We start from the raw sequence: 200,388 nt of genomic DNA, 5'->3' as shown, positions 1-200,388 counted from the left end.
GGAGTCACGGCTCCACTTCTCCAGCAGGGTGCGCTCGGAGTAGCCGACGGCGCCGGCCAGTTCGACCGCCTTCAGCGTCACATCGGTGCCCATGCGGCCGGCCTTGGCCTTGGACATGGAGGCCTCGAGGCTGTTGGGCTTCTTGTTGTCGGCCATCCAGGCGGCCCGCAGCGACAGCAGGTAGGCGGCCTCCCAATCCGATTCCAGGCGAAGGAATTCCGCGGCGGCGGCGGACTGGTTGTTGGCGGGGATGTCGTAGGAGATCTCCACGCCGGACTCCTCGAGGATCTTGCGCAGTTCCTCGAGTGCGGCGCGGCCCACGCCGACCGCCATCGCGGCCACCAGCGGGCGGGTGTTGTCGAAGGTCTGCATGACCCCGGCAAAACCCTTCTCCACGTTGACTTCCGGGCTGCCGAGGATGTTGTCGGCCGGAATCCGGCAGTCCTCGAGCCGCAGTTCCGCGGTATCGGAGGCCTTGATGCCCAGCTTGTGCTCGAGCCGAGCGACGGTGAGGCCCTTGGCATCTCGCGGTACCACGAACGACTTGATCGCGGCGCGACCCTTCGACTTGTCGACCGTCGCCCAGACCACGATGTGGGTGGCGCGCGAGCCGGCGGTCACGAAGATCTTGGTGCCGTTGAGCACCCACTCGTCGCCGTCGAGCACCGCGGTGGTCGACACCGCGGCGGAGTCCGAACCGAACGAGGGCTCGGTGATGGCCATCGCGGCCCACACCTTGCCGAAACGCTCCAACTGCTCGTCGGTCGCGACCGCGGCGATGGCGGCGTTGCCCAGGCCCTGGTAGGGGATCGACAGCATCAAACCGACGTCGCCCCAGCAGGTTTCGAGGGCGTTCAGCAGGGCCGACATATTGCCGCCGTTGCTGTTGCCGAGCAGTTCGGTGGCGTGGCTGTCGCCGCCGGCCTCGCCCGACTTGGCCTTGCGGCCACCGGTGGCACCGGAGATGTCCTGGGTGCCGGAGTCGGCCAGGCCCTCCACCATGGCGGCCATGGTGTCGAGTTCGACCGGGTACTCGTGCTCGGCCAGGTCGTACTTGCGCGAAATCGGGCGGAAGATCTCCGCGGCGACCTGATGGGCCTGGTTGGCGCTGGCCCGCAGCTTCTTGGGGAGTTCGAGATTGATCATCGGAATGTCTCCATCAATAAAGTTCAGGGGTCGAGGAGACCCGGATCAGACCAGCACCACACCCTCGGCGACGCCGATGGCCCGCAGATCGCGGTACCAGCGCTCGACCGGGTGCTCCTTGGTGTAGCCGTGGCCGCCGAGCAGCTGCACACCGTCCAGGCCGATCTGCATGCCCTTGTCGGTGGCGAGCTTGCGCGCCAGCGCGGCCTCGCGGGCGAACGAGAGCCCCTGCTCCGCGCGTGACGCACCCCGCAGAGTCACGAGCCGCAGTCCGTCGAGTTCGATGGCGATATTGGCGACCATGAACGCCACCGCCTGCCGGTGCGCGATCGGCTCACCGAAGGCCTCCCGCTCCTTCACATACGGCTTGACGTAGTCCAGGACGGCCCGGCCGGTCCCGGCGGCCAGCGAGGCCCAGCCCAGACGGGCGAGCCGGACGGCGTCGGCGTATTCCTCGGCACGCTGGGCGGCGTCGCCGTCGCCCAGGACGGCCTCGGCCGGCACCGCGACGTTGTCCAGGATCAGCCGGCCCAGACCGGCGGCGCGCAGACCCATGCTCGGATCGGCCTCGATCACCACACCCGGGGTGTCCGACTCGACGATGAAAAGCGCGGGGCGCCCGTCGATTTCGGCGCCGACGATGAACAGCTCGGCATCGGCCGCGGCCGGCACCAGGCTCTTGACGCCGTTGATCCGGTAGCCGCTGGGGGACCGGGTCGCCTTGGTCTGCAGCGCGAACGGATCGAACAGCGCCCGCGGCTCGCTGATCACGACCGACGACTGCGGCACGTTCTCACCCGTGAAGGCGCCGAGATAGGTCTGCTGCTGGGCGTCCGAACCCCACTGCGACAGCGCGACAGCCACCCCCGACGGCGCCAGGATCGGCAGCGCCAGGCCCATATCACCGTGCGCGAGCGCCTCGGCCACCAGCGAATTGGTGACCGCGCCGCGCTCGGTCGCCGCACCCTCGAGCTCCTCGGGCACGTTGATCAGGGTGATCCCCAGCTCCGCGGCACGCTCCAGCAGATCCTTCGGCGCCTGAGCCGAACCGTCGGCCTCGTGGGCGGCCGGGCGCAGGATCTCCGCGGCGAATTCGCGGACCGTCTCGACGATCATCTGCTGCTCGTCGGTCGGGGTCAGATCGAAGTAGTCCTTGGTGCGGGACTCGTTGGCGGGCAAGCGCTTCGGCTTACCGCCACCGGAAACCTTGCCGAAGGCGCGGGTCGCGGCGCCGAGCGTGCGGAAGCCGGTCTTGGTGCCCTCGTAGGTGAGCCGTTCGATGGGCTTGCGCAAGTTGTACTTCTCGGCCAGCTCGGAACCGGTAATGGTCGTCATGACCCGCATGGCCGCGCCCATCCAGTCGCGCTTGACCGGGTTGAGGCCGACAGCGGAATCCGGACGTCGCTTCGTTGCGGAGTCTCGAGTACTCATAGTCACCAGTCTTCTCGGGTGGGGGTCGGGTGATCGGTCCCAGGATCTTACTTTCGAGTAAGTCTATCTTACTCCAGAGTAAGAACGCAGTCGAGAGGCTGCGGATATCACCGTGATCTCGATCCCATTCGGATCCCCGCAACCGCTCGGCGTAAACCCCGATCGGTGGCCGTTCGGCCCGGCGCGGACGTGCGCAGAACGACGAACGCCGCATCCGGCGGATGCGGCGTTCGCAGTCGAGGAGTTACCGGATCGGATCCCGGCGGGTACGCGGTCAGCCGCGCAGAGCGTTCAACACGGAATCGTGCAGCAGACCGTTGGTGGCCACAGCGCTGCCGTGGTGGGGGCCGGGGGCGCCGTCCAGGGCGGTGAAGCGGCCGCCCGCCTCGCGGACCAGCACATCGAGCGGCGCGAGGTCCCACAGGGAGACCTCCGGTTCGGTGGCGATGTCGACCGCGCCCTCGGCGAGCAGGCAGTAGCCGAAGAAGTCGCCGTAGCCGCGGGTCCGCCATACCTGATCGGTCAGCTCGATCAATTGATCACGCAAGCCCAGGTCGCGCCAGCCGGACAGGCTGGAGATGGCGAGACTGGCCGAATTCAGTCCACCCACCTCGGAGACCCGGATCGGCTTCGGCTCGCCGGACTCGAATCGGGTCCAGGCGCCCGCACCGGTCGCGGCCCACCAGCGCCGGCTCAGCGCGGGCGCGCTGACCACCCCGACCACCGGTACCCCGTCCTGCAGCAGGGCGATCAGACTGGCCCACACCGGGACGCCGCGCACGAAGTTCTTGGTGCCGTCGATCGGGTCGAGCACCCACTGCCGCCCGATGAATTCGGCGTCACCACCGAATTCCTCGCCGAGGACCGCGTCGTGCGGGCGGCGCTCGATGAGAATTTCCCGCAGCGAGCGCTCCACCGCCAGGTCCGCATCGGAGACCGGCGTCAGATCGGGCTTGCTGTCCACCTTCAGGTCGAGGGCGCCGAACCGCTCACGGGTGATCGCATCGGCCGCGTCGGCCAAGTGCAGGGCAAGTTCGAGATCGCTGGCAAGATCGCTCACACGGCAACCGTAATCGGCGGGCCCGGCCGGGACCATTCGTGGCCGCGCCGGCCCCCGCCGCGAACCGGGTCTACTGCTGCGGGCTCCACACCGCGGGCCAGTCCTTACCGCGGAAGGCGGCATCGATGCCGCCGTCGCAGAAGATCACCGAGCCCACGAAGAATCCGGCCTTGTCCGACAGCAGGAATGCCGCGAGTTCGGCGATCTCCTCGGGCCGCCCGGCGCGGCCGATCGGGGTCATGGCGAGGAACTGCTTCATACCCTCGCCGGTGAGCGCGTCCTTGCTGCCCTCCTGCGTCATCGGGGTGTCGATGATGCCGGGGGCGATGGCGTTGAGGCGGATGCCGTCGGCGATGTAGTCCGCGGATTTGGTGCGGGCATACCAGGCCAGCGCCGCCTTGGTCGCCGGGTAGGCCTGGATCGCAGCCAGGTCACCGAAGGATTCGGCGATGCCGCGGGCGCGTACCTCGTCCCCGGCCAGGCAGGCGTCGGCCAGTTCGACCGGCCACAGTGGTTGTGTCGTGGTCGAATTCGACGACACCAGGACCACCGACGCGTTCTCGGATTCCCGCAGCAGCGGCCGCAGGCCCTCCAAGACGGTGACGGCGCCGAAGTAGTTCACCGAGACCACCAGACCGCCCGGCCGCCCGGTCGCGGCCGCGATACCGGCGAAGGGCAGGAATCCGTCCAGCCGGCCCGCGCTGATCCGGGTGATCTCCGCGACCGCGTGCGCCCGCCCGTCGGGAGTGCCCAGATCGGCGGTGACCTCGGTATCGCGTAGGTCGACACCGATCACCCGGTGACCTTCCTTCTCCAGATGGGCGGCGACGGCCGCCCCGATCCCCGAGGCACTCCCGGTCACGGCGATGGTCCCCATCGACCCTCCTGTTTCGGCTGGATGAAACCACGAATCAGACATTCGGACCCGAGGCTAGTTGCCGCCGCGCCCCGCGGCCGCCGGCGTTCCACTGAGCGGGCAGTGGGGGCGGCCGCGGTGGGTCGGCGCGGACGGGCCGGGTGTGGGGCAGCTGGGCGGGTTCGCGTCGGCCGGTGCTCAGGCGGCGACCCGCGCGGCCGCCAAAGCCGATGCCCACCAGTGCAATTGGTCGAGCATGCCGGCGGCGGCCGCCTCGTGTTCGTCCGGAGCCGTCAACCGCCCCTCCGCGTCGAACAGCTGGTAGTAGCGCGGGAACGACACGTAGTCGCGGATGGTGTGCGCGTTGAGTTCGGCGAACACCTGCCGCAGGTGCGCGATGGCGTTGAGGCCGCCGCTCGCCCCGCTGTAGCCGACGAAACCGATGGCCTTGCGGTCCCATTGGGTGTAGTGCCAGTCGATGGCCGTCTTCACCGAGGCCGGGTAGCTGCTGTTGATATCCGGAGTGACCACGACGATCGCGTCGGCCGCGTCCAGCCGGGCGGTGAGGTCGAGCATGCCGGCCGGGCGGGTCGGATTCGGATCCATGCGCGGTGGAACGGCGGGCAGGGCGGTCGGCAGATCGGCCTCGGCCAGGTCGATCAGGTCGACCTCGAACGCGCCGTGCCGGCGAGCCTGATCGGCGAACCACTCACCGACCACCGGACCGAAGCGGCCCTCCCGGACGCTGGCCACGATGACGGCGAGACGCAATGTGCTGCTGGACATTTCGAAGCTCCTTCGTAGTCGCGATGTTCGCTGACCAGAACTCTGCCGGGTCGCAACGGTCCCAGGGAGTCCGCTGCGAGGGTGGTAGTGCGAGGGCCACCCTCCGCGCGGATCTCGCTGCTACCGTTTTTTCGTGAGCGATAACGAGCTGGGGTTGTTCCTGCGAACTCGGCGCGAAGCGGTCACCCCCGCCGCGGTGGGGCTGCCCGCGGGGCCGCGCCGGCGTACGCCCGGCCTGCGCCGGGCAGAACTGGCCACTCTCGCCGGGGTGAGCGTGGAATATCTGATTCGTCTCGAACAGGGCCGCGATCGGCACCCGTCCGCCGCGGTGCTGTCGGCGCTCGCGGACGCGTTGCGGCTGACCCCGAGCGAGCGGGTGCAGCTGCACCGCCTGGTCAAGGCGGCCGATCCGGGTTTCAGCTGCACCGGCGGCGCGCTGCCCAATCGTCGGGTACGGCCCGCCGTGCAGGCGATCCTGGATCGCCTGGCGCCCACGCCGGCGGCCGTGTTCAACCGGCTCGGTGAGGTGCTGAGCTGCACCGACGGCTATCGGGCGCTCGTCGCGGGTACCGGTCTGCTCGATGCCGGCTTGCCCGCCGGATATCCGCGCTGGCTGTTCACCGACCCCCGCGCCCGCACGGTGTACCCGGATTGGGAACACCGCGCCGACCTCGCGGTGGCCTCGCTCAAGGCCGGGCCGTTCCGGTCCGACCCGACCATCGCCGTACTGGCCGACGAGCTGGCCCTGCTGGCCGGCGCGGAGTTCACCCGCCGGGTCGCGGAAATCGCGGGCCTGCCCGACACCAGCGGCATCAGCCGGATGGACCATCCGGAGGCGGGCTCGCTGCGGTTGGCATACGAACGACTCGACCTGTCGGCCGACGACGACCAGTACATCCTGGTGCACGTGCCGGCCGACGACGCGACCGCGGCGGCGCTCGACGCGTTGGTCGGACGCCGTCCCGGCGGCCTGCGAGCCGTCTCCGGCTGAGCCGGCGCCCGCCGGGCCGGACCGCGCTCCGCGCCGCCTCGCCGCATTTCACCCACTACCGCGGGACCGGTAGATTGGACAACCGTGCATCCTGACGTTTCCGCTGATCTCGCCGAACTCGACACCACGTTGAAGACTGTCGAGTCGGTGCTGGACATCGACGAGCTGCGTCGTCGCATCGATGAACTCGAGCATCAGGCCGCGGACCCGGACCTGTGGAACAACCAGGAGCACGCGCAGCAGGTCACCAGCGAGCTCTCGCACGCCCAGGGCGAGCTGCGCCGGGTCACCGAACTGCGGCAGCGGCTCGACGATCTGCCGGTGCTCTACGAACTCGCCGAAGAGGAAGAGGGGGAGGCCCGCGCCGCGGCACTGGCCGACGCCGACGCGGAACGCGCCGCCCTGCACGCCGATGTCGAGGCGATGGAGGTCCGCACCCTGCTGTCGGGCGAGTACGACAAGCGCGAGGCGCTGGTCAACATCCGCTCCGGCGCGGGCGGTGTGGACGCCGCCGACTGGGCGCAGATGCTGATGCGCATGTACGTGCGCTGGGCGGAACGGCACAAATACCCGGTCGAGATCTACGACACCTCCTATGCGGAGGAGGCGGGCATCAAGAGCGCCACCTTCGCGGTGAAGGTCCCCTACGCCTACGGCACGCTCTCGGTCGAAATGGGCACCCACCGGCTGGTGCGGATCAGCCCGTTCGACAATCAGGGCCGCCGACAGACCTCCTTCGCCGAGGTCGAAGTGCTGCCGGTGGTCGAGGGCACCGACCACATCGAGGTTCCCGAATCGGAGATCCGGGTCGATGTGTATCGCTCGTCGGGGCCGGGCGGGCAGAGCGTCAACACCACCGACTCCGCGGTCCGGATCACCCATATCCCGACCGGCATCGTGGTGACCTGTCAGAACGAGAAGTCGCAGCTGCAGAACAAGATTTCGGCGATGCGCGTGCTGCAGGCCAAACTGTTGGAACGTAAACGGCAGGAGGAGCGCGCCGAGATGGATGCGCTCAAGACCACCGAGGGCGCGTCCTGGGGTAACCAGATGCGCTCCTATGTGCTGCACCCGTATCAGATGGTGAAGGATCTGCGCACCAACTTCGAGGTGAACAATCCCACCGCGGTTCTCGACGGGGATATCGACGGCTTCATCGAAGAGGGAATCCGCTGGCGGATGCGCCAGGACGGGTGAAAGCGGCCTATCACGGCACAATCACGGCTTATCGGTCGCGGTGCCACCGTAGTAGCCTGTCTGGCGTGTGTTCGGTCGGCAGAATGGCTTGTGTCGGTACGCGGTTGACACCGGAAGGGATTTGCCGATGACAACTCTCGCCGCCGGCACCGGCCCGGAATTCACCTCGTGGCTGCGGGGCAGCGGACTCGAGATCGTGCTGCTCGTCGTGGGCGCGATGCTGTTCAGCCGGTTCGCCACCTTCGTGCGTGATCGCATCACCCGGCGCATCGACGCCGGGTTCCAGAGCAGCGATTCGCTGGTGCGCACCGAGGCCGCCAAGCACCGGCACGCGCTGGCCCAGGTCATCACCTGGGTGGTGCTGTCCATCGTCTACTTCCTGGTCTCGCTGGAAGTCTTGCAGCGCTTGGGCTTTCAGCTCGGCGGACTGGTCGCCCCGGCCGCCGTGCTCGGTGCGGCGCTGGGTTTCGGCGCGCAGCGGATCGTGCAGGACCTGCTCGCGGGATTCTTCCTGATCACCGAGCGGCAGTACGGTTTCGGTGATGTGGTGCGCATCGCGGTGACCGGCCAATCCGAGCCGGCCGAGGGTACCGTGGAGGATGTCACGCTGCGGATCACCACGCTGCGCAATCCCGACGGCGAGGTGATCACGGTCCCCAACGGCCAGATCGTGAAAGTGACGAATCTGTCGAAGGATTGGGCCCGCGCGGCGATCGACGTACCGGTGCCGGCCACCGCCGACATCAACAAGGTGAACGAGATCCTGCACGATGTGGGCGCCAAGGCGTTTCAGGATCGCCGCCTGAAATCGCTACTGCTGGACGAACCTACGGTGATGGGGCTCGAGGATCTCACCGTCGACCAGATGAACATCCGCATGGTCGCCCGCACGCTTCCGGGTAAACAATTCGACGTCGGGCGCGAGCTGCGAGTGCGAGTCGCCGCGGCATTGCGCCGGGAGGGTTTGAGTGAAACCGCGTAAATCCACCGCGATCCTGCTCAGTGTGTGGGTCGCGACGTTCGTGCTGTATGTATTCGTGAAACCGGCCACACCGGATCATTCCGGATTTTCCAAGATCACGTATCCAGTTTCCGGTGTCGCGGCGACGACCGCGCCCGCGCGCTGACTTCTCTGTGACAAGTCGCATGCCGCGGTGTGGGTGGGAGTATGCCGTGACGTCGCTGGCTACACTGGCACCTCGTGATCACCCTGCGGAACGTCACCAAGTCGTATAAAACCTCGACGCGACCCGCGCTGGACAACGTGTCGGTCGAGGTCGGCAAGGGCGAGTTCGTCTTCATTATCGGACCGTCCGGGTCCGGTAAATCGACGTTCATGCAGCTGTTGCTGAAAGAGGTCAAACCGACCAGCGGCGAGGTGCACGTCGCCGATTTCCGGGTCGACCGCCTGCCGGGGCGCCGGGTGCCCAAGCTGCGCCAGCGCATCGGCTGCGTCTTCCAGGATTTCCGGTTGTTGCAGCAGAAGACCGTCGAGCAGAACGTGGCATTCGCACTCGAGGTGATCGGCAAGAATCGCAAATTCATCAATCGGGCGGTGCCGGAGGCGCTGGACCTGGTGGGTTTGTCCGGGAAGGCGGATCGGTTACCGACCGAGCTGTCCGGCGGTGAGCAGCAGCGGGTGGCGATCGCTCGCGCGTTCGTGAACCGGCCGCTGGTCCTGCTGGCCGACGAGCCCACCGGCAACCTCGACCCCGATACCAGTCAGGACATCATGACGTTGCTGGAACGCATCAACCGCACGGGCACCACGGTGCTGATGGCCACGCACGACAACCACATCGTCGACGCGATGCGTCGGCGGGTCGTCGAGCTCGACCGCGGCCGGCTGGTCCGCGACGAGGCCACCGGCGTATACGGGGTGGGCCGGTAATGCGCGCGAGCTTCCTGTTCGGCGAGGTCTTCAACGGCTTACGCCGCAACGTCACCATGACCGTCGCGATGATCCTCACCACCGCGGTCTCGCTGACCATGCTCGGCGGCGGCATGCTGGCCGTGCGGATGGCCGACAAGACCGAGCAGTACTTCCTGGACCGGCTCGAGGTGCGGTTGTACCTGACCGAGGACGTGTCGGCCAACGACCCGGACTGTTCGCAAGATCCCTGCAAAGCGCTGATGTCGGGGCTCAAGGCCGAACCCGGCGTGGAATCGGTGCAGTTCCTCAACCGTGAGGAGGCGGTGCGGGAGGCGAAGGAGAAGACCTTCAAGGACCAGCCCGAGCTGGCCAAATACGTGAGCGAATCACCGCTGCCGGCGTCGCTGCGGGTCAAGATGACCAATGCCGAGCAATATCCGCGCATCTTCAAGGACTTCCAGGGCAAACCCGGCGTCGGTTTCGTGCGCAACGACAAGGACATCGTCGACCGCCTGGTCAGCCTGTTCGACGGTCTGCGCAACGCGGCCTTCGGCCTGGCGGTCCTGCAGGCGCTGGCGGCACTGCTGCTGATCGCGAACATGGTGCAGATCGCGGCGTTCACCCGGCGCGAAGAGGTCGGCATCATGCGCCTGGTCGGCGCCACCCGCTGGTACACGCAGTTGCCGTTCCTGCTGGAAGCGGTCGTCGCGGCGCTGGCCGGTTCGGTTCTCGCGGTGATCGGCCTGATGATCGCCCGGCCGCTGGTCATCGACCGCGCGCTCGGCGACCTGTTCGCCTCCAAGGTCTTCCCGCGCATCACCGGGGACGACATCGCGGTGGTCGCGATGACCGTGGTGCCGGTGGGCATCGTCTTCGCCGCCCTGACGGCGTACGGAACGCTGCGCTACTACGTGCGCGAATGAGCGGTAGCGCCGGGCAGCGCGCGACGGTCGCGGACGGTACGGGTGCGGCTGTGGGGCGAAGGGTTCGGCTCGTCGGTGGCGGTCCGTAGGATGGCGGGCGTGAACCCACCGGAGACGCTCGAGACGGTCGACGCTTCCTCGCGTGCTGTGGAAACCGATGCGGCACAAGAGGTTTTGCAGCGAGTATTCGGATACGACAATTTCCGTGGGTTACAGCGCGAGATCGTCGACCAGGTGATTTCCGGTGGCGATGCACTGGTTCTGATGCCGACCGGCGGTGGAAAGTCGCTGTGTTACCAGATTCCGGCACTGGTGCGCCCGGGCGTCGGGGTGGTGATCTCGCCGCTCATCGCGCTCATGCAGGACCAGGTGGATGCGCTGACCGCGCTCGGGGTGCGGGCGGGGTTCCTCAACTCCACGCAGTACCCGGACGAGCGGCGCACGGTGGAGGCGCAGTTCGTCGCCGGCGAGCTGGATGTGCTGTACCTGGCGCCTGAGCGGTTGAAGCTGGCATCGACCGCGGAACTGCTCGACCGCGGCAAGGTGTCGGTTTTCGCGATCGATGAGGCGCACTGTGTCTCACAGTGGGGGCACGATTTCCGGCCCGACTATCTGGCGCTGTCGGTACTGCACGAGCGCTGGCCGGAGGTGCCGCGGATCGCGTTGACCGCGACTGCCACCGAGGCCACCCGCCGCGAGATCGCCGAACGTCTCGATCTCACGGGTGCGAAGCATTTCGTCGCGGGATTCGACCGGCCCAATATCCAGTACCGGATCGAACCGAAGAACCGCGCGGATCAGCAGTTGCTGTCCTTCATCCGCACCGAGCACCCCGGCGACGCCGGCATCGTCTACTGCCTGTCCCGCAATTCGGTCGAACGCACCGCGGAGTTCCTCTGCCGCAACGGCATCGAGGCCGTTCCCTACCACGCCGGGCTGGACGCGCGGACGCGTGCCACGAATCAGGCCAGGTTCCTGCGGGAGGACGGGCTGATCGTGGTCGCCACCATCGCCTTCGGGATGGGTATCGACAAACCCGATGTGCGGTTCGTCGCGCACCTGGATCTGCCGAAGTCGGTCGAGGGCTACTACCAGGAGACCGGCCGCGCCGGCCGCGACGGTCTGCCGTCGACCGCGTGGATGGTGTACGGCCTCAACGATGTCGTGCAGCAACGGAAGATGATCGATTCCTCCGAGGGCGACGCGGCTCATCGGCGGCAACTGCAACTCCACCTGGACGCCATGCTCGCCCTGTGCGAGACCGTGCAGTGTCGTCGGACCCAGTTGCTCAACTACTTCGGTCAGTCCGGCACCGACTGCGGAAACTGCGATACCTGCCTGAACCCCCCGGAATCGTGGGACGGCACGGTCGCCGCGCAGAAGGTGCTCTCGGCGGTCCTGCGGCTCGAACGCGAACGCGGCCAGCGGTTCGGCGCGGGGCACATCGTGGACATCCTGCTGGGTAAGTCGAATCCGAAAGTCTTGCAGCACAAGCACAACGAGCTGAAGGTCTTCGGTGTCGGCACGGATCTGCGCGACACCGAATGGCGTGGCGTGATTCGGCAACTGCTGGCCCAGGGCCTGCTCGCGGTGCACGGTGAATACGGGGTGCTGACGCTCACCGAGGCCAGCGCCGAGGTGTTGTTCGAACACCGCAAGGTGATGATGCGCCGCGAACCGGAACGCGTGAAACCACCGCGGGCCGCCAAGGCGAAGGCTTCCAGCGCGCCCGCCGTCGAGTTGGGTCCTGCCGCCCTGGACATGTTCGCACAGCTGCGCAGCTGGCGTGCCGCGGTCGCCAAGGAACAGGGCGTACCGGCCTATGTCGTGTTCCACGACGCGACGCTGCGCGAAATCGCCGGCCGCGCGCCCACCTCCCTCGCCGAACTCGGCGCGATCAGCGGAATCGGCGAGAACAAATTGGCGAAGTACGGCGAGGGTGTGCTCGAGGTCGTCGCGGGATCGACGCCGGCCGACCCGGGCGGGCAGTCGCAGACCGGTCCGGCGAGCGCGAGCGGCCGCGCGGGTGCCCGCGGATCGGCCGCACCCGGACGGCGATCTGCTGCCGGCCGTGAATCCGCATCGGCCGCTCTCGGGCAGGCTCGGCGCCCGGCGCCGCGGTCGCGGTTCGAGCCTGGAGAACCACCGCCCGGCTGGGATATCCCGGACCCGGACTTCGAACCCCCGCCGGACGAGGGTTACTGAGGAACACCTGCCGGGCCGGGCCCGGCGACACGCGGCGCGTCACCTCGACGTGGCGCGTAGGCGTGGCGACGACCACGACGGCGTTTACGCATCCCGTTACCCGGGGTACTTGTGTCGCCATGACCAACGGCCAGGACCCGGTGATGCAGAGCAACGGCCTGCCGGGACACCACGGCGTCGCGGCAGGCGCGGAGCCCGATCCGCTCCGGATCGACGTGCGCTCCGACGCAAAACCGGTGCGGCGGTTCCGTCGGCCCCGGCAGCTGCCCCGGCCACGAACCGGTATGCGACCCTCGACCGTGGCCTTGGTCATCGTGTGGATTGCCGTGTTGGGGCTGTATCTGGCGGTGCGGCCGGGCGGATAGCGGTAGCGTGCCGCTATGTCCCACGACCATCACGACGACCGCTCCGACCAGTCGTCCGATACGGGCCCCGGTGGTGACCCGCCGGACGCCGCCAAAGCCGGCCTCCGTCGCGGTATCGCGGATTCGGTGGAGGCCGGGTGGCTGCGACCGCGCGGGCGGCCGCTCGGCCGTCCGCGGGTATCGACGGTGGTACTGCTGATCGCCTGGATCGGATTGCTGATTCTGTATCTCGAGGTGCGGCCGGGAGGTTGATCAGCGCTCGGCGCCGACTCGCTCCCACATCATCGACTCGTGCCAGCCGTAGCGCTGAAAGGCCCAGTCCCGCACGGTCTTTGCGACCAGTTCGAAGGCGGGGGAGTGGGGTGTGCCCCACCGTGCGTTGTCGCGCACGCTGGCGCGGAACTGCATACCGGGGCTGCCGCCGCCGTATTCGACGATATAGCCACGACCGTCGTCGGGATCGATGCGCCGATCCATCTCGACACGTAGATACTGTTGGGCCGCAGGCGAACCCGGCCGTTCGACGACGAGCTCGGGTTCTCGATAGTCCAATTCGGCCAGGAGGGCGTGTAGTTGCGCATCGGTCGGGTCGTCGAGTACACGATCCGAGGCTGTGCTCACTCTGAATCTGGGTACCGTTGTCACACAACTATTTTGCGCGCCGCTGCCGCCGCGGGCACGGGAATCGGTTCCCGGCGATGGGGATGTCCGCATTCGTCCGCTGCGCGCGCCGGCTCGGGCCGTGGACGCGGGTGCGGTGGGGTGTGCCGTGCCGGCCGGAAGGCGGGCGATTCGGCGAGAACCGCGAGTGAGCCGGATCACGGCATGATCGGTCCCGGAATTTCGTTTTCCTTCTGTTCGGCTGCCGTGTAAACCGGACAGGTCCGGACAGGCACAATGAGGAGCGGCAGCCGGGCTGTGCGGAGTCGAGGAAAGGTGTTCATGAAGGAGAAGGGGCGCAAGGTCATCGCCACCAACCGCAAGGCGCGGCACAACTACACGATCCTCGACACCTACGAGGCGGGGATCGCGCTGGTCGGCACCGAGGTGAAGAGCCTGCGGGAGGGGAAGGCGTCGCTGGTGGACGCCTACGCCACCATCGACGACGGTGAGGTGTGGTTGCGCGGCCTGCACATTCCCGAGTACGGGCACGGCACCTGGACCAATCACGCCCCGCGCCGCACCCGCAAGCTGCTGTTGCACCGTCGTGAGATCGACAAGCTCACCGGTAAGACCAAGGAGAGCTCGCAGACCCTCGTCCCGCTGTCGATGTACTTCACCGATGGCAAGGTGAAGGTCGAACTGGCGCTCGCCAAGGGTAAGCAGGATTACGACAAGCGCCACGACCTGGCTCGTCGGACCGCCGAGCGGGAAGTGACCCGCGAACTCGGCCGCCGTGTGAAAGGGATGCGCTGACCGGCGGGAATGTCCGACGGCGAAGTGATGTTATTATGGGCAGCCCGGCCTACCAGCCGGGTGCTCAACTGAGTTGACTACGGGGCTGATCGGTTTCGACTGCGTACGTCGATTCAGGGGAAGCGTGTCGGTGCAGGCAGGAGACCACCGTAAGCGTCGCTGTAACCCAATAAGCGCCGATTCTCATCAGCGCGACTACGCTCTCGCTGCCTAAGCAGTAGAGCGTGTCTGTCAGTCCGGGTTTGCTCTCGGCCCGGGTACTGGCATCAGCTAGAGAGCTCTACCGTGCGGCTCGGTCGCGGAGTCGTACGGGACAACGAACAGCGACTGGGATCGTCATCTCGGCTTGTTCGCGTGACCGAGAGATCCGAGTAGAGACACAGCGAACTGCACACGGAGAAGCCCTGAAGAAGCGGCGGAGGACCCGGGTTCAATTCCCGGCAGCTCCACCACAGGCCCCTCACCTGAGCCCCAGGTGAGGGGCCTTTTTCCGGTCGGCCGAGGAGCGGCCACGCCCGCCTGAGCTCCAGCGGAGCGCCCTGATCCGCCACAGGGGTAGAACTGACAGTGTGACGCGGTATGCATACGAGCCGGGGGCCGGCGCGCTCGTCGCGAGCTGGGGGACCGGGCGGGGAGATATGGCGCGGACCATCGCCCGACTGCCGGAGGATATCGAGCCGGAGGTCGCGCTGGCGGCGGCGGCGGCCTTGACGAAACTGTCGGAGTATCAGTGGCGCACCTACACTCATCCGGCGTCGGCGGCGGGGGATCCGGAGGTGCCGAACAGTATCGCGTGGCACCGGGCGCAGGAGCGCAACCGGTTCGGCGAGGTGGAGGCGGCGGTACGGGAGCCGAACCTGCCGGACGAGGACGGGATGATGGCGGTGTCCTACAGCGTGATCGAGGAGGCGGCGCATCGTGTCGGCCGGGTGGCGCATCTGATCGGTGATACGGCGCTGGTGGAGCTCCTCGTCGCCGAGGTGCGCACCGAACAGGCGGCGATCGAGGCGGCCGAGCTGGGCGATCTGTCCGGGCGGGCCCGGCAGGCGGTCGAGCTGTCCCGGGCCGACATCTCGCCGGTGCAGGCGCACGCGGCCGACGCGCTGCTGTATGCCGACCCGCTCGCGACGATCGACCGGTTCACCGATATGGACCCCGCCGCTGCCGCGGTGGCCGCGGCGCGCTGGCTGTATCTCGCCGCCCAGGTCGCGGCCGAGGCGGCGGAGGTGCACCCGGTGCACGTGGTCGCGGAGGCGGACAATCTCGAGGCGCTCCAGGTGGAGACGCCCACCCTGGTACTGGAACGACTGTCCGCGGGCGAGAGCCCCACCGAGGTCGTGGTCGACCTGATCGCCGACGCTCTGGCCGCCGCCGAGGGCCGGGTGCGCAACCCGGCCCGGATCGTGGAGGCGGCCGAGGCGATCGAACGACGTATGCGCGGTGGTGAAATCGACGAGGACGGGCTCACCGCCCTCACCGACGAGTTCCGTATCTCGCGCCTCGACCCCGCCCGCCCGGCGGTCGACCTGCTGGAGGATCTGCTGGCCGCCATCCGCGGCTGCCTGCTGCTGTACTGCGAGGAGTACGGTTCCGGATTCGAGGATGCGGTGCGAGCCGAGGCCGACAACCGCGGCAGGCCCCTGCTGTGACCGGAAGGCCGGCGTGACCTGGTGGCGACGTTCTACGGCCGCCACTACGTCCCGCTGACCGCAGCGGGTGCGGTACCCAGCCCTTATGGATGGTATTTGTCCTGAACGAGCCCAGCAGCCGGTTCGCCCAGCCGCAGCGGGAGTCCTATGATCGGTCCGTCCGGTGGCCGATCGTGGTTCGCCGCAGGAACGAGCTCGGGGGGTTGGTGTGGACGCAGCACCTGGCACCATGCTGGCGGGGTACGCGATCGAAGGGGTGCTCGGGCGAGGCGGGATGGGATCGGTGTACCGGGCCCGGCATCCGCGGTTGCCGCGGGTGGTGGCGCTCAAGGTGCTGAACCAGGACGTGTCGGCGGATCCGGAACTCCGCGCGCGGTTCGACCGGGAGGCCGATATCGTTGCGCGACTGGATCATCCGGGGATCGTGGCGATCCACGACCGCGGGATCGAGAACGGGCAGCCGTGGTTGGCGATGCAGTATGTCGAGGGCATCGATACCAGCAAGCTGGATCCGGCGGCGGTCGGTGCGGAACGTGCCGTGCGGATCGTCGCCGAGGTCGCGGCGGCGCTCGATTACGCGCACAGTCGAGGTGTGCTGCACCGGGATGTGAAGCCGGCGAACATCCTGCTGGCGGCGACGCAGGCCGGCCGGGCGGAGCGCGCGGTGCTCACCGATTTCGGTATCGCCCGGCTGCTGAGTGCCAACACGCAGTTGACCTCGACCGGAACCTTCACCGCCACATTGGCTTACGCCTCGCCGGAGCAGCTCTCCGGTATGCCGATCGACCATCGATCGGATCAATATTCGCTGGCCTGCACGCTGTTCGCGTTGCTCACCGGGCGAGCTCCGTTCGCCGCGGCGGATCCGGGGCAGGTGGTCGCCGGACATCTGGCCCACCCGGTGCCACCGGTGCTTCGTCCGGACGTGCCGCCGCAACTGAATGCTGTCATCGCTCGGGCCACGGCGAAGAATCCGGCCGAACGGTTCACCAGCGCCGGAGAATTCGCGGCCGCGGCGCAGCAGGCGATATCCGGGCCCGCCTTCGCGGCGCCGCCGTATCCTCCTCCGCATCCGGTCCGGCACATGCCGCCACACCTGCCTCCCCACGCCCTGCACCATCCGGGATGGCCGGCTCCTCGGTCCGAGCTGCCGGTGCGCAATCCGTGGGCTGCGGCGTGGGCGATGGCGATCGGCTGCTTCGCCGTGCTGTTGACATCCGGCGCAGTGTCGGTGGGCCTGCCGTCGATCCAACACGACCTCGACGGCACATTCGCGGTCGGTCATTGGATATCCGACGCATACCTGCTGTGCGCTACGGTTCCGTTGCTGATCAGTGGACGCCTCGGCGACCGGTTCGGTCCCAGGACCATCTATCTCGTCGGTGTGGGGTTGTTCATGCTCGGGTCGGTGGCCGCGGCTGCGACGCCGACCTTGCCGATCTTGATCGCGAGCCGAATGGTGCAGGGATTGGGCGCTGCCTTGATCATTCCGCAGACCGTGGCGGTGATCGTCCGCCTCTTCCCGCCGGGCCGACGTGGCGCGGCTCTGGGTTTGCTGGGTGGCCTCGGCGGACTGGGCGTGCTGCTGGCGCCGCTCGTGGCCGCGGCACTGGTCGAAAGTTTCAGCTGGCGCTTGGTTTTCCTGCTCGCCGTGCCGCTCGGATTGGTCATGATCGTCTTGGCGGGCACGCTGGTGCCCGCGCTGCCGACCCAGCGCGCGGCGGCGAACCCGGTCGGCCTGTTGGTATCCGGCGGCGGAGTGTTGCTGATGGCGCTGAGCCTCGGGCAGGGGATCCAGCAGGGGTGGGCGATGTGGGGCCCGGTCCTGATCGCTGGTTCGGCCCTCCTGGGACTGTTCTTGTTCCTGCAGGCGCGCGCGGCCGCCCCGCTCGTCTCGAAAGCGGTACTGCGCGACCGCAACTGGTGGTTGGCGATCGTATCGACGTCGGCTTCGGCGGCTGCGGTGAACATGGTGTCGACCGTGATCGTGATCTCCCTGCAGATGGCGGAGCACATGGCCGTAGAGATGGTGGGCTGTGTGCTGGCGCCCGCGGCCGTGGTCACCGCCGTTTTCGCGCCGGTCTTCGGCACGGTGGCCGACCGCACGCACCCGGCCTTCTTCCCCGCGGTGGGATTCGGCACCGGGGCCGCGGCCGCGGTGGCAGCCGGATTCGCCGCCGGAGCGGAGGTGCCCAGCCCGGGTGCGGTCTTCGCCCTGATCGGCGCGGTCCTCGGATTCGCCTCGGCCTGCCTGTGCGGGCCGCTCGCTGCCTTCGCGACCGACGCCCTGGCCCCGGCGCAGCTCGGTACCGGCTCCGCCCTCTATTCGACGGCGGCCGGTCTCGGCACCGCGATCGGGGGGACCGCGAGCAGCGCCGTGTTCGCGGCGCATCCGATATCCTTCGACCCGCGACTCGGCGACGGACTGTACGACGCGCTGCGTGAAGTGGGATTGCTCGCCGGCGGGTTGTTCGTGCTCTGCGCACTCGCGGCAGGGTTCTTCACCCGGCCATCCGACCCGGCCGGACCCGCTCGTCCTCCGTTCCACCACTAGCTTCGGTGGCGGGCCCGCGCCGCGGTCCGTCGGTCACGCCCCCGGTTCCCCGTAGGCCGCCGCGATGTCCTGCGAACCGGCCCAGCGGCTATAGGTCGGGGATTGTGGCCACCCTTCGGGGGAGTCCTGCCAGACCTCCTGCCGACCGTAGGGGAGGATGTCGATCAAGGCGAAGGTGTGGCTGAGTTGTTCGGTACCGCGGCCGTTGGTGTGCCAGGTCCGGTAGACCGTGTCGCCGTCACGAAGGAAGACGTTCACCGCGAACCCGCCTCCGGGCGGGGCGCCCACGTCGGAGCCGAACGAACTGTTGGCGGTCGAGTACCAGGGCATCGTATTGCCGACGCGGCGCCGGTAGGCCAGTGCTTCGTCGATCGGGCCCTGGGTGACGATGACGAAGCGGGCGTCGTAGTTGTCCAGGAACTCCAATCTCGTGAATTGCGAGGTGAATCCGGTGCAGCCCGGACACTGCCACTTCTCACCGGGGAACCACATGTGGTTGTAGACGATCAGCTGCGACCTGCCGTCGAAGATGTCGGCCAGCCGGACCGGACCGGCCGCGCTGTCGAGGGTGTAGTCGGGCATCTCGACCATCGGCAGCCGACGACGCTGCGCGGCGATCGCATCGAGTTCTCGGGTCGCGGCCTTCTCCCGGACGCGCAGCGCGTCGAGTTCGCGCTGCCAGGTTTCGGCGTCGACGACGGGCGGCAAAGCGTTGGTGCTCACAGGTCCTCCCTTGACCGGTCCGCAATGTGCGAGATGTAGATGTAGACGGCGCCGGTCGGGCGAATTCATCGGCCGGCCCGCGCGGACCCGTCGATCCGGGGGGTGAGCGCGGCGGAAGGCGGCTCGGTAGTCGCCGGGCCGCTGCCCGGCGTGCTTGGCGAAGAGGGCGGCGAATGTACCCGGATTGCGGTATCTCTCGTCCGCTCGGCGGATGCGCGAATGTCGAGCCGCCGCCGTCACGCGAATCTCCTTCTCCCGCAGCGCTGTCTGCGCCCGCGCGCGTAGTCGGCTAGAGTTCCGGGAACTCTGTGAAGTGATGGGGAGCACTGACAATCGAGGATGACGATGGCGGACCGGGCGCGGTATCTCCGCAAGTACTTGAATGCGTTGCGCGCGGTAGCCGTTCCCGACGAGCGGCCGCGCATTCTGCCGACCGTGCTGCGCCCCCGGAAGAAGCGCCGGCTGCCGCCGCCGATCGTGCGCCTGATCGCCGCGGAGACAAGCGATTTCGACCGGGACGCCGGCCTGCTGCCGCGCACGGGCGAATGGCTCGGCGAACCGGGCGGTCGGCGGGCGGTGCCGCGGGCGGTGATCGATGTGACGTCGGTGGCTCCGGATATGTTCGACCCCGCCTTCTCCACCGTCGGCGACCAGGAGCTCGACGGGCACTGCCTGCCGATCGTGCACGAGCTCTACACCTGCTTCGCCAGCGACGATACGGCCATGGGGCCCATTCCGTTTCCCCGTTATCGGACCGCGGACTGGTTGACCCGGCAGCGACTGACCGGGTCGGCGACGGAGGCCTCGGAGCAACTGCGGCAGCGGTTGCCGAATCTGCTGCGCGGGGTGCCGTCGGCGGATCGTTCGGCGACCGCACTGGGAGCGGTGGGCGGTACCGTCGCGCGCATCCTGACCGTTCTGCTGTCGCTGTGGCCGGTGGTCCGGCTGTGGTTGTTCGTCAGCTCGCATATCCCCGGTTTGTCCCGGGTGGGTTATTGGTTCATGCACCAGCGCTATCTGACCCCGCGGCTGTCGCACAGCTTCGTCGGCTTCGGCGTCCGCCTGGCCGAACCGATGCGACGCCGCGAGAATGCCGAGCAGATTGCGAAATTGCTGGTGAACGCCTTCCTGGAGGATCTGCGCGCGGCGTACAAACGCACCCTGTGGCGGCCCTCGGGCTGGCGCCGCACCGCATATCCGGTCGCGCTCCTCGACCACGTGACCCCCGGCGACGGCGCCGACCGGATCATCCGATTCGTCAACGAGATCCGCAACGAGACCGGACTGTTCGATCCGCTGGTGATCATGGCGCGGATCGAGGGGTCGGCGGAGACACCGGCGGCCCGGTTCGCCGACCTCGGGGTGACGGTCGACGGTGAGACTCGCGATCCGCTGCGGTTGTGGTGGGCCGATATCGACGCGCGGCGTCGCCACCGCGACACCGACAGCTGGTATCTCACGCTGCCCCTGCCGGATTCGCTGAGCGGTCCGCTGCCGCGCTTCGAGCGGTCCGATCTGGCCTACCCACCCGCACCGCCGTGGGCGGCCCGCCGCTCGGTGGTCGCCGCTGTCGCGCTGCTTCCGGTCGTGGCACTGGTGGCGGCGGCGGTGGCCGTCGGCGAGCCGAGGATCGCCGCCGGGTGTACCGCGTGGCCGTGGCGATCCGGGGTGGACGTCACCGTCCGCGGCACCGAATGTATCGGGCTGAGTACCACTGCGGCACAGATCTTCTCCGACGATCCCGAACTCGACGAGATGCAGCGCGAGGTGTTCCACCAGAACGCCGTGGCCGACCGGTTGCGGCACGACAATCCGCGCCGGCCCCTGGTCACCCTGATCTACTTCGCCGGGATGACCTACATCGACCGCAACGGGCGCTATCCGCATGCGCAGGCCGAGGAGCTGGCCGGACTGGCCGTGCGGCAGCGCTGGGCCAACCGGCAGGGCGGCGCCTCCGAACCGCTGCTGCGGATCGTGATCGCCAACGGCGGTACGACGATGCGCTATGCGACCTGGGTGGTCGATCATCAGATCAGCCGGTTGGTGCGCTCGGACCCGACCGTCGCCGGGGTGATCGGGCTGGACCGCAGTACCGCCGAAACGCGCCGTGCCATCGCGCGATTGGGGCAACTCGGCGTGCCGACGATGGCGACCACCCTGTCCGCCGACGGGCTGGAGGAGGTCTCACCGCTGTACTTCCAACCCGTACTACCGAATTCGATGCAGGCGAAGCTGATCGCCGAGTACGTGCGCGGCGCGCGCAACCCGGACGGCAGTCCTCGCTACGGCAAGGTGTACGTCTACACGTCCGACGATCCGGCCGACATCTATGTCCGCACGTTGAACAACGATCTGCGGCAGGAACTCGGGGACCGGTTCGGCGAGGTCGCTCCCTGGACCGATCAGGGGCAGATCCCCGGCCGCCCGATGCCCTGCGCCGCCGGCGACCGGCCGAGCGATCTGCTGTTCTTCGGCGGCCGCAACCCGGATTTCGGGCCCTTCGTCAGCGCCGTTGCCCAGCACTGCGGTGCCGCCATGCCGCCGATCCTGGCCAACGACACCGCGACGCGCGCGGTATCGGACAAGCTGGTCCAGAGTTCCGCGCCGATCGGATTTCCGGTGCACTATGTCGCCAAGGGCGTTCCCGCGCTGCTGGCGGGCCGCAACTGTGTCCGCGACGGCGAGCCCACCCGGCCGGCCAGCCCGAATATGCACACGCTGTGTTCGGAGTTGCGGGATCTGCGCAACACGCTCCCGCATTTCCAGGTCGGCTGGCCGGGTGATCGCACCGGGATCGGATTCGATGTCGCCGAGCTGTTTCTCGGGGCGGTCAAGCGCAACCGGGCCCGTCCGGAGTATTCCGGTGCGGTGGTGAATCGCGCGGCGATCGCCCTCGAATTGCGCCGGGGTGAGCTGGACGCCGACACGGTGACCGGGAATCTCCGGTTCGACGGACCGCGCGGATCGGTGACCGGCGCGTCGATCGCGATCCTGATGACCTCGGATCTCAACGACGCCGAAAACCCGCCGATGTGTCTGCTGCAGTTGCCCCTCCCACCGGACGGCGGAAACGGCTGTCCGCCCGGAACCGGAAGCGACACCGAGACCTGGGTGCGCCCCGGCGGGTGAGCCTGCGCGCCGCAGGCCGGCGCCGGTGCGGTAGTAAGGATCCATGGAGGCCTTCTATCGCCCGGATCCGTCCGATCCCACGCTGTTCCATTCGACCGAGCTGACCCGCGGTCCGTGGTCGCCGGACGCGCAGCATGCGGGGCCACCCTCGGCGCTGCTGGGGCATGTGATCGAGCGATGCGAACCGCGGCCCGGGTTCCGGGTGGGGCGGGTGGCCGTGGAGATTCTCGGACCGGTGCCGATCGCGCCACTGCGCGCCGAGGCGCGTGTGGTTCGGCCCGGCCGCAGCGTGGAACTGATCGAGGCCACCGTCGCGACCGATCGGGGTCCGGTGCTGAAGGCCCATGCGTGGCGGCTGCGCGTGGCCGATCCGGAGATCGAGGTACCGGCCGATGCGATCGCCACCGGTGCCTATCCCGGCCCGGACACCGTCGCCCACAACGGCGAGTTCCCGAGCACGCAGGAGGTCGGATTCCACACCGGAATCGACTACCGCTTCGTGGCCGGGTCCTTCCAGCAGCCGGGGCCGGCGGTGTGCTGGATCCGGCTGCGCTATCCGATCGTCGCCGGAACCACGCCGAGCCCCTTGGAACGCGCTCTGGCCGCCGCCGATTCCGGCAACGGGGTCAGCGCCGTGATGGACTGGAACCGTCATCTCTTCATCAACACCGACCTGACCGTGACGCTGCATCGAGAACCGACGGGGGAGTGGGTGTGCCTCGACGCGGTGACCTATCCCGAACCCAGCGGGATCGGGATGGCCGAATCCCGGCTCTACGACGAGAAGGGGCCGGTCGGCCGCAGCACGCAGACATTGCTGATCGGGAACCGGTAGCGGCGTCGTGTCGGACGTTTCCGGCGGGGCGTGATCGACACCGCTCGCCCGGTGTTCCCCGGACGGGTGAGCGGTGCATCCGTCGGCTACCGTGGCGCTGTGGACGAGCTGGCTGCGTGCGGGGCTGAAAACCGTTGGTGACGAGCACTTTCCGGATCGGTGCGGTCGTGGTGGCGGTTGCCGCGTTGCTCACCACCGCCGGTGCGGCGGTCCGATCGCCGGTAACCGGTATGGACCGGTTCTATCTCCAGCGGGTGACGTGGAAGCCGTGCGGACTCGACAATCTGGACACCGCGGGCGGTGCGTGCGCCGATGTCCGGGTTCCGCTGGACTACGCCGATCCCGACGGGCGAACCCTGACGGTTGCGATATCCCGGATCGCGGCCGCGGATCCGGATCGTCGGCGCGGAGTCCTACTGGCCAATCCGGGCGGCCCCGGAGCCTCCGGTCTGGACACGGTCGATCTGCTGGGTGACGTGCTCGCACCGGATGTCCGGGCGCAGTACGACCTGATCGGCATGGATCCGCGCGGCGTCGGGCGGTCGGCCGGCGGTCGGGCCTGCGGCTGGCGGCCCGGTGAGATGATCCGGTCCGCGGGGGTGGGGCTCGACGGTTTCCTCGCCGACACCGGCCGGGCCGCGCGCCTGGCAATGGATTGCCTGGCAGGCGATTCCACCGCATTGCGGCAGTTGACGACCCGTAACACCGCGCGCGACATGGACGTGATCCGCCGAGTTCTCGGTGCGCCGACGCTCAGCTTCTTCGGCGTCTCCTACGGCACCTACCTGGGAGCCGTATTCGCGCAGATGTTCCCGCAGTCGGTCGATCGGATGGTGCTCGACAGCGCGATCGATCCGGATCGGTATTGGACCGGCATGGTCCGCGACTGGGGCGCCGCGGACGAAGCGGCCCTGGACGACTGGGCAGTGTGGGCCGCTCGACGGGATCCGGACTATCACTTCGGAACCAGCGCGCCGCAGGTGCGCGAGACCGTCGAAGAACTGATGAATTCGCTTGCCCGGCAGCCGGTGACGGTGAACGATTTCGTGGTCGACGACCATTGGTTGCCGTTCCTGCTGCACAACCTGCTCGCCAACTTCCGATCCGACGAGAAGACGGCCGCTACCGTCGCCGAATTGCTGGCCGCGGCGAACGGGACACCGGTTTCCGAGCACTCCCCGTGGCTGGCCGATACGCTGGATTCGCTTCGGAATTACGAGGATTCGGCTCTCGCCTTCATCGCCTGCGGTGACGATGCGGCGCCGGAGGAGCCCGCGCGTTACTGGTCCGAGATCGAGGAACGGCGCCCGGCGCAGCCGGTGTTCGGTGCGCTGGCGGCCAATATTCAGCCCTGCGCGTTCTGGCCGCGCCCGGTGGAAAGCCCGACGACGGTGCGGAATTCGGTGCCGGCGTTGATCGTGCAGGCCACCGGCGACCCACGCACGCCCTATCCGCACGCGCTGGCCTTACATCACGATATGGCGGGTTCGCGGTTGGTGACGCTTGCCGGGGTTCGCATCCACATGACGTTCCGGCCGGGCCTGAGCCGCTGCGTCGGCGAGGCGATCAACGGATATTTCATCGACGGCCGGCTGCCGGCCACCGATGTCGTCTGCCGGCCGGACGCCGCGCCGTGACGCGCACCCGCACGTCACCGCTCGGACCGAAGAGCGAAAGGGCCCGGCTTCGCGGCCGGGCCCTTTCGCGCAGGCGCGAAATCAGCGGGGCGCCATGCGGATTGCGCCGTCGAGGCGAATGGTCTCACCGTTGAGCATCGGGTTCTCCACGATGTGGCGGGCGAGCGCCGCGTATTCGGTGGGGTCGCCCAGCCGGGCGGGGTGGGGGACCTGCGCGCCGAGGGCCTTGATGGCCTCCTCGGGCAGGGTGGCGAACAGCGGGGTGTGGAACAGACCCGGCGCGATGGTGACCACGCGGATGTTCACGCTCGCCAGGTCGCGGGCGATCGGCAGGGTCATACCGACGATGCCACCCTTGGAGGCGGAGTAGGCGGCCTGGCCGATCTGGCCGTCGAAGGCCGCGACCGAGGCGGTGTTGATGATGACACCGCGCTCCTCGCCCTCGAGTTCGGCCGCGGCGATACGCTCGGCGGCGAGCCGGATCACGTTGAACGTGCCGATCAGGTTGACATTGATGATCTTGGTGAAGTCGGCGAGCGGGAACGCGCCCTTCTTGCTCACCGTCTTGATCGCATTGCCGATCCCCGCGCAGTTCACTGCGATCCGCAGGGTGCCCAGCTGGGCGGCGGCGTCGAGCGCTGCGCTCACCTGTTCCTCGCTGGTGACGTCGGTTGCGGCGAAGACCACGCCGTCGCCGAGTTCCTTGGCGATCGCCTCACCGTTGGACGACGGCAGGTCGACGATCACCACCTTCGCGCCCTGACCGTGCAGCTCCTTCACGGTGGCCAGGCCCAGACCCGACGCGCCGCCGGTGACCACGGCGACCGCATTCTCGAGCTTCATACGAGGTCCTTTCTGATCGGTCTCGGCGCAAGACTAATCGCCGCACCGGCAACAAGTAAATACCAATTCGCTGGCAGCGTGCCTGATTGGGCGTGCGCATACGTACCAGTTATCTCAGCATCAACCCAGGTCGAGTCGGTACATTCGGCGATCCTCGGCCGCTGGTCCATCCTCGATGTTCGGCTGAGTTCGCTGAATCCACCCGCTCTGTGCAGATTAGAACATGTTACAGTTTCGCGCCGTGGGACACCAACTGCCGAGCTCGGAACCAGTTCGGCGGTTGCGGGCGTGTTGGTGGACGCGGACGCGGTCACTGCGCCACGATCGAGAGGTGAGCAAGAGCGGCTATCACCACGGAGACCTCCGCGCGACCCTGCTGGCCTCGGCGGCCGAGCAGATCGCCGCCGAGGGGGTGGACGCGATTTCGCTGCGCGCCCTGGCTCAGCGTGCGGGCGTCTCCCATGCCGCGCCGGCACATCATTTCGGCAACCGGCAGGGTCTGCTCACCGCGCTCGCGATCCGCGGCTTCGAACTGCTCGCGGAGGAATTGCGCGGCGCCCGTGCGGATTTCCGGGAGATGGCGGTGGCCTACATCCGCTTCGCGCGGCGCCACCCCGGTCATTTCGACGTCATGTTCCGGCACGATCTGCTGCGTTCCGACGATCCGGAGCTGCGCGCGGCCCGCACCGCGTCGGGCGAGGAATTGCGTTCCGGGGTAGCCGAATTGGGCGTGCCGGAGGAGGCTCGCCAGGCCACCGAACTGGCAGCCTGGTCGCTGGTTCACGGGTTCGCCTCGCTGTGGCGCGAAGGCGCACTGACCGATTCGGATCTCGGCGGCGCCGATCCCGAACAGCTCGCCCGGCAGATGGTCGGCACCGTCGACTTCCTCGACGCGAAACGGCAATAGCCGCAGGCGATACCTCAGCGCTCGTGCACCATCTCCGCGACGCGGCGCTGCGCCTCGGTGGCGTCGGTGTCCACGGCGGTGGCGGTGGTGGCGTTTTCGCTCCGCCCGGCGAGCAGGTCGCGGATTTCGATCAGCAATTCGGTCTGGGTGGGAACCGCCTTCTTCTTGCGGCTGAAGCGTTTCTGCAGGGTGTTCATCGGAAGAATGAGCACGAAATACAACACGGTCGCGACCATGAGGAAATTGATGCCGGCGCTGATGATCGGTCCGATCGCGATGAATGTCGCCGGTTTCCCGGCCACCAGCTGAATACCCAATCCGAGCTGACCGTTGGTTCCCACGACCGCCAGCAGCGGTTCCACGATGCCCTTCGTCACCGAGGTGACGATCGCGGTGAAGGCCGTGCCCATCACCACCGCGGTCGCCAGTTCGATGACGTTGCCGCGCATCAGGAAGTCTTTGAACCCTTTGAGCATGTCAGCCTCACGATCGATCCGAACACATCTTCGCTGTCTCGGCCCTGGAGTCTAACGGCGAGCAGCGAACCGGCAGCAACTCGTTGTGCCCGCGATCACCCGGTAGCCGGCCGGATGTCACCCCGCGGCGATAGCCTCGGACATATGAGCGACGTCCGCCCGCCGGCCTACCGGGAACGGGCTTCCGAAGCGGTGGCGGGTGCGGTCGTGTGGCGGCGCCGGGTGACGCCGGACTCCGCTGCGGTGCTGCCGGACGGATGTATGGATCTGCTCTGGCTGGACGGCCGCATGCTCGTCGCGGGACCCGATACCCGCGCTTATGAGAGCACCCCCGCCGGGACGACCGTGTACGGCATCCGGTTCGCGCCGGGCACCGCACCGGCGCTGCTCGGTGTGCGACCGCAGGAATTGCTCGACCGACGCGCCGAACTGGCCGACCTCTGGTCGGCGGCACGGGCGCGGATCACGGCCGATCTCGTTGCCGCTGCCCCCGACCCGGTGCTCGGCCTGGAGGAGATCGCTCGCCGGTGCGCGGCCGCCGCCGCCCCGCCGGACCCGCTGGTGCACCGGATCGTGCACCGGCTCGCGGCGGGCGAGTCGGTCGCGGCCACCGCCGACGCGCTCGGGTTGGGGGCGCGGCGGCTGCATCGCTTGTCGGTCGCGGCCTTCGGGTACGGGCCGAAGACCCTCGCCCGGGTATTGCGTATGCGCCGGGCATTGGACCTGGCCGGCGGCGGCCGCGGGCTGGCCGAGATCGCCGTCCGCGCCGGCTACGCCGATCAGGCCCACATGACCCGCGATATCCGCGCCCTCACCGGCCGGGCACCCGGCGTACTGCTCGGGGCCCGCTCCGGGCGTCCGGATCCGGGTCAGCCCAGCGAGGCGTAGAGGTCGACCGCGTTGCCGTCCGGATCGTGCACGGTCGCGTAACGCTGCCCCCAGACCGCGTCGAAGGGCTTCGTCTCGCCGTGATATCCGGCCGCGACCAGATCGTCGAACACCGCGTCCACCTCGGCGGGTGACGCGCATTCTACGGCCAGGCCGATCCGGCCCGCGGTGGCGTCCCATCGCCGGTCGCCACCCACGTCCTGGGCGATGTTGTCCTCGGAGTCGAGCAGGAGCCGGAAGCCGCCCGGCAGTGCCGCTTCCACATGTCCGCCGCCGACGATCTCGCCGAATTCGAGTCCGAGCCGTCGATAGAAGCCGAGCGCGGCCGTCAGATCCGAGACGACCACGCCGATCGCGTTGAGTTGAGGTGCCATGCGGTCACCGTAGGTGCGCGGCGAGACCGTGGTCTTGAACGAATCGGACACGGCGCGCGGCATTGTCACAATTCGGGATCGAAGGACTTGTGACCAGGACCAATCTATTCCGGGGACGTGCCGACCACCACAATCGGCGTGAATTTCGGTCGAAACGCTGCCCGTAATGATTAGCGTTTCCCACAACGTGTTCGGGGACGCGAATGAGGGCAGGAGGGATATGGGTACCGACCAGACATTGCTGCATCGTTTCGTGATCTCGCAGATGACCGACGCCGGGATCGATCGTGACCGACTGCTACGCGAATGCGAACTTCCGGAATGGACTCTGGCCGGCGAAGGCGTTCATGTGCCCGCCCGGGTCTTTTCGCGGTTATGGGAGATCGGTGAGAAATGGCTCGACGACCCGGACGTGGCACTGCACGTCGCCAGTAGATATCAGCTGGCCGCCACCCGGCTCTACGACTATCTGTTCGCCAGTGCGCCCACGGTGGGGGCGGGCCTGGCGACCTGCGGGCCGTACGTCACGGCGGTGACCACCAACCACCGGTTCGACCTGGTCGCGGAGAACGACGCCGAGACCACCCTGTATCTGGACATGATCGAGGGCGAGGGCCGGGGGCGTGAGCTGGTGCAACTCTGGGGTCTGGTCGCGGTGCTCACGCGCGCCCGCCGGGTGGTCGCCGGGCCACTCGATCCGATCCGGGTCTCGTTGCGGCAATCCGCGCCCCGGCGTCTCGATACCTACACCGAGGTATTCGGTTCGGCCACCGTGGAATTCGGTGCGGCCGTGGACGCCTTGACTTTTCGGTCGTCCGATATGGACCTGCCGCTGACCACTGCCGATCCGGTGCTGGCCGAGGTGCTGCAACCACTGGCGGCGGCCCTGCCGCCGCCACCCCCGTTGGCCTCGGCCTGGCCGGAACGGGTGGCCCGGGCGCTGGCGGACGCCTTCGCCGACGGCGAGGTGTCGCTCGACCACGTCGCCCGCCGGCTCGCCATCAGTCCACGCACGCTGCAACGGCGTCTGGCCGAGGCCGGAACCACATGGCGGCGGGAATTGGATCGGGCCCGACAGGCACGCGCGGCGGCGGCCGGTCCGCTGAGCCGCGAACGGCAGGCCGCGCTGCTCGGTTATGCCGATGCCGGCTCCATGCGCCGCGCGGCTCGCCGCTGGTCGATGGTGGCGCACACCCGCACCGCGGGTTCCTTCGACTGCCAGGCCTGATTTCGCTCGATCACCGACCTCGGCGTCGGCACGTGGCCGACGCCGGAGTTGGTGATCGCGCGGCACGCGGGCCTAGGCCCGCAGATTGCTGGCCGCGATGCTCCAGAACGTGTGCCGATCCAGCGCCTGGAAATCCCAGCTCTCGGCGATCGCGTGGGAGGTGGCGACGATGGCCGGCACATCGAAGTCCTCTCGGCTCGCCGTGCCCTTGGCCTCCAGTTCGGCGATGACGTACTGGGTGGCGGTTTCGAAGGTGTACAACACGGTGCTCTCCCATCGGTCGTAGGTACTCATACGGTCGATCTCGGGTCGTGTGGCCGCTGGTCTTCGCGGCGTGTGCTCCGAACCGACACCGCGCGCGATGCGCGACGTCCAGGCCCTCGACGGGCTGCCGGGGTCTCCGGCGAGTACGCCGTGGGCGGTTTCCGGGGTGCCGGTCCGCGCTGCGCGTACTTTGTCAGTCTTGTCAGGCTGTCACCATTGGGCCAGCACCGAACGCGCCACGTCCGGGCAAATGCGCCATTTTCAAAATCTTGCGGCGCGAACGATTCTCGGCAACAAGTCTGTACCCACGACCTGGTCGGACCAAACTTTTCAACGGGGCGTGCGGGAATGCCGAGGGGCCGATACGAGACCGCCACACCGGTGTCTCATATCGGCCACTGCGATCGGTCTCGCCGAGGCCGGCGAGCAACTTTTCGGCAATGCCGCAGCGATCGGTTAGGCGGTCGGCTGGGCGATCAGATCCTCATATCGATATTCGCCGGGGAGCACGGTGCCTTCGGCATGGGCTGCCTCCTCTCGCCGCCGCAGTTCCACGCGGCGGATCTTGCCCGAGATCGTCTTGGGCAGATCGAGGAATTCGATTCGGCGCACCCGCAGATACGGCGCCAGATGATCGCGGGCGTATTCCAGAATGGCTCTGGCGGTTTCGCGATCCGGCTGCCAGCCCGCGGCCAGCGCGACATACGCCTTCGGCACGGCCAGGCGGGTGTCGTCGGGCTGCGGGACCACCGCGGCCTCCACCACTGCCGGATGCTCGATGAGCACGCTCTCGAGCTCGAAGGGCGAGACCTTGTAGTCGGAGGATTTGAACACGTCGTCGGTGCGGCCGATGTAGGTGATGTAGCCGTCCGCGTCCCGGGTGGCCACATCGCCGGTGTGGTAGTAACCGCCGGCCATCACCTGCGCATTGCGTTCCGGGTCTTGCAGATAGCCGTTCATAAGGTTCACCGGGTGCCGGCTCAGGTCCAGGCAGATCTCGCCCTCCTCGGCGGGTGTGCCGGTCACCGGATCCACCAGGACCACCGGCACGCCCGGCATGGGCCGGCCCATCGAGCCGGCTTTGACGGGTTGGCCGGGGGTGTTGGCGATCTGCAGCGTGGTCTCGGTCTGGCCGAAACCGTCCCGAATGGTCAGGCCCCAGGCGTTTTCCACCTGCGCGATCACATCCGGGTTGAGCGGTTCTCCGGCGCCGAGGATTTCGCGCAGACCGGCGGGCCGCTCACCGAGCTCGGCCTGAATCAGCATGCGCCACACCGTGGGTGGCGCGCAAAAGGTGTTGACCTCGGCCCGGCGCAGCTGGGTGAGCAGCGCCTCGGCATCGAAGCGGCCGTAGTTGTAGACGAAAATCGTCGCCTCCGCGATCCACGGCGCGAAGAAGCAGCTCCAGGCGTGCTTGGCCCAGCCCGGTGCGCTGATCGCGAGATGGATGTCGCCGGGCCGCACCCCGATCCAGTACATGGTGCTGAGATGGCCGACCGGATAGCTGATCTGGTTGTGCTGCACCATCTTCGGCTTGCTCGTGGTGCCGGAGGTGAAGTACACCAGCAGCTCGTCGCCGACCTCGGTCACGGTGGAGAACGGGCCCGCCGAATCCACCGTCGCGGCATCGGCATAGCTGTGCCAGCCCGCCACCGGGTCCCCGACCACGATCCGCTGGTAGTCACCGGGGACCTCGTCGAACTTCCCGGTGTCGCGGGTGTTGGTGATGACGAAACGCACTGCGCCACGGGTGATCCGGTCGGTCAGGTCCTCCGGGCCGAGCGCACCGGTGGTGGGCATGACCACCGCGCCCAGTTTGGCGACGGCGAGCATCGACTCCCACAGCTCGACCTGGTTGCCCAGCATGAGCACGACCCGATCGCCGTGGCGCACACCGAGCCCGGCCAGCCACGTCGCGACCTGATCCGAACGCCGGGCCATCTCGTCGAAACTCACCCGCAGCTCGCTGCCGTCCTCCTCGACGATCCACAGCGCGGTGCGGTCGTTGCCCCGGGCGATGACGTCGAACCAGTCGATGGCCCAATTGAATCGGCCGGTCAGCCGCGGCCACCGGAAGGTCCGCACCGCGGTGTCGTAGTCGGTCGCCAGCTCGACCAGCCGGTCGCGGGCTTCGCGATACAACTCGGTGTTGGACGTCACGACTGAACTCCTGTCTGTTGCTGATCGCGTTCGGGCACACCGAACAGCCGCACCGAGGCCGAACGAATATCGACCTTGCGTACCTTTCCGGTGACCGTCATCGGAAACTCGTCGACGATGTGCACGTAGCGCGGAATCTTGAAATGCGCGAGCCGGCCGGTGCAGAACTGCGCCAGCGCTGCGGCGTCCAATGCCGGTGCGCCCTCGCGCATCCGGATCCAGGCCACCAATTCCTCGCCGTATTTCGGATCGGGAATGCCGACGACCTGGGCATCCAGAATATCGGGATGGGTGTAGAGGAATTCCTCGATCTCGCGCGGATAGATGTTCTCCCCGCCGCGGATGACCATATCCTTGATCCGGCCGGTGATGGCGACATAACCCTCGTCGTCCATGGTCGCCAGATCGCCGGTGTGGATCCAGCGCCCGGCGTCGATCGCCTCGGCGGTCTTCTCCGGATCGTTCCAATAGCCGAGCATCACCGAATACCCGCGGGTGCACAGCTCACCCGGTTCGCCTCGGGGCACGGTGCGCCCGGTGTCCGGGTCGACGATCTTGACCTCGAGATGCGGTCCCACCCGGCCGACGGTCGCGGTGCGCTGAGTGATCGTGTCGTCGCGGCGAGTCTGCGTGGACACCGGCGAGGTCTCGGTCATGCCGTAGCAGATCGACACCTCCGCCATGCCCATCCGCTCGATCACCTGCTTCATCACCTCCACCGGGCACGGCGAGCCGGCCATGATGCCGGTGCGCAGCGAAGACAGGTCGTAGGACTCGAAATCCGGTTCGGCCAGTTCGGCGATGAACATCGTCGGCACCCCGTACAACGAGGTGCACCGTTCCTCGGCGACCGCGGCCAGGGTCGCCTTCGGTTCGAACGACGCGGCCGGAATCACCATCGCCGCACCGTGACTGGTGGCGGCGAGATTGCCCATCACCATGCCGAAGCAGTGATAGAAGGGCACCGGGATGCAGATCCGGTCGGCCTCCGTGTAACCGCACAACTCGCCCACGAAGTAGCCGTTGTTGAGGATGTTGTGATGCGACAGCGTCGCGCCCTTGGGGAAACCCGTTGTGCCCGAGGTGTATTGGATATTGATCGGATCGTCGGCCGACAACTGCGCTCCCGCCGCGGCCAATCGTTCCGGATCGCCGGCGCGTCCGGTCGCGACCAGCTCCTCCCAGTCCGCGGTGTCGAACAGGATCACCCGGTCCAGCTCCGGGCATTGAGGCCGGACCTGTTCGATGAGGTCGGCGTAGTCGGACGTCTTGAACCGGCGGGCCGAGATCAGCACGCGGATCCCGGCCTGGGTGAGGACGTAGCGCAGCTCCTCGCTGCGATAGGCCGGGTTGATGTTGACCAGGATGGCGCCGATCTTCGCGGTGGCGAACTGCACCAGCGTCCACTCGGCCCGGTTCGGCGACCAGATGCCGACGCGATCGCCCTTGGCGATCCCGGCGTCGAGCAGCCCCAGCGCCACGGCGTCCACTTCCCGGACGAGCTCACGGTAGTTCCAGCGCACTCCGGTGACCCGGTCGACGAGTGCGTCTCGGTCTCCGTGGACGTCCGCCGTGCGATCGAGATTGGCCCCGATCGTTTCGCCCAGCAGCGGTACGTCCCATACCCCATGTGTATAACTGGCCGGCCGGACCCGGCCCATACTCGCGCTCACGGATATAGGATTCACGTCACACTTCTGCCCACACCACCCCCGGAAAGGGGTACTGCCGATGAGCGCCGATCTGCTCCGCCCGCGCGACGCCGATGCGTTGCGGGCCGAGTTGCGGCAGGTCGCGGCGGTCTCGGGAATGCCGGTGGTCTTCGGCGGCGAGGTATGCGACGGCGCGTTGATCCTCAGCGAGTTCTTCGGGACCCGGACCGCGGCGATGCGCGGTCTGGTGGTCTCGCCCACATCCGGGGTGGGCGGCGCCGCCGTCGCGAGCCGGCGGCCGACCTCGGTGGCCGATTACCGCGCGGCGGCGACCATCACCCATCACTACGACGCGCCGGTCTCGATGGAGGGCCTGCGTGCGGTGGTCGGCGTGCCGGTGGTGGTCGGCGGCGATTCCCGCGCGGTGCTGTACGTCGCCAGCCGTGAGCCGGGGCCGATCGGTGACCGGGTCGCGGAGCTGGTGTTGCGCTCGAGCCGGCGGCTCGCCGTCGAATTGGCGATCCGGGACGAGGTGGATCGGCGGTTGCGGTTGCGGTCGGCGGCGTCACCGTCGGCAGCTGCCGCCACCCCGGATGCGGTTGTCGCCGAACAGCTTCGGGACCTGCACGCGGAAGTGCGCGGTATCGCGCAGACCCTCACCGACGCGCAGGCACGGCAACGCCTGCGAGCGGTTTCCGACACCCTGGTGCGCCTGATGGGTGGCGCCGACGACACCGGCCCGGCGCCCACGCTGTCACCGCGTGAGGTGGACGTGCTGTCCTACGTGGCGCTCGGATGTACGAACAGCGAAGTGGCGCAACGGCTCTCGCTGCGACCCGAGACCGTCAAGAGCTATCTGCGCAGCGCGATGACCAAACTCGAGGCGCATACCCGGCACGAGGCGGTGGTTCGCGCGCGGCGCTGGGGTCTGCTGCCGTAGCAGGCCTGCCGCAGAAGCACTGAGGCGGCCGCGGAAGCGCTGAGGCCTACCGCAGAAGAGCGAAGGCCTGCCGCCGCAGGAGCCCGCAGACGACGAACTGCCGGCCCACAACGACCGGGCCGGCAGTTCCGCGGTGATATTCGTCGACTAGTTCTGCGGTTCGATGAGCTGGATGTCCAGCTCGATGGCGACCTTGTCGCTCAGCATGGCGGTGGGCAGCCCCGGCGCGACGTCGAATTCGCTGCGCTTGATGCTGCCGGTCGCGCTGAAACCGGCGTGCCGCCGGCCGTCCTGGAACTCCTGGACGCCACCCCACTCGACCTCGAGCGTGACCGGCTTGGTCACACCGCCCAGGGTCACGTCACCGGTGACCTCGAAGTCCTCGGCGATGCGTACCGGCTCCACCGCCTTGAAGTGCAGGGTGGGACGGGCCTCGACGTTCAGCAGTTCGGCGCTGCGGACGTGCTCGTCACGCTGGGCGTTACCGGTGTCGAACGAGTCCAGGTAGATGGTGGCCTCGATGGTCGCGGCGCCGGACGCGTCGACCACGAAGCTGGTCTCGAAGTTGTTGAAGCGGCCGCGGACCTTGGAGATGCCGAGGTGGCGGACGGTGAAGTTCACCGAGGAGTGGGCGGTGTCCAGGTCCCAGGCGCCGGTGGCGAGGGTGCTCTGCTCGGAAGTCGTCATGGCTTCGAGCTTTGCGGACCATGGTCCGGTTAGCCACACCGTGGTTATCCTGGGACTGGCAGGGCGTGGCTGACAGGCCCAGGACAGGGACAGGATGGAGACGTGGCACGTTCCGAATTCGGCGAATTTCTCATCGCTCGGCGAGCTCAGCTGCAACCCGAGGATGTCGGGCTGCCGGCCGGCCGGCGTCGCCGTACCCCGGGTCTGCGCCGGGAAGAGGTCGCGGCCCTGGCCGGGGTCAGCGTCGACTATCTCGCGCGCCTGGAACAAGGGCGCGACACCAACCCGTCGATGGCGGTCCTGGCCGCGCTGTCGGACGCCCTGCGACTCAACGAGGTCGAGCGGCACCACTTCGGCAATCTCGCCATAGGAATGGAACATGCGCGCGAATGCCCGTCCTCGGGCCAAGCGCGGGAGCAGGTGACCGAAACGGTGCAGGCGGTGCTCGACGCCATGCATCCGACACCCGCGTTCGTGGTCGGCCGCTGGCTCGACCTGCTGGCCTGGAACCCCGCGTGGCGGGATTTCGCCGAGCCGCTGGGCCTGTTCGACGAGGCCGCCGAACACAACCTGGCCACCTACTTCTTTGGCCATCCCCGGGCGGCCGAGCTGTGGCAGGACTGGCCGGTGGCGGCCGAGATGACGGTGTCGGCCTTGCGTGCCGCCCGTAGTCAATGGCCCGACGACAGCGATCTGGACGCCCTGATCGAGCGGCTGCAACGATTTCCGGAATTCTCCTGCCGCTGGCGCGAGCACCGGGTCACCGAATTTCGGTCCGGGGCCCTGCATATCGCGCATCCGCAGCGGGGCGAGGTCGAGGTGGAAATCCAAACTCTCAGCCCGGCAATCGATCAGAGTGTGCAGGTGTGGCTGGTCGATCGCCGTGCCGCTCGGACGCCCGCGCTGCGTTTGGTGAACGAATAGGCTGCTTGCCGACCCTCGGGACCCGGGTTGCCGGCGGGAGCCGATCAACGATCCGGACACAGCATCGGTCAGTCGGCAACCGCTGAGACAACGATCACGCATGATCCAACGTGAGGATTCCTGCCCGCCGGTGTCAATCGATTCGAGCAGCGGAGGAGGTGCTGTGTGACCGAGGCGGCAACGGCACCCGAGGCAGCGTTGGACGATGCCACCCTGGCCGGGCGGGCACGTGACGGCGATGTCCGGGCCTATGAGCAACTGGTGCTGCGTTATCAGGGAGCGATGTTCCGGCTGGCCTCGCGCATGCTGGCCGACCGGGCGGAGGCCGAGGATGTGACGCAGGAGGTGTTCCTCACCGCGTGGCGCCGTCTCGCCCAACTGCAGGACGACGCCGCCTTCGCGGGATGGTTGTACCGGATGACCACCAACCGTTGTCTCAATGTCATCCGGTCCCGGCCGGTCCATGCCGACGTGGACCCCGATACCACCGAATCCCCGCAGCGCGCGACGCAGCCCGAGCATGCCGCTCAGGTCAGCAGTCAGATGGCGGCGTTGACCGCGGCCCTGCAGCGGTTGACACCGGAGCAGCGCGCGTGCTGGCTGCTTCGGGAAGTGCACGGACGCTCCTATGAGGAGATCGCCGGAATCGTCGGCACCAACACCACCGCGGTTCGAGGGCGGATAGCCCGAGCCCGGGCGCAATTGGCGGAGGTGATGAAGCCATGGCGCTGAAGGAGATGACCGACAGTGGGTACACGCTGCCCTGCGGGCGCAGCGTCGAACAGGTGTGGGACCGGCTCGATGCCGTCGAAGCGGGTCTGGCCGACGAGCACGAGCTGAACTGCCCGCACTGCACGGCGGCCCGCGAAAGCCTGCGCATGCTGCGCGACGCGACGCGGGAGTTGGCCGAAGAGCCGGATCCGCCACCGCCGGCGATGTTCGATCGGATCATGTCGGCCGTGCGTGCCGAGGTGCGGCGCGGGCGCATGGTGGAGTTGGCCACCCCGCATCCGGGGTCGGTCGAGGTGAGCGAACAGGCGATCGCGGTGGTGTTGCGCTATGCGGCCGACACCGTCCCCGGGGTGCGGGCCCGCAGCTGCCGCATCGACGATTTCGGCCCCCAACCCGACGGCCGGCACGCGGTCGCCGTCGCGATGACCATCTCGGTGCGCCACGGGGACACCGCCGTGGAACGGATCGTCCCGCAGGTCCGGGAACGCGTGCGGGCGGCGGCCTCGGCGCGGATCGGGCTGGTGCTGGAGCGGCTCGATATCGCCGTGGTGGATATCTTCCAGGAGGACTGATGAGCTCGGCTTCCCAGGCATTCGCGGAAAAGGCGGAATATATCGCCTCGGATGCGGTAATCGCCGCAGTAGCGGCTCGGGCCGCGGCCTCGGTCCCCGGGGTCGTCCGGCTCGAACCCGGCGTCCTCGGGTTGCTCGGCCATCTCGCGCGGACCGGGCGGCAGTGGTGGACCAGTCAGGACATCGCGCCCTCGGCAGGGGTGCGGATTCGGCGCAGCGGCGGCTGGCTGAAGGTCCAGGTCGACCTGTCGGTCTCGGACGGATGTCACGTCGGCGAGGTCGGCCGGGCGGTTCAGCAGGAGGTGGTCCGGATGGTCGCCGAACAGACCGGAATGGCCGTCGACGCCGTGTCGGTGGCGATTTTGGATATCCAACCGGGAGAGTTGTGACTGCTGTGAGCGAGGACGAGCGTACCGAGGGCGACGCCGCGGACGACGTGGTCGACCGAATCGTCGCCGCGATCGATGCTGTGCCCGGATTGCAGCCCTCGGTGCCGTTGGGAGTGGAAATCGCCGATTGGGTGCCGCGACTGGGCCCGCGGTCGGCGGTGGACCTGAGTCCGGATGCCGTCGAGATCCGGGTGAGCGCTTCCTCGCTGCCGCTGCCGCCGCTGCTCGACAAGCTGGCCGGCGGCGTTCGCGAACTGCTCTGCGACACCAGGTGGGCAGCCGCGCGGCTGCGCATCGTGGTCACGGATCTGGAGGCGGCGGCCTTCGATACCGAAGTTACCCAGATCACCCGTCGTCCCCGTGACGATTCGCACCCGCCGGGGTCATAGCACCGAAGGTTCGTTATCCGCTGTACCGCAAGGGAATCGGGAGGTAATCATGACCAGCACGACCACCGGTAAGACCAGCGACAACGCCGACAAGAACGCCGGCGCCGCGACTCCGAACGCCGAGCAGGGCGGATCCGCCGCCAAGCCGCCGGCCAAGACCAAGAGCGCTCTGGTCACCGACCAGGGCACCACCACCATCGCCGATACCGTGGTGCAGAAGATCGCCGGCCTGGCCGCCCGGGAGGTGCGCGGTGTGCACAATCTGGGCGGTGGCGCGGCGCGTGCCTTCGGCGCCTTCCGCGATCGCATTCCGGGCGCGTCCGCCAGTGTGGGACAAGGAGTTTCGGTCGAGGTCGGCGAGACGCAGGCCGCAGTGGACCTGGAGATCGTGGTCGAGTACGGCGTCTCGATCGCCGAACTCTCGCGCGCGGTGCGGCGCAACGTGATCACCGCGATCGAGCAGATGACCGGCCTCGAGGTGGTCGAGGTCAACATCAACGTCAACGACGTCTTCATCGAAGAGGACGAGGACCAGCAGCCGACCCGCGAACGGGTGCAGTGAGATGAGCGCCACCACGATCTGCCTGATCTTCGGTCTGTCCCTGGGATTCGCGGCGGCTTTCGGTGGTTTCGGAGCCTTCGCGGTGGTGTTGATCTTCGGTGCCCTCGGCCTGGTGATCGGCCGGTGGCTCGACGGTCATGTCGATCTCTCCGGTCTGATCCGGTCGGCGCAGGATCGAGGCCGTAAATGACTGCCGCCGAGGCGGCCCCGGCTTCGCCGTCGCTGCTCAGTGCGGCCGAATATCGGGGCCGCACAACGGTATCCGAGCGCGCGGTGCGTCGGCTGGCGGCCCGGGCGGCACGTGAGGTCGACGGCGTCGCCGCCGAGCCCGAGGTTTCGGCCCGAGTCACCGGCGACACCGCGGTCCTGCGGGTTCGCCTGCCGGTCAGTTATCCCCGACCGGTCGGCGTGGTCACCGATGCCTGCCGGGCGCATCTGATGGAGCGCACGCACGAACTGTCCGGGTTGGTGGTACCGCGGGTCGATATCGAGGTCACCGAGCTGGTGAATCCGGTCGAGCCGGCGAGGAGGGTGCGATGAACCGGCGACCCCGACGGATCACACCGGCCGTTCTGGTGGCGGTGGTCGTGCTGGCGCTCTGTGTCCTCGTGGCGATCTCGCTGATCCAGAACCTCGGCAATTCGAAGGAGCTCGTCTCGTACCACAGCGTCGCGACGCGGTTGCACGACACCACCTGGCACAGTTACTGGGTGCTGGGGGTGGGCATCGGCGCCGCGGTGATCGGCGTGGTGTTGCTGGTGGCGGCGCTGTACCCCGGCCGCCGCGTCGTGGAGGCGCTGGAACCGGAGGAGGGGATGGACGCCGGTATCGCGCGGCGCAGTCTGGACGGTGCCCTGCACGATGCCGCGGTCTCGGTCGCGGGATTGGAGGGTGCGCGAGTTCGCCGCACCCGCAGGCAGATTCGAGTGCACGGTCGCGCCGCGCACCCCGACCACGCGGATCTGGAACAAACCGTCAACGCCGCGGTCGGGGACCGCTTGGCGCGCATCGCCCCCCGCTCCGCACCGCCGGTCAGCACGCGCTTGCGAGCCACCCGGCAACCGGTACCGGAGGAGGCACGGTGAGCGACAATAGCGTAGCGGCTCGCGGTGCCGACCGGGTGCGGGTGTCCCGCAAACAACAGGAGGCACGGTGAGTACCTCGGCCAATCGTCCGGCGCGGCTGAATCGGTTTCTGCTCGGGTTGATCGGGCTGGTGCTGATTCTCGCCGGCGCCTATGTCATCGCCGCGTTCGCCGGCGAGCTGAACTGGGTGGATCGCGACGCACCGCTGGTGCCCGGTACCGCCGAGCCGTCCCCGTGGGTGTTCGTGGCGGTGATCGCGGGAGCCGTGGTCGTGGCGCTGGCCGCGCTGCGGTGGATGGCAGCACAGTTCGTCCGCATGCCCAGCCGGATGCGCTGGCATATCGGCACGGTCGGCAGTTCCGGTGAGACACTGCTCGATTCGAATGTGGCCGCCGCGCCGGTGGTCGCGGACGTGGAATCCTACGACGGGGTGCGATCGGCTCAGGCCAGGCTGTCCGGTCCGGGGCGCGCACCGGAATTGCATCTGCTGGTGACCGCCGAACCCGATGCCGATCTCACCGCGCTGCGCCGGCGCATCCTGGCCGATGCGGTGCGCCGGCTGCGCGAGGCGCTGCAGGTCGACGCGGTTCCGGTGTCGCTGGAATTGCGCCTGGCCGATCGCGGCCGCACCGCGCGCGCGAAATAGATTGGGATCCAGGTAGTTCCGCGAACGGGGCTCGGCGCGCGGTCAGCTCAGGGGGCCGAGAACGCGTTCGACGTAGGCGTTGGTGAATCGCCCCTTGGGGTCGAGCCGCCGCCGAACCTCCTGGAAGCGGTCCCAGTCGGGGTAGCGTCCGCGTAGCGTTTCGGCGGTCTGGAAGTGCCGCTTCCCCCAGTGCGGGCGCCCGTGATAGCGATCGAAGACGGCTTCACACGCCCGGAAGTACGGTTCGTAGTCCATGCCCCGGTACTGGTGGACCGCGATGTAGCAGGTGTCGCGGCCACCGGCCGGGGACAGGAACGCGTCGTCGGGGGCGACGAAACGCACCTCGGTCGGCATCGGCGAATCGTACTGCTGCCCAACGGCTTTGATCTCGCGGATCGCCTCGGCCGCGTATTCGCGCGGAATGGCGTATTCCATCTCGGTGAAGCGAATCAGCCTGGGGGAGGCGAAGACTCGATACGACCGGTCGATCTGGCGGCGGTAGCTTCCGGCGTAGGCGGCGCCGCGGTGGATCCACGGAATCAGGCTCGGTTGCCGTCGTCCGAGCCGGCACAGCGCGTCGAACGCGTGGTTGGACATCAGGATGTCGGCGAACCAGTCGACGGCTCTGCCACGTGGCTGTTCGGGAAGTTCGACGCGGTTGTTGCGCTTGGTCATGGCCAGCGGGCTGTGGGCGAACATGTAGAACTCGAAATGTTCGTTGCCGTCGACGAAGTCGTCGAGATCGGTCAGCACCTCCTCGACCGGAATCGGACGCTCGACACCCTCGAGGACGAACGAGGGCACCAGTTGCAGGGTGACGGCGGTGACGACGCCGAGGGCGCCGAGGTTCACCCGGGCCGCCCGCCAGCCGTCCGGGTCGCCGGCTTCGTCGAGTTCGACGATGCTGCCGTCGGCGAGCATCAATTCCACCGAATGCAGTGCGGCGGAGATGTTCTGCAGGGTCGCGCCGGTGCCGTGGGTGGCGGTGGCGGTGGCGCCGGCGATGGACTGCACATCGATATCGCCGAGATTCGGGAACGCCAGGCCCAGCGGATGCAGGGCTTCGCTCAATTCGTGCAGGGTGGCCCCGGCCTCGACTCGCACCAGCCCGGACTTCCGATCGACCCGCAGGATCCGGTTCAGCCGCGACAGCCGCAGCAGCGTGCCGTCGGTGAGCACGGTGTCGGTGAACGAATGCCCGGCTCCGGCGACGCGCACGGTGTGTTCGGCGGCCTCGGCGCGGGCGAGCAGTTCGGCGAGGTCGTCGAGCGAGTGCGGGTCGGCATAGGTGGCCGGCGCGCACCGTTGATCGCCGGCCCAGTTCACCCACGAATTGGTCATGCGTCCAACTTTAGAACACGCCGGAAATGTGCGCCAGCCCTCGTTCGGGCCCGAACGTGTCACATCCCACGTCCACCGGTGGGGATATGATCCCCGGGGTGGACGCGGGTCGGTCGGTAGCGTTGTCGGTGATGGATGCCGAACAGCGAATTATCTTCTCCGGCAGGCGAAAACCGCTTCCTTCGCCTGGTCCACCTCAGCGTCGTCCAACGGGGGGACGGTGAGCGGTAGCCGGGGGATGTCGTCGGCTCGAACGCCGTCGAGGATGATGCCCAGATAGCGTCGCCAGACGTCGGGGTTCACGGGTTTGGCGAAGCTCGCGATCGCCTCGACCATATTGACCATCGCGAAGAAGTCCGAGGCCGCGATGCCGGGGCGCAGGACACCCTCACTGACGGCCTTGTCGACCAATCGGGTGACCATCGGCTTGATCCGTTCGCGCACGGACACGAAACGTTCCATGGCGTCGGGCAGTTCGAGCATCACCTCGCCGAATCCGCGGTTGTGGGCCATGTGCTCGCAGCACCATTCGAACAGTCGGGTCAGCCCGTGCCAGGTGTCGGGATCGGCGTAGGCGGCCTCGGCGGCCTCGGCCATCTCGGTGACGGTCTGGTCGAAAACCTCGCCGATGAGTTCTTGTTTGTTCGCGAAGCGCCGGTAGACCGTGCCCACGCCGACTCCCGCCGCCTCGGCCACATCGTCGAGGGTCACCTCGAGCCCGCGCTCGGCGAACAGGTCTCTGGCCGCTCGCAGGATCCGCGCGTGATTGCGGGCGGCGTCGGCGCGCAGACGCCGGGGAGCGGGGGCGGCCGTGGCGTGATTCACACCCCGATATTACCAAGTTTCGGGATTAACCGGAGGCGGTCTCTCCGTTATCGTGATAGCTTTCCAGTCAAGCGGAGGTAACGCCTCCGCTTCACCCTCCACCTCAACCGTCGCAGGACAAGGGGACCCATGACTTCCGCGATCGATCTCGACAAGAGCCGGTCCGACCAGCCCGCGAGGCAGTCGACCGGCTCGGCGGGCCGCCGTGGCTCGCACGCAATGCGCTGGTGGGTGCTCGCCGTACTCGGCGTCGCCCAGCTGATGGTCGTGCTGGACGCGACCGTGGTGAATATCGCACTTCCCGAGGCCCAGTTGGACCTCGGATTCTCCAATGCCGATCGCCAATGGGTGGTCACCGGCTACGCGCTCGCCTTCGGCAGCCTGTTGCTGCTCGGCGGCCGGCTCAGTGACCTCTTCGGCCGGCGGACCACCTTCATCATCGGGCTGGTCGGCTTCGCCGTCGCCTCCGCGGTCGGCGGCGCCGCCAACGGCTTCGAAATGCTGGTGGTCGCCCGCGTGGCCCAGGGTGTCTTCGGCGCGCTGCTCGCGCCGGCCGCGCTGTCACTGCTCACGGTGACCTTCACGGAACCGTCGGAGCGGGCCAAGGCCTTCGGCATCTTCGGTGCCGTCGCCGGTACCGGCGGCGCGCTCGGCCTGCTGCTCGGCGGTGCGCTCACCGAATGGGCCTCGTGGCGCTGGGTGATGTATGTCAACCTGATCTTCGCCGCCGTCGCGCTCGTGGGCGCGGTGCTGCTGCTCGCCAAGCACACCACCGATCAGCGACCCAAGCTCGACATTCCGGGCACCGTGACGGTCAGTGCCGCCCTCTTCGGCATCGTGTACGGCTTCTCGCACGCGGAATCGCACGGCTGGTCCAACGGCCTCACGCTGGCCTTCCTGATCGGTGGCGCGGTGCTGCTGGGCGTCTTCGGCTGGATTCAGACCCGGGTCGCGCATCCGCTGCTGCCGCTGCGCATCCTGTTGGACCGCACCCGCGCCGGCTCCTACATGACCGTGTTCGTCATGGGCATCGGGATGTTCGCGATCTTCCTGTTCCTGACCTACTACATGCAGCTGACGCTGAAGTACTCGCCGATCATGACCGGCGTGGCCTTCCTGCCGATGATCGCGGCGATGGTCGCCTCCTCCACCACCGTGCCGTCGCTGCTGCTGCCCAAGATCGGGCCCAAGGTCACGGTGGCCGCCGGCTTCCTGGTCGCCGCCGCCGGGATGGCCTGGTTGACCCGCATCGGGCTCGACACCGGTTATGCCTCGCACATCCTGCCGGCGCTGATCCTGCTCGGCCTGGGCCTGGGTGGCGCCATGTCGACCGCCTTCCAGGGCTCGACCGCCGGTGTGCACCACGAGGACGCCGGTGTGGCCTCCGCGATGGTGAACACGAGCCAGCAGGTCGGTGGTTCGATCGGGACCGCGTTGCTGAGCACCATCGCCTCCTCGGCCGCGGCCGACTACCTGTCCGGGCGCCAGCCCACCCAGCTCGCGGTGGCCGAATCGCTGATCAAGAGCTACACCACCAGCTTCTGGTGGGCGACAGCGATTTTCGTCCTCGGTGCGGTCCTCGCCGCGGTGCTGATGCCCAGCACCGCGCCGGCGCCGGCCGAAGGGGAGCCGGTCCTGGCGCACTGAGCCCGGTTCGGCGGCGGGGTGAACGGCCCTGGGTGACAATCGGATAGAAGGCGGCGCCTCGGACTCGCACGGAGTCCGGGGCGCCGTCCTGTCCGATGGCCGGGCCGGGGAGCCCGGCCTCGGACGTCATACGACCGGTGCCGCGGGCACCCGGGCAAATCGATGGCTAGCACTCCGGCGGGCCGTCGCGCCGTCCCGAGCGGACGCGGATCGGTCGTTCGACGAGTACCGGCTGCCCGGTGGTAGTCGACCCGTTCAGGGCGAATCGACGTCGGGCACATCGCCCGGTCGCAGCCGCCCCACGCCGGTGGACGACCCGCCCGGCCCGGACGCCGTCGGCTGCCCGATCGCTGACAGTTAGCATGGCTGCACATATTCGGTCGGGCAGGGAGGTGCACCTGGTGGGTTCGCGAACCGGCGCCGCGGAGTGGGAAAGGCCGGAGCCGTCGACCGGCCTCCGCCTGAGTTTTTGCTCGTCGCAAGCGAATCCGTTAGTCTGGACAGCTCTCTGTGGCAGATCGGACCGCCGATTCGCCCGTCCGGCCGAGGCTCTAGACTGCACGGACCGGATGTGGTGGGTCGGCGCTCGGATGTCCGGGCGGACGGTGGTGAATTCGCGCGGCGCGGCAGGACGGACAACTGGTACACCGACGACGACAGGGGGCAGGCGATGAGTGAAGCACCGGACGAGTCCGCGATGCAGATCGTCACCGAAGCCGATGCGTGGCAGCCGGATCCACGCTGGCGGTCCGCGGCCCGATTGACGGTGTTGCTGGGGGAGGACGACCACTACAAGCATCGGCCCCGCTACCACGAGATCGTGCGCCGCGCTCGCGACGCCGGCTTGGCCGGAGCCAGCGTGTGGCGTGGGATGGAGGGCTACGGCGTGTCCTCCCGCATCCACACCACGCGCATGCTCGATCTCGCCGAGAACCTGCCCGTGATGGTGATGATCGTCGACGATTCCCAGCTGCTGCGCGATTTCGTGGTGGCCAATGCCGAACTCTTCGAATCCGGCACCGTGACCCTGTCCGCGGTGCAGGTGTGGCAGTCGGGCGGGGTGTCGCCGTGATCGTGATGACGAGCCGGGCGCAGGCGATGAGGAAGGGAGGCCCGAGCATGGCCCACGATCGAGCCGGACGACCGGCGCGGGCCAGCGATCTCGAGGATCTGCCGCATTTGGTGACGGCGTACTACAGCCGGATTCCCGATCCGTCCGAACCGGCGCAGCAGGTGGTGTTCGGTACCTCCGGGCATCGCGGTTCGAGTCTGGATTGCGCGTTCAACGAAGCGCACATCCTGGCCATCACCCAGGCGATCGTCGAATACCGCGCGACCCGGGGCATCACCGGGCCGGTGTATCTGGCCCGCGATACCCATGCGCTGTCGGAACCGGCGTGGACCACCGCGCTGGAGGTGCTGGCCGCCAACGACGTCTCCGCGGTGATCGACAGCCGCGGCCGCTACACGCCGACCCCGGCGTTGAGTCACGCTGTGCTGCGCCACAATCGGGGCGGCACCCGGCATCAGGCCGACGGCATCGTCGTCACTCCCTCGCACAACCCGCCGCGCGACGGCGGGTTCAAGTACAACCCGCCGCACGGCGGCCCGGCCGATACGGTGGCCACCGACGCGATCGCCGAGCGCGCCAACGAGCTGCTGCGCGGCGGCCTGGCCGGGATCAAGCGCACCACGCTGCAACACGCCCTGGCGACCGGTGTCCAGCGCTACGACTACCTCGACCAGTACATCGCCGATCTGCCGAACGTCTTGAATCTGGACGCGATTCGCGGCGCGGGCATCCGGCTGGGCGCCGATCCGATGGGCGGGGCCAGCGTCGACTACTGGGAGGAGATCGGCCAGCGCTACGACCTCGAACTCGAGGTGGTCAATCCGTTCGTCGACCCGACCTGGCGGTTCATGACCCTCGACAGCGACGGCAAGATCCGGATGGATCCGTCCTCGCGCTATGCGATGGCCTCGCTGGTGGCGATCCGCGACGACTACGACATCTCCACCGGCAACGACGCCGACGCCGACCGGCACGGCATCGTGACACCCGATGCGGGACTGATGAATCCGAACCACTTCCTGGCCGTGGCGATCGAATATCTGGTCGCGAACCGGATGGGGTGGGACGCGCTGACCAAGATCGGCAAGACCGCGGTGACCTCCTCGATGATCGATCGAGTGGTCGGCGTGCTGGGCCGGCAGACCCACGAGGTGCCGGTCGGCTTCAAATGGTTCGTCCCCGGATTGTTCAGCGGCTCCCTGGCTTTCGGTGGCGAGGAGAGCGCCGGGGCCTCGTTCCTGCGACATGACGGCACGGTCTGGACCACGGACAAGGACGGCATCCTGCTGGCGCTGCTGGCCGCCGAGATCACCGCGGTCACCGGGCAGAGTCCGTCGGCGCGCTATGCCGAACTCGAAAAGCGGTACGGCACACCGGCATACGCTCGTATCGATGCCGCCGCGAACGCCGAACAGAAGCGGCGGCTGGCCGCGCTGACGCCGGACGACATCACCACCACCGAGATCGCCGGGGAACCGGTGTTGTCGGTACAGACCCGCGCCCGCGGCAACGGTGCGGCGCTGGGCGGGGTGAAGGTGACCACCGAGAACGCGTGGTTCGCGGCCCGCCCGTCGGGCACCGAGGACAAGTACAAGATCTACGCCGAATCCTTCGAGGGGCCCGACCATCTGGCCCAGGTGCAGGCGGCGGCGGAGGAAGTGGTCGGACGCGCGCTCGGGATCGAGGAGCACGCGGTCGACTGATTCGCGGACATGTGGTGAACGACGGAGACGGTGCCGGTTCCCGGCTGCCCGCCGAGACCTGGGTGCTGATCGGCGCGGCATTCATCATCGCGCTCGGATTCGGGCTGGTCGCACCGGCACTGCCGCAGTACGCGCGCAGTTTCGGCGTCGGTGTCGCGGCCGCCTCGGCGATCGTGAGCAGCTTCGCGCTGATGCGCCTGCTGTTCGCGCCGGTGAGCGGGCGGCTGGTCCAGCGGTTCGGTGAGCGGGCGCTGTATCTGACCGGTCTGCTGATCGTGGCCGTGTCCACCGGTGCGTGCGCGCTGGCGCAGACCTATTGGCAGTTGATCGTGCTGCGGTCGCTGGGCGGCATCGGATCCACCATGTTCACGGTGTCCTCGCTGGGATTGGTCATCCGGTTGTCGCCGCCCGGCGAGCGCGGGCGGGTCTCCGGGTTGTGGTCCACCAGTTTCCTGATCGGCTCGCTGGCCGGTCCGCTGCTCGGCGGTGCGCTGAGCGGGCTCGGATTGCGCGCCCCGTTCGCGATCTACGCGGTGGCCCTGCTGGCGGCGAGCGCTGTGGTGTTCTGGAAGCTGCGCGGATCGCAGCTGGCCGAACCGGTGGGCGCGGAGCCGATGCCGGTGGTGAGTTTCGGCCGCGCACTGGCGGATCCGGTGTACCGGGCGGTGCTGTGGTCCAATTTCGCCAACGGCGCGGCGGTGTTCGGGGTGCGCATGGCGCTGGTTCCGCTGCTGGTGGTCGAGGTACTCGGCGAGTCGCCGGGAGTCGCCGGGGTGGCGTTGACGGTGTTCGCCGCGGGAAATGCCGCGGTACTGCTCGCCTCCGGCCGGATGTCGGATCGGTGGGGGCGCAGACCCTTCCTGATCACCGGCACCCTGGTGTGCGCGACCGGCACGATCGCGCTCGGGCTCGCGCCGAATCTGCCGTGGCTGCTGGCGGCCTCGTTCGTGGCCGGTCTGGGCTCGGGAATGTACACACCCGCCCAGCAGGCCGCCGTCGCCGATGTGATCGGCCCGCGGGCGCGCGGCGGCCCGGTGCTGGCCGGATTCCAGATGGCCGCCGATCTGGGCACCGTGGTGGGACCGGTCGCGATCGGGTGGCTGGCACAGCGGGCATCGTTCGGCGTCGCGCTCGCGGTGACCGGTGCGCTGCTGGTGGTGGCCGCGGCCGGCTGGACGGTGGTGCGCGAGCCGCTGCGGCGGCATCCGGTCACCGCGACCGTCGGCTGACTTCCGTCACTTCGCCCGCCCGGTCCTACCTGGCGGGAGGATCGGCCTTCGACCGCCGCGATCGCCCTACCCTGTGGCCGACCTAACGGATCCACAGATCGGAGATCACTGTGCCGGCTCGTCGAATGCGGAAATCGGCTCGGATCGGCGTCGGCGTCCTGGCAGTGGGCTTGGTGGCCGCCGCCTGCTCCGGTGCCTCGGATACCGATTCCGGCACCGCCACCCTGCGCGCGGGGCAGGTGCTGACCGCGCGGCCGCTGACCAGCGACGCCGCCCTGGCCGGTGCGGCGAGCACCCGCCTGATCACCTATGTCTCCGACGATGCGCACGGGCAACCGATCGTGGTGTCGGGCACGGTCGCGGTGCCCCCGGGAGCGCCGCCGAAGGACGGCTGGCCGGTGCTCAGCTGGGCGCACGGCACCACCGGCTACGCCGACACGTGCGCCCCCTCCGCCGACACCGCGGACGGCCCGGATCACGACTACCTGGGACCGGTGAACCGGATCCTCGAGACCTGGATCGCCAAGGGCTACGCGGTGGTTCAGACCGACTACGAAGGGCTCGGTACGCCCGGCGGGCATCCGTACATCAACGGCACGAGCGAGGCCGATACGGTCGTCGACATCGTGCGCGCGGCCCGGGCACTGGATCCCACGATCGGAAAACGCTGGGTGGTCGCCGGACACAGCCAGGGCGGGCAGGCGGCATTGTTCACCGCGCAGGCCGGGGCCGAGCGGGCTCCCGAGCTGGAACTGAAGGGTGCGGTGGCGATCGCGCCCGGCGGGGTGGGGCTCAGCGGCACCGTCGACTACCTGCGATCGAATCGCCCGGGCGCCGAAGCCGCCGAGGCGTTCCTGCCGGTCATTCTGCTGGGGGCACACGCCGCCGAACCGGCCATCGATCCGGACGCGTTGGTGACGCCGCAGGCCGCGCCGCTGCTCACGGCCGCGCGGACCGGATGCCTCGCCCAGATCCGCGCCGTGCCACCGGTGCCGCCGGCTGAGGTCTTCGCGCCGAACGCGGATGTCGGACCGCTGACCCGTTATCTGGACGCGCAGGACCCCAGCCGCGTGACACCGGCCGTCCCCACCTTGATCGCCCAGGGCACGGCCGATGCCGCCGTCGCGAAGCCGGGTACCGATGCTCTGGTGAAAACGCTGTGCGACCGGGGAGTGCATGTCGATTACCGGGTCTACGCCGGCCAGGATCATCGCGGCAGTGTGCCCGCGTCCCTGGCCGACGCCCAGGATTTCGCGGCGCGGGTGCTGGCGGGCGAGTCGACCGCCCGTTCGTGTGGGCACTGAATAGCGCTGTGACACAAGGAGTCTCGCCGCCGAACGGTGCCGGTGGCGATTCGTCGTGCGCTGCCGCAGGTGTGTGCCGATAGCCGGCGCATAGGGCCGGAATCCCGGTTCACCGCGAGTGTCCCGCTGACCGAGAGGCATGCCCCAGCTCACGCCGCGCTGTGACATGTTCCACATGCATGTTGTTTGCACATCACCGTCGCCTGTCCGGCAATTCCGCAGTGCCACGGTGGATTTCGAGAGGAGAACCGATGAAGGTTCAACGCTGGGTAGCCGCCACCACGCTCGCCATCGCGACCGTCACCGCCTCGTCCGCCTACGCCGCGGCCGACCCCGTCTCGCCGGATGCCGCAGTGCCCGCGGCGCCGAACGCTGCCGTACCCGACGGTGCTGTGCACTACCGGGCTGTGAATACCGGTGCCGCGGCGGTGATCACGACCGATTCCGGTTCGATGGACGTCTCGGACGGGATCTTCCGAATCCGATCCGCCTCCGGTGCGGTGCTGGCCGGAATCCCGCTGTCGATTCGCATCGACGACGTCGATTATCCGGTCGAGGCGTCGATCCGGGACCACACCGCCACCCTCACCCCGGTCGCGTTGCCCTTCGAGGACGAGGCGCCGTGGCGCTCCCGCTACGAGCGGGAGCAGGCGGCGTTCTCCCGTGCGGCACTACAGATTACGACCGCCGCAGCCGGTGGCGCGGCGGTCGGCACCGCGATCGGCGGTATCGCCGGATGCGTGGGCGGAGCGCTGGTCGGCGCCGTCGTCACCGGAATTCTCGCGGCGTTGTTCGGCGCGGGACCCTTGGCGGGCTGCCTGGCCGGTATCGCCGTGGGGGCGGGAATCGGCGCCTTCGCCGGCGCCCTGCTGGTCGCGGCCCCGGTGGCCGTCGCATCGGTGATCCAGTACTTCACCACCGTCAACGAGCCGTTCGTCCCGAAGGGGCAGCCGGCGAAGTGAGTGTCACTCCGAAGCTCGCGCCGGTGGCCAGAGGCGTCCGGCGCGAGTTCGGTGTCGGTCCATGAACAGCGTTGGCGCAGAGCGTCTTTCGTTCAGCGAATGGTGCCGGCTCCAGGAACGAGAGGCAGGTCCAGCGGCGTCACCCAGCCCGGTGGCAGGGCGTTGACCGCGGGAACGGCATTCAGCGCCCGCATTCCGGTGGCGAGACATCCCGCCACGGCCGGAGTGCGCCCGGATCCGTCGGTGAACCGGAACGAGGTCTCCTGGGAGATGGACGGCGAGCCGACGATATCGACCCGGTACACATCGTCCTTGGTGCCGGCGGGCCAGTCGGGAGCCGCGTCGGTGCCGATGCGGTTGACGTGTTCGAGGGTGATGACCTCGCGGCCGTGGTAGATGCCGTTGATGGTGAACCGGATGGCGGCGACGTTGCCCGCCGCGACGACGCCCTTCGCGGACGGGCGATCCACGGGCGTCACCCACTTCTCCCACGTGGTGGTGACATCGTCGAGTTCGATGCCCACGGCGGCCGCGATCATCGGCACGGTGGCGCCCCACGCCATGATCAGCAGTTCGGGGATCTCCAGCATGGCCTGGTATTCCGGCGGCCGCCCGATACCCATTTCGACTTCGTAATCGCCCTCGTAGGCGGTGTAGTCGAGCAGTTCCGAGGCGCGTACGGACTCCACCTCGCCACACAGGCCCAGCAGGGTCATCGGGAACAGGTCGTTGGCGAAGCCGGGATCGATACCGGTGGTGAAGCAGGACGCGCCACCCGCGGCGCACGCCTCGGTGATCGGGTCGCGCCAGGCGGCCGGTGTCTGCGCCATATCCGGCCACACCCATGGTGTCATCGCGGTGGAGCACACGTCGATACCCGCCCGCAGGAACGACCCGATGACCCGGATGTTCTCGTCGGCGAACTGCGCGGTCGGCCCGTAGTGCACCACCGCATCCGGGCGCAGCGCGATCAGTTCCGCCACCGAATCCGTGGCGCGGATACCGGTTTCGCCGCCGCCGCACAGCGATCCGGCGTCGCGCCCGACCTTGTCCGGGTTACTGACGCCGACGCCGACGAGTTCGAAGCGTGGATGGCGGATGATCTCGGCGAGCACCATGGAGCCCACCACACCGGTACCCCAGAGGACGATTCGCTTCTTCGCGTCGGTCACCGGAACTCCTTGTAGCCGTGAGTGTTTCAGTTGTGATATTCGCCGCAGTCGACGGTGAGAATCTGGCCCGTCACGGCGGAGGCGAGGTCGCTGGCGAGGAACAGGGCGGCGCGGGCCACCTCCTCGGGCGCGGCGAGGCGTTTGAGGTCGGTCGGTTCGGCCTTGCGCCGGTAGATCTCCTCGTGGGTGACGCCGTCCTGCGCGGCCAGCCAGTCGAAGTAGGCCTTGTTCACGTCCTCGTAGATGTAGGAGGGCGCGACACTGTTGACCCGGATGCCGCGCGGGCCCAGTTCGGTCGCCAGCGACGAAGCCAGGTGCGCGAGTGTGCCTTTCGACAGCTTGTAGCCGGCGTAGATCGGCTCGGAATCGAAACTCACACAGGAATTGAGCATGATGATCGAGCCGCGTGCGGCGGCCAGCGCATCGGCGAACAGCGTCGAAAGCCGCAGGGGCGCAAAGACATTGGTCTCGTTCGCGGTGCGCAGGGCGTCCAGTTCGATGCCGGTGATCGGTTCCATCGGCGGGATGGCGAAGGCGTTGTTGATCAGGCAGTCGACCCGGCCGAACTCGGCGAGGGCCCGGTCCACCAGCGCACGCCGCTGCTCTTCGTCGGTGATGTCGGTGGGCGCCACCAGCGCTTTGCGGCCGTGCGACCGCACCACCTCGGCCATTTTCTCCAGCCGGCGTTCGGTGCGGCTGACCAGCACCAGGTCCGCGCCCATCCGGGCCGCTTCGGTGCCCAGCGCGCGGCCCAGCCCCGGACCCACACCGGACAGCACGACGACCTTGCCCTCGAGTAGGGGGAGTGGCCGGTAGGTATCCGCGGCGGCGATCGGCTGGTCGGTAGTGGACACGACGTCTCCTCGAATTCAGCAGTTACAGAATGTAACGACTCAGATGTGACAGACTGTAACGACTGATGCCTGCGCTGACAAGGACGGTTGTGTGGTGAACGCTCGCCATCGGCTCGGCCCGCATCGTGATCCGGAGGTGGATCGAGCGGTGCTCGCGGCGGCTCGCAGTCTGCTCGAGGAGCGCGGATATGCGGCCGTCTCGATCGACGCGATCGCTACGCGCGCCGGGGTGAGCCGGCCGGCGATCTATCGGCGCTGGCCGTCGAAGGCGCATCTGATCGCGCGGGCGGTGTTCCCCGATGTCGGCAGCGCCGAGCGGGCCGACGATCTGGTCGCGGAGATCCGCAAGGTGATTCGCGGGACGATCCAGTTGTTCGGCGCTCGCGCGGCGCGTGAGGCCATGCCCGGACTGATGACCGAGATGCGGGCCGATTCGGGTCTGTACCAGAAACTTTCGGCGCGATTGGATACGCCCACCCGGCACGAGTTGGCCCGGTATCTGGAATCGGGAACCGCGCGAGCGGGGGTCGATTCCGACACCGTGCTGGATATGATCGCCGGCGCGGCGCTGTTCGCCATGTGTATCCGCGATATCGACGATGTGGACGGTTTCGCCCGGTCGCTCGAGGAATTGGTGCTCTACGGCCTGGTGGGTGTGCCCGCGGGCGCGGTGGACTCCGTGGACGACGAGAGCTGAGACGCCGGTTTCCTGGCCGCGGCGACGGCGGACCGGTCGGACGGTGGCGGAATACGGCGGCCGAATACCTCCGGCTGCGGGGCTTTGGCAAAGTGGACGCCGTGAATTCTTCCGGATCGAAGTACACGCCACGACCGATGTCCAACCGCATCACCTATGCGCTGGGCGCGGTGGCGCTGGTGGTTGTCGCGGTGATCGTGGTGCTTGTCGTGCGCTGGAACAGCGACCATGGTTTGACGGTGCAGGACGACGGATACGGTGCCGCCCACGATCCGGCGGTGCAGGCGCTCCTGGATTCCGACGGAGCGATCGTGCTCGGTAAGACCTCTGTGCCGAAGACGATCGATATCTTCGAGGATCCGATGTGCCCCTCATGCGGCTCGCTCGAGCACTACTACGGTCAGCAGATCTCGAAGGAGATCGACGCGGGCAAGTTCGCGGTGCGCTACCGGTTCGTGAACTTCCTGGACTCGAAGTCGGGAAGTAAGGACTATTCGACGCGCGCGGTGGCGGCCGCGGAATGTGTTGCCGACGCCGGTGACGGTCCGGTGTTCGCCAAATTCCATATGGCGCTGTTCACCACGAAGCAGCCCACCGAGGGTGGCGGCAACCTGACCAATGACGAATTGGCCGCCATCGCCAAGGATTCCGGGGCATCATCCGAGGTGCAGCAGTGCATTGCGAAGGGTGATCGTGTGGATTCGGCACGCAACCACGCGCAGTCCTCGCTGACAGCGCTGAAGGACGCCGTCGGTCAGGTGCAAACGCCGACCGTGCTCGACGACGGTGCGAATGTCGATGTCGAGAAGTCGGATTGGGTCACCCAGCTCGCCGGCTGAATCGGGCGTGTCCGTCGTGATCCGGCCCGGGCGGTATCCCCAACCGTCCGGGCCGGCGCCTTTCGGCCGATGTCAACCGATCTCGTCGTCGCCGAGTAACACCTCGTAGATGCGGTTACGGGCATCCGCGATCGCATTCACGGTATCGCGGAGCTGGCCCGCCATCGCGGCGTATCCGGCGCCGGCGGCCGTCCGGTCGAGTTCGGATTCCAGTCGCAGTCGCAGTTGCTCCAACGCGGCGATCCGTTGTCGCTCCACCCCGGCGTCGATGATCGTGGGGGCGGGTGGACGATCCTGACAAGTCATGGTGTTCGCGGTGTCCTCCGATCACTCGTTGGGCTGATTGAACGACTGCGGCTCAGCGACCGAAGCTTTCGCCGGTCAGCGTGCAGTCCTCGGGTGTGCCTTCGGCGAGGCGCCGATGGATCAGTGCGTGGTCGTCGATGGGGTAGGTCGGATCGAGCGTGGAAACCGCTACTGCGACAACGGAAGTCGGCCCGGGGGTGGGCTCGATGACCGGGGCCTCGGAATCGCGGTGTGGGAAGAGATATCGCATGTCCTCGTCGACGGTGGTGCGTATGTCACCGGTCGGACTCACCCAGCGGACCCGATCGGTGTCCAGCCAGCGCACCTGCCACCGTGTCTTCCGTTGTGCGGTAAGGGTTGCCAGTCGGCGGTGGTGTGCACACAATGCGATCGGGCGGATCGGATGGTGTCGGTGGTCCCGGGGTCGAGATGGTTCGGGTTGTGACGCCGCGGTACGTTCGCCGGAAATATCGTCGGCCGTGGCACTTTCGTCTTTCTCGCCGTTGTCCAGCGGCGTCGGCGCGGATCTGGCCGGCACGGTGCAGCCGGGAAACCGGCACGTGCGGTCCGGCGAGTACACCGGCGCGCCGACCGCCCGCGACGGACCGGTTCCCTCGTGCGAGAGATCGAAATCTTCCCGCCGCTCGTCCGTGCTCGATCGGGTTCGGCCACTGATGCGTTCGGTCGCCGCGACAACGATGTCGCCCCGTTCGGCGAGGCGGCGGACCAGGTCCGCGTCGATCGGCCCGTAGCCGACCAGGTGCCCGGGTTCATCGCTCTCCCCGGTCAGGGTTCGCGCGCTGACGCCGATGTGGATCAGCGGGCGCCGGGTCGCCGTCGATCGCGGACCGCGACCGCCGTTCGTCGCGTCGGCGGGACTCGCTGCGGGGCAACGACTTCCGCGTCCGCAGCGGCAGTGCAGCTGCCCGGAACCGTCGGCGAGTGCGACCAGGGCATCGGCGCGGCGCTGCGGGAGTGTTCGCGGGTCGGCGTCGCACACCTCGTTCGCCATCTCCCGCAATCGCATCGCCACGGTCTGAGCCCCGTCTGCGGGAAGTAATCCCGCGACGACGGCCACACCGTCCTGGACGGCGGTCAGCCGGATATCGCGGCAGTCCTCTCGCTGCTCGCGTCGACGCTGCTCGCCGGCGCTGTCCAATCGGCTCAACCAGCGTCGCGCGGTTTGCCGCAGCCGTGCCGGAGTCGTCCGCACTCCCGCTTCGACCAGTGGACCTTCCAGGTCGGCGAGCAGATCGCGCGGCAGCCCGCGGGCATTGTCGACGATCACCTGCACCCGAGCCAGATCCAATCGGCCCGCACCGAATGCCTCGCGGGTCTGCGGCAATCCGTCCAGTGCCAATCCGATATCGATCAGCGCGGCCGCGACCTGCTCCGATACCTGCACCGCCATCGAGACCTCCGCCGCGGCGAACTCTCCAGCCCGTACCCCACCGGGCCCCGGCGCGGCGTTCTCGGCGCGATGGCGCCGATACAACTCCCGCACCGCCCGCACCTCCGCCGCCTGTGCGAATGCCGCCGCCCCATGTGCCCGCCGCAGCGCATCGACCAGCCCCTCGTCGCTCATCGCCTGAAGCTCTCCGCCGTCGAACATGTGTTCGAGTCTATCGTTCGAACGCGCGTTCCACCAGCCCCGTATCCAGGCGATTTGGTTCGGTGAGTCCGGGTGGTGTAACTTCTTTCAAGCACGCGGGGAACACCCCGAGGTGCGAAAACCTGGGGCTATGGCGCAGCTGGTAGCGCACCACACTGGCAGTGTGGGGGTCAGGGGTTCGAGTCCCCTTAGCTCCACCAGGTAAAAGGCCCGGCAATTGCCGGGCCTTTTGTCCGTTCTGGCGACACTTCCGACGACAACTCATACCGCGCTGCCGTCGTCCGGCTGTTCGAACAGCGATCCGATCGAGTCGGGGTGCCTTCGGCAGCGGCATCCCCGGCTGAAGTCACCGCCACCGTGTTGTCTTCCGCGGCGCTGGCTTCGACCTCATCTCGGTCGAAAAATCTTCGCCGCCGCCGGGACCGGATGCCGTTGGTCATCGGACGAGGGGGCGGACTTTCTCGGCGATGAAGCGGAAGAATCCGACGGGATCGGGTTCGTCGGGGGTGGGTTCGAGGATCACGGTGTCGGCACCCGCTTCTGCCCATTGTGCGATGGTGTCGGCGATCGCCCGCGCATCGCCGACGGCGCAGAGGCCGTCGGTGATGTCATGACCTAGTTTTCGCACTTCGGCTTCGGCGCGGGCGTCCGCGTCGGGGCCGGTGGCGGCCACCAGCTGGACCATGAATGAGAAGTCTCCGCTGTGCTCGCGCGCTGCCCGGCCCTGCCGCGTCAGCTCGACGGCCTGTCGCATTCCATTCAGCGTGGTGCCGGTGATGACGCCATCGGCGAACTCACCGGCCAACCGCAGGGTGCGCGGTCCGAAACCCCCGACGACCACAGCCGGCGCGGTGACCGGGGGCCAGTCGAGAGCGACGTCGTCGAGTCGGGCATAACGGCCCCCCACCGTGATTCGCTCGCCCGCGAGTAGACCCCGCAGGGCATCGAGGTATTCGTGCAGCAAGGTGAGCGGCGAAGCGACCCGGCCGCCGGCCTGGCCCATCCACTGCTGATTTCCGTGGCCGACTCCCCACATCGGCCGACCGGGGAACATCCGCTCCAGTGTGGCGATCTCCATCGCTGTGACCGCGACATTGCGCAGTGGCGCCGGGAGCACCCCGACACCGATCCGTACCTGCTCGGACCAGGCCAGCGCGGCTGCGGCGGTCGAGATACCGCCCTCGGCGAAACAGTCTTCGCACAGCCAAAGCTGTTCCAGCCCGGTCGAATCGGCCACCCGCACCACCTCCCGCAGGCGCTCGGGAGGATTCTGCGGTTTGAACACCACGCCCAGACTCGTCACATCGGCATCGTTACCTGTCGGAGCCCTCGCGGTCGACCGAATATTCGGCACCGCACCTGCCCCTGATCTCGATCTCACCCAGCCAGGGGGAGAGCCACGTTCACGATGGTGGCAGATGCGACGTGCTGGGGATCCTGCGCGTCCGTCACATTCTGTTATGGCCTGGTTGTGATGGTGGTCAGTCGGCGAACATGCGGGCGGCCAGGTGCCGGGAGTTGTCGATGGCCTGGCGGCCGCGGGGCAGCATGACCGTCTGATACGCGGCGACGGCTTCGGTGAGTGTCTTCTGGCCCCGTGCGGCGGAAAGGATTTCGCCGGCCAGAGTGGCGGCGTCGGCGAGGGCGGTGTTCGCGCCCGCCCCGGCGGTGGGTGGCATGGTGTGGATCGCGTCGCCGAGCAGGGTGACCGGGCCGGGCTCCCATATCGGTATCTGCCCGCTGATGCGAAAGGTGATCGGGAAGAACGTCTCGGTATCGGAGCGGGCGTAGATTTCGCCGATCGCGGGGTGCCAGTCGGCGGTGGTCTCGACCGAGAGTTTCCACAGCTGTTGCGACGACATGTCGAACAACACCTCGTCGGTGACGCCCAGACGGAGCGGGGTCGCTATGAGGGTGACCATCAGGTAGTCGGGCCGTTCGTCGAGCGGGGTGCGGAACCGAACGGTGCCGAATCCGGCACCGCACGTGCTGTCGCTGGACACCCAGCACAGTCCGCGCTCGAATTCCTCGGGTGACAGTCGGCTGGTGAGGGGCATTCGGCCGTAGATGCACCGCAGCCCGAAGTCTTCGACCACGGCATCGGGTAGCAGTTGGCGGCGGATGGCCGATCCGACCCCGTCCGCGCCGATCAACAGATCGCCCTCGTCGCTGCCGCCATCGGTGAACTCGACCCGCACCCGGCCGGTGTCGAGCACCTGATAGCCCGATACCGCGCGCCCGAACTCGACGATCTCGTCGAGGGCCGGTGAGCAGCCCCTGGCGGAAGGTGTTGCGATCGACCGCGGTGATCTGATCGTCGGGGATGTCGGGGAATTCCTGCGCGAACACTCGCTGTAGCCCGGTGGTGAACGTGGTGACCAGGTTGCCGTTGCGTCCGCTGGTGCGGCGCAGCAGATCCAGCACCTGCGGCGTGAGGCAGTCGGCCAGTGCGGCATTGCCGGTCGGGTCGATGTGGATGCGATAGCCCTGGTGACGTGTGCGCGGCGTCGGGTCCTGCTCGTAGACGGCCACGTCGACTCCGTCACGGTGCAGCGCCTGCGCCAGTGCCAGGCCTCCGATACCACCGCCGGCGATGAGAACTCTTGTGCTGTCGGACATTTCGATCTCCCTTACTGGGTGCGGCTGCCTGTCGACCGGGCTCGTGAAGCCATCGTGAGCCCTCCGCCCGACAGTTGTCAATCATTCATTTGAAACTGACAAAGATATGTTTGATAGTGCTCGGTGGTTGTATGATCGGCGGCATGCCTGCGTCCAAGCCCCGCCGGTCACCCGCGCCGCAGGAGCGGCAGCGCGATCCCGAACGCACGCGCGCGCTGATTCTGGACGCGGCGACGGCCGAGTTCGGCGCCCATGGGTATGCCGGTGCCCGGATCGGAGCGATCGCCGCTCGCGCCGGGGTGAACGTGCAGCTGATCTCCTACTACTTCGACGGCAAACAAGGCCTGTATCAAGCGATTACGCAACGCTGGCAGCAGCGTCAGGGTGCGCTGGTCGCGCCGGACACGCCGTTGCCCGAACAACTGCGCCGCTACGCACTGGAGGCGCTGCACAATCCGGACGGGGTGCGCCTGCTGGCCTGGAACGGACTCGAATACCGCGAGAACCGTGAGACCGGAGCCGAATCCCCCTCGGACACTCGACCGTTCGCCGACAGCATCGACGAGCTGCGCAACCTGCAGCAGGCCGGTCGTCTGCCCGGCGATCTCGACCCCGCTTGTCTGGTGATCATGCTCATGGCCGCGGCGATGGCGCCCACCACGCTGCCGCACATCGTCGAAGGCGTCTGCAACGCCGACCCGCGCTCACCGGAATTCCTCGAACGATTCGCGGACCAGGTAGCCATCCTCGCAAGCCATCTCGGGCTCGGGTCCTCCCCGCTATCCGGACACCCGGGGCCGGCGCTGCCCGCCGAGACTCGGACATGACCACCACCGGCGACCCCTGACGGTTCGTTGCCATGTCTACGAGCCACTCGCGCATCGTCTGATACCAGGGTGTGCGACAAGCCGCCGATCCGCGCTCGCACAGCTCGTCTGCGACTCTACGAAACAGCAGAATGACGGGATGCCGTGACGAGGCCCGTAGTTCAGCGAATGGTGCTTCCTGGCGTCGCTCGATGCCCCGCGGGCCGCGCGTAAGGGATCGACGACCTCCGCATACGCGCTTGCCGCGTCGAGGAACTGCAGGGAGGGCGGGATGTTGAATCCGGTGCGGAACGCGACGGCTCGACCAGCACGACATGGATACCGAAGTCTGCGATCTCGGCCGCACCGATGATCGCGTCCGGCGTTGTCGGCCAGTCCATCACCAGGGCGGGACGCGAGAATCGCGGTTACCTTCGCGACATCGTGAGCGGCATGATCCGCATGCTCTGGCTGCCGATCCGTTCCGGGTCTGTACAGCCATGCCTGAGCACGTCCGCCTCCTGCGTGTGATCACCACCTGCGGATGGCCGATGCGGACTGCCATACCTAGGTATTCATCCTCGTGGTATCCGGACGGAAGGGCGCGGGAACGCGATGGATGAACTCGGTGCGGTGGCCGTCGAATCAGTGCGCCGCGTCAGCGCGGATTCAGCACTGATCTGCGGCAATGCTCGCAGAAAGCCGTGGTCCTCGCCGACCACAGAGAGGAATGACAGGCATGACGAGACCGCTTCGATTCGGGGTAGTTGCACCACTCATGACCGATCTGCCTACGTGGCGAGATCGTGTGCGCCGGATCGCCGACAGCGGGTACTCGACCTTCCTCGTGCCCGACTTCCCGCTCACGCAACCGGCGCCCGCCGCGGTATTGGCCACCGTCGCGGCCACGACCGACCTGCGTGTGGGTACCTGGGTGTACGCCTCGCCGCTGCGTCCGCCCTGGCTGACCGCATGGGAGTCGCATTCGCTCTCGCTGATGACCGGAGGCCGTTTCGAGATGGGCATCGGTACCGGCAGGCCCGGAATCGAAGATGAGCTGCGTGAGAAGGGAATGCCCGTCGTGTCGCCGAAAGAGCGGTTGGCCCAGGTGCGTGAGGCCGTCGAGCAACTGCGTGGCTTCGACGGCCCCGATCGTCATACACCCGTCGCGATCGCGGTTCAGGGACCGAAGGCTCGTGCATTGGCGGCCGAAATCGCGGACACGGTCACTTTCGCCCTCGGTGCCCAGTCCCGGGCCGAGGTCACGCAGATGGCCGAAGACGTTCGTTCCCGCAGGGACGTCGAACTCGCACTCGCGGTGCCGGTGATCGGCGACTCGGTCGCACCGCACATGGCACCTCCCGAAACCGACCCCGCCGCACTGCGCGCCGCGGACGCGGTGGCTGTTCTTCCGGACGATCCGGCAGCGGCGATCGACGAAATTCAGCGACGCCGGGAGGAGATGGGCTTCTCCTACTTTGTTTTCGGTGCCGATTTTGCTGAAAGGTTCGCTCCAGTTGTCGGCGAACTCGCCGGCCGATAGCTGAGAATGTCACATGCGGCAGCACATAATAGCGTTCGCAGCCGCTCACGCTGATCGGCGATCGGAACGAGAGCGTGTCCGCCGGTTGCGTTTTCGCATACACGCGCCCAGCTTTGTGGAGAACGCGATTGTGGAAGGGCGAATTGCGACTCCCGCAGGTAGGGCATACGAATTCGATCTGCAGGCTTCGGATGATCGATTCCTCTGTGAAAACGGAATGGACGTGGTTTGTTCGTCGGCGGCACAGGCGGAGCCGGCCACGGCCGTGGTGCACTGGCGGCAGCGATGAACGACGTACTTCAGATAGCAGGGGCACTGCTGTTGTTGGCTGGTTTCATCTCCGCGCAGCGTGGCTTGACCGATGACGGCTCGACTGCATACCTGGTCGCGAACATGGTGGGCTCCGCGATGCTGGCTGCGCTGGCGTACCTGGGTCACGACTGGGGATTCTTGCTGTTGGAAGGCACCTGGGCGATTGTCTCCGGGTCCTCGCTGTGCAGATCCCGGTGGGTATCGCGGACAGGGTGCGTGCGCCGGAACCGTACCGCGGACCTGCTGCGACAGGCCCGCACAGCTCGAGACCGGCTCGGCAAGCTGCCGCGTCCCGTGCGAGGGGATGAGTTGAACCGCCCCGATCGACTGATTCACTTTTTCCGCGATACCTACGCGGGTTCGCAAGGCCGCCAATGGCTGCAGCCGCATGTGATGTGGTGGATGCTGGCGTTTCTGCGTGACCATGGTGTGCGGCCCGATCTCGACCTGCTCGCCGCGCCGGATCTGGTCGACCGTACCGCGGTGATGGGGTTACCGCGAAGCCATCAAAAGGTGACGCCGCCGAATCATGTAGAACTCAACTTCCGGTTGTGGTGGTCGATCCTCATCGATATCGCCACTGTCGTAGATACATCTCGTTGGCGGCGGCTGCTGGGCGCTGTGAAGCTACCCGGCGCCGCGCAGCTCGAGATCCGCGCACAGCGTCTCGGACTGCGGCCTTGGATGACGAGCACAACGTTCGAGGAGTTGGCCGGCATCGCGACGTCGCTCGCTGTGATAGCCGCACACGAGCGTCGGCGGCCGGTACGCAGTGACGAGATCATGCTGCGTGTTCTACTCCCTGGATTGTTGCTGGCCGAGATGCATTGGCTCCACATTCCACCAGGGCGATCGCCCCGCCATGATCGGTCCTCGCCCGACATCGTCCTACTCCGCCGATGCGCGCTCGCTCACGCTCGGTGGTCCGACGGGCGCTATCTCGATCCACTGGACCAAATGTATTTGTGCGCAGGTGATTTGCTCGATCGCCTGACCCTGCTGCCCGACAACGAGCATGACGACGAGACGAGGCGGATCGTGTCGCTGTACACCGAACTGCTCCGCAGCGAGTGTTCATCCGGCGGCGCTACTTCGAGCAGCGATTCGACGCGATCAGTGGCTGCAGCGGCGGGTGAGAGCCGAAGAACGGCCGGGGCTCCACGAGCGTTCGACATCGTCGGTGCCTCGGTCGGCGTTGGTGAGCAGGGCCGCGCGGCGTTATCGATCGACGCCGAGACGGCCGAGCCTGATGGGGGTCGGCGTGAGCGACGAACTGAGAATTGATACAGACGCCCTGCGGCGCGACGGTGCCCGGCTTGCCGAACTCGGCGACCGAGTGAGCCTGACCCATGCCGGGCTGCGGGATTCCCTGGCCTCCGTGGACGGGTGCTGGGGCGACGACGACCTGGGCAACGCGTTCGCCAAGGATTTCACGCCGCAAGCAGACCGGCTGCTCGAAGACTTACACGCCTTGGAGGAGAGCCTGCGTGGGACGGCACGGCAGGTCGGCGCCGCCGCGCAGAACTTCGAGGCCCACGACCTCGCCGGCGGCAATCGGATCGGTGCGGTGGGCAGCGAATCGTTGCTCCCGGATCAGTCCTCCGGGACGGGTGCACAGTCGGCTCCGTTCGCGGCGCCCGTTGCTGGAGAACCGGCGGCCTCGACCTCGACGCGGCATCCCGGTGCCGCGGGCGGGGTCCAGAACGGGAATCCGGGTTCGAATCGCGCGGACACCAGTGAACGCGCGTCCGGCGTTCCGAAGGGCGATCACCCGATGCCGGATCGCGCTCCTGCCGCGGACCGTGCGTCCGTCGCACCAGCGGGATCCTCCGCACCGAAAGATCTCGCGCTCCCGACGTCCGAGACGCCGGACCGGCCGGGCAGTCGACAGCCGGCAGCGGACCCCCGCGGCCGGACCGAGCCCCCACGGGTGACATCGCCGACCGCGGCCAGGCGGGAAACACCCCGCTCCCCGGGGGCGCCCATGCCCACCCGGCCCGCCCAGGAGCCGATGCGGTCGTCGGGTCCTGTCGCCATGGGAAAGGGAGGGACACCGTGGTCTCGGCGTCCGGCCCAGGGAAGCAGCGGGCCCGAGGCTCCGGGGACGAATCCCTCGGGCCCTCGGTCCGGCACCCCGCCACCTTCCCCGATGCGCAAGCCGCAGCGGCGTGGTCGGCGACCGGACGCGGACGGACCGGGCGACGAGCGTACCGCTTCGCCGATATTCGCCTGGCTGGCCCGGACATTGCGTGACCGGCACGGTGTCATCGTCATCGGATTCGACCTCCCGGATCTGCAGGAGGCGCCGGTGCGCGAGTTCGTCGCGGCCGTCGACACGGTGCTGACCGACTATCCGATGATCGAACTCGACGTCGTCGCGGTGGCCGACGCGGCCGGCGACACCGGCGATGTGTGGTGGCGTAGTGAGTCACGCGGGCCGGCAATCGCGCGGTCGATCACACTGAACCGCCGCCTCGCCTGCGATCCGGACTCCGGCTCCGCGATGGCGAAATCTGACGCTGAAGTGGATGATTCGCCGGTCCGGTCGGCTACGGTGCGGGAGATGGGCCGGGCCCTGGACGACGTCGGCGGTGGCGTGGTCCGTCGCACCGCGCAGCACACCATGATCGCCGAGTACATGCGGGAGGTGGCGGGGCGGTATACGACACTCGGTGAATTGGTGGGGGGTTATCGCCGCTGGCGGGCCGAACTGGCCGGGGCAACTGATCCGGCGGGTCGCTTCGAGGCGGATCGTGCAGTGGGGACGGCGTTCGCCGACGTCGTGTTGAACGGCAACCGGGCATGCGCGGCGGCGAAGACCTTGCACACGGCTCTGATCCGCGCGGCCGTGCCGGAATAGGCAGCGCCCGTGACGGATATGTTGTCGCTGAACCCGGTGGTTCAGCTGCGGACGATATTCGAGACCCTGCCCGATCCGGTGCGGCGGCCGATCGAGGCGGTGGTGTTCGGCGGGGATCTGCCGCGAGCCGACATCTCGAAGATGCGGTGGATGGCCACAGAGCTGCGGAACAAGGCCGCCGACTTGGAAACTCACACCCTGGACGTGGAAAGCTTGCTGACACAGCAGGATTCGCTGGGCGCGTTCGGTGATCGACTGCGGGAGGCGCTGCGCGCGCAGCAGGACGGCGGCGCCAAGCTGCGCGAGCGGGCGCTGACGTTGGCCGATCAGGCCGACGCGGCGGCCAACGAAGCGGAGAAGACACTGTGCGTGATGTTCGCGTTCGGCATCGAGCTGGGCTGGCGGATTCTGCGGATCCTGACAGCGGCCGCGGTGACCGGCGCGGCGGGCCAGGTAGCGGCCGCGCCGGCCGTAGAGGCGGAGTTGACGAATGGCCGCGCCGAGGTCGAGGTGATGCGAGCGGGCTTGAAGGAGGCCTACGCACGGCTTGCGGCGGCCGCGGCGACCAAGCTGTCGGGGGTGGGCGCCGTCCGGTTCGCGGGCACGGTGGGCCGCGCGGCATTGGTGCCCGCCGCCGTGGACGGGGGGGTGCAGATGTTGCAGGTCAAGGCCGGATATCGGAACCTGTCGCCGGTAGGGGACAACGGCGAGAACCCGACCGGTATCGATAGGAAGTCGATTCTGGCCGCGGCGGCATCGGGTGCCGGTGGTGCGGTAGGCGGGGCGCTGTCCGCGGCGGTCGCACCTGCGGTGTTCCCGCGGTTGCAGACCAGCCGCGCGCTGGCCGGGCTGGTGCACGGACTGGCGGGGGCAGTGGCGGGCGTGGGTGCGGCAGCCATGGTCACCGGCTGGCCGGAAGGCTTCCACCACATTCTGGCGCCGATGATCAACGGCGCGTTCGCTGGATCGGTGCACGCCCAACCCGGTGCCCACTCGCGTTCCGGCGCGGCCGCCGAACCGGTGATCGACGGCCATGGCCAGTTCACCCGACCCGATCCTCCCGCAGGCGCGCCTCCGGTGCACATCTCGGCGGAATCTCGGCAGGCGTGGGAGACCGCGCGGAGGGTATGGAATACCCAGCCGGACAACGCGACTCCAGACGCTGCCCCGGGTGGGCCCGGGAACTCAGCGGCCGCCGCTGGGCACGGTGCCGCGCCGGTGCCGACCGTGGCGACCGCGCCGCCGGTCCCCACCGCCACACCACTGCCGTCCACCGCGGCCCACCCGAGCGGGACGACACCGGTGTCGTCCGGCGCGGCGTCGTCCGCCCCGTTGGCCGCCGCAGCACCCCACCCCGCGCAGCGCGCCCCGGGTGGTGACGAACTCGCCCGCAACAGAGCACCGGTTTCGCCGCGCGTGAGTTCCGGCACGGAAACCGCTGCCCCGCCGAAGGTTTCGACGTCGGCCACCCCACGCGTGGGCGACGAGGCGGTTTCCGTTCCCACACTGCCTCCGGGTGGCGAAGATCAGGGCTCGGCCGCGGCTGTCCCGCGTGGTGAGCAGCAAGCAGGCGGTGAGGGGCAGCGTTCCGGCTCGGCGCACGGAGCGCAGGTGCGCGAAGGACGAAGCGCAGAGCACCCCGGCGACGGGGAGGCTTCCGTCCCAGCAGACGGCCCGGCGTCCGAGCAGGCTCGCGGCAGCGAAAGCGGGGACGCCGCACCATCGTCCGGGCGACCTGTGGCCGAGGGGGGAGGCGGCGCCCGGGGTGACCAGCGGCCCGGCGACGGCGAAGCAGAGGGCTCGGCTGCCGCGCAGCGTAGGGAAGGCGAGGGCGCGGGCATCGTCGCGAAGGACGGTGCGGCGACCGGGCGGCCTCACGGCAGCGAAGGGGAGGGCACCGTCGCTGAGGACGGTGTGGTCTCCGGGGAGCCGCGCGGCGGCGACGAGCCGGGCTCCGTTGCGGGAGACGGTGTTCGGGGCGAGCAGCGGCCGGCTGGTGAGGAGCAGGGGGCCGATGCCGAGCGCGATTCCCGCGACGGGCAACACGAAGGTGAGGATGCCGCCGCGCAAGACGGCGCACACAGCGGGCAGCAGGGGGAGGACGCGAACCCCGCCGACGGTTCCGCGGCGGAGGACAGCGCGGCCGGGGAACAGAGGTCGGGCAACGAGGACACAGGTGACGCAGGGGAGGACGGCGCGCAGGGGGCCGAGGCGGGCCGGCGCGCCGGGGAATCCGGCGACGAGCCAGGACCGGATTCCCGAGATCGGGCCGAAGAGGTGCTGGCCGATTTCCACGCGCGGTCGGGGGATGACGTTCCCGAGGAGCTGAGGCTGTCGAATCTGCCGGACGAGGTGTTGCAGGCCAGGTTGTTCCACACGGACGCGCACGAATCCCTCATCGCCGGAATGGAAATCATCCGGCGGCAGACGGCCGACAGAGTGCCCGGCGGGATGGTGCTGCGGGGCCCGCAGTTGCAGGGCGGATTCGAGATGGCCCAGCGACCGGTGCAGATGCTGCCGGGCCAGGGCAAGACGCTGATGTTCATGTCGTACTCGCTGCACCAGGCGGTCCAGCACGGCTCGGTGCTGCTGGTGACGACCGCGGACGGGTTGGCGCACCGGGAGTTCACCGAGTATCGGAAGGTGCTGAGCCGCTACGGGATCGACGTGGTGCGCGCCGACCAGCGGACCGGATTCGGCAACCTGACGCCGGGTCGCCACACGATCGTGGTGGCCACCGGCGAGACGGTCGGGCACCTGTGCAACGCCGGCCACAAGCCGCCGCGCCGCGCGGTGATCGACGAGATGGACGCCATCGTCGACCGCGGCGAAAAGACCTTCATCCGCTCCGAGTCGGCCCCCGGCGGCGCGCCCGAGGCGACCGCACGTGAGGTGTTCGCCGCCCACGACTTCCTCGCCGACGCGCTCGCGAAAGGCGGACTCTCGCACGAGGATTTCGGCTTGAAGCAGCTGGCCGAGGAAGTCGACGTGCAACTGCCCGACGGCACCTGGGAGGTCGGCACGGAGTACTGGTACGACGGTAAGGCGGCGCTGACACCGGCGGGCAGGGCGAAGGTCGAGGCGTTGCCGGGCGGACAGCGGTGGCTCGACGGGATGGGGAAGTCGCGGCTCGAGATGGCCGCCGCCGCGGAGTTCACTACGCGCAACAAGACGCACTACGTGATGGATCAGGGCAAGATCGTCATCGTCGATCAGGGCGAGCACGGTCTGCAACGCAACACCCAGACCTCGAGTGAATCGCGGTGGAGCGCCGAGAAGGGCAAGGCGAGCCTGGCGCAAGCGGTGGAGGCCAAGGAGATTCGCGCCGCCGAGGCGATCGGGATGAGTCCCGAGCAGCACGGCATCGTGGTGCGGGCGGACACCGATTCGCCCGAGAGGATCACCGCGGCCGAGATCTACGGCACGGACCGCTTTTTCGATCACATCACCGGCGCGTCGGGCACGTTGACCGATCTCGGTCACGTGTTGAAGATCGTGTACGGGCTGAACGAGCCGCACGCGATCGATCCGTTCAATCCGTCGCGGTTGGTGGAGGGCCAGCCCGACGTGCACGAGAACACCAGGGCCAAGCTGAACGCGCTGGCCGGTTACGCCCATGAGATGTGGGACGGCGGGCAGGGCCGCTTCCAGGAAATCCTGTGCCACCGCAACGATCTGGTGGACAAGCAGGTCAAGGCGCTGCTGCGGGCGGGGGTGCCGCGCGAGGCGATCGAGGCAGTCGACGCCGACCGGATCGCCAAGTGGGGCGCGGACTGGGAAAGCAAGCTGCAGGAGGTCTTCGACGCCGCCGGTGAGCAGGGCAAGATCCTGGTGATCAACCGCCAGGGCCAGCGCGGTGTGGACATCTCGGTGTCCGATGCGGTCGAGGCCAAGGGCGGCATGCACGTGTGGATGACCGAGGTCCCCGAGCACGAGTACATCTACGAGCAAGCCAAGAACCGCACCGCCCGCAACGGCAAATCCGGGACGGCGCAGGCGTTGATGTCGCCACAGGACGCGTTGATCCGCCAGGCCATGCACCTGCGCGGGGTCCGCGAGGCGGTGATCACGTACCAGGACGCGGTCGCGGCCCATCGCGACGATCCCACGCCGGTCACCCACGATCAGGTCGTCGAGGCCGCCGACAAGCTGGGAGCGTTGGTGCCCGGGCTGCAACAGCGCGCCCACCACCACGCCACCGACGCCTTCATCCGAACCTACGCGCCCCTCGTCAACTCCTCCGCCGAGCTCGGCCCGCAGACCGCCTGGGCGCCAGGCGATCCCGACCAACCCGACACCCTCGCCGACCGCTCCCGACGGCTCGCGACGCTGCTGGGCATCCAGCCCTCGACCGCGACGGCGCTCGCGACGGCGCTCGACGAAGGCGCTGCGCGGGGCCCGAACACCGCACTCGCGCAGAACGAAACGCTCGGCCGTGACACCGTCGCCCGTACGGAGGCGCCGAACCGCAACGACGCGCTGAACCGGGAGGACGCGCTCGACCCGAGCCTGGCCCGGGACACCGCGCTCGACGAGTCCGCCACCCGCACCGACGCACTGTCCGGACTGCTCGCACGGGCGGACCTCCTGCCGGCCGCCGAGACGCTGCGCCAGCACCTGGACTCGACCGCACCCGGAAAAGCCGTGCAGTACGCCCTGTTCACAGACGAACAGGCGCGTGCGCAACTCACGCCGCTGCGCGACCGGCTGGCCGAAACGCTCGGCCTGGACCCCGCGGCCATCGAGGGCGCGGAGGGTATGCGTCATCTCGGCGCCGCGGCCACGGCCGCCCAACTCGACCTGGCCCGTGCCCTCGACGAAGACGCGGCCCGCTCCAGCGACGACGCGATTCGAGACCCGGCCGTACCGATCTCGGGCATCACCCCGGCCACGGCACGTGATGTGTTGGGCGAGGCCATCTCTCGGCGACTGCTCGAGGAGAGCACCGGCACGCTCGCCGACCCCGCGTCCCATCGTGCCGACGCCGACGACGTGGTCGGCGCGGCATCGCTCTACCTGGCCACCACCGCCCTGCTCGACCTGGTGACCGAAATACACCGGCGCAGTCTCAACAGCTGCGTCAACAACGGTGTGACCGCCATGCGCGTGTTGTACGAGAACAACGCCGACCAGTTCACCATGCCGCGCGGCGGCATCCCGCTGCGAGGGCACCTCTGGGACACCGTGCAAGCGTCGTTCCGCGGCGGCTCGGCGAAGTACTTCCTATCGCTGGACGAGGCCGTCGAATCGTTGAAGAACCGTCCCGGCGGCGCGCAGGTCCTGGTCTACAGATGGAAGAACACCGAGAAAAAGGGCAGCAGCGACGCCGACAACCACCTCGTGGTGCTGGTCAACGACAGCAAACCCGGCGAAAAGCCGAACCTGGTCGTGGTCGACCTCGCGGCCTCCCGCGACGGCAGAACCGCCGACGATTTCGACGCCATGGACCTGGCCGACCGCCGCACCCTGCTCAACAAGGCCGTGAAATTCGACAAATGGCGGCGCGAACAGCAGAAGTATCTCGACCGTCTCCCTGAGTCCGAACACCTCTTCCAGACAATAGATTTCGACGCGAACGGCGATTTGGTCACCGGCGCGTCGATGCGCGATATGCCCCCCGAGGAGACCCTGGATCAGCCCGTCCCAGTGGACGAGGATTTCCGGGACCAGGTGGAGCACGCGTTGGCGGGGGTGTCCGCTCTCGCACTCACCGGCAGTAGGCCGTCGGACACCTCGACTACGCGAGAAGAGGATTCGGGCGCCGGTGTCACCGACGGTGTCGGTAGTCGTCCGTTCGATGACCCAGCCGTAGCGGAGCTGTGGGAAGCGGTGCGTGAGTTCTGCGATGAGCGGGGGCCGTTCGGCAACGCGCTCCTCCGGCCCGGGCCCGGGAACGCGTGGATAGTCGGCGGCGACGATGATTCCGCGCGGCTTGTCGTGGTGATGACAGACCACCCGGCGGGCGGTGGTGTCGATCGCCGGGTGGTCGATGCGCTGGTCCAGGCGGGTATTCCGGTGGAAACTCAGGTATTCGGAGTAGGTGAGGACGGTCGTCCGGTGCGGCGTGTCCAGTCGCTCGAGCCGGCAGTGCCGGGCGAGAGCGCGATCTGGCAACGGCTGGGTGCTCTATTACCGAGAGTAAGGGAGGATTTGGCCGGTCGGCTCGGGGTGGGTATCGACTCTGTGGTCCTGTCGCGACTGGCGTATCCGATGACGGATGTGGGCGAGCGGCTGGCAGGTCTGGACGAGCAGGGTTGGGCATCCCTGCGGCACAAGCTGTCCAGCGAGTGGGTGGGCCGGATGCAGCAATGGATGGGTGCGGCAGTGGTTCTCGATGCCGACAAGCAGAGGTTCAATCTGAATGACGCCGAGCGGGAGGATTTGACGCGCAGAAGTCGCGAATTGTCCGCCGGGCTCGACTCTCTTATCGGGGAGCTTCCGAGCGATGGCCTCGCGGCCAGGGCGTTGCCGGATAGGGACGAGCCGGTGATGTGGTTGCGGTGCCTCGAGGCCGAATCCAACGCCGGGACAACCTCATCGCGCGCCCAGGCGGCGGCAGGTCTGGCCGAGCTGTTGGTGGCTTACGAAACCTTCACGATCGTCGAGGGCTTGTTGCTGCCGTCCCGCCCGGAGCGCAGGGGGTGGACCGGTGAGGGACAGGCCGACGCGCCGTCGGTTGGTGCCCGGCCGTCGGACTCGGGATCGGGCGAGGAGGCTCATCGTGCAGCGATCGAGCGTGAGACGTCCGTCAGTGGGGTACGTGGATCCGCGCCGGATCTCGCAGTCACCGGCGGTAGGCCATCGGACACCTCGACCCCCAGCGACACCGCCCGCGAAGTCCCGCGAATACCGGAGGAACTCCGTGCGGCCCTCGGTGAAAAAGTCCTCGGCCGGATAGCGCCTGCCGATCGCGACCCGGCGAACGCGCGCGACGCGAAGAAATTCGTCATCGAGTGCTACTGGGATTACCAGCGGCGCGGACAGAGCGAATACTCCGCCGCGCGCAGCGCCCGCCAAGTCGTCGTCAACATCGAGCGGCTCGCCAAGAAGCGCGGCGTCGTTGTACCCGACCTCCTCGCCGACCTGTACCGGGCGGGAGCGACCGCGTCGACGTGGAAGGCGGTCTGGGCCGAACGGCGATCCAAGGGCTCCGACCGCATGGGCAGCCGGCCGTACTCGGATCCGGAAATGGTCGCCACCGATGTCGATTTACACGGTGCGATCGGCGGCAGACCGCTGGACGACTTGGACTACGCCGCAATCGCACCCATGGTCCACGGAAACGAGTGGTCGACCGACCCCGCGCTCGGTGAAATCTGCAAGCAGCGTGGGTTCGACGGGTTGCCGGTCGTCGCGGCGGGGACCGAACTGGACGAGCTTATCGCCGCGGGCGGCCGCGAGTTCTTCCGGGGGGTGAGCGCGGCGGAGCACGTCGAGCTGTTCCGCAGCGGCCCCTACTTCCCGGGACGATGGCAAGGTGCCGACCACGGCAACGGCACGTATGTCACTACCAGCAGGGAATCGGCGCTGGACTACGCCGAGGATGACCCGGAGCACGTGATCCGGATGGTGATGCGGCCCGAATCCCTGGCGCGAGCTGTCGATTTCAGTCGAGTACGCGCCGAGCAGCGCGCCGAACTCGACGCCATCGACGGCGAACTGGAACGCCTCGCCGACCTGGCGCGGGTACCCGAGGTGCTCGCCCGCGAGAAATATCTTCGCGACCGCCGAGCCGTGCTCGCGGACACGGGGCGGTTCGCGGCGGCGATGGGATACCCGGGCTACCATGCCGTCGATCCGGGGCGTCGCTTCGGTGAGGTCTGGGTGATTCTCGACCGGACGTCGGTCACGGTTGACGAACTTCCCCAGGCTCCCGCACCGGCCCCGCGGCGGCCCGCGCGCACCGTGCCCGAGCCCGTCGTGCGAGCGCCGGGTGAGATCTCGCGAATCATCGCCGGCCTGGGCGATCCGCGGACGCCACCGTCGGACACCGAGCAGAAGCACGAGCATTCCTCGGACGCGGCGCGGCCGGACCCGCTTCGCGCGACGCGAGAAGAACTGGCGCAATGGGTCACTCGCCTCTCGGACGACGCGCTTCGGACCCACCTTGCCGATGCTCACAACGACACCTCCGCACGCATCTCCGCAATGCGGCGCGGGCAGCCGCCGGCCGTCGAGGCGGTTGTCGGCGCGGCTCGGATGCAGACCGCGCTGGCCGCTGAACAGTGGCGGCGCGTCGACTACGGCGACACCGCGGCGGTGTCCGTGGTGGCGGCGGCCGCGACCGACGTGTTCGACGTCGTCGGAGCGCTCCATGATCCCGCAGGACGTTCCGTGCCCGGCGATCTCGACGAACTCACCCGATTCCCGGAGCGTGTGGTCGCCGCCGCGGAACTCGGCACTGGGCGCATCATCGACGCGGCGGAGTGGGCGAGACTCGCCGACGAGCACCTGATCGCGAGCCGGGACGCCGACTGGGATCCGGAACTGATGCACGCGTTACGCGAACTACCCACGCGCGCAGCCGAGTTCGACGCCGCCCACACCGCCTCGGACCGGGTCTTCGGCGAGGCGGCGTGGCGGTATGTCCCCCATGCCTACCGCGCGGCGCTGTATTTCCTGACCCGCACCCGCGATACCGAGCGCGCTCTGGCCGTGTTGCGTGATGCGGACCATGCGGTGGCGGCCGCGGCGGACCGTCTGGGGCCCGGCACGCCGGCCGCGGCGCTGGGACTGTCGCTGTATCAGCTGCGCATGGACGTTCATCAGGCGATCGTGGCGGCGGGCGGCGCGGCCGCCTCGGTCATGCGGACTGCCGCACTGCACGCCCTTGCGGCGCATCCTATTCTCCCGCAACTGTTCCAGCGCGCCGTAGACGATCTCGACGTCCTGGCCTGGCAGGGCTCCGACACGCCGAGAGCGATCCGGCCGTCCTACACGGCGCATCGGCTCACGTCCGAAGACCTCTCCGAGGACCCCGATGCGCGATTGCTCACGGTCCCACCCCGAGCCATCGGTGTGAACGCCGGACATTTCGTCGCGCCGAATGGTTCGTCGGTGGAACGTCTGACCAGCGGGTCGCGCGACATCTCGTTCATGTCGTTCGTGATGGACCGGTGGGGACGCATGATGGCCGCCGACGACCACGAATTGCTACTGCGGCTGATGTCGGCCATGGGGGACGAACTCGCCGGCTGGGGCACGCTGGCCGTCGACGACTCCGGTCGACCGGGCGGCCCCGTTCGCCCCTACCGGGCCGGGGAGATCTTCGATCCGATGGGCACCGCGCAACTGCGCGATGTCCTGGAACGCGGCGGGATTCGCCTCGACGACAGCACCTTCGACAACGAGAGCCTGGGCGGGGTGTGGCGAGGCGACCGGCCGCCGATACCGCATCTTTTCGACATGGCGGCGGTCGGTTTCGAACGCAGCATCGAGGCACTGTTCGCGGGTTACGGCGACCGATTCTGGGTGAAGCCCGACCGCGAGAACATCGCGCTGAGCCACAACGAAATACGAATTCAGTTGTCCCTCGCCCCGCTGCGCCGCCGGCCCGGCAGTCTCGAGGTCGTCGTAGAGCGACAGCGCGAGCGCGTCACCGTCCGTTATCGCGACGCACAGCTTGGCACCGAACCCGACCAGGTCGCCCCCGTCTTCGCCGCGCTGCACCGGCGCATGACCCGCTGGGTAGCCGACTCCGGCAACGTCGACTGGCACCCGGACACCGCCGAGGTCGTTCGCAGTTTCGAGCAGCACCTCGACCGAGCACAGCGGGAAGCTGCTTCCGAGCTGCCGCCGGACAGCGACGACCTGCCCGGCCTCGTCGGCAGCCGTCCGTCGGCCGACGAAATGTATTCCGCCGAAAGCGAATTCGCTGACGATGTACGTTCGGTGAACGAAGCGGTGCGAACCGGGCGCGGGCCGCTACGCGCCGAGCACTTCCCGCTGCCGGGTATGCGGACGCGGACCGATGATCCGGACGTCCTCGCCCGCTTGCGGTTGTTCGCCCTGTGGCAGGCGTCCGTGGCGAACCGAGGTCTGGGCAAGCTGGCCAGCCGGTGGGAGGCGGCGGCGACACCGAGCGCGCGGCGCAGAGTGCTCGCACAGGTGTACTTCTGGGTTTCGCACCAGCGTTATTTGCCGCAGGTGCGGGCGACCGAGCGTGGCCCCGTCGGCACCCCGGCGCTCGCCACCGCCGAGGCCATCGGCCGCGTGATCCGAGCGCGGCTGGACGACGAGGCGCCGGGAGAAGCGACGCTGCGGAACACAGTGCGATTGCCCGACGGTACCCGGGTCGACGGCAACAGTCTGAGCGCGTTCGCCGACGGCCGATTCGTGATCGAGACCGCATGGCCTGCCGATCAACGGGTGATCTTCGATGCCGCACTTGTCGTCCTGGCCGAATTCGCCGAGCAGAGGTCGGCGAATATCTCGGTCGACGCGCTGGGGCGTTTCGCCGACGCGGTGTACCTGCTGTATCAGGCGCCGCTCATGTCGAGAGGCAGTGACGCGACCATTCGGACCTTCGCAGCGTCGGTGCTCACCTTCGTGTCGGGCCGCCCGCGGGGGCTACCCCACGATGTCGATTTCCAAGCGATGGCGCGGGGCCAGTCCGACTTCGCCGACTGGCTCACCGGCATACTCACCCGCGAAGCCGACCCCCGAACCGTGTCTGCGGACCCCGCGGCACACGGGCCCGAGCACCCCCGCGGCCTGATCGGCGGCCGCCCCTCGGAGGAGGCCGCGCCCCTGGCGTGGGACGGCGTCGACCCGGCTGTCGTCGCCGCCGAATTGACGGCCAAATGGCCGCGGCTGGAACGGGTTTCCGGGTTCGATCTCCCGGGCGCGGATCCCGAAGCGCTGCGCGAGATCGCGCGCGCCGTCGATGACCTGTATACGCGCTATCCGCACATCAATATCCGCGAAGTGCGGGTGGTCGACCCGAGCGAACTGCCGAACAAGGACAGGGCCGGGCGCACGGTCCCGACGACCTACCCGGACGGCAGCCCCGGCAGCATCATCAAGGTCAACGCGCATCGGCTCCTCGACGCGGACCGCTACCGGACGATGCGGGAGGGATTCGTCGAGAGCGGGTTGCATCGCCGAGGTTCGGAGGTCAGGCCGTTCTACCGTTTGATCCAGCATGAAGGCGGCCACGCCCTGGATTATGCCCGGCCCTACAGCCACATGGTCCTCGCCGATCTCCTCGAGACCTATCTCAACCACACCGATCGCACACTGCCGTTTCTCACTTGGCTCGACACGGGACCCGAGAACGACTCCGACGGCACTGAACCGTCCGGGCACATCGGCAGCAGGCCGTCGGACGACTCGTACATCCTGGGAGGCCTCACCTCCCAGCAGGCCAGGATCTTCGACCGGGCGCGAAACGGACTGACGCACAGTGACATCGCAACCGACGAGACGGATCCGGCCGCCCGGCTGGCGGTCGCCCACTACGCCACCGAGCGCCGCGCCGACCTGCTGCGGGAACTGTCGGACCTGCTTGCGCCCGAGAACATCGCTCCCGAGGAACTGCTGCGCACCGGCTCACCCGACTGGGAAGCATGGTTCTCGAGGTACCGGGAGATGCGGCGCGATCTGGCGCGAAAGCTCGAGATCGAGCGCGGCGCGGAGGCGGACGACCGGTGGCTCCGCCACGTGCTGGACGGCTGGCGCGAACAATACTGCGCGACACCGGAAATCCTCGCGGCCGGACGCGAGTTCGACCACATGGTGCCGATCGCGAGGCTGGTCGACGACATCCAGCGCCTCGACACCTGGGCTCGCACGGTCGAGGCGGTGGAGGCAGAACTCGACCGGCGCGCGGCGGACCTGTCCGGCCTGCTCGGCCGGGCGCACGGATTGCTGCGGGCGGCCACCGACTTCCGGGCGCACGGGGAACTCGTCCCGATCCTCGGCGCGGCACTCGCGACGGCCGAACGGCTCGCCGCGGAGCGGCAACGCCTCGAGCGGCAGGCGCGCGAACTCTTCACCCTGGGCAGGGCTGTGGCCGAGGACGAACGGACGTCGTTCGACGCCTGGAACCGGCGTCTCCGCGTGGCGGCTCGGCGCTATCAGGTGTCGACTTCGGATTCGTGGCACGGGATGACACTGCTGCACGCCCGGCTGCGCTGGCTCGCGGCGGCCGCCGAGGACCCCGAGCACGAGTTGGCGGCCGATATCGACGAGTTGCGACTGCTCGCGGACCGCGCGCAGGCGGCGGTCGAACGCTACGACAGAACCCACCTGTTGAACGCCGACCTCGACGCAGCACTCGACCTCGCTGATCGGACACTGACCGGAGTGCCCGCCGCGACGGACGGGGCGACGTGGCAGCTGTCCCAGTTCCCCGATTTCGCGTCGTTCGCGGACCGCCTGGCGGCCGTCCGGGACGATGTCGCGCACCGGCGGCAACGGGCCGTCGTCGCGCTGCGGGACGATCCACGCGGCGAAGACGAAATCGCCAGGGCCAGTGCGCGACTCGGCCGGATCGACACCGTGACGGCGGCCTTCGACGAAGCCGCGCACCGGAAGACGCTGGGCCGGGTGAACCTCATCCGCCGGATGAACGAGCATCTGCGGCACTATCCGCTGGACCGGCGGATGGCCCGGGGCGAACTCGAACCGGAGCTGGCGGTGGTCCTCGAGGCGTGCCGCGTCAGCGCGGCCGCGCTGCCCGACGACGGGTGGGCGGAGCGGAGTCCCGCACAAGTGCGCCGGCATGTGGACGAGTGGCGGCGCGACGGTGAACCGGCGCAGCTGGTGCAGCAGGGCGAGCGCTACCTCAGCCTACGGCTGCTGGCGGAGGCGTTCGAAGACGACAATCCGTGGAACAACTGGCATCGGTGGCTCATCGGGCACGCACCCACGCTCGAACAGCTGATTCACGCCCGGATGACGGCCGAGGAACAGCGCGCTACGACCTACGCCCGCCTGCGGGAGCTCGCCACCTCCGGCGAACTGGACCTGAGCCGGTGGCGTTCCCTGCCGGAGCTGCGCAAAGCGTTGCACCGCAGGGTGAATGAGGAGCTACGCTGGCTGAGTTCGGTATTGGGTGCGGAGGCTCCGGCGGCGCTGCACCAGCTGATCGATGCTCCGGGGGACACGGTGTCGGTGGCCTCCCTCGAGACGGCGGTCATCGAGGCGACCCGGCTGCTGCCCAGCGGTCGACCACAGGACCTCACAGCGCACCGGCGTGCCGAACATTGTCTCGACGTCATCTCCGCGGTCGACGCCATCGACCATATCGACGACCAGACCGCGGAGCTCGACAAGTTCGACGCCGATCTGGACGCATGGCTGGACAAGGCGATGGACACCGTCGGCCGCGCGGGCGGGCTGGCGATCGAACCCGACGAACCGAGCGGCACCATCGGCGCTCGCCCCTCCGACGAGCCCGGCGGCGCCTCGGAAAACGGTGCGGCCGGGGTCTTCTCGCCCGGCATGTCCGCCGCCGAGGTGCGCGCCGCCGTCGCGGGCGCGTGGACCGACCCCGAGGGCGCGCCGGTGGAGTATCCACCCGAACTGACGAATGTCGCTGCGCTGCTGGTGGATTACGCGTTGCAAGGCTCCGGTGAGTACGGCGTGCGGATCACGTCGTCGACGACTTCGACCGGCCCCGGATACACGGTCCGCGGGTCCGTCGGAGGTCTCCATGTCCCCGCCTCCTACCAGCCGCTGATCGACAACTGGGGCGGCGAAATCTTCGCTGATTTCGAATGGACCGACCCGGGCGACGGCTCGGCTGCCACGTGGTCCGCGCGGCTGTGGGGAGACCGCAAGCGCTTCGAGCGACTGTCCGCGACCCTGCCCGCGCAATTAGCCGACTCGATCCCGGGTTTCCCTGCCCAGCAGACGCTTCCGGCGCTCACCGAGGCATTGCAGACGGCCTCGACCGGCAAGGGAGTGGGACGAGGCGGGGGCGGCCTGGGCATCGAATCGCGGGACGGCCGGCTGCGGGTGCGGGTGGGCGACGGCGCCGCGTTCCTCCTGGGGACGCCTGGCGCTTATGAGCAGACGATAGCTCCGGGCGACCCGCAGGGCCCGTCGGGTTTCATCGGCAGCAGACCACATGACCCGGCGATTCCCCCGATCGATCGGATCGAGCAGCTGGAACGGCGTCCGGGAGTAACGATCGAACGGCTGACGTTCGCGGACGGGTACCAGACCATCCGCGAGACCTACGACGATGTGTGGGAAGCCGTGGTGAAATGGACCGACACGTTGATCGGCCGCTCGGTCGGAGCGCCGGTCGGCGAAATACGGATGGAACCGCCCCGATACCACGTTCTCTACCGAGACTGGCTTGCCGTCAGGCCTCGCGCTGTTCCCCATGCACTGGATCGGCTCGCAATCTACGAAGCCATTACCGGGCAGCGGACCGGCCTCGCCGAGGTCTTCGTGCGCGGTGCGGGCCGGCGCAGGGTATGGCGGGACCACCACATCCCCCGGCAGACCATCATCGACATCGGCCGGCGGGTGAGCATGCTCGGAGACATGCTGTGGCAGTTGCCCTTTCCCGACGCGGTCGTGAACACGGCGCTGGAGAGGCAGCAGGAGGCGATGGACGCGCTTCGCGAGATCGCGGCGCACGCCGGGAAGCCGCTGTTCGCGATCGGGCTCGACGACGCGGCGAAGGCAAAGACCCGACTGGTCGAAACGTTCAAGCTGAAGCATCCCTACATCGAGGTCAGCGGGTTCGACTCGCCCTACGTGCTGGAGAGCGCGGTCGAGCAGATCCTCGGGAAGCTGGACGTCCTCCTCGACAAGTACCGATACACTCCGGGTTTCCGGAAGCTCATGACGAATATCCGTGTGCTACGAGTCGATTTCCTGGGCTCGACGGTGCGGGCGGAAGCCGGATTTCGAGGCGATCGGCATACGGATCCCTTCGAGGGCACGAAAGTGACGTTCGATCTGCGGTGGGCCAGTGACCGAGAACTGGGCGAGGAGGGCGCCCGGGAGAAAGCATCTTGGGGAGCGAAGACAACCGACGGGCAGCCGTACGCGGACACCGCTCTCCACGAATTCGTGCACGCAATCGACCACGCGTCGAAGTACGAACTCAGCAACAATCTGCTCACGGTGTTGCGCGAAGCCCACTCGAAGCTGAAACAGCACGGTTTGATCGACAGTTTCGAAGAATGGCTCGGCCGTCTGCCCGGCAATGCTTACTACCCGCATCTCACCGAGGTCCGGGCGCGGCGGAAGGCGCTCGTCGTCGGATTCATGGACGCAGAAATCGGCGGCACCTACGTCGGCACCCCCCAATGGGTGATCCACGAGTACGTCACCGATCTCCGACCACCCGAGATCAACCGGAATACCCGAATAGGCACAAAGGCCGACTACTCCGTCGGCAGCCGTCCCTCGGATACCCCCGACGGCCTGATCGGCGCTCGCCCCTCGGATTCCGAACCGGGCACGCCACGGCAGATCGACCACACCCATGCCTGGTGGACCGGCATGCCCGACGACGTACGCCCGCCGAACGAGGAAGTGGCCGATTTTGCCGCCCGCCACGGCTATACGTTGTCGCAGGCCACGATGGTGTGGGAGTACCGCAACGAGTTGGGCGCGCTTCCCGGCATTCCGACGGTGGCGCGGCGGCAGGCGAACGAGTGGGTGGCGCGGTCGGCGACGCATCCCGACGCACGTCTTCTCTCGGCACTGCCGGCCATCCCTCAGTCCGGCGTCCCGGCTCCCGCGCAAACGCTGCGGCACGCCGAATTCGCGACCGGCGAATACGAATTCGTCCTCGGCGCCGATCCCGAGTGGGCGGACAGGGTCGTCTATCTCGCTCTCGACCGGGCCGCCCACCCCGTCGCCGAGTATTTCGGCACCGCCGTTGAACTCGCTCGGCACATCCGGCAGTTGACTCCGGGCCTGCGTGTCTCCGTCGTGGCCTGGCGGCGCGGGCCGGCGGGCGACGACGCGGAAGCACAGCAGGCTCGCGGACAGTTGCTGCGCCGACAAATACTGGCGGACAACCATTATCGAAGCCTGGTGAACCCGGCACCGGCCGACGTCACGGTGGTGGCGGCGGGTGGTGGCTGCCTCGCCGCGACCGCCACCGGTTTGTCTCACCTGGACGGGCTGCACGGCGTGGTGCTGGCCGATCCGCGGCCCGGCGCAGGTTCCCCCGCGGATCCGAATCTCGGTGCGCCGGTGCGTATTCTGTCGTCCGAGCCGACCGGCGAATGGTTCTCGGCCGGTGCGGCGGCCGCCCTGTTCCGCGCCGCATCGCCGACTGAATCGAGTGCGCAGGCACGTGAACGAGGGCGGGCCAACAGCGCCGTCGCCGCCGAATTCGTCTATCCGGGCGGCGATTCGGGCACCTGGGCGCGGCTTCCCGAACTGCTCGGTGACGTCGACGGTATGGCCGCGAATGTGCGGTCCGGCATCAACGACGCGAAGATCTCCCGCGTCATGAGGTCGGAAGGTCCGGACTCGGTCGCGGCCCTGGTCGCCGACGCGGTGACGATGGCGCGGAATTGGGCCGACGAGCACGATCTCGTATTGCCGCACACCTATTCCGCCGACGTGTCCGACCCGGACCGCGCCGAGGTGACGTTGTCCTTCGGCGACCTCGGCGCGCAACCGGCGCTGCCTGCGGACCTCGCCGACCTGATTCCGCCCGGGAGACCGGCACGGAAGATCCTGACCTTCGTGTTCGACGTGACCGACGACCCGGCGACGCTCGCCGCCCAGGCGGTGGCCGCGGCCGCCCGGTTCGCCTGGGCCGGGCACAGATACGGCAGTGACCAGGTCGCGATGCTGGCGCACTTGCGATTCCGCCGGTCCGGCGCCGACGACACGGAGTCGCCCGAGATACTGGCGCGCCGGCTCGTCCGCCGCCTGGACGCACTGCAGGGTATGCGGCAGTGGCCGGCCACACTGTGGGTCGAGGGGAGTAGGGAGACCCGCCTGATCGTCGCAGAAATGATTCGCGCCGACGCCGACGAGGCGGCGGGCGAGGCCGCGGTCGCGCCGCCGCACGACGATTCCGTGATCTCCGGCGATCCCCGAACGCTCGTGGGGGATCTGTGGCCTGAGCTGCGGCAGTGGGAGCTCCAGTACCGCACCGAGGCCGAAACACTCGATCGGGAACTCGCTGGAGACCTCCCCGCCGGCCGGCGGCCGGCGCTGCGGCAGCGACGCGACCATGTGCGTGACCTGGCCCGCGGCATCGCAACGGCGGCGGGCCGGTATGCCGACGCGCAACACCGCCACGACGCCGCGAGAGCGCGCACGCCGGCCGAATCGCTTTCCGATGCAAGGTCTCCGGAGGAACTCGCACGTCACAACGCGGACGTCACCGAGTTGATCCAGGCGAGTCGACAGCATCACCACGTGGCCGGCAAGATCATGATGTTGCACGACGCGCACACCGCTCTGGCGGCGCTGGAACCCTTCCACGCCGACCGCCTGCACACCGATCCGCCACTGCGGCTGGACTGTTCGGACCCCGAGACCTACGCGATGATCGTGGTCCCGACCCCGGTCCACGACGATCGGACGCGGCCGGAGCCGGAACGCCTCTACCGGGCATTCGGCGAACCGGATGCCACCGGGCAGTTCCCGCTCCCGTACGGCCTCGCCGAAGACCCGGCCCACGGCCACCCGGACCGCATGCGGTGGTTGCGCACGCGGCAATTCCTCGCCGACCTCCGCCGCGGCGAGCGCGGCCTGTCCGAAGAGGCCCTGACCGACCATATCGAGGCCCACCACACCGCGCTCCGACGACTCCGAACCGTCCTCCGCGGCCATTTCGACTACCCCGCCGCGCCCGACGGACCCGAGGGCATGATCGGCAGCCGTCCCGCGGAGCACCAAGAACTGTCGTGGCGTGCGGAGCTGCTGCTGGCAGCCGGGGCGCTGGGTGTCGACCCCGGGTTCGCGGCGCCGGGGACCCGCGGACGGCGGCAGCTGGAGCAGCTTCGGGACGGTGCGCTGCGCGCGTTCAGCCGGGAGCGGCGGGCGGCGGGCGATCCTCGGCTGACCGGCGACCCGGATGCGGTTTTGACCGTCGCGGAGATGGAAACCACGCTCGCGCAACTGGAGTCGGATCCACTCGCCGACGGACAGCAACGTGCCGTCGGCCGCCAGTGGCGGAACGCGCACCGATTGCTCACCGCGACAGACGAACTCGACCGGCCGACCGGGATCGCACCGCCGGGCGAGCACGTCCTGGACCGCTTGGCTGCGGCTATAGAGTTGTGGCGCACGGCCACCGGCGCAGACTCGTACCGGGAAGCCAACAAGGCCGCCTACTATCCGGAGTACGTCGCCACCTCGCTCGATGCCGTGGACGCGAGCACCTGCCGCGCGCTGCTGCACCGCTACGACGAGCTCGACAGCGCGTTGGTCGCTCTCGGGCGCACCTGGAACGAGCGGCGGGACGGGAGCGGGTCGGACGCCGTCCTCGACGCCGTGACCGGAGGCGTGTGGCAGCACGTCTTCGCCGGGCTCGAGCCGGCGACCCTCCACACGCTGCCGGCGACGATCGATACGGTCGTCAGCGCGTTGCGCCCGTTCGTCTACGGTCTCGACGAGTTGTCGACGGCCTTGCTGCGCGCGTACGCCCTGCTGGATCTCGAGCGCCGCTTCCTGGACAAGCTCGTGCCGAGCCTGCGTGCCCGAGCCGACCGGCTCGACGAGAGCCCCGCGGGCGCGCGAGAGGAATCGGCCGGACGCGATGACGGCGACGTGTCGCCGACCGGCCACATCGGCAGCAGACCGTCCTCGGACGACCTCGGCGGCATCGGCGCCCGACCGTGGCACGAACGCATCGCGGCGGGGCATCCGAGCGATGACCGCGCCACCGGCTCGCGGGGGCGCGTCGACAGCCCCGACGTCGCCTGGCTCACCTCGGTATTGGGCCCTCTCGCAAGACATTTCGATATCTCAGGGGACAAGGCCGTACTCGTCGACCGGACCGAGGGCGCCCTTGCGACCGAACTGCTGCCGCTGTGGCACCGCCTAGGCGCACTCGCCGCCGAATTCGAGAACCGAGGGCTGGGGCACTGGTACGAGCGGACCATGCTCGAATTGAAACCGATTGTCCGACAGGGCAACTCGGGCGACACCCGGGCGCGACCGGAAGGGCTGGGCGCGCCCCGGGCCCGGAACGGCTCGGCGGGGCTGATCGACGGCCGCTCACAGGACGATTCGCCGGAGCGGGAACCGGACGCCACCGATACGTCGGGCACGACAGCCGCGGTCGGTGAACGCGAACTGCCGACGCCGTGGAGCATGCGACGGGCAGTGGCCGAGTCGCGACCGGTGTCGCGCGAAAGCAGGGGCGGGGAGGGGCACATCGCGAGCCGGGCCGAGCCGGGTGTCAGGCCGAAGGCGACGCCGTGGTCGGCGGCCGCGGGCTCCGAGGGTGTCGGTGCCCGGCCGCATGATTCGGTGGATGGCTCTGGACGGGAAGCGGTTCCGCACCCGCACGGGTTCGAACGTGTCGAGAGCTGGTTGCGTGCGCTGCGGGTGGCGCTGCCGCACCGGCACGAAGAGATAGACGCGATTCTCATGTCCCCGGCGGGGGCCTCGAACGCGATCGCCGAGTTGCGCACTCTGATGCGGCGCGAGCCGGAGGTGCGGCGGCTGTACGCCGCCTTGGCGCAGCACTTCTTCCCCGCGCTCGGGACGATGCGCGAACCGGTCGTCGGCACGGCGCTACGGTTCTTCCGGGAGCAGGCCGGTTTCACGCCGGGCGGGTTCGCCCATCGGCTCGGCGTGCTGGAAGTGACTGTCGCGCACCGGGAATCGTCGCAACGGCTGCCTCCCGCCACAGCGGCGTGGCAGTCGCACCTGCGGATGCTTGCTGCGGGTACCGGTCCCGTCGACGACGGCGCGGAGGTCGGTGCCTGCCTCGGGGCGCTGCGGGCACGCGTAGGCCTGCCGATGCGGTACGTCGCCGAGAAGATGGATGTCGCCCCCGAGGTCGTCGCGGACCTCGAGGCTGGTCGGCGGTGGCCGAAGCGGCCCGAGGTGGAGGCGTACCTGCGTGCCTTGACGCCCGGCAAGCCACGCTTTCCCGAGGGGTACCGGCACGTGGGCGAATATCTGAGGTTCCTGCGTGCGGACGCGGGCGTGCCGCTCGCGGAGGCCGCCCGCCGCGCGGGCATGTCGAAAGCGATGGTGGTCAACCGAGAATCGGGACGGGCGCATCTCGCGCCGGAGTTCGTGGGGCTGTACCTGCGGGAGTACGGGCAGGACACGGTGACGCCGGTTGAAATCGCGGAATTGTCCGGCCTCCCGCAGCCTGTCACAGGGCCACGCACGGGGGTTGCGCCGCTCGACTGGGTCTTTCCGGGCGTGGCCGGCACCGGGCCGCTGGATGAGTACATGGCGGTGTCCCACCTGTCCGGACCGGACGGCCGCATCGGAAGCCGGCCGAACGATCACGATCAGCAACTCGGCCGAGACGGTGTCCGCGCGAATTCGTCCCCGCCGTCACCTTCCGAGATCGAGAAGATCTGGCGGCAGCGGCGTTCGGCCGGGAATCGGCTGCGGGCGGTGGCAACGCGGCTCGGGTTGGCGCCGTTCGAACCCGGTCCAGACTCGCTGGCACGGATGAGGGAGCGTGCGCAGGATGCGCGCGAGTCCTTGGCTCCGCTGCTCGGGGTCGCATCATCGGAGCTCGAGGTACGTCTGCACCTCGAGGAACCGATGAAACGGCTGCAGGGCTATCTGCGTTCGCTGGATGAGGTCGGGTGGTCGCGGATGGCAGGGGTTGCTCCGGCGGCCCTGCGTACGTGGATTGTCGGCGCGATGCACTTGGAAAGGGATACCCAGGAGGCGACCGCGCGCGCGATCGAGGGGGACCGCACATTGACCGAGGCCCTGCCCGCCCGCCGCGCGGCTGCGGCCGCGGCATTGACCAGGCTGACCGGCACGACGAAACCGACGGCGGAGCCCGCGGGCGCTGACGGTGATCCGATGGCGGAACTGCGGCGATTGAGCGCAGCGGCCGGCGAGGAAACCGCGCGGCTGGCCGATGCTGTTGTGGAATACCTCGAGGCGTCCACGCTGGTTCATCACACTGCGGAATACCTCGAGCTGCAGCAGCGGGCCCGGCGGTACGGTGATCATGCCAACCCGTTGTTGAACCGGACGGGACCGTTCGGATTGCCGCGTCTGGATCTTGTCGAAGTCTCGGATATCGTTCCAGCCGCGAAACGCGCGGTAGAGCTGTGGCTGACCGATATTGCCGACCTGGTGGAGATGATCGGGAATCCCGGCCGATGGACGTTCGACCAGATATTCGACCGCTACTGTGCGGCGGGTTCCCAAGTCAGGCCCGTATTCAACGCGGTGCGTATTATCGACGCTTCGGACCCGAACAGCCATGCGGGAATTCGTGGCGCGTGGGCGGCTTTGTGTCAGATCGTCGCCGAAGCACGACACCGTGTCCTGACCGATGCGGAACTGGGCGGCTGGATCGTCGATATGTACGAACGCCGCGCGGAATTGAACCTGGGCCCACGGAAGCTTGCCTTGTTGGAACGGGTTCATGTTGAATTTCGCGCTGCCGGCGCGGGTCTGGCGGATGCAGACAGGGCGGTGATCGCTCGCATCGACGCGAGGCTGGAGCAGCTCAAATCCCGGTTCCAGGTGAACAAGGCTAATGCGCTGGATGCTGCCGCGGTGCCGGTGGCCGAGCATGAGTTAGCGGGGTTGCCGACCGACCATCCGAGGATCGTCGCCGCTGGTGACGGCCGCTTCTTGTTGCAGCTCGAGAAGATGACGACAGGTAGCTGGCAGCCGTTGTTGCGTCTCCTGGAGAACCGTGCTGTGCGGAAAAGAGTCCATCGGACGGCGACACAGCTCTGCCGCGGCGGGCGCTACGACAATACCGAGATCGTGGTGGAGATGATCGGTCTGCGAGCCGAGCGAGCCGCGCTGCTCGGATATCCGCATCATGCGGCATTCATCGCGGACCAGGAACCTGTCGCTCCCGAGGTGGCGTCGACGGTTCTACAGAAGCTGACGCCACATATAGCGGCGGCGGCGCGCCGGGAAATACGCGAAGCGGCGACCGTCGCCGGCGAGGACCACCTCGAGCCGTGGGATATCGATCATGCGCTCGCGACCGCAGCAGCGCGGCGCGGCGGAATCGATGACCAGGTCGTCGGTCGATACCTGGAACTGAACCAGGTACTTGTCCAGGGAATATTCCAGCTTTACCAGAGTTTGTTCGGAGTGGAATTCACCGAACGCCGAGATATCCCGACCAATCATGCTGATGTCAGAGTCATCGCAGTCACGGATTCCGACGGGGCGGAGATCGGACTGCTTCTGTTCGATCCATACCAGCGGCCGGGAAAGAAGGGCGGGCAGATCACCTACCCGGTCATGGACAGATTCGGCCCCCTGGGTCGCATCCCGATCTCGATGATCTGCATGAATATCGCCAAGCCACGCGACAACGCAGATGTCACGTTGCTGACCTGGCCGGAGACGGAGGGGCTCTTTCATGAGTTCGGCCACGGGCTGAACGATCTGCTCGGTGAAGGTGTCAACGTCGTATCGGATCGGCGCCTGCCGCGAACGTGGACCGAGGGCGTCGGCGAACTGGGCGGCGTATTGGCGCTCCAGTTCCTGCCGAAATATGCATTCCACTACGAAACCGGCGACCCAGCTCCTCCGGCGATATTGGAGCACATTCGAGATTCGGCTCGCGAATATCGTGGTTTGGAGCTGGCGAGGCTCATGGCATTCGCTCAGCTGGATCTCGCGTGGCATCGGCTCACGCCGTCGGAAGTCCCTGTGTATGGAGACTTGGCTACCAAAGTCGAGGAGTTCGAGAACAATGTCCTGGTAGCGGCCGGCCTTGGCCTCCCGACGGTTCTGGGGGTCGGCCCGCTCCAGCTTTTCGGGCATATGTTCGAAGCTGATTATCATGCGACGTACTATTCGTATCTCTGGAACAAGGTTCTGGCTTGCACTGTCGGGGACGAAGTCGAGCGACTGGTCGACGAAGCGGGTGGCTTCACTCGTGCGGTCGGTGAGTGGCTGTATGACAACATCTTCCGGCACCAGGAGTTGCTCCTCACCGACGTGATCGCGAGGTTCCTGAATCCGGATTCCGACCTCCGTCCGTATCTCGAGGCCAACGGCCTGGTGGAGCCGCAGATCGATCCGGAGGAGCCGGAGGAGCGCAGCGATCGCGAACCCCGGCCGGGCGGGCCCGAGGGCCTGATCGGCAGTAAGCCGTTCGAGGGCCCGGAATCGCAGACTGGTGCCGAAACTTCCGATCTCGTGCCTCCGCTACCTCGGCATCGGCAGGACGAGTCGCGCATCCGGCTGGAGGTGGCGCGCCGTGCCTGGGAGCGAGCGATGCAGTTGCGGCAACAAGTGGCCGACCGGCTTCAACCTGATGATGCCGACGCCGGGAAACTGACGCGCGCCGGCTCGCCCGCCTGGGCAGCTCGGCTCACCAGGCATCGTCGGCTTCGCGACGACCTGATCGACATGCTCGGCATCGAACTCGACGCGGCGGTCGACGACGCATGGATACAACACGTGGTGCGCCAGCGGCAGGAACAAGGCCTCGCCGTGCCGGAGCTCGTAGCCACAAGCGAGGCGTTCGCCGAATCCTGCTCGGTGACAAGTCTTGTCGAGAAGATTCATCGGTTGTCCGCGTGGGCCGAGGCGGTCCAGGCAGTGGAGACGAGCCTGATGCGAGAGGCCGCCGAAGCGATGCGACTGATTGCCATGCCGCTGGCTGCGTTGCACGGCATCAAGAGTGCGGCAGCGGGTTTTCGGCCGCTGGGTGCCCTGATTCCGGTGATCGACTCCGCTCTTGCCGCTGTGGTTCAGGCTACCGAGCCTGTCCATCGGCTCGCGTCCGAAGCGGACGCGCTGTATGCGGTGGGAACCAGGACAGAGGAATACGAGCAGGTGTTGCGGTCCGCCGAGACCTCACGCCAGGAGATATTTTCGGCAGCATCGCAGTATGGCCTGGCGGCCTGGGATTCCCGTGCCGGGGTGATGCTGCTGCTCGAACGGCTGCGGCGCCTGTTGGCGGTTGCCCGGTCGTCGGGTGATGAGGCACAGGTCGCCGAGGTGCGTCGACTGATGCAGCGAACGACCACCATCGCCCAGCTCGAGGACACGACGCATCTGCTGAACGAAGACCTGGCCGCGGTGGTCGAACACGTGACCTCCGCGCGGGCCGACGTGGCTGCGACAGGGGGTGAAATACGGAACCCGGTGCGAGAACAGTCCAGTTCCGCACGGTTGCGCAGACGTCTGGCCGCGATGCGGGAAGCGGTTGTGGGTCAGCGCCGCACGGCGTTCATGGCTTTGCTGGATGGTTTGGGCAGCGAGTTCGGAGTCCAACTTCCAGTGCTCGACGAACTGGGTTGGGGCGGATCCGAATTGATCCGCTTGATGAACTCGCAGGCAACGAAGTCTGCCCGGTTGGCCGCCACGATACGCATTCTTCGCGGTATAGCCCGAGCGAATTCGCTTCTCGGCCGAATCGACACGGTGATAGCGGCGCTGAACGAAGCCGGACTGCGCCGCAACGACCGATACCGTGTCATTGTCGACGCGGCCACTCGGACGGCCGATCGCTCTGTGGACATCGGTCGCTACGACGCGGACCTGGACGAATGGCTGGACTCGATACTGGAGATCGCGGAAGTGACAGGCGACCCGTTCTTCGCTCGCCCGAGCAGCTCGGACAGTACGGCACCGGCGGTCGATCTGGAACGAGCGGACATCGAGACGTTACAACGTGCCATGACCGACGCAGCGACGACGTCGGTGAGGCTGACCGAAGGGTACATACATCGAATCAGGCTGTCCGACAGCACATACCCGCCGCTGAACGCGGTTATTGCGGTCAATCCGAATGCGCTCGCCGATGCGGAGCGCCTGGATGCCGAACGTCGGGCAGGAATTGTCCGAGGTCCTCTGCACGGGGTGCCGGTCATAGTGAAGGACAGCATCGACGTCGAAGGCATGCCGACAACCGCGGGGTCCGACGCGCTGCGGAACTCGTATCCGGTACGTGATGCGGAGGTCGTGCGACGTCTGCGGTTGGCGGGAGCAGTGATCATCGCCAAGGCCAACATGACCGAACTCGGCGACTGTATGAGCAGCCTGATGCCGGCCGGTTACAGCGCTGTCGGCGGACGCGGGCACAATCCCTACTCGCCGTCGGCCACGACAGGAAGTTCGAGTAGCGGTCCGGCGGCAGTCGTCGGGGCCGGGCTGGCCGCAGCAGCTATCGCCTCTGAAACCTCGGGCTCGATTGTCAGTCCAGCCGTGTGGCAGTCGGTGATCGGCTTCAAACCTATCGATCTTCTGGATACGGACGGGATGGTGCCGGGGGCGAGTTCTCTGGACACGCTCGGCGTGATGACTCGATCCGTGCGGGACGCGGCAATTCTGATCACCGTGTTGACCGGACTCGATCCGGCGATTGCCACGACAGACAGCCCTGCCGATCGGGCGGGCACGGACTACACAGCCGCACTGTCCACAGGGGCACTGCACGGTTGCCGTATCGGGGTAGTCGGCGCCCCCGATAATCTCGCCGGAGCACACGCCGTGCTCCGCGCGCTCGGCGCGACGTTGAATCCGGTAGATGTTCACAACGCAGACCTACCCCCTCTGCTGTTTCCGTGGGAATTCAAGCGGGATATCAACCGGTACCTGGATCGCCTGCCCCCCAACGCGCCGATCAGATCCCTCAGCGAAATGATCCGATACCTCGAGGTCACGGAGGGCGCGGCCGCGTACGGGTGGGACCATCTGGCCCACGCCGAAGCCATCGACCTGACCGATCCGGAAGTCTTGGCGGAGTACCACATCCACCGCGATCGGGTGATCGGCACGGCCCGGGAGCGACTCGATGCGGCCTTCGATGCGGTCGGAGCGGACGTGCTGCTGTTTCCGCAGGACGCGACAGTGCAACTCTCCGGCAGGGCCCGGTACCCGGCAATCACACTTCGCATCGGATACAACCCGCGCACCGGTGAGCCTCTCGGCATGACACTGGTCGGTAGGCCGGGTACGGAGGCTGCGCTGCTGGCCTACGCGAATGATTACGAGGAGGCGGCGCAGGTGTGGCGGCCGCCGTCCGAAATCAATCCGGCGCTGTTCACGCAACCGGAATTCCCGATCGGACAACAGAAGTCGCCCGAGACGCAACTTGTCGACTGTTTCAGACAATGCATGCGTCGGGTGCGGGAACGGACCGGACGGACCGACCTCGGCCATCTGCGGCCCGGGGAGATCGGCTTGCGTGGCGTGTTTCCGCTGTCCGCCCAGCGTGCCACCGGTGGTCGGTTCCGGGAGATCGAATCGTGGGACTCGTTGGAGCGGCGGGTGTTGGCCTTGCCGCCAGGGGCGATCGCAGTGGTTGCCTGGCAACTGGTGGACCCGGACCACAACCGCATCAGCCTGTCCGACAGTGGCCCGGGCTCGCATTTCGTAACTCTGGGGCACAGCAGGAACCGACCCGGCACTGTCGAATATTTCGACCCGGACGGCGACGAATTCGTCTATACCGCCGATCGGCGTCCACCACAGCTACAAGTGCACGACCGTCGTCTTGTTGCGGTGCTCTACAACAGTGAGGGCGATGTCCAAGACCTGCCGGGACCTCTTGCGTTGCCGATGTTCCCGGGCGCCGGAACAGATTCCGGTGTGCCGTCCTCCGAGCCCGAAGAGCAGCCGGCTGTCCGTGCTGCCGATCCGGCCTCGGTATCCTTGGCCGAGCTCCTGGCTGTCGGCGAGCCCGACAATGAGCTGCTACTGCGCCGGCTTCAGGGACTGGACGGGCAATACGGGCGCCTCATATTCACCGTCACCAGGGCTGGTTACACGGTCGCAGAGAATCCGTCGATGCCACGTGACACCGGCGTGGTACGCCACGTGCAAGGTCTCGTCTTTTCCGGGACGCTGGAGGACCCCGAAAGGGGCCTGGTTGTGTGGTGGCCGGAATTTTTCATCGAGTTCGATCGGGACGATAAGATTGTGGTCCGGGTTTCCGCGAGCGGAGTAAACCACCGAGGGAAATATCCTGTAGAAGTTTACAGCTCGTTCTTCGCCCGGCTGGACGATGAGTTCTTCGGGCCGGCCGCCGACCGCATGGAGTTCGCCCCCGAGATCGAAGCAAGCGTGCTGGTCGCCGGCGAGCCCGGTATCCGGTGGAACGATGCTGACGGCGTGTTCGCACTGACCGTCGAGCGATTGTATGAGGGTGCGGAAGCCATCTTCACCGACGCCAGCCCCTCGGACCGACGGCGCGTAGCGGAATTTCTGGGCCGACTCGAGCGGTCCGGCGCGGCAGGTTCGTTACCGGCGGATGTGCTGAATCTGACCGGAGACGATCCGGACCTCGGAAGGCGGTTGCTGATCGCTTCGGGTGTCGCCGTCGTCAGGGACTATGCCGCATATATGGCAACCGAGCCATCACAACGGCGGGCGAATCCGGAGTCGATGACAACCCCCTACCTCGTCCCGCCGGCAGTCGGTACCGCGGCAGATCTGTCGTTCCGCGAACTACTGACGCATTCGGAACCCTACAACGGACTTCTCGTCGGTGTCGGCCTCGAAGAGGGTCGATACGGGCCGTACTGGGTGAAAGGCGCACGGGCGCGATATCGAGCCGAATGGTGGTTCGAAACCGCATTGGGTGAGAATTCGACAACGCGATCGTATACTCCGGCCGTCAGCGCGATCGTCATCGGTGGGGAGATCTTCGACGAGAATGGCGATAGTGTTGGATTGCTGACCTTCGACATCGAAATGGACGAAGACGGACATATCGTTGTCACCGACGAGTCGACTCTGGATGAGAATGTTTCGGACAACGGTTTCTACGAAGCCTTTTCCGCTCGCTTGGAAGCCGATTTCCGGCGAAGGGGTGTAGACAAGATAGTCGTGTGGTCGATCACCGAATACGGTGCTGCTGCGATGCGGGACGAATCGGCCCGGTGGTCCGATAACCTGGACCAACTGTACGGGTCGGCCGAGAGCATTCGGAGGGCGGCGGCGGCCCTGCGGCGGCGCAGCACACCGGCTGACCGAGAACTTCTCGATGAGATTCTGCACCGGTTTTCCGGACTCTCGGCCGACTTCCCCACACCGCGCGAACTGAGTGAACTAGCGGGTGACAATCCTGGACTCGGCCGTGATCTTGTTGTGGTGACTCCCTGCTGCATCGTCAAAGAACTCCGGCCGAACGACGTCGATGCCCGGTCCGCGATGGTGCGTTGGGCCGAAGCCGAGATCGAACGGCTACGGCAATCCCTGCGGGGGCTGCTCGGGCGGCTCTCGGCGCATCCGGCGCATCTCGTGTCGCCCGAGACCGCAACGTCGGAGAACTGGCTCACTCAGTATCGGGAGGTCAGTGACGAGCTGAAACGACTGCTCGGCAGCGAGAACGGCCGGGTATCGGACCACTGGATCGCACAGGCAGCCGCGCGAGTGCGCAGCATCGGGGCGCCGACGCCCGAGTTCGCCGCGGCCACCGACCGGTTCGACATGTTGGAGCCGGCAACGCAGCTGATCAACCGCATACGGCGTCTGGAACGGTGGACACGGACGGTTGGAGCAGCCGAGGCAGAACTGACCCAGCACACTCAGCAACTGCACCGGTCGCTGGCGCGGGCTTTCGGCCTGACAAGCGCCGCCCGCGCTCTGCGCTTCCCCCGAACGCTTTCCGCCACGCTCGAAACGGCCGTAGCGAGAGCGGCCGAGGATGCGTCGTCCTTGCGAAGGATCAAATACCGGGTCCAACACCTGTATCGACTCGGTGCGACGGTGGTGGAGGCCGAGCATCAGCGGGATTCTCTCGTGTGGACGCGCGGGGATTTCAGCGATGCTTTTCGAGAAGTCGGCTCGGAATTTCTGGATCTCCGACTCGCCTCGTTCGTTCTCCAGGACCGCTTGCGCCGAGCAGGTGCCGACACAGCGGACTCCGAACAACTTCGCGACCTGATTCGGGATGCGGGCACGCTCACGGCGAGCGACGAGGCGGTTCACCGGCTGAGCGGTGATCTGGAATATCTACTCACGCAGGATCGGTCGGAGGCATCGGCCGGTCGACAGCCCGCCGTAACCGCCACGGACGCAGTGCCGAGTTCGGGTCGCCTGGATGCCGCCCTGGTTCCGATATGGGATGCACTCGTCGCCCGGAGACGGACATTGCTCGCCGCGCTGGAGAACCCGGGCTCACGGTTCGATCTCGATCTGACCAGTTTGGGCGAGGGCAGGGCCGGCGCCCGCGAGCTGGCATGGTTGAACGACCTACGTGAACGGATGCTTGCCGAGGAAATGAGTACGGAGCAGATCGCTCTGCTCGAGCGAGTCATCGACACGACACGGCTTGTCATGCGAACGACCACACAACTCAGCGGAATGGCGGCGGTCGCAGCGGCCCTCGCCGAAGCGGAGCAACGCATCCGCCTCCCCGGCGTATCCGACGAAAACGAAAAGGAGCGATGGGCGAAGTATCGGAATCGGCTCCTTACCGCGATAGAACCACTACGGGACACCGCGTCGCGTATGGGCGGCACCGAGCCGGAGCTGCGGGAGGCGCTCACTGTCATCATGACCGAAGTCGACGCCGACGGCACGAGCCGGCGCGCGATCGACGAGTTCCGAGAGCTGGCAAGCGAATTCGGCATCCGGCTGACGGCGGCTCTGGCAGCCGCGTCATGCCTGCCCGGTCTCGAATAACCGGATGTCATCACGTTACGTGACCTGCAACGCGCCGCAGGTATTTACCGGTTCCAGCGCACCCTCGGATGGCGCACCGAGGAAGAGCTCGACGGCCCCTGTGGTCCCACGGAGGTATCGAGGTGAGCGACAACGAGACCGTGTCCGACGTGACCGCTGAATTCGCCCGGCACGCCGTATGGACGAGCTGCGCGCGGGCGTGTAGGTCACTGTCCGTCGGAGGCCGGCATCGGCGGGAAGGTCACCGGAAGGGCGGCCAGGGCTCGATGGAAAGGCCCTGGCCGCCAAACCAATTCGGCGGCCGGTACCGACAGCCGCAGATCGGGGAGGGCGTCGAGTAGTTGGTCGATGGCGTCTTGTGCGATCAGATACGCCGCGGACCGAGCCGGACACGCATGGGGGCCGGCGCCCCAGGCCAGATGGGAGCGATTGCCGGTATGGTCGCTCCCACTGTCGACCAGGTCGTTGTTGCAGCCGGCCATGCTGATCACGACCGGCTGATCCGCCTGCAACCACATATTGTCGATCAGGATCGGTTGCCGCGGATAGGTGACGGAGAAGTTCGCCATGGGCGGGTCCAAAAAGAGGACCTCGTCCAGCGCATCGCGCGTGGACAGAGCCCCGCCGAGAACACTGCCGGCGAACCGTTCGTCGGTGAGTATCAGTAGCACGGTGTTGACGATCAGATTGTGCAGCGGCTCGATGCCGGCACCGTAGAGCACGACGATCTGATGGATCAACTCCGCGTCGTCGAGGCCGGTGGGATGTGCGATCAGTCGTGAGGTGATGTCGTCTCCCGGATTCCGGCGCTTGAGCTGGACCAGCTCGAGTACGGCTTCGCCCAGCATTCCGTTGCCGCGCTCGGCGTCACCGCTGTCGAAGATGATCGCGGTGGCCTCCGCGATCCGCTGTCCGATCTCCGGCGGACAACCCAGCATGGCGTTGACGACTGCGAAGGCGAGCGGAAAAGCGTACTGGCTCACCAAATCCGCAGTTCCCAGGTGGCCGAAGTTGTCGATCAGGCCGGCTGCGATGTTCTCTACCGTCGCGTGCATCGAATGCAGGTCGACGCCGTTGATACTGTCGGTATTCGCCTGGCGGTAGCGGGAATGCGCGACTCCCGTGTTGCGCAGCGCATTCGGCCGCCACTGCAGGACCGGAAGCACCGGGCAGTCCGACGGAACTCCGCGTTCCCAGGCCCTCGGGTCGGCGGGAAAGTGCGCCGGGTCGTGCAATATTCGTAGTGCGGTCCGGTAGCCCACGACCAGTGTCGCGGGTACGCCCGGTGCCAGCTCCACCGGGGCGAGTGAACCGTACTGCGCGCGCAACCGCCGGTATGTCGTATGCGGATCCGCGGCGAATGCGGGGGAATACAACGCAATTCGTTCTCGATGGTCGCCGGTAGGAGCCCCATGCCGGCCGGCCGATCCGGAAGTCGGGCGGGGGAGAAATTCTGGCCTGGTCAAGCAGCCTCCAGATGACGAGCGCGCGGCATGGTAAGGCGCCGACGGGCGCCCATGTTCATGCTTACCTTCTGGGTGTGACTGTCGGCATCGGTACATCATGGGTAGGTCGTCCGGTACCCGCGGGAGGTTCACCCGGTGTGCCACACCAATTCCGGGTGGGTCGCGCGGGGAAGGTCGTGGCCGAGCAGATGCCGGTCGAGCCAGCTCGCCACCGCGTCGCGGGTGACGATCGCCGCTCGGTCCGCTGGCAGTGTGCCGCACTTGTCGGGACCGCCGCCCAGGGCGCACAGATCGGTCGCGGTGTAGTGGCCGCCGTCGCGCACCGACGCGTAATCGAATGCGCTGTCGTGGAATTGCGCCCAGGAGGGATGTGGCAGCTCGCTGGATCCGAGCAGCAGCACCGGACGATCGAGGGTTGGGGGTGCCGCCGTACCGGCCCACCCGGCCGAACCGTCGAGGACGACGACCGCCCGCACCCGCGGATCGATGGCTGTCGTCTGCACCGCGGTGAGGCCTCCGTAGGAGTGTCCGACCATCGCGATCCGCGTGGGGTCGAGATGGGGGCCGACGATCGGGAGTGTCGGCAACCGATCCAGCGTGATACGGGTGTCGTGCATGCGGTCGCCCAGGCGTGCCCGCATGTACTGGCTGTTGTCGGGCATCACCGGACCTCCGGCCGCGAGCCGCCCGTCCGGGAGTTCGACCGCGGGCGCCTCACCGGTGTGGTCCATGACCACCGCCACCCAGCCCCGGGAGGCGAGGTCGCTCGCCAGGCCGGACAGCAGGAAGCGCGGGCAGGCCAGTCCGGGCGACATCAGGACGACGGGCAGGCGATCACCGGCGACCGGCGCGACCTCGGTGGCGGCGGCCTGTGCGCCTGCCATGGTCGCGACGCCGGGAGTGCGCAACCACGCGGCCGACTCCGCGGCGATCTGCAGCTGGGTGGCCGGGCCGGTCGCGGGAATGTAGGGCGCCGGCCTGCCCGTTTCGGTGGTCGGATACCAGGCGGAGACGATGACGGTACGGTCGGCGTCGGTGACGGCTGTGTCGACGCGGCCCACCGCGGCAGTGCCGGCGGGTGCGGCTACGGGCGACGGCCGCACCGCGATGGACACATTCGGCACATCGGATGGATTGGCGTGTGCCCATCCGAGGCCGCTGCACGTGACGGCGAGCGCCGCGAACCCTGCGGCGACGAGCCGGATCGGCAACCGGGCCACCTCCTCGGTGAGGGTGAGCCGACCGAGCAGGCACGACCAGCGAAAGAGCGCTGGTCGACCGGTCGATCCTGCTCACACTGGCCCTGTGAGTGTGCGTCGCGGAGTCCGGTGATCGGGGCAACCCGGCTCGGCGTGTCGCGAGTCGCCGGGGAACCAGGATCATGATGCGCGACGTGCAGCGGCGAATCCGCAAACGGAAGGTTCTCGTCTGAACGCGGTCGTCCTCAACGTTGCGGGCCGCCGGTGAGGCAGCTCGTGGCCGTCTCCAGAAATCGCATGACCACCTGCTGGTCTTCGGATGGCAGGTCGGTGAAGGCGGGGGAGAGGCGGGTGGCGAATTCACGGTAGGTCTCGGTGATGAGGTCGTGGCCGACCTCGGTGAGCGACGCCAGAATGCGGCGGCGATCGCGGGGATGCGGGGTGCGGAGCACCCAGCGGCGTTGTTCCATGCGATCGAGCAGGTCCGTGATCGAGGCCGTGGTGACACCGAGCCGCCGCGCCAGATCGGTCGGGGTCTGCGGACCCTGCACGAGAAGATGGCCCAGCGCCACGATATCGATCACCGCGACCCCGCCGGCCGCCTCGGCGCGGGCGCCGCGGTAGGAGTCCACTCCCCGGACGAGTGCCCGTACTGCCATGGCCATCGCCATGGTCCGGTCCGTTACGGGCGTGGGCGGCGGCTCGATCACGGTCATCAGGTTACCTTGTAACTAGGCTCCCTAATGAATACGATGATCCCATCGCGCGTCTCGATGCCGAGCGCGTGTAGGTCTTTTCGGACGGCACGCCGGCTCGGCGAGTGCCGCATCGGGAGCCGACCGGGCACGGGGCGGCTCATTCCATGGGGTCGGGGCCACGACATCTGGAGAATGCGATGACCCGAACGGTGAGCTCCGATCTGGGAGCGCTGCGCTCGAACATGCAAGGTACGGTCCTCGGCGGTGACGATCCCGGATTCGACGAGGCTCGCTCGATCTGGAACGGCGCCATCGACAGACGCCCCGCGGCGATCGCGAAGTGCCGCCGTGCCGAGGACGTCGCCGCGGCGCTCGGCTTCGCCGCCGCCCGCGATCTCGAGGTGTCGGTGCGCGGTGGGGGCCACTCGTTCAGCGGCGCCTCCGTCGGCGACGGCGGGATGATGATCAACCTGGCCGAGATGAATCGGGTTCAGGTCGACCCCGAGGCCGGCCGAGTGCTGGTCGGTGGCGGCGCGACGATGGCCGATATGGACGCCGCGACCCAGGAGCACGGGCTGGCGGTCACCGGCGGCGTGATCAGCCATACCGGGGTGGGCGGTCTGACCCTCGGCGGTGGCATGGGCTGGCTGACCCATCTACTCGGACTGTCGATCGACAACCTGACCGGGGCTCGCGTCGTCCTCGCCGACGGTCGCATCGTGCACGCCGACGGCACCGAGAACGCCGAGCTGTTCTGGGGGCTGCGCGGCGGTGGCGGAAACTTCGGTGTGGTAACCGAATTCGAGTTCCGAGTCCATCCCGTCGGCCCGATGGTGCAGTTCACGATGATGTTCTGGCCGATGGATCAGGGCCCGGACGCCTTGCGTCTGGGACGGGAGTTCGTCCCAACCTTGCCGGAGCGGGCGGGGCTGCTGTTCGCCGTCGGCCTGTCCGCGCCGCCGGCCCCGTTCGTTCCGGAGCAATACCAGCTGATGCCGGGATACGCCCTGCTCGTCGCGGGCTTCGACGGACCGGACGAGCATGCCGCGACGGTCGCGCCGCTGCGGCGGACGCTGCCGCCGCTGTTCGAATTCACCACCACCATGCCCTATACCGCCCTGCAGAGCCTGCTCGACGACTCCGCCCCGTGGGGCATTCACGGCTACGAGAAGGCACTCGATCTCGACGAACTGTCCGACGAGGTGATCGCGATCGTCGCCGAACATGCCGGGCGCAAGGCATCGCCACTGTCGTTCATGCCGATCTTCGCCCTGGACGGCGCATTCTGTGACGTGGCCGAGGACGCCACCGCCTTCGGCGGACGTCGCACCCCGCATTTCGTCTGCAATCTCGCGGCGGTCGCACCCGATGCGCAGCTGTTGGAGCTGGATCGGATGTGGGCGCGACGGGCCTGGGACGCGTTGCGGCCCTGCGCCGCCGAGTGCGGCGGCTATGTCAACTTCATGGCCGAGCCGGACGAGGAGCGGACGCGCGCGTCCTACGGATCCAAATACGGGCGGCTGGCCCGGATCAAAGCCGAATACGATCCGGGCAACGTCTTCCATCGCAACGTCAATATCCGGCCGGCCTCAACCGGCCAGTGAGCGCGCGATCACCAGTCGCTGAATCTGGTTGGTGCCCTCGAAGATCTGGGTGATCTTGGCTTCGCGCATATAGCGTTCCACGCGGAATTCGCGGGTGTAACCGTAGCCGCCGAGGACCTGCACGGCATCGGTGGTCACCTTCATCGCCGCGTCGGTGGCGACCAGTTTGGCGACCGAGGCATTGCGCGAATACGGTTGCCCCGCATCGCGGCGGCGCGCGGCGTCGAGGTAGGTGGCGCGCGCCGAATCCACGGCGGCGGCCATATCGGCCAGCAGGAAACCGAGGCCCTGATGGTCGATGATCTTGCGGCCGAACGTGGTTCGCTGCTGAGCGTAGGCGACCGCCTCGTCCAGGGCGGCCTGCGCCAGGCCGGTTGCCACCGCGGCGATGCCCAGGCGGCCGGAATCCAAGGCGCTGAAGGCGATCTGCAAGCCCTGCCCCTCCGCGCCGATCCGGCGGTCGGCGGCGACCAGGGCATTGTCGTAATGAGCCGAGGTGGTCGGTATCGCGGTGAGGCCCATCTTTTCTTCCGGCTTGCCGAAACTCAGGCCCTCGGTGCCGGCGGGCACCAGGAAACAGGAGATGCCGCGCGAACCCTCGCCGGTGCGGGCGAACAGGTTGTAGAAGTCGGCGACGCCGCCGTGGGTGATCCACGCCTTGGTGCCGTTGATCCGGTAGCCGTCCTCGGTGGCGGTCGCCTTGCAGGTGAGCGCGGCGGCATCGGATCCGGCCTGCGGCTCGGACAGGCTGTAGGCGCCGATCGTGCTGCCGCTCAACATCTCCGGCAGCCAGCGTTGCTTCTGCTCCTCGGTGCCGAAGGTGAACAGCGGATGGCAGGCCAGCGAGTGCACGCTCACGGCCACCGCGACCGCGGCCCAGCGCGCGGCGATCTCCTCCAGTACCTGCAGATACACCTCGTACGGCTGACCACCGCCGCCCCACTCGACCGGGTACGGCAGGCTCAGCAGTCCCGCGTCGCCGAGGGTGGCGAAGACGCCGTCCGGATAGGTTTCCGACTTCTCATGGCTGTCCACGATCGGGGCGAGTGTCTTGTCGGCGATATCGCGGGTGAGCCGGATCAGATCGTGCGCTTCGTTGGTGGGCAGCAGGCGGTCGACGGCCACGGCTACTCCTCGGGGGACGGGAAACAGTACTGGATTACCGCTCACAGTACTGGTTCCGGGCAGTACTGCAAAGCCTCGCCCAGTACTATCGCGCGCATGGACCGGTTGACTCCGCCCGAGTTCGCCACCCGGCGGCGCGGTGAACTCTTCGACGCCCTGGTCGATCTGTTTCTCGCCGAGGGATTCGCGCATCTGACCCTCGATGACATCGCCGCGCGGCTGCGGTGCTCGAAATCCACGCTGTACGCCCTGGCCGGCAGTAAGGAGCAACTGGTTCGCGCCGCCACGGTGCACTTCTTCCGGCGGGCGACCGATCAGGTGGAGGCTCGCGTGTCGACGCTGTCCGGTGCGGCCGAGCGCATCACCGGCTATCTCTCGGCGGTCGGCGTCGCGCTGTCGGCGGCCGCTCCGCGCTTCATGGCCGACCTCGAGGCCTTCGCACCGGCTCGTGAGGTGTACGAGCTCAACACCCGGATCGCCGCCGATCGGGTGCGTGAGCTCGTGACCGAGGGTGTGGCGGCGGGTGAGTTCCGCGATGTGCACGCCGCCTTCGCCGCCGATCTCGCCGCGGCGATGATGGTCCGGATTCAGCAGGGCGGGGTGCGCGCGGCCACCGGCCTCGACGATGCGCAGGCCTATCGCGAGTTGGCGGCGCTGCTGACCGCTGGAATCAGGCGCTGAACTGTGCGTTGGCGCACTAATAGTTTGTGCATTAACTATTAGCGCGTTAATCTGGCCTCCGGCACGAGGAGGTGTGGGTCATGACGACCGGAGTCGACGATCCGTTGCGATTGGATCGGCAGGTGTGTTTTGCGCTGGCGGTCGCGAACCGATCGGTGCTCACGGTGTACCGCCCGCTGCTCGAGCCGCTGGGTCTGACCCATCCGCAATATCTGGTGATGCTGGCGCTGTGGGGTGAGGCGCCGATGTCGGTGAAGGCCATCGCCGAGGCGCTTCAGCTCGACTCCGCGACCCTGTCGCCGCTGCTCAAACGACTCGAGTCGGCGGGGCTCATCACGCGCCGCCGCGATCGGCGCGACGAGCGCACATTGCTCATCGACCTCACCGACGCCGGGTGGGCGTTGCGCCGGGAAGCGGAGAAGATCCCGCCCGCCGTCGTCGAACGACTCGGAGTCGGCCTGGCCGATCTGGAGGAACTGCGGGAGGTTCTCACCCGCGTCAACGAGGCCGCGCGACGGGCCGCGCACGCCGACACCCAGGGAGTTATCGATGAGTGAGCAGAAGCCGAATCCCGTTCAGCGCGTGCGCTACATCTGCGGTGCGACGCTGCCGCCGTCGATGCGGCAGTGGGTGCTCGACGATCTGACCGGCCCGGGCGCCGCGCGCCGCTACCTGCTGCGTTTCCTGGTGCCGATCATCCCGGTCCTGTGCCTGTTTCTGCTGGTCCCGGGCCCGCTGTGGGTCGGGCTGTCGATGATGGCCCTGCTGTACCTGCCGCTCGTCTATTTCACGGTCGCGCTGATGTACGTGTATCGGCGCCACCGTCTACTCAAACACGGCCTCGACCCCGAACTGGCCGATATCGGGGAGCGCCGGCGGGCGGCCGCCGAGCGCGAACAATACGAGCTGCGGCACGGGCGCGGCTGACCCGAGCCGGAAACCCCGGGCGCCGAACGGATTCCACGAAGGCCGACCGGAGGCGTCCGCGGCTCGTCCCGGCCGCGGACGTCGCTGCGGGGTGTACTGTTATCGCAGTCGGTGATGCATCGAGTGCCGCCGAGGCGCGCGAGTCCGGCCGTAGGCCGGCGGAGGCGTCGACGGAAATCGGCATGGATTTCGACTATCCAACGGTTGCGGACGCTCGGTGATGCCGCAGGGAAAGGACATCCGATATGAGTGAGCAGCCGAATCTGTTCAGCCACAGTCCGGTACCCGTCGAAACGCCGACGCCGGCCGGTGGAGTGGCGCATCGTCCGCTGTTCCGCAGCGCGGGGAATTCGGCCGGATCCGACGGCGCGGAGACGCCCGCGGACGACGGCACCCGCTGATTTCTCGGTCTCGCCGGCCCGGCGTCGGGACACGATCCGGCAACGGGCACGGCGGTCAGCGTCCCTCGTTTCCACGCTCGAACGCGAGGATTCCGTGCTTGCGCACGGCATTGATATGGAAGAGATATCGGGCGCGACCGAACCGTTAGCAAATCATCATCGAATCGCAGAAATTGCTCCGTTCCCGGTAATTCGAGGCGGAAGCGGCACTTTCGGGCACGGGTAGTGTCGGACCCGCAATCATTCGGCTAACGAATCGGCGGGGTTTTACGCCCAGGCGTCACCTGCCCGGAACGGAGCCCGGCGTGAGTGCTGTGACCTTCGGTTCCCCGGATCTGCGGGAGCACGCACAACGGCTGTCGGCCGGTGTCACCGGTGCGCAGTGGCTGCGATCGGCGGCCGAGACCTCGGCCGCCTGCGTGACGGCGGGTGTCGCCGGCCTGGCGATGATGATGCCGATCAGCCAGTCCTGGCTGTCTCCCGGCTCCGCCTTGCAGGTCGATCTGCTGATCTTCAACATGCCGCTGGCCCTGACCGCCGGCGCCCTGATCGCCGTCATCGCCGTGTCGGTCTCGGCCGCGATCGGCAACAGCCGGCTCGCGTGGTGCGCGGTCTTCTGTGCCACCGCGGCGATGCTGGTGAATCATGTGCTGCTGGTCCGGTTGGAGACGCGGACGCTGTCGACGCTGAACTATGTCGATTCCATGCTCGCCGGCGTGATCTTCGGCTGTCTGGCGGCGGCTGTCTGGCATCGCCGCGCCCCGGCCGGCGGATATCTGTTCGGGGCGCTCGCCTCGATCCTGGTCGCCGACCTCACTCCGGCCCCGGATTTCGCTTCGACCGCCCCCGGTGACGATCTGCTGCGTGGAGCGCCGCCGGTGTGGCTGATCCTCGCCGCGATCGCGCTGATGCTGATCACCGCGGTCCTGTTCCGGCAGGAGCGCCACCCCGAACCGGACGACTGCGCGGTCGTCCCGTTGAAGCCGGTCGTCTCCGCGGTCGTCATCGTGTCGGCGACCCTGGCGACCTCGGTGTGGCTCGCCCGCAGCGGCACCCTCGTCGCGATTCTGATCGGCGGCGTCGTCCTGCTCGCGGCGACCGCCGTCGCGGCACTGCTGCTGCCCGGGCGCGACGGCATGCTGGTGGTAGCGATGGTGGCGTTCGCGACGGCCGGTTCCACGGTGCTCACCGTGCCCCGGCCCGCCTGGTCGACCGTCCTCGTCGTCGCGACCGCGGGCGCGGGACTCTACGCGGGGTGGCGGATTCGGCAGCCGCTACCGGCGGTGGCCGGCTCGGTGGCGCTGGCGATCCTGGCGGCGGTGACAGCGGCCGTGGTCGAGCGACCGCCCGCGGTGGTGACCGTTCCCGGCTGCGTCCTGCTCGCCGCGGTCGCCGGCTACGCCCTCGGCTGTGCGATCGGTCCGCGCGCGACCAGCGCGGTGGTCGGCATCGTGATTCTGTTCGTCCCGTCGGCCGGAGTGGCTCTGCAGGGGCGCGATATCGGCCGGGCGGAATATTCGCAGACCTGGTTCCGCAGCGCCGACACCGCTCAGACCGCGGTACCCGGGATCGTCGCCGCCGGAATCGGGCTCGGCTGCGTGGGAATCGTGCTCCTGCTCGGCCGCCTCCGGCCATTGCCTCGAGTCGAGAAGGTCTCAGGCGCGGCGTAATTCGCTGACCACTTCGAAATCCACACCGTCGGCGTCGGCGAGGAATACCGGCTGGGTGGTGTGGGCGCCGCGCACCTTCACCTCCCCGCGGGGACCGCCGTAGCGGACCCGGGCCGCGTGCCGTTCGATCTCGCGGACGTCGAGGCTGCGAGCCGCCTCGGCCAGCGAGGCGAACAGCAGCAGACCCTCGTAGCAGGATTCGCCGATGTTGTTCAGCGCCGGGGCGAAGGTGCCGTAGCGCGCGGTGTACCGGCTGCCGAAATCCATCGCCTCCGGTGACACCACACTTTCGAAATATCCCGAGGCGGTGAACAATCCGCGGGTGCTGTCCGGGCCGCCCGCGTACAGCACATCCTCGCCGATCATCATGCTCAGGCGGAGCCGGTGCTCGTCCAGGCCGGCGTGGGCGAAGGCGCGGTTGAACGCCGCGCAATCGGCGCCCACCAGCAACAGCAGCACACCCTGCGCGGAGGAGGTGCGCACGAGGTCGAGGGCCGGGCCGAAATCGCGCCCGCCGAGTGGGACGAATGCCTCGCCGACGATCTCGATATCACCGAAGGCCGCGGCCTCCCGGGTGACCCGCGCCGTCTCCCGTGGCCAGACGTAGTCGTTGCCGATGATGCACCAGCGCCGGATTCCCTTCTCCGCGCGCAACCAGCGCAGGGCCGGGAACAGTTGGTGGTCGGGAGTTTCGCCGACCATGTACACCCCGTCGGAGTTCTCGCCGCCCTCGTAGAAGGTGGTGTAGACGTAGGGCACCCGACCGGCCGTGCGCGGGGTCAGCACCCGGCGTGCATTGGACAGATGCCAGCCCACCACACCGTCGACGGCCCCGGTGCCGATCATCCGGTCGATCCGTTCGGCCAGCAGTGGCAGCGGCGCGCCGGAATCGACGGTGTGCAGGCGCACCGGCCGGTCGAGGATTCCGCCCGCGCGATTCACGTCCTCGACCGCCAGGGCCGCGCACGCCTCACAGGACGGGCCGAACAGGCCCGCCGGTCCGCTGCCGGGCACCACCAATGCGATATCGACGGTCTCGCGCCGGCCGCGGGAGTTCGAGAATCTCATCGAAACCTCCGCCGCCCGATCGTCTTCTCCGAATAGTCGCACCTCCGGACGCTTGCGTTAACGCCGGCCGGTCGAGGCCGGGAGGGATCGGCTCGCTCGGCGTCGATGCGCCCGACGATCGACAATACCCCGCACGGGTATGAGGTGTGCGCGGCGCGGAGCCGTGCCGTGAACGGCATCGTCGTCGCCGTGAACGCGTCGGAGCCGAAGCTGCTCGATCACCGGGCTCGCGCGGCCGGGCGATCCGCGCGGCACGGTATCAGTGCCGAGATCTGCGCCACCAACTGCCCGGGCCGCTCGGTGTCGGTGGTGGCCTTACCGCTGGTCAGGACGGCGCCGGAGAGGCCACGGTCGAGGTCGGCCCAGCCGTACTGGGTGGTCAAACCGCTACGGCCGAAATGGGTTTCGGTGTGGGCGCCGAATTTGGAGCGCCGAGCGCCCAGTTCGAAACCCGCCCGGCTGACCCGGCCCGCGATCCCCGGTATCCGGGGCGCCGGTGCGATCGCCCAGCGGAGCGTCTCGGGGGAGAGGATCCGGACCCCGTCGAGTTCACCACCACGACAAAGGATTTCGTAGAAGCGTGAGAGCTCCGAGGCGGTCGTGACGAGATTGCCCGACGGTAGTTCCGCGGTGAGGAACGCCCGCGTCGCCGAGTCCGGCATGGACGCGCTCATCCCGCCACCGAGTGCCTTCCCCGCCACCATCGACCAGGCCCGCGACGGCCGCGGGCCGGTCCGCACGCTCGGCACGACCGCGTCCACATCCTCGGGTCGCACGCCGAATGTGGTCCACCGGAAGCCCAGCGGGTCCAGGACGCGTTCGGTCAGATGCTCGCGCATCCGCTTACCGGTTGCCCGCTGGACCAGCAGGCGCAGGATCAGGCCGCTGGTCAGGGCGTGATAGACGCGGAAGCGCCGGGGCGGCCAGCTCGGCCGCAGTGCGATCAGCGCCCGGAGCGCGACCTCCTCGTGCACCACGGCATCGAAACCACGAAAACCCGCCGGCATGAACGGTACTCCCGCGGAATGGCTGAGCACGTCGCCAATCGTGATGCGCCCCTTGCCGTTCGCCGCGAATTCCGGGATGTGGTCGCACACCCGGTCGTCCGGGGTGAACGCGCCCTGCTCGATCAGCATGGCCATCACCGTCGCGGCCACCCCCTTGGCCGTGGAGAAGCCACAGAACGGAGTGTCCACGGTGAGTGGTTCACGTTCGATCTCCGGCCCGTCACCCGGAGCGTTCCCGCGGCTGTGGCCGATGGCCCGGTTCAGCACGACGGCACCATTGCGGCGCAGGCAGAACTGGATCGCCGGTGTGGTCCCCAGCCGGTACCAGGCGCGGACCGACGCCCAGATCGTCTCGACCTCGTCGCGGGTCAATCCGGCCGCAGCCGGATCGTCTTCGGGGCCGACCGCGGTCACGGCGTCCAGGTCGGCGGGAAGGGGAACCAAGGGGATACCGGGCACGGCCGCCAGCATAGTGATCGGCTCGATCGGCGCTGGTCAGCGCCGTGATTCCCGGCGAGGAGATCGGCCTGCCGAAGCGCCGGCCCCCCCGGGATCGTGCCGGCACTTCGGCCGTTGCCGTCGGGTTCGGCGAGATCACCGCGCCGAGCCCGACGCCGGTTCCCAGGCGCAGCAGCATTTCCCAAGTCGGCAGGAGAACACACCTTCGATCGAGGCGAGAACTCGCGGGCGCAGGCCAGCCCGGCCGACGGGCGCCCGAGGCGATGCGCGAGTAGTCGCCGAGTGAATTTTCGGCTAACCGAGGGGCGGGAACCAACACTGCCGCGGCCCGCCTGATTCGACCCGGCGTTCGGGGGTAGTACGCCCACAACAGGGAGACGTGTGCCCTGTGCCCGAAACCGGATAGACGGAGGTGCCGAGATGACGGAACCGCAGACCGCACGTGGACGCTCGTCCGAGGGGCGCCCCGACCGGCGACGCACGCTGCGCCCGCCGCGGCGGCACGCCGGGGAAGGGATCGAAGACACCTACAACATTCCGGGCATCGTGCTGTGCGCTCTGGCAGCGGTGGCACTCGCGCTGGCGCTCACCGCCGCAGGCTACGGCTTCGGCGGCTGGGCCATCGTGGCCGGCATCGTCTGCGCCGCCTGTTTGATCAGCGGGATCGGATGGGTCGCGCTGGAAAGCCGCCGGGTGCGCAGGCGTGATCAGTGGGAGCCGCACGAACGTCAGGGTCACTGACCACCCGGAGCAGGGGAGGGCGCCGGCGCCGCGCAGCTCGACAGTTATGGTTGGAGAGGAGAGATATGGTCAACCCGATGACCGGCAACTTCACCACCGATGATGCCGGTATCCCGGTCGCCAGCGACGAGGACTCGCTGACGATAGGTCCCGACGGCCCGATTCTGCTCAACGACGCCTATCTGATCGAGAAGATGGCCGCGTTCAACCGTGAGCGCGTCCCCGAGCGCCAGCCCCATGCCAAGGGCGGCGGTGCCTTCGGCGTCTTCGAGGTCACCCAGGATATGAGCGCCTACACCTGTGCCAAGGTGTTCCAGCCGGGGCAGAAGACCGAGATGCTGGCGCGGTTCTCCACCGTGGCCGGTGAGCGTGGCAGCCCGGACACCTGGCGTGATCCGCGCGGGTTCGCCCTGAAGTTCTACACCGAGGACGGCAACTTCGATCTGGTCGGCAACAACACACCGATCTTCTTCGTGCGGGATCCGATGAAGTTCCAGGACTTCATCCGGTCCCAGAAACGCCGCGCCGACAACAACTTACGCGATCACGATATGCAGTGGGACTTCTGGACGCTGTCACCGGAGTCCGCTCACCAGGTCACCTGGCTGATGGGCGATCGCGGCATCCCGCGTACCTGGCGGCATATGAACGGCTACTCCAGCCATACCTATATGTGGGTCAATGCCGAGGGCGAGAAGCACTGGGTCAAGTACCACTTCCTGACCGATCAGGGCGTGGAGTTCTTCACCCAGGACGAGGGCGACCAGATGGCCTCGATGGATACCGATTACCACACCCGGGATCTGTGGGAGGCGATCGAGCGCGGCGACTATCCGAGCTGGACGCTGAAGATGCAGATCATGCCCTTCGAGGCGGCGAAGACCTACCGGTTCAACCCGTTCGACCTGACCAAGGTGTGGCCGCACGGCGACTATCCGCTCTACGAGGTCGGACGAATGACGTTGAACCGCAATCCGTCCGACTATCACACCGAGATCGAGCAGGCCGCCTTCGAACCGAGCAACGCGGTCCCCGGCACCGGTCCGAGCCCGGACAAGATGCTGCTGGGCCGGTGGTTCTCCTATCCGGACGCGCACCGGTACCGGATCGGCGCCAACTACAAGGAATTGCCGGTCAACGCCCCGAAATCGCCGCGGCACTCCTACACCAAGGACGGGCACATGCGGCACCACAACCCGGGCGACCCGGTGTACGTGCCGAATTCGAAGGGCGGCCCGCACGCCGAGCCGGATCGGGCCGGGCCGACGGCGGGGTGGTACACCGACGGTGAGATGGTGCGGCAAGCGTACACGTTGCGCCGCGACGACGACGATTGGGGCCAGGCCGGCACCCTGGTGCGCGAGGTGCTCGACGACGCGGCGCGGAATCGCTTGGTGGACAACATCGTCGGGCATCTGCTGAACGGGGTGAGTGAACCGGTGCTGGTGCGCGCGTTCGAGTACTGGCGCAATGTGGACAAGGATCTCGGCGACCGGGTCGAGGCCGGGGTTCGGGCGAAACAGGACGAGAAGGATCCGAAGGCGGCCGGACAGGCCAATCCGGCCCGGTCGTCGGCCCAGGAAAAGGCATAGAAACAGGCTCGGAAAAAGGCTGGACAGGCCCGGCACGGAGACGGGGCGGTTAGCTGGTCGCGGTCGTGGTATTTCCCGATCATGATCGCGAATCCCGCTGCCGCCCCGCACGTACTGCGGGAGTACGCCTTTCTGGCCGATGGCCGTCGCGGCGCACTGATCGGGCCGCGGGGCGACATCTCCTGGATGTGCATGCCGGGGTGGGACGGCGATTCGATCTTCGCGAGTCTGCTCGGCGGCGCGGGAATCTATGCGATCACACCCTCGAACCGCTTCGTCTGGGGCGGCTACTACGAGGACGGCACCCTGATCTGGCGTTCGCGCTGGTTGTCCGGCACGGCCGAGATCGAATGCCGGGAGGCGCTGGTCTTTCCGGGGGATCGGCATCGGGCGGTGTTGCTGCGGCGGATCCTCGCGATCACCGAGGACGCCGAGGTCGACGTCGAATTGCGCCCGGTCGCGCAGTTCGGCGCGCGGTCGGTCCGGGAACCGCGCTGCGCGGACGGGGTGTGGACCGCGCGAGTGGGCGCGCTGCGGCTGCGCTGGGCCGGGGCGCCGACGGCCGAGATGGACACCGAAGGCCGCCACCGGGGGTGGCGTGATCGTCTCGTGGTGCCCGCGGGCCGGCACCACGATCTGATCCTGGAACTGTCCGACCACACCTTGCCGAAGGACCTACCGGATCCCGATATCTGTTGGGAGGCAACCGAAACGGCGTGGCGGTGCGACCGCCCGGACCTGAGTTCGAGTATCGCCCCGCGCGACGCGGCTCATGCCTTCGCGGTACTGCGCGGCATGACCTCCGAGTCCGGGGGCATGGTTGCCGCGGCCACGACGAGCCTGCCCGAGCGCGCGGACAAGGACGAGAACTACGACTACCGCTATGTGTGGATCCGCGATCAGGCGCTCGCGGGCCAAGCGGTCGCGGCGGCCGGTCCCCATCCGCTGCTCGACGACGCCGTGCGGTTCACCTCGGCCAGGCTGCTCGCCGACGGACCCACGCTCGCTCCCGCCTACACCGTCGACGGGGCGGCAGTACCGCCGGTGAAAGCCATCGACCTGCCCGGATATCCCGGTGCCCGGCCGGTGATCGGAAACCGGGTGCGGGGGCAGTTCCAGCTCGATGTCTTCGGGGAGACGCTGCTGTTGTTCGCGGCGGCGGGCCGGCACGACCGGCTGGGCAGTGACCATCGCCGGGCGGTCGACATCGCGGTGTCGGCGATCGCGGACAACTATCGGCGACCCGACGCCGGTATCTGGGAGATCGAGGATCGGCTCTGGACCCATTCCCGGTTGATCTGTGCGGCCGGGCTGCGAGCGGTGGCCGCGTGCCCGAATACCGGTGCCGATACCGCCCACTGCACCTCGCTGGCCGATGTGCTGGTCGCGGAGGCCGCCCGCACCGGCCTGCACCCGAGTGGCCGGTGGCAACGCGCCCCCGGCCTGCCGGGCGTGGACGCCGCGTTGCTGCTGGCCATGATCCGCGGCGCGATTCCGGCCGACGACCCTCGCTACGCGGCGACGTTCTTCGCGGTACAGCGCGATCTCACCACCGACTACTGCGTGTATCGCTACCGGCACGACGACCGGCCGCTCGAGGTGAGCGAGGGCGCGTTCCTGCTGTGCGGGTTCACCATGGCGATGGCGGCCGCCCAGCTCGGCCATCCGGTGACGGCGATGCGCTTCTTCGAACGCAATCGGGCCGCGTGCGGAACGCCGGGTCTGTTCGCCGAGGAGTTCGACGTCCGGCAGCGCCAGTTGCGCGGCAACCTCCCGCAGGCGTTCGTCCACGCGATACTGCTGGAATCCGCACTGCGACTGCGTCCGTTGCAGCCGCAACTGCCGCCGCCCGCCGCCGCGGCCGGCCCCGACTAGGTGATGTCGACGATCGGCAGGCGCAACGCGGCCGGGGCGTCGGCGGGCACCACGGGCGCCTTCGGCGCGATCGGGGCCAACCGCCGGTAGGGCGCGCCGAGTGCGGGGCGCGGATCCGGTTCGCCCTTGTTCGGCCACAGCGCGAGGGCGCGTTCGGCCTGGGCGGTGATGGTCAGCGACGGGTTGACGCCGAGATTGGCCGAGATCGCCGACCCGTCGACGATGTGCAGCCCCGGGTGCCCGTACATGCGGTGATACGGGTCGACAACGCCGGTGGCCGGGGAATCGCCGATTACGCAGCCGCCGATGAAATGTCCGGTCATCGGAATGCCGAACAGACTGGTGATCCCGCCGGTCGGGATTCCGTCGATCTTCGCCGCCACCCGGTGCGCGACCTCGTGACCGGCCGGGATCGAGGTCGGATTCGGTTGTCCCTCACCCTGTCTGGTGGTCAACCGGCGGCCGAACAGGCCCCGTTCGGTGTAGGTGGTCAGCGAATTGTCCACCGACTGCATCACCAGCAGGCCGATCATCCGCTCCGACCAGTGCCGGGGGTTGTGCACCCGCACCAGATCGCGGCGGCGGCGCCAGTTCTCCCGCAACCACAGCCGAATGCGGCCGGCACTGCCGTCCTCGTCGTACATCACGGTGGTCATCAACGACAGCACGTTGCTGCCCTTGCCGTAGCGCACCGGTTCGATGTGGGTGTCGGCGTCGGGATGGATGGATGAGGTGATGGCCACCCCCCTGGTGAAGTCGGTATCGGTGCGGCGACTCCGAACCGAGAGCAGCTCTTCGGAATTGGTGCGGGACAGGTACCCCAGCCGCGGTGAGATCCGCGGCAGTGAGCCGCGGTCGCGCAGGCGATGCAGCAGACGCTGGGTGCCGAGTGCGGCGGCGGCGAAGACCACCTGTTCGGCGGTGAAGGCGCGGCGGCGCTCGGCGAGCCAGCGGCCGGTCCGCACGGTGTCGACGCGGTAGCCCCCGGACGGCAGTGGCACCACATCGACGACGGTGGTGCGGGGATGAACGACGGCGCCGGCCTGTTCGGCGAGGTACAGATAGTTCTTGACCAGGGTGTTCTTGGCGTTGTGGCGGCAGCCGGTCATACATTCACCGCAGTGGGTGCACGTGCGCCGGGCCGGTCCCACCCCGCCGAAGTAGGGGTCGGGCACCTCTTGGCCGGGCCGAGTGTCCTTGCCGCCGAACAGCACCCCCACCGGTGTGGGCCGGAAGGAGGAGCCGACGCCCAGCTCCTCGGCCACCTCGCGCAGCACCCGGTCGGCGGCGGTGGTGGCGGGATTGGTGGTGACGCCGAGCATCCGTCGGGCCTGGTCGTAGTGCGGTGCGAGTTCGGCGGCCCAGTCGGTGATGTGCGCCCACTGCGGGTCGGCGAAGAATTTCGCGGGCGGTTCGTAGAGGGTGTTCGCGTAGACCAGTGAGCCGCCACCGACGCCCGCGCCGCTCATGACGAAGGTGTTCTTCAACAGCGTCAGCCGCTGGATGCCGAAGCATCCCAATCGCGGCGCCCACAGGAATTTCCGTGCCCGCCAGGATGTTTCGGCGAATTCTTCGTCGGCGAAGCGGCGGCCGGCCTCGAGGACGCCGACGCGGTAGCCCTTCTCGGTCAGACGCAGCGCGCTGACACTGCCGCCGAATCCCGACCCGATGACTACCACGTCGTAGTCGAACCCCATCGCCGGCGCCTTTCCTCGTCCCGATCCGTCCTCGTACCGTAGGTGCGGATCAGGGGCGGGGCGCAGAGATCGACGGCCAACAAATCAATAGTTCCGGTCACGGCGGTAGGCGGCGGGTGTGGTGCCCGTCCAGCGTTTGAAGGCATGGATGAACGGTGTCGCCTCGGCGTAGCCGAGTCGGATGGCGATGTCGTCGATGGTCAGCGGGGTGCCCGAGAGCATTTCCTGGGCGAGCGCTCGGCGCACCTCGTCCAGCAGTGCGCGGTAGCTGGTTCCCGCCTCGGTCAGGCGACGGCGCAGGGTACGCACACTCATATTGAGTTCCCGGGCCACCGTGTCGATCGGCGGCGGGGTGGTGATGCCGGTCGCGCCGCTGCCGGGGAGCAGTCGCTCGCGGACCTCGGCGGCGATTCCGGTGCGGGCACTGCGGCGCTGTACCAGATCCCGGCACTGCGCGATACATACCGCCCAGGTCTGCTGATTGGCCTGCGGCAGTGGCTGAGCCAGAATCTCCGGAGCGACGGTGAACATGGTGTGCGGTCGGCCGAATCGCGGTCGGGCGCCGAGGACGGCCTCGAGTCGTTGCGCATGCGGCGGTTCGGTGTAGCCGAATTCGATTCGGGAAAGGGCGAAGTCGTGGCCGAGGAGATCGCCCATCACCCGATGCATGGCGACGATGTCACGCTCGACCAGGAACGGCTGCACGTCGGACGGGATCAATTCGTGGTGGATCCAGGCGACCACATCGTCGCGCCGGTACTCCACGATCGGCGTGCAGAAGGCGAAGCCGAGCCGGTAATAGCGCAGTGCGAGCGAAATCGCCTCGCGCAGTGTCGGACTGGTGACGCACGCGAAACCGAAGATGCCGAAGGTGCTCAACCGGTAGCGGCGGCCGACCTCGACCCCCAGCGCCGGGACGGTGCCGAGTTCGGCGACCAGATTGCGCACCACCGCCAACTCCGCCTCGGCCGGAATCTGCGCGCCGGGATCGGCCAGGGCGCCCGCGCCGATACCCGATCCCGCGAGCAGGCGCCCCGCCGGAACGCCGTATTCGGCCGCGAATTCCGTCATCACCGCCACGCTGGCGATGCCGCGGGGGAAGTTCCAGGTCCGGACATCGGGCGCCTCGACGGTGTGCATCTCATCATTATGGCCGGAAGTATTGATAAGGGGTCGCGACCGGGCGGAGATAGGGTTGTCGGATGGAGCAGGCGCAGCCGGCGGGCGGCCCGGCCGATCGAGAGTGGGACCGGCGGGAACGCGGTGAGACCGAAACCGAGCAGCTGGACCGCAATCTGACCAGTCTGATCCAGGAACTGCGTGTCGTGCAGACCGGCGTCCAGCTGCTCACCGGTTTCCTGCTCACGCTTCCTTTCCAGGCCCGATTCAATGCCGTCTCCACCCCGATGCGTGGGCTGTACCTGGCGGTGGTCACCGCGTCGATCGCCGCGACGGTCTTCCTGATCGCACCGGTCGCGGCCCACCGCATCCTGTTCCGCCGGCATCGGCTGGCCAGTGTGGTCCGCACCGCGCACACCTTCGCGCTGGCCGGGTTGCTGTTGCTCGGGATCGCGCTCACCGGCGTGGCCGTGCTGATCTTCGACACCGTGGCCGGCGCCGTGGCCGCGACGGTCGTCGGAATCTGCTTCGCGCTGTTGTTCATCGGGGTCTGGTTCCTGCACCCGTGGCGCGATCGACGGCGCACCGCGGCGGACGGTGAATGACCTCACAGCCCACCGGAAATCGCGAGGTCGCGCGTTTTGCCCAGGGGGTCACGGGTATCGCGCCGGATGTCAGTGATTTCGACCTGCTGGAGGTGAATCTCTTGTCCGAGCACGAGAAGGGCGGAGTCCGCGGAGGTCTCGAGGGCGCCGTGGAAGGCGTCAAGGGCAAGACCAAGGAAGCGGTCGGCCAGATTTTCGGAAACGACGACCTGCGTGAGGAGGGCTGGGCGCAGCAGAGCCGCGCCGACTCCCAGCGCGAAGCCGCGCAGAAGGAGGCGGAGGCCGAAAAGCATCGTGCCGAAGCCGGATTCGAGGAGAAGCGGCAACAGGTCTACCAGGACGACAGCAGCCGCGGCTGACAGCTCGCGACAGCGAAACGAAAGGGTGCCCGGCCGCTGTGGCCGGGCACCCTCTCATTTCGCGGGCCGCTGGGACGACGCTATTTCCCCAGCGCGTTCGCGAGTTGTTTCTTCGTCATCTTGGAGCGCCCCTTGATATTCCGTTGGCGCGCTTCGTTGTACAGCTGATCGCGGGTGGGGCCCTGCGAGCCTTTTCCGGAACGCTGCCCGCCGCGCCGCTGGGGCGACATGTCGTTCGTGGAACTGCGGCTGGCGGTGCGCGTCTTACCCGATTGCGCGCGATTCTTGTTCACGGTGCGCGCCGCGATTTCCTGGGCGCGCCCTTTGCTCTCGCCGCGTTGCCGCGCAGACGATTTGACGTGCTCGTATTGGCGTTCTTCTTTTGCTGACCATTCCTTGGGCATGATCACACCTTTCCGGAGAGGGGACGTCTGGACGGATCAGGTCGGCTGTGGTTCGCAGAGTGCCTGCTGCCGCAGGTTTTTCAGTGTGCGGGACAGGATGCGCGAGACATGCATCTGGGAGATGTGCAGTTTCTCCGCGATCTGATTCTGCGTCTTGGATTCGAAGAAACGCATGACGAGAATTCTGCGTTCCCGGCTCGGCAACGCGTCGATGAGCGGCCGCACCGCCATCGCGTCCTCGGTCAGTTGGTAGCACTGTTCCTCGGTGCCGAGCTTGTCCAGCATGGCACCGTCGTCGGCGTCGACGACGGCGTCGATCGAATTGGGCTGATAGGCGTTGCCGGCGATCATGGCCTGCACGACCTGGGTGTCGTCGACATCGAGGGCGTCGGACAGTTCCCGCGCGGTAGGCATCCGGCCGAGTTCGTGGGCCAGTTCTTCGGTCGTGGGCCCGATGCGCAGCCACAGTTCCTTCACTGCGCGCGGCACCCGGGTCGACCAGGTGTAGTCGCGGAAGTGACGGCGGACTTCTCCCATGACGGTGGGCACCGCGAAGGAGAGGAAGGAATTTCCCCGGGCCGGATCGAAACGATCCACGGCCAGCACGAGCCCGAGGCGCGCCACCTGATGGAGATCGTCGAAATTTTCGCCCCGGCCGGAGAATTTACGGGCGATATGCTCGGCCAGCGGCAGGCAGAGTTCGATGATTTCGGCTCGAACCGACTCGCGATGCGGATCGCCCGGCTCCAGGGCAACCAGCTTTTCGAACCAGGGTTCGATGTCGTCGTAACTGTTGGCACCGTGGCGTGCGGCGGTTTCGGCACGACGGGCGATCGGTTCATGTGTCATTCGAGATACCTCGCTTCCAACTGAATCCGACCCCCTTGGGGTACCCGTTGGTGCGGTTCTCAAAAGACGGCACGACAAACGACCCGATAATCGCCGATATTCCGGCGGCGACCAGGCCGTATACGAATTCGATTATCGGCGGCCGGGCGCCACTGCCGGGCTAATCGTCGCTCGGTGTGTTGCCGACCCGCCGGTCGTAGTCGGCGCGCGCCGCCCGGTCGACCTCGTCGGTGAATATTCGATGCACGCCCATCCGGCGGGCGGTGAATTCGCCGAACGCGCGCGGGGTGAGTTTGTTGAACGCCATCGCCACGCCCGCCGCGCGGGTGACCGTGACCCGACGGCGCGGCCGGGCGATCAGTCGTACGACCGCCCGTGCCACATCGCCGGGTTCGGCCAGCAGCCCCCGCGGCGGGGTGGTCCCGGCGATCAGTTCGGTGCGGGTGAAAGTGGGCAGTACCGCCGAGAAGTGGACCCCGCTGCCGCGGTATTCCAGGCGCATGGCCTCGGTGAAGCCGAGGACGGCCTGTTTGGCGGCGCAGTAGGTGGCCATACCCGGTGTCGGGTTCTCCCCGGCCAGCGACGCGATGTTCACGATGTGGCCGCGACCTCGCGAAAGCATCTGCGGTAGAACGGCTTTGGTTCCGTTCATGACGCCGAGCACATTGACCTCGAGGATGCGGCGGGTGATGGCGTCGGACTCGGCGACGAAGCGGCCGACCGGCATGATCCCGGCATTGTTGATCAGCACGTCGACCGGGCCGGTCGCGGCCTCGACCGCCGCCAGGAACTCCCGGAACGAGTCCGGCTCGGTGACGTCGAGTGCCGGCGCCACGGCGGCGCCGAGCCGGATTCCGGCCTCGGTGACCGCCGCGGCATCGATATCGCCGAGCGCGACCCGCGCACCCGCATCGCGCAGCTGCTCGGCGATCGCATAACCGATGCCCCGCGCGCCGCCGGTGACGGCGACGACCGTGCCCGGCAACCGGACCGCGCTCACCCCCGCCGCCGGCGGCGGTAGCGGACGGTGCACGGCTGCTGCAGTTGCACCACCATCTTCGAGTGGTCGTTGCGGTAGCTTTCCGACGGTTGCGCCATCTCGAATTCCCAATCCCGGAGCAGGATCGAGAAGATGGCCTTGAGCTGCATCAGGGCGAAGGCCTGGCCGACACAGCGGTGCCGGCCGGCGCCGAACGGGATCCAGGTCCAGCGGTTCACCAGATCCGCCTGATGGGGGTCGATGTAGCGGCCCGGATCGAATCGGTCCGGGTCCGGGAAGTCCTCGGGGAGCCGGTTGGAGATCGCCGGCGTGGTCGCCACCAGATCACCGGTGGTGATGCTGTGCCCACACACCTCGAATTCGCCGCGAGCGACGCGCATCAGGATGATCAGCGGCGGATGCAGCCGCAGCGTTTCCTTGAGCGTCGCCTCCAAGCGCGGAATCCGGCGCAGCGCATGGAAACTCACGTCCTGACCGTCGGCGTAGAGTTCGTCCAGTTCGGCCACGACCTGGGTGAGCACCTCGGGATGGCGCAGCAACTCGATGGTGGCCCAGGACGCGGTTCCGGAGGTGGTGTGGTGTCCGGCGAACATCATCGAGATGAAGATGCCGGTGATCTCGCTGGCCGAGAATCGCGGCTCGCCCTGCTCGTCCCGGATCGAGACCAGCACATCGAGCATGTCGCGATCCTCCTTGCCCCGAGGCGGGTTCGCGATGCGGCGGTGCATGATCTCCTGAACCAGGTCGACCAGCTTTTCGCGCGCCTCGTCCCGGATCCGGAAGCTGTCGATCGGCGCGTACGGGTCGACGTAGCACAGCGCGTCGGTGCCGCGTTCGAGGTCGTGGTAGAGGTGGGCGAATCGCTCGTCGAGTTCCTCCCGGAACTTCTTGCCGATCAGGCAGGCCGAGGAGGTGTAGATGGTCAGCTCGGCGAAGAACTCGAGCAGGTCGATCTCGCCTTCGTCGTCCCAGCGCTCGACGATCCGGTGCACCTCGTGCGCGATGGTTTCGGCGTGCCCGCGCATGAAGTCGCCGCGTAGCGCCTGATTGTGCAGCATCTCCTTGCGGCGTTCCGGGCTGGCGTCGAATACCACGCCCTCGCCGAAGATCGGTTTCATGAACGGATAGGCCGCACCCTGGTCGAGATCCTCGTCGGCGGCCCGGAAGAAGAATTCGTTGGCTTCGGCGCCGGAGAGCAGGATGACGTCCTTGTCGGCGAGCCGGAACGAGCCGACGTCCCCGCACTCCGCGCGCACCCGGCGCATCAGGGCGATCGGATCGGTGCGGAATTCTTCGAGGTGGCCGTGTTCGTGTTCGCCACCGGAGACCTGCCGCGGCTTGACCAACGTCATGTGAAATCCTTCCGCATTCCCGGATCCATCCCGGATGGACACGTGTCTGGACGGTACTACGGAAGGGTGGCCGAGGCAAGGTCCGGCCGGGGCGAACCGGACCCCGGCCGGGTGTCGGGACAGCGGGAATTCAGCGCAGAACCGGCGCCGAGCGCACCGTGCTCAGCTGCCGGATGATCGCGGCGGCGTGATTGTCGAAACGCTCCCGGTCGATCGTGATATCGCCGATGAGATACGGGCGGTAGCAGTAGGCGAGGGCGCCGAAGATGGCCATCGCGTTGAGCGCGGCGTCGGTCTCGTCCGGTGCCGGGCTGTCGGTGTCGTCGGCCGCGATGACCTCCGCGATCGGCCCGGTGATCAATGCGACCAGTTCGTTGCCGCGCTGTGTGAGCGCCGGTGTGGCCAGCGATTCCACGAACAGGATCCGCCCGCGCCGCGGATCCTCGGTGAGGAAGTCGGTGAAGGCGCGAACCACGTGACCGAACAGCAGATCGCGGTCGACGGGCGCGTCGGCGAGGGCCGCGAGCAGCCGGTCCCGGCACTGCTGGACGGTGTTCTCGAGGACGGTGGTCATCAGATCGTCGAGATTGCCGAAACTCTCGTAGAAATAACGTTCGGTGAGTCCGGCCTGTCGGCATACTCCGCGCATCGAGGTCTCGGCGGCGCCCGCTCCGGCCATGAGCTCGAAACCGGCCTGCATCAGGCGTTCTCGGCGCGCGGCGATGCGGTCGGCCGGTTCGCGCCCGCGCCAGGGTCGGCTGCCCGTCCGGGGGGTGTGCGGCGAATCGGCCATGGCGCTGATGCTACCGGGGGCCGGCTTCCCGACGGCTAGTTGACATCGGGTGCTGTTGACATCCATTGATGTCAACAATACTGTCGGACCATCGCTTCGACCAGACGCAAGGACGCGCCATGAACACACCGGTCTACGAGGACCAAGCCCACGCGATCAGGCCCCGCGATGTGCGATTCGACTTCGACTCGGTGCCGATGCATTACATTCCGGGCGAGGTCATGGCCACCCACATCATCAACGTCATGCATCTGGTGCTTCCCGAGGGCGAACGCGCGATGGCCGCCGCACTGGCGGAGGCACTGCCCTACATCGACGACGAGCGGCTGCGCGAAGAGGTGCAGGGGTTCATCGGCCAGGAGAATCAGCATGCGAGCTCGCATGCGCAGGCCCGCCGGCATCTGGAGAGCCTCGGCCTCGAGGTCGGTCCGATGGTCGAGACCGTGTCCTGGCTCGTCGACCGCGTCCTCGGCGATCACGGACTCACCGGGCGCGCCAAATATCAGTGGTTGTGCGAGCGACTGGCGTTGTTCGCGGGAATGGAGCACTACACCGCGGTGATCGGGGAGTGGCTGCTCACCAACGATGTGCTCGAGGCCAAGAACATGCATCCGGCGATGCTGGATCTGATCCGCTGGCACGGCGCCGAGGAAGTCGAGCACCGCAGCGTGGTCTACGACGCCTATATGCACGTCGACGGCGGCTATCTGCGCAAGGCCCGCACCGCCGTTCTGGCAAGCTCGTCGCTGCTGGTGCTCTTCGTCATCGCCGGCGGATATCTGTTCACCAAGGACCCCGAGCCCACGAAGGGCCGATTCTGGCCGCTGCAATTCCTCAGCGCGTCGGCGCGCGGGGTGATTCCGCGCATGACGACCTTCCTGACCGAGATTCCGCGGTATCTGCGGCCCGGATTCCACCCCACGCAACTCGGAAGTATGGACAACGCCCTGCGCTATCTCGCGCAGTCCCCGGCGGCCCGGGCGGGCGAGCGGTGACCGCGGCCGTCGTGCCGGACGATCCGATCCGCGCGAAGTATCGGCCCTCGCTGCCGGTCCGCGCACTGGGCGTGATGTTCGACCTCTATCGTCGCGGGATCACCGCGGATTCGGCCGCCGAGCTGTTGTCACGGCCGAACCCGGTGCGCCGCAAAGGATTCGAGCGCGAGGTGATCGTCGCCCGCCGGCTCCGGGTGGCCACGGACGTGGTGATGCTCAGCCTGGTCGCCCCGTACGGTCGGCCACTGCCGCGCTGGGTGCCGGGCGCGCATATCGACCTCGTGCTGCCGTCCGGGCGGCTGCGACAGTATTCGCTCATCGGCGATCCCGCCGACCGTGGCTGCTATCGCATCGCCGTGCGGCACCTGCCCGACGGCGGCGGTGGCTCCGACGAGATCCACCGTGCCCTGGCGGTGGGGGACCGGCTGCGCATGCGCGGGCCGCGCAATGCCTTCGGCTATATCGACGCACCGCACTACGTCTTCGTCGCGGGCGGCATCGGGATCACCCCGCTGCTGCCGATGGTCGCCGACGCCGAGCGGCGCGGAATCGACTGGCGCCTGGTCTATCTCGGCCGCAGCCGCGCCACCATGCCGTTTCTGACGGAGCTGGCCGCGCGGCGCGGCGGCCGGCTCGAGGTCCGGCCCGACGACGAATGCGGCAGCACGGATCCGGCCGACGTCCTCACCGAGATTCCGCGCGGCGCGGCGCTCTACGTCTGCGGCCCGCCGCCGTTGACAGACGCCGTCCTCGCCACCGCGGCGGCTCAGGACCCCACCGTGTCGATACATACCGAACGCTTCTCGCCGCCGCCCGTCCAGCACGGCCGGCCGTTTCGGATTCACCTCGCCCGCAGCGGGCGCAGCGTCGACGTCGCCGCCGACGAATCGGCGCTGGCCGCCATATCACGGGTATTGCCCGACATCCCGTACTCGTGCCGGCAGGGCTTCTGCGGTACCTGCGCGGTGACCGTACGCGCCGGCGCGGTGGACCATCGCGACCGCCGGCTCGGTCCGGCCGAACGCGAAACGACCATGCTCACCTGCGTTTCGCGCGCGGCGGGCGACATCCTCGAACTCGAGCTGTGAGCAGCCCGGCGCCGGTCGCCGATACCGGCCGGCGCCGCCGGGCAACGACGCCCGCACCGAAAGGAATTCGACATGGCAGCAATCGAGAGCGCACCCGACGAACACACTCCGATCGCGGTGATCGGCGCCGGCGTCGCCGGTATCGGACTCGCGGTGTCGTTGCGGGCGGCCGGATTCGAGGATTTCGTGATTCTCGAACGAGCGGCCGACCTCGGCGGCACCTGGCAGGCCAACACCTATCCCGGCTGCGCCTGCGATGTGCCGTCGCAGCTGTACTCGTATTCGTTCGCCCCCAATCCGGACTGGTCGCGCACCTACGGTCGGCAGCCGGAGATTTTGGACTATCTGCGCGGCGTGGCCCACCGTCACGATGTGGTGCGGCATATGCGGTTCGGCAGCGAGGTACACCGCGCGCAGTGGGACGAGGCGCGGCGGCGGTGGCTGGTCCACACCGGCCGCGGCGTGCTGAGCGCGGACGTCCTGATCTCCGCGGTCGGCCCGTTCAGTGAGGCGAAGATTCCGAACGTGCCGGGGCGGGAGAGCTTCCGGGGCACCCAGTTCCATTCGCTGCACTGGGATCACGACCACGATCTCACCGGCGAGCGGATCGCCGTCGTCGGAACGGGCGCCTCGGCCGTGCAGTTCATTCCCGAGATCGCGCCGAAGGCCCGGCGGCTGACCGTCTTCCAGCGCTCGGCGCCGTGGATCGTGTCCCGGTTCGATCGGCCCACCCTCGGGCCGGAGCGGGCCCTGCTGCGCCGGCTGCCGGTACTGGGCACCGCGCTGCGCGGGGCCTACTACGCGGGCATCGAGAGTTTCGGGCTGGTCGGATTCGTCGACCGCCGCTTCCGCCACCCCTTCCAGATGCTGTCGGCGCTACAGCTGCGGCGGCAGGTGCGCGATCCGGAACTGCGGCGCAAACTCACCCCCGACTACATGATCGGATGTAAGCGGGCGATCTTCTCCGACGCCTACTATCCGGCGCTCACTCGCCCCGATGTGGAGGTGGTGACGGATTCCATCGCCGAGATCCGGCCGGATGCGATCGTCACCGCCGACGGCAGCGCGTATCCGGTCGACACGATCGTGTGGGGGACCGGATTCGGTGCGATACCGCAGCTCTACGACCGGATCATCGGATCCGGGGAGCTCTCGGTGGCCGATCACTACCGCCGCCGGCCGAGCAGCTATCTGGGTGCCGCCATCGCCGGTTTCCCCAACATGTTCCTCACCCTCGGACCGTTCGGCGCGGCCGGGAACCAGTCCGCCATCTACATGATCGAATCGCAGATCGGCTACATCGTGGACGCGCTGCGCACGATGCGCGACAACGAGATCGACCGCGTCGAGGTCCGGGCGTCGGTGCAGAACCGATTCCTCGACGAGATGCATCGGCGCAGCCGCGACACCGTGTGGCTGGGCGGCGGCTGCGACAGCTACTACACCACAGACAAGGGGGAGAACGCCGGGCTGTACCCGAACTGGAGTTTCGAATATCGTCGCCGGGTCGCGCGCTTCGACGCCGATTCCTACCTCCTGAGCCGACGCGCGGCCCACCCGGAACCGAACCACGCAGAGATGAGCGCCGTCCGATGATCACTGGTCCGTTCGATATGGTGCGCGCGCTGCTGTCGCCGGTGCTCGGCGCCGGTGAGCGTTTCGATCCGCGGGACAAGGTCGTGGTGATCACCGGCGGCGCGGCCGGTATCGGCTACGAGCTCGCCCGGCTGCTGTACGAGCGCGGCGCCTACGTGGCGCTGTTCGACATCGACGCCGACGCAGTCCGGGCGGGCGCGGCCGCCCTCGGCATCCGCGCCGTCGCGATCACGGTGGACGTGGCCGACCGCGAGGGCGTCCGCCTGGCGGTCGGGCAGGTGCGCGAGAGCTTCGGCCGCATCGATGTGGTGGTCGCCAACGCGGGTGTCGTCCCGCGTCCCGCGACGGTGCGACTGCTGGATCCGGAGGAGTTCGACCGGGTGCTGGCGATCAACCTCACCGGTGCGTTCAACACCGTGCAGCCGGCTCTCGACGACGTCATCGCGGCTCGCGGTCACATCGTCGTGGTGTCCTCGTGTGCGGCGTTCGCACCCGGGATGGGTGGCTCGCCCTACATGGTGAGCAAGGCGGGGGTGGAACAGCTGGGCCGCGCACTGCGGGTGGAACTGGGCGGCACCGGCGCCACCGCCGGAATCGCCTACTTCGGCGTGGTCGAGACCGCCATGACGCACGAAACGCTGGACGCCGACGAACTGGGCGCCGAATTCGGCGCCCTGCTGCCCTGGCCCCTCGATCAGCGGATCAGCGCGCGCCGCGCGGCCGAGGTGCTGGCCGGTGCGATCGAACGCCGGGCCGCCCGCGTGGTGGCGCCCGTGGGCTGGGAGCCCTACGCGCTGCTGCGCGGGGTGGTCAACGTGGCGCTGGATCGCAAACTCACCGTCGACGAGCGGGTGCGGTCGCTGACCCGGCGGCTGGAGGAGCGCATCCTCGCCGATCGCGCCCGCTGACCGGGCCGGCGCCCGGATTCGGCGGGCGCGGTCGAATCTGAGAAAAATCATAGGATCGGCACAGTTTCCGGTCAGGACCGCTCGGCACCATGGATCCCGAGGAAGTACTCGGCGAGACGAGGTGTGTGATGGTCGATATCGAGATCACGGGGACGACGGCCACCGTGCACGTTCGCGGCACCCATCGATTGCTCGCGCTCTGCGAGCGGGTCCGCTTCGATCTGTCCCATGTCACCGAGATCGCGCCCGCCGAGGTCGATCTGCGGCCGCCGTGGATGCGCGCACCGGGAACATTCTTCCCCGGGGTGATCGCGGCGGGGATCTTCCGCGGGAAGGGCCGCAAGGAGTTCTGGGACACCCGATTCGACGGGCGCGGCCTCCGGATCGAGCTGTCCGGTACCGAATTCACCCGGATCGTGGTCGACGTCGAGGATCCGGACGAGGTGCGCCGGATGCTCGCCCGCGCCGCGGCCGCCTGAGCGCCGCGCGGATTCCTTCGCCGCGCGGCTCGAGCGCCGGCACGTCCCAACACTGCCCGCCTGCCCGTCCCGCCGCGCGCCGAACCGGGCGAAACTCGCTGCCACGCAGACCCATTGCGACACGCCGATACGGCGTGCCGCGCGCGACACGCCGAATAAGTCTGGCATTGGGGCAAATCCGCAGTTTCGCAGATGGCGGTTCATCGACTATGAATGGCATGTGCCGTTCCCACTTCGTGAACACTTGCCGGCCACCGTATCTCACCGGGCGGTGGTCTAGTTGACCGTCGAACACCCCGGAGAGGATGAGGTCAGGCAGCTCGCGCGACGCGTCGAGAAGGCCCGCGGGCGGCTTGCGTATCAGTTCGATCCGGCGCTGACCGAGGCCCTCTCGGAGAACGAGCTGCAGGCCGAGCGCGAACTCGCGGAGAAGATCCGCGAGCAGGAACGCGAACAGCGTTGGAAGAATGTACAGGCGGCGGCAGCCACGTCCGACCGCGCCAGGCAGACCTCCGAAGCGATCGCAAAGGCCGATATGCGAGATCTGTTGATGGCCCGCAAGGCAATTGCGGCGCAGCGACGAGAATCCAGCCCGCATGCGAAGTTGGCCTCGCTCTACCGACACCGCGCCTGGTCGATGCGCGCACTCGCGGGCGTCGTCATCGCCGGCATGCTGTGGTCGGCGGTCAACGTGCAGCACAACATCGCGCCCGGCGGGCCCACCGATCCGCTGTACTGGTTCAGCTACCTGCTCGAGGGCATGATCAGCGTCTGTCTGGTCATCATCATGATCGGCACCAACAAGGTCGCCGAATGGGGCATTCTCGAGAACCGCCGCCAGGTCGCCCTGGCCGAACTCGCCCTGCTGGCGCTGACTGTCGGCCTCAACACCTATCCGTATCTGCGCAGCGGCGACTGGTACAACGTCGGCGTGCACGCCGTGGCGCCGGTGATGATCGGTGTCGCGCTGCTGGTCCACGATGCGGCGAGCCAGCGCTACGGCCAAGCGATCACCCAGGCCACCGAGCAGATCCGCGATCTGCCCGATCCGGCCGAACAGATCCGTCGCAGCATGCCGACCTTCGTCAGCTTCATCCGGCAGGCCGCCCCGGATACCCGTCCGGCCCCGATGGCCGCGCTGCCCGGCGTCACCGACAACGCGCCCGGCGAGCCGGCCGCCAAGGATTCGCAGACCGTCGAGACGGTCGATCCGGTCGTGGAACCCGACCTCTGGACACCGAAGACGTCCAGCCGCCGATCCGATACCGACGCCGCGGACTCGGTGGCCGACGGCAAGAAGGACAAGTCCACCAAATCCGATGGTGACGACGACTCGGATCCGCTGAGCGCCTACGACACCGGCCAGTTCCGGATCGCCGACACCCTGGAACAGGAACTCGCCGAACTGCGTGCCGAGCGTAAGCGCGCTCGTGCGGCCAAGCAGCGCGCGGCATCCAACGGGTCGATCGTGGACTGATCACCGGCCTCCGGTACGGCTGTCGTCGTACCGTCTGCACAACAGCCCGACGCCACCGGCGTCGGGCTGTTGTCGTTCACCGGGTCCGCTTGTGTTCGCCCGGGTGGCCGATCCCCGGTCATGCCCGGCGTGGCGCAGGTCACGCGAGGTTCGGGCCGACTACAGTGCCTGCGATCAACGCAATCATTGCCAGTGTTCGGGTTTCGTCGGGAAGTTCGAGGAGGCGTGGTTTGCTCGTCCGTGGTTCCGGGTGCCGATGAGCATCCGCAAGCAGGCAATCGGGTTCGGTGCGTTCGCCCTCGTCTCGGTGCTGGTGACGGTGGTCATCTGGAATACCCTGGCGCGCACGGTGAACGGCCGCACCGACACGTATTCGGCGATTTTCAGCGATGTGCTCGGTCTGCGCCCCAACGACGATGTGCGCATCGCCGGGGTGCGGGTCGGCAAGGTCACCGCGATCGGGCTGGATCGCGATCCGAAGACCAATAAGCATCTGGCCAAGGTGACCTTCGAGGTGCAGCGCAATCAGCATCTCTACAGCGACACCAAGGCGCTGGTCCGGTATCAGAATCTGATCGGTCAGCGCTATTTGGCGCTGGCGCCGGGCACCGCGCCCGATTCGCATATTCTGAAGGCCGGAAGCCGGATTCCGCTGGAGCGCACCGAGCCTTCCTTCGACATCTCGGCATTCCTCAACGGTTTCCAGCCGCTGTTCGAGAACCTGCTTCCCGAGCAGGTCAACGATTTGTCCACGACCCTGATCCAGGCGCTTCAGGGCGACGGAGTCTCGTTGTCCGCCTTCATCACTCAGGCCGCGGCGCTGGCCTCGGATTTTCAGCGCCGCGATGCGATCCTGGGCGACATCATCGTCAATCTGTCCGGGGTGATGTCGGGGCTGGCCCGGCGCAGCGGCGAACTGGAGACGCTGATCACCCAGACTCGGGCCCTGATCGGCGGCCTCTACGATCAGGGCCGGTCGCTGCTGGCGTCGACCGAGCAGATCGCCGCCGCCAGTGACAGCCTGGTGGCGATGGTCTCGCAGGTGCAGCCGAAGCTGGCGCCGGCGCAGAATTCCACCCGCGATGCGCTGACCCTGCTGATCGACAACGGGGCGAAGCTGGATCAGGCGGCGATCGATCTGCCCGGAATCCTGTCCGATGTCGGCAAATTCACCGCCGACGGCACCTATGCCACGGCCTATCTGTGTTCGTTGGACATCTCGTTGTACGGGATCCTGTTCCCGCGCGGGCTCTGGTCGCAGATCGGCGGCCACTCGCAGTCGGCGGTCTGTCGGCCCTGACCCATTACCCGGAACCGGCCGGGCTGCCTACGCCGCCCGGCCGGTTCGCGGTGTTCTCAGGCGCGACTGCGAATCGCCTTGTAGATGACCAGGATGATCACCGCGCCCACGATGGCACCGAGGAAGGTGTGCTGGACGGGCGGGTGCACGCTGAACTTGTGCGGCGCGAAGACCAGACTGCCCAAGGTGCCGCCGACGTAACCGCCGACGATGCCGAGCACGATGGTCAGGATCCAGCCGAAGTCCTCCTTGCCGGGAACCAGGAGGCGAGCGATGGCGCCGGCGATGAGGCCGATGATGATCATCGTGATGATACCCATGGTGAAATCTCCTTGCGGGCAACCGGTTAGGGGACCCGACGGTAGCAAGTGCGGGGCCCGGTTCGCAGGCACATGTGCCTATAGTCACCGGACTGGAGTAATAGCGTGTGACCGGCCGTTATCCGGGTATTACCGCCCGAATCCGGGCGTTGTGGAAACGGGCGCGCCCCGGGCGGAACGCAGCCCGGGGCGCATCGGCCGAACGGCTAGAGTTCGGCCGGCGTCTTCCTGGCCGCGCTGCGCACCTCGAAGGCGTAGACGATCTCCATCACGCCCATGAAGATCAGCCACCAGCCGACCACCAGGGCCAGCACCGTGATCGAGTGGATCGGCCAGACCACCAGCGCGATGCCGCCGATCAGCAGCAGCACGCCGTAGAAGATCGACCAGCCCCGACCCGGAACCCCTTGCGGCGCTTCGGCTCCCGCGATCATCGCGGCGATGCCGCGGAACAGCCAGCTGATGCCGATCCACAGACCCAGCAGGACCAGGGAGTTGCCGATACTGCGGAAACTGAAGAAGGCCAGGATGAACGACAGGATGCCGCTGATCATGGTCAGCACTCGGTAACCGGTGCTGACATGGGGGCCGAATGCGGCGACCAGCTGCAGGATTCCGGAAATCAGCAGGTAGACACCGAACAGGACGCCGGCCACGGCGAGTGTCGGGCCTGGCCAGACGAGCACGATGATGCCGACGATCACCGACAGCAGGCCGATGACCAGCAACGATTGCCATGCTCCGCGGGCCAGTTGATGCAGTGGCCCTACATAAACTCCCTCTTTGCTGGTTGTCATGTGGGCAGGATAAGTCCAGCAAGGCAAGTAGCGGACGATTAACCAATATCGAAGCAGTCACGTTGTCGGCCGCGGTGGCCCGGATCGTGGCGGGAACCGCAGGTCCGTTGCCGGTTGTGTGCAGGAAATTGCCGCGGATCGACTGTTCTGCGGGGGATATCGGCGGCCCAGCGCCGTTGGATGGCCGGAATGTGGACGTCGCCGGAACGCTGATCTCGGCGCGGCGCACAGGCTGCGCGTAAGCCCCCGTGACGGGAAGACGTCCGTGCCGGACCACGTGCTCGGAACCGACGCCCGTGCTCGAAAAGGAGTGCCCCCATGATTCTCGTGACCGGATCGACCGGAACCGTCGGACGCGCCGTGATCGCCCGCCTGGTGGCGGGGCGACACCCGGTTCGCGCCGTGACCCGCCGGCCCGCCGAGGCGCATCTGCCCGGCGCCGCCGAGGTGGTCTACGGCGATCCCGGCCGCCCCGAGACCCTGGCTGCCGCACTGGCGGGAGTTTCGCGGGTGGTGCTGGTGTCCTCCGGACCCGCGCTCGCCGAGCACGACCGCAACGTCGCGGTCGCGGCGGCGCGGGCCGGCGTCGAACACATCGTGAAGCTGTCCTCGGGACGTGCCGGTGACCCGGCCGCCACCGATCCGATCCCGACCTGGCACCGGGCCGGGGAGCAGGCCGTGCGGGACAGCGGTCCGGCGTGGACGATCCTGCGGCCCTTGGGTTTCATGTCCAACGCCCTGCACTGGGCGGCGACCGTACGGGCCCGTGACACGGTCTACGCGCCCTTCGGGCAGGGCCGGGTCGCCGTGATCGATCCCGACGATATCGCCGCGGTCGCCGTCGCGGTGCTCACCGAACCCGGGCACGAGGGCGTGGTGCACACCCTCGGGGGACCGCAGGCACTCTCACCGGGCGAACAAACCGACATCCTCGCCGGTGTCCTGGGCCGCCCGCTGCGCTATGTACAGACCACACCGGCGGAGGCGCACGCGGCGCTGTGGGCGGCGGGAGTCGACGCCGTGCAGGCCGACGCGATCATGGCGCTGCGCGCGACCGCCCTGGAATCGTTCACCTCGGTGATTCATCCGACCGTGGAGTCGGTGACCGGCCGTCCCGCGCGCACCTTCCGGGAATGGGCGTGGGCGCACCGCTCGGCATTCGAATAGTGGATTCACCGTTCGCACCGTGGCGCGCCGGCGGGGATAGGGTGGGCGGCGGATCGTCCGTCGTCCACCTCCGACCGGAATCGAGGCGTCATGGAACTGAGCCTGCATTACTGGAACTTCTCGACACCCGCCGATCCGGCCCGCACGGCCGGTGCGATCGCGGAGAGTGCGCGGGTGGCCGAGGAAGCGGGATTCGTCGAGTTCACCGTGATGGACCACTATTTCCAGATGGAGCATCGCGGTACCGCCGACGAGCCGATGCTGGAGGCCTATACGACCCTCGGCTATGTGGCCGCGCTGACCGAGCGCATGCGGTTGTCGGTTCTGGTGACCGGCGTGATGTATCGGTATCCGGGCCTGCTCGCCAAGATCGTCACGACGCTCGACGTGTTGTCGGGCGGCCGTGCGCAGCTCGGGATCGGCGCCTCGTGGTACGAACGCGAACAGCGCGCGCTGGGCGTGCCGCTGGTGCCGATGGGCGAGCGCTTCGAGCGGCTCGAGGAGACGCTGCAGATCTGCCTGCAGATGTGGAGCGACGACAACGGCCCGTATACCGGTAAGCACTATCAGCTGGCCGAAACCTTGTGCGTCCCAGCCCCGTTGACGCGGCCGCGGCCGCCGATTCTGGTCGGTGGCGGCGGGGAGAAGAAGACGTTGCTGTTCGTGGCCCGCTACGCGGACGCGTGCAACCTGTTCGCCGCCACGCCGGAGGATGTCGCGCACAAACTGGATGTGCTGCGGTCGCACTGCGAGAACGAGGGCCGCGACTACGACGCCATCCGCAAGACCGCGACCTATGTCGGGCCGGTGCTGGACGATACCGACGCCTTCGTCGCGGACGCCGAACGGTATGCGGCCCTGGGTATCACGCAGTTCGACATCATGCCCGACCGGGACCCGGTGGAATACACCGAACGCGTGGCGGAGTTGGTGCCGCGGTTGCGCTCGCTGTGAATCGAGCCCGGTGCTACCCGGTCGGGCTCGCCACCCCGTAGTCGCCGAAGGCCGGTTTCAGCAGATCGAAGATCTGTTCGGCCTCGGCGACCGCCGTCGTCGCGACGCGTCGTCGCGGTAGCCCCGCGAGCTGTAGCTCCTGGACGCGCTGAAACAACAACCGGAATACCGCACCGAACTGCGCCGCGCAGGCCCGGCGCCGTAGTTCGTCGCCGGGCAGGACCTCGGCCAGCGCGGCTTCGCGCAGTTCGTGGAGCTCGCGCAGCCGAGCGGTGAGGGTGGGACTCTCGGCGAGCATGCGGCTGAATTCGGGGCCCGAGAAACCCATGTCGGCGGCGTACGTGTCGGCACCGCACCGGAATCGGTTCCGCAGCGCGGTCAGCACCGATTCCCCCGGCGCCCGCGCGCCGGCCGCCTCGGCGAGAACGCCGACGAACTGCGCGTGGTGGTCGAGCGCCAGATCCTCCTTGCGCGGGAAGTAGTTGGTGACCGTCTTCTTCGCTACGCGGGCGGCCGCGGCGATCTCGGCGATCGTGGTCGATTCGAACCCGTGCTCGATGAACAGCCGAGTGGCCGCATCGGAGATTTCCTGGCGGGTCTGTTGCTTCTTGGTTTCGCGAAGCCCGGACGCGGTTGCTGGCATGCCGAGAATCTTACCCTCGTCGTAAATATAGTCTTGACGTATCGGATCGTACGGACATAAATTTACTCCCGTAGTAAAAATAAGGAGGTTGGGATGCTGCCCCGTAACAGCTGCTGAATCGTCGGGTGGCCGGCGGACGCCGGCCACCCGCTCGCCGTCCGGAAGATCGGCGGTCCAGAGGCCGCCCAGTCGAAAGAAGCTGCCAGTGCGCGCAATTCAGTTCTCACCCCGGGCCGCCGGTACCGCTCGTCCCGTCGCCGCCGAGGTCGCCCGGCCGGAACCGGGGCCGGGGCAATTGCTGGTCCGTACCGAATTGGCCGGGGTGGGTCTCGGTCTGGTGCGGATGTTGCGCGCGGACGTGCCGCCGAACCCGGGTGGTGAATTGATCGGCACGGTGGTCGCCGTCGGTGCGGGTGCCGACGGGTCGTGGCTCGGCGTCCGAGTGGGCGGGGTGGTGTTCGACTCGCTGTACGCCGAATACGTCTGTGCCGCACCGGCGATGGTCACGGCGATTCCGGAGGGGGTGGGCGCGGCCGACGCGCTGGCCGTGGTGCGCGGCGGCCTGGTGGCGATGGGCGCGCTGCGGGCCGCCGGATCGGTGGCCGGAAAATCGGTGCTGATCACCGGCGCCGCGAGCGGCGTCGGACATCTGGCGCTACAGCTCGCGCGGGCAGCGGGCGCCGCGCAGGTGTACGCCGCGGTCGGCACCACCGCCAAATTCGACTTCGCACGCGGGTGTGGCGCGGATTCCGTACTGACCTACCACGATCCGTGGCCGGGCGACGTCGATGTCGTGCTCGACGGGGTCGGCGGTGAATCGGTGCAGCGGGCAGTGGATGTGCTCGCTCCCCGCGGCATCCTGGTCGCGTTCAGCGCCGGTGGCGGCGCGGTCGATACCTCGACTCTGCTGGGCCGGTTGCGCACCGTCACCGGATTCTCGATCGGCCTGGTGTCGCGGACCCAACCGGAGGTGATCGAGAGCTATCGGTCCGAATTGTGGAAGCTGTTGGCAGACAGCGCGATCCGGCCGCAGGTGCAGGTGCGGGACTGGTCGCGACTCGACGAGGTCGTCGACCTGGTCGCCACCCGCCGCAACACCGGGCGGATGGCGGTCGCCATCACCGGCGGCTGATCACAACACCGCCTGTGTCTGGGTCACCTTCCCGACGAGTTTGCCCGCCTCGTCGTGAATTTCGGTCTCCACCACGATGAAGCTGCGCCCGGTGTGCAGCGGCGTCGCCGAGGCCACCGCGTAGCCGGACCGCACGGCCCGCAGGAAGTTGGTCTTGGACTCCACGGTCGTGGTGCCCTGTTTGCCCTCGGGCAGATTGAGGAACGCGCACACCGCGCCCGTGGCGTCGGCCAGCGACATCAGCACGCCGCCGTGCAGCACTCCGCCCAGCGTGCACAGGCTTTCGTCCCATGCGATCCGGCTGCGAACCAGTTTCGGGCCGTGCTCGAGCACCTCGATGCCGAGCTTCTCGGTGAACGGCATGGTGCTGTGGAACAGCTGGGTTCCCTCGGTATCGATCATGTCGTCGAGCTTGCCCGGACCGCCGCGCGGAGTCCATTACCTGTGGGGTAACGGTTTCCGCCGGACGCGCCGGCCACCAGGCCCATCAGCGTCACCGGCAGTATGCGCACCAGCGTCGCGGCGGTATCGCCACCGACCCGGATCTCGACGCCGGCCGGCGGATCGGCCCGACAGCCCTTCGGGGCAGGTATATCGCGTGTGCCGGGTCAGCCCAGCCGGGCCACGACCGCCCGCGGTAGCCGCGGCAGCACGAGGTTCAGTGCGCGCCAAGGCCATTGCGGCACACACGCGCGGACCGGTTCGGCCTCGATCGCCGCGACCATCGCGGCGACACCGCGTTCGAGCGGAACCACCAGGCGCGCGTCGTCGGCCCGGGCCGACATCTCGGTGGCGATGAAACCGGGCTGCACCGTGGTCACGGCGATCGGACTGTCGCGCAGCTCGATCGCCAATCCTTCACCGAGCGCGGATAATCCGGCCTTGCTCGCCGAGTAGGCGGCCTTCTTGCCGGGCAGGCCGCGTACGGCGCTCATCGATGAGATCAGCACCAGGTGTCCGGCTCGTTGGACGCGGAAGATCGCCAAGGCCGCCTCGGCCTGCGCCAACGCGCCGACGAAATTCGTTGTCGCGGTGGCGATGTTCGCGTCGGCCCGGTCGGTGCCCAGCGGTGCGCCCTTACCCAGGCCGGCGTTGACGATCACGCGATCGAGTCCACCGAATTCGTCGCGGAATTCGCCGAAGACCCGCTCGACCGCGCCGTGGTCGTCGACGTCCAGCGCGCGCACCGAAATCCGGATGTCGGGACGGTCCGCTTGCAGCTGCTCGCGCAATGCCAGCAGTTTGTCCTCGCGCCGCGCGCACAGGGCCAGATCCCGACCTCGGGCGGCGAATTGCCGGGCCATCTCGGCGCCCAGTCCCGAGCTGGCACCGGTGATGAGGATTCTGCGCCTGATCATGGCACCCGACCCTAGCCCGGACCGGCACATCCGGTCAGGAAATCCGGCGCGCCCCCGCGGATGGGGCCGCGTGGAAGAACCGTGGCTCGGCGAAACCCGCGCTGCTGAAGCGTCGCCGGATGGCCGCCTCGATCGACTCGGTGTCCACCGCCTTGACGAGTGCGATGATGCTGCCGCCGAATCCGCCGCCCACCAGGCGGGCGCCGTGGGCGCCGGCGTCGAGCGCGGCGGCGACCGCCGCATCCAATTCCGGTGTGGACACGTCGAAATCGTCGCGCAGCGAGCCGTGCGCAGCGGTGAGCAACGGTCCGATCGCCCGGGGGTCGCGTCCGGCACGCAGCAGCTCGACCACGGTCAGCACGCGGGCGTTCTCGGTGATCACGTGGCGGGCGCGCCGCCGCAGCACCGGGTCCGCCAGCCGCCGCACCTGGTCGGGATCGGTGAGCATGCGCAGGGAGGCGACGCCGAGTTCCCGGGCCGCCGCCTCACATTCGCTGCGGCGGCGGCCGTATTCGCCGTCTGCCAGCCGATGCGGGCTGCCGGTATCGGCGACCAGTAGACGCAGTCCCGCGCCGGCCGGATCGAACGGCACCTGCGCCGACGCGCCCGACGCGAAGTCGAGGAACAGCGCATGTCCGGCGGTGCACAGTAGGGCGGCGGACTGATCGAGCGTGCCGGTCGCCGCCCCGACATACGAATTCTCCGCGGCCCGGCCGATATCGATCAGTTCGGTGCGGTCGACATCGAGACCGAACAGATCGCGAAGGGCGAGGGCGACCGCGCATTCCAGGGCTGCCGACGAGGAGAGGCCGGCGCCGACGGGGACCGCGCCGTCGATCTCCAGCACGACGCCGGGCAGGTCGTGCCCGCGGCGGCGGAATTCGTGCACCACGCCGAGCGGATATCGCGCCCATCCGCGGACCGCGGACTCGGCGAGATCGTCGATGGGCTCGCACACCGTCTCCCCGGCATGCTGGGCGGAGCCGACCCGGACGAACCCGTCGTCGGTGACAGTGGCCCTGCACGTGACGACCTGGGGGAGAGCGATCGGCAGCGCATAACCGCCGTTGTAGTCGGTGTGCTCGCCGATGATGTTGACCCGCCCGGGCGCTACCCAAACCCCTTGCTGCGCTCGCGGATTCATCGCACCTCCCGCAGCTCCGCGGCCACCGTCTCCGGTGTGGTGTCGCTGATGAAGACGTTCATCCCGGATTCCGAGCCGGCCAGGTACTTCACCTTGTCCGCGGTTCGCCGGATCGAGAACAGTTGCAGGTGGAGCCACCAATCATCGCCGGGCACACCGGATTTCGGTCCCGGTGCCTGATTCCAGGCGGCGACGTAGGGCATCGGGGTGTCGAAGCGCTGGGCGAAGCGACCCAGGACATCGAGATACAGCCGGGCGAACGCGTCGCGCTGCGCATCGTCGAGTTCCGGGATATCGGTGACCCGCCGATGCGGGTACAGCTGGACCTCGTAGGGCCAGCGTGCGAACGGTGGAACGAAGGCGGTCCATTCCTCGTTGGCGGCGACCACGCGGAGACCGGCGGCGCGTTCTGCGCCCAGCAGATCACCGAAGAGATTGCTGCCGTGCGCCTTTCGGTGGCGGGCGGCGTTGGCGGCGATCCGGACCGCGCGGGGCGTCGCGAACGGGTAGGCATAGATCTGACCGTGCGGGTGCGACAGCGTGACCCCGATCTCCTCGCCGTGGTTCTCGAAGCAGAACACCTGGGCGACGCCGTCCATCTCCCGGAGTTCGGCACTGCGCTGGGCCCACACATCCACCACCAGCCGAGCCCGATCCGGATCGAGCCGGTCGAACGAACTGTCGTGCTCGCTGGTGAAACACACCACCTCGCAGCGACCGAAACCGTTGCGCAACAGGGTCTCCGGCGATCCCTCCACGTGGTCCGGCAGCTGCTCGCGATCGCCGGACAGCGAGGGGAATCGGTTCTCGAAGACCACGACCTGATAGTCGGATTCGGGTACCTCGGTCGGATGTCCGGGACGTGACGGGCACAGCGGGCACAGATCGGCCGGCGGCAGGAACGTCCGGCTCTGCCGATGGGATGCGATTACCACCCATTCACCCAGCAGTGGGTCGAATCGCGCCTGCGAATGCGTGCTCGTGGGTGGGAGCTCCCGGGTGTCGGTGGCGGTGCGGGCAACCGGGCCGGAGTCGAAGTAGATGATTTCGCGGCCGTCGGCCAGCCGCCGCCGACTCGGCACCGGACTCGATCGCGCCATCGCACCCCCTCCGCTCGCAGCCGGCTCTCAGCGGGACATTAACACCGGGGCCGGCGGCGGAGGGCACGTCGAATCCGGCGCGGCGTACCCGTGGCGGGTGCACCGCGCCGGATCGACTCGGCTCAGTACTCGCTACCGAACGATCCGCCGGGACCGTAGGAGCCGGTCGGCGGCGGCGCCGGCATCATCACCCAGCCGCCGCAGTTGGCCGACGCGAAGGCGACATCCGACGGTTTGATCAGCACCCGGACCGGTGTGGTGTGGGTACGGTCGCTGGCCACGATGGCGCTGTTCGGATCGGGCGGATCGTTGGGCTCGGGAATCTTCCACAGCCGTTCCCAGGAACAGTCGTGCGCCGGATCCGCCGGTCCCGCGGACTGATAGATGCCGGGCGCGATATCGATCCCGACCCGGTACAGCCCGTCGCCGGGGATGCTCGTGGCCGGATCGGCGGCCGCGAGCCCGGCGCCGAGCATCGTCACCGCGGACGCGACGGCCCCGGTGATCACAAACGTGCGTCCACGCACGGCGGTCCTCCTCGAAATATGCGGCGGCCGTCGATCGACTATCGGACGGCCGGAGAAGATCCCCGCATCTTCCGGGGCCTTGGTCTATCAGAATCGCGAGGGCGGCGGACCGGATCGGCGAAATATCTGGAGATTCGACAACGGGATCACCGGCGCGTCCGATGACCCTCGAAAACGTCCCCGCGGGATCCCCTCGGGCCCACGGGGACGGCGCCGGAGCCGTTGCAGACCCCGGTGCGAGAAGGGAAGGTACTGCAGCGCCGAGCACACGTGCAACATGGCTTATGTTTGAGAATTCAACGACCGCAGGCGTTTTCCGGTCTCAGCATCGGTGTGGATCGGGAGCTGAGTGCCTGGACAGCGGTGGGCTCGGCGGCCGTTCGGGGGGTTGTAGCGACATTCGGGCAATGATGTCGAATTCGATGGTTGGGCCGGTAAGTGTGGCCACCGACACAAACCTTCCGGTTGTTCCGCGCGGTGCTGTGATCGTGTCGCGCCACCGACAGGTGAGTTAGCTTCGAAATGTCTGGATCGCCCGGCATGTCTCCCGGTCGTCCGGTTCCGGCCCTGGATATCCTGCGTGAACGACACGCAGCTGACCGGGGAGTAGCAGTAACGGTTCGATAACTAGGCTTGCCCATGTGATACTGCCGTTGCCACAGTGAACCACTGGGTTTGATGTTACTAGTGGGAAGGGAGGGGCGTGCCCGTCCCGGGTGCGCCGTCCGAACATGAACCATCCACGCATCATCAAGACCGGACTCAGGCTCGCCGTCGCCGCCTGCACCACCGCGGGAGTACTGGTGCCCGCCGCCGCGTTCGCCGCGCCGGCCGCACCCGCAGATCCCGATATGTCGACGAAATTGGCCGGTAAGACGGTATTTCTGGACCCGGGCCATCAGGGCACCAACCACAGCGAAGATCTGAACCGGCAAGTGGACAACGGCCGCGGCGGCACCAAGGAGTGCCAGACCACGGGGATGACCACTCGCAACGGGATCGCCGAACACACCGTCAACTGGAATGTGGCGCAGCTCGTGCGCCAGTCGTTGGAGGCGCTCGGCGCCCACGTCGTGCTCAGCCGCCAGGACGACACCGGCTGGGGCGGCTGCATCGACGAACGTGCCGCCGCGGCCAACCGTTCGGGTGCCGCCGTGGCCGTCAGCATCCACGCCGACGGCGCACCCGAGCAGGACCATGGATTCCACCTGATCGTGCCGCAGCTGCCGATTCCGGACGTCAAGGCGAATCAGGCGCAGTCCGGGCCCGGACTGGCCGCCACCAAGTCGGTCCGCGATGCCTATGTGCAGGCCGGGTTCACTCCGGCGAACTACGCCGGCGCGGTCGACGGCCTGCAGACCCGCTCCGATGTGGCGGGTCCGGCCTTGACCGAGGTGCCCGATGTATTCATCGAGATGGGCAACGGCGCCAACGTCGACGACGCGAAGCTGCTGGAAACGCCGGACGGGCAGCTGAAACACGCGATCGCGATCACGACCGGGCTGGTCGGCTATCTGATCGGGGTGGCGCCGGGTACCTCGCCCGCCGCGTCGACGCCGGCCGACAGCCCTGCGGGCGCGCCGCAAGCGGTACCCGCGCCCGAGTCGCCCGCGCCGAATGCGGCGCAGAACTCCACGTCGAGCGCGCCGCCGACCCCGCCCCTGGCGCGGGGCAGAACTCGCTGCCGAGTGCGTCGGACGGTGCCGTGCCGGGCGCGGCGGCGAACTCCGCTCCGAGCGTGCCGCAGAATCCGGCATCGCCAGGGGCGACGCCGCCGTCCGCCGCAGCGCCCGGTTCGACTGTTCCGCAACCGCATTCGGCCACCGACGCCCTGCGCGGCGCCCCGGCTCCCGGTGATACCCGGCCGGCGGCACCGTCGCCGGCGACGCCGGGGTCGAATCCGGCGACCGCCCCGGATGCGACGTACCGGACCGCGCCGGGAACGTATTCGAACAGCGATCCGAGCACATCCGGGGTGGCGCCGCGGACCTCGACCACACCGGGTACACACGGACAGGCCGCACCCGGCCAGGCCGGGACGGGAACGCAGAGCAAGCCCGGAACGGGTTCGGGGGCCGGTGAACTCGCCACCACGGCGATGCAGCTGCTGCTTCCGCTGGCGAAATCGCTCGGCATGGACGAGAGCGCGCTGAACTCCGAATTGGTGAATCTCGCCTACACCCTGGTTTCCACCCTCCTGGGGCCCGGTAAGTAGCCCGAGCGTCCCGGTCGATGCCCGCCCCGCCCGCGCGAAGGGGCGGGCATCGGCGCGTCCGCGCCTGGGTAAGCTCGGCCGAATGGATCGGCGCATACCTGTTCTGGTGGTCGCGGGATTTCTGGGGGCCGGAAAGACCACGCTGCTGAACCACCTGCTGCGGCGGCGGGAGGCCCGGATCGGAGTGGTGGTCAACGATTTCGGCGCGGTCAACATCGATGCGATGTTGGTCGCGGGCCAGGTCGACGCGATGGTCTCGCTGGGCAACGGCTGTGTCTGCTGTGCCGTCGACGTGGGCGAACTCGACGAGATGTTCGCCCGGCTGGCCGAACCGCGGCACGGCATCGATGTGATCGTGGTGGAGGCCAGCGGGCTGGCCGAACCCCGCAACCTGATCCGCATGGTGATCGGCAGCGAGAATCCCCGCATCCGCTACGGCGGCCTGATCGAGGTGGTCGACGCCGAACATTTCGACGACAGCCGCGACCGGCATCCCGAACTCGTCACCCATCTGCGGCTGGCCGATCTGATCGTGCTCAACAAGGCCGACCGGGTGCCTGCCGACCGGCTGGCCGCCCTGCGCGCCGAGATCGAGCGGATCGTCGGACCGGTACCGGTGTACGCCACCGCCCACGGCCGCGTCGATCCACGACTGCTGTTCGACGTTCCCGAGCGGGCCGAACCGCTGGTGGCACAGCAACTGTCGTTCGACGAACTGCTCGACGATCACGACCACGACGAACCCGATCACCATCACCTGCACGACGGATACGACAGCGTATCGTTCACCAGCACAACGGATCTCGATCCACGCGGCCTGGTGGGGTTCCTGGAGGATCCGCCGCCGGGCCTGTTCCGCGCCAAGGGGGCCACCGCGTTCGGCGTCCGCGGGGAGAACCGAAAGTTTCTGCTGCACATGGTCGGGCGGCACGTCGTGTTCGAGCCCGCGCCCTGGAGCCGTGGCGAGTCGCGGGAAACGCGATTGGTACTCATCGGAGCCGGTCTGGATACCCATGCCGCCACCGCACGTCTGCACGCGACCGCGCACACCGGCGCCGAACCGCTCGACGAACAGGCGCTGTTGCCGGTGTGGCGGTATGTCCCTCGGGACGGCGCCGATCAGAGCGAGTGAATCTCGGGAAGCAATGCGATGATCCGGTCCAGTCGTGCCGGTGTCCACGGGCCGTCCGGCCCCAGTATCACATGGTCGATTCCGGTGTCGGTCAGCGCCTTCAGCTGGTCCAGCAGTGATTCCGCGTCCGCGTCGAGATCGAGTGCCGCGGTGACGGTCTTCTCGATCTCGGCGTAGTCGCGGCCGGCCTCGTCGCAGTGGCGGCGCAGCACCCCGAGCTTGTGGGCCAGATCGTCGGCATAGCCGGAGCCGGGCAGATGGAACAGATTGCAGGCGTCGCCGTAGCGGGCGACCAGTCGCAGCGTCTTGCGTTCACCGCTGCCACCGATCAGGATCGGCGGATGCGGTCGCTGCACCGAATTCGGTGAGTTCAGTGGTCGGGCGAGCTCGTAATGCCGTCCGCGATAGGTCGTTTCGTCTCCACTCCACATTCGATGGGCGATCTGCAGCAGCTCCTCGAGTTGTTCGAAGCGCCGCGCCAGCGGCGGGAAGGGAATACCGAGCCCCTCGGCCTCGAACGATGTGGCCTGGCCCATCGGCTGCGGATCGAACGGAGCGCCCGCGCCGACACCGAAGATCAGCCGGCCGCCGCTGAGGACGTCGAGCGTGGTCGCGGATTTGATCAGGACGCCGGGATGCCGGTAGGGCACCGCGGTGACCAGGGTGCCGAGCCGGATGTTCGTGGTGATTCCGGCCAGAAAGCCCAGCGCCGCATAGGCCTCGAGCATGGGTGATTCCGGTGGTCGGCCGCTGATGCCGATCTGGAAGAAGTGGTCCATCACCCACAGGCTGTCGATCCCGGCGGTGTCGGCGCGATGCGCGATATCGGTGACGGTCGAGGCGATGTCGCCGGTGGCGACCGGCCATGAGAAATCGGTGACGGCGATGCCGAGTTTCACGAGAGTCTCCTGTCGCAATTTTGTTAGCCGGACAATGACAATATCGTGAGTCGGCTAACGAATTCAACACCTCTACGCTTAACGCACCATGACCGACGAGACCGCCGACGATTTCCAGACCGCGTTCTGGTCCACCAAACATGCCCTCGCCGTGGCGGCGGCCACCGCGTACGCCCGGCACGGCGTGTACGAGGGACAGCAGTTCATCCTGCGCCGACTCTGGCAGGAGGACGGCCTGACCCCGGGCCAGGTCGCCAAGCAACTGGGCCTGGCGACGCCGACGGTGACCCGCGCGACCACGCGGATGGAAACCGCCGGGCTGGTACGCCGGGAACCGCATCCCACCGACCGTCGCCTGGTCCGGTTGTATCTGACCGAACGAGGCCGGGCACTGGAGCGCGAGATCGAAACCGAGAGTGCCCGATTGACCGAGCGGGCGCTGACCTCGTTCAGCGCCGCCGAACGCGCCGCACTGGTCCGCGCCCTACGCCGGATCGAGGCCAATCTCACCGACGGCGGAACGGACGCCGCGGCCGAAGGCGACCCGGGCCGAACCGCTCGGTAACCGCTATCCGCAGGCGTTGACCCATTCGGACATGCCGTCGGCGAACAATTGCCGCTTCCAGATCGGCACCTCGTGTTTGATCCGATCCACGAGCTCGGCACACGTCCGGAAGGCTTCGCGCCGATGCGGTGCCGCGACCGCCACCGCAATCGCCAGATCGCCGATCGTGAGCGCCCCGACCCGGTGGACCGCCGCGACCGGCAGCCCCGAGGATTCGGCGACCTCGGCGCAGACCCGCGCCAGGAACTTCTCCGCCTCCGGATGCGCCGAATACTCCAGTGCCGAAACCGCCTGTCCGCCATCGTGATTGCGAACCATGCCGGTGAAGACCACGACCGCGCCGTGCTCGGGCCCGGTCACCGCCTGCTCGACCTCCTCGGGCCGCAGCGGCTGATCGCTGATGCGGGCGAACGGCCGGGATTCACTCATGACGCCCCCCTCCGGCGACCTGGGCCAGCAGATGGTCCAGCAACGGTTCCAGCACCGCGATCCCGTCCCGAACCCCACCCGGCGAACCGGGCAGGTTCACGATCACCGTCGTGCCGGACAATCCCGCCACGCCACGGCTCAGTGCCGCCAACGGAAATACGGCGGTACCGCGTTGCCTGATCAGCTCGGCTACCCCCGGCAGTTCCCGATCCAGCACGGCCAGTGTCGCTTCCGGCGTGCCGTCCGTCGGGGAGGCGCCGGTGCCGCCGGTGGTGATGACCAGATTCGGCGCACCGTCGAGCGCATCGCGCAGTCCGGCCGCGATGTCGGCGTCGGGGTAGATCAGCGGACCCCGCACCGAGAATCCCAGTCCGGCAAGCCAATCGACGAGCACCGGGCCGGTGGTGTCCACTCGGGTGCCGGCGGCGGCGCCGGTCGAGGCGACGACGATCGCGGCGGACCGTGGACGCCCGCCGGACGATGGTGCGGCCGGGCCGGAATGGATCGCCTCCGCGGCCGCGGCCCCGTCCCGGTGCGCATGATCGGCCGACGCCGCGTCGGGTTCCGCTCGGCCGCCGGGGCGCTCCCAATGACCGCGCTTGCCGCCGTCCTTGGTGAGCAGCCGCACGCCGTCCAGGACCGCTGCCGGGTCCACCGCCTTGACCATGTCGTGCAGGGTGAGCCCGGCGATCGCGACCGCGGTCAGCGCCTCCATTTCCACACCCGTGGGGCCCTTCGTCTTCGCCCGCGCCTCGATCGTGATCGCATCCTCGGTGAAACCGAAACGCACATCCACCGACGACAGCGCCAACTGATGGCACAGCGGAATCAGCTCCGAGGTCTTCTTCGCCCCCGAGATGCCGGCGATCCGGGCGGTGGACAGCACATCCGCCTTCGGCATGTCGTCCGCCCGCACCAGCGCAACCACCTCCGGGGTCGTGCGCAGCATGCCCGCCGCGACCGCCACCCGGGCCGAGTCCGCTTTCGCGCTCACATCCACCATGCGGGCACGGCCTTCCGCATCGACATGCGACAGACCTTCCGCATGGACATGCGACGGACCTTCAGCATGGATATGCGATACATCGCTCACAGCTCGCGCACCCTCACCATCGCACCGGCCGCCACCGCGGTCACCTCCGCCGGAATATCGATCAACACATCCGCCTGCGCCATCGCCGCCACCAGATGCGAACCGGGACCCGACACCGGGCGCACCCCGGCATCGGTCAGCCGGCCACGCAGGAACTGCCGGCGCCCCGCCGGGGAGCGCACCGAATCCACCAGTGGCACATCGTGAACCGGCACTGCCCGCAGGCCGCTCAGCGCCCGCAGCACCGGCCGCGCGAACACCTCGAACGACACCATCGTGCTCACCGGATTACCCGGAAAACTCAGAACCGGTACCCCGTCGACCACGGTGAGCCCCTGCGGGCCGCCGGGCTGGACCGCCACCGCCCCGAACTCGCCGCCGCAGCCGGCCAAGACCTCCTTGACCACCTCGAAATCACCCTGCGACACCCCGCCCGAGGTGAACACCACATCCGCCGCCGCGGTCGCCACCGCCAACTTCCGGCGGAACTCGGTCGCGTCGTCCCGGCTGTGGGACACATCCACCACGTCGATGCCGTTGGCGCCCAGCGCCGATGCCAACGCGATGCCGTTGGAGTTGTAGATCTGCCCCGGCCGCAACGCCACCCCCGCCGACACCAGCTCGTCGCCGGTGGTCAGTACCGCCGCACGCACCCGTCGCGCCACCGTCACCTCGGCGACGCCCACGGCGGCCAGCGCGGCGATCCGATGCGGAGCCAGCACGGTGCCCGCCGCGACCAGCAGCTCACCGCGCCGGATGTCGGCGCCCGGCTCCCGCACGAAATCGCCTGCGCTACGGCCACGTTCGATGGTCACCACGCCGTCACCGGGCCGAGTGTCCTCCACCGGGATCACACAGTCGGCGCCCGGCGGAACGGGCGCGCCGGTCATCACCTTCACCGCCGTCCCCGTCGGCAGCCGGTCCAGGCCGCCCTGCCCCGCGGCGACCACGCCGGCGACCGGCAACGTCACCGGTGTCACCGCCACCGACTCCGCTCGCACCGCATAGCCGTCCATCCCGGAATTCCGGAACACCGGCAGATCCAGCGGGGACATCACATCCTCGGCCAGCATCCGCCCGCGCGCACCGTGCAGCGCCAACTGCTCGACATCGCGAACCGCCAGCGGACGCAGCAGCTGCTCGATGCGGTCCCGATGCTCCTCCACGGACCGAACCGACGCGGTCGCAGGGCGGGTATTCATAGCTGTCAGCCTAGCTGTGCTATCGGCCTCCGCTTCGCTGCGGCGGGTCTCGGCCCGCGGCAGGCCTGGCCTCACAGGTGGTGAGTCGGGGGACGTGAGGTGGGGCCGACCGCCATAATGGGGGAGTGACCGTCGTTCTCATGGGGATTCCCGCCGTCCGGGGCGGGCGGCCCTCGCTGGACGGACGGCCCGACAGCGACCTCCTGGTCGACAAATTCGGCCGCGTGGCGCGGGATCTGCGGGTGTCGATCACCGAGAAGTGCTCGCTGCGGTGTACCTACTGCATGCCGGAGGAGGGGCTGCCCGCCATTCCCGGTGACGAATTGCTCTCCGCCGACGAGATCATCCGCCTGGTGACGCTCGCGGTCCGGCAGCTGGGAGTGCGTGAGGTGCGCTTCACCGGTGGTGAACCGCTGATGCGGCGCGATCTGGAACGAATCGTCGCGGGATGCCATGCGGCCGTGCCCGAAACACCGCTGGCGATGACCACCAACGGCGTCGGCCTGCAATATCGGGCCGCCGCGCTCGCCGCCGCCGGGCTCGGCCGGGTGAACGTATCCCTGGATACCGTCGACCGAGCCGGATTTGCCCGGCTCACCCGCCGCGATCGGCTGGGCTCGGTGCTCGCCGGTATCCGCGCGGCCCATGCGGCGGGGCTCGCGCCGGTCAAGGTCAACGCCGTGCTGATGCGCGAAACCCTGTCCGGCGCAGCCGATCTCCTGCGCTGGTGCCTGGACGAAGGCTGTGAGCTGCGGTTCATCGAGGAGATGCCGCTCGATGCCGATCACGAATGGGCTCGCGCGAATATGGTCACCGCGGCCGAACTGCTCGACGTCCTGGGTACCGCGTTCACTCTCACCGAGGCCGGTCGCACCGATCCGGCCGCGCCCGCGGAAGCCTGGCTGGTCGACGGCGGGCCGGCGACGGTCGGCATCATCGCGTCGGTCACCCGGCAATTCTGCGGGGACTGTGATCGCACCCGCCTGACCGCGGACGGCATGATCCGGTCCTGCCTGTTCAGCGATCAGGAATACGATCTGCGTTCCCTGCTGCGCGCCGGCGCCGACGACGAGGAACTGGCGCAGCGGTGGCGCGGCGCGATGTGGAACAAATGGGCCGGCCACGGCATCGACGCCGCCGATTTCGTCCCCCCGGAACGCACGATGGGAGCCATTGGTGGTTGAGGTCCGATATTTCGCCGCGATCGCCGACGCGGTCGGCAAAGCCGGCGAACATCTCGACCTGCCCGCGACGGCGACGGTCGCCGATCTACGCACGGCACTGCTCGCGGCCTACGGTGCCGATCTGGATCCGATGCTGAAGGTGTGCGCCTATCTGGTGGACGACGAGCTGACCCGTGACGAGTCCACCCCTCTGACCGCCCGCGTCGACGTCCTACCGCCGTTCGCGGGCGGCTGAGGCCCCGCTCAGTCCTCTTTCCACCAGGTGTCGAGCGGCGACACCGGAACCGCGCGCTTGTGCCGGGTGTTGCGGAAGATCGTCTCGATCCGCTCGGCGACCTCCGGGGCGACCTCCTTGCCTTCGAGATAGTCGTCGATCTGGGCGTACTTCAGTCCCAGCGCCTCCTCGTCGGGCAGGGCCGGACGGTCGTCCTCGAGGTCGGCGGTCGGCACCTTGTTCCAGGTGCTCGGCGGCGCGCCCAATTCCTGCAGCAGCGCCGCGCCCTGGCGTTTGGTCAGGCCGGTGAGCGGAGTGATGTCCACACCGCCGTCGCCGTATTTGGTGAAGAAGCCGGTGACCGCCTCCGCCGCGTGATCGGTGCCGACGACCACCAGGTTCAGCTGTCCGGCGATCGCGTACTGAATCACCATGCGTTCGCGGGCCTTGATGTTGCCGCGCACGAAATCGCGCAGCTCGACATCGCCGCCCAGCAGTTCGTGCACGCCGGCCGCGGTCGCGGCGGCGACCGCATCGGCGCCGGGCTTCACGTTCACCTCGACCACGCGGTCGGGTCGAATGAAATCCACTGCCCGCTGCGCATCCTCGGCATCGGCCTGGGTGCCGTAGGGGAGCCGGACCGCGACGAAGGTCGCGTCGCGTCCGCGCGAGCGCAACTCCTCCGCGGCCAATTGACACAGTTTGCCGGTCAGGGTGCTGTCCTGACCGCCGCTGATGCCGAGGACGAAACCTGTTGCCGGCGTGGTACTCAGATAGTCGGCCAGGAATTCGACGCGGCGGCGCACCTCGACCTTCGGCTCGATGACGGCCGCAACACCCAGTTCGGCGATGATCTGTTCGCGCAGGTTCCCCATGCGCACACTCTACTGGCCGGAGCCCACCAGCGCGCGGACGACGTTTTCCCAGTGATCGGCGATCTGTTCGGGCCGGTAGCCGAGCACTCGCATCTGATGCAGCACCAGACCGGCATCCAGGTTGGCCAGCAGGGTGTCGGCGAGCAGCGGGATGTCCCCGCGGGCATCGAGCTGCCGAAGCAGCAGCGACACATGGGTTTTGGAGATGTTGTAGGGGGCGCCCGCATATCGGCCGGATTCGTCCGCGGCCCGGCGCATCTCGCCCTCGACCTCGATTCCGGCCAAGCGGGCACGGCCGTAGGCGATCAACCGCTCCAGCGGCGGCGCGCCCGGTCCCAGCGGCGGCGGTCCGAACATGAACGCCGCCTGCAGCTTCTGCTCGGACTGGTCCAGCAGGGCCAGCATCAGTCCGGCGCGATTGCCGAACCGCCGGAAGACCGTGCCCTTGCCGACGCCCGCGCGTTTGGCCACCGCGTCCATCGTGACGCCGTCGGCGCCGAATTCGCGGACCAGCTCCTCGGCGGCGTCGAGCAGCAGTTGCCGATTACGCGCGGCGTCGCTGCGCTCGGCGTGTTCGGCTACCGGCAGGGCGGTGACCACGGCGTGCACAGGCACCTCCACCGCGATCGGCTCGAGCGGTAGCGCACGCGGACGAGAGTCCGCCGGCCGCGGCTCGGATGCGCACGGTTCGGACGAATGGGACGAATTCGACGGAGTCGAATCCGGTGTGTCGCAGTTCACAGTTCGGCTACCCCATGACCCGGGAATGAAAGCGGACCGTAGTCCGGTTATCGTGACGTGAAAGCGGAAGCCACCACCGCCCCACCGCACAAGGAGTGATCATGTCACAGACCCGCATTCTGGCCCTCGTCGGCAGCCTGCGCACCGGTTCCATCAACCGGCAGCTGGCCGAGGCGGCGGCGCAGACCGCACCCGAAGGCGCCCAGGTCGAGATCTACGAAGGTCTCGCGGACATTCCCTTCTACAACGAGGACATCGACGTACCGGGTCAGGTGCCCGCGGCCGCGGAATCGCTGCGTGCGGCCGTCGCCGCCGCCGATGCGCTGGTGCTGTTCGTTCCCGAATACAACGGCACCATCCCGGCCGTGCTGAAGAACGCGATCGACTGGGCCTCCCGCCCTTACGGCGCCGGCTCGATCAAGGGCAAGCCGGTCGCCGTGATCAGCGCATCGATCAGCCAGAACGCCGCGAAGTGGGCGCACGGTGACACGGTCAAGGCGGTCGGCGTGGCGGGCGGTGCGGTCGTGGAGAGTGCGCACCTGCACTTCGGCACGATCGGCCAGCGCTTCGCCGAGGCGCATCCGCGCGACGACGCCGAGGCGCTGACCCAGCTCGCCGCCGCCGTGCGCGACCTCGTGGTGAGCGCGCGCGAGTCGGTCAACGCCTGAGTCGAGCAACATCGTCCGTCGAGGGGGCGCGCCGGCCGGTGCGCCCCCTCGACGTGCCGGTCGGCTGGATTCCGTCGCGACCGGCCGAGTGGATCTGTCGCCGCGGTGTGACCTCGATCCTGGCCTCCCACTGGACACGCCTATAGGATATGAAAATCATTTCCAATAGGAGGTCGTGATGAAGGTGCGGAATTCGCTGCGTTCACTGAAGGACAAGCCGGGCGCCCAGGTGGTGCGCCGTCGTGGCAAGACCTACGTGATCAACAAGAAGGAGCCCCGGTTCAAGGCCCGCCAGGGTTGATCGCACGGTGACGCCGGCCGCCGAGTGGCGGCTCGTCGCGACACGCCGGTGGCCGGGTGTGAAGTGCCGCGTCCGTTCCTCGAACGGGCGCGGCACTTCGCTGTTTCCGGTGTGTCGAGGTTGCCGAATGAGGTCTGTGTGACCGTTGTGACCAGAGGTGGAATTGGGTTTGCTGAGAGAGAGCTGCGACGCAAAATCGTGATCTGTGCCACTGCCGTGTCGGGTTGCGAATCGACTGTCCTGGTACTTACGGCCGTCGAATTTCATCTTTGTGGTTCGCAACATGTCGTGTTGGATGAATCTGTCGGCCACTAGGTGTAGTGTCTACGGCACTGGAAGGGGAGACGAACTCGGAGCCGATCGCCGCAGCGTGATCGCCGGTGGCGCCCGTTGGCGCTCCATCTTCCAGGGGTTTGCGCAGTACCAGATGGATCGTGCTCAGTACGGATGCTCAGTGCAGATGGCGTACCGATTCAAGGCTGCATCGGATAAGGCAAGGAGAGAGGGTCACCCATGAGTATCACGGTCTACACCAAGCCCGCTTGTGTCCAGTGCAATGCCACCTACCGCGCGCTCGACAAGGCCGGTGTGGAGTACGAGGTCGTCGATATCTCCGAGAACCCCGAGGCCCGCGACTACGTGATGGCGCTGGGTTATCTGCAGGCCCCCGTCGTCGTCGCCGGCGACGAGCACTGGTCCGGCTTCCGTCCGGACCGCATCAAGTCCCTGGTGACCGCCGCGGCCTGATCCGCCGGCGGGTCCGTTCGTCCGACGAGGAGGAAGCGATGACCGGGACGCCTGGGTTGTCAGGGGAAGATTCCCAGTCGGCACCCGCTCTGGTCTACTTCTCGAGCGCTTCGGAGAACACGCACCGCTTCGTCGAACGGCTGGGTTTGCCCGCCGTTCGCATTCCGCTCCACACCGCCGATTCGCTGCGCGTCGACACGCCCTATGTGCTGATCTGCCCCACCTACGGTGGCGGCCGGCACGTGTTCGACGCGCAGCGCGGCGCGGGGGCAGCCGGTCGTTCGGACAAGGAATTCGTACCGAGACAAGTGGCGAAATTCCTCAACGATCCGCATAATCGTGCGCTGTTGCGCGGGGTGATCGCGGCCGGCAACACGAACTTCGGCGATACGTATTGCTATGCGGGAGAGGTGATCTCGCGCAAATGCGGGGTGCCGTACCTGTATCGCTTCGAACTGATGGGAACCGCCGAGGACGTCGAGCGCGTCCGAGAGGGATTGGGATTGTTTTGGCAACGACAACAGCACCGGCCGGAAAGACGGCCCGCCTAGAGCGCCCGGTCAGCACCGAGACCTCGACCGAGGGCCTGGACTACCACGCGCTCAACGCGATGCTGAATCTGTACGGACCCAACGGTGAGATCCAGTTCGACAAGGATGTCGCCGCCGCCCGGCAGTACTTCCTGCAGCACGTCAACCAGAACACCGTCTTCTTCCACAATCTCGACGAGAAGCTCGACTACCTCGTGGAGGAGAACTACTACGAGCCCGAGGTGCTCGACCAGTACAGCCGGGCCTTCGTCAAGAAGCTGTTCCAGCAGGCCTACGACAAGAAGTTCCGGTTCCCGACCTTCCTCGGCGCGTTCAAGTACTATACCTCCTACACGCTCAAGACCTTCGACGGGAAGCGCTATCTGGAGCGGTTCGAGGACCGCGTCTGCATGGTGGCGCTGACCCTGGCCGCCGGTGACGAGGTTCTGGCGCAGCAGTTGGTCGAGGAGATCATCGACGGCCGGTTCCAGCCGGCCACGCCGACCTTCCTGAACTCGGGCAAGAAGCAGCGCGGCGAACCGGTCTCGTGCTTCCTGCTGCGCATCGAGGACAATATGGAGTCCATCGGGCGCTCCATCAACTCGGCGCTGCAGCTGTCCAAGCGCGGCGGCGGAGTCGCGTTGTTGCTGAGCAACATTCGCGAGCACGGCGCGCCGATCAAGAAGATCGAGAATCAGTCCTCCGGCGTCATCCCGATCATGAAGCTGCTCGAGGATTCCTTCTCCTACGCCAATCAGCTCGGCGCACGGCAGGGTGCGGGCGCGGTGTACCTGCACGCGCACCACCCCGACATCTACCGCTTCCTCGACACCAAGCGGGAGAACGCGGACGAGAAGATCCGCATCAAGACGCTGTCGCTGGGCGTGGTGATCCCCGACATCACCTTCGAGCTGGCGAAGAAGAACGAGGACATGTACCTGTTCTCGCCCTATGACGTCGAGCGCATCTACGGCGTGCCGTTCGCCGACATCAACGTCACCGAGAAGTACTACGAGATGGTCGACGACAAGCGCATCCGCAAGTCGAAGATCAACGCCCGCGAGTTCTTCCAGACCATCGCCGAACTGCAGTTCGAATCCGGTTACCCGTACATCATGTTCGAGGACACGGTGAACCGGGCCAACCCGATCAAGGGCAAGATCACCCACTCCAACCTGTGCTCGGAGATCCTGCAGGTCTCCACGCCCTCGGAGTTCAACGACGATCTGTCCTACGCGAAGGTCGGCAAGGACATCTCCTGCAACCTCGGCTCGCTCAACATCGCCAAGACCATGGACTCGCCCGATCTCGGGCAGACCGTGGAGGTCGCGATCCGGGCCCTGACCGCGGTGTCGGATCAGACCCACATCTACTCGGTGCCCTCGATCGAACAGGGCAACAACGATTCCCACGCCATCGGCCTCGGCCAGATGAACCTGCACGGCTACCTCGCCCGGGAGCGCATCCACTACGGGTCCGAGGAAGGGATCGACTTCACCAACATCTACTTCTATACGATCGCCTTCCACGCCATCCGGGCCTCGAACAAGCTCGCCATCGAGCGGGGCCGGGCGTTCGGCGGGTTCGCCGAGTCGAAGTACGCCACCGGTGAATACTTCGACAAGTACACCGACCAGGTGTGGGAGCCGAAAACCGAACGGGTGGCGAAGATCTTCGCCGAGGCGGGCGTGCACATCCCGACCCAGGAGGATTGGCGGGAACTGAAGGCCTCGGTGATGGAGCACGGCATCTACAACCAGAACCTGCAGGCGGTGCCGCCGACCGGTTCCATCTCCTACATCAACCACTCCACCAGTTCGATCCACCCGGTGGCGTCGAAGATCGAGATCCGCAAGGAAGGCAAGATCGGCCGCGTCTACTACCCGGCCCCCTACCTGACCAACGACAATCTCGAATACTTCGAAGACGCCTACGACATCGGCTACGAGAAGATCATCGACACCTACGCCGCGGCCACCCAGCACGTGGACCAGGGCCTGTCGCTGACCCTGTTCTTCAAGGACAGCGCCACCACCCGCGACGTCAACAAGGCCCAGATCTACGCCTGGCGCAAGGGAATCAAGACGCTGTACTACATCCGGATCCGGCAACTGGCCTTGCAAGGGACAGAAATTGAGAATTGTGTCTCCTGCATGTTGTAATCGCACGTAGTCGATTCGGTGCGGGGGTGCGATGGATAAGCCGAAATACGGTGTCATCTACGGAGTTCGCCTCCGCACCGAGTACGACTACCGCTATGTAGGGCTCACGACCAAGCCGGAGCATGTGCGGCTCCGTCAACACTTCAAGGCAGCTGCTGCCGGTCGCAAGACGCCGTTCTACGACTGGCTGCGCAAACAGGATCGTGACGCCGTCGTTGCGGATGCCCTGGACTGGGTTTACGGCCTCGAGGACTTGGGTCGTGCCGAAATCGCATGGATCGCCTATCTGCGGAAAGAGGGTCAGCCGCTACTCAACCTGTCCGAGGGTGGGCTGGGGCCTGTTGGTGTGATCTGGACCGCCGAAATGCGGGAGGCCGCGCGGATTCGGTCAACCGGACGTCCGGGTGTGAGTCGTTTCGGCGACGAGAACCCATTTTTCGGCCGTACACACTCGGCATCGCAACGTGCGAAATGGTCGATCGACCGCAACGGCTCATTTCGAGGCGAAGCGAATCCCAACTTCGGGAAGTTCGGGGCCGCGCACCCGGGATTCGGCCACGCGATGCCGGAAGAATCGCGTCGGCGTCTTTCGGAGATGCGAATGGGTGCGGGAAATCCGAACTTCGGGCGGACAGCCAGCGCCGAGACTCGGGCGAAGATGTCCGCCGTGCGGAAGGGTCGCCCGATGCCCTCGAGCCGACGCAACGCCCACACGCGATATCACACCAACAAGGGCGTTTTCAAAGATACGTGCCGATACTGCGTGGAGGACGCGGCCAAAACCAACGACGAGTGAGGCAGTACTTCTCGGCCGTGCGGGAACGCCCTCTCGAAGCGCCCCGGGTGGGAACTGACCACTCGCCGAATTCGTCGGGCTTCAGCGGTTCGGTATTGCAGCCCATTGAGGTGTAACCTGCATGCGGGCGCTGTGCGTCCCTGCGATGACCGGGCGACGGTGCAGGTCATCCGGATGCCGGGACGGCATCCGAAAATTCTCCGACGGTGAAGTGCTGACGACGAGGAGGTGGGTAGCTGTGCGAAGCGAACCCCCGAGTCGAAGGCCGCGCGGCGCCGTCCTCCCGTACGTCCGATAGAGCTTTCGGTTGGCGAGGTCGGTGCCTCGCGGTGATTCGCGATCCCGTACCCACTCGCAGTTTGCCGAGGTTCTGTCATGTCGACCGATCTGTTCTTTGCCGCGCCCGCACGTCCCGACGTCCCGGACGAGAGTCGCCCGAACACCCGTACCGAGTCCGGGCGGTACGACGCCGACGGCTCGGATGTGAGCGTGGCCGACAGCGCCGTCCGCACCACCGCACCGTCCGAAGCGACTGTCGCCGAACAGCATTCGGACCATGTCTCGCTCCGCGACCTCATCGACGACCGGCGCGTCGACGCCGCGTTGACCTGGCTGGACGAGCATGCCCCGCACCGGATCGCCGACGAACTCGCGCGCATGGACGCCGTGCATGCCGGCATCGCGTTCCGGTTGCTGGACAAGGATCGGGCGCTGGCGGTGTTCGAGGAACTCGAGCCGGTGGACCAGCAGCAGATCCTCGCCGGAATGCGCGATCAGAGCTTCCGGGAGCTGGTCGAGGGAATGGACCCCGACGACCGGGCGCGGATGCTGCGGGAGGCCCCCGCGACCGTCGCCAAGAAGGTGCTGGCCGGGCTGAGCCCGCGCGAACGGCGGATGACCGCGGCGTTGCTCGGCTATCCCGAGGGTTCGGTCGGTCGCTACATGACGCCGGAAGTTGTTGCGCTGCACCGTGACCTGACCGTCGAACAGGCGCTGCGGGTGGTTCGTGCCAAAGGGGCGCACGCGGAGACCGTCTACACGCTGCCGGTGGTGGACGGCGGTCGCCGGCTCACCGGTGTGGTCGAGATGCGTGAGCTGGTCCTCAGTGATCCGGCGACGATGCTGACCGAACTCGTCGTCACCGCACCGGTTTTCGCCCGTGCCACCGATGCCGCGGAGAAGGCGGCGCGGCTCATGCGGGAGACCAATCTGATCAACCTGCCGGTGGTTGACAGCGAGGATCGGCTGGTCGGCTTGCTGACCATCGATGATGCCGTCGAGGTCATCGAGGCGGCCGACAGTGAGGACGTGGCGCGCCAGGCCGGGGCGAGCCCGTGGGCCGGCCACTACATGGCCGCCGGTGTGTTCCAGCTGGCCCGCTACCGCGCGATGTGGTTGCTGTTGCTGCTGGTCGCGGCCACGCTGACGGTCACCGTGACCGATGCGTTCGAGGCGACCCTGGCCCAGGCGGCGCATCTGGCGCTGTTCATTCCGCTGCTGATCGGCGCGGGCGGCAATGCCGGGGCGCAGGCGGCGACGTCGTGTGTGCGCGCGTTGGCCGTCGGTGAGGTGCGCGTCTCCGACTTGTTGAAGGTCATCTGGCGGGAATGCCGGGTCGGCCTCGTGCTCGGGTCGATGCTCGCGGTGGTCGGCATGGTGATCGGCGCGGCGTTCGTCGGCGCGCAGATCGCGCTGGTCGTCGGCATCACCCTGGTGATCATCTGTGGCTGGGCGGCCACCATCGGCGGCACGATGCCGCTGCTGGCCAAGAAGCTGCGCATCGACCCGGCGGTGATCTCGGCACCGATGGTGACGACGCTGGTCGACGCGACGGGCCTGATCATCTACTTCACGACCGCGAAGCTCGTCCTCGGCATCTGATTCGCTCACCACGAAACAGCCACGAGGACAACGATTTACGGCCGCCCTGGTCGAACGGACTGCCGGCGGTCGCGGCCGGGCGCAGGCCGTCGGATTCGGCCGTCGCCCGGTGGGTTTGCGCGCCCGAAGGGCGAATCGACCACATACTGTTCGCATGACATGGCATCTGCGAGCGAATTTCGTACGCAAGACCGCGATCGTCGTCGCGCTCGCGGCGCCCCTGGCGCTGGGCGCGGCCGGGGCGACCGCCGGCGCGCAGCCGACGGCCGTGCTGCCGGTTCCCGTGGTCACCGGTCCGGAAATCGGGCCGGGGGGAGTGCCGGGCGGTCTGTTCCAAACGGTTTCCGTGACGGCCACGCCGGGGGACCAACCGGGCACGCTGACCTTCGCGGCGGCGACGCCGGCGCCGTACAACACCCAATACAACTATCGGTGGCTGACGGTCCAGTGGCGCAATCTGCGGACCGGGGCCACCGGTGCGGTCGATCTCCGGCATTGGATCGATGCCGGCAATACCGTGGAGAAGAGCTACGCCGCGACACTGCCGCTCCAGGCCACCGCGCTCACCGGGGCGGGGCCGGTGGTCGTCACCGTCGCCCACGAGCGCGAACAATTCCAGGCACCCCCGCAGTCGACTGCCATCGTGCCCGGCTTCGGTGTGGTGATGGTGCCCTGAGAACGGGCGAGCAGGAGGGGTAGCGGCCGGCGGTTCGATCGCGGGATTCGGAACAAAAGGGCGGGGCCGCAACCGGGCGGCCCCGTGCCGATGGTTGTGGCTAACTTCCGGCACGACGGCTGCGGCGCTGTGGGCCGCGTGGGACCGGAGTCCCGTGCGACGGTGATGCGCCGGCGGCTGCGATGTGGAACTTCCCACCCCGGAACGCATTTGCCCAGGGAGCTCCGGGACACAAGGTGTTGTGTTATTCGTTGTTGTCGTGCCCCAGTAGTAGTGTCCAGGTTGACATATAACGGTGTGGTCCGGCGAGGGTCAGAAGGGTGAGTGAGCGGGCGTGAAGCTGATCGATCGAGTGTCTGCGATCAACTGGAATCGGGTGCCCGACGAGAAGGATGCCGAGGTCTGGGACCGGCTGGTCGGCAACTTCTGGTTGCCGGAGAAGGTTCCGGTGTCCAACGACATTCCGTCGTGGAACACGCTGAACCCGCAGGAGAAGCAGTTGACCATGCGTGTGTTCACGGGGCTGACCCTGCTGGACACGATTCAGGGCACGGTCGGCGCGGTGAGCCTGATTCCGGATGCGCGCACCCCGCACGAAGAGGCGGTGCTGACCAATATCGCGTTCATGGAGTCGGTGCACGCCAAGAGCTACAGCTCCATCTTCTCCACACTGTGCTCCACCCGTGAGATCGACGACGCCTTCCGCTGGTCGGAGGAGAATCCGAACCTGCAGCGCAAGGCCGAGATCGTGCTCGAGTACTACCGGGGCGACGAGCCGCTCAAGCGCAAGGTGGCCTCCACGCTGCTGGAGAGCTTCCTGTTCTACTCCGGCTTCTACCTGCCGATGTACTGGTCCTCGCGGGCCAAGCTGACCAACACCGCCGACCTGATCCGTCTGATCATCCGCGACGAGGCCGTGCACGGCTACTACATCGGCTACAAGTATCAGAAGGGCTTGGAAGACCTCACCGCCGCTGAACAGGAAGAGCTCAAGAACTACACCTTCGAGCTGCTGTTCGAGCTGTACGAGAACGAGGTCGAATACACCCAGGACCTCTACGACGAGGTCGGCCTCACCGAGGACGTCAAGAAGTTCCTGCGCTACAACGCCAACAAGGCGTTGATGAACCTCGGCTACGAGGGTCTGTTCCCGCGCGACGAGACCGACGTCAACCCGGCGATCCTGTCCGCGCTGTCGCCGAACGCCGACGAGAACCACGACTTCTTCTCCGGCTCGGGTTCCAGCTACGTCATCGGCAAGGCGGTCAACACCGAGGACGAGGACTGGGAGTTCTGAGCAACCACCGTGGACCCGGACGTATCGCGTTGCGTGCGTCCGGGTTTCGCGTTTTCGGCCGGCCTCGCGCCGCGATGACCGGCGTGCGGCTCAGCGGCCGTCCCGCATCGAGGCCGCCGCGGCCTCGCTGAACGCCCGGATTCGGGCACTGGTCCGATCGACCGGCCAGATCAGTCCCCACTCCAGCGGCCCGGTATCGGCCAGCGGCACATAGGTGATGTCCGGGCGGGCGTGGTAGCGCTGCGCGTGCGCGCCGATCGGCAGGACTCCCTGCCCGATCCCGGCCAGGGTCAGCGCTTCCTGCAGCGTGCCGGCCGCCGGGCCCGGACCCGGTTCGTGGGACGGTGCGACCGCGCCGGCCAGGCGGATGACGGGCACGTCGCCGAGTTCGGCGACCGGGACCGCTCGTCGGCGCGCCCACGGGTGGCCGGCGGCGACGGCGAGGACGTACGCCTCCCGGACCAGCACCGGACCACGGGTGAAACCGTCGGCTTCGATCTCCTCGAACGGGCACAGGCACAGATCGATATCGCCGGCACGTAACCGCTCCCGAATCTCGGCGCCCTGCACCTCCCGGACGTGCACCTCGCAGCCGGGAACTCGCCGCCGGAATTCCTCGGTGGCGCCGATCAGCAGCTGTGCTGCGGCCGGTCCGTCGAAACCCACTCGTAGTACCCCGGTCAGGCCGCGCCCGGCATCCACGGCACGCTGCCAGGCGGCGAGCATCTCGTTCCAGGCGGGCCGCAGTTCGGTCACCAGCTGCCGTCCGACCGGTGTGAGTTCGACGCGCCGGCTGGTGCGTTCGAACAGGGCCACCCCGGCGCGCCGCTCCAGCTTGCGGATGGTCTGGCTGACCCGCGCGGTCGACACCCGCAGCCGCTCGGCGGTACGGCCGAAATGCAATTCCTCGGCCAGGGTCAGCAGGGTCTCCACTTCGTGCCGCTCGATCACCGTCATCCCATCGTTAAGTCTGGCGTAACGATCGTGTCGCAAAGGCTCGTTGTTCGCCAATCGCCCGGCCAGCAGAGTGAACAGCGAGGCAAGCACGCCAGCCGAGTCGAGGAGAGTTCTATGAGCACCCAGCAGGCAGTGAGCGCACCGTCCGCCGACCCCGCGGCGGTCGTGGCGGAGTTGCGAGATCGCGCCGAAATCGCCGACGCGCTGTATCGATTCGCGCTCGGCCAGGACACCAAGGATCGGGAGCTGTTCGCTTCGGCGTTCACTGCCGACGCCGAACTGGATTTCCGGCCCGCCGCGGCGTGCTGGGGCGCAGCGCCACCGGTGATGATCGGCCGCGAGACCATCGTCACCACCATCCTGGCCATGTTCACCGGGCGGGTGGAGACCACCCATCAGGTCACCAACCCGCGCATCACCGTCGACGGCGACACCGCGCGGATGACCGCTCTGGTCGAGGCTCAGCACCTGCTCACCGCGGATCGGTCGACGCACGCCCTGCTGAAAAACCCCTACGAGGTCGAACTGCGACGCGACGGGGACCGCTGGCTCATTCACCGGATGCGCATCGACAACACCTGGTTCACCGGGGACCCCACCGCCATTTTCGCCTGAAAGGACACGACCGATGACTTCTCGAAAGAACACGAACTCCGTTCCGGGGCAACCGACGAAGGTCGCGGTGCTGGGTGGTACCGGACTGATCGGCACCCGCATCGTCGCGGCGCTGTCCGCCGCCGGGCACGACGCGTCCGCGCTGTCGCGATCGACGGGCGTCGATCTGTTCACCGGGCGCGGCCTGGCGGACGCCCTCACCGACGTCGAGGTCGTCGTCGACGCCACGCAGGCGCCCGTTCCCGACGACAGCGCCGCCGAATTCTTCCGCGCCACGGTCGGCAATCTGCACACCGCCGCGCAGCAGGCGGGGGTGCGGCATCTGGTGCTGCTGTCCATCGTGGGCGTGGACCGAGCGCCCGACCTCGGCTACTACCGTGCGAAAACGTTGCAGGAGCAGCTCTTCGCATCGGGGCCGATCCCGTATTCGATCGTGCGAGCCACCCAATTCTTCGAATATCTCGACGAGATCATCTCGTGGACGAGCGATGCCGACACCGTCCGGTTGCCGGCTACCGAACTGCAGCCGATCGCCGCCGCCGAAGCGGCCCGGTTCGTCGCCGAGGTCGCCGCCGGGCGGCCGCTGCAGGGCACCGTCGAGGTCGTCGGTCCCGAGATCGCAGGGCTCGACGAACTGGGCCGCACCATACTCACCGCGCGCGGTGACCGACGCGCCGTCGTAACCGACCCCACGGCCGGTCCCTTCGCACTGGCGCCCCGCACCGCGCTCACCGCCGCCGCGCCCGCCTACACGGCACCCACTCGTTATCGCGACTGGCTGGCCGGCGACACCTCCGTGGCGCACGGCCGATGAGGTCTCGTCCCACGCCGCGGTCCGATGGCGCCGCGGCGCTCGGCCGGTCGACGAGCGGCCGTCCGACGGTCTCGGCCGTTCGCGAGAGTCCGGACGTCTTCGCCGACTCGGGCGTCCTCGGTGCAGCGGTGCGTGCGCAGAGCCGGGGGCAGGAGTCCCGGTAGCGGTGCCGACGTGGGCCGGACCCGCGCGTATCGCGTTGCGCACGTCCGGGTTTCGTGTTCGAGGTCCTTCCGACGGCGCGGCTGCGCACCGACGAGTGGTGTGACCTCAGTTCGTCGGGCCCAGGGCGTCGGCACATGCGGTGAGGTCTCGGCGCAGACGTTCGGCGTGGCCGGTGGGCAGGGCCGCGATCATTCGAGCCTCGACGGCCGCGACGGCGCGACTGGCCTGCGTCAGCAGCCGGGCGCCCTCGTCGGTCAGCTGGGTCGGTAATGCCCGCCCGTGCGGTGCGGCGGCCGGGCGCGCCAGCAGACCGCGATCCTGGAGTCCCTGCAGCACCGTATGCATGGACTGCCGGGTGACGAATGCGCCGCGGGCCAGTTCGGCGGCGGACAGGCCCGGGCGCTGGCCCAGCAATTCGAGGCACGCGTACTGCGGAACGCTCAGGCCCAACGGCCGCAGCGCGGAATCCATCGCACCGCGCAGCGCCGCGGCGGCCTGCTTGAGGGCATAACCGACGGACGAATCGAGATCCACCTGCTCTTGCGTCATGTCAGGATTCTGACATACGCTTCTATGTCAGAACCCTGACATAGAAGGAGAGGCTCATGTCGACTGTCACCGGACCCGACTTCCTGGCGCTGCAGGTACGCGATGTCCCCGCGGCGGCCGCGTTCTACGAAACGCACCTCGGATTGCGCCGTGCTCCCGTGAGTCCGCCGGGAGCGGTCGTATTCGACACCGCCCCGGTGTCTTTCGCGGTGCGCGAGCCGTTGCCCGGCGTAGATCTGGACGCGGTCGCGCCGCGGCCCGGGGTCGGTGTGGCGCTGTGGCTGCACGCCACCGATGCCCAGCAACTGCACGACCGACTGGCCGGCGCCGGAGTCTCGATCCTCGCCGCTCCCGTGGACGGACCCTTCGGCCGCACCTTCACCTTCGCCGACCTCGACGGATACGCCGTCACGATCCACGACCGCGCCTGAGGTGAGCGGTGTCGCGGACTCGGGCGCGGTCGGCGTCGCCGATTCGGCCGACCGGCCGAGTGTTGCCGCACGTCGATCGCGCCGGGGTGCCGCGATTCGATGCCGGACGGACCGGGGGGGGTGTCGGTGACTCGCGCAATCCGTTCGGCCAGGTCGGCGTAGTCGACCGGGGCGGTCGTGCCGGCGAGGCCGGCCCGAGGTCGGATTCCGGCTGCGGCGCGGTGGGGGTAGGTGCCGGTCGTGCCGACCGCTCGGTATCATTCGAATATGTGTTCGAGTTCCGGTCGGGATGTGTCACGGGCGGAGAAGACGGCGGCGGACAAGGTGGCGGCCGGGGAGCCGCGACGGCTTCCGGGAGATGTTCCGCGGACCGAGGGGACCGAACCGCAGCTGCAATATCCGAACGAGACGGGCTACTACTACCGGGTGCTGGTGCAGCCGCCGAAACCGGTGTGGGTGCGGTTGGATGCCATTCTGATTCGGGATCCGGGTGCGCCGCGGCATGTGAACGGGGCGGGGCTGGATATGACGGGGGAGCGGCCGGGGACGTTGACGCACTGGGTCCCCGCGTACAGCGGGGATTGGCTGGGTCGGGTGAATTTCTCGGTGTGTTATGCGGACGGGCGGGCGCCGCTGCATCTCACCGATCAATTGGTGCCCGCGTACGCACTACGTCCCCGCGCGGCGAGCGATGATCCACGCCGGGCGCCGAAGAACCGGACGTCGTCGTCGGTCGAGGAACAGTGAGGTAACGCGGACGCCCGGTCCGACTCGATCCGCACTCAGTCGGTGACGTATCCGTTCAACGTCTTACGCAGATCGTCGAGGATCGCCCGCGCCGCGGTGAGCCCGGAGCCGTGCCAGATCTCGTCCTCGACGGCGAAATTGCGTTTGTCGACGATGGCGCCGAGCTTCTTCCAGTCGTCGCTACGCATCACCGATTCGCCGTGGCTCTTACCGTCCGGGCCGTCGAACATCAGATAGATGATGTCGCCCTCGACCTTGTCGCGATCGTTCTGCGAGGCGAGGCTGTCCACCGTGAACGAGCCCTCGCGTTGCGCGCCGGGGCGCTGCACCCCGGCGTCGGCGAGAACCCGGCCGGCGAAGGTGTCGCTGCCCTGAACCTGAATGTCCTTGGCGGAGAAGCGGATCACCGACGCCTGCGAGAAGTTGGCGGCAATCGAGGCGCCGGTCTCGCGGGCATCGGTACGGTAGTCGGCGAGCGCTTTCGCCCCGGCGCCGCCGCGGCCGAGCGCGTCGGTGTAGGCGGTGAAATCGTCCTCCCAGTCGTGACGATCGACCAGGACGGTCGGCGCCACCCCGCGCAACGCGGCGAGATCCCCGTCACCCGCGCTGCCGAGAATCAGATCCGGTTGCAGCGCGGAGATTTTCGCCGTGTCCACCGATCCCGTGACGCCGACACTCGGAATCTTCAGTACGCCGGTGCCCAGATAGTTCGGTTGCGGCGTCGGTCCGGTGAGTGTGGTCGCCCCGACCACCCGCTCCCACAGTCCGACCGCGCACACCGCGTCCAGCGCCGCGGTATCCAGTACGACAATGCGTTTCGGATCGGCCGGTACCTGGGCGCCCGCCACCGTGCGAGTGCCCGAGGCCTGATCGGGGGCGCTGGGCAGGGCGCAGGCCCGGCTGGTGTCGCGTTCGATGCCGACCACGCTCGCCCCGGCGATGTTCGTGGTGGTCCGGACGATCGAACTCGACGCGTCGTCACCCCCGGTGCCGCAGCCGGTGACCAGTGCGACCACCGCGCCGATCGCCGCGCCGCCGAGCGCCAGCCGGCGCGCGCAGGTGCGCTTGCGGGTCTTGAGGTTTCGGGTGGAGACGCGTTCGCTCACCGGCATGCAGCGTAGGGTACATGCGCCCACCGACCGGAGCCGCCCGCCCTGGCGGATCGGGGCAGGGCACGGCCCCGGCCGGGGAATTACGACACAGAGTAGGACCCGTTCGGACGCCGGTACGGCCACGGTTTACGATGCCTCTAGCGCAAGCCACCGTCGTTTCGTCATGCGCCGGAACGCACGAGCGTGCGAAACGAGCAGAAGGCACACCTTCAGGAGGATCAGTGACTGCTGTAGAGCCCCAGCCAGTCCCCAAGCTGGAAGCGACACGGCCGTATCCGGCACGACTGGGCCCGAAGGGTTCGTTCATCTACAAGGCCGTCACCACCACGGACCCGAAGGTCCTCGGTGTGATGTACCTGGTGACCGCGATGTCGTTCTTCATGATCGGCGGCCTGATGGCGTTGCTGATGCGTGGTGAGCTCGCTCGTCCGGGTCTGCAGTTCCTGTCGCCGGAACAGTTCAACCAGCTGTTCACCATGCACGGCACGATCATGCTGCTGTTCTACGCGACCGCGATCGTGTTCGGCTTCGCCAACATCGTGCTGCCGCTGCAGATCGGTGCCCCCGACGTCGCCTTCCCGCGGCTGAACGCCTTCAGCTACTGGCTGTACCTGTTCGGCGCGACCATGGCGACCGCGGGCTTCATCACTCCCGGTGGCGCCGCCGACTTCGGCTGGACCGCCTACACCCCGCTGTCGGATATCGTGCACTCCCCGGGTGTCGGCGCCGACCTGTGGATCATGGGTCTGGCCGTCTCCGGTCTGGGCACCATCCTCGGTGGTGTCAACATGCTGACCACCGTCGTCTGCCTGCGCTGCCCGGGTATGACCCTGTTCCGGATGCCGATCTTCACCTGGAACATCGCCGTCACCAGCGTCCTGGTGCTGCTGGCCTTCCCGCTGCTGACCGCCGCGCTGATGGCGCTGGCCTACGACCGCCACCTGGGCGGCCACATCTACGACCCGGCCACCGGTGGCGCCCTGCTCTACCAGCACCTGTTCTGGTACTTCGGCCACCCCGAGGTGTACATCATCGCGCTGCCGTTCTTCGGCATCGTGTCCGAGATCTTCCCGGTCTTCAGCCGTAAGCCGATCTTCGGTTACACCACCCTGGTCTACGCGACCCTCGGTATCGCCGCCCTGTCGATCGCGGTGTGGGCGCACCACATGTACGCCACGGGCGCGGTGCTGCTGCCGTACTTCTCGTTCATGACCTTCCTGATCGCGGTTCCGACCGGTGTGAAGTTCTTCAACTGGATCGGCACCATGTGGAAGGGCCAGCTGACCTTCGAATCGCCGATGCTGTTCTCGGTCGGCTTCCTGGTCACCTTCCTGTTCGGTGGTCTGTCGGGTGTCATCCTGGCCAGCCCGCCGCTGGACTTCCATGTGTCCGACACCTACTTCGTCGTCGCGCACTTCCACTACGTGCTCTTCGGCACCATCGTGTTCGCCACCTTCGCGGGTATCTACTTCTGGTTCCCGAAGATGACCGGCCGCATGATGGACGAGCGTCTGGCGAAGTGGCACTTCTGGGCGACCATGGTCGGCTTCCACACCACCTTCCTGGTCCAGCACTGGCTGGGTGCCGAGGGTATGCCGCGTCGGTACGCCGACTACCTGCCCACCGACGGTTTCACCACCCTGAACACCGTCTCGACGATCGGTGCCTTCATCCTCGGTGCCTCGACGCTGCCGTTCATCTGGAACGTCTTCAAGAGCTACCGATACGGCGAGGTCGTGACCGTCGACGATCCGTGGGGCTACGGCAACTCGCTGGAGTGGGCGACCACCTGCCCGCCGCCGCGGCACAACTTCTACGAGCTGCCGCGGATCCGGTCCGAGCGCCCGGCCTTCGAGCTGCACTACCCGCACATGGTGGAGCGGATGCGGGCCGAGGCGCACGTCGGCTGGGGTTCGAAGTCCCACCACGTGGCCGAGCTCGAGAAGGTGCCGAGCTAGTACCGACCACACCCCGGCGCGGCGGCCGTCCAGTGCGACGGCCGCCGCGTTCGGCGTTGTGGGCCCGGTCGCCGGCCGCGAGCGACCGCTGCGCGCCGATGACCGGACCCGACCTGAGAGAATGGCCCCTGGTCGCCGGATCGAGAATCGTCGGCGCGAGTCGAGCTGTGACGAGAAATGGAGTTACGCGTGGGCACGTCCGAGTCCGACGGTGGCACCGCCATCGAGACGACGGTGCTGATCACGGTCACCGGGCCCGATAAGCCGGGCGTGACCTCGGTGCTGCTGGCGGCGCTGTCGCGGCACGGAGTGAGCCTGCTGGACGTGGAGCAGGTCGTGATCCGGGGCCGGTTGACCCTCGGCGTGCTGATCACCAGCCCGGGCGATCCCGAGGAGTTGCAGGATCAGCTCGAGGACGCGATGGCGACCGTCGGCATGGAGGTCGACGTCGAGATCGGGGCCAATTCGGTGTCGGGTGCGCCGCTGTCGACCCATGCGGTGGTCGTGCTCGGCAGTCCGGTCACCGCGCGCGCGTTCAGCACCATCGCCCGGACGCTGGCCGCCCAGCAGGTCAATATCGACTCCATCCGCGGCATCGCCGACTACCCGGTCACCGGTCTGGAACTGATGGTGACCGCCCCGGCGACCGTGACCGAGTCCGCCGGCAAGGAGACCGCCGGGTCGGATGGCGGCGCGGACCCGCACGCCGCGGAGACTCGGCTGCGCACGGCGCTGGCCGAGGTCGCCGGCAAGGAGAACGTCGATGTCGCGGTCGAGCGCGCGGGTCTGGCCCGGCGGGCGAAGCGGTTGATCGTCTTCGATGTCGACTCCACCCTCATTCAGGGGGAGGTGATCGAGATGCTGGCCGCGCACGCCGGTGTCGAGGAGGAGGTCCGCAAGGTCACCGAGGCCGCCATGCGCGGCGAGATCGACTTCTCCGAATCGCTGCGCCAGCGCGTCGCGACCCTCACCGGACTGGACGAGACCGTGATCGATCAGGTCGCCGAACGGATCGAGCTCACGCCGGGTGCGCGGACCACGATCCGCACCCTGCGCCGGCTCGGGTTCCGCTGCGGTGTCGTGTCCGGCGGTTTCCGCCAGGTCATCGAACCGCTGGCGCACGAGCTGGAATTGGATTTCGTGCACGCCAACACCCTCGAGGTGGTCGACGGCAAACTGACCGGCAAGGTGATCGGCGAAATCGTCGACCGGCCCGGAAAAGCGGTGGCGCTGCGGCGTTTCGCGGCCGAGGCCGGGGTGCCGATGGAACAGACCGTCGCCGTCGGCGACGGCGCCAACGACATCGATATGCTCAACGCCGCCGGCCTGGGTATCGCCTTCCAGGCCAAGCCCGCGCTGCGTGAGGTCGCCGACACGGCCCTGTCGCACCCGTTCCTCGACGCCGTGCTGTTCATTCTGGGCGTCACCCGCGACGAGGTCGAGGCGGCGGACGCCCGCGACGGTTTGCTGCGTCGAGTGCCGCTGAGCTGAGACGGCGCCGGTCGGCCCCGGGTCGCCGTACCGCATCCGAGCCGGTCGGCACCGGTCGCGGGCGGCGGCCGGGTGGCGATCGGGCGAGCACGATCCGGAGATGACGATGACAGAACGCGAGACCGACACCGCGACACCCCGGACCGAGCGGTCACCGGGTCCGGAAACGCCCGGTGCCGTGGCGAGTACCGACCCAACGGCCGCCACCGCACCGCCGCGGCTGGATTCGGCTTTCCGGGCCCGGCATGCGGAACTGGCGCTCGGCTACGGCGGCACCGGTGATCCCGACGATCCGGCACAGGTGCAGGCCATGCAGATGGTGCTGCACATCCCGAAGGCCGGACCGCCGGTGCGCAGTGCCGTCCTGGAGGCGGCGGCCGCGGCGGCCGTCGCGCTCTGCCTCGATCCGCGCGTCGGTCCGGGCGGGGAGTGGGAAGCGCGCTATCTCGCCTGGAAGCGCTCGCGTATCCGGAAGGTGGCGCGGCGGGCCCGCGGCGCGCAATGGCTGGCGGCCAACGACGTCGACGGCGTCACGATCGAGGTGGACGGTGCGCAGGCCCGTGCCCTGGTGCCCGGCCCGGTCGGCGAGGTCGATCCGCGGATCCGAAAACTCCAGATCGGTGGCACCGATCTGGAACACGACGAGCCCGGGCCTGTCGATCCGGAACTGCCTGTGCTGTGGGTGAATTCGGCCCTGGGCATGACGGTCGGCAAGGCCGCCGCACAGGTCGGCCACGCGAGCATGCTGCTCGCCGGTGCGCTGCCGGTCGAGCAGGCTTTCGCCTGGGCGCAGCGCGGATTCCGCTGTGCGGTCCGCGATGCCGATCGGCACGGCTGGGCCGAACTGTGTGCGCGAGCGACGGGTCACGGTGGGCCGGAGACGATCGCCGCCGTCCGGGATGCCGGATTCACCGAAGTCGCGCCGGGCTCGATGACGGTGATCGCGGTGGCGCCCGAGTTGACCGTGGCACTCGGCGAGCGGTAACCAGCGGCGCACGACCCCTCGGCGAACGCGAGGTCGGCAGCCGACGCGCTGTCGGCTGCGGGCTCGGCGCGCCGTGGTGTGTCGAGCGCCGTAGGGTGCTCAAACGTGCGGAATCTCACTGTGGCAATGGCCGATTCGGATCGTGCGGGCGGATGTGGCCGACTATGACGGATACCGTGCACACCGACCACGTTGGCAACGGTTCGAGCGCGTCGGCAAAGATGGAGCTCGTGCCGCAACCGGATCCCGATCTGCTCATCGATTTCAACGAGGTGACCGTCCGGCGGTCGGGCCACACCCTGGTGGGCCCCGTCACCTGGCAGGTGGAACTCGACGAACGCTGGGTCGTACTCGGCCCCAACGGCGCCGGTAAGACCTCGCTGCTGCGGATGGCCGCCGCCGAGCTGTATCCCAGCTCGGGCTCGGCGGTCCTGCTGGGCGAGGTGCTCGGCAAAACCGATATCAGCGAATTGCGTCCGCGCATCGGTCTGTCCTCGGCGGCGGTGGCCAGCCGGATCCCGCTCGACGAGAAGGTCTCCGATCTGGTGGTCTCGGCCGGATATGGCGTGATGGGCCGCTGGCGCGAGAGGTACGACGAGATCGATACCGACCGCGCGGTGGACATTCTGGAAAGCCTGGGTGCGGAACATCTTTCCGATCGCTCCTACGGCACGCTGTCCGAGGGTGAGCGCAAACGGGTGCTCATCGCCCGCGCGCTGATGACCGATCCGGAGCTGTTGCTGCTCGACGAGCCGGCCGCCGGACTGGATCTGGGCGGTCGTGAGGAACTGGTCGAGCAGCTCGGTGATCTGGCCGCCGATCCCGATGCGCCCGCGACGGTGCTGGTCACCCACCACGTTGAGGAGATTCCGCCCGGCTTCACCCATGCGTTGCTGCTCAACGAGGGCGATGTGGTCGCCCAGGGGCTGCTGTCGGATGTGCTGACCGCGGAGAATCTCAGCGAGGCGTTCCGGCAGTCGATCGCCCTCGATCGGATCGACGGTCGCTATTTCGCCCGGCGCGCACAGCGTTTCGGTCGCCATCGTGCCTGAGCCGGGCTCCCCGGATGCCGGTCGAGGGACCTGCTGCCGATCGGAACCAAGCGAGCGTTAGGGTGCGATGGTGAGTGAAACTGTGTCGGAAACCGAGCCGGCCGCGCCGAAGGACGCCTCGACCGTGGTCCTCGTCCGGGACGGCGCCTCCGGTCCGGAGGTCTTTCTGCAGCGACGGGTCAAGGCGATGGCCTTCGCGGCGGGGATGACGGTCTTCCCCGGCGGTGGAGTCGATCCCTCCGACGCGGATGCGGAGATCGCCTGGGCCGGTCCGGACCCGAGCTGGTGGGGCCGGCGTTTCGGAGTCGACCGCGCTCGCGCGCAGGCGCTGGTGTGCGCCGCGGTGCGGGAGACGTTCGAGGAATGCGGTGTCCTGCTGGCGGGGCCGACCGCCGACACCGTCGTCTCGGACACCGTGGCCTACCGCGCCGCGCGGGAGAAGCTCGAGCGCCGCGAATTGTCGCTGGGCGACTTCCTGGCGAGTGCGAATCTGGTGCTGCGCGCCGACCTGTTGCGGCCGTGGGACAACTGGATCACGCCGGTGGTGGAGCCGCGGCGCTACGACACCTACTTCTTCGTCGCGGTCCTGCCCGAGGGGCAGCGCGCCGACGGGGCCACCACCGAGGCGCACGAGGTGGCATGGCGAACCCCGGCACAGGCGTTGGATCGCTGGCGTGCGGGTGCGGACGTCCTGTTGCCGCCGACCTGGACGCAACTGAGCTCGATCGCCGAATTCGCCTCCACCGCGGATATTCTCGCGGCCGAACGGTCGATCGCGCCGATCATGCCGGTCTTCGAGCCGGTCGACGGGAAGCCGATGCTGCAGTTCCCGAACAACACTCGCTATTTCGCCGATATGCCGGACGCGTCCCGGTTGCAGGGCTCGAAGCGAGAGTGAGCGGGTTGCCCGCCTGCCCGGCCTCGACGATCCTCCGGGTCGCGGTGGTGGCCTCGGCGCCGCTCGGCGGTCGTCGGTTCGGCTCGTGGTCCTGGGCGGTGTGCGAGCGCGACCGGATGCCGATCGTCGGTCGCTCCCGCCCCGCACAGTAGGCTCGCGCGGTGGCCGAATTCGTGACCGTGGACCGTGTCGAGGCGGGTATCGCCGTACTGCGTTTCGCACGGCCGCCGCTGAATCTGATCAACCTGCAACTGGCTCTGGAGCTGTCGGCGGCCGCGGCGGATCTCGCCGGGGACGGCGACGTGCGGGCGGTGATCGTCTACGGCGACGAGCGAATCTTCAGCGCGGGCGACGATGTGGCCGAACTCGCGGAGTGGACGGCGGAACAGGCCGGCGCCATCGCCCCGGATCTGCAACGGGCGCTGGGCTGCCTGGCCCGAATTCCGCAGCCGACCATCGCCGCGATCACCGGGTATGCGGTCGGCGCGGGCCTCGAGCTCGCGCTGGGCGCCGACCGCCGGTTGATCGGCGACAACGTCAAGCTCGGCCTGCCCCAGATCCGGACCGGTCTGATTCCGGTGGCGGGCATTCGCCGGCTGGTGCTGCTCGTCGGCCGCGCCCCGGCCGAGGATCTGGTGTGCACCGGCCGCTACGTCGATGCCGAGGAGGCCGCCGCGATCGGCCTGGTCGACGAGGTGGTCGCCCCCGACGACGTCTTCGCGGCCGCGCTGCGCTGGGCCCGGCAATTCAACAGCGGCCCGGCCCGTGCGCTCGCCGCCGCGAAACGCGTTTTCGAGGCCGGTCCGCACGGCCTGGACCGCGCCCGAACCGAGTGGGCGGCCCTGTTCGAGACGGAAGACCGCAGCATAGGAACACGTTCCTATTCGGCGTCGGGTCCGGGTGCCGCGGAATTCCTGGGCCGCTGACCCACTCCGCGTGATCACTCGATACGCTGTGCCACCATGACCGCACGTCTTGACGACCCCGCGCCGAACCCGCACGCCACCGAGGCCGAGGTCCAGGCCGCGCTCACCGACAACAAGCTCGCGCAGGTCCTCTACCACGACTGGGAGGCCGAGACCTACGACGACAAATGGTCCATCTCCTACGACGAGCGCTGCATCGAGTACGCGCGCGGCCGCTTCGACGCCGTCGCCCCGAATGCGCCGCTGCCGTACGAGCGGGCCCTCGAACTCGGGTGCGGCACCGGCTTCTTCCTGTTGAACCTGATGCAGGCCGGGGTGGCGAAATCCGGTTCGGTGACCGATCTTTCGCCGGGCATGGTCAAGGTCGCGACCCGCAACGCGCAGAACCTGGGGCTGGATGTCGACGGCCGGGTCGCCGACGCCGAGACCATCCCCTACGAGGACAACACCTTCGACCTGGTCGTGGGACATGCTGTGCTGCACCACATTCCGGATGTCGAGCAGGCGTTGCGGGAATGCCTGCGGGTGCTGAAGCCGGGCGGCCGTTTCGTCTTCGCCGGTGAGCCGACCACCATCGGCAACTTCTACGCCCGCAAACTGGGCCAGATCACCTGGAAGGTCACCACCGAGGTGACCAAGCTGCCGTTCCTGTCCGACTGGCGGCGCCCGCAGGCCGAACTGGACGAGTCGTCGCGGGCCGCGGCCCTGGAAGCGGTCGTCGACCTGCACACCTTCGATCCCTCCGACCTCGAGGACATCGCCCGCCGGGCCGGTGCGGTGCAGGTGCACGCCGAGACCGAGGAGTTCGCGGCCGCGCTGTGGGGCTGGCCGGTGCGCACCTTCGAGGCCGCGGTGCCGGACGAGAAACTCACCTGGCGCTATCGGATGGCGCAGTACAAGGCGTGGCTGGGGCTGAGCAAGCTCGACGAGAAGGTGTTGCGCCACGTGGTGCCGCGGCAGTTCTTCTACAACGCCATGATCACCGGTGTGAAGCCGGGCGCCGGAAAGTAGTGCGCGGCCGGCCGTTTCGCGTGCGGGCCGCTCTCGCCGGTCCGCCGCGGATCGCCACGAAGGTCCGGCCGGATTCCGCGCCGCCCGGCGCCGCAGTCCCGCCGCGTAACGTTGCGGGCCATGTCGACGGATGCCGGGCGGTGCGCGCGTCGTCGCCGCGGCACCGACCGGAGCCGCGCTGATGGGGTACGAGTTCAGCGCGCGGGATATCGACTATCTGACGACCCCGACGGGCCGGGATGCGCTGGCGGCGGCAGCGTCGCGGCCGTTGACGCCCGCGACGCTGCTGCGCGACCTCGACGTCCTGCGCCGCGAGTGCGGCGACCACACGGCCGCGGTGGTCGAGACCGTGCAGTTGCGGCGGCGGGCGGAGACCAAACTCGCCGATGCGGCGCACTGGCTGCTCACCGACGATGCCCTGCAGCAGGCGACCCCGACTGTGGTCGCCCGGTATCGGGCCCGGCGCTTGGCGGGCCGGCCGGTGCACGATGTCACCTGTTCGATCGGCGCGGAACTGGCCGCGCTGCATCGGGAATGCCCGGTGGTACTCGGCAGCGATCTGGACCGGCTGCGGTTGGCGATGGCCGCGCACAATCTGGCGGATGCGCCGAATGTCGCACTGGTCCGGGCCGACGCGCTGCGGCCGTGCAGCCGCGACACCGTCGTGCTCGCCGATCCCGCGCGCCGGGCGGGCGGGCGCCGCACCCACGATCCGGCTCGGTTGCAGCCGCCGCTCGCGCCGCTGCTGGCCGCCTATCGCGACCGTGATCTGGTCGTGAAATGCGCTCCCGGACTGGATTTCGACCGTTTCGCGCCCCGGCGGCCCGGCACCCACCCGCTCTCCGAGCGCGCCGGGCGGGGGCCCGACGGTTACGAGGGGCTGTCCTGGGACGGCGAGGTCGAGGTGATCTCCCTCGACGGTGCGGTGCGGGAAGCCTGCCTCTGGTCGTCCGGCCTCACCGATGGCGGGGTGCGCCGGCGGGCGACGGTGTTGTCCGGCGACGGTACATTCTGGACGCTCACCGACACCGAGCCGGACGAGATTCCGGAACGCTCACCGGGCGAATGGATCGTCGACCCCGACGGCGCGGTCGTCCGCGCCGGGCTGGTCCGCCACTACGCCGCGAAATACGGTCTGTGGCAGCTCGATCCGAGGATCGCCTATCTCACCGGCGATGCGGTGCCCGCGGGCGTGCGCGGATTCCGCGTTCTCGAGCGGCTCGAGTTCCGGGAGAAGGCGTTGCGCGCCGAACTGCACCGCCGCCACTGCGGTCCGCTGGAAATCCTGATCCGCGGCGTCGACATCGACCCGGACGCGCTCCGGCGGCGGATCAAACCACGCGGCGACACTCCCCACACCGTGGTCCTCACACGAATCGGCCGGACCGCAACGGCATTCGTGTGCGAAACGCCGGCCGCTCGCTGAGCCGGCCGAGCTAGTGTTCCGGCTCGAAGGCGAACAGTTCGCCGATGCGGGTCGCCACCACCACTTCACCGTCGGGTCCGATGGTCGTCGAGACTGTGGTGCCCTGGGCGCCCGGCAGCGCCGCCGAGGCGATCGTCTTACCGGTCTCGGTCTCGAAGGTGAGCAGAGTGAGCGCCTCGCCCATCGGCACCACCACGTAGCCGGTGCCGCCGGCGGTCTGGACGGGACGGCCGCGCAGCGTCAGGTCCTTGCGCTCCCAGGCGATCTCGACGCTGTCGCCCTTGTCGCGCAGGGCCGTCAGATGCCCGTCGTCCCCGCCGGGAACGAGCAGCCCGTCCAGTTCGGAGATGCCGCCGCGCGGGGTGAAACCCAGCGGCTGGGTCCATTTGGTGCGACCGTCGGCGGTGTCGACGGCGAGCAGGCGCCCGCTGTTGTCGCCGACGTACAGCGTCTTTCCGTCCGCGGACAGGGTCGGACTGGTCGCGCTGCCGTCGGTCAGGATGTCCACGCTCCAGTCCTGGACGACCTTGCGATCGGCGTAGTGCAGCGCCACCAGCGAGGCCGCGGGGGCGCCGGGGCGCCAGGCCGTCAGATAGAACCGCCCCGAATCCCGGTCGAGCGCCGACACATTCGCCACCGGGCACTGCGGGCCGCCGATCGCGCAGTCGTCGATACCCTGCCCGTCCGGCGGTCGCGGCACGTTCGGATGGGCGAGGAAGTCCGGATCGCCCAGCACCTGATAGGTCGACACCTCGCGGTCGCCGGTCTGCCGATCCAGGATGTCGACCTGACCGGATTGCGATACCGACAGCACCGTGCCGTCGCTGGTGAACTGCACCGAAACGGGAACGCCCGCAACGGGTGTGCGCCAGCGCGGCTGGCCCAGCGCGTTGAATGCGAAGACCGCTCCGTCGTCGCCGACGTAGACATTGCTCGCGCCGTCGACCGCCGAGGCCGCGGCGATGGCGTCCGGTCCGAGCGCATTGCAGAACCGCTTGCGGCCGGTCGGCATCTGGAAGGAGAAGATGATGCCGGTGGTGCCCGGTTTGCCGACACAGTCGGTGGTGGTCCGTGAGGTGACGAACAACTGCCCGTCCGGGCCGATCGTGGTCGCGTTGGCCAGCGGCCCACCGATGGGCCGGGACCAGCTGAGACGCAGCCGGCGGGAGCCGTCGACAGGACTCGATCCGCTGTTGCGAGCATCGTGGAAGGCCGACTGCCAGCCTTTTCCGGGACCCACCTTGATGTCGTCGATCGTGGTGCTGCCGCACCCGGTCAGCGCCAGCATGCCGACGGCGCCCAGCGCGGCGACGGCGCGCTTCGGTGCGCCCGCTCGAATTGCCGAGCGGCGCAAGGACGTCGGGTGGTGTCCGCCGCGGTCGTGCTCGCTGCGCTCGGGTCGCCGGCTGCCGCTTCGCACCTGCTGGACTCCCATCTGTTCGTAACGGGCCTGCACGAGACTAGAACATTCACCACCGTCGCAGCGTGCTGGGTGAGAAGATGCGGCGCCGGAACCGGCCGCCGAGCGGCCCGCGAGTGTCGCGGCGCGAATATCCGGGGCGGAGTCGCGCGCCCGCGATACGAAAGTACCCTGGTACTTCGATCGGGTGACCACGAGGTATCCGTCGCCGGAAGGAAAGGGAGCAGACCCGTGACGAGCATGTGGGGCGCACCGTTGCGTTCGCGTTGGCGGGGGTCACGCCGCCGGGATCCGGAGCAGGCGCGATTTCTGACGATGGCGTCGCTGCGCTGGGTGCTCGCCAACCGCGCGTACACGCCGTGGTACCTGGTGCGGTACTACCGGTTGTTCAAGTTCCGGATGGCCAATCCGCATATCGTGCTGCGCGGCATGGTCTTTCTCGGTCGCAACGTCGAAATCCATGCCACCCCCGAACTGGGCCGGATGGAGATCGGCAAGTGGGTGCACATCGGCGACGGTAACGCCCTGCGCTGCCACGAGGGTTCGCTGCGGATCGGTGACAAGGTCGTCTTCGGCAAGGACAACGTCGTCAACACCTACCTCGACATCGAGATCGGTGAGTCCACCCTGGTCGCCGACTGGTGCTACATCTGCGACTTCGACCACCGCATGGACGATGTGACGATGCCGATCAAGGACCAGGGCATCGTGAAGAGCCCGGTCCGGATCGGTCCCGACACCTGGATCGCGGCCAAGGTGACCGTGCTGCGCGAAACCCGGGTGGGCCGCGGCTGCGTGCTCGGCGCCCATGCCGTGGTGAAGGGGGAGATCCCGGACTACAGCATCGCCGTCGGCGCCCCGGCCCGGGTGGTCAAGAACCGGAAGAAGGCCTGGGACGACGCCGCCGAGGAGCGGGCCCGTCACGCCGCCGCGCTGGCCGATATCGAACGCAAGAAGGCGGGGGTCGGGGCGGGTCCGGAGTGATCCGTTGCCGGCAGATGTGCGGCCGCCGCATTGTCGGTGCCGGCCGGTAGCCTTCGGCGCATGAACCGGTACGCGGCGTGGTTGCGGGGGATCATGCCCAGTAACCCGAATATGCGCAACGAGAAGTTGCGGGCGGTGTTCGAGGGCCTCGGCTTCGAGGATGTGGGGTCGGTGCTGGCCAGCGGGAACATCGTCTTCGGCAGCACCGAAACCGATACGGCCGCAATGGAATCGCAGATCCAGGCCGCGCTGCAGGCCGAACTCGGTATCGGCGGCGGCACCATCATCCGCAGCCGGGAGGAGCTGCGGGCGCTGGTCGATTCGGATCCGTTCCCCGGACTCACCCATGCCCGCGGCACCTATCTCACCGTGACGTTCGTGAAGGAGCGGGCCCGGCTCGCCCCACCCGATCCGCCGGCCGTCCCGGAGTCCGCGGTGCGGATCGTGCGCTACGACCGAGCTGCTGCGGCACTGCTGGCGGTCATCGACAACACCGACTCGTCGACGCCCAACCACATGGCCTGGCTGGAGACGGTCTACGGCAAGGACATCACCACCCGCACCTGGCTGACCGTCCAGAAGGTGCTGGCCAAGTTGTAGCTCCGCGCGGTTCCTGAGCAGCGAAGACGGCGAAATTTCGGCCGCTCCGGGTCTTGACTGCGCGCGAATCAGGAGGACACTGTAAATACACCGGAATACCGGAGAGCAGTTGCGTAATCGGATGAGACGTCAGCCGATGAACAAGACTTTTTCCAGGATCCGGCCAGGCCCCCGGCAAGCCAGTCGAGTACCGGACCGTCAGCGACGACTGAGGTTCAGGAATCGATGGAGACTACCGGGGACTGCTCGTATTCGGGGCTTTTCGAACCCCCACGGCCTTCCTTCGTCCGATGGCCTTCCTTCGCGTAACCGTTCAGCTGAGGGTCATGGCCGTCCGCACCGTTTCTTGGGTCAACGATTCACCGGGGAGCGGATGCGCCGACTCGGCGCGCATTCCGTCGAGCAGCACCGCCAGATGCCGACGCCAGGCCTCGGGCGCCACATCGCGCACGCCCTCGGTGGCGCGGACCACCGACCACAGCAGCAGGCCGAGATCGGCCTCGGTGATGTCGGCGCGGAGCTGTCCGGCCTGCTGGGCGCGGGCGACCATCCGGCGGAACAGGTCGTGGCCCCGCTGTTTCGCGACCTCTATCGGGCTGTCCGCGGGCAGCGAATAGACGCAGATATCGGTGAACCCCCGGTCGTTCGCCTGCCACTCGGCCAGCCGCGTCAGATGCTCGACCAGTCCCGTCCACGGATCGGCCGCCTGCAACGCGGCTTCGGCGCTGCGTCCGGACTCGAGCACCGAATCCAGCAGCGCATCGGCGATCAGGGCCTCGCGAGTGGGGAAGTGGTTGTACAGGGTGCCGATACTGACCCCGGCGTCGCGGGCGATCTGATTGAGCGAGGCTTCCAGGCCTTCCGCCTCGAATCGGCGTCGGGCAGCGGCGGCGATCCGGTCCCGGTTGTCGCGGGCATCGCGGCGGCGAGGCCGTCTTGCGGCGTTCTCGGCGATCTTCTCCACCATGAACTCAGCCTAACAAGTTGAACACCCACTCGACTTCCACTAACTTGAGGGGGCGCTCAAAATTGAGCGGATACTCGACTTAGGGAGGTCTGGTCATGCCCCATCTGGCTGTGTTCGGCGCGGGTCCGGCGCTCGGCTTGTCGGCCGCGCTGCGCTTCGGCCGCGCGGGCTACTCGGTGTCGCTGATCGCGCGCAATGCCGACACCCTCGAACGACTGCGCACGCGACTGACAGCGGAACGGATCGAGGCGGATGCACTGCTCGCCGATCTCACCGCGGACGACCACATCGACCGCGCGCTGACCGAACTACAGGCGGTACACGGTGTTCCGGATGTGGTCGTCTACAGCCCCGGCGATGTCAGCAGGCTGCCGGTCGACGCGCTGTCGCTCGATGCGGACACCCTGCGCAGCTGGCTGCCGATCAATTTGACCACCCCCGTGCGGATCACGCATGCCCTGCTACCGCCGATGATCGGGCGCGGAACCGGCGCGATACTCATCGCCCAGGGCGGTGCGGTCCGCGAGCCCGCCGCGGCGCTGGCCAGCTCCAGCGTCCCGCAATCGGCCATGCTGAACTATCTGCACGCGATCGACCAGCAGGTTCGTCCTCGGGGCGTCCGCGTCGGGGCACTGTTGATCACTCGGCTGATCGAACACAGCGCGGCCCAAAAGCTGTTCGACTCCGGCCATTTCGCCTCGGTCGAGCCCGGCGCGGTGCAGCGGGTGCATCCGGACGTCCTGGCCGAGGAGCTGTTCGCCATGGCGACGACGGACGCCGAGGTGGAGCGAGCGGCCTGACCTCGCTCCGGGATGACCGGTACGGCGACGCTGTCGCAGGGCGTCAGCGCCGCCGATGGCTTCTCCGCTAGGCGGCTTGTCGGTCGCGCGGGGCCTCGGTGCGGGCGGGCGTATCGGTTTCGTCGAAGCCCGGGCGGCCGGTGCCGACGAAGGCGACCAGCCAGGACAGCACCGCGACGAAGCGGTTGCGGAAGCCGACCAGGTAGAACAGGTGCACGGCAAGCCAGGTAGCCCAGGCGATGGTGCCGGTGAACTTGATCCGGTCGTTGAGCTTGGTGACCGCGCTGAACCGGCTGATCACCGCCATCGATCCCTTGTCCCAGTACACGAACGGGGTGCCGGCCGGCTTCTTGCGGCGGATGATGTCGGCGACGTGGCGGCCCTCCTGCATGGCCGTCGGCGACTGGCCGGGGTAGCCGTTCAGCGAGGTCATATCGCCGATGGCGTAGATGTCGGCATGTCCGCCGACCGTGCAGTCGGGGTTGATGAGCAGTCGCCCGGCGCGGTCGGTTTCACAGCCCGTCGCCTCGGCCAGCAGCTTCGCGAAACCACCGGCCGCCACACCCGCCGACCACACCACGGTTTCGGCGCCGATACCGCGCTCGACTCCGTCCTTGGTCTTGACCGTCACCTTGCCGGGTTCGATATCGGTGACGAAGGTGTCGAGCAATACCTCGACGCCGTTGCGGGTCAACGACTTCCGTGCGTACTCCGACAGGCTGCCCCCGAACGGCGGCAGCACCGCACCGGCGCCCTCGACCAGGGTGACCGAAATCTCCTGGTGGTAATGCCGTTTCGCGAGCTCCTTGAGCTGGCCCGCGACTTCCACCCCGGTGGGGCCGGCGCCGACGACGACGAAGCTCAGCAGGCGCTCGCGGGTTTCGCGGTCCGCCTTGGCCGCTTCGGCGAAGACCCGCTCGATCTGCGCGCGCAGCAGCTTCGCGTCTTCGATGGTCTTGAGCGAGAATGTCTTCTCCGCGAAATCGTCGCGGCCGAAATAGGACTGGGTGGCGCCGGTCGCCGCGATCAGCGATCCGTAGCGAATCTTGCGCGGTCCCTGCTCGGTCTCGTAGGTGAGTACCGCCGCGTCGGCGTCGATGTCGACGACCTTGCCCAGGCGCACATCAGCGCCCTTGTGCCGGCGCAGGATCTGCGCGATCGGCGGGGCGATGTCGGTGGACGGGAGCACACCCGTCGCTACCTGATAGAGCAGCGGTTGGAACAGATGTTCCGGCGTGGCGGAGATGAGAACGTAGTCGACCCCCGATTTGCTGAGCTGCTTCGCGGCGGCGAGCCCGCCGAACCCCGAACCCACGATGACCACATCGGTGGTTTCGATTCCCGCATCCACGTGTTGCATGACAGCCTCCTTCTGTCATTACTAACCGCGATTCATTGGCTGGATGTTCCAGGGGTCAGGGCGCATAATATTGATGACTCTTATCTAGATCGCTCATGAATGGAGATCGTGATGGAACTGCGGCAGCTCACGTACTTCGTCGCGGTCTGTGAGGAATTGAGCTTCAGCCGGGCGGCTACTCGGTGCTTCATATCGCAATCGGCTATCAGTCATCAAATCGCGAGACTCGAGCATGATCTTGGTGTGCAGCTGTTCGAGCGCTCGACGCGCTCGGTCGTGCCGACCGAGGCAACTGCTCGGCTACTTCCTCTTGCGAAACAAATGCTGAGCCTCGAATCCGCTATTCGCGCAGCTGTTCGCGACTCCGGGCCGCGAATTCGCTTGGCGGCGAATATGTCCTTCGCAACAAGATCGCTCTCGGCGATCGCCGGAGCACGCGAAGCGCATCCGGGTGCCGAAATCGAGTTCGTCATCAAGCCTTTCCGGCAGCGCATCGCGGCGGTCGCCGATGGCGACTGTGATCTTGCTCTCATCCGAGGCAGTGTCGAACAGCCCGGTCTGACGGTCGAGCAGCTGTGGGTGGAGGACCTCGTCATCGCCACCTCGACCGCCCACCCGCTGGCCGGCCGGACCGATGTGAAACTCCCGGAGTTGGGGAAATACCCGCTGCTCCTCCCACCGGAGACGGAACAGGTGCTGTTGCACAATGTCGTCCGGCACGCCTTCGCCGAACTGCCCACCCGCCCGAGTTACGGTCCGCCCATCCCGCCGGATCACACCGCGACGATGGAACTGATCAACCGTCCCGATGCCTGGACCATTCTCTACGCCGACAGTGCGACCGAGGGCATCGCGACGTTGACCTTGGCGGGCCGACCATTGCGCATCCCGGTCTCGGCGGTACTGCGCAGCGATATCCGCCGCTCGCCCATCCTGGTGACCCTTCTCGCGGCGCTCCACAGCGCATGACCGAGGTCCGAATACGCAGAACGCCGCACTCGACAGGTGCGGCGTTCTGCGATCCGTCGGATCTCAGCCTCTGGATTCCAGCCGGTGGAACAGGAATTCGACGAGCGTGATCAGCGAGCGGAGGCAGGTGCCGCGGTCGCGCGCGTCCAACGCGGTCAACGGGGTGCCCGGCTCGAGATCGAGGGCGTCGCGGATCTCGCTGAGCGGGAAGCGCTGTGCGCCGTCGAATTCGTTGATCGCCACCGAATACGGCACGCCGCGTTCCTCGAGGATCGAGAGCACCTCGTCGGCCTTCTCGATCCGCCGGGTGTCGACCAGGACGAGCGCACCGAGCGCACCGTTCGCCAATTCCTCCCACAGTGGCAGGAAGCGGCGCTGGCCCGGGGTGCCGAACAGATACAGCGCCAGTTGCGGATTGAGCGTGATACGCCCGAAATCCATGGCGACCGTAGTGGTCTGTTTACCGGGGAGGCCGGCCATATCGTCGACACCGACGCTGGCCTCGGTGATGGTCTCCTCGGTGCGCAGCGGCCGGATCTCGGACACACTGCTGACGAACGTGGTCTTACCGACGCCGAAATTACCTGCTACCAACAGCTTTACCGACCGCGTGACCGTTTCGGGGACATAGTCGACCGTTCGTTCGGTCACGGGGGCGGGTCGTTCGGACAGGGCGGTCGGGCGCTCAGACGGCGAGAGCGCGGAGCCCATTCAGTACCTCCTCGAGCAGGGCGACCTCCGGCACATTGTCCACCGGGGTCGGGTTGACCAGATGGCCGCTGTCGAGGAGATCCGATACCACGATCTTCACTACCGAGGGCGGCAGGTCGAGATATGCGGCCACTTCGGCGAGCGACAGTGCAGCGTGCCGGCTGCAGACACTCAAAACCCGGCGCGCGTCCGGACTCGCACCGGGCGTCGGATCCTGGGCTGCCACAACAAGTGTCACCAAGTTGACCGAGCGGGACGCACGGGTGCGGCCACCCGTGCGCACATAGGCACGGACCAGATCGGGATCGCGCCGGTGCGTGCTCATGCCCGATCGCTACCGGGCCTGTGGCGGGGCAGGCTGCCGAGTTCACGGCCCACTCGGACGGCGAGTTCGTTCATCCGGTGCGCGACCATGCTGACATCGACATCGGGCATGGTGGACACGCCGATCAGCGCGCCCTCACCGGCTGCGGTGATGAAGATCATGCCCTCGTCGTACTCGGTCATGTTCTGGCGCACCGTATTCGCGCCGCCACAGAATTCGCTCAGCGCCTTACCCAAGGATCTGAGTCCGGACGCTGCGGCGGCGAACCGCTCGGCATCGTCCAGCGTGATGGCGCCGACGTGGGCGATGCGCAGGCCGTCCTCGGACAGTAGTACGGCGAAGCGGACGCCGGGAACTGTGAGGTCCTCGAGCATCCACGACAGCTTGTTGTCGCTGTCGGTCACAGTGGTGCCGGGTGTGGCCATCAGGATGTCATCCCTTCGGAGTTGTCATGTGCGGCTGCACGTCCGCTGGTGGAACCGGTCTGCCAGGCTTCGGCGATATCGACGCGGGGGAGACCGGTATCGGTGCGGGGCCCGCGAGCGGAGGCGGGCACGGCCACGCTGCGGCGACGCCGGCGCGGCAGACCGCCGGGGGTGATCTCGTGCACCGTCGAGGACTGGCCGGTCGGTGTCGGATCAGCGGCGGGCAGGGGGGTCGGCTCGGCGACCGAGCCGGAGGCCGCCGAGGAGATGCTCACCGCGGCGGGAATATCGATATTGTTCGCGACCGCACTGGTCGCGACCGCCGGGGCCGCGGGGATTTCGGCCGGGGCGGACAACGGCGGGGCGATGGCGGTGTCGATGGCCTCGGGCCGGGCGGCCAGCAGTCCTTCCGGCACATAGACCATTGCTCGCATACCGCCGTAGATGTTCGGTCCGTCGATGTAGACGGTGAAGCCGTAGCGGCGCGCCAGGGCGGCGATACCAGGGAAACCGACGCGCGGGGTGGGGCCCAGCTGGTGGATGTCCACGGTGCGTTCACCGGCGAGGACCTGTCGGGCCTCCTCCATCTGTTCGGGGTTCATCCGGACGCCCGCGTCGTCGACGATCACGGTCAGGCCGTGGTGGCCTTCCTGGAAGGTGACATCGACGAACGAGGTGGGCGGCGAGTAGCGCAACGCGTTGTCCAGCAGGGTGGCCAGGGTGTGCACCAGCGGCTCGACCGCACGGCTGATCACGACCCGGTCGAGCTGCTGCGGCCGCACCCGGGTGAAGTCGCGCACGCGGCCGATCGCGCCGCCGACGATGTCTGTCAGCGACTGCTGCGGCCAGCGGCGTCCGGGCAGACCGCCACAGACGATCACGTACGACTGCGCCTGGCGGATCATCTGCTGCACGCTGTGGTCGATCCGGATCAGCGTTTCGTAGACGTCGTCGCCGCGATGTTCCCGCAGTGCGGCACTGACCACCTGGCTGACGTCGGCGCCCAGGCTGACGACCGAGGTGCCGAAGGCGCGCACGGCCGCGCTGGTCGCCTCGCGAGAGGCGTTCTCGACCTGCTCACGCACGCTGGCCTCGGTGGCGGAGATCGCCTGCTGCTTCTCGTATTCGAGTTCCTGGGTGGTGCGCTCATGGGTTTCGGCCGCCACCCGGTGCAGATCGTCGGCGTAGCGTTCGGTCAGCCGCTGCAGCAGTTGGGCGAAGCGGGAGCCGCCACGGTCGATGGCGGGCAGTTCGACCGTCGATTCGGCGCGCCGCACCGAATCGGCCACCAAACCCATTGTGGTGCTCGTGAAATGTTCGAGCTCGTCCTCGTGGGCGCGTAACTCCGCCTCAGCTCTGCGAGCGCGGGCACGTTGCTGCGACGCGTAATAGGCGGCGTAGACGGCTCCCGCAATCGTCAGTATCAGAATGGCGGCGAGGATCCACGAAAGAGTCACGGCGGTAGCTTGATTCATCAGTTCCCTCGGTGCCGGATATCCCGGCCGCTTCGTCCTTCCCTACTCGACGACCGCGAGTCCGCACGGCCGATATCACTCAGGTCGGACGGCGGGAACGCGGCAGGCAGGATGTTACTGCACCTAACCTGAATGGGACCTCGAAGCGCTTACCGGACAGGCGAATTCATCATCTACCTGCCGGTCGAGGATCCCGATCGGCCCCAGCACCCGACGACAGCAAACATAGCAGCAATTCCGGGTGGCAGCGACCGATTCGTTATCTACGGTTGGGTAGGAAAATGTTCAGCGTGGCTGTTTCGGAATCCGGGAGGCCGCACGGGTGGAGCCTCCGGTGCCGACGGGCCCGCCGCGGCCGCCAGTGCGGTGGCGACGGCGAGGTGTAAGCGCAGGTCGTCGGGCTCGTCATCGGTGACGGCCCAGGCGATTTCCTCCATCGTGCGCAGGAACGCCCAGGCGTGCGCGCGGTCGGGATCGACGCCGGTGGCGGTCGCGGTGGAGGTCACCATTCGTTCCGCGTGGGCGGCCGTGGGGAATCGCTGAATCCGAATCGTGATCAGGAAACCGATATCGAATGCGGCCTCGCCCAGATACGGTTTCGGATCGATCAGCAACCACGGTTCCCGTTCGGCCGCAACGATATTGCCCAAGTGGGTGTCGCGATTCACGATCACCGGCGGCCCCGGATGCCGTGTCAGTTCGGCACAGTGGTGAATGGCACGTTCCAGCAGACCGGTCGGAACGGCTCGCGTCAACCCGGGTTCCGGACTGCCGAAGCGAACCGACCAGTCGGCCAAAATCGCGGCGACACGGGGAAATTCCGGAAATCCGGCGGGCAGGGGAAGCGGTTCGCGGCGCAGTCGCCGGTACAGTCGGCAGGCCGCGTCCACCTTGTCCGAATGTTCGGGTAAGCCCTCGAGGCTGGGAAAACCGGGCTGCTGCAACAGAGGCGTGCCCGGCCGCGCCCATTCCAGCAGCATCGACCCGCTCGCCGGGTCGTAGTCGTAGAGGCGGACCGCACCGTCGCCGTCGTAACAGAACAGCCCGCTCGCCTCGCCGGCGTTCTCCTCGTCGACGATCGGAATCTTCAGTACCGCGACCGAATCGTCGGCGCGGCGCACCGGCGCGGCATAGGAGTGGGTGCCTCCGCCGAACGGGGCGCCGATCGGTTCCAGTTGCCAGTGCGCGCAGCGTTCCTCGACCAGGGCGGGCAGGTCGCGCAGCCAAGCCCGCCCACGTGCGCCGAAGGCCGTGCTGACGGTGGTGACCACCTCGGGTGGCAGAGCGAGCGGAGCGGGGTGGGTCGGCATGCGCTCAGCCTGCGATATGCCGGTGGGGAGGGGCAAGCGGATTGTCGCGTGCGGCTTCGGTTTCGGAGCCGATGGTTCCGCCAGCGCCCGGCGGCGTCGCGTTCTAGGCTTGGCCCGTGGGAAACGAGCACGTGCGGGCCTCGGACGCGGACCGCGAGAAGATCGTCGAACAACTGCGCTCGGCGATGAACGAGGGCCGGCTGAACCTGGCCGAATTCGACGACCGCGTTCAGCAGGTATACGCCGCACGCACCTACGGAGAGCTCGCGCCGATCCTGTCGGACCTACCCGCCGTCCACGCGGAGCGACAGCGGGCGCCGCGCAGCCGGACGGTACCGCCCTGGGTACTGATCATGTGGACGCCGTGGGTGTTCGTGAATGTGCTGTGCCTGGTGATCTGGGCGGCCACCGGGGCCGGGTACTTCTGGCCCTTCTGGGTGGCGGTGCCGTGGGGGATCGCGCTGTGCATCCCGACCGCCATCGGCGTGATCACCGGACGGCCGCCGGAGAAGTCGTCGCGCCGCGACGAGGACCGGCGTCGCTGATCGGGCCTGCACCGCGGACGCACGCCGATGCGCAGACGGCCCGCCGGATCGGAACCGATCCGGCGGGCCGTACTCCCTGCAGGGGTCCGAATCAGCCCTTGTGGGCCTTGACCGCCTCGGTCAGCTGCGGGGCGACATTGAACAGGTCGCCCACGATGCCGTAGTCGCTGATCTCGAAGATCGGCGCCTCTTCGTCCTTGTTGACGGCGACGATGGTCTTCGAGGTCTGCATACCCGCGCGGTGCTGGATGGCACCGGAGATGCCGAGGGCCACGTACAGCTGCGGCGAGACCGTCTTACCGGTCTGGCCGACCTGGAACTGGCCCGGGTAGTAGCCCGAGTCGACGGCGGCACGCGAGGCGCCGACCGCGGCACCCAGCGCGTCGGCCAGCGGCTCGACGACCTTGTGGAAGTTGTCCTCCGAGCCGACACCCCGGCCACCGGAGACCACGATGGTGGCCTCGGTGAGCTCCGGACGATCGCCACCGACGACCGGCTCGCGCGAGGTCACCTTGGTGACGCCCTCTTCCTGAGCCGGAACCTCGACGGTCACCTTCTCGCCGGCGCCGGCCTGCGGAGCGGCCTCGATCGCGCCGGGGCGCACCGAGATCACCGGGACGTCGCCGGTCGCCTTGGCGTCGACGGTGAACGCGCCACCGAAGATGGAGTGGGTGGCCGAGCCGTCGGCGTTGACGCCGATGACGTCGACCAGCAGGCCGGAACCGATACGGGCGGCCAGCCGACCCGACACCTCCTTGCCCTCGGCGGACGCGGCAACCAGCACGGCGGCCGGCGACGCCGACTCCACCAGCCCGGCCAGCACGTCGACCTTCGGGGTGACCAGGTAGCCCTCGACGTCGTCGGACTCGGCGACGTAGATCTTCTCGGCGCCCGCAGCGGTCAGGGCGTCGGCCAGCTTGTCAGCCGTGCCGGGCGCACCCAGCACGACGGCCGCCGGGGTGCCCAGGGTGCGGGCGGCGGTGAGGAGTTCGGTGGTGACCTTCTTCGGGGCACCTTCGGCGTGCTCGACGAGCACAAGTACTTCTGCCATGTGTATCTCTCCTGAAGTCTGTGGTGAATGCGCTCGGCGGGATCAGATGATCTTCTGGCCGATGAGGTACTGCGCGACCTGGTTGCCGCCCTCGCCCTCGTCGACGACCTTCTCGCCCGCGGTGCGCGGCGGCTTCGGGGTGACACCGGTGACCGCGGTGCCCGCGTTCGCCACACCGACCGTCGACGGGTCGATGCCCAGGTCGGCCAGGGTGAACGTCTGCACTTCCTTCTTCTTCGCGGCCATGATGCCCTTGAAGGAGGGGAAGCGGGGCTCGTTGATCTTCTCGGTGACCGAGACGATGGCGGGCAGGTTCGCCTCGAGCTTGAACACGCCCTCGTCGGTCTCGCGCTCGCCGGTGATCTTGTCGCCGTCGACGGTCAGCTTGCGCAGGTGGGTCAGCTGGGGGATGCCCAGGTACTCGGCGATGATGGCCGGCACGGCACCCGCGCGACCGTCGGTGGCCTCGTTACCGGCGATGACGAGTTCGATGCCTTCGATCTGGCCCAGCGCACCGGCGAGCACCCACGCGGTCTGCACGGCATCGGAGCCGTGGATCGCGTCGTCCTTGACGTGGATGGCCTTGTCGGCGCCCATGGACAGCGCCTTGCGGATCGCCTCGGTGGCGCGCTCGGGTCCCATGGCGAGCACGGTGACCTCGCCGCCCTGGGCTTCCTTGATCAGCAGGGCCTCTTCGACGGCACGCTCGTTGATCTCGTCCAGGATCGCGTCGGCGGCCTCCCGGTCGAGGGTGTAGTCACCATCGCTGAGCTTGCGCTCGGACCAGGTGTCGGGAACCTGCTTGATCAGTACGACGATGTTCGGCATTGGTCTTCGTCGACCTCCTGTTCTGGTGGCACGTGAGGTGGGGTCGCACGATCGGGTGGCCGTACGTCCACGTGAAAAGCTCCGTCACATCTAAAGCTCCGTCCGGGAGATTACCCTAGATTAAGTTACCCACGGGTAACTTAGGGTGTGATGTTCTCCATGGCCGGTCCGAGCGCGGGTGTGATACAGGCAACCGCTAACGTCGATCCAATGAGTGAGGCTGTCGTCTCCCCGGTGAACGGGGAGTCTGCCGGGGTCGAATCGCTGCCGTTGACCGGCGAACGGACCGTGCCGGGTATCGCGGAGGAGAACTACTGGTTCCGCCGCCACGAGATCGTCTATGCCCGCCTGCTCGAACGGTGTGCCGGGGCAACGGTTCTGGAGGCCGGCTCCGGTGAGGGATACGGCGCGAACATGATCGCCGACGTCGCCACCAAGGTGATCGGTCTGGACTACGACACCAGTGCCGTCGAGCATGTGCGGGCGGCCTATCCCCGGGTGGAGATGATCCAGGGCAATCTCGCCGACCTGCCGCTCGACGACGCCTCGGTCGATGTGGTGGTGAACTTCCAGGTCATCGAACATCTGTGGGACCAGGGACAATTCCTGCGCGAATGCCTGCGCGTGCTGCGCCCGGGCGGCGAGCTGCTGATCAGCACGCCGAACCGGATCACCTTCTCGCCCGGTCGCGATACGCCGTTGAACCCCTTCCACACTCGCGAGCTGAACGCCGCCGAACTCTCGGAGTTGCTGGTGGAGGCCGGATTCCGGGTGGATGTGATGGCCGGGGTTCATCACGGTCCGGCGTTGGTCGCCCTCGACCGGCAGTGGGGAGGCTCGTTCATCGACGCGCAGATCGAGCGGGCGCTGGCCGGGGAGCCCTGGCCCGCCGAGCTGACCGCCGCCGTGGCGGGCGTGCGCACCGACGACTTCGAGCTGCGTCCCGCGCTCGGCTCGGGCGTTCCCGCCTGGGATCCGGAGATCGACGCCAGCCTCGATCTGGTCGCGATCGCGGTGAAGCCGTGAGCGATTCGTCGCCGGTGCCGGGCCGGTTCGCCCTGGTCCTGCACTCCCATCTGCCGTGGCTGGTCCATCACGGACGCTGGCCGGTCGGTGAGGAGTGGCTGTATCAGTCGTGGGCGGCGTCCTATCTGCCGGTGGCGCGGGTGCTGAGAACCCTTGCCGCGGAAGGGCGTTCGCATCTGCTCAGCCTGGGTATCACCCCGGTGCTGGCCGCGCAGCTCGACGATCCGCACGCGCTGGCGGCCATGCATCACTGGCTGGGCAACTGGCAGATGCGCGCGGACGAGGCCGCGCTGGCCGGGAAGCGCGAGCTGGGCCGTTACGAGCACGCGCTGGCGGCCGAGGCGCTCACCGATTTCGAGCTGCGCTGGCGCCACGGTGGTTCGCCGGTGTGGCGGGAACTGATCGACTCCGAAGCGATCGAACTGCTGGGCGGTCCGCTGGCGCACCCGTTCCAGCCGCTGCTGGATCCGCGACTGCGGGATTTCCAGCTGCGGGAGGGCCTGGCCGATGCCCGGCATCGCTGGGGCCGCCGGCCCGCGGGGATCTGGGCGCCGGAATGCGGTTTCACTCCCGGTATGGAACAGGGCTACGCCGCTGCCGGTGTGACGCATTTCATGGTCGACGGTCCGGCGCTGCGCGGTGACACCACCCTCGGCCGCCCGGTGTGGGACAGCGATGTGGTCGCGTTCGGCCGGGATCTGCAGGTGAGCTACCGGGTGTGGTCGCCGAAATCCGGTTATCCCGGGCAGGCGCACTATCGCGACTTCCATCATTACGACCATGCGACCGGTCTCAAGCCCGCGCGTGTCACGGGCAAGCAGGTCGCCGGTCCGGACAAGGCGCCCTACGATCCCGCTGCCGCCGCGGCGGCGATCGAACGGGACGTCGCCGATTTCGTCGCGACGGTGCGGCAGCGCCTGATCGACGAATCCGAGCGGATCGGGCGGCCGGCCCTGGTGGTGGCCGCCTTCGACACCGAACTGTTCGGCCACTGGTGGCACGAGGGGCCGCAGTGGCTGGAGCAGGTGTTGCGGGCGCTGCCGGCGGCCGGCGTCACCGTCGGGACCCTCGCCGATGCGCGGGCGGAGGGGTATGTGGGCGAGCCGGTGGAACTGGCCGATTCGTCGTGGGGCTCCGGTAAGGATTGGCGGGTGTGGGCCGGTGACCAGGTGCAGGACCTGGTCGAGCTCAACGCGGAGGTCGTGCGCACCGCCCTCGACACCCTCGACAAGATGGCCGCCCAGGCCGACGGGCTGCGCGATCCGGTCGCGGATCAGCTGCTCCGCGAGGCGATTCTGGCCGTCTCCAGCGACTGGGCGTTCATGGTCAGCAAGGACTCCGCGGCCGGCTATGCCCGCGACCGTGCCCATCAACACGCCCACGCCGTGCGCGAGATCGCCGCGGCCGTGACCGCGGGCCAACTCGCCAAAGCACGGCTGTTGGCGGCAGGATGGTACGCGGCCGACGGTTTCTTTCCCGCTCTCGATGCGCGACGACTCGACGCACGGGCTACGGATTCACCCGCAGTCGGTCACCGCTCGGCGGGAGCAACAGAAGGACCGGCATGAAGATCTTGATGGTGTCGTGGGAGTACCCACCGGTAGTCGTCGGTGGGCTCGGTCGGCATGTCCATCACCTGGCCGTGGAGCTCGCGGCTGCCGGCCACGAGGTGGTGGTGCTGGCTCGCCGCCCGATGGGCACGGACGCCTCCACCCACCCCACCCACACCTTCATCGAGGACCGGGTGCTGGTGGTCGCCGTCGCCGAGGACCCGCCGGCCTTCGATTTCGGCGAGGACATGCTGGCCTGGACGCTGGCGATGGGCCATGCGATGGTGCGCGCGGGAATCGCGTTGAGCAAGCCCGGCATCGCCGAGGGCTGGACCCCGGATGTCGTGCACGCGCACGACTGGCTGGTCGCGCATTCGGCGATCGCGCTGGCCGAACACTACGACGTCCCGTTGGTGTCGACGATCCACGCCACCGAAGCCGGCCGGCACAGCGGCTGGGTCTCCGGCCGGGTGAACAAGCAGGTGCACTCGGTGGAATGGTGGCTGGCCCGCGAATCCGATGCGTTGATCACCTGTTCCGCCTCGATGCAGGACGAGGTGGAGAAGCTCTACGGTCCCGAACTCGTGCCGGTGACGGTGATTCGCAACGGAATCGACGTGGGCGCGTGGACGTTTCGCGAGCGCGCGCCACGCTCCGGGCCGCCGCGCCTGCTCTACGTGGGGCGGCTCGAATACGAGAAGGGCGTACAGGACGCGATCGCCGCACTGCCGCGGATCCGTCGTGCCCACCCCGGCGCCACCCTCACCATCGCCGGCGTCGGCACCCAGTTCGAATGGTTGCGTGAGCGCGCCCGGGTGCACCGGGTGGCGCGCGCGGTGAATTTCGCCGGCCGGCTCGACCACGCGGAACTGCTGGGTTGGCTGCACGGCGCCGATGCGATCGTGCTGCCGAGCCGGTACGAACCGTTCGGCATCGTCGCGCTGGAGGCCGCGGCCGCCGGTACGCCGCTGGTGACCTCCACGGCGGGCGGGCTCGGCGAGCTCGTCATCGACGGCGTCACCGGGGCCTCGTTCGCGCCGGCGGATGTGACGGGTCTGGTCGAGGCGGTGGTCGCGGTCCTCGACGATCCGGCCGCCGCGCAGGAGCGCGCCTACGCCGCCCGCGAGCGGTTGACCGCGGATTTCGCCTGGGATGTGGTGGCTGCGGAGACGATTCAGGTCTACCAGGCCGCCAAACGCCGGGTCCGCAATCCGCTGGGCCGCCCGGTGATCACGGAACGCCCACTGCCGGAACGGGATCCGAACAACCCGGTGTAGCGGGGCCTGGGCATCGGCCCGACCGCGGCGGTGGCGATCCTGCTGCTCGTGGTGGGCGCCCGCAGTGTTGCCCGCGAGAACGCGAACCGCCGACTCGGCCGCCGCGTCCGGACCTCGGTGCGGCGGTTGGGCCAACTCGCGGGAACGACACAGTGAACGTTCGGTGTGACGGGGGTCTCGTTCACCGGACTGGCATCGCCCGGACACTCGAGCGTCGCCGCATCGCCGAATCCGCCTGGCTTCATCGAGAGCATGACGCCATCGTCCGTGCTGACACCGACCCGCACGACAGGCCCCGGGGCCACCGCACCACAGTACTCCCTGGTCGTGTCCTCCGATCTCGATCATCGCCTGGCCGCGCAACGTCTGCGCTACCGGGTCTTCGCCAACGAGCCCGGCTTCGACATTCCGGTCCACCCCGAGGAACTCGATGCCGACCGATTCGACGAGCACTGCGACCATCTGCTGGTCCGGGACGAGGCGACCGGCGAATTCGTCGGCTGCTACCGCATGCTGCCACCGGACAAGGTCGCCGCGGCGGGCGGGTACTACACCGCCACCGAATTCGATTTGCGGGCGTTGGATCCCGAAGGTCGCCGGATCGTCGAGATGGGCCGGGCGTGCGTCGTTCCCGAGCATCGCAACGGTTCGGTGCTCACCCTGATGTGGGCCGGAATCCTGCACTACATCCAGCTCACCGGATACGACTGGGTGATGGGCTGCGTCTCGGTCCCGATGCGCGACACCCCGGCCGACCCGCCGGGCGCCAATGTCGCCGCGGTGCGAGATCTGTTGTTGAGCAAGCACGCCGGCGATCCGGAGCGCCGCGTGCGCCCCTACCGACCGGTCGTGGTCGACGGCCGCGGGCTCGACGAACTGGCCCGCCCGGCGCGGCCGAAACTCCCGCCACTGCTGCGCGGCTATCTGCGCCTGGGCGCCGAGATCTGCGGTGAACCCGCGCACGACCCCGATTTCGGCGTCGCCGATTTCGTCGCTCTGCTCGGCCTGGACACCATCAACACCCGCTACCTGGAACGCCTGCAGAGCGCGGCGGGAGCCATGGACGCCCGGGCTGCGGAGACCGAGGCGGCCCGGCCTCGCGATACCGGTGGAGGAACACGATGACGCGAACCGACTTACGCAGCGGCGCAGCGACTCTCGCCACGACTGCGGCCCGGCCGGCCGACGTGGTGGCGGCAGAGCCGGCGCACCGGCACACCGCGATGGCGTCGTCGGCGGCCGCGCCGACGGGCGTGCGTTCCACGACCGAGGCGAATGGCGGTGCGTCCCGGGACGTTTCGCTGCCCGGCTCGACCGCGCCGAGTTCCGTCGAGCCGGTCGTGGCGGCGGCAGTGCACGCGTGGATGCCGGTCAGTCCGTGCGGGGCCGGCTGTGTGGCGGCACCGGATACCGCGGGTGCGGTCCGGAGTGTCGCGCGAGTGGCGGGAGTGCTCGGGCTGCTGGTGGCGTTTCCGGTGGTCAACGTGGTGACGCCGCGCGCTCGGCGGACCCGGCTGCACCGCGGGTACGCGCGAGTCCTGTTGCGGTGCTGCGGGATTGCGCTGCGAGTGGTCGACGAGCGTGGCGGCACCGGCCCGAGTGCCGAAGGACGCGGCGTCGGTGAGATCGGTGCCGCTGAGATCGGTGTCGCTGGGATCGGTGCCGGTACCCCGGCTGCCGATCGGAACGGCAGCGGCGGACGGCTCGCCGCCCGCTCCCACCCGGCGGGCAACGGTCCGGCCGGTTCCGGGCGTGGCCTGCTCGTGGTGGCCGGGCATGTCGGGTGGGCCGATGTCCTGGCGCTGGCGGCGGTCTCGCCGATGGGCTTCGTAGCGCGCGGTGACCTGGTGTCGTGGCCCGTGCTGGGCCGGTTGGCGCGGCTCATGCGGGTGATCCCGATCGACCGGGAACGGTTGCGGCAGTTGCCCGAGGTGATCGCGGCGATGTCGGCGCGCCTGGCGGCGGGGGAGCGGGTCGGCATGTTCCCGGAGGGCACCACCTGGTGCGGCCGGGCCCACGGCCGGTTGCGCCCGGCACTGTTCCAGGCCGCGATCGACACCGGCACCCCGGTGCAACCGATCCGCCTGCGCTATCTCGATCGCGCCGGCGAAACGTCGACGGTGCCCGGGTTCGTGGGCGTGGACACCTTCCTCGACTCCGCCCGCCGGGTGCTACGCGCCAAGGGCGTCGTCGCCGAACTCGTCCTGCTTCCGATCGAGGAACCGGGGACCGACCGACACGATCTGGCCGCCCGCTGCGACCGAGCCATCCGCGGCCGCACGCAGGTGCGCATCGACGCCCACGCCACCGCGATCGGCACCGGCCCGACTCGCGAAATCGTCGTGAGCCGCGAAATGGCTACCGCGGCGAGCCGCGAAACGCCCACCCGGTCGGCCTCGTAGCGGGTGCGGGCAGGCGGCCGTCGCGTGCCGGTCGTCCCGCCCGCCGCCGGCGACACCCAATTCGGGTCAGCCCCGCGGCACCAGCCGGTGGGCGGTCAGCACGATGTGGTCGACCCGGGTGCGCAGGGCGGTGTTGTGGCCGTTCAGGCGCTGAAACTCCACCATGAACTGCACGGCCAGGTCACGAAGTTTGGTGTTGGTCTCCTGCGAGCGCCAGCTCAGCACGCGGAACGCTTGTTCCGGGCTGATTCCGTAGGCGAGGGTGAGCGCGCCCTTGGCCTGCTCGATGACCGCGCGGGCCTCGATCACCTCGGGCAGTACCTCCGACAGGGCCTCGTTGCGTTCCTCGGCCATCGTCTCGGTGACATCGACGAAGTACCCGCAGGTGCCGATGACACTGCCGTCGTCGTCGGCGAGCTGCTCGCCGACGACGATGATCTCGCGGACCGCGCCCTCGGTATCGATGATGCGATGCCGGCCGCAGATCGGCTCGCCCGTCTCCATCGCGGTGCTGATACTCGCCGCCATTCGCGCGCGATCGTCCGGATGCTTGTGCGCGAGCAGCAGTTCCGTGGTCGGTTCGGTGTCGGCGGTGTAGCCGTACATTCGCGCGACCTCGTCGGACCACTCCCAGCTCTGATCGGCGAATCGGAACCGGAACCAGCCCACCCCGTCGCACGGCTCGGCGCCGAGCACGCTCGCCACCGGGTCGAGCGGGACGGCGGCGGGCGGTTGTTCGATACTCACCGACTCAGTATCCGCCGTTGTCGGGGCAGCGGCCACGTCCGGCCCGGTAGCGGGCCTGCCGAGGTGATCCGCGTCTCGCCTTCCGCTGTTTGGCCCGCCGGTTTCCGGGCATGTTGTGTCGAGACATCCGAATGAACAGACATCGAGAGGACCGGATCGTTCGTGGTTGCGTTGCTCATGGTGATCGGCTCCGTGGCACTGGTCGTCATCGCGGTGTATGCGACGGTGATCGCCGTCTGGACGAGGAAACTTCGCAACCGGCGCCCGTTCGGCGCCGCGATCCCGGGCACGGCCCCCGGCGGCGGGCTGCCCGCGCCCGACAATCTGGCGCTGTCCGCGAAAACCCTTGTGCGCCAGTCACTCAGCGGTGAACGGGCCGGCGCCGACGCCGTCTGGTGATCACCGTCGCCGCGTACTCGCCCCCGGTCGGATAGGATCAGCTATGCCTCACGGTCGAGCAACGGGCCGCTGAGCAAGTCGGCGTGCGCTGGTGCCGCCACTTCTTTGATCGGAGGCAGCATTGTCGAAACGTGCCGCTGTAGGCACGGTGGCTGTTCCCGCCTGGGAGCAGGTCCCACGGTTTCGCGATATGTCGGGGTCCGCACAACCGTCGTCCGACGGTGCCGAGCCGGTACCGGCGCGCGGTGAGCGAGCGTCGGAGTTCGTGGCATCCGCCGCGCTGCGGCCCGCGTACGGACAGCCGGTGCCGCCCGCCCAGACGATTCTGCTGGTGGAGGACGACCCCGGCGATGCGTTGCTGGTCGAGGAACTCGTTGCCGACGGTGCACCCGGGGTGCGGCTGGAACACGTCCGGTCACTGGCCGAGGCCGGTGCATGGCTGGCCGCGGGCCTGCCCGACTGTGTCCTGCTGGATCTGAATCTGCCCGATTCGCACGGGCTGGATGCGCTGGCGCAGCTGCGCGAATACACCGATCAGGTCGCCGTCGTCGTGATGACCGGGCTCGACGAGGAACAAACCGGTCTGGCCGCGATGGCTGCCGGCGCGCAGGACTACCTGGTCAAGGGCCGCGTGGAACCCGAATGGTTCGGCCGTGCGGTCCGCTATGCGATTCAGCGCAAGCAGGCCGAGCGGACCACCGCCGCGCTGCGGGCCACCACCATGCGGGCGGCGGAGAACGCGCGACTGGAACGGGGGCTGTTGCCCAAACCGCTGTTGCGCGGCGCCCCCGTCGTCGATGTGGTCTCGCGGTACCGGCCCGGCCGGGCGCATTCGCTGCTGGGCGGGGATTTCTATGACGTCGTCCAGGCGGAGGACGGTGCCGTCCACGCCCTGATCGGTGATGTCGCCGGGCACGGCCCGGATGAGGCGGCCATCGGTGTGGGGCTGCGGTTGGCTTGGCGCACACTGGTTTTCAGTGGGATCACCGGTGCCTGCCAGCTCCGGCTGCTGGAGCAGGTGCTGGTCGCCGAGCGCACCGGACCGCACACCTTCGCGACCCTGACCACGCTCTACGTTCCGCCCGGCGGGGACCGGGCGGAGGTGATCCGCGCGGGTCATCCCGGCATGCTGGTGCACTCGCCGGCCGGCACCGAGTGGGTCGAGGTGCCCGGCGGGCCCGCGATCGGCTTCATGCCCGGCCGCGCCGACTGGCCGGTGAGCGAGTTGACCGTGCCGGTGGGCACCGGGCTGATCCTGTTCACCGACGGCCTGTTCGAGGTGCGCACCGGAGCCGACGGCGGGTGGCTCGGGGAGCAGGGCCTGCTGTCGATCGCGGAATCCGTGACCGCCGACCAACCGGCCCGCTATCTCGACGAACTGCTGGGTCGGGTGGAAGCGATCGCCGCTCCGGCGGGCGGGCTCGACGACGATGTCGCGATCGTCTACCTGCGTAGGCGTCCGCGCGAGGAAGTGCGGGGCGAGTGAGCGACGTTCGGCGCCGCGGTGGGTTCGTCGCCCGACTGACCGCACAAACCTGGTTCCAGCTGGTACTCGCCCTGAATGTCGTCGTGGTCCTGGTCGGCGCGGTCGTCGCCGGCCAGGTCATCGCGCATACCAACACCATCACCGACCGCCTGCTCGACCGCACCCAACCGGCCGCGACCGAGGCCTATCGGCTGCAGGCCGCGCTGGTCAATCAGGAGACCGGACTGCGTGGCTATGCGATCTCGGCCGAGCAGCAGTTTCTGGAGCCCTACGACCGGGGAGTCACCGACGAAGCGGCGGCCGCCGCGCGCATTCGCGAACTGGCGGCCGGACGCCCGGCGCTGCTCGACGATCTGAACGCGGTCGAGGACGCCGCGCACCGCTGGCGCACCGATTACGCCCAACCGCTGATCGCGGCGGCGGGAGCACCCCGGCCCGATACCACGACCCTGGTTACCCGGGGTAAGGCGCTGTTCGACGAGTTGCGGGCGAAATTCGCTGCGCAGAACGCGGATTCGGCGGCCGCCATCGCTCACGACCGCGCCGAGTTGGAGCGGGCGCGGACGTTGCGCGATCGGGTGCTGATCGCGGTGGTCGGGCTCGTGCTGCTCACCGGCCTGGCGCTCACCGTGCTGATCCGGCGGCTGATCGCCCGCCCGCTCGACGATCTGACCCGCGCCTCGCGTCGCGTGGCCGACGGAGAATTCGACCACCGGATCGAGGCGCACGGCCCGGCCGACCTGGCAACCGTCGCCGAGGCGGTGGAGGAGATGCGCACCCGCGTGGTCTCCGAACTGAGCTCTTCGCGCGCGCAGGAGGTGCTGCTCGCCCAGCAGGCGACCGATCTGGATCGCCAGACGGTGCAACTGCGCCGCTCCAATGCCGAGTTGGAACAGTTCGCCTACGTCGCGTCTCATGATCTCCAGGAGCCGCTGCGCAAGGTCGCGGCTTTCTGTCAGCTGTTGGAGAAGCGCTACGGCGATCAGCTCGACGAGCGGGCCAAACAGTACATCGACTACGCCGTCGACGGCGCCAAGCGGATGCAGCGCCTGATCAACGACCTGCTGACGTTCTCCCGGGTGGGCCGGGTGATCGACGGCAACGAAGTCGTGGCACTGGACGCGACCCTGGATGCGGCGCTGGACAACCTGTCCGGTGCGATCGAGGAATCCGGTGCGGTGGTCGAGCGGCCGCCACACCTGCCGGAGCTCCAGGGCGAACCGACCCTGCTGACCATGCTCTGGCAGAACCTGATCGGCAACGCCGTGAAATTCCGCAAGCCCGATACCGCACCGGTCGTCCGGATAGAGTGCGAAGCCGGCGATCTCCCGGGCGAATGGCGAATGACGGTGTCCGACAATGGAATAGGTATTCCGCCGGAGTTCGCCGACAAGGTCTTCGTGATCTTCCAGCGCCTGCACAGCCGGGAGGAGTACAGCGGTACCGGCATCGGGCTGGCCCTGTGCAAGAAGATCGTCGAACATCACGGCGGCACGCTGTGGATCGATACCGACTACACCGCCGGCGCCCGCCTGTGCTTCACCCTCGCGGCGCGGACCACGCCCGCCGCCCTCGACCCCGTATCCGAAGGAGCCGACGCATGACCGTACCAGTGGGCCAGCCCATCGACATCCTGCTCGTCGAGGACGATCCGGGCGATGAGCTGATGACGCGGGAAGCCTTCGAGGACGGCAAGATCGGCAACACACTGCACGTCGCGCACGACGGGCAGGAGGCGCTGGATTTCCTGTACCGGCAGGGGGAATTCCCCGACGCGCCGCGGCCCGATCTCATTCTGCTCGATCTGAACCTACCGAAATACGACGGCCGGCAAATTCTGGAAAAGATCAAATCCGATCCGGACCTCAGCCATATTCCGGTGGTGGTACTGACCACCTCTGCGGCCGAGGAAGACATTCTGCGCAGTTATCGCCTGCACGCCAATGCCTATGTGACCAAACCGGTCGACCTGGATCAATTCATCGCCGCGATCAAGCATATCGATGAATTCTTCGTCCAGGTCGTCCGGTTGCCCCGGCAGCGATGACGGGGCCCGGCACCGGCCGGATCAGGCCGAGGGGGACTGTTCGGGCGCGGCCAGCGCCTCCTCGACGGTCGCGAACAGCCGCAGCAGCTTGTCCAGGGCGGTCACCTCGATCGGCCGCCGGACCGCGGGTGAGGCCACCACGCGCAGGCCGCCGGCCGGACCGGCCTGAGAGGTCGCGAGCAGCACACTCAGCCCGGCCGAACCGAGGAATCCCACCTCGGTCATATCCAGCACCACGGTGCTGGGTTCGGACTGCAGGGCCTGATCGAGGGCCGTCTGCAGGTGCGGTGCGGAGTTCATGTCCACCTCACCGTGCACGGTCACGACCACGGCCGAACCTTCCGTGCGGTGCTCCGTGCGCAACAGCGGTGACACCCGTTCGCCGTTCATCGGGCCACCTTCCACGCGGGGCGATTCGTACCGCATTTCGCCACTTCGATACCTCCGGCGTATTCCGATCTGCGCCGCTGTATGCGGCGTGGCGAGCATTCGCCGCTGAACAACATACCCGTTCCGGCAAGTTTCGAACGGGCGCCTCCGATGCGAGAGGATGGTATCGGGCGCGCGCTCGCGTACGCTGTGAATTCGTTTTGCGGCACTATATTTGGGAGCAACGAATGAGCATGGTCGAGAAGGTGTCTCCGGACGCGGGGACCACTGCGGTCGGATTCCAGGTGCCGGCCCTCGTGGAACAGCTCGTAATGGTCCGGGCGCTGACCGAAACCGTCGCGCTGGTCGCCGATTTCGGTATCGACGAGGCCACCGACATCCGCCTGGCCGTCGACGAGGTGGTCAGTGCGCTGGTCGTGGACGCGGCGCCCGATACGGTGATCGACTGCTCGTTCACCGCCGGTGAGTCGACCATGGACGTGCGCGTGGCCGCGGTGGCCACGACGGCCGACGGCCCCGATACCGGCAGCTTCGGCTGGCATATCGTGACGACCCTCACCGAGTGGGTGCGCACCGACACGTCGGACTACGACGAAGCCGTGGGCGGATATCCCACCGTTGTCGAATTCCGCTGGGCCCGTGGCGGAACCGATGTCGCCTGAGAACGCTTCGGGCGCCAACCGCTCGCACCCCGACGGCTACGACGATGTCGCCCCGTTGTTCACCGAGCTCGCCGCGCTGCCGGCCGACGATCCCCGGCGAGCGCAGCTGCGTGAACGGGTGATCGAGCGGTGCCTGCCGCTGGCCGAACACATCGCCCGCAAATTCAGTGGTCGAGGCGAGAATTTCGAAGATCTGCTGCAGATCGCCCGAGTCGGGCTGGTCGCCGCCGTCGACCGGTTCGATCCGACGCAGGGGTCGCCGTTCCTGGCCTTCGCGGTGCCGACGGTGATGGGGGAGGTGCGCCGCCACTTCCGCGATCACACCTGGGCGCTGCGAGTCCCCCGGCGGATCAAGGAGATCCAGACCGCGCTCGGCCCCACCGTGGAAACCCTGTCGCAACGGCTGGGCCGGATGCCGCGGGCCCGCGAGATCGCCGAGGAGATGGACGCCGATCTCGGCGAGGTGACGCAGGCCCTGATCGCCCGCAACGCCTATCAGACGCAATCCCTCGACGTCCCGACCGGCGAGGACGACACCCGCTCCGGAAGTTCGATCCTGGACACCCTGGGTGACGAAGATCCCACTTTCGGGGCGATCGACGACACCCTGACGGTGAAACCGCTGATCGACGCCCTGCCCGAGCGGGAACGTTACGTGCTGACCATGCGGTTCTTCGGCGGCATGACCCAGGAGCAGATCGCGCGCAAACTGGGCTGTTCGCAGATGCAGGTCTCCCGGATCCTCACCAGAACGCTGAAACAGCTGCGCGAGAAGGCTCTGCGTGACTGATCGGACGATCGTGCCGCATGGCGCGCGTGAAAGGGGGTATCGCCGATGTCGAGACGATCATCGGCTGCGATCGGAGTGAGGGAATGAGCGGATTTCGAGATCCTCCCGACGATCCGGCCGGGGGATACGAGAGACGCGAACCGAGGTCGCTGGTGGAACCTTTCGAGGCGAATTTTCTTTCCGAGGCCGGGCGCATCTCCGAGGTGCGCCACGAACTGCGCGAATGGCTGCAGCGGGGCGGTCTCGGCGCCGACCAGGTCTACGACGTGCTGTTGGCGGTGGACGAGGCCTGCACCAACGCGGTGGAACACGGCTACCGCGAAGGGCCGGGCATGGTGGGGTTGCGCGGCGAGATCACCGGGACGGATCTGTATCTGTCCATCGTCGACCACGGCAGCTGGGAACGCCGCACCGAGGCGCCGGACCCGGTGCGCGGGCGCGGACTCTCGATCATGCGGGCGCTGATCACCGATGTCGACATCACCACCGGCCCCGACGGGACCAGGGTGGACCTGCATACCGAAATCGCCGTGCCCGCAACGAATTCCGAGGCGGACGTGGAGGACCGGTAGCCGGGCGCGGCGAGCGGGACTTTTCCGGGTCTCGCGGGAGTTGTATCGGGGCAATACTGGGTGGGGACCGAATGCTGAAGGAGGAAGCGTGACCGACACACGCAGGGCGATTCTGGCAGGCGGCTGCTTCTGGGGCATGCAGGAGTTGATTCGCCGGCAACGGGGTGTGATCTCCACGCGCGTGGGATACACCGGCGGGCGCAACGACCACCCGACCTACCGCAACCATCCGGGCCACGCGGAGGCCGTGGAGATCGTCTACGACCCCGCCCGTACCGACTATCGGACGTTGCTCGAATTCTTCTTCCAGATCCACGACCCCTCGACCAAGGACCGGCAGGGCAACGACATCGGCAGCAGCTACCGTTCGGCGATCTTCTACCTCGACGAGGAGCAGAAGGCGATCGCGCAGGACACCATCGCCGACGTGGACGCCTCGGGTTTGTGGCCGGGCAAGGTGGTCACCGAGGTGACCCCGGCGTCGGAGTTCTGGGAGGCCGAACCCGAGCACCAGGACTACCTGCAGCGGTACCCCGACGGCTACACCTGCCATTTCCCGCGCCCGGGCTGGAAGCTGCCCAAACGCGCGGCGACCTCGCGATAACCACCTCGCGATGACGCGGAGCACCATGTCGGACCGTCAGCAGCGCTCGATTCTGCGGAACCCACTGCCGGCCCTGGGCCGGGCCATCGCCCGCATCCCCTGGGTGATGCGCACCGGCCCGGTGGTCGCCGTCCTGGAACGCATCGTCCGGCGGCTCACCCGGGGGCGCCACGGTGTCCTCGACCTGGCCGGTCTCCCTTCGATGGAGCTGACCGTGCTGGGCCGCAAGTCCGGGTTGCCACGCACCGTGTCACTGCTGTACGTGCCCGACGGGCCGGACCGGTATCTGCTGGTCGGGTCGAACTGGGGCCGGCCGGAACACCCGTCCTGGTCGGCGAATCTCGCCGCCGCCTCGGATGCCGAGGTGCACACCGGCGGCCGGCGGGTCAAGGTGCGGGTCGATCACCTGAGCGGCGCCGAACGCGAACGGGCATGGGAGCGGGCGGTCGCCTACTGGCCCGGATACGCGATGGAGCAGCGGCTGGCCGGGACGCGCCGGTTCCGGCTGTTCCAGTTGACGCCGATCTGACGCCGGCCCTCGCGCGCACCGCCGGTTTCGGGCCCACGACGAGCCGGTCTGCTGGACAATGAGGCTCGAGCCGACAGCCGTGCGGCCCGGCATCCCGGACCGCGCTGGAGTGCGGGCCGACCGGCGACGGGTGAGGTGCGGATGCGAACAGGACCGGACAGCGCGCTGCTGCGGCGCCGGGCCGCGCTGGAACGGCAATGGGCGCGCTGGGTGCCGAATCCGCGCCACGGTCCGATCGAGATCGAGGCGGCGTGTGCGCCGGAAACCCGCGCCGCACATCCGGTGAGCACCGATGCCGAGGCCGGCACCGATGCCGAGCGTCCGGCGCGAGCCCGGGCCGCGCAACCCGTCGGTTCGGATTCCGCGGACCCGCGACCGGACGTCGCGCAGTCCTGGCTCCGGTCGCGAGCCTTCGTCGATCCGGCCACCGATTGCGCTCCCGCGGTGGACGATGTCGCCTCCCGATGGGCCGAGTCGCCGCTGCGCGCACCCATCGCGGAGCTGTCGGACCAGCTGCACAGCGTCACCCACGATGCCGGCTTCGTCGCCGCGGTCACCGACGAGGCGGGCACGATTCTGTGGTCCGACGGCGGTCAGGTGATGCGCCGTCGCGCCGAACGCGTGGGCTTCACCCCCGGCGGGCGCTGGGACGAGAACCACATGGGCACCAACGCGCTGTCGCTGGCGCTGCACACCGGCCGGCCGAGCAGTGTGTTCTCCGCCGAACATCTGGTGGCGGCCCTGCACGGCTGGGTCTGCTATTGCGCCCCGATCCGGGCCGCCGACGGCCGCCAGCTCGGGGTGCTGGATCTGTCCACCACCTGGGACCGCTCCCATCCGCTGGCCATGTCCACGGTGCTGTCGTTGACCGCCGCGGTGGAAGCGAAACTCCAAGGCGGCGTGGGGTATACCGCGTCCGGGGTGCGGCTGGAGTGCCTGGGTGGTGCCACCCTGACTCGCGGCGGGCGGCCGCTGCGGCTGCGGCGCCGGCTGCTGGAGATCCTCACCCTGCTGGCGCTCGAGCCCGAGGGCTACACGCCCGAGCGGCTGCAACTGGCCGTCTACGGCGATCGCCCGACCGGATCCAGCACCCTCAAAGCCGATGTCTCCCATCTGCGCCGCGCCACCGGGGGCGATATCAGCAACCGGGTCTATCGCCTGACCAGCCCGGTGTCCTGCGACGCCACCGAGATGCTGGCGGCCCTGGCCGCCGGTGACACGGCGCGGGCGGTGCGGTTGTATCGCGGTCCGCTGCTGCCGGGTTCGCAGACGCCCGGCATCGTCGAATGGCGGGAGTATCTCGAAGTCGGTATCCGGACCGCCGTGCTGTCCGCCGGCGAGGCCGAGTACGCGTTGGACTACGGCGCGAAGGCGCCGGGCGATATCGAGATCCACGAACACGCGCTGCGGCTGCTACCGCCCCGGGACGCGCGCCGGGCGGTGGCCGCCGCTCGCCTGCACACCGCCCTGCGTGCTTGACCGCGACGCGCGCAGCCGGGTTCAACCTTGTGCCAACCCTCGCGGCCCATAGTGGTGCACATCACGATGACCGTGTCGTGATGCCGACCCTTCGTGACTCATCGAGGAGCACCCGTCATGATCTACGCCAAGCCCGGCGCCGAAGGCAGCATCGTCTCCTACGCCGACCGCTACGACAACTTCATCGGTGGCGAGTGGAAGGCACCGGTGGAAGGCCGCTATTTCGAGAATCCGTCGCCGGTGGACGGGGAGACCTTTTGTGAGGTGGCGCGGTCGTCGGCCGCGGATGTGGAGTTGGCGTTGGATGCCGCGCACGGTGCCGCCGATGC

General features: G+C 68.1%; 173 protein-coding genes, 1 tRNA gene, 1 other RNA gene and 2 pseudogenes. 112 read left to right on the top strand and 65 right to left on the bottom strand.

What is annotated here, in order from left to right; all coding sequences use genetic code 11:
* From ON37_RS18640 to ON37_RS18620, 5 genes are all read right to left on the bottom strand, one after another.
* Positions 1-1,146, bottom strand: a 1,146-nt coding sequence (locus ON37_RS18640) for an acyl-CoA dehydrogenase family protein (RefSeq protein WP_040720891.1), incomplete at its 3' end; no start/stop codon positions are given.
* A 45-nt stretch (positions 1,147-1,191) separates the two neighbouring features.
* Positions 1,192-2,577 carry an acyl-CoA dehydrogenase family protein gene (locus ON37_RS18635; RefSeq protein WP_083893094.1) on the bottom strand — a complete coding sequence of 462 codons (1,386 nt, stop codon included), beginning with the start codon at positions 2,575-2,577 and terminating at the stop codon, positions 1,192-1,194.
* Between the two features lie 274 nt (positions 2,578-2,851).
* Positions 2,852-3,637 carry a histidinol-phosphatase gene (hisN, locus tag ON37_RS18630; protein WP_040720967.1) on the bottom strand — a complete coding sequence of 262 codons (786 nt, stop codon included), beginning with the start codon at positions 3,635-3,637 and terminating at the stop codon, positions 2,852-2,854.
* 70 nt (positions 3,638-3,707) lie between these two features.
* A complete protein-coding gene (locus ON37_RS18625; protein WP_040720888.1) occupies positions 3,708-4,514 on the bottom strand; it encodes an SDR family oxidoreductase in 807 nt (268 codons plus the stop codon).
* 177 nt (positions 4,515-4,691) lie between these two features.
* Positions 4,692-5,279, bottom strand: coding sequence for an NADPH-dependent FMN reductase (locus tag ON37_RS18620; protein ID WP_040720887.1), 588 nt, complete (start codon positions 5,277-5,279; stop codon positions 4,692-4,694).
* Between the two features lie 133 nt (positions 5,280-5,412).
* Here ON37_RS18620 and ON37_RS18615 point away from each other — a divergent pair, with 133 nt between their 5' ends.
* The 9 genes from ON37_RS18615 to ON37_RS18580 all read left to right on the top strand — a co-directional run bounded on the left by ON37_RS18615 (position 5,413) and on the right by ON37_RS18580 (position 13,085).
* Entirely contained in the window at positions 5,413-6,270 is an 858-nt protein-coding gene (locus tag ON37_RS18615) for a helix-turn-helix domain-containing protein (RefSeq protein ID WP_040720886.1), read from the top strand.
* 84 nt (positions 6,271-6,354) lie between these two features.
* Positions 6,355-7,467: a peptide chain release factor 2 gene (gene prfB / locus ON37_RS18610; protein WP_040720885.1), complete on the top strand. Its 1,113-nt coding sequence runs from the start codon at positions 6,355-6,357 to the stop codon at positions 7,465-7,467.
* A 127-nt stretch (positions 7,468-7,594) separates the two neighbouring features.
* Positions 7,595-8,449, top strand: a complete 855-nt coding sequence (locus ON37_RS18605) for a mechanosensitive ion channel family protein (RefSeq protein ID WP_040720884.1) — start codon at positions 7,595-7,597, stop codon at positions 8,447-8,449.
* Positions 8,436-8,594, top strand: a complete 159-nt coding sequence (locus tag ON37_RS34885; protein ID WP_487660042.1) for an Rv3103c transmembrane domain-containing protein — start codon at positions 8,436-8,438, stop codon at positions 8,592-8,594. The genes ON37_RS18605 and ON37_RS34885 overlap by 14 nt, the downstream gene beginning before the upstream one ends.
* 74 nt (positions 8,595-8,668) lie before the next feature.
* The gene (gene ftsE, locus ON37_RS18600; protein ID WP_040720883.1) at positions 8,669-9,358 is read left to right on the top strand and encodes a cell division ATP-binding protein FtsE; all 690 of its coding nucleotides are present in this window, start codon (positions 8,669-8,671) and stop codon (positions 9,356-9,358) included.
* Positions 9,358-10,263 (top strand): permease-like cell division protein FtsX, encoded by a 906-nt coding sequence (gene ftsX / locus ON37_RS18595; protein ID WP_040720882.1) that lies wholly within the window; start codon positions 9,358-9,360, stop codon positions 10,261-10,263. The genes ftsE and ftsX overlap by 1 nt, the downstream gene beginning before the upstream one ends.
* Positions 10,264-10,353: 90 nt before the next feature.
* Positions 10,354-12,468, top strand: a complete 2,115-nt coding sequence (recQ, locus tag ON37_RS18590; protein WP_083893092.1) for a DNA helicase RecQ — start codon at positions 10,354-10,356, stop codon at positions 12,466-12,468.
* A 119-nt stretch (positions 12,469-12,587) separates the two neighbouring features.
* Positions 12,588-12,833, top strand: coding sequence for an Rv3103c transmembrane domain-containing protein (locus tag ON37_RS18585; protein WP_040720880.1), 246 nt, complete (start codon positions 12,588-12,590; stop codon positions 12,831-12,833).
* A gap of 15 nt (positions 12,834-12,848) precedes the next feature.
* On the top strand, positions 12,849-13,085 hold the full coding sequence (locus tag ON37_RS18580) for a WLR motif membrane protein (RefSeq protein WP_040720879.1): 237 nt from the start codon (positions 12,849-12,851) through the stop codon (positions 13,083-13,085).
* Here the strand turns inward: ON37_RS18580 and ON37_RS18575 are convergent, their stop codons facing one another.
* Positions 13,086-13,454, bottom strand: a complete 369-nt coding sequence (locus ON37_RS18575; RefSeq protein ID WP_040720878.1) for a hypothetical protein — start codon at positions 13,452-13,454, stop codon at positions 13,086-13,088.
* Between the two features lie 321 nt (positions 13,455-13,775).
* Between ON37_RS18575 and smpB the strand changes: the two genes are divergently transcribed.
* The 4 genes from smpB to ON37_RS31060 all read left to right on the top strand — a co-directional run bounded on the left by smpB (position 13,776) and on the right by ON37_RS31060 (position 18,452).
* Positions 13,776-14,249: an SsrA-binding protein SmpB gene (gene smpB / locus ON37_RS18570; RefSeq protein WP_040720876.1), complete on the top strand. Its 474-nt coding sequence runs from the start codon at positions 13,776-13,778 to the stop codon at positions 14,247-14,249.
* An 81-nt stretch (positions 14,250-14,330) separates the two neighbouring features.
* Positions 14,331-14,701: a transfer-messenger RNA gene (gene ssrA / locus ON37_RS31865) on the top strand.
* Positions 14,702-14,818: 117 nt separating this feature from the next.
* Entirely contained in the window at positions 14,819-15,898 is a 1,080-nt protein-coding gene (locus ON37_RS18565) for a hypothetical protein (RefSeq protein ID WP_157171490.1), read from the top strand.
* 208 nt (positions 15,899-16,106) lie between these two features.
* Positions 16,107-18,452: an MDR family MFS transporter gene (locus tag ON37_RS31060; protein ID WP_157171489.1), complete on the top strand. Its 2,346-nt coding sequence runs from the start codon at positions 16,107-16,109 to the stop codon at positions 18,450-18,452.
* 33 nt (positions 18,453-18,485) lie between these two features.
* Here ON37_RS31060 and ON37_RS18550 read toward each other — a convergent pair whose 3' ends face one another.
* On the bottom strand, positions 18,486-19,175 hold the full coding sequence (locus tag ON37_RS18550; RefSeq protein ID WP_040720875.1) for a DUF899 domain-containing protein: 690 nt from the start codon (positions 19,173-19,175) through the stop codon (positions 18,486-18,488).
* A gap of 345 nt (positions 19,176-19,520) precedes the next feature.
* On the opposite strand from ON37_RS18550, the gene ON37_RS18545 reads away from it, so the two are divergent.
* The 3 genes from ON37_RS18545 to ON37_RS18535 all read left to right on the top strand — a co-directional run bounded on the left by ON37_RS18545 (position 19,521) and on the right by ON37_RS18535 (position 24,776).
* Positions 19,521-22,304 (top strand): ABC transporter substrate-binding protein, encoded by a 2,784-nt coding sequence (locus tag ON37_RS18545; protein WP_040720961.1) that lies wholly within the window; start codon positions 19,521-19,523, stop codon positions 22,302-22,304.
* A gap of 43 nt (positions 22,305-22,347) precedes the next feature.
* On the top strand, positions 22,348-23,139 hold the full coding sequence (locus ON37_RS18540; protein ID WP_040720874.1) for a thioesterase family protein: 792 nt from the start codon (positions 22,348-22,350) through the stop codon (positions 23,137-23,139).
* Positions 23,140-23,276: 137 nt separating this feature from the next.
* Positions 23,277-24,776, top strand: coding sequence for an alpha/beta hydrolase (locus tag ON37_RS18535; protein ID WP_040720873.1), 1,500 nt, complete (start codon positions 23,277-23,279; stop codon positions 24,774-24,776).
* An 81-nt stretch (positions 24,777-24,857) separates the two neighbouring features.
* On the opposite strand, the gene ON37_RS18530 is transcribed toward ON37_RS18535, so the two are convergent.
* Complete coding sequence (locus ON37_RS18530) at positions 24,858-25,619, bottom strand: 3-hydroxyacyl-CoA dehydrogenase (protein WP_040720872.1); 762 nt, start codon at positions 25,617-25,619, stop codon at positions 24,858-24,860.
* A gap of 331 nt (positions 25,620-25,950) precedes the next feature.
* On the opposite strand from ON37_RS18530, the gene ON37_RS18525 reads away from it, so the two are divergent.
* Positions 25,951-26,526 (top strand): TetR/AcrR family transcriptional regulator, encoded by a 576-nt coding sequence (locus tag ON37_RS18525; RefSeq protein ID WP_040720871.1) that lies wholly within the window; start codon positions 25,951-25,953, stop codon positions 26,524-26,526.
* A 14-nt stretch (positions 26,527-26,540) separates the two neighbouring features.
* Here the strand turns inward: ON37_RS18525 and mscL are convergent, their stop codons facing one another.
* Positions 26,541-27,002 carry a large conductance mechanosensitive channel protein MscL gene (gene mscL / locus ON37_RS18520; protein ID WP_051031749.1) on the bottom strand — a complete coding sequence of 154 codons (462 nt, stop codon included), beginning with the start codon at positions 27,000-27,002 and terminating at the stop codon, positions 26,541-26,543.
* Between the two features lie 144 nt (positions 27,003-27,146).
* On the opposite strand from mscL, the gene ON37_RS18515 reads away from it, so the two are divergent.
* Positions 27,147-27,890, top strand: coding sequence for a helix-turn-helix domain-containing protein (locus tag ON37_RS18515; RefSeq protein WP_040720870.1), 744 nt, complete (start codon positions 27,147-27,149; stop codon positions 27,888-27,890).
* Here ON37_RS18515 and ON37_RS18510 read toward each other — a convergent pair.
* Entirely contained in the window at positions 27,872-28,315 is a 444-nt protein-coding gene (locus tag ON37_RS18510; protein ID WP_306306492.1) for a VOC family protein, read from the bottom strand. The two genes, ON37_RS18515 and ON37_RS18510, sit on opposite strands and share 19 nt — an antisense overlap.
* Before the next feature lie 169 nt (positions 28,316-28,484).
* Here ON37_RS18510 and ON37_RS18505 point away from each other — a divergent pair, with 169 nt between their 5' ends.
* Positions 28,485-29,492 carry an AraC family transcriptional regulator ligand-binding domain-containing protein gene (locus ON37_RS18505; protein WP_040720868.1) on the top strand — a complete coding sequence of 336 codons (1,008 nt, stop codon included), beginning with the start codon at positions 28,485-28,487 and terminating at the stop codon, positions 29,490-29,492.
* Positions 29,493-29,564: 72 nt separating this feature from the next.
* Here the strand turns inward: ON37_RS18505 and ON37_RS18500 are convergent, their stop codons facing one another.
* From ON37_RS18500 to ON37_RS18490, 3 genes are all read right to left on the bottom strand, one after another.
* Entirely contained in the window at positions 29,565-29,786 is a 222-nt protein-coding gene (locus ON37_RS18500) for a hypothetical protein (protein ID WP_051031748.1), read from the bottom strand.
* Between the two features lie 426 nt (positions 29,787-30,212).
* Positions 30,213-31,916 carry an AMP-binding protein gene (locus ON37_RS18495; RefSeq protein ID WP_040720866.1) on the bottom strand — a complete coding sequence of 568 codons (1,704 nt, stop codon included), beginning with the start codon at positions 31,914-31,916 and terminating at the stop codon, positions 30,213-30,215.
* Complete coding sequence (locus ON37_RS18490) at positions 31,913-33,577, bottom strand: AMP-binding protein (RefSeq protein ID WP_040720865.1); 1,665 nt, start codon at positions 33,575-33,577, stop codon at positions 31,913-31,915. Before ON37_RS18490 ends, ON37_RS18495 begins: the two co-directional genes overlap by 4 nt.
* A gap of 70 nt (positions 33,578-33,647) precedes the next feature.
* Between ON37_RS18490 and ON37_RS18485 the strand changes: the two genes are divergently transcribed.
* Entirely contained in the window at positions 33,648-34,508 is an 861-nt protein-coding gene (locus ON37_RS18485) for a helix-turn-helix transcriptional regulator (protein ID WP_040720863.1), read from the top strand.
* Between the two features lie 147 nt (positions 34,509-34,655).
* Here ON37_RS18485 and ON37_RS18480 read toward each other — a convergent pair whose 3' ends face one another.
* Positions 34,656-35,195, bottom strand: coding sequence for a YceI family protein (locus ON37_RS18480; RefSeq protein WP_040720862.1), 540 nt, complete (start codon positions 35,193-35,195; stop codon positions 34,656-34,658).
* A 102-nt stretch (positions 35,196-35,297) separates the two neighbouring features.
* On the opposite strand from ON37_RS18480, the gene ON37_RS18475 reads away from it, so the two are divergent.
* The 10 genes from ON37_RS18475 (at position 35,298) to ON37_RS18430 (ending at position 40,494) form a co-directional block, all read left to right on the top strand.
* Complete coding sequence (locus ON37_RS18475; RefSeq protein ID WP_040720861.1) at positions 35,298-36,119, top strand: helix-turn-helix domain-containing protein; 822 nt, start codon at positions 35,298-35,300, stop codon at positions 36,117-36,119.
* Positions 36,120-36,284: 165 nt separating this feature from the next.
* Complete coding sequence (locus ON37_RS18470) at positions 36,285-36,851, top strand: RNA polymerase sigma factor (RefSeq protein WP_083893090.1); 567 nt, start codon at positions 36,285-36,287, stop codon at positions 36,849-36,851.
* Positions 36,842-37,423, top strand: coding sequence for an Asp23/Gls24 family envelope stress response protein (locus ON37_RS18465; RefSeq protein WP_040720860.1), 582 nt, complete (start codon positions 36,842-36,844; stop codon positions 37,421-37,423). Before ON37_RS18470 ends, ON37_RS18465 begins: the two co-directional genes overlap by 10 nt.
* Positions 37,423-37,812, top strand: coding sequence for an Asp23/Gls24 family envelope stress response protein (locus ON37_RS18460; RefSeq protein WP_040720859.1), 390 nt, complete (start codon positions 37,423-37,425; stop codon positions 37,810-37,812). Before ON37_RS18465 ends, ON37_RS18460 begins: the two co-directional genes overlap by 1 nt.
* Positions 37,809-38,201 carry a hypothetical protein gene (locus ON37_RS18455; protein WP_174362118.1) on the top strand — a complete coding sequence of 131 codons (393 nt, stop codon included), beginning with the start codon at positions 37,809-37,811 and terminating at the stop codon, positions 38,199-38,201. The genes ON37_RS18460 and ON37_RS18455 overlap by 4 nt, the downstream gene beginning before the upstream one ends.
* Before the next feature lie 49 nt (positions 38,202-38,250).
* A complete protein-coding gene (locus tag ON37_RS18450) occupies positions 38,251-38,763 on the top strand; it encodes an Asp23/Gls24 family envelope stress response protein (RefSeq protein ID WP_040720858.1) in 513 nt (170 codons plus the stop codon).
* 1 nt (position 38,764) lies between these two features.
* Positions 38,765-38,953 (top strand): hypothetical protein, encoded by a 189-nt coding sequence (locus ON37_RS18445; protein WP_040720857.1) that lies wholly within the window; start codon positions 38,765-38,767, stop codon positions 38,951-38,953.
* Positions 38,950-39,303 carry a hypothetical protein gene (locus ON37_RS18440; RefSeq protein ID WP_051031746.1) on the top strand — a complete coding sequence of 118 codons (354 nt, stop codon included), beginning with the start codon at positions 38,950-38,952 and terminating at the stop codon, positions 39,301-39,303. The genes ON37_RS18445 and ON37_RS18440 overlap by 4 nt, the downstream gene beginning before the upstream one ends.
* The gene (locus ON37_RS18435; RefSeq protein WP_040720855.1) at positions 39,300-39,848 is read left to right on the top strand and encodes a DUF6286 domain-containing protein; all 549 of its coding nucleotides are present in this window, start codon (positions 39,300-39,302) and stop codon (positions 39,846-39,848) included. Before ON37_RS18440 ends, ON37_RS18435 begins: the two co-directional genes overlap by 4 nt.
* A gap of 67 nt (positions 39,849-39,915) precedes the next feature.
* A complete protein-coding gene (locus ON37_RS18430) occupies positions 39,916-40,494 on the top strand; it encodes a hypothetical protein (protein WP_040720854.1) in 579 nt (192 codons plus the stop codon).
* Positions 40,495-40,536: 42 nt separating this feature from the next.
* Here the strand turns inward: ON37_RS18430 and ON37_RS18425 are convergent, their stop codons facing one another.
* A complete protein-coding gene (locus ON37_RS18425; RefSeq protein ID WP_040720853.1) occupies positions 40,537-41,835 on the bottom strand; it encodes a D-arabinono-1,4-lactone oxidase in 1,299 nt (432 codons plus the stop codon).
* A 150-nt stretch (positions 41,836-41,985) separates the two neighbouring features.
* Entirely contained in the window at positions 41,986-42,660 is a 675-nt protein-coding gene (locus tag ON37_RS18420; protein ID WP_040720852.1) for a TetR/AcrR family transcriptional regulator, read from the bottom strand.
* 129 nt (positions 42,661-42,789) lie between these two features.
* Here ON37_RS18420 and ON37_RS18415 point away from each other — a divergent pair, with 129 nt between their 5' ends.
* The 6 genes from ON37_RS18415 (at position 42,790) to ON37_RS18390 (ending at position 50,577) form a co-directional block, all read left to right on the top strand.
* Positions 42,790-44,307 (top strand): MFS transporter, encoded by a 1,518-nt coding sequence (locus tag ON37_RS18415; RefSeq protein WP_040720851.1) that lies wholly within the window; start codon positions 42,790-42,792, stop codon positions 44,305-44,307.
* Positions 44,308-44,977: 670 nt separating this feature from the next.
* Entirely contained in the window at positions 44,978-45,379 is a 402-nt protein-coding gene (locus ON37_RS18410; RefSeq protein ID WP_083893101.1) for a DUF190 domain-containing protein, read from the top strand.
* 47 nt (positions 45,380-45,426) lie between these two features.
* On the top strand, positions 45,427-47,082 hold the full coding sequence (gene pgm / locus ON37_RS18405; RefSeq protein ID WP_040720951.1) for a phosphoglucomutase (alpha-D-glucose-1,6-bisphosphate-dependent): 1,656 nt from the start codon (positions 45,427-45,429) through the stop codon (positions 47,080-47,082).
* A 14-nt stretch (positions 47,083-47,096) separates the two neighbouring features.
* Complete coding sequence (locus ON37_RS18400) at positions 47,097-48,311, top strand: MFS transporter (RefSeq protein WP_083893100.1); 1,215 nt, start codon at positions 47,097-47,099, stop codon at positions 48,309-48,311.
* Between the two features lie 125 nt (positions 48,312-48,436).
* Entirely contained in the window at positions 48,437-49,615 is a 1,179-nt protein-coding gene (locus ON37_RS18395) for an alpha/beta hydrolase family protein (RefSeq protein WP_051031745.1), read from the top strand.
* 251 nt (positions 49,616-49,866) lie between these two features.
* Entirely contained in the window at positions 49,867-50,577 is a 711-nt protein-coding gene (locus ON37_RS18390; RefSeq protein ID WP_040720848.1) for a DUF8020 domain-containing protein, read from the top strand.
* A gap of 92 nt (positions 50,578-50,669) precedes the next feature.
* Here ON37_RS18390 and ON37_RS18385 read toward each other — a convergent pair whose 3' ends face one another.
* Together ON37_RS18385 and ON37_RS18380 are read right to left on the bottom strand one after the other, a co-directional pair.
* Positions 50,670-51,695, bottom strand: coding sequence for an NAD(P)H-dependent amine dehydrogenase family protein (locus tag ON37_RS18385; protein ID WP_051031760.1), 1,026 nt, complete (start codon positions 51,693-51,695; stop codon positions 50,670-50,672).
* A gap of 80 nt (positions 51,696-51,775) precedes the next feature.
* Positions 51,776-52,603 (bottom strand): SDR family oxidoreductase, encoded by an 828-nt coding sequence (locus ON37_RS18380; protein ID WP_245553255.1) that lies wholly within the window; start codon positions 52,601-52,603, stop codon positions 51,776-51,778.
* Between the two features lie 94 nt (positions 52,604-52,697).
* On the opposite strand from ON37_RS18380, the gene ON37_RS18375 reads away from it, so the two are divergent.
* Together ON37_RS18375 and ON37_RS18370 are read left to right on the top strand one after the other, a co-directional pair.
* Entirely contained in the window at positions 52,698-53,300 is a 603-nt protein-coding gene (locus tag ON37_RS18375) for a TetR/AcrR family transcriptional regulator (protein WP_245553254.1), read from the top strand.
* A gap of 137 nt (positions 53,301-53,437) precedes the next feature.
* The gene (locus ON37_RS18370; protein WP_051031744.1) at positions 53,438-54,139 is read left to right on the top strand and encodes a DsbA family protein; all 702 of its coding nucleotides are present in this window, start codon (positions 53,438-53,440) and stop codon (positions 54,137-54,139) included.
* Between the two features lie 72 nt (positions 54,140-54,211).
* Here ON37_RS18370 and ON37_RS18365 read toward each other — a convergent pair whose 3' ends face one another.
* Positions 54,212-54,445, bottom strand: a complete 234-nt coding sequence (locus ON37_RS18365) for a hypothetical protein (protein ID WP_157171488.1) — start codon at positions 54,443-54,445, stop codon at positions 54,212-54,214.
* 52 nt (positions 54,446-54,497) lie between these two features.
* Positions 54,498-56,057, bottom strand: a complete 1,560-nt coding sequence (locus ON37_RS31055) for a DUF222 domain-containing protein (RefSeq protein ID WP_051031743.1) — start codon at positions 56,055-56,057, stop codon at positions 54,498-54,500.
* A gap of 124 nt (positions 56,058-56,181) precedes the next feature.
* On the opposite strand from ON37_RS31055, the gene ON37_RS18355 reads away from it, so the two are divergent.
* Positions 56,182-56,257 (top strand) — tRNA-Ala (locus ON37_RS18355).
* A gap of 236 nt (positions 56,258-56,493) precedes the next feature.
* Here ON37_RS18355 and ON37_RS18350 read toward each other — a convergent pair.
* The 3 genes and pseudogenes from ON37_RS18350 to ON37_RS34720 all read right to left on the bottom strand — a co-directional run.
* Complete coding sequence (locus ON37_RS18350) at positions 56,494-57,360, bottom strand: LLM class flavin-dependent oxidoreductase (RefSeq protein ID WP_040720840.1); 867 nt, start codon at positions 57,358-57,360, stop codon at positions 56,494-56,496.
* Positions 57,361-57,538: 178 nt separating this feature from the next.
* Complete coding sequence (locus ON37_RS18345) at positions 57,539-58,273, bottom strand: FAD-dependent oxidoreductase (RefSeq protein ID WP_040720838.1); 735 nt, start codon at positions 58,271-58,273, stop codon at positions 57,539-57,541.
* A gap of 292 nt (positions 58,274-58,565) precedes the next feature.
* Positions 58,566-58,676: pseudogene (locus tag ON37_RS34720) on the bottom strand (NAD(P)-binding protein); the annotation flags it as partial.
* 143 nt (positions 58,677-58,819) lie between these two features.
* Here ON37_RS34720 and ON37_RS18340 point away from each other — a divergent pair.
* The 5 genes from ON37_RS18340 to ON37_RS18320 all read left to right on the top strand — a co-directional run bounded on the left by ON37_RS18340 (position 58,820) and on the right by ON37_RS18320 (position 93,909).
* A complete protein-coding gene (locus tag ON37_RS18340) occupies positions 58,820-59,503 on the top strand; it encodes a TetR/AcrR family transcriptional regulator (protein WP_040720945.1) in 684 nt (227 codons plus the stop codon).
* Between the two features lie 757 nt (positions 59,504-60,260).
* Complete coding sequence (locus tag ON37_RS18335) at positions 60,261-61,025, top strand: LLM class flavin-dependent oxidoreductase (RefSeq protein WP_245553253.1); 765 nt, start codon at positions 60,261-60,263, stop codon at positions 61,023-61,025.
* Between the two features lie 285 nt (positions 61,026-61,310).
* Positions 61,311-62,621 carry a CBU_0592 family membrane protein gene (locus tag ON37_RS33680; protein ID WP_174362117.1) on the top strand — a complete coding sequence of 437 codons (1,311 nt, stop codon included), beginning with the start codon at positions 61,311-61,313 and terminating at the stop codon, positions 62,619-62,621.
* Complete coding sequence (locus tag ON37_RS33500) at positions 62,599-64,197, top strand: WXG100 family type VII secretion target (protein ID WP_168441239.1); 1,599 nt, start codon at positions 62,599-62,601, stop codon at positions 64,195-64,197. The genes ON37_RS33680 and ON37_RS33500 overlap by 23 nt, the downstream gene beginning before the upstream one ends.
* 18 nt (positions 64,198-64,215) lie before the next feature.
* Positions 64,216-93,909 carry an amidase family protein gene (locus ON37_RS18320; protein WP_040720835.1) on the top strand — a complete coding sequence of 9,898 codons (29,694 nt, stop codon included), beginning with the start codon at positions 64,216-64,218 and terminating at the stop codon, positions 93,907-93,909.
* A 206-nt stretch (positions 93,910-94,115) separates the two neighbouring features.
* Here the strand turns inward: ON37_RS18320 and ON37_RS18315 are convergent, their stop codons facing one another.
* The 3 genes from ON37_RS18315 to ON37_RS31045 form a co-directional block, all read right to left on the bottom strand.
* Positions 94,116-95,207 carry a cytochrome P450 family protein gene (locus tag ON37_RS18315; protein WP_444543880.1) on the bottom strand — a complete coding sequence of 364 codons (1,092 nt, stop codon included), beginning with the start codon at positions 95,205-95,207 and terminating at the stop codon, positions 94,116-94,118.
* A 296-nt stretch (positions 95,208-95,503) separates the two neighbouring features.
* Positions 95,504-96,490, bottom strand: a complete 987-nt coding sequence (locus ON37_RS31050; protein WP_157171485.1) for an alpha/beta hydrolase family protein — start codon at positions 96,488-96,490, stop codon at positions 95,504-95,506.
* A 329-nt stretch (positions 96,491-96,819) separates the two neighbouring features.
* Positions 96,820-97,290 (bottom strand): MarR family winged helix-turn-helix transcriptional regulator, encoded by a 471-nt coding sequence (locus ON37_RS31045; RefSeq protein WP_051031741.1) that lies wholly within the window; start codon positions 97,288-97,290, stop codon positions 96,820-96,822.
* A gap of 179 nt (positions 97,291-97,469) precedes the next feature.
* On the opposite strand from ON37_RS31045, the gene ON37_RS18300 reads away from it, so the two are divergent.
* The gene (locus ON37_RS18300) at positions 97,470-98,876 is read left to right on the top strand and encodes an FAD-binding oxidoreductase (protein WP_040720832.1); all 1,407 of its coding nucleotides are present in this window, start codon (positions 97,470-97,472) and stop codon (positions 98,874-98,876) included.
* On the opposite strand, the gene ON37_RS18295 is transcribed toward ON37_RS18300, so the two are convergent.
* Entirely contained in the window at positions 98,862-100,001 is a 1,140-nt protein-coding gene (locus ON37_RS18295) for an acyl-CoA dehydrogenase family protein (RefSeq protein WP_040720831.1), read from the bottom strand. The two genes, ON37_RS18300 and ON37_RS18295, sit on opposite strands and share 15 nt — an antisense overlap.
* Positions 100,002-100,097: 96 nt before the next feature.
* Between ON37_RS18295 and ON37_RS18290 the strand changes: the two genes are divergently transcribed.
* The 5 genes from ON37_RS18290 (at position 100,098) to ON37_RS18275 (ending at position 103,680) form a co-directional block, all read left to right on the top strand.
* Positions 100,098-100,682 (top strand): TetR/AcrR family transcriptional regulator, encoded by a 585-nt coding sequence (locus ON37_RS18290; RefSeq protein ID WP_174362116.1) that lies wholly within the window; start codon positions 100,098-100,100, stop codon positions 100,680-100,682.
* A gap of 80 nt (positions 100,683-100,762) precedes the next feature.
* Positions 100,763-101,239: a MarR family winged helix-turn-helix transcriptional regulator gene (locus ON37_RS18285; protein ID WP_040720830.1), complete on the top strand. Its 477-nt coding sequence runs from the start codon at positions 100,763-100,765 to the stop codon at positions 101,237-101,239.
* Positions 101,232-101,609, top strand: coding sequence for a DUF5313 family protein (locus ON37_RS18280; RefSeq protein ID WP_040720829.1), 378 nt, complete (start codon positions 101,232-101,234; stop codon positions 101,607-101,609). The genes ON37_RS18285 and ON37_RS18280 overlap by 8 nt, the downstream gene beginning before the upstream one ends.
* Before the next feature lie 245 nt (positions 101,610-101,854).
* A complete protein-coding gene (locus ON37_RS32980; RefSeq protein WP_157171484.1) occupies positions 101,855-102,010 on the top strand; it encodes a hypothetical protein in 156 nt (51 codons plus the stop codon).
* Positions 102,011-102,315: 305 nt separating this feature from the next.
* Positions 102,316-103,680, top strand: a complete 1,365-nt coding sequence (locus ON37_RS18275) for a hypothetical protein (protein WP_157171483.1) — start codon at positions 102,316-102,318, stop codon at positions 103,678-103,680.
* Here the strand turns inward: ON37_RS18275 and ON37_RS18270 are convergent.
* Together ON37_RS18270 and ON37_RS18265 are read right to left on the bottom strand one after the other, a co-directional pair.
* Positions 103,666-104,748: a substrate-binding domain-containing protein gene (locus ON37_RS18270; RefSeq protein WP_040720939.1), complete on the bottom strand. Its 1,083-nt coding sequence runs from the start codon at positions 104,746-104,748 to the stop codon at positions 103,666-103,668. The two genes, ON37_RS18275 and ON37_RS18270, sit on opposite strands and share 15 nt — an antisense overlap.
* 218 nt (positions 104,749-104,966) lie before the next feature.
* On the bottom strand, positions 104,967-106,214 hold the full coding sequence (locus ON37_RS18265) for a serine hydrolase domain-containing protein (protein ID WP_373282051.1): 1,248 nt from the start codon (positions 106,212-106,214) through the stop codon (positions 104,967-104,969).
* 420 nt (positions 106,215-106,634) lie between these two features.
* On the opposite strand from ON37_RS18265, the gene ON37_RS18260 reads away from it, so the two are divergent.
* From ON37_RS18260 to ON37_RS18250, 3 genes are all read left to right on the top strand, one after another.
* Positions 106,635-106,955, top strand: coding sequence for a hypothetical protein (locus ON37_RS18260; protein ID WP_040720826.1), 321 nt, complete (start codon positions 106,635-106,637; stop codon positions 106,953-106,955).
* A gap of 77 nt (positions 106,956-107,032) precedes the next feature.
* Positions 107,033-108,547: a catalase gene (locus tag ON37_RS18255; protein ID WP_040720936.1), complete on the top strand. Its 1,515-nt coding sequence runs from the start codon at positions 107,033-107,035 to the stop codon at positions 108,545-108,547.
* Positions 108,548-108,628: 81 nt separating this feature from the next.
* Complete coding sequence (locus ON37_RS18250) at positions 108,629-110,422, top strand: glycoside hydrolase family 15 protein (RefSeq protein WP_051031739.1); 1,794 nt, start codon at positions 108,629-108,631, stop codon at positions 110,420-110,422.
* Here ON37_RS18250 and ON37_RS18245 read toward each other — a convergent pair.
* On the bottom strand, positions 110,419-112,119 hold the full coding sequence (locus ON37_RS18245; protein ID WP_040720824.1) for an FAD-dependent oxidoreductase: 1,701 nt from the start codon (positions 112,117-112,119) through the stop codon (positions 110,419-110,421). The genes ON37_RS18250 and ON37_RS18245 overlap by 4 nt on opposite strands.
* Before the next feature lie 84 nt (positions 112,120-112,203).
* Complete coding sequence (locus ON37_RS18240) at positions 112,204-113,259, bottom strand: AraC family transcriptional regulator (protein ID WP_040720823.1); 1,056 nt, start codon at positions 113,257-113,259, stop codon at positions 112,204-112,206.
* A 62-nt stretch (positions 113,260-113,321) separates the two neighbouring features.
* Between ON37_RS18240 and ON37_RS18235 the strand changes: the two genes are divergently transcribed.
* On the top strand, positions 113,322-113,843 hold the full coding sequence (locus tag ON37_RS18235) for a DUF6328 family protein (RefSeq protein ID WP_040720822.1): 522 nt from the start codon (positions 113,322-113,324) through the stop codon (positions 113,841-113,843).
* Between the two features lie 101 nt (positions 113,844-113,944).
* On the top strand, positions 113,945-114,202 hold the full coding sequence (gene mbp1, locus ON37_RS18230) for a microaggregate-binding protein 1 (RefSeq protein WP_040720934.1): 258 nt from the start codon (positions 113,945-113,947) through the stop codon (positions 114,200-114,202).
* Positions 114,203-114,282: 80 nt separating this feature from the next.
* On the opposite strand, the gene ON37_RS18225 is transcribed toward mbp1, so the two are convergent.
* From ON37_RS18225 to ON37_RS18205, 5 genes are all read right to left on the bottom strand, one after another.
* Positions 114,283-114,606, bottom strand: a complete 324-nt coding sequence (locus tag ON37_RS18225) for a hypothetical protein (protein ID WP_040720933.1) — start codon at positions 114,604-114,606, stop codon at positions 114,283-114,285.
* A 36-nt stretch (positions 114,607-114,642) separates the two neighbouring features.
* Positions 114,643-115,455: an RNA polymerase sigma factor SigF gene (locus ON37_RS18220; RefSeq protein ID WP_040720821.1), complete on the bottom strand. Its 813-nt coding sequence runs from the start codon at positions 115,453-115,455 to the stop codon at positions 114,643-114,645.
* Between the two features lie 160 nt (positions 115,456-115,615).
* Positions 115,616-116,455, bottom strand: a complete 840-nt coding sequence (locus tag ON37_RS18215; protein WP_040720931.1) for an SDR family oxidoreductase — start codon at positions 116,453-116,455, stop codon at positions 115,616-115,618.
* Positions 116,452-117,807, bottom strand: coding sequence for a lanosterol 14-alpha demethylase (gene cyp51, locus ON37_RS18210; protein WP_040720820.1), 1,356 nt, complete (start codon positions 117,805-117,807; stop codon positions 116,452-116,454). The genes ON37_RS18215 and cyp51 overlap by 4 nt, the downstream gene beginning before the upstream one ends.
* Before the next feature lie 130 nt (positions 117,808-117,937).
* On the bottom strand, positions 117,938-118,600 hold the full coding sequence (locus ON37_RS18205; protein WP_040720819.1) for a TetR/AcrR family transcriptional regulator: 663 nt from the start codon (positions 118,598-118,600) through the stop codon (positions 117,938-117,940).
* Between the two features lie 119 nt (positions 118,601-118,719).
* Here ON37_RS18205 and ON37_RS18200 point away from each other — a divergent pair, with 119 nt between their 5' ends.
* The 7 genes from ON37_RS18200 to ON37_RS18170 all read left to right on the top strand — a co-directional run bounded on the left by ON37_RS18200 (position 118,720) and on the right by ON37_RS18170 (position 126,443).
* Positions 118,720-119,595 (top strand): metal-dependent hydrolase, encoded by an 876-nt coding sequence (locus ON37_RS18200; protein ID WP_040720818.1) that lies wholly within the window; start codon positions 118,720-118,722, stop codon positions 119,593-119,595.
* A gap of 74 nt (positions 119,596-119,669) precedes the next feature.
* The gene (locus ON37_RS18195) at positions 119,670-120,683 is read left to right on the top strand and encodes a PDR/VanB family oxidoreductase (RefSeq protein ID WP_051031758.1); all 1,014 of its coding nucleotides are present in this window, start codon (positions 119,670-119,672) and stop codon (positions 120,681-120,683) included.
* 72 nt (positions 120,684-120,755) lie between these two features.
* Entirely contained in the window at positions 120,756-122,279 is a 1,524-nt protein-coding gene (locus tag ON37_RS18190) for a flavin-containing monooxygenase (RefSeq protein WP_040720816.1), read from the top strand.
* Positions 122,276-123,187: a short-chain dehydrogenase/reductase gene (locus ON37_RS18185; RefSeq protein ID WP_040720814.1), complete on the top strand. Its 912-nt coding sequence runs from the start codon at positions 122,276-122,278 to the stop codon at positions 123,185-123,187. The genes ON37_RS18190 and ON37_RS18185 overlap by 4 nt, the downstream gene beginning before the upstream one ends.
* A gap of 89 nt (positions 123,188-123,276) precedes the next feature.
* Entirely contained in the window at positions 123,277-123,666 is a 390-nt protein-coding gene (locus ON37_RS18180) for a hypothetical protein (RefSeq protein WP_245553251.1), read from the top strand.
* A 280-nt stretch (positions 123,667-123,946) separates the two neighbouring features.
* Positions 123,947-125,143 (top strand): hypothetical protein, encoded by a 1,197-nt coding sequence (locus ON37_RS18175; RefSeq protein WP_040720812.1) that lies wholly within the window; start codon positions 123,947-123,949, stop codon positions 125,141-125,143.
* A 256-nt stretch (positions 125,144-125,399) separates the two neighbouring features.
* The gene (locus ON37_RS18170) at positions 125,400-126,443 is read left to right on the top strand and encodes an MCE family protein (protein WP_040720928.1); all 1,044 of its coding nucleotides are present in this window, start codon (positions 125,400-125,402) and stop codon (positions 126,441-126,443) included.
* A gap of 56 nt (positions 126,444-126,499) precedes the next feature.
* Here ON37_RS18170 and ON37_RS18165 read toward each other — a convergent pair whose 3' ends face one another.
* Entirely contained in the window at positions 126,500-126,763 is a 264-nt protein-coding gene (locus ON37_RS18165) for a GlsB/YeaQ/YmgE family stress response membrane protein (protein ID WP_040720811.1), read from the bottom strand.
* Between the two features lie 206 nt (positions 126,764-126,969).
* Positions 126,970-127,560 carry an HdeD family acid-resistance protein gene (locus tag ON37_RS18160; RefSeq protein ID WP_040720810.1) on the bottom strand — a complete coding sequence of 197 codons (591 nt, stop codon included), beginning with the start codon at positions 127,558-127,560 and terminating at the stop codon, positions 126,970-126,972.
* Between the two features lie 318 nt (positions 127,561-127,878).
* Between ON37_RS18160 and ON37_RS18155 the strand changes: the two genes are divergently transcribed.
* A complete protein-coding gene (locus ON37_RS18155) occupies positions 127,879-128,727 on the top strand; it encodes an NAD(P)H-binding protein (protein WP_040720808.1) in 849 nt (282 codons plus the stop codon).
* A gap of 90 nt (positions 128,728-128,817) precedes the next feature.
* On the top strand, positions 128,818-129,681 hold the full coding sequence (locus ON37_RS18150; RefSeq protein WP_040720807.1) for an LLM class F420-dependent oxidoreductase: 864 nt from the start codon (positions 128,818-128,820) through the stop codon (positions 129,679-129,681).
* A gap of 13 nt (positions 129,682-129,694) precedes the next feature.
* On the opposite strand, the gene ON37_RS18145 is transcribed toward ON37_RS18150, so the two are convergent.
* The gene (locus ON37_RS18145) at positions 129,695-130,324 is read right to left on the bottom strand and encodes a TetR/AcrR family transcriptional regulator (protein ID WP_040720806.1); all 630 of its coding nucleotides are present in this window, start codon (positions 130,322-130,324) and stop codon (positions 129,695-129,697) included.
* A gap of 205 nt (positions 130,325-130,529) precedes the next feature.
* Here ON37_RS18145 and ON37_RS18140 point away from each other — a divergent pair, with 205 nt between their 5' ends.
* Positions 130,530-131,456, top strand: a complete 927-nt coding sequence (locus tag ON37_RS18140; RefSeq protein WP_040720805.1) for a quinone oxidoreductase family protein — start codon at positions 130,530-130,532, stop codon at positions 131,454-131,456.
* Here the strand turns inward: ON37_RS18140 and ON37_RS18135 are convergent, their stop codons facing one another.
* The 5 genes from ON37_RS18135 to ON37_RS18115 form a co-directional block, all read right to left on the bottom strand.
* Complete coding sequence (locus tag ON37_RS18135; RefSeq protein ID WP_040720804.1) at positions 131,457-131,858, bottom strand: PaaI family thioesterase; 402 nt, start codon at positions 131,856-131,858, stop codon at positions 131,457-131,459. It lies immediately after the preceding gene.
* Positions 131,859-132,064: 206 nt separating this feature from the next.
* The gene (locus ON37_RS18130; protein WP_040720802.1) at positions 132,065-132,814 is read right to left on the bottom strand and encodes an SDR family oxidoreductase; all 750 of its coding nucleotides are present in this window, start codon (positions 132,812-132,814) and stop codon (positions 132,065-132,067) included.
* Positions 132,815-132,848: 34 nt separating this feature from the next.
* Complete coding sequence (gene galK, locus ON37_RS18125) at positions 132,849-133,958, bottom strand: galactokinase (protein ID WP_051031738.1); 1,110 nt, start codon at positions 133,956-133,958, stop codon at positions 132,849-132,851.
* Positions 133,955-135,022, bottom strand: coding sequence for a galactose-1-phosphate uridylyltransferase (gene galT, locus ON37_RS18120; protein ID WP_040720925.1), 1,068 nt, complete (start codon positions 135,020-135,022; stop codon positions 133,955-133,957). Before galT ends, galK begins: the two co-directional genes overlap by 4 nt.
* A 158-nt stretch (positions 135,023-135,180) precedes the next feature.
* A complete protein-coding gene (locus ON37_RS18115) occupies positions 135,181-135,585 on the bottom strand; it encodes an Rv1352/Rv1906c domain-containing protein (protein ID WP_040720801.1) in 405 nt (134 codons plus the stop codon).
* 731 nt (positions 135,586-136,316) lie between these two features.
* Between ON37_RS18115 and ON37_RS34715 the strand changes: the two genes are divergently transcribed.
* Positions 136,317-137,738, top strand: coding sequence for an N-acetylmuramoyl-L-alanine amidase (locus ON37_RS34715; RefSeq protein ID WP_051031737.1), 1,422 nt, complete (start codon positions 136,317-136,319; stop codon positions 137,736-137,738).
* A gap of 144 nt (positions 137,739-137,882) precedes the next feature.
* Positions 137,883-138,932, top strand: coding sequence for a CobW family GTP-binding protein (locus ON37_RS18105; RefSeq protein ID WP_040720800.1), 1,050 nt, complete (start codon positions 137,883-137,885; stop codon positions 138,930-138,932).
* On the opposite strand, the gene ON37_RS18100 is transcribed toward ON37_RS18105, so the two are convergent.
* The gene (locus ON37_RS18100; protein WP_040720799.1) at positions 138,920-139,831 is read right to left on the bottom strand and encodes an LLM class F420-dependent oxidoreductase; all 912 of its coding nucleotides are present in this window, start codon (positions 139,829-139,831) and stop codon (positions 138,920-138,922) included. The genes ON37_RS18105 and ON37_RS18100 overlap by 13 nt on opposite strands.
* Positions 139,832-139,919: 88 nt before the next feature.
* On the opposite strand from ON37_RS18100, the gene ON37_RS18095 reads away from it, so the two are divergent.
* The gene (locus ON37_RS18095) at positions 139,920-140,396 is read left to right on the top strand and encodes a MarR family winged helix-turn-helix transcriptional regulator (protein ID WP_051031736.1); all 477 of its coding nucleotides are present in this window, start codon (positions 139,920-139,922) and stop codon (positions 140,394-140,396) included.
* 3 nt (positions 140,397-140,399) lie between these two features.
* Here the strand turns inward: ON37_RS18095 and ON37_RS18090 are convergent, their stop codons facing one another.
* The 3 genes from ON37_RS18090 to ON37_RS18080 form a co-directional block, all read right to left on the bottom strand.
* Positions 140,400-140,825 (bottom strand): molybdenum cofactor biosynthesis protein MoaE, encoded by a 426-nt coding sequence (locus ON37_RS18090; RefSeq protein ID WP_040720798.1) that lies wholly within the window; start codon positions 140,823-140,825, stop codon positions 140,400-140,402.
* Positions 140,818-141,828 (bottom strand): bifunctional molybdenum cofactor biosynthesis protein MoaC/MoaB, encoded by a 1,011-nt coding sequence (gene moaCB / locus ON37_RS18085; protein ID WP_051031735.1) that lies wholly within the window; start codon positions 141,826-141,828, stop codon positions 140,818-140,820. Before moaCB ends, ON37_RS18090 begins: the two co-directional genes overlap by 8 nt.
* A gap of 86 nt (positions 141,829-141,914) precedes the next feature.
* Complete coding sequence (locus tag ON37_RS18080) at positions 141,915-143,120, bottom strand: molybdopterin molybdotransferase MoeA (RefSeq protein WP_051031734.1); 1,206 nt, start codon at positions 143,118-143,120, stop codon at positions 141,915-141,917.
* A gap of 125 nt (positions 143,121-143,245) precedes the next feature.
* On the opposite strand from ON37_RS18080, the gene moaA reads away from it, so the two are divergent.
* Both moaA and ON37_RS18070 read left to right on the top strand, forming a co-directional pair.
* Positions 143,246-144,304, top strand: coding sequence for a GTP 3',8-cyclase MoaA (gene moaA / locus ON37_RS18075; protein ID WP_040720795.1), 1,059 nt, complete (start codon positions 143,246-143,248; stop codon positions 144,302-144,304).
* Positions 144,297-144,539, top strand: a complete 243-nt coding sequence (locus ON37_RS18070; RefSeq protein ID WP_040720794.1) for a MoaD/ThiS family protein — start codon at positions 144,297-144,299, stop codon at positions 144,537-144,539. Before moaA ends, ON37_RS18070 begins: the two co-directional genes overlap by 8 nt.
* A gap of 8 nt (positions 144,540-144,547) precedes the next feature.
* On the opposite strand, the gene nadE is transcribed toward ON37_RS18070, so the two are convergent.
* Both nadE and ON37_RS18060 read right to left on the bottom strand, forming a co-directional pair.
* Entirely contained in the window at positions 144,548-145,393 is an 846-nt protein-coding gene (gene nadE / locus ON37_RS18065) for an NAD(+) synthase (protein WP_040720792.1), read from the bottom strand.
* Positions 145,394-145,402: 9 nt separating this feature from the next.
* Entirely contained in the window at positions 145,403-146,002 is a 600-nt protein-coding gene (locus ON37_RS18060) for a TetR/AcrR family transcriptional regulator (RefSeq protein ID WP_373282050.1), read from the bottom strand.
* A gap of 233 nt (positions 146,003-146,235) precedes the next feature.
* Between ON37_RS18060 and ON37_RS18055 the strand changes: the two genes are divergently transcribed.
* The 9 genes from ON37_RS18055 (at position 146,236) to nrdF (ending at position 155,192) form a co-directional block, all read left to right on the top strand.
* Entirely contained in the window at positions 146,236-146,802 is a 567-nt protein-coding gene (locus ON37_RS18055) for an NAD(P)H-dependent oxidoreductase (protein WP_040720918.1), read from the top strand.
* Positions 146,803-146,980: 178 nt separating this feature from the next.
* On the top strand, positions 146,981-147,103 hold the full coding sequence (ykgO, locus tag ON37_RS18050; protein ID WP_036504093.1) for a type B 50S ribosomal protein L36: 123 nt from the start codon (positions 146,981-146,983) through the stop codon (positions 147,101-147,103).
* Positions 147,104-147,616: 513 nt separating this feature from the next.
* On the top strand, positions 147,617-147,850 hold the full coding sequence (locus ON37_RS18045; protein WP_030515663.1) for a redoxin NrdH: 234 nt from the start codon (positions 147,617-147,619) through the stop codon (positions 147,848-147,850).
* Positions 147,851-147,888: 38 nt separating this feature from the next.
* On the top strand, positions 147,889-148,401 hold the full coding sequence (nrdI, locus tag ON37_RS18040; protein WP_051031733.1) for a class Ib ribonucleoside-diphosphate reductase assembly flavoprotein NrdI: 513 nt from the start codon (positions 147,889-147,891) through the stop codon (positions 148,399-148,401).
* A 35-nt stretch (positions 148,402-148,436) separates the two neighbouring features.
* Positions 148,437-150,542 carry a class 1b ribonucleoside-diphosphate reductase subunit alpha gene (nrdE, locus tag ON37_RS18035; RefSeq protein ID WP_040720917.1) on the top strand — a complete coding sequence of 702 codons (2,106 nt, stop codon included), beginning with the start codon at positions 148,437-148,439 and terminating at the stop codon, positions 150,540-150,542.
* Between the two features lie 31 nt (positions 150,543-150,573).
* Entirely contained in the window at positions 150,574-151,338 is a 765-nt protein-coding gene (locus ON37_RS18030) for an NUMOD3 domain-containing DNA-binding protein (RefSeq protein WP_040720788.1), read from the top strand.
* 375 nt (positions 151,339-151,713) lie between these two features.
* A complete protein-coding gene (gene mgtE, locus ON37_RS18025) occupies positions 151,714-153,219 on the top strand; it encodes a magnesium transporter (protein ID WP_083893087.1) in 1,506 nt (501 codons plus the stop codon).
* Positions 153,220-153,373: 154 nt separating this feature from the next.
* On the top strand, positions 153,374-153,895 hold the full coding sequence (locus ON37_RS18020) for a hypothetical protein (protein WP_040720787.1): 522 nt from the start codon (positions 153,374-153,376) through the stop codon (positions 153,893-153,895).
* Positions 153,896-154,229: 334 nt separating this feature from the next.
* A complete protein-coding gene (gene nrdF, locus ON37_RS18015; RefSeq protein ID WP_040720786.1) occupies positions 154,230-155,192 on the top strand; it encodes a class 1b ribonucleoside-diphosphate reductase subunit beta in 963 nt (320 codons plus the stop codon).
* Between the two features lie 90 nt (positions 155,193-155,282).
* On the opposite strand, the gene ON37_RS18010 is transcribed toward nrdF, so the two are convergent.
* A complete protein-coding gene (locus ON37_RS18010) occupies positions 155,283-156,149 on the bottom strand; it encodes a LysR family transcriptional regulator (protein ID WP_210741429.1) in 867 nt (288 codons plus the stop codon).
* 114 nt (positions 156,150-156,263) lie between these two features.
* Between ON37_RS18010 and ON37_RS18005 the strand changes: the two genes are divergently transcribed.
* Both ON37_RS18005 and ON37_RS18000 read left to right on the top strand, forming a co-directional pair.
* Positions 156,264-156,764: a nuclear transport factor 2 family protein gene (locus ON37_RS18005; protein WP_040720785.1), complete on the top strand. Its 501-nt coding sequence runs from the start codon at positions 156,264-156,266 to the stop codon at positions 156,762-156,764.
* A gap of 13 nt (positions 156,765-156,777) precedes the next feature.
* Positions 156,778-157,578, top strand: coding sequence for an SDR family oxidoreductase (locus ON37_RS18000; protein ID WP_051031731.1), 801 nt, complete (start codon positions 156,778-156,780; stop codon positions 157,576-157,578).
* Positions 157,579-157,848: 270 nt separating this feature from the next.
* Here the strand turns inward: ON37_RS18000 and ON37_RS17995 are convergent, their stop codons facing one another.
* Positions 157,849-158,292 carry a MarR family winged helix-turn-helix transcriptional regulator gene (locus ON37_RS17995; protein ID WP_040720782.1) on the bottom strand — a complete coding sequence of 148 codons (444 nt, stop codon included), beginning with the start codon at positions 158,290-158,292 and terminating at the stop codon, positions 157,849-157,851.
* 56 nt (positions 158,293-158,348) lie between these two features.
* On the opposite strand from ON37_RS17995, the gene ON37_RS17990 reads away from it, so the two are divergent.
* Both ON37_RS17990 and ON37_RS17985 read left to right on the top strand, forming a co-directional pair.
* Positions 158,349-158,723, top strand: coding sequence for a VOC family protein (locus ON37_RS17990; protein WP_040720780.1), 375 nt, complete (start codon positions 158,349-158,351; stop codon positions 158,721-158,723).
* Positions 158,724-158,990: 267 nt separating this feature from the next.
* A complete protein-coding gene (locus ON37_RS17985; RefSeq protein ID WP_174362115.1) occupies positions 158,991-159,470 on the top strand; it encodes a hypothetical protein in 480 nt (159 codons plus the stop codon).
* Positions 159,471-159,505: 35 nt separating this feature from the next.
* Here ON37_RS17985 and ON37_RS17980 read toward each other — a convergent pair whose 3' ends face one another.
* Positions 159,506-160,582 carry an ABC transporter substrate-binding protein gene (locus tag ON37_RS17980; protein ID WP_051031730.1) on the bottom strand — a complete coding sequence of 359 codons (1,077 nt, stop codon included), beginning with the start codon at positions 160,580-160,582 and terminating at the stop codon, positions 159,506-159,508.
* A gap of 221 nt (positions 160,583-160,803) precedes the next feature.
* Between ON37_RS17980 and ctaD the strand changes: the two genes are divergently transcribed.
* The 8 genes from ctaD to ON37_RS17940 all read left to right on the top strand — a co-directional run bounded on the left by ctaD (position 160,804) and on the right by ON37_RS17940 (position 170,329).
* Complete coding sequence (gene ctaD / locus ON37_RS17975) at positions 160,804-162,540, top strand: aa3-type cytochrome oxidase subunit I (protein ID WP_040720778.1); 1,737 nt, start codon at positions 160,804-160,806, stop codon at positions 162,538-162,540.
* 189 nt (positions 162,541-162,729) lie between these two features.
* Positions 162,730-164,031 (top strand): phosphoserine phosphatase SerB, encoded by a 1,302-nt coding sequence (gene serB, locus ON37_RS17970; RefSeq protein ID WP_245553250.1) that lies wholly within the window; start codon positions 162,730-162,732, stop codon positions 164,029-164,031.
* Between the two features lie 106 nt (positions 164,032-164,137).
* Positions 164,138-165,016, top strand: coding sequence for an aminoacyl-tRNA hydrolase (locus ON37_RS17965; protein WP_083893098.1), 879 nt, complete (start codon positions 164,138-164,140; stop codon positions 165,014-165,016).
* Positions 165,017-165,237: 221 nt separating this feature from the next.
* Positions 165,238-166,068 (top strand): ABC transporter ATP-binding protein, encoded by an 831-nt coding sequence (locus ON37_RS17960; protein WP_040720907.1) that lies wholly within the window; start codon positions 165,238-165,240, stop codon positions 166,066-166,068.
* 67 nt (positions 166,069-166,135) lie between these two features.
* Positions 166,136-166,966, top strand: a complete 831-nt coding sequence (locus ON37_RS17955) for an NUDIX hydrolase (protein WP_040720776.1) — start codon at positions 166,136-166,138, stop codon at positions 166,964-166,966.
* 161 nt (positions 166,967-167,127) lie between these two features.
* Positions 167,128-167,892: an enoyl-CoA hydratase-related protein gene (locus ON37_RS17950; protein ID WP_040720775.1), complete on the top strand. Its 765-nt coding sequence runs from the start codon at positions 167,128-167,130 to the stop codon at positions 167,890-167,892.
* 36 nt (positions 167,893-167,928) lie between these two features.
* A complete protein-coding gene (locus tag ON37_RS17945; protein ID WP_040720774.1) occupies positions 167,929-168,903 on the top strand; it encodes a class I SAM-dependent methyltransferase in 975 nt (324 codons plus the stop codon).
* Positions 168,904-169,084: 181 nt separating this feature from the next.
* On the top strand, positions 169,085-170,329 hold the full coding sequence (locus ON37_RS17940) for a THUMP-like domain-containing protein (RefSeq protein WP_040720906.1): 1,245 nt from the start codon (positions 169,085-169,087) through the stop codon (positions 170,327-170,329).
* A gap of 10 nt (positions 170,330-170,339) precedes the next feature.
* Here the strand turns inward: ON37_RS17940 and ON37_RS17935 are convergent, their stop codons facing one another.
* Positions 170,340-171,785, bottom strand: a complete 1,446-nt coding sequence (locus tag ON37_RS17935) for an outer membrane protein assembly factor BamB family protein (RefSeq protein ID WP_245553248.1) — start codon at positions 171,783-171,785, stop codon at positions 170,340-170,342.
* Between the two features lie 204 nt (positions 171,786-171,989).
* On the opposite strand from ON37_RS17935, the gene ON37_RS17930 reads away from it, so the two are divergent.
* Positions 171,990-172,733 carry an acyltransferase gene (locus ON37_RS17930; RefSeq protein ID WP_174362120.1) on the top strand — a complete coding sequence of 248 codons (744 nt, stop codon included), beginning with the start codon at positions 171,990-171,992 and terminating at the stop codon, positions 172,731-172,733.
* Positions 172,734-172,793: 60 nt separating this feature from the next.
* Positions 172,794-173,333, top strand: a complete 540-nt coding sequence (locus tag ON37_RS17925; RefSeq protein ID WP_040720772.1) for a DUF1697 domain-containing protein — start codon at positions 172,794-172,796, stop codon at positions 173,331-173,333.
* 313 nt (positions 173,334-173,646) lie between these two features.
* Here ON37_RS17925 and ON37_RS17920 read toward each other — a convergent pair whose 3' ends face one another.
* Positions 173,647-174,300, bottom strand: coding sequence for a TetR/AcrR family transcriptional regulator (locus ON37_RS17920; protein ID WP_040720770.1), 654 nt, complete (start codon positions 174,298-174,300; stop codon positions 173,647-173,649).
* 95 nt (positions 174,301-174,395) lie between these two features.
* Between ON37_RS17920 and ON37_RS17915 the strand changes: the two genes are divergently transcribed.
* Entirely contained in the window at positions 174,396-175,100 is a 705-nt protein-coding gene (locus tag ON37_RS17915) for an SDR family NAD(P)-dependent oxidoreductase (RefSeq protein WP_051031728.1), read from the top strand.
* 67 nt (positions 175,101-175,167) lie between these two features.
* On the opposite strand, the gene ON37_RS17910 is transcribed toward ON37_RS17915, so the two are convergent.
* Positions 175,168-176,460: an NAD(P)/FAD-dependent oxidoreductase gene (locus ON37_RS17910; RefSeq protein WP_040720769.1), complete on the bottom strand. Its 1,293-nt coding sequence runs from the start codon at positions 176,458-176,460 to the stop codon at positions 175,168-175,170.
* A gap of 111 nt (positions 176,461-176,571) precedes the next feature.
* Between ON37_RS17910 and ON37_RS17905 the strand changes: the two genes are divergently transcribed.
* Positions 176,572-177,429: a LysR family transcriptional regulator gene (locus ON37_RS17905; protein WP_040720902.1), complete on the top strand. Its 858-nt coding sequence runs from the start codon at positions 176,572-176,574 to the stop codon at positions 177,427-177,429.
* Between the two features lie 63 nt (positions 177,430-177,492).
* Here ON37_RS17905 and ON37_RS17900 read toward each other — a convergent pair whose 3' ends face one another.
* The 5 genes from ON37_RS17900 to ON37_RS17880 form a co-directional block, all read right to left on the bottom strand.
* On the bottom strand, positions 177,493-178,140 hold the full coding sequence (locus tag ON37_RS17900; protein ID WP_083893085.1) for a GTP-binding protein: 648 nt from the start codon (positions 178,138-178,140) through the stop codon (positions 177,493-177,495).
* Positions 178,115-178,465 carry a DUF742 domain-containing protein gene (locus ON37_RS17895; RefSeq protein ID WP_040720767.1) on the bottom strand — a complete coding sequence of 117 codons (351 nt, stop codon included), beginning with the start codon at positions 178,463-178,465 and terminating at the stop codon, positions 178,115-178,117. Before ON37_RS17895 ends, ON37_RS17900 begins: the two co-directional genes overlap by 26 nt.
* Entirely contained in the window at positions 178,462-178,890 is a 429-nt protein-coding gene (locus ON37_RS17890; protein WP_040720766.1) for a roadblock/LC7 domain-containing protein, read from the bottom strand. The genes ON37_RS17895 and ON37_RS17890 overlap by 4 nt, the downstream gene beginning before the upstream one ends.
* A complete protein-coding gene (locus tag ON37_RS17885) occupies positions 178,890-180,347 on the bottom strand; it encodes an ATP-binding protein (protein WP_245553247.1) in 1,458 nt (485 codons plus the stop codon). The genes ON37_RS17890 and ON37_RS17885 overlap by 1 nt, the downstream gene beginning before the upstream one ends.
* Before the next feature lie 281 nt (positions 180,348-180,628).
* Positions 180,629-181,675 carry an aminoglycoside phosphotransferase family protein gene (locus ON37_RS17880; RefSeq protein WP_083893084.1) on the bottom strand — a complete coding sequence of 349 codons (1,047 nt, stop codon included), beginning with the start codon at positions 181,673-181,675 and terminating at the stop codon, positions 180,629-180,631.
* Positions 181,676-181,791: 116 nt separating this feature from the next.
* Between ON37_RS17880 and ON37_RS17875 the strand changes: the two genes are divergently transcribed.
* Positions 181,792-182,220 carry a DUF1707 domain-containing protein gene (locus ON37_RS17875; RefSeq protein WP_051031727.1) on the top strand — a complete coding sequence of 143 codons (429 nt, stop codon included), beginning with the start codon at positions 181,792-181,794 and terminating at the stop codon, positions 182,218-182,220.
* A gap of 91 nt (positions 182,221-182,311) precedes the next feature.
* Here ON37_RS17875 and ON37_RS17870 read toward each other — a convergent pair whose 3' ends face one another.
* On the bottom strand, positions 182,312-183,271 hold the full coding sequence (locus tag ON37_RS17870; protein WP_040720764.1) for an electron transfer flavoprotein subunit alpha/FixB family protein: 960 nt from the start codon (positions 183,269-183,271) through the stop codon (positions 182,312-182,314).
* A 42-nt stretch (positions 183,272-183,313) separates the two neighbouring features.
* Complete coding sequence (locus tag ON37_RS17865) at positions 183,314-184,099, bottom strand: electron transfer flavoprotein subunit beta/FixA family protein (protein WP_040720763.1); 786 nt, start codon at positions 184,097-184,099, stop codon at positions 183,314-183,316.
* Between the two features lie 210 nt (positions 184,100-184,309).
* Between ON37_RS17865 and ON37_RS17860 the strand changes: the two genes are divergently transcribed.
* The 5 genes from ON37_RS17860 (at position 184,310) to ON37_RS34710 (ending at position 190,354) form a co-directional block, all read left to right on the top strand.
* Entirely contained in the window at positions 184,310-185,125 is an 816-nt protein-coding gene (locus ON37_RS17860; RefSeq protein ID WP_040720761.1) for a class I SAM-dependent methyltransferase, read from the top strand.
* On the top strand, positions 185,122-186,693 hold the full coding sequence (locus ON37_RS17855) for a 1,4-alpha-glucan branching protein domain-containing protein (RefSeq protein WP_040720760.1): 1,572 nt from the start codon (positions 185,122-185,124) through the stop codon (positions 186,691-186,693). Before ON37_RS17860 ends, ON37_RS17855 begins: the two co-directional genes overlap by 4 nt.
* A complete protein-coding gene (locus ON37_RS17850) occupies positions 186,690-187,952 on the top strand; it encodes a glycosyltransferase family 4 protein (protein WP_040720758.1) in 1,263 nt (420 codons plus the stop codon). Before ON37_RS17855 ends, ON37_RS17850 begins: the two co-directional genes overlap by 4 nt.
* A 252-nt stretch (positions 187,953-188,204) precedes the next feature.
* The gene (locus ON37_RS17845; protein WP_051031755.1) at positions 188,205-189,077 is read left to right on the top strand and encodes a GNAT family N-acetyltransferase; all 873 of its coding nucleotides are present in this window, start codon (positions 188,205-188,207) and stop codon (positions 189,075-189,077) included.
* A gap of 215 nt (positions 189,078-189,292) precedes the next feature.
* Entirely contained in the window at positions 189,293-190,354 is a 1,062-nt protein-coding gene (locus ON37_RS34710; RefSeq protein WP_422615684.1) for a lysophospholipid acyltransferase family protein, read from the top strand.
* 66 nt (positions 190,355-190,420) lie between these two features.
* Here ON37_RS34710 and ON37_RS17835 read toward each other — a convergent pair whose 3' ends face one another.
* On the bottom strand, positions 190,421-191,101 hold the full coding sequence (locus tag ON37_RS17835; protein ID WP_040720757.1) for a PAS and ANTAR domain-containing protein: 681 nt from the start codon (positions 191,099-191,101) through the stop codon (positions 190,421-190,423).
* Between the two features lie 162 nt (positions 191,102-191,263).
* Between ON37_RS17835 and ON37_RS17830 the strand changes: the two genes are divergently transcribed.
* The 4 genes from ON37_RS17830 to ON37_RS17815 all read left to right on the top strand — a co-directional run bounded on the left by ON37_RS17830 (position 191,264) and on the right by ON37_RS17815 (position 195,033).
* Entirely contained in the window at positions 191,264-191,500 is a 237-nt protein-coding gene (locus ON37_RS17830; protein ID WP_157171482.1) for a hypothetical protein, read from the top strand.
* 190 nt (positions 191,501-191,690) lie between these two features.
* Positions 191,691-192,986, top strand: a complete 1,296-nt coding sequence (locus ON37_RS17825) for a PP2C family protein-serine/threonine phosphatase (RefSeq protein ID WP_083893097.1) — start codon at positions 191,691-191,693, stop codon at positions 192,984-192,986.
* Entirely contained in the window at positions 192,983-194,590 is a 1,608-nt protein-coding gene (locus ON37_RS17820) for a sensor histidine kinase (RefSeq protein WP_051031726.1), read from the top strand. Before ON37_RS17825 ends, ON37_RS17820 begins: the two co-directional genes overlap by 4 nt.
* Positions 194,587-195,033 carry a response regulator gene (locus tag ON37_RS17815; protein WP_040720755.1) on the top strand — a complete coding sequence of 149 codons (447 nt, stop codon included), beginning with the start codon at positions 194,587-194,589 and terminating at the stop codon, positions 195,031-195,033. The genes ON37_RS17820 and ON37_RS17815 overlap by 4 nt, the downstream gene beginning before the upstream one ends.
* 21 nt (positions 195,034-195,054) lie before the next feature.
* On the opposite strand, the gene ON37_RS17810 is transcribed toward ON37_RS17815, so the two are convergent.
* Positions 195,055-195,423, bottom strand: a complete 369-nt coding sequence (locus tag ON37_RS17810; RefSeq protein ID WP_051031753.1) for an STAS domain-containing protein — start codon at positions 195,421-195,423, stop codon at positions 195,055-195,057.
* 227 nt (positions 195,424-195,650) lie between these two features.
* On the opposite strand from ON37_RS17810, the gene ON37_RS17805 reads away from it, so the two are divergent.
* From ON37_RS17805 to ON37_RS17775, 7 genes and pseudogenes are all read left to right on the top strand, one after another.
* Positions 195,651-196,085 (top strand): ATP-binding protein, encoded by a 435-nt coding sequence (locus tag ON37_RS17805; RefSeq protein ID WP_083893083.1) that lies wholly within the window; start codon positions 195,651-195,653, stop codon positions 196,083-196,085.
* A complete protein-coding gene (locus tag ON37_RS17800) occupies positions 196,075-196,875 on the top strand; it encodes an RNA polymerase sigma factor SigF (protein WP_040720893.1) in 801 nt (266 codons plus the stop codon). Before ON37_RS17805 ends, ON37_RS17800 begins: the two co-directional genes overlap by 11 nt.
* 17 nt (positions 196,876-196,892) lie before the next feature.
* Positions 196,893-197,447 (top strand): ATP-binding protein, encoded by a 555-nt coding sequence (locus ON37_RS17795; protein ID WP_040720754.1) that lies wholly within the window; start codon positions 196,893-196,895, stop codon positions 197,445-197,447.
* 88 nt (positions 197,448-197,535) lie between these two features.
* Positions 197,536-198,051 carry a peptide-methionine (S)-S-oxide reductase MsrA gene (gene msrA / locus ON37_RS17790; RefSeq protein ID WP_040720752.1) on the top strand — a complete coding sequence of 172 codons (516 nt, stop codon included), beginning with the start codon at positions 197,536-197,538 and terminating at the stop codon, positions 198,049-198,051.
* Positions 198,052-198,061: 10 nt separating this feature from the next.
* Positions 198,062-198,580, top strand: a complete 519-nt coding sequence (locus ON37_RS17785; RefSeq protein WP_051031725.1) for a nitroreductase family deazaflavin-dependent oxidoreductase — start codon at positions 198,062-198,064, stop codon at positions 198,578-198,580.
* A 141-nt stretch (positions 198,581-198,721) separates the two neighbouring features.
* Entirely contained in the window at positions 198,722-200,059 is a 1,338-nt protein-coding gene (locus ON37_RS17780; RefSeq protein WP_040720751.1) for a sigma-54-dependent transcriptional regulator family protein, read from the top strand.
* A gap of 117 nt (positions 200,060-200,176) precedes the next feature.
* Positions 200,177-200,388, top strand: a pseudogene (locus tag ON37_RS17775) (aldehyde dehydrogenase); the annotation flags it as partial.

It is taken from the genome of Nocardia veterana NBRC 100344 (assembly GCF_000308855.1).
Taxonomy (GTDB): Bacteria; Actinomycetota; Actinomycetes; order Mycobacteriales; family Mycobacteriaceae; genus Nocardia; species Nocardia veterana.
The sequence above is the reverse complement of the archived record's forward strand: the minus strand, read 5'-3'. Positions and strand labels throughout refer to the sequence as shown.

Excerpts from the sequence above, each read along its gene's own strand:
- ON37_RS18635 (WP_083893094.1), bottom strand. The coding sequence starts at position 2,577 with ATGAGTACTCGAGACTCCGCAACGAAGCGACGTCCGGATTCCGCTGTC.
- ON37_RS18625 (WP_040720888.1), bottom strand. The coding sequence starts at position 4,514 with ATGGGGACCATCGCCGTGACCGGGAGTGCCTCGGGGATCGGGGCGGCC.
- ON37_RS18620 (WP_040720887.1), bottom strand. The coding sequence starts at position 5,279 with ATGTCCAGCAGCACATTGCGTCTCGCCGTCATCGTGGCCAGCGTCCGG.
- ON37_RS18605 (WP_040720884.1), top strand. The coding sequence starts at position 7,595 with ATGACAACTCTCGCCGCCGGCACCGGCCCGGAATTCACCTCGTGGCTG.
- ftsX (WP_040720882.1), top strand. The coding sequence starts at position 9,358 with ATGCGCGCGAGCTTCCTGTTCGGCGAGGTCTTCAACGGCTTACGCCGC.
- recQ (WP_083893092.1), top strand. The coding sequence starts at position 10,354 with ATGGCGGGCGTGAACCCACCGGAGACGCTCGAGACGGTCGACGCTTCC.
- ON37_RS18585 (WP_040720880.1), top strand. The coding sequence starts at position 12,588 with ATGACCAACGGCCAGGACCCGGTGATGCAGAGCAACGGCCTGCCGGGA.
- ON37_RS18580 (WP_040720879.1), top strand. The coding sequence starts at position 12,849 with ATGTCCCACGACCATCACGACGACCGCTCCGACCAGTCGTCCGATACG.
- smpB (WP_040720876.1), top strand. The coding sequence starts at position 13,776 with ATGAAGGAGAAGGGGCGCAAGGTCATCGCCACCAACCGCAAGGCGCGG.
- ON37_RS18545 (WP_040720961.1), top strand. The coding sequence starts at position 19,521 with ATGGCGGACCGGGCGCGGTATCTCCGCAAGTACTTGAATGCGTTGCGC.
- ON37_RS18540 (WP_040720874.1), top strand. The coding sequence starts at position 22,348 with ATGGAGGCCTTCTATCGCCCGGATCCGTCCGATCCCACGCTGTTCCAT.
- ON37_RS18530 (WP_040720872.1), bottom strand. The coding sequence starts at position 25,619 with ATGAAGCTCGAGAATGCGGTCGCCGTGGTCACCGGCGGCGCGTCGGGT.
- mscL (WP_051031749.1), bottom strand. The coding sequence starts at position 27,002 with ATGCTCAAAGGGTTCAAAGACTTCCTGATGCGCGGCAACGTCATCGAA.
- ON37_RS18515 (WP_040720870.1), top strand. The coding sequence starts at position 27,147 with ATGAGCGACGTCCGCCCGCCGGCCTACCGGGAACGGGCTTCCGAAGCG.
- ON37_RS18505 (WP_040720868.1), top strand. The coding sequence starts at position 28,485 with ATGGGTACCGACCAGACATTGCTGCATCGTTTCGTGATCTCGCAGATG.
- ON37_RS18500 (WP_051031748.1), bottom strand. The coding sequence starts at position 29,786 with ATGAGTACCTACGACCGATGGGAGAGCACCGTGTTGTACACCTTCGAA.
- ON37_RS18490 (WP_040720865.1), bottom strand. The coding sequence starts at position 33,577 with ATGGGCCGGGTCCGGCCGGCCAGTTATACACATGGGGTATGGGACGTA.
- ON37_RS18485 (WP_040720863.1), top strand. The coding sequence starts at position 33,648 with ATGAGCGCCGATCTGCTCCGCCCGCGCGACGCCGATGCGTTGCGGGCC.
- ON37_RS18480 (WP_040720862.1), bottom strand. The coding sequence starts at position 35,195 with ATGACGACTTCCGAGCAGAGCACCCTCGCCACCGGCGCCTGGGACCTG.
- ON37_RS18465 (WP_040720860.1), top strand. The coding sequence starts at position 36,842 with ATGGCGCTGAAGGAGATGACCGACAGTGGGTACACGCTGCCCTGCGGG.
- ON37_RS18460 (WP_040720859.1), top strand. The coding sequence starts at position 37,423 with ATGAGCTCGGCTTCCCAGGCATTCGCGGAAAAGGCGGAATATATCGCC.
- ON37_RS18450 (WP_040720858.1), top strand. The coding sequence starts at position 38,251 with ATGACCAGCACGACCACCGGTAAGACCAGCGACAACGCCGACAAGAAC.
- ON37_RS18445 (WP_040720857.1), top strand. The coding sequence starts at position 38,765 with ATGAGCGCCACCACGATCTGCCTGATCTTCGGTCTGTCCCTGGGATTC.
- ON37_RS18440 (WP_051031746.1), top strand. The coding sequence starts at position 38,950 with ATGACTGCCGCCGAGGCGGCCCCGGCTTCGCCGTCGCTGCTCAGTGCG.
- ON37_RS18435 (WP_040720855.1), top strand. The coding sequence starts at position 39,300 with ATGAACCGGCGACCCCGACGGATCACACCGGCCGTTCTGGTGGCGGTG.
- ON37_RS18425 (WP_040720853.1), bottom strand. The coding sequence starts at position 41,835 with ATGACCAATTCGTGGGTGAACTGGGCCGGCGATCAACGGTGCGCGCCG.
- ON37_RS18415 (WP_040720851.1), top strand. The coding sequence starts at position 42,790 with ATGACTTCCGCGATCGATCTCGACAAGAGCCGGTCCGACCAGCCCGCG.
- ON37_RS18410 (WP_083893101.1), top strand. The coding sequence starts at position 44,978 with ATGAGTGAAGCACCGGACGAGTCCGCGATGCAGATCGTCACCGAAGCC.
- pgm (WP_040720951.1), top strand. The coding sequence starts at position 45,427 with ATGGCCCACGATCGAGCCGGACGACCGGCGCGGGCCAGCGATCTCGAG.
- ON37_RS18395 (WP_051031745.1), top strand. The coding sequence starts at position 48,437 with ATGCGGAAATCGGCTCGGATCGGCGTCGGCGTCCTGGCAGTGGGCTTG.
- ON37_RS18390 (WP_040720848.1), top strand. The coding sequence starts at position 49,867 with ATGAAGGTTCAACGCTGGGTAGCCGCCACCACGCTCGCCATCGCGACC.
- ON37_RS18385 (WP_051031760.1), bottom strand. The coding sequence starts at position 51,695 with ATGGTGCTCGCCGAGATCATCCGCCATCCACGCTTCGAACTCGTCGGC.
- ON37_RS18370 (WP_051031744.1), top strand. The coding sequence starts at position 53,438 with ATGTCCAACCGCATCACCTATGCGCTGGGCGCGGTGGCGCTGGTGGTT.
- ON37_RS18365 (WP_157171488.1), bottom strand. The coding sequence starts at position 54,445 with ATGACTTGTCAGGATCGTCCACCCGCCCCCACGATCATCGACGCCGGG.
- ON37_RS31055 (WP_051031743.1), bottom strand. The coding sequence starts at position 56,057 with ATGTTCGACGGCGGAGAGCTTCAGGCGATGAGCGACGAGGGGCTGGTC.
- ON37_RS18340 (WP_040720945.1), top strand. The coding sequence starts at position 58,820 with ATGCCTGCGTCCAAGCCCCGCCGGTCACCCGCGCCGCAGGAGCGGCAG.
- ON37_RS18335 (WP_245553253.1), top strand. The coding sequence starts at position 60,261 with ATGACCGATCTGCCTACGTGGCGAGATCGTGTGCGCCGGATCGCCGAC.
- ON37_RS33680 (WP_174362117.1), top strand. The coding sequence starts at position 61,311 with ATGAACGACGTACTTCAGATAGCAGGGGCACTGCTGTTGTTGGCTGGT.
- ON37_RS18320 (WP_040720835.1), top strand. The coding sequence starts at position 64,216 with ATGTTGTCGCTGAACCCGGTGGTTCAGCTGCGGACGATATTCGAGACC.
- ON37_RS31045 (WP_051031741.1), bottom strand. The coding sequence starts at position 97,290 with ATGACCGTGATCGAGCCGCCGCCCACGCCCGTAACGGACCGGACCATG.
- ON37_RS18300 (WP_040720832.1), top strand. The coding sequence starts at position 97,470 with ATGACCCGAACGGTGAGCTCCGATCTGGGAGCGCTGCGCTCGAACATG.
- ON37_RS18290 (WP_174362116.1), top strand. The coding sequence starts at position 100,098 with ATGGACCGGTTGACTCCGCCCGAGTTCGCCACCCGGCGGCGCGGTGAA.
- ON37_RS18285 (WP_040720830.1), top strand. The coding sequence starts at position 100,763 with ATGACGACCGGAGTCGACGATCCGTTGCGATTGGATCGGCAGGTGTGT.
- ON37_RS18280 (WP_040720829.1), top strand. The coding sequence starts at position 101,232 with ATGAGTGAGCAGAAGCCGAATCCCGTTCAGCGCGTGCGCTACATCTGC.
- ON37_RS32980 (WP_157171484.1), top strand. The coding sequence starts at position 101,855 with ATGAGTGAGCAGCCGAATCTGTTCAGCCACAGTCCGGTACCCGTCGAA.
- ON37_RS18270 (WP_040720939.1), bottom strand. The coding sequence starts at position 104,748 with ATGAGATTCTCGAACTCCCGCGGCCGGCGCGAGACCGTCGATATCGCA.
- ON37_RS18260 (WP_040720826.1), top strand. The coding sequence starts at position 106,635 with ATGACGGAACCGCAGACCGCACGTGGACGCTCGTCCGAGGGGCGCCCC.
- ON37_RS18255 (WP_040720936.1), top strand. The coding sequence starts at position 107,033 with ATGACCGGCAACTTCACCACCGATGATGCCGGTATCCCGGTCGCCAGC.
- ON37_RS18250 (WP_051031739.1), top strand. The coding sequence starts at position 108,629 with ATGATCGCGAATCCCGCTGCCGCCCCGCACGTACTGCGGGAGTACGCC.
- ON37_RS18245 (WP_040720824.1), bottom strand. The coding sequence starts at position 112,119 with ATGGGGTTCGACTACGACGTGGTAGTCATCGGGTCGGGATTCGGCGGC.
- ON37_RS18240 (WP_040720823.1), bottom strand. The coding sequence starts at position 113,259 with ATGCACACCGTCGAGGCGCCCGATGTCCGGACCTGGAACTTCCCCCGC.
- ON37_RS18235 (WP_040720822.1), top strand. The coding sequence starts at position 113,322 with ATGGAGCAGGCGCAGCCGGCGGGCGGCCCGGCCGATCGAGAGTGGGAC.
- ON37_RS18225 (WP_040720933.1), bottom strand. The coding sequence starts at position 114,606 with ATGCCCAAGGAATGGTCAGCAAAAGAAGAACGCCAATACGAGCACGTC.
- ON37_RS18220 (WP_040720821.1), bottom strand. The coding sequence starts at position 115,455 with ATGACACATGAACCGATCGCCCGTCGTGCCGAAACCGCCGCACGCCAC.
- cyp51 (WP_040720820.1), bottom strand. The coding sequence starts at position 117,807 with ATGACGTTGGTCAAGCCGCGGCAGGTCTCCGGTGGCGAACACGAACAC.
- ON37_RS18205 (WP_040720819.1), bottom strand. The coding sequence starts at position 118,600 with ATGGCCGATTCGCCGCACACCCCCCGGACGGGCAGCCGACCCTGGCGC.
- ON37_RS18200 (WP_040720818.1), top strand. The coding sequence starts at position 118,720 with ATGAACACACCGGTCTACGAGGACCAAGCCCACGCGATCAGGCCCCGC.
- ON37_RS18195 (WP_051031758.1), top strand. The coding sequence starts at position 119,670 with ATGTTCGACCTCTATCGTCGCGGGATCACCGCGGATTCGGCCGCCGAG.
- ON37_RS18190 (WP_040720816.1), top strand. The coding sequence starts at position 120,756 with ATGGCAGCAATCGAGAGCGCACCCGACGAACACACTCCGATCGCGGTG.
- ON37_RS18185 (WP_040720814.1), top strand. The coding sequence starts at position 122,276 with ATGATCACTGGTCCGTTCGATATGGTGCGCGCGCTGCTGTCGCCGGTG.
- ON37_RS18180 (WP_245553251.1), top strand. The coding sequence starts at position 123,277 with ATGGATCCCGAGGAAGTACTCGGCGAGACGAGGTGTGTGATGGTCGAT.
- ON37_RS18170 (WP_040720928.1), top strand. The coding sequence starts at position 125,400 with ATGAGCATCCGCAAGCAGGCAATCGGGTTCGGTGCGTTCGCCCTCGTC.
- ON37_RS18165 (WP_040720811.1), bottom strand. The coding sequence starts at position 126,763 with ATGGGTATCATCACGATGATCATCATCGGCCTCATCGCCGGCGCCATC.
- ON37_RS18160 (WP_040720810.1), bottom strand. The coding sequence starts at position 127,560 with ATGACAACCAGCAAAGAGGGAGTTTATGTAGGGCCACTGCATCAACTG.
- ON37_RS18155 (WP_040720808.1), top strand. The coding sequence starts at position 127,879 with ATGATTCTCGTGACCGGATCGACCGGAACCGTCGGACGCGCCGTGATC.
- ON37_RS18150 (WP_040720807.1), top strand. The coding sequence starts at position 128,818 with ATGGAACTGAGCCTGCATTACTGGAACTTCTCGACACCCGCCGATCCG.
- ON37_RS18145 (WP_040720806.1), bottom strand. The coding sequence starts at position 130,324 with ATGCCAGCAACCGCGTCCGGGCTTCGCGAAACCAAGAAGCAACAGACC.
- ON37_RS18135 (WP_040720804.1), bottom strand. The coding sequence starts at position 131,858 with ATGATCGATACCGAGGGAACCCAGCTGTTCCACAGCACCATGCCGTTC.
- ON37_RS18130 (WP_040720802.1), bottom strand. The coding sequence starts at position 132,814 with ATGATCAGGCGCAGAATCCTCATCACCGGTGCCAGCTCGGGACTGGGC.
- galK (WP_051031738.1), bottom strand. The coding sequence starts at position 133,958 with ATGAATCCGCGAGCGCAGCAAGGGGTTTGGGTAGCGCCCGGGCGGGTC.
- ON37_RS34715 (WP_051031737.1), top strand. The coding sequence starts at position 136,317 with ATGAACCATCCACGCATCATCAAGACCGGACTCAGGCTCGCCGTCGCC.
- ON37_RS18105 (WP_040720800.1), top strand. The coding sequence starts at position 137,883 with ATGGATCGGCGCATACCTGTTCTGGTGGTCGCGGGATTTCTGGGGGCC.
- ON37_RS18095 (WP_051031736.1), top strand. The coding sequence starts at position 139,920 with ATGACCGACGAGACCGCCGACGATTTCCAGACCGCGTTCTGGTCCACC.
- ON37_RS18090 (WP_040720798.1), bottom strand. The coding sequence starts at position 140,825 with ATGAGTGAATCCCGGCCGTTCGCCCGCATCAGCGATCAGCCGCTGCGG.
- moaCB (WP_051031735.1), bottom strand. The coding sequence starts at position 141,828 with ATGGTGGATGTGAGCGCGAAAGCGGACTCGGCCCGGGTGGCGGTCGCG.
- ON37_RS18080 (WP_051031734.1), bottom strand. The coding sequence starts at position 143,120 with ATGAATACCCGCCCTGCGACCGCGTCGGTTCGGTCCGTGGAGGAGCAT.
- nadE (WP_040720792.1), bottom strand. The coding sequence starts at position 145,393 with ATGGGGAACCTGCGCGAACAGATCATCGCCGAACTGGGTGTTGCGGCC.
- ON37_RS18055 (WP_040720918.1), top strand. The coding sequence starts at position 146,236 with ATGTCACAGACCCGCATTCTGGCCCTCGTCGGCAGCCTGCGCACCGGT.
- ykgO (WP_036504093.1), top strand. The coding sequence starts at position 146,981 with ATGAAGGTGCGGAATTCGCTGCGTTCACTGAAGGACAAGCCGGGCGCC.
- ON37_RS18045 (WP_030515663.1), top strand. The coding sequence starts at position 147,617 with ATGAGTATCACGGTCTACACCAAGCCCGCTTGTGTCCAGTGCAATGCC.
- nrdI (WP_051031733.1), top strand. The coding sequence starts at position 147,889 with ATGACCGGGACGCCTGGGTTGTCAGGGGAAGATTCCCAGTCGGCACCC.
- ON37_RS18030 (WP_040720788.1), top strand. The coding sequence starts at position 150,574 with ATGGATAAGCCGAAATACGGTGTCATCTACGGAGTTCGCCTCCGCACC.
- mgtE (WP_083893087.1), top strand. The coding sequence starts at position 151,714 with ATGTCGACCGATCTGTTCTTTGCCGCGCCCGCACGTCCCGACGTCCCG.
- ON37_RS18020 (WP_040720787.1), top strand. The coding sequence starts at position 153,374 with ATGACATGGCATCTGCGAGCGAATTTCGTACGCAAGACCGCGATCGTC.
- ON37_RS18010 (WP_210741429.1), bottom strand. The coding sequence starts at position 156,149 with ATGACGGTGATCGAGCGGCACGAAGTGGAGACCCTGCTGACCCTGGCC.
- ON37_RS18005 (WP_040720785.1), top strand. The coding sequence starts at position 156,264 with ATGAGCACCCAGCAGGCAGTGAGCGCACCGTCCGCCGACCCCGCGGCG.
- ON37_RS18000 (WP_051031731.1), top strand. The coding sequence starts at position 156,778 with ATGACTTCTCGAAAGAACACGAACTCCGTTCCGGGGCAACCGACGAAG.
- ON37_RS17995 (WP_040720782.1), bottom strand. The coding sequence starts at position 158,292 with ATGACGCAAGAGCAGGTGGATCTCGATTCGTCCGTCGGTTATGCCCTC.
- ON37_RS17990 (WP_040720780.1), top strand. The coding sequence starts at position 158,349 with ATGTCGACTGTCACCGGACCCGACTTCCTGGCGCTGCAGGTACGCGAT.
- ON37_RS17985 (WP_174362115.1), top strand. The coding sequence starts at position 158,991 with ATGTGTTCGAGTTCCGGTCGGGATGTGTCACGGGCGGAGAAGACGGCG.
- ON37_RS17980 (WP_051031730.1), bottom strand. The coding sequence starts at position 160,582 with ATGCCGGTGAGCGAACGCGTCTCCACCCGAAACCTCAAGACCCGCAAG.
- ON37_RS17965 (WP_083893098.1), top strand. The coding sequence starts at position 164,138 with ATGACAGAACGCGAGACCGACACCGCGACACCCCGGACCGAGCGGTCA.
- ON37_RS17960 (WP_040720907.1), top strand. The coding sequence starts at position 165,238 with ATGGAGCTCGTGCCGCAACCGGATCCCGATCTGCTCATCGATTTCAAC.
- ON37_RS17955 (WP_040720776.1), top strand. The coding sequence starts at position 166,136 with ATGGTGAGTGAAACTGTGTCGGAAACCGAGCCGGCCGCGCCGAAGGAC.
- ON37_RS17945 (WP_040720774.1), top strand. The coding sequence starts at position 167,929 with ATGACCGCACGTCTTGACGACCCCGCGCCGAACCCGCACGCCACCGAG.
- ON37_RS17940 (WP_040720906.1), top strand. The coding sequence starts at position 169,085 with ATGGGGTACGAGTTCAGCGCGCGGGATATCGACTATCTGACGACCCCG.
- ON37_RS17930 (WP_174362120.1), top strand. The coding sequence starts at position 171,990 with ATGTGGGGCGCACCGTTGCGTTCGCGTTGGCGGGGGTCACGCCGCCGG.
- ON37_RS17925 (WP_040720772.1), top strand. The coding sequence starts at position 172,794 with ATGAACCGGTACGCGGCGTGGTTGCGGGGGATCATGCCCAGTAACCCG.
- ON37_RS17920 (WP_040720770.1), bottom strand. The coding sequence starts at position 174,300 with ATGGTGGAGAAGATCGCCGAGAACGCCGCAAGACGGCCTCGCCGCCGC.
- ON37_RS17915 (WP_051031728.1), top strand. The coding sequence starts at position 174,396 with ATGCCCCATCTGGCTGTGTTCGGCGCGGGTCCGGCGCTCGGCTTGTCG.
- ON37_RS17910 (WP_040720769.1), bottom strand. The coding sequence starts at position 176,460 with ATGCAACACGTGGATGCGGGAATCGAAACCACCGATGTGGTCATCGTG.
- ON37_RS17905 (WP_040720902.1), top strand. The coding sequence starts at position 176,572 with ATGGAACTGCGGCAGCTCACGTACTTCGTCGCGGTCTGTGAGGAATTG.
- ON37_RS17900 (WP_083893085.1), bottom strand. The coding sequence starts at position 178,140 with ATGGGCTCCGCGCTCTCGCCGTCTGAGCGCCCGACCGCCCTGTCCGAA.
- ON37_RS17895 (WP_040720767.1), bottom strand. The coding sequence starts at position 178,465 with ATGAGCACGCACCGGCGCGATCCCGATCTGGTCCGTGCCTATGTGCGC.
- ON37_RS17890 (WP_040720766.1), bottom strand. The coding sequence starts at position 178,890 with ATGGCCACACCCGGCACCACTGTGACCGACAGCGACAACAAGCTGTCG.
- ON37_RS17880 (WP_083893084.1), bottom strand. The coding sequence starts at position 181,675 with ATGCCGACCCACCCCGCTCCGCTCGCTCTGCCACCCGAGGTGGTCACC.
- ON37_RS17870 (WP_040720764.1), bottom strand. The coding sequence starts at position 183,271 with ATGGCAGAAGTACTTGTGCTCGTCGAGCACGCCGAAGGTGCCCCGAAG.
- ON37_RS17865 (WP_040720763.1), bottom strand. The coding sequence starts at position 184,099 with ATGCCGAACATCGTCGTACTGATCAAGCAGGTTCCCGACACCTGGTCC.
- ON37_RS17860 (WP_040720761.1), top strand. The coding sequence starts at position 184,310 with ATGAGTGAGGCTGTCGTCTCCCCGGTGAACGGGGAGTCTGCCGGGGTC.
- ON37_RS17850 (WP_040720758.1), top strand. The coding sequence starts at position 186,690 with ATGAAGATCTTGATGGTGTCGTGGGAGTACCCACCGGTAGTCGTCGGT.
- ON37_RS17845 (WP_051031755.1), top strand. The coding sequence starts at position 188,205 with ATGACGCCATCGTCCGTGCTGACACCGACCCGCACGACAGGCCCCGGG.
- ON37_RS17825 (WP_083893097.1), top strand. The coding sequence starts at position 191,691 with ATGTCGGGGTCCGCACAACCGTCGTCCGACGGTGCCGAGCCGGTACCG.
- ON37_RS17815 (WP_040720755.1), top strand. The coding sequence starts at position 194,587 with ATGACCGTACCAGTGGGCCAGCCCATCGACATCCTGCTCGTCGAGGAC.
- ON37_RS17810 (WP_051031753.1), bottom strand. The coding sequence starts at position 195,423 with ATGAACGGCGAACGGGTGTCACCGCTGTTGCGCACGGAGCACCGCACG.
- ON37_RS17805 (WP_083893083.1), top strand. The coding sequence starts at position 195,651 with ATGAGCATGGTCGAGAAGGTGTCTCCGGACGCGGGGACCACTGCGGTC.
- ON37_RS17800 (WP_040720893.1), top strand. The coding sequence starts at position 196,075 with ATGTCGCCTGAGAACGCTTCGGGCGCCAACCGCTCGCACCCCGACGGC.
- ON37_RS17795 (WP_040720754.1), top strand. The coding sequence starts at position 196,893 with ATGGCGCGCGTGAAAGGGGGTATCGCCGATGTCGAGACGATCATCGGC.
- ON37_RS17785 (WP_051031725.1), top strand. The coding sequence starts at position 198,062 with ATGACGCGGAGCACCATGTCGGACCGTCAGCAGCGCTCGATTCTGCGG.
- ON37_RS17780 (WP_040720751.1), top strand. The coding sequence starts at position 198,722 with ATGCGAACAGGACCGGACAGCGCGCTGCTGCGGCGCCGGGCCGCGCTG.